This is a genomic window from Micromonospora sp. CNZ296, assembly GCF_007827635.1.
Map to the genome: position 1 here is coordinate 230687 of NZ_VISW01000001.1, position 230686 is coordinate 461372.

Here is a 230686-nt window from a genome sequence, read left to right on the forward strand (position 1 = left end):
CGTCGCGGGCCTGGTCGCGTGGACGGTGCTGGGCACCGGCCTGTTCGGCGTCCGCGAGGTGCGGGTGGTCGGCGCGCAACTGGTCACCCCGGTGCAGATCCGCGACGCCGCGGCGGTGCCGGACAACGAGCCGCTGGCCCGGGTGGACCTGGACGCGACCGCGCGCAAGGTCGGCACGCTGCCGCCGGTGGCCCGCGCCACTGTGGAGCGCCAGTGGCCGGACACGCTGGTGATCCGGGTGCAGGAGCGCACCGCGGTGGCGGCTGTGCCGCAGGGCGACGGCTTCGTGGTCGTCGACGGCTCGGGTGTGGTCTTCCAGCGACTGGACCGGGCGCCGGACGGGTTGCCGCAGGTCCGGGTCGCCCGGCCCGGCCCCGACGACCCGGGTACGCGGGCCGGGCTGGCGGTGCTCGCCGCGCTGGGGGAGAAGCTGCGCGCGGAGCTGGTCGCGGTGGACGTGGCCGGCCTGGCCCGGATCACGCTGCTGCTGCGCGGCGAGCGTCAGGTCTTCTGGGGCGACGCCTCCCGCGGCACCGACAAGTCGACAGTGGCCACCTCGTTGCTGAGCCGCAAGGCGGACCGGATCGACGTCAGCGCGCCGGACGTGGTCACGTTCGAGTGACCCGTGGCTCAGCGAGCCCGCGCTGTGTCCCCTGTCGCTCGGTCGGCGACACGCCGGAACAGGTCCTTGGCTCCTGGCGCGGCGGCGCATACGTTGCCCCGAAGAGATCAGTGGTTGACATAACTCTAAGCCTCTAGTAGAGGGTGAGAGTTCAGCCGTCGGAGGCCACGGGGGAGTGCTCGACCGCTGATCCGGCCAAGCCGTGTGGGGTCGGCCCATGCCAATCTCGAAGGGAAAGGACCGGAGATGACACCTCCGCACAACTACCTGGCGGTCATCAAGGTCGTCGGCATCGGGGGCGGCGGCGTCAACGCCGTCAACCGGATGATCGAGGTTGGGCTCAAGGGCGTCGAGTTCATCGCGATCAACACCGACGCGCAGGCGTTGCTGATGAGCGACGCCGACGTCAAGCTCGACGTGGGCCGGGAGCTGACCCGGGGACTGGGCGCGGGCGCCAACCCGGACGTCGGCAAGAACGCCGCCGAGGACCACCGCGACGAGATCGAGGAGGTCCTCAAGGGCGCCGACATGGTGTTCGTGACCTGCGGCGAGGGCGGCGGCACCGGCACCGGCGGCGCGCCGGTCGTGGCGAACATCGCCCGCAAGCTCGGTGCGCTCACCATCGGTGTGGTCACCCGGCCGTTCTCGTTCGAGGGCAAGCGCCGGCAGGTCCAGGCCGAGGCGGGCATCGAGGAACTGCGCAACCAGTGCGACACGCTCATCGTGATCCCGAACGACCGGCTGCTCGCGCTCGGCGACCGCAACATCTCCATGATGGACGCGTTCCGCACCGCCGACCAGGTGCTCCTCTCCGGTGTCCAGGGCATCACCGACCTGATCACGACGCCGGGTCTGATCAACCTGGACTTCGCCGACGTGAAGAGCGTGATGAGCGGCGCCGGAAGCGCGCTCATGGGCATCGGCAGCGCGCGGGGCGAGAACCGCGCCGTCGAGGCGGCCGAGGCGGCGATCTCCAGCCCGCTGCTCGAGCAGAGCATGGACGGCGCGCGCGGCGTGCTGCTCTCCATCGCCGGCGGATCGGACCTCGGCCTGTTCGAGATCAACGATGCGGCGCAGCTGGTCACCGACGCGGCCCACCCGGACGCGAACATCATCTTCGGTGCGGTCATCGACGACGCGCTCGGCGACGAGGTGCGGGTCACCGTGATCGCGGCGGGCTTCGACGGGGGCACGCCGGCGTACAAGGCGGTGGAAGCGCCGCGCAAGAGCAACCAGAACCCGCCGGCCCAGCCGAACGCGCCGGTGAGCCCGCCGGCCACCATGCCGGCGCCGCAGCAGCCGTCGCGCCGGGTGCTCTTCGACGACGTCGACGTGCCCGACTTCCTGAAGAACGGATCCTGAGCCGCGCCGATGACGGAGTCACAGACGGCGGTGCGGCCCGAGCGGCGTGCCGAACTCGCGGCCGGCCTGGCCCGGGTCCGGGCCCGCATCGCCGACGCCTGCGCGGCGGCCGGGCGGCAGCGCGACGAGGTCACACTGGTCGCGGTGACCAAGACGTACCCGGCGGCGGACGTGGTCGCGCTGGCCGGGCTCGGCGTGAGCGACGTCGGGGAGAACCGCGACCAGGAGGCGGCGCCGAAGGCGGAGGCGGTGGCCGCCGCCGGGGCCGCGCCGCGCTGGCACTTCATCGGCCAGTTGCAGCGCAACAAGGCCCGCTCGGTGGTCCGGTACGCCGACGTGGTCCAGTCGGTGGACAGCGTCCGGCTGGCCGCCGCGCTGGACGCCGCCGCCGGCGCGGTCCGGGACCGGCCGCTGGACGTGCTGGTGCAGGTGAGCATCGACGGCGACCCGGCCCGGGGCGGGGCGCTGCCGGGCGCGGCCGATCCGCAGCGAGGGCTCGACCCGGTGGCCGCGGCGGTGGCCGGCGCCGACGGTCTGCGGCTGGCGGGCCTGATGGCGGTGGCGCCGCTGGGCTGGGAGCCGGACCGGGCGTTCGCCCGGCTGGCCGAGGTGGCGGCGGCACTGCGGGCCGATCATCCGGACGCGACGGTGCTGTCGGCGGGCATGAGCGGAGACCTGGAGAGCGCGATCGGGCACGGCGCGACACATGTCCGTGTCGGCAGCGCGTTGCTCGGAATGCGCCCTGCGCTGCGGTAGCCTCACCACGACGGAAGCAAATTACATCAGTGTTGTTCAGGACGGCGTTCCCGTAGCCGGGGGCCGTGACGGGCGGACCGCGAACCGCGCGTCAGGGGATTGCCGATCCGGTCCGGTGGGCATGATCGTCCACTCGTGATCAAGCGACACGGCACGGGGGCGCGTGCCGCACGGCGGACGGAAGGGCGCGGGGATGGGTGCACTGCGCAAGGCGGGGGTCTGGCTCGGTCTCGTCGAGGAGGACGACGAGCGGGCGTACGAGGACGGTGGCTACGACAAGGGTGGCTACCGGGAATCGTCGCGCTACCGGTCGAGCCGGTACGCCGAGGAGTTCGCCGACGAGGACGACGACGAGGCCGAGGAGCCGCCGACGACGCGCGGCCGGCTCGGCGACCGGGGCCGGCTGTCCGAGCGCGCCTCCAGCCGCGCGGTCGACGCCGACCGGGCCGAGGCCGAGCGCCCGGAGCGGGCCGAGCGGTCCAGCGTCCGGTCGATCACCCGGTCCTCCGCCGGTGACACCTCGGGCGCGCTGACCTACCACACCCGGGACAACCTCGCGCTCGCGCCGCAGGCCCAGCCGCGGGAGCGGGAGCGCGTGGCGCCGGAGGACGAGCAGCGCTACCAGATCACCACGCTGCACCCGACCACGTACCGCGAGGCGCGGACGATCGGCGAGCACTTCCGCGACGGCGTACCGGTGATCATCAATCTCACCGAGATGGACGAGGCGGACGCCCGCCGGCTCGTCGACTTCGCCGCCGGGCTCGCGTTCGGTCTGCGCGGTACGATCGAGCGCGTGACCAACCGGGTGTTCCTGCTCTCACCGGCCAACGTCCAGGTCACCGCGGAGGACAAGGCCAAGATCGCTGAGGGCGGCTTCTTCAGCCTGAGCTGAGCCGCACGACCGAGGGACGTCGCCTGCCGTGTTGTCGATCCTGTTCCAGGTGCTCTACCTGCTGCTGTACATCTTCCTAATTGTCCTTTTGGCGCGATTTGTTCTCGGGGCGGTGCTGGCCTATGGTCGCCGCTGGCAACCGGGGCGGGGAGCGTCGGCGGGACTGGAAGTCGTGTGGAGCGTCACTGATCCGCCCCTGCGAGCGTTGAGGCGTGTGATCCCGCCACTGCGAATTGGTACCGTGAGCATCGACCTGGCCTCCCTTGTGCTCCTGGTTATCCTGTTCGTGCTGATGGAGTTCGTGTTTAGGCGCCTGATCTTCGCGTTTGCCTGACCAGAGCGCTTTCGCGGCCGCAACTGACCCGAGGAGTTTCGATGCCGCTGACCCCGGCCGACGTTCACAACGTCGCCTTCAAAAAGCCGCCGATCGGCAAGCGGGGGTATGACGAGGAGGAGGTCGACGCCTTCCTGGACGAGGTCGAGCGCGAGCTGGCCCGTCTGATCGAGGAGAACAACGAGCTGCGCGCCCAGGTGGAGCGCGGCGGTCGGGGTGGCGCTCCCGCCGGCCCCGGCGGTGACGCCCGCCTCGCGGCGGAGCTCAACGACGTCAAGGCTCAGCTCGACCGGGTGCAGCGCGACAAGGCGGCCGCCGAGCAGGCGGCCCGCGCGATGCAGGCCGAGCTGGAGCAGGTGCGCACGCAGGGCGGCCCGGCCGGCGTGACCGGTGACGGCGAGCAGCAGGCGCTGCGGGTGCTCATGATGGCCCAGCGCACCGCCGACGACCACGTCTCCGACGCCCGTCGCGAGGCCGACCAGCTGCTCTCCGAGGCCCGTTCGAAGGCCGAGGAGGTCACCCGGGAGGCGCGCGCCAAGGCCGACGCCCTGGAGCGGGACGCCCGCCAGCGGCACCAGGAGGCCATGGGCGGCCTGGACGCCAAGCGCACCGCGCTGCAGAAGCACATCGAGGAGCTCAAGCAGTTCGAGCGCGAGTACCGCACCCGCCTCAAGGCGTACCTGGAGAGCCAGCTGCGTGACCTCGACGGTCGCGGCCAGGGCCTCGAGGTGGAGATGAACCGCGCCGAGGGCACCCGTGCCGCCGGCAGCAACGGTCTCGCCGCGGCCGGTCTCGCCGGCTCCTACGGCGGTGGCCGCGCGGGCTCGCTCGAGTCCGGCCGCTGATCCCGCGTCGGTGGCCGTCCCCGTGACGGCCACCGACCGCCCAGACCGACACGACGCGGCCGGGGGTGAGCCGTGGTAGCCGCCAGCATCCTGCTCATCCTCGTCGCGGTCGTGCTGCTGATCGCCGGCCTCGCCGGCGGATCCAGCCTCCTGCTCATCGTCTCGATCGCGGCCAGCCTGCTGTCCGCCGTCGCCTTCGTCGCGTTCGCCCGCCAGGCCGCCGCGGCGCGGGCCACGGCCGGCCGGGAGACCGGGCCGCGACTGCGGACCGCGCACACCGTCCCGTCCCCGGACGAGCCGGTGAGCCCGGTCCCGCACCACACGTCCACGTTCGGCACCGGCGGATCCGGGTGGCGGCAACCGCCCGGGTCGCCGGTGACCGAACCGGACGACGCCCCGCCGCCGGCCGCGTACTCGCCGCCGGCCGAGCCGTTCGCCGCCGGGCCGCACACGTCGGCGTTCGACGGCGAGCCCGCCGCCGGGCCGTACGCGGCGCCGGATCCGGTGGCCGCGGACGCGGCGCCCTACTCGCCGCCCGGCCCGCGCGTGCCGGAGACCGCACGGCCCACCTCGCCCGCACCGGGCGAGGCGTTCGACGGCGACCCGCCGGCCGAGTTCCTCTCCACCGGTGAGGTCGCCCGGCTGGTCCGGCTGCCCGACGAGGTCCTGGTGGTCGACGGCCATCCCCGCTTCCACCTGCCCGGCTGCCCGCACCTGGTGGGCCGGGAGGACGAACCGCTGCCGGTCGCCGAGGCGGTCGCGCTGGGCTTCACCCCGTGCGCGCACTGCGCCGCCGCCACCACCCTGCTCGCCGAGGCCCGGCCGCGCTGACCATGACGATCGCGGACACACTCACCGTCGCGGTGCGGGTGAAGCCCGGGGCGGCCCGCGCCCGGGTGGGCGGGCGGTTCGACGGGCCGTACGGTCCGGCGCTCGTCGTCGCGGTGCACGCGCCCGCGGTGGACGGCCGCGCCACCGAGGCGGCCCGGCGCGCGCTCGCCGACGCGCTCGGCATCCGGCCGGCGACCGTGTCGCTGCGGTCCGGCGCGGCCAGCCGGGACAAGCTGTTCCTGGTCGAGCGCCCGCACGACGGGCTGCCCGAGGTGCTGCGCCGGCTGCGCGACGGCAGCACGGCGTGAGGTCCGGTCCGGCCGGCCGGCGATGACCCCGGGGCTCGACGTCGCGCTGCTCGTGGGCGCTGCCGTGCTGCTGGTCGCGGTGGGCGCGGTGCGGTTCTCCACCCGGCTCGGCGTACCGAGCCTGCTGGTCTACCTGGCGCTGGGCGTGCTGCTCGGCGAGGCCGGCCTGGGCATCCGGTTCGACGACGTCGAACTGACCCGGGTGCTCGGCTTCTGCGCGCTCATCGTGATCATCGCGGAGGGCGGGCTGACCGCGCGGTGGAGCACGCTGCGGCCGGTGCTGGGCCTGGCCGCGGCGCTGTCCACGGTCGGCGTCGTGGTCAGCATCGTGGTCGTCGGCGTGGTGGTGCACCTGCTGCTCGGCCTGGACTGGCGGCTGTCGCTGCTCTACGGCGCGGTGCTCTCCTCCACCGACGCGGCGGCCGTGTTCGCCACGCTGCGCCGGTTGCGCCTGCCGCCCCGGCTGGTGGCCGCGCTGGAGGCCGAGTCCGGGGTGAACGACGCCCCGGTCGTGCTGCTGGTGCTGCTGCTGTCCCGCGCCGGGGTCGAGGCCGCCCACCCCTGGTGGTACGAGGTGCTGCTGCTCGGCTACGAGCTGAGCGCCGGCGCGGCGGTCGGTGTCGGCGCGGGCCTGGCCGGCCGGTACGCGCTGCGCCGGGCCGCGCTGCCGTCGGCCGGCCTGTACCCGATCGCGGTGGTCGGCTTCACCGTGCTGGCGTACGCGGCCGGCTCGGTGCTGCACGCCTCGGGCTTCCTCGCGGTGTACGTCGCGGGCGTGCTGCTCGGCAACTCGCGGCTGCCGCACCGCCAGGCCATCCTCGGTTTCGCCGACGGGCTGGCCTGGCTGGCCCAGATCGGCCTGTTCGTGCTGCTCGGCCTGCTGGTCTCGCCGAGCCGGCTGGACGCGGCGGTGCTGCCGGCCGTGATCACCGGGCTGGCCCTGCTGCTGCTCGCCCGGCCGCTGTCGGTGGCGGTCTCCGCGCTGCCGTTCCGGGTGAGCCTGCGCGAGCAGCTGTTCCTGTCCTGGGCCGGGCTGCGCGGCGCGGTGCCGGTCGTGCTGGCGACCATCCCGCTGTCGCTGCACGTGCCGGGCGCGGCCCGCCTGTTCGACGCCGTCTTCGTCCTGGTGGTGATCTTCACGTTGCTCCAGGCCGGGACGCTGGCGCCGGCGGCCCGCCGGCTGGGGGTGACCGCGCCGGCCGAGGCGAGCGAGATCCTGCTGGAGACCGCCCCGCTGGAACGGATGCGCGCCGACCTGCTCCAGATGGAGGTGCCGGCCGGGTCGCGGCTGGCCGGGGTGCACGTGGACGAGCTGCGGCTGCCGGTCGGCGCGGCGGTGACGCTCGTGCTGCGCGACGGTGCCGGTTTCGTGCCGGGCGCCGACACCCGGCTCAAGGTCGGGGACAGCCTGCTCATCGTCGCCACCGCGGGCGTACGGGACGAGACCGAGCGGCGGCTGCGGGCGGTGAGCCGCCGGGGCCGGCTGGCGAGGTGGTTCGGGGAGTACGGCGAGGAGCCGGCCCGCTGATCTGCTACCGTTCCTTTTGCCCCGATTGATGGCAGTCCGGGGCGGATACGTGGGACGACGGTGCGGCACGTTGTCGGACGCCTGTACGTTCCGTATTCTTGCCAACCTCCGGAGTGCACGGCGGGCCCGCTCGCCGTGCACCCTTCCGTACGCGGACGACGCCGACGACGGCGTCCCGCCCACGCACCGCTGACCGCCGCGCCACGCGGCTGAGGGAGCTGACGATGGCGAAGCCAGCCGACACCAGGACCGCCGGTCGCAAGCCGGTGGCGAAGGCCACCCGCAGCGCGGCGGAGACCGAGAAGATCCGGGCCGCCCTGGCGGCACGGCGGGACGAGCTCAACGCCGAGTACGATCAGACGCTGAGCGAGATCACCGAGCTGCAGCGCGACCGGCTGACCGACTCGGCCGGGGACGACCAGGCCGACACCGGCACCAAGACGTTCGAGCGGGAGCAGGAGATCTCTCTCGCCAACAGCATCAAGGAACGGATCACGCAGGTCGAGCGCGCGCTGGAGCGCCTCGACGAGGGTGGCTACGGCTGGTGCGAGCGGTGCGGCAACCCGATCCCGGTGGAGCGGCTCGCCGCGTTCCCGTCGGCCACCCTCTGCGTGACGTGCAAGCAGCTGGCGGAGCGGCGCTGATCACCGCTCCCCGGCGGCCGTACGGCAGACGGTGACCACGCCGTCGCAAGCGTCGATGGGGAGCAGATGACCGCAGCACCGCCCGCCGGGTCCGGCACCACCGAGACGGGCGCCGGCGCGCCCCGCCGTAAGGCCGTCGGCCTGCTGCTCGGCGTGTCCCTGTTCTCGCTGCTGGCGGACCTCGGCACGAAGCAGCTCGCGTTGGCCGAGCTGACCGGCCGGGAGCCGGTGTCGCTGCTCGGCGGCGCGGTCTACCTCAGCCTGACCCGCAACAGCGGCGCGGCCTGGAGCATCGGCTCCGACCACACCTGGATCTTCCCGATCATCACGTTCGTGGTGATCGGGTGGATCACCTGGATGGCGCTGCGGCTGCGCTCGCTGCCGTGGGCGGTGTCGCTGGGCCTGGTGCTGGGCGGCGCGCTCGGCAACCTGATCGACCGGATCTTCCGCGCTCCAGGGCACTTCGTCGGCCACGTGGTCGACATGATCAGCCTCTTCGACCCGTACGGCCAGGTCTGGCCGGTGTTCAACCTGGCCGACAGCTCACTGGTGTGCGGCGTGGTGCTCGCGGTCTTCCTGGAGCTGACCGGCCGGCAGCGCGACGGCTCCCGGCTGCGCGACGAGAAGCGCGACGACGCCGCCCCGGCCGAGCAGCGGGAGAGCGCGTGACCTCCGCGTTCGCCGCCGGCGGCGACACCCGTTCCCTGCCCGTGCCGGACGGCCTCGACGGCATGCGCCTGGACCAGGCCGTGTCCCGCCTGCTCGGGCTCTCCCGTACCGCCGCCGCCGGCCTGATCGACGCGGGCGACGCGCTCGTCGACGGCGTGGCCCGGCCCAACTCGTACAAGGTCAAGGCGGGTTCGTGGCTGGAGGTCACGCTGCCGGCGCCGGCCGCGCCGCCCGCCGTGGTGCCGCAGGCCGTGCCCGGCCTGACAGTGGTGTACGCCGACGACGACATCGTGGTGGTCGACAAGCCGGTCGGCGTGGCGGCGCACCCGAGCCCGGGCTGGACCGGCCCCACAGTGATCGGCGGGCTGGCCGGCATCGGCCACCGGATCTCCACGAGCGGCGCCGCGGAGCGGCAGGGTGTGGTGCACCGGCTCGACGTGGGCACCACCGGGATCATGGCGGTGGCCAAGAGCGAGCGCGCGTACACCGCGCTGAAGCGGGCGTTCAAGTACCGCGAGGTGGAGAAGCGCTACCACGCCGTGGTGCAGGGTCACCCGGATCCGCTGCGCGGCACCATCGACGCGCCGATCGACAGGCACCCGCACCACGACTACCGCTGGGCCGTGGTCTCCGGCGGCAAGCCGAGCATCACGCACTACGACACGCTCGAGGCGTTCCCCGCCGCCAGCCTGCTCGACGTGCGGCTGGAGACCGGGCGTACGCACCAGATCAGGGTGCACTTCTCCAGCATGCGGCACCCCTGCGTGGGCGACCTGACCTACGGCGCGGACCCGACGCTGTCGGCCCGGCTCGGGCTGTCCCGGCAGTGGCTGCACGCCCGCTCGCTGAGCTTCGCGCACCCGGGCACCGGCGACGAGGTGACGTTCGTCAGCGAGTACCCGGACGACCTGGCCCGGGCGCTGGAGATCCTGCGCGACTGACGTGAGTGACGACGCCGCGCGGCCCCGCCGGTCCCGGTCCGCCGCGCTGACCTGGCTCGCGCTGGCCTGCGCGCTGGTGGTGCTCGTGGTGGCGGTGGCACAGCGGCGGGACCGCCCGGTGAGCGACCGTACTGTGGGCGAGGTGACCCGGGTCGGTGTGATCGACGGCGCGAGCATCCCGGCGTACCTGCGCGCCGCCGGGGACGAACTGGCCCGCCTCGACGCGCCCGACGGCTACGCGCTGGTCTCGTTCGACGGTTACCTGACCCCGGCGCGGGCGGCCGCCACGCTGGACGGCACGCGGGTCTCGGCGGTGGTGGCACGGGTGCCGCTGCCCGGCCGGCAGACCGAGATCGTCCGGATCGCGGCGCTGACCCTGCCCCGGGACGTGGTGGCCGGGATGGCCGGCGTCGCGACGCGCAAGGACCGGGAGACCGCGGACTACCGGTCCCGCGCCGCCGCCACCGCCGATCCGGAACTGCGCCGGGTGTACGACAGCGGCGCCGAGGTCGCCGCCCGCGAGGCGGAGGCGTACCGGACGGGCTGCGCCTGCGTCTACGCCGCGGTCGTCAGTGCCCCGCCGGACGCCCTGCGCGGGCTGGCCGGTCGTCCGGGCGTGCGGGTGGTGGACCCGGCGCCGGAGGTGACACGTCTGGACCGGACCGTGTTCACCCCGCCGCTTCCCGAGCAGCGTGACGTGGTCCGGCCGCCGGCCGACACCGGGCCGGCCGAGGCAGGCGGAATGGGCGATTCGTCGGAAGCCGCACGGACGGTGAGCGGACCTTCACCCACCGCCCCCGGGTCCGTCACCGGCTCCGGGGCGCCCAATCCCGCTCCCACCTCCTGAGACATCGGGGCACACGGCGACCGGGCCGATCCCATGGTGCGGCGGGCCACCGGGCGATGTGCGGCGCGGGGAGTGGTCCGAATAGGGTTTCGTTCGTAGCCTGTCAGGCGGAGATCGATGGGCTGGGGGAGGGCGAATCCTTGGACGGCAGCGAGACCGGCTGGGGTCGGCAGGGCGAGCCGGCACCGCGGTGGCGGGCGCTGCTCGACCGGGCCCGGCTCGGCGGTCGCGGCGCGGAGCACGCCGACGCCGACCGGCACGTCGAGGAGCAACCGGCGCCGCCGCCCGACCCGCTGCCCCGCCGTGGCGCGGGCACCGGGTGGACCGGCCGCGCCACCGCCGTCGGCCGCGCCCCCGACGGGTCGTACGGCGCCGAGCCCGCTTACCGGGCCGAGGCCACGTTCCGGGTCGACCCGGCCTTCCGCGCCGATCCCCGGCACGACGGCGAGCCGGCCTACCAGGCCGAACCGGCGTACCGCAGCGACCCCGAACCGTCCTGGCGCGCCGGGCAGCCCTATCCGCCCGACCCGTCCTGGCGCGCCGACCCGTCGTTCGCGCCCGACCCGCGCCCCGAGCAGCCGTTCACCGCCGAGCCGCGCCCGGAACCGTCCTGGCGGCCCGACCCGGCCCGTCCGGAGCCGCGCGGCCGGGCCGAGGCGCCGGCCGAGTCCCGGTACTCCCTTCTCGACGGCGGCTACCGGCCCGCGCCGCCGCCGCCCGAGTCCCGCTACGCGCTGCTCGACCGGGGCCGCTACCGGCCGGACACGCCGCCCGCCCCGGAGCCGGTGGTGCCCGCGCCCCGCCGCCCGCTGGAGGGCCGCTCCGGCCGGGTCGACGCGGCCCAGGTGCAGTGGCGCGCCCCGGAGCCGGACCCGGAACTGGAACGGGCCACCAGCGTGCTGCGCCGCGAGCTGGGCACCCCGCGGGTGCTCGCCTTCGCCAACCCCAAGGGCGGGGTGCACAAGACCACAGCCACCGTGCTCGCCGCCGCGACGGTGGGCAGCGTCCGCGGGCGCGGCGTGCTCGCCTGGGACGACAACGAGCTGCGCGGCACGCTCGGTCTGCGGGCCGGCAGCGCCCGGCACGCCCGCACCATCCGCCACCTGATCCACGACCTGGCGCAGATCGAGATCCTCGAAGGCAACACGCTGCTGTCGCACCTCGACGACTACCTGCGGCATGCCTCCGACGGCTCGTACGACGTGCTGGCCGGCGAGGAGAGCCCGCGCTTCGCCCAGCGGCTCGACCAGTTCACCGTCAAGCGGGTGCTGGAGCTGCTGCGCCGCACCCACGAGGTGGTCTGCGTGGACACCGGCAACAACGTGGAGAGCCCGAACTGGCGCACCGTCATGCAGGCCGCCGACCAGCTCGTGGTGACCACCGTGCCGCGCGAGGACGCGGCGTTCAGCGCGGACTGGATGCTCGACCTGCTGCACGAGGTGGGCATGGGCGAGCTGGCCGACAACGCGGTCACGCTGATCTCCTGCCCCACGCCGGGGCGTACCTCGTTGCAGGACGACCTGGAACGGCACTTCGCCACCCGGACCCGGGCGGTCGCCGTGGTGCCCTACGACCCGGCGCTGGAGACCGGCTCCTCGATCGAGTACCACCAGCTCCAGGCCGAGACCCGCAACGCCTGGCTCAAGGCGGCAGCGGTGATGCTGGAACCGTTCGCGCGCTGAGCGCCGACCATCGCCCCGAGCCGTGCCCGGGCCTGAGAGGATCAACGGGTGAGTCCGGACACCCCTGAGCCCGAGCGGGCGCGCGAGCGCACCGACGGCACCGACGCGCGCACCGACGGCACCGACGCGCGTACCGGCGACGCGGCCCCGCTTCCCGGCGGCGCGTGGCCCGAGCGCGAGCAGCCGCCCGGCTGGCCCGGCGGCCTGCCGGTACCCGCCGGCACGCCGGTCACCGCGCCCGGCGCCGACCCGCTCGCCGGATACCCGGGCGTGGTGGCGGAGCTACCCGGCGCCGACGCCACCCGATCCGGCCGCCCGCTGCTCACCACGCTCGGCGTGGTCGCACTGCTCACCGCGCTCGGCGCGCCGCTGGGCCTGCTGTGGGCATGGGCGGCGCCCGCCACCCCGGTCCGGCAGACCCCCGCCGGCACGGTCTACGCGACCACGCAGCCGGAGCAGCCGATCGCCGCGGACGGCTGGTTCAGCCTCCTGACGCTCGGCTTCGGCGTGCTCGCCGCGATCGCCCTGTGGGTGCTGCTGCGCCGCCGGCGCGGCCCGGCCGGCCTGCTCGCGGTGACGCTCGGCGGTCTCGGCGCGGCGGTGGTGGCCTGGCAGGTCGGCCGCCGGATCGGGCTGTCGACGTTCCAGCGGCTGGTGGAGACCGCGCCGCCGGGCACCGCCTTCACCAAGCCCGTCGACCTGCGCGCCGGCGGCGTCGACTGGTACGGCCCGCTGCCGGTGCCGCACGGGAACCTGCTGCTCGCCGCGTTCGGCGCCGCCGTCACGTACACGCTGCTGGCGGGCTGGTCGCGGTGGCCGTCGCTGCGGCCGGAGCCGGAGCCCGACGCGGCCTGGCCGCCGCCCCCGCCCGGGTTCAGTTCGGCGCCGGGGGACCAGCCAGCTCGCTGAGCGGCACCGGCACCGCGCGCACCTGCCGCAGCAACGCCGTCTCCCGGTTGAGCAGGCGCAGCTCGGCGCGCAGCCGCCCGGCGGTGTCGTCGACGGCGAGCAGCCGCTGCCGGTCGGCGACGGTCAGCGCGGCGGTCGCGGCGACCAGGTGCGACAGGACCGTCGGATCCTCCGGCAGCTGCTCGGTGATCTCCTGCTGGTCCGGCCGGATCAGGCCCAGGTATTGCCGGAACACCGAGATCACCCGGGCCGCCAGCAGGTCGGAGACCTCGTCCGGGCCGTCCGGCTCCGGCAGCCACTCCACCTCGGCGGTCAGGTACGGCTCGGCGGAGGCGTCCACCTCGGCGACCCGGAACCGCCGCCGCCCGACGGTGACGATGTCGAAGCCGCCGTCGGCCAGCTCGGTGACCTGCCGCAGCTCGGCGGTGCAGCCCACCTCGTGCAGCGTGACGTCGCCGCCGGGCGGCCCGGAACGCCCCGGCGGCCCGGCCGGCGCGACCTCCCAGCCGGCCTGGATCGCCACCACGCCGAACTCGCGCGGCGCGCCCTCGGGCAGGCCCACGAGGTGGCGCACCAGCGCCTTGTAGCGCTCCTCGAAGATGTGCAGCGGAAGGACCAGCCCGGGGAAGAGGACGGTCCCGAGCGGGAACACCGGCAGCCGTGCGCTCACGTGATCGAGCGTATCGCCAACCCGCCCGCCCGCGCGTGTCCCGGCTCACCGTCCCGGCGTGCGGGCGGCCCCGGCCGGTGACACCGGCGGCGGCCTAGACTCGCAGGCGTGCTGAATCGGATCGACCTGCGCGGCGGGGCCCGTGACCCGCGCCGCCTGCTGCCCCGTGCCCAGCTCGACGTCTCCGTGGCGGTCGAGCGGATCCGCCCGCTCGTGGAGGCGGTCCGGGACCATGGGTACCCGGCGATCCGGGAGGCGAGCGAACGGTTCGACGGCGTCTCGCCGGAGCGGCTGCGGGTGCCGGTCGAGACGATCCGCGCCGCCGAGGACGAGCTGGACCCGCAGGTACGCGCCGCGTTGCTGGAGTCGATCACCCGGGCCCGCAAGGTCCACGCCGACCAGCGCCGCACCGACCACACCACGACTGTGGTGCCCGGCGGCACTGTGACCGAGCGGTGGGTGCCGGTCGACCGGGTCGGTCTCTACGTGCCCGGCGGCCTGGCCATGTACCCGTCGACGGTGGTGATGAACGTGGTCCCGGCCCAGGCGGCCGGGGTGCGCTCCCTGGTGGTGGTGAGCCCGCCGCAGAAGGACAACGACGGGCTGCCCGACCGGCGGGTCCTCGCCGCGTGCGCGCTGCTCGGCGTGGACGAGGTGTACGCGGTCGGCGGCGCCCAGGCGGTCGCCATGCTCGCGTACGGCGCGGGCGTCGACCCGGCCGGCGACGAGCGCTGCGAGCCGGTCGACATGATCACCGGTCCGGGCAACATCTGGGTCACCGCCGCGAAGCGGCTGCTGCGCGGCGTGGTCGGCATCGACGCCGAGGCCGGCCCGACCGAGATCGCGATCCTGGCCGACGACACCGCCGACCCGGCGCACGTCGCGGCCGACCTGATCAGCCAGGCCGAGCACGACCCCCTCGCGGCGAGCGTGCTGGTCACCCCGTCCACGGCGCTGGCCGACGCGGTCGACGCGGAGCTGGCCCGGCAGGCGCCGGCGGCCAAGCACGCCGAGCGGATCGGCACCGCGCTGCGCGGCGAGCAGAGCGGCGTGGTCCTGGTCGACGACCTGGAGGCAGGGCTGCGGGCGGTCGACGCGTACGCGGCCGAGCACCTGGAGATCCAGACCGAGAACGCCCGCGACTGGGCGCTGCGGGTCCGAAACGCCGGGGCGGTGTTCGTCGGCGCCTGGTCGCCGGTGTCGCTCGGCGACTACTGCGCGGGCTCCAACCACGTGCTGCCCACCGGCGGCTGCGCCCGGCACTCCTCCGGGCTGTCCGTGCAGTCGTTCCTGCGCGGCGTGCACCTGGTCGAATACACCCAGGACGCGCTGCGCGACGTGGCGCCGCACGTGGTCACGCTGGCGACCGTGGAGGACCTGCCCGCGCACGGCCAGGCGGTCAGCGTCCGGTTCCCCGGGGGCGGCCCGTCGTGACCACGCTCGACGACCTGCCGATCCGCGACGACCTGCGCGGACGGACGCCGTACGGGGCACCGCAGCTCGACGTGCCGGTGCGGCTGAACACCAACGAGAACTCCTACCCGGTGCCCGAGCCGGTGGTGGAGGCGATCGGCAAGGCGGTCGCCGCCGAGCTGCGCGACCTCAACCGCTACCCGGACCGGGACGCGGTGGCGCTGCGCGCCGACCTGGCCGCCTACCTCGGCCACGGGCTCACCGCCGACCACGTGTGGGCGGCGAACGGCTCCAACGAGATCCAGCAGCAGCTGCTCCAGGCGTTCGGCGGTCCGGGGCGCACCGCGCTCGGGTTCACCCCGGCGTACTCGATGCACCCGCTGCTGACGCTCGGCACCGGCACCCGGTGGGTGCCCGCCCGGCGCGGCGAGGACTTCGGGCTCACCGCCGGCGAGGCGGTGGCCCAGGTCCGCGAGCACCGGCCGGACGTGGTGTTCCTCTGCTCGCCGAACAACCCGACCGGCACCGCGCTCGACCCGGCGGTGGTCGCCGCCGTGCTGGACGAGGCACCAGGCATGGTGATCGTGGACGAGGCGTACGCCGAGTTCGCCCGTCCCGGCACGGTGAGCGCGCTCGCCGTGCTGCCCGGTCACCCGCGGCTGGTGGTGACCCGCACCATGAGCAAGGCGTTCGGGTTCGCCGGCGGCCGGCTCGGCTACCTGGCGGCCGACCCGGCGGTGGTGGACGCGGTGCAGCTGGTCCGGCTGCCGTACCACCTGTCCGCACTCACCCAGGCCGCCGCCCGCGCGGCGCTGGCGCACCGGGACGCTCTGCTCGGCACCGTGGCCGCGATCAAGGAGCAGCGGGACCGGATCGTCGCCGAGCTGCGTGCCCGGGGCCACCGGGTGGCCGACAGCGACGCCAACTTCGTGCTGTTCGCCGTCGAGGGGGACCAGGCGGTGGCCTGGCGTACCCTGCTCGATGCCGGCGTGCTGGTGCGCGACGTCGGCCTGCCCGGCTGGCTGCGCGTCACCGCCGGAACCCCGACCGAGACCGACGCCTTCCTCACCGCGATGGAGACAGTTTCATGAGCCGGATCGCCCGGATCGAGCGGGTCACAAACGAGACGAAGGTGCTCGTCGAGATCGACCTCGACGGCACCGGCAAGGCCGACATCGAGACCGGCGTCGGCTTCTACGACCACATGCTCAACCAGATCGCCCGGCACGGCGGCTTCGACCTGACCGTGCACACCGTCGGTGACCTGGAGATCGACGCGCACCACACGATGGAGGACACCGCGCTCGCGCTGGGCGCGGCGTTCGACCGGGCGCTGGGCGACAAGGCCGGCATCCGGCGGTACGGCTCGGCGACCGTCCCGATGGACGAGGTGCTGGTCCGGGCCGCGGTGGACCTGTCCGGCCGCCCGTACGTGGTGCACGACGAGCCGGCGCTGGCCCCGTACATCGGGCCGGTCTACCCGACGAGCATGACCCGGCACATCTGGGAGTCGTTCGGCCAGTCGGCCCGGATCACGCTGCACGTGGACGTGCTGCGCGCGGCTCGTCCCGGCGGCCACCCGGACGCCCACCACGTGGTCGAGGCGCAGTTCAAGGCCGTCTCCCGCGCGCTGCGCGAGGCCACCGCTATCGATCCGCGTAACGCGGGTGTGGTGCCGTCGACGAAGGGCGCTCTGTAATGAAGGTGCTGCCCACGCTTCTGTTGATCCTGGCCGGCCTGCTGGTCGGCGGGACGTGGTCGCTGCTCAAGCAGGGCGCGCCCCGCGCCGCCGTGGTGATCACCGGTCTGCTGGCCCTGCTGGCGACCGCTGCCGGGGTGCTCTGGCTGCTGCCGGGGGAGAGCTGATGACGCGGCGGGTGGTGGTGCTCGACTACGGCTCGGGCAACCTGCGGTCGGCCGAGCGCGCGGTGGCGCGCGCCGGCGCCGACGTGACTGTCACCGACGACCTGGACGCCGCCGCGTCGGCCGACGGCCTGGTGGTGCCGGGCGTGGGCGCGTTCGCCGCGTGCATGGCCGGGATCGAGGCGCTGGGCGCCGGGCCGGTCATCGCCGACCGGGTCGCCGCCGGGCGGCCGGTGCTGGGCATCTGCGTCGGCATGCAGATCCTGTTCGGGCACGGCGAGGAGCACGGCGTGGTCACCAAGGGGCTCGGGCTGCTGCCCGGCGGCGTGACCCGGCTGCCCGCGCGGCGGCTGCCGCACATGGGCTGGAACACCGTGCGGCCGCCGGCCGGCTCGACGCTGTTCGCCGGACTGCCGGCGGGCACCCGGTTCTACTTCGTCCACTCCTACGGGGTGACCGACCCGGCGGCGCTGGCCGAGGCGGGGGCCACTGTGACCACCTCGCACCACGGCGCGGACTTCGTCGCGGCGGTGGAGCGGGGGCCGCTGTCGGCCGCGCAGTTCCACCCGGAGAAGTCGGCCGACGCCGGTGCCGCGCTGCTGCGCAACTGGCTCGGCACGCTGTGACCGGCCCGCTGGCGGGCACGCGGGCGTCCGCGTGAGCAAGGAGCGGGCCCGCCGCCGCGCGGCGCGCGAGGCCGAGCAGGAGCGGGCGCGCGCCGTCCGCGCCCGCCGGGTGGCGCGCCGGGAGCGGCGTCGTTCTCTGGTACGCCGGCTGACGCCGTCGCTGCGGCGCGGCCGTACCGGCCGGCTGCGCCGGCACACCCGCCGCGAGCGGGCGACGATCCTGGTGCTCACCGTGGTGGCGGTGGCCGCCATCTGGAGTCTGGTGGACGACCTCGCGCTGCGGCTGGTGCTGGTCGTGTTGTTGTTGCTGGTCCTGCCCGCGATGTGGTGATCGCGCTGGACCGTCGTTGAGGATCCGAGGAGAGAAGCGTTGAGCCTCACCCTGTTGCCCGCCGTGGACGTCGCCGACGGCCAGGCCGTCCGGCTCGTGCAGGGCGCCGCCGGTAGCGAGACCGCGTACGGCGATCCGCTGGACGCGGCGCTGGCCTGGCAGTCCGACGGCGCGGAGTGGATCCACCTGGTCGACCTGGACGCGGCGTTCGGGCGGGGCTCCAACGCCGCGCTGCTCGCCGAGGTGGTCGGCAAGCTGGACGTGAAGGTGGAGCTGTCCGGCGGCATCCGTGACGACGAGTCGCTGCGGGCGGCGCTCGGCACCGGGGCGGCCCGGGTCAACATCGGCACCGCCGCGCTGGAGGATCCGCAGTGGTGCGACCGGATCTGCGGCGAGTACGGCGACCGGGTGGCGATCGGGCTGGACGTGCGCGGCCGTACCCTGTCGGCGCGCGGCTGGACCCGCGACAGCGGCGACCTCTACGAGGTGCTGGCCCGGCTGGACGCCGCGGGCGCGGCGCGGTACGTGGTCACCGACATCACCAAGGACGGCACCATGCGCGGGCCGAACCTGGACCTGCTGCGCGAGGTGTGCGCCCGCACCGACGCCCCGGTGATCGCCTCCGGTGGTGTGTCCACGCTGGACGACCTGCGGGCGCTGGCCACGCTGGAGCCGGTGGGGGTGGAGGGCGTGATCGCCGGTAAGGCGCTCTACGCGGGCGCGTTCACCGTCGCCGAGGCGCTGGCGGCGCTGCGGGCCGGCGCGTGACGGCCGAGCCGGCCGAGAGGCCGGTGGACGCCGGGGTGGTGACCCGGCTCGGCTCGGGCGGCCCGTGGGAGGCGCTCTACGGCTACTCGCGGGTGGTCCGGGCCGGCACACTGGCGATCACGGCCGGCTGCACGTCCACGGTCGACGGCCGGGTCGCGCACGCCGGCGACGCGGCGGCGCAGACCGCGCAGGCGATCCGGATCGGCCTGGACGCGCTGGCCGAGGTCGGCGCCGGGCCGGGGGACGTGGTGCGGACCCGGATGTACGTGACGGACCGGATCTACGCCGACGAGGTGGGCCGGGCGCACAACGGGGTGTTCGGCCCGGTGCGCCCGGTCGCCACGATGGTGGTGGTGGCCGGGCTGATCGACCCGGATCTCCTGGTCGAGGTCGAGCTGGAGGCGTACCTGCCGGACCGCTGAGCGGTGCCGGGTGACCGGCGCCGCACCGCTCCACGCCCCGATAAGTTGTGCACAACTTGATTGCACGCTACGGTTCAGGGCGTGACCGATGATCTGGTACTGCGCCGGCAGGTGTGCTTCGCGCTCTACGCGGCGTCGCGCGCCCTGACCGACGTCTACCGGCCCATCCTCGACGAGCACGGGCTGACCTACCCGCAGTACCTGGTGCTGCTGGTGCTCTGGGAGCACGACGACGACGCCCCCACGGTCTCCGAGCTCGGCGCTGCGCTCCGGCTCGACTCCGGCACGCTCTCCCCGCTGCTCAAGCGACTGGAGGCGGCCGGTCTGGTGGTGCGTACCCGCTCGGCGGCGGATGAGCGCCGGGTCGAGGTGGGCCTCACCGACCGGGGCCGGGCGCTGCGGGAGCGGATGGGTGACGTGCCGCGGCAGGTGGCATCCGCCACCGGGCTCACCGAGGCCGAGCTGGTCTTCCTCCACGGCATCCTCACCCGGGTCACCGAGACGATCCACCGACAGAAGGAGCAGTGACATGCAGGTGCTCTACACCGCCTCCGCCCGCGCCACCGGCGACGGCCGCGACGGTCACGTCCGGACCTCCGACGGCACGGTCGAGCTGGACCTCGCCGTACCGAAGGAGATGGGGGGCGCCGGCGGCGCGGCCAACCCGGAGCAGCTCTTCGCGGCCGGCTACGCGGCCTGCTTCCACTCCGCGCTGCGCGTGGTGGCCCGTCAGGCCAAGGCGGACGTCTCCGGCTCCGTCGTCGAGGCCGAGGTGGGCATCGGCCCGAACGGCAGCGGCGGTTACGGCCTGGCCGTGACGCTCGTGGTGGACCTGCCCGCTGTCGAGCGCGCGGCTGCCGAGCAGCTCGTCGACGCGGCCCACCAGGTCTGCCCCTACTCCAACGCGACCCGTGGGAACGTCGAGGTGACCCGCACGGTCCGCGAGGCCCTGTGAGCACGAGGAGTGCAGCGCAGCGGAGCCCCGCAGTGCGAACCGAGGAGGCCCGATGAGTGAGGCGCGCGTCAACAGGGAGATCCATCTGGCGTCCCGGCCGGACGGCTGGCCGACGCCGGAGAACTTCCGGCTGGTCACCACCGAGGTGCCGACGCCGGGCCCGGGACAGGTAGTGGTCCGAAACCGGTTCATGTCCGTCGACCCGTACATGCGCGGGCGGATGAACGACGTCAAGTCGTACGTGCCGCCGTTCGCGCTCGACGCCCCGCTGGACGGCGGCGCGATCGGTGAGGTGGTGGCCGGCGAGGCCGGTGGCGTCAAGCCCGGCGACACGGTGCTGCACGGGTTCGGCTGGCGCGAGTACGCGCTGGTGGACGCCAAGAGCGTGCGCAAGGTCGACCCCGGCCTGGCGCCGGTCACCGCGTACCTGGGCGTGCTCGGCATGACCGGGCTGACCGCGTACGCCGGGCTGCTCGACGTGGCGGCGATGAAACCGGGGGAGACCGTGTTCGTCTCCGGCGCGGCCGGCGCGGTGGGCAGCATGGTGGGCCAGATCGCGAAGCTGCGCGGCGCCGGCCGGGTGATCGGCAGCGCCGGTTCCGCGGCGAAGGTGGAACGACTCACCGCGCTCGGCTTCGACGCCGCCTTCGACTACCACGACGGCCCGGTGTACAAGCAGCTCAAGGCAGCCGCCCCGGACGGCGTCGACGTGTACTTCGACAACGTCGGCGGCGATCACCTGGAGGCCGCGATCGGGGCGATGAACCTGCACGGCCGGGCCGCCATCTGCGGCATGATCGCGCAGTACAACGCCACCGAGCCGCCCGCCGCGCCGCGCAACCTGGCGCTGGTGATCGGTAAGCGGCTGACGCTGCGCGGCTTCCTCGTCGGTGACCACGGTCACCTGCGGGAGCAGTTCGTGCAGGAGGTGGCGGGCTGGCTGCGGGAGGGCCGGCTGTCGTACGACGAGACGATCGTCGACGGCATCGAGCAGGCCCCCGAGGCGTTCCTCGGCCTGCTGCGCGGCGAGAACCTCGGCAAGATGCTGGTCCGTCTCTGACCGGCGCGAACGCACTCCACCGCGGGCGGTGGTGACCGGCCTCACCGGCGGGTCACCACCGCCCGCGCGTTCGTTAGGCTCGGGGCATGACGGTGGCGGTACGGGTCATCCCGTGTCTGGACGTGGACGCCGGGCGCGTGGTCAAGGGGGTCAACTTCCTCGACCTGCGTGACGCCGGCGACCCGGTGGAGCTGGCGGCGGCGTACGACCGGGCCGGCGCGGACGAGCTGACCTTCCTCGACGTCACCGCCTCGTCCAGCGACCGGGGCACCATGCTCGACGTGGTGCGGCGCACCGCCGAGTCGGTCTTCATCCCGCTGACAGTGGGCGGCGGTGTCCGCCGGGTCGCCGACGTCGACACGTTGCTGCGCGCCGGTGCGGACAAGGTCGGCGTGAACACCGCGGCCATCGCCCGGCCGGAGCTGATCGCCGAGATCGCCGACCGGTTCGGCCGGCAGGTCCTGGTGCTCTCGCTGGACGTGCGCCGCGCACCGGACGGCACGACGCCGAGCGGTTTCGAGGTGACCACGCACGGCGGCCGGCGGGGCACCGGGCTGGACGCGGTCGAGTGGGCGGCGCGCGGCGCCGAGCTGGGCGCGGGCGAGATCCTGCTCAACTCGATGGACGCCGACGGCACCAAGGCCGGGTTCGACCTGCCGCTGATCCAGGCGGTCCGCGAGGTGGTCGACGTGCCGGTGATCGCCAGCGGCGGCGCGGGCGAGGTGGCCCACTTCCCGCCGGCCGTCGGCGCCGGGGCGGACGCGGTGCTCGCGGCGAGCGTCTTCCACTTCGGCGAACTCACCGTCGGCGAGGTCAAGGACGCGCTGCGCGGCGCGGGCCACCCGGTGCGCTGAGGCGGCGGTCACTGCCGGCCGGAGTGCCCCTCGGGCGAGCGGCGCGGCATCGGGATCGACCGGACCACGTACTCCTGCACGGCGGCGGCGTGGTCGTCCTCGTCGAGGTGCCACTCGGACTCGGCGGGCGGGTGCCGCCGGGTCAGCACGCCCTGCACCGTGTCCACTGTGGTGCCGAGACCGGCGCTGGGCCGGGTGCGCCAGAGCCGCTCACCGTCCGGGGTGACCCGGAACCAGCCGTCGGCCACGCTGACCAGGCCCGCGCCGACGAGCCGCCGGACCGCGCCCTCCACCTCGTGCCGCTCCGGGATGGCCTGGTTGAGGTGGTCGGCTGTGGAGAGGACGTCGGCCAGCCGTACGCCTTCGGGGCGGCGTGTCGCGGCGGCCCGCCGGTGCCGGCCGGCGCCACTGGCGATGACAAGCGCGACGAAGATCCAGGCGTCGCTCCAACGCCATCCGTTCTCCCCCATGCAGGAATGATGCCCGGCGGCGACGGCGGAGGAAACACCTGGTTTCCCGGTTCTGCGTCGTCGCAGCTCAGCGCGTTGCGGCTCGGGCCGGGCCGTGGCGGTCGGCCCGGCCGCGGTCACGTAGCGTAGGCGCCGGCCGCCGGTCGTGCGGGCAGCGCGAAGACCGGGATGAAGAACTGGGCCAGCGGGCCGATGGTCAGCGCGTAGGCCACCGTGCCGAGGCCGACGGTGCCGCCGAGCAGCCAGCCGAGCGCCAGCACGGTGATCTCGATGACGGTGCGGACCAGCCGGACCGAGAAGCGGGGGTGGCGGGCGACGAAGCCGGTCATCAGCCCGTCGCGCGGGCCGGGGCCGAGCCCGGCGCCGATGTAGAGGCCGGTGGCGGCGCCGTTGGCGACGATCCCGGCGACGAGCAGCGCGACGCGCGCCGGCATGCCCTCCCCGGGCGGCAGCACGGCCAGGGTGGCGTCGACGACCAGTCCGATCACCACGACGTTGCTGACCGTGCCGAGGCCGGGCCGCTGCCGCAGCGGGATCCAGAGCAGCAGCACGAGGGCGCCGACGGCGATGGTGACGGTGCCGAAGGACAGGCCGGTCTGCCGGGCGAGCCCCTGGTGGAACACGTCCCACGGGTCCAGTCCCAGCTCCGACCGGATCATCAGCGCCATGCTCACGCCGTACAGGACGAGCCCGGCGTAGAGCTGGGTGAGTCGCCGCGCCGGCCGGTGCCGGAGATTGCCAAGCTGTGCCATGCATGCCACCCTAGGGTCCAATCGCGGTCGTCAAGGGTGCCAATTTCGGAGGTGTGGCCATGACCAGCCAGGTGCGCGGCGTCCAATTGGCGCGACTCCTCGGCCAGTGGCACGCCCTGCCGGGCCGCCGGCGCAGCCCCGACTACGCCGCGCTCGCCGGCGCCGTCCGCGGGTTGCTCGCCGACGGGCGGCTGCCCCTCGGGGTACGCCTGCCGGCCGAGCGGGAGCTGGCCGAGGCGCTGCGGATCAGCCGGACCACTGTCACCGCCGCGTACCGGGAACTGCGGGAGAGCGGCCACCTGGCCAGCCGCCGGGGCGCGGGGAGCTGGACCATGCTGCCCGGCGGGCACCGGGTGGCCAGCACCGGGCTGTGGACGCCGCTGGACGACCGCGACATGATCGACCTCGGTGTGGCCGCGCTGTCCGCGCCCCCGCAGCTCGTCCCGGCCGCCCGCGCCGCGGCCGAGGATCTGCCCCGCTACCTCGGCGGCGCCGGCTACCACCCGACCGGCATCATCGAGCTGCGCGAGGCGGTGGCACGCGCCTACACCGAGCGCGGTCTGCCGACCAGCCCGGAACAGATCATGGTCACCAGCGGCACCCAGCACGCGCTGGATCTGGTGCTGCGATTGGCCCTCTCGCCCGGCGGCGGCGTGCTCGTCGAGTCGCCCACCTACCCCAACGCGCTGGCCGCGCTGTCCGCCCGGCGGGCCCGGATCGCCACGCACGGCCTGTCCGACGAGGGCTGGGACGCCGAACTGCTGCTCGGCAGCCTCCGGCAGACCCGGCCGAAGCTCGCGTACGTGATCCCCGAGTTCCAGAACCCGACCGGCCACCTGATGGCCGCCGACCTGCGCGAGCGGCTGGTCGGCACGGCCCACGCGGCCGGCACCGACCTGGTGGTCGACGAGTCCTTCGTCGACCTGCCGCTGGACGACACCACGCTGCCGCCACCGGTGGCCGTCTTCGACAGGCACTCCCGGGTGATCAGCATCGGCGGCATGAGCAAGCCCTACTGGGGCGGGCTGCGGATCGGCTGGGTACGCGCCTCCGCGCCCCAGGTGCAGCGGCTGGCCGCGGCCCGGGTCGGGGTGGACATGGCCAGCCCGGTGCTCGACCAGCTCGTCGCCGTGCACCTGCTCACCGAGGCGCCGGCCATCGTGGCCGCCCGCCGGGCCCAGCTCGTCGCCCAGCGGGACGCCCTGGTCGCCGCGCTCGCCGACCGGCTGCCCGACTGGCGGGTACGCGTGCCGGGCGGCGGCGTCACGCTCTGGGCCGAGCTGGACGGCCCGATCTCCAGCGCGCTGGCCCGCGCGGCCGAGGAGGTCGGCGTACGGCTGGCGCCCGGCCCCCGGTTCGGCCTGGACGGGACGCTGGAGCGCTTCTTGCGGCTGCCTTTCACGCTGCCCGCCGACGAGCTGGTGGAGGCGGTCGGGCGCCTCGCCGCGGTCCGCTACGACCTGGACCGCACCAGCCGCCCGCAGTGGCGCGAGCCGAGCGTCATCGCCTGACCCGGTCCGGCTGCCCGATCCGGTGGTGATCGGTCCGAAGCACGGCTCCGGACCGGCCGGCGCCCGCAGACTGCCCGGGTGGGGAACGGGAGGGGAGTCCGGTGGTCGTGGAGGGTGCGGCGCAGCGCGCCTGGCTCCCGGACCACCCGGCTCGAGCTCTTCTACGACCTGGTCTTCGTCTTCGCGTTCCTGAACGTCACCACGCTCACCGCCTCGGAGCTCACACCGGCCAACCTCTACCGCTTCCTGCTGGTGCTGGCGCTGCTCTGGTGGTCGTGGACCGGCTTCGCCCGGATGGGCAACTTCTTCCGCGCCGACCAGGGCGTGCTGCCGCTGGTCGGCTTCGTCACCGTGGCGGCGACGTTCATGCTGGTGCTCAGCGAGCCCAGTGCGTTCGAGGACCTCCCCGGCGGGCTGCCCGGCCCGCTGGTCTTCGCCGGCTGCTACTTCGTGATCCGGATGGCCCAGCTCACGGTCTTCGGCTGGGTGGACCGCGCCGACCCGGTCCGGCGCCGCCGATTGCTGCTGCGCGCCGCGTTCCCGGCCGCCGCCACGGTGCTGCTGGTCATCGCCGGAACCGTGCCGACGCGGCTGCCGCAGGAGCGGTTCGCGATCCCGCTGCAACTGGCGCTCTGGACGCTGGCGCTGCTCGTCGAGTACGTCGGCGGGGTGACGCTCGCCCGCCAGTGGTGGGTGGTGGTCTCGGCCGGGCACTGGGCCGAACGGCACGCGCTGATCGTGCTGGTCGCGCTCGGCGAGTCGATCATCGCGCTCGGGTTCGGCCCGAAACACGGGCTGCCGCTGACCGGGCCGGTGGCGGTGTCGGCGCTGCTCGGCATCGCGGTCGTCGCGGCGCTGTGGTGGGCGTACTTCGACACGCTCGCCTTCGCGCTGGAACAGGCGCTGCACCACGCCCGGGACGAGGCCACCCGAGTCCGGCTCACCCGGGACGTGTACACGTTCATGCACCTGCCGATGGTCGCCGGGACCATCCTCTACGCGCTCGGCCTCAAGGACCTGCTGGCCGAGGCCGCCGACCCGGCCACGCCCACCTGGGGGCTGCCGCTGGGCGACTTCTGGGGCGCGATCCTGTTCGGCGGGGTGGGTCTGTACCTGCTCAGCCTCGCCGGGTGCTGGTGGCTCGCGCTGCGCGAGGTGCACTGGCCGTTGCTGGCCGCGGTGGTGGCGCTGGCCGTGGTCGGCCCGTTCGTCTTCCGCATCCCGGAGCTGGTCGCGCTCGGTGTGCTGGCAGTCGTCACCGGCGCGGGCATCACCTGGGAGACACGCTCCGAGGACGGCCACCGGCGCCGGGTACGCGAGCTCGCGCTGGAGGAGCAGATCGCCGCCGAGGCCGAGCAGAGCCGCTGGCGGCAGCAGCACCTGTGAACGGCGCGCGGCCGTGCCCCGGGACGGTGGGGCACGGCCGGCGCGACGGTGTGGCGGTGCGGGCTACAGCTCGGCGAGCGTGCCCTCGTACATCTTGTCGATCTCGGAGGCGAAGTTCGTCTCCACGCTGCGGCGCTTGATCTTCAGCGACGGCGTGACCTCGCCGTCCTCGATGGTGAGGTCACGGGGGAGGATCGTCACCTTCTTGATCGTCTCCCAGCGGTTGAGCTTGGCGTTCAGCTCGGCGACGTATCCCTCGACCATCTCCCGTGCCTGCGGGGAGGTGACGATCGTGGTGTAGTCGCTGCCCTCCAGCGGCGTGCCGGCGGCCCAGCCCTTGATCGCGTCCGGGTCCAGCGTGACGAGCATGGTGCAGTAGTTGCGCGCCTGCCCGATCACCACGGCCTGCGAGGTGTACGGGCACACCGCCTTGAACATGCCCTCGATGTGCGACGGCGCGACGTACTTGCCGCCGGACGTCTTGACCAGATCCTTCTTGCGGTCGGTGATGCGCAGGTAGCCGTCGTCGTCGAGCGTGCCGATGTCGCCGGTGCGGAAGAAGCCGTCCTCGGTGAACGCGGCGGCGGTCTCCTCGGGCAGGTTGTGGTAGCCCCGCATGACCGGCTTGCCCCGCATCAGGACCTCGCCGTCGGTGTCGATCCGGCACTCCAGGTCGCCCATGGCCCGGCCCACGCTGCCGATCTTCAGCCCGCCGGGCGGGTTCACGAACGCGCCCGCGCTGGTCTCGGTCAGGCCGTAGCCCTCCGAGATGGGCAGGTTGGCGGCGGCGAAGAAGGTGGCGATCTCCTTGCTCAGCGGCGCCGCGCCGGAGACCAGCACCCGCATCCGGCCGCCCAGCCGGGCCTGGAGCTTGCTGAACACGAGCTTCTCGGCCAGCGCGTACTTCATCCGCAGCCCGGCCGGGACCGGCTTGCCGGCCTGCTCCAGCGCGACCTTCTCCTTGCCGACCCCGACGCCCCAGGCGAAGATCTTGGCCTTGGCGCCGCCCGCGCCCTGCGCGGTGGTGACCGCCTTGTTGTAGACCTTCTCGAAGACCCGGGGCGCGCCGCACATCAGCGTCGGCTGCACCACGCCCAGCAGGTCGACGAGCTTGTCCACCCGGCCGTCGACGTACGTGGGCAGGCCGACGTGGGTGGCGCCGCAGAGCAGCGTCTTGCCGAAGGAGTGGGACAGCGGCAGCCACAGGTACTGCAGGTCGTCGACGCGCAGCAGGCCCAGCTCGGCCTGCGCCACGCCCTCCCAGCACCAGCCGCCGTGCAGCAGCTCCACGCCCTTCGGGCGGCCGGTGGTGCCCGAGGTGTAGATCAGCGTGGCCAGGTGGTCCGGGCCGATGCCGGCGACGAGCATGTCGATCAGGTCCGGCTCGGCGCTCAGCGCCGCGGCGCCGCGCTCCTCCAGCTCGGCCAGGGTGAGCTGCGGGACGGCCGCCGCCGGGTCGGGCGTGCCGTCGAAGAGCACCACGTGGGTCAGTGCGGGCAGGTCGGCCCCGGCGATCTTCGCCGCCTGGGCCGGGTTCTCCGCGAACAGCACCTTCGAGCCGGAGTCGGCGATGATGTAGACCGCGTCGTCGGGTTCGGTGGTGGGGTAGACGGTGGTGGTGGCCCCGCCGGCGCACATGATGCCGAAGTCGGCGAGCACCCAGTCCAGGCGCGTGTTGGCCAGGATCGCGACCGGGTTCTCCAGGCCGACACCGAGCCCGTGCAGCCCGGCGGCGATCGCCTTGGCGCGCTGCCCGACCTGCTCCCACGTCAGCCAGACCGGGCCCGAGTCGTCGGGGGCGGGGTGGGCGAAGGCGTGCCGGTCGGGGGAGTCCGCCACGCGCTTGAGGAACATGTCCGGTACGGAACGGTACGGTACATCGAGAGCCATCGCTGTAGCCGCCTTCAGGGGTGGAGGGACGTGACGGGGGTCACGCCGGTCTGCGGTTACCGAAGGGTATTGCCTGCACCCGGCCAGCGGCTAGCCCCGATCGGTCGAGTCGTCGGCGGTCCCGCCTGCTGGAACCGCTCAGGCATACCGGCTGGCCGCGCGGGACCAGTCGTAGGTGGCCCTGATCCAGTCCCGGCGGGTGTCCAGGAAGACCCGCATCCCCTCGTCGGCCACGGCGCTCAGCGCCGCGTCCCGCTCCGCGTACGTGGCGAGGGTCTTGTTGAACCGGTCCGCCGCCGCGTACAGCGCCGCCGACTCGTCCTGCCCGGTCTCGCCCGCGATCGTGGTGACCAGGTTGTGCGCCTCCGGGGTGGCGCCCCGCTCCTTGCCGTAGGAGAACAGGTCGTTGCACCAGCAGATCAGGTCGGTGGCGAGGGCGTCCAGCACGGTGAGCGCCGGCGCGACCCGCTGGTCGGCGCGGGGCGCGGACGGGCGGGCCAGGTCGGTCACAGTGAAACTGGGGCGCACCCCGCCGGTGTGGCGGCGCATCTGCGTGTACTCGGCCACCCCCGGCACCCGCCGGCGTTCCCGGTTGGCGGCCTCCCAGAGCAGCGCCAGCAGGTACTCCCGCAACTGGCTGACCAGGCGCAGCAGGTGGGCCGGCCGGCCCCGGTCGCGGGCCCGCCGGCACAGGTCGTGCAGCGCCAGGGCGATCGGCCCGCCGTCGGCCGGTGCGGGCGCCTCCGGGTCGCCGTGCCGGTCGAGCACCGCCAGCAGCGCGGCCAGCGTGGGCGCCAGCAGCGTGGGCGTCGCGCCGAGCCCGTCGTCGTCGCAGGCGTCGTCCACCACGAACAGCCAGTTGATCAGGTCGGTGAGCAGGCGCAATCCGGACGGCGACGCCTCGGGGCAGGCGCGAGCGGCCAGCTCCGCGGCGTGCGCCCCGGCCAGCCGCCGGCGCCCGGACTGGTCCTCCACCAGGCCGAAGTCGCGTACCCAGGCCGCGCTCTCCGCGGCCGTCTGGTCGACGGCGGGGTGGCGCCGGGAGGGAAAGGGTGGCTCGTGCAGTGCCGAGAGGGCGAAGTCGCGCATCGTCGTCGTCCCCTGTCCGCCGCCCCGCGGGGTCGGGCCGGTGCGCAGGAGCGTACGGGAGGACGTAACCGTTATCGAAGCCGGTCCGTCCACTTTCCACAGTGAGCGAGCGACCGGCTACACACCCTCGGTCAGAGTCCCAGCTCGGCGGTGCGCAGGCGCTCGGCGCGGTCGGCCGGACCGTCCACCTGGACCCGGGCCACCCGCTGCCGTCCGGTGAGGAACAGGACGAGCTCGCCCGGCGCACCGACCAGGCGCAGCCGTTCGCCGCCGCCGCCGGCCCGCAGCTCGCCGTAGCCCGGCGCCTGCACCAGCACCTCGGCCGGGAACCGCCGCAGTGCCATCCGGGCCAGCAGCGCGACCCGCTTCCACAGCACCGCCTGCTGCCCGGCCGGCAGGTCGCGCGGATGCCAGCCCGGACGGGCGCGCCGCACGTCCTCGTGGTGGATGAAGAACTCCATCCCGTTCGCCAGCTCGTCGGTGAGCGGGTTGCTCACCGGGCTCCACACCGGGGGACGGCGTACCCGGGCGATCAGGTCGGCGTACGGCCCGGCGGCGATCCGCCGACGGACCGACTCGCCGTAGCCGCGCAGCGGCGGCAGCAGGATCCCGCCCGCCGCGTCCGGCCGGCGCTCCCGCACCAGCAGGTGCGCCGCCAGGTCACGAGTGGTCCACCCCTCGTTCACAGTCGGTGCGTCCGGTCCCACTTCCAGCATCAGGTCGGCGAGCGCCTCGCGCTCCGCTCGGGCGTACCGCGGCATGGCCCGATCGTAGGCCGGTCCCGGCTGATCGGCGCGCCACGCCCGGCGCGACCACGCCGCCGGACCGCCTCCGGTCACCGTCGGCCCAGCTCCGGCGGGAACGTGACGGCGGACATATCCCGGCCGGGTCGGCGGGACGGGCGGCGAGCGGTAAGGATGGGGGAGAAAACTGCGGCTTACGGCGGGGGAGAGCGTGGCGAGCGGGACAAGTCGGGACGTGCTCGGCAGAGGGCTACGGGTGCTCGGCCGGGCCATCCGGGAACAGCCACGGATCTTCGCGGTCGCGGTCAGCGGCAGCGTGCTGTTCGGCCTCCTGGTGATCGCCAGCGCGTACGTGGTCGGCGGGGTGGTCGGCGACGTCGTCGTGCCGGCCGTGGAGCGCGGCGAGGTGGCCCGCGGGGCGCTGGCGCTCGCCGCGACGGCGCTGTTCGGCATCAGCGTGCTGCGTGTCGTCGGCATCTTCGGCCGCCGGCTCGGCGCCGGTTACATGCAGTACCGGCTCCAGGCCGCCTACCGCCGCCGGGTCACCCGCCGCTACCTGGAACTGCCGCTGGCCTGGCACCACCGCAACTCCACCGGCACGCTGCTGTCGAACGCCAACTCCGACGTGGAGGCGGCCTGGTACCCGATCGCGCCGCTGCCGTTCGCGGTCGGCACGCTGGTGATGCTCGTCGGCGCGGTGGCCTCACTGTTCTTCACCGACTGGGCGCTGGCCCTGGTCGGCCTCGCCGTGTTCCCGGCGCTGTTCGCGCTCAACGTGGTCTACTCCCGCCGGATGGCGCCCCGGCAGGCCCGGGCGCAGCGGCTGCGGGCCGAGGTCAGCGGCATCGCGCACGAGAGCTTCGACGGCGCGCTCGTGGTCAAGACGATGGGCCGCGAGGCCCAGGAGACGGCCCGCTTCGCCTCCCGCGCCGGTGAGCTGCGCGACGCGCTGATCTCGGTCGGCCGGCTGCGTGGCGTGTTCGACCCGATGCTGGAGACGTTGCCCAGCCTCGGCACGCTCGCTGTGCTGGTGGTCGGCGCGCTGCGGCTGCGCGAGGGCGCGATCACCGTGACCGAGCTGGTCAGCGTCGCGTTCCTGTTCACCGTGCTGGCCTTCCCGGTACGCGCCATCGGCTGGGTGCTGGCCGAGCTGCCGCGCAGCGTCGCCGGGTGGGACCGGGTCCGCCGGGTGCTCGACGCGACCGGCGAGATGCCGTACGGCACGACGACGCTCGACCCGGCCACCCACGAGCCGGCCACGCTCGCCTTCGACGACGTGCACTTCGCGTACGAGCCGGCCGAGGCGCACCTGCCCGGCGCGCAGGTGCTCGGCGAGGTGACGTTCACAGTCCCGGCCGGGAAGACGGTCGCCCTGGTCGGCCCAACCGGCGCGGGCAAGTCGACGATCGCGTCGCTCGCCGTGCGCCTGGTGGACCCGGGCGCCGGCCGGGTCACGCTGGACGGCGTGGACGTGCGGGAGCTGACCGCCGCCTCGCTGGCGGCCACGGCGGCGCTCGTGGCGCAGGTGCCGTTCGTCTTCGACGACACGGTCCGGGCCAACATCGCTCTCGACCGGGCCGGCATCGGCGACGACGAGGTCTGGGCGGCGCTGCGGCTGGCCGAGGCGGACGGCTTCGTGGCCGCGCTGCCGGACGGGCTGGACACCATGGTCGGCGAGCGGGGCACGTCGCTGTCCGGCGGCCAGCGCCAGCGGCTGACGCTGGCCCGGGCGCTCGCCGGGCGACCCCGGCTGCTGGTGCTCGACGACGCCACGAGCGCTGTCGACCCGCGGGTCGAGGCGGCCATCCTGGCCGGGCTGCGCGCGCCCGCCGACGGCGCCCCGGCGTCGATCCTGGTGGTGGCGTACCGCCGGGCCACCATCGCGCTCGCCGACGAGGTGATCTACGTGGAGCAGGGCCGGGTGGTCGCCCGCGGCACCCACACCGAGCTGCTGTCCACCGTGCCCGGCTACGCCGACCTCGTCACCGCGTACGAGCAGGCCGAGCAGGAACGCGAGCAGAATCGGACGTACGACGAGGTCACGCCGTTGACCTCGGGCCTGGAGGTGGACCGGTGAGCGCGAGGAGTGCAGCGGAGCGGAGCCCCGCAGTCGCGAACGAACGGCGGGCCCGGTGAGTACGACCACGGGCGAGACCACCGAGGCCACCGAGTCGACCTGGCGGACGCTGCGGCGCGGGCTGGCGCTCTCCCCGGAGCTGCGCACCGGCCTCGCCGGCACGCTGGCGCTGGCGCTGGTCTACATGGTCGGCCGGGTGGCCGTGCCGGTGGCGGTGCAGCGCGGCATCGACCACGGCATCGTCGGCGGCCTCGACCTGAACGTCATCTCGCTGACCGTGGCGATCACCGCCGGCGTGCTGGTGGTCACCACCGCCTGCGGATACCTGATGATGCGCCGGTTGTTCACGGTGAGCGAGACCGCGCTGGCCGGCGTGCGCACCCGGGCGTTCCGGCACGTGCACGACCTGTCCATGCTGCACCAGCAGTCCGAGCGGCGCGGCTCGCTCGTCTCCCGGGTCACCAGCGACGTCGACCAGATCACCCAGTTCCTCCAGTGGGGCGGCGTGATCCTCATCGTCAACCTGGGCCAGCTGCTGGTCACCACCGCCGTGATGCTCGCGTACTCCTGGCAGTTGACGCTCGTGGTGCTCGTCGCGTTCGCGCCGGCGGTGCTGGTGATCCGGCAGTTGCAGCGCCGCCTCGCCGGGGCGTACGGGCTGGTGCGGCAGCGCACCGGCACGCTGCTCGGCGCGATCGGCGAGAGCGTGGTGGGCGCGCCGGTGATCCGGGCGTACGGCATCGCCGGGCGCACCGCGCGGCGCCTGGACACGGCCATCGACGGGCAGCGGGTGGCCCAGCAGCGGGCCATCCGGATCAGCATCATGGGTAGCTCGGTGGGGGAGCTGGCCGCCGGGCTGGCGCTGGCCGGCGTGGTGGTGGTCGGGGTCAGCCTGGGCGTCGACGGCACGCTGTCGGTCGGCCAGCTCACCGCGTTCCTGTTCCTGGTCACGCTGTTCATCCAGCCGGTGCAGATCGCCACCGAGGTGCTCAACGAGGCGCAGAACGCGATCGCCGGCTGGCGCCGGGTGCTGGACGTGCTGGACGTCTCCCCGGACGTGGCCGACCCCGGCGAGCAGGGGCGGGAGCTGCCGCCGGGGCCGCTGGACGCCCGGTTCGCCGGCGTGACGTTCGCCTACCCGGGCGGGCCGCCGGTGCTGCACGACGTGACGCTGGACATCCCGGCCAAGAGCCGGGTGGCGGTGGTGGGCGAGACCGGAAGCGGCAAGACCACGTTCGCCAAGCTGCTCACCCGCCTGATGGACCCGACCGAGGGCGCGGTGCTGCTCTCCGGGGTCGACCTGCGGCAGGTGCGCTTCGACTCGCTGCGCTCCCGGGTGGTGATGGTGCCGCAGGACGGCTTCCTGTTCGACGCCACGGTCGGGGAGAACGTCCGCTTCGCCCGCCCCGACCTGACCGACGAGCGGCTCACCGCCGCCTTCGGCGAGCTGGGCCTGTCCGACTGGCTGGACGGGCTGCCGTCCGGGCTGGACACGCCGGTCGGCGAGCGCGGGGAGGCGTTGAGCGTCGGGGAGCGGCAGCTCGTGGCGCTGGCCCGGGCGTACGTCGCGGACCCGGACCTGCTGGTGCTGGACGAGGCGACGAGCGCTGTCGACCCGGCCACCGAGGTCCGCCTGCAACGGACGCTCGACGCGGTGACCCGGGGCCGGACCACGCTCGCCATCGCGCACCGGCTGTCCACCGCGCAGGCGGCGGACGAGGTGATCGTGGTGGACCGGGGCCGGATCGTGCAGCGCGGCCCGCACGAGGAGCTGGTCCGCGACACCGACTCGGTCTACGCCCTGCTGTACGCCTCCTGGCTGGAACAGACCCGCTGATCTTGGCGGGTCCGCCAGGGCTGGAGCAGACCCGCTGATCTTGGCGGGTCCGCCAGGGCTGGAGCAGACCCGGTAACCGGTCAGCGGGAGTAGAACTCCACCACGAGCTGCTCGTCGCACACCACCGGCACCTCGTGCCGGGCCGGTTCGCGCACCAGCATGGCGCGCAGCTCGGCCGGCTGCGCCGACAGGTACGGCCGGGGCTGGGCGTCGGCGTGCGCGCCGGCGGCGGCGAGCTGGAACGGCGGCAGCGCGCGGCTGCGCTCGCGTACGCCGACCACCTGGCCGGGACGCAGCCGGTACGACGGCCGGTCGACCTTGCGCCCGTCGACGGTGATGTGGCCGTGCGCGACGAGCTGACGGGCCTGGTAGACGCTGCGCGCCAGCCCGGCCCGCAGCACCACCGCGTCGAGGCGCCGCTCCAGCAGCGCGACGAGCGTCTCGCCGGTCTTGCCGGCGCCCCGGGCCGCCTCGTCGAACAACCGGCGCAGCTGGGCCTCGCTGACGTTGTACTGGTGGCGCAGCCGCTGCTTCTCCAGCAGCCGCACCTGGTAGTCGGAGGTGGTGCGGCGGGACCGGCCGTGCACGCCCGGGGGATAGGGGCGCCGCTCGAAGTACCGCACGCACTTGCGGGTCAGCGGGATACCGAGGGCGCGGGAGAGCCGGGCCTTGGGCCGGGGGTGGTTCACGTCGACGTCTCCGATCGTCTAGCCTGCTTCTTAGGTAAGCCTAACCTATATTGAGGAGGTCGGGATCATGCGGCCCAGCCCGGCGGAGATCGTGCGAACCCTGGTCGCGGGCCGGTTGCCCGCCCTCGTCCACCTGGCCCGGCATCCCGGCCCGCACCAGGTCCGGCACGCCGTCGACCCGGACGGGCGGGTGCTGCTGCTCGTACCCGTGGTCAGTGACCTGGCCGCGGCGCTCGTGCCGCCGGCGGGCGACACCGACGTGGCCACCGTGCTCGACGTGCTCGACCTGCCGCCCGCGGCCGGGGCGCCCTCGCTCGGCCGGGCCTGGGTGTCCGGCTGGGCCGCCCGGCTGGACGGGGACGAGGCGCGCGACGCGGCGGTCGACTTCGCCGCCACCGACCCGGTCGGCGACCTGCTCGACGTGGGCCGCCGGTTCCACCTGCACCGCTTCGAGGTGGCCGAGGCCCGCTGGGAGCGCGCCGGGCGTGTGCGCCGGGTCGACCCGGAGGCGTTCGCGGAGGCCGAGCCCGACCCGCTGCACCCGGTCGAGGCCGACCTGCTGGCCGACCTGGCAGACCACCACGCCGAGCAGGTCGGCGACTACCTGCGGCGGCGGCTCGCCCTGCCCGGCGACCAGGTTCCCCGGGTGGTCCGGATCGACAGGTACGGGCTGCTGGTCGCGCACGGGCGGCCCGGCGCGACCCGGCGGGCCCGGCTCGCCTTCCCGCGGCCCGTCGCCGACGTGGCGGAGCTTTCCCGCCTGCTGCACCCGATGCTCTGCCCCCGGGCCGCGGCCTGAGCGGCGCCGTCCCGGCTGCCGGAGCCGGCGGCCGGGAGGCTCAGGTGATGTCGCCGGTCAGGTACCGCTGGACCGTCGGGCCGATGGCGGCCACCAGCGTCGCCGGCTCGGCGGTGGCGACCGCGTCGAGACGGAGCACGTACCGCATCATGGCCAGCCCGGCGAGCTGCGTGGCGACCAGCCCACCGCGCAGCGCGCGTTGCGCCGGGTCGACGCCGAGGTGGTCGAGCACCCGGCGCAGCACCTGCGTGACCAGGAACTCGCGCAGCAGGCGCGCGGTCCAGTCGTTGCTGACGGCGGAGCGCAGCAGCGCCACCGCCGCCGTGCCGGTGGGGGAGTCCCAGACCTCCAGGAACACCCGGACCATCCGCTCGCCGGCCGCGTCCGGGCCGCCGGCGAGCACCGCCGGCAGCAGCCGCCCCGGGTCGGCCGGGAACGCCGTGGCGGCCCGGAACAGCTCCTCCTTGCCGCCGAAGTAGTGGTGCACGAGCGCCGGGTCCACGCCGGCCGCCGCGGCGATGGCCCGGATCGACGCGGCGTCGAAGCCGCGCTCGGCGAACGCCTCCCGCGCCGCGGCGAGGATGGCCTCACGGGTGTCCGGGCTGCCGGGCCGCCGCCCGGTGCGCCGCGCGTTCACCCGCTGCGCCGGCGCAGCGTCGCGGCGGCCAGCACCAGCGCCGCCACCGCCGCCCCGGCCACGATCGCCACGTCCCGCCACATCGTTCCGGTCGGCTCGGCGTGCGCGCCGACCTCCTGGAGCGCCTCGACCGCGTACGACAGCGGCAGCGCGTCGCTGACCGCCTGGAGCCAGCCGGCCATCTCGTCGCGCGGCACGAACAGGCCGCACAGCAGCAGTTGCGGGGCCACCACCACCGGCATGAACTGGACCGCCTGGAACTCGGTGCGGGCGAACGCCGAGCAGAACAGTCCGAGCGCCACCGCGAGCACCGCGTTCACCCCGGCGATCAGCACGACCAGCCACGCGCTGCCCGCGGTCTCCAGCCCGAACACCCGGTACGCGACGACCGAGGCGACAGTGGACTGGAGCACCCCGGCCAGGCCGAACGCGATGCCGTACCCGAACAGCAGGTCGAGCTTGCCCAGCGGCGTGGTGAGCAGGCGCTCCAGCGTGCCGGTGGTGCGCTCGCGGAGCATGGCGATGCTGGTCACGAGGAACATGATGATGAACGGGAAGAAGCCCAGCATGATCAGGGCCACCCGGTCGAACGTGCTCGGCGCGCCGGGCGGGGCGGGCTGGTCGACGTACATGAAGTAGACGAGCGTGAGCAGCACCGACGGCACCACCACGAGCAGCGCCACGGTCCGCCGGTCGTGCCGGAGCTGGCGCAGGATGCGCCCGGTGGTGGCGGCCAGGATCCGTCCGTTCATCGCGCCTCTCCCTCGGCGTCGCGGATCAGGCGCAGGAACGCCTCCTCCAGGTCGTCGGTCCCGGTGGCGGCGCGGACCGCGGCCGGGGTGTCGTCGGCGACCAGCCGTCCCTCGCGGATCAGCAGCAGCCGGTCGCAGCGGGCGGCCTCGTCCATCACGTGGCTGGAGACCAGCAGCGTGGTGCCGTTCGCGGCCATGGCGTGGAACCGGGCCCACAGGTCGGCCCGCAGCACCGGGTCCTGGCCGACTGTCGGTTCGTCGAGGATCACCAGCTCGGGTTCGCCGACGAGCGCGCAGGCGAGTGAGGCGCGGCTGCGCTGGCCGCCGGAGAGCGTGCCGACGAGCTGGTCGGCCGCGTTCGCCAGGCCGACGTCGGCCACCGCGCGGTCGGCCTCGGCGCGGCCCCGGCCCTGGAGCACCGCGAAGTAGCGGGCGTTCTCCCGCACCGTCAGGTCGGCGTACACGCTCGGCGCCTGGGTCAGGTAACCCACCCGGCGGCGCAGGTCGGCCGAGCCGGCGGGGCGGCCGAGCACGTCCACCGCGCCGGAGCCGACCGTCTGCACGCCGACCACCGCGCGCATCAGCGTGGTCTTGCCGCTGCCGCTGGGCCCGAGCAGCCCGGTCACGGTGCCCCGGGGCACCCCGCAGGTGATGCCGTGCAGCACCCGCCGCCCGCCCCGGTCGACCACCAGCTCGCGGACCGACACCGCGTCGTCCATGCTCGCCTCCGTCAATTCATCACCCGTTGAACTCAACGGTAGGTGAATTCCTCCCCGAGGGCAACGGGGACTTGACTTCGAGTGCCCTCGAACTGGAAGCCTGGAGGGCGTGGACATCAGCACGCGGGAGATGAGCCTCACCGTGGGTGAGGCGGCGGAACGGGTCGGCCTGACCACCTACACGCTGCGCTGGTACGAGCAGGAGGGCCTGGTTGGCCGCGTCGGGCGGGACTCGTCCGGCCGCCGGCGCTACACCGAGTCCGACGTCAACTGGCTGTTCCTGCTCACCCGGCTGCGGCGTACCGGGATGCCGGTGCGAGACATGCGCCGCTACGCCGAACTGGCCCGGCACGGGGACGGCACGCTCGGCGCGCGGCGGGCGCTGTTCGAGGCGCACCGGGCCCGCGTCCTGGCCCGGATGGCCGAGCTGGAGGAGGACCTGAAGGTCCTCGAACACAAGATCGACGCGTACCGCCGGGCGGAGGAGGAATCCGGCTGAACGCCCCAGTGGCGGACACGGGGTCCGGCAACGGTCATTGCGGTGAAGATCGGATTTCGGCACCATGGCGCCGTGGGTCCAGCGCAGTTGCCCGACACCGCGTTCCTCGACGACTGGGCCGCCCGCCTGCGGCAGGCCGCCGACCGGCCGGTCGTCGGGATCATGCTGCGCGGCAGCCACGCCCGGCGGGCCGCCACCGAGCACAGCGACGTGGACGTGGACGTGCTCGTGGCCGCCGACGACGGACGGCCCGCCGGCGCGGGCGCCCGGCAGGCCACGTCCCGCCGCGGCACGCCGTACGCGGCCCGGCGGGCGTACCTGACCGAGTTCGCCGGTCGCCTCGTGCACGTGTCCGTGGCCGCCCGCGACGTCCGCTCCTGGGTACGCCGCCTCGGCCAGCCCGCCGACTGGGCGTTCGGGCTCCCGGTCACCGCGCCCGCCCGGCTGCTGTGGGCCGTACCGGAATGGCGCCGCCTGATCGACCTGCCGGTGCTCTGCCAGCCCGCCGACGAGCCGCGACTGGAGGAGCTGATCGCGACGCTGGGCAAGGTCGCCGCGGCCCGCGTGGCCGACGACCCGGTCGGGGTCCGGCTCGCCGCGGCCGACCTTGCCCGGCTCTGCCCCTCGGTGCTGCGGCCGGCCAACCCGACCGTGCGCGTGGTGTCCCGCCGGGCCGCCCTGACCGCCGCGCTGGACCTGCCGGTCGCCCCGCCCGGCTACCGCCACGACATGCTGCTCTGCCTCGGCCTGCGCGCCGGTGACCCGGCCGAGGTCGGCGCCGCCGCCGGACGGCTGGTCACCGGCATCCTCCCGCTGATCCGCCCGTACGCCGGCGAGATCGCCGCCACCCACGGCGCGGACCTGGCCGAGGCGCTGGTCGACGGCCGGGTGGACCGCTACCTCGCCCGGCTGGGCCGGGCGCTGGGCACGGTGACGACCGCCTCCCGGGACACGTCGGCGGTGCCCGGACCGCGTGCGGGAGAATGGTCAACCGTGCCCGCTCCTGACGCGCCGCTGACCGGCGCCCCCGCTCCCGGACCGGCCCGCCCGTCCCGGCTCGACCCGGCCGTCGCGGCGAAGCTCCGCCGCACCCCGGACGGCCTGGTCGCCGCCGTGGTCCGCGCCCACGACTCGGGCGAGGTGCTGATGGTCGCCTGGATGGACGACGAGGCGCTGCACCGCACGCTCACCACCGGTCGGGCCACCTACTGGTCGCGCAGCCGCGGCGAGTACTGGGTCAAGGGCGCCACCTCGGGCAACCACCAGTACGTGCGCTCGGTGGCCCTCGACTGCGACGGCGACGCGCTGCTGGTCAGCGTCGAGCAGGTCGGCGCGGCCTGCCACACCGGGCAGCGCACCTGCTTCTTCACCGAACTGCCGGTCAGCTCCCCGGAGGCGACCCCGTGACCGACGGCACGGTCAGCCCGGACCGGTCCACCTTCGCCGACCTGGCCGCCCGCTGGCGGGTCGTGCCGGTGACCCGGCGGCTGCTCGCCGACGCGGAGACGCCGGTCGGGGTCTACCGCAAGCTGGCCGGCGGTCCCGGCACGTTCCTGCTGGAGTCCGCCGAACAGGGCGTCGGCTCGGCCGGCACGGCCTGGTCGCGCTACTCGTTCATCGGCGTCCGCAGCAGCGCCACGCTCACCGAGCGCGACGGCGCGGCGAGCTGGACCGGCACGCCACCGGCGGGCGTGCCCACCGGTGGCGACCCGGTCACCGTGCTGCGCGAGACGGTCGCCGCGCTCGCCGGGCCGGGCTGGGATCCGGCCGGTGACATGCCGCCGCTGACCGGCGGCCTGGTCGGCTACCTCGGGTACGACCTGGTCCGCCGCTTCGAGCGCCTGCCCGAGCTGACCGAGGACGAGCTGGACGTGCCCGAGCTGGGCATGATGCTCGCGACCGACCTGGTGGTCCTCGACCACTACGAGGGCTCCGCGATCCTGGTCGCCAACGCGGTGCTGCCGCCGCTGGACGACCCCGACCGGGCCGGGCGGGTCGAGGCCGCGTACCACCACGCCGTCGGCCGCCTCGACGCGATGACCAGCGCGTTGTCCCGGCCGATTCCGCCCATGGTCTCGACTGTGGGCCGGCCCGGCGTCGGCGAGGTGGTCAGCCGCACCCCCGAGGGCGGCTACCCGCAGGCGGTGGAGGCGGCCAAGGAGGCGATCCGGGCCGGCGAGTGCTTCCAGATCGTGCTCAGCCAGCGCTTCGAGCGCCCCACCGACGCCGACCCGCTCGACGTCTACCGGGTGCTGCGCACCACGAACCCCAGCCCGTACATGTACCTGCTGCGCTTCGACGGCTTCGACATCGTCGGCTCGTCGCCGGAGGCGCACCTCAAGGTCAGCGCCGGCCCGGACGGGCGGCGCCGGGCGCTGCTGCACCCGATCGCCGGCACCCGGCCGCGCGGCGGCTCCCCGGACGGCGACGCCAAGCTCGCCGCCGAACTGCTCGCCGACCCCAAGGAACGCGCCGAGCACGTGATGCTCGTTGACCTGGGCCGCAACGACCTGGGCCGGGTGTGCCGCCCGGGCACCGTCGAGGTGCCCGAGTTCGCCACCATCGAGCGCTACAGCCACGTCATGCACATCGTCTCCACAGTCGTCGGCGAGCTGCGCGACGACCGCACGGCGTTCGACGCGCTGGCCGCGACGTTCCCGGCCGGGACGCTCAGCGGCGCGCCCAAGGTGCGCGCCATGGAGATCATCGAGGAGCTGGAGCCGGTGCGGCGCGGCGTCTACGGCGGCACCGTCGGCTACTTCGCCTTCGGCGGCGACCTGGACATGGCCATCGCCATCCGTACCGCGCTGATCCGCGACGGCCGCGCCTACGTGCAGGCCGGCGCCGGGATCGTGGCCGATTCCGACCCCGCCGCCGAGGACCAGGAGACGCGCAGCAAGGCCGCCGCCGTCCTCGCCGCCATCGCGGCCGCCGAGACGCTGCGGGCCGCCCGGTGAGCGCGCCCGGCACCACCGCGCCGACCGCCCGCGGCCGGCGCGAACTCGCGTACGCGGTGCTGCTCTGCCTGGCCGGCGCGGGCCTGGCCTGCTGGGCGGTGACCCGTACCTGGGCGGTCGAGGTGACCGCCCGGGGGTCGCTGCCGTCCGGCCGGGCCGGGCGCACCGGTACGGAGCTGCTGCCCTGGGTGCTGGCGCTGACGTACGTGGGACTCGCCGGCGGCGGCGCGGTGCTCGCCACCCGGGGCCGGCTGCGCCGGCTGCTGGGTGTGCTGCTGGCCGGCGTCGGCCTGGCGGTGGCGGTCGGCGGCGGGATCGGCCTGACCGAGACCGGCGTGAGCCGGCAGTGGCCGGCGCTGGTGCTGGCCGGCGGCCTGGCCCTGGCGGCCGGCGGCGCGTTCACCGCGCTGCGCGGCGACGGCTGGCCGGCGATGGGCGCCCGGTACGAGCGGCGGTCCGCCCCGGCGGACGAGCCCGGCCGGCCGGCGGTCGAACGCGGCACCCGGGACGCGTGGGACGCGCTGGACCGGGGCGAGGACCCGACGGTCAGCTGACCGGCTGCGTCTCGCGGGCGTCGCGCCGCTGCCGGGCCGCGGCCCGCGCGGCGGCCAGCTCGGCCACCAGCCGCTCCAGCTCGCGGCGCTGGGCGGCGCGGGCCCGGTCGGCGCAGACCGCCTCCCAGGCGTTGCCCCGGGCGGTACGCATCCGGCCCTCACCGGCCACCGCGCGTTCGAGCGTGTGCACCACGCCGACGGCGAGCGAGGCGACGGTACGGGAGATGGTGGTCAAGCCGATGGTCTGGGTCGGCCCGTTGGCGCTCATGGTCACCCCATACGAGATCGTTGGCGACGGTCGGCAGCCGCCGGCGTCGAGTGTGCCCGACGACGATGCTTCCGGGTGGACGTTTCGCCGCCGTGAAGCACAGGTCAACGCTGTCGCACCGGGGTCGACCTGGGCAGGGCCGGAGGTCCTTGAGCTTGGTCACAGCCCACCGCCGGAACCCGTCCTGCGGGCCCGCAACGATCGTGGTGAGATAGGGGATGGGTGACGGTCGATGCCAGCGGTGGCGCTGCGTGACATGGCGTTCACCGGAAGTCGGCCATCATGCCACAGCCCATGTCGTGAGGTGCGCCATACCCCCCGGCACTCGTCGCCAGGTGGCGCCCCCTAGCATCGGCCCATGACGCCCGGAGAGGGGAGTCCGTTGGTGACTGCTGAGCATGCGCACGCGGAGGGGGACGACGCCGGAGCGGCGCCGTCCGCAGGGGTGCTCGACGAGATCCTGGCCGGCGTGCGCGAGGACGTGGCCCGGCGCCAGGAGCAGGTTCCGCTGGAGCGGATCCGGGAACTGGCCGCCGCCGCGCCGCCACCGCTGGACGCGTACGCGGCGCTGCGCCGCCCCGGCGTGGCCGTGATCGCCGAGGTGAAGCGCTCGTCGCCGTCCAAGGGGCGGCTGGCCGAGATCGCCGACCCGGCCGACCTGGCCGGTGACTACGCGGCCGGTGGCGCGCGGGCGATCAGCGTGCTGACCGAGGGCCGCTGGTTCGGCGGGTCGCTCGACGACCTCGCCGCGGTGCGGGCCGCGGTGAACGTGCCGGTGCTGCGCAAGGACTTCGTGGTCTCCAGCTACCAGGTGCACGAGGCCCGCGCGCACGGCGCCGACCTGGTGCTGCTGATCGTGGCCGCGCTGGAGCAGAACGTGCTGGTCGGGCTGCTGGAGCGGATCGAGTCGCTCGGCATGACCGCGCTGGTCGAGGTGCACACCGAGGAGGAGGCGGACCGCGCCCTGGAGGCCGGCGCGCAGGTCATCGGCGTGAACGCCCGCGACCTGCGTACCCTGGAGGTCGACCGCTCCGTGTTCGAGCGGATCGCGCCCGGCCTGCCCAGCAGCGTCGTCAAGATCGCCGAGTCCGGGGTGCGCGGTCCGCACGACCTGATCCGGTACGCCTCCGCCGGCGCCGACGCCGTGCTGGTGGGCGAGGGCCTGGTCACCCAGAAGAGCCCGCGCGAAGCCGTCGCCGAGCTGGTCAACGCCGGTAACCACCCGGCCACGCCCCGCCCGGTGCGCTGAGCCGCCGGGCACCCGATCCGAGAGGACGCCCGCGATGAGCGCCGCACCCGCAACCGGCCAGGTCCCCGACGCCGCCGGTCACTTCGGCCGGTTCGGCGGCCGGTTCGTCCCCGAGGCGCTCGTCGCCGCGCTCGACGAGCTGGACGCGGCGTACCGGAAGGCGATGGGCGACGAGGACTTCCTCGCCGAGTTCGACGCGCTGCTGCGCGACTACGCCGGCACGCCCTCGATGCTCTACGAGGCCCGGCGGTTCTCCGCGCAGATCGGCGCGCGGGTCCTGCTCAAGCGGGAGGACCTCAACCACACCGGCGCGCACAAGGTCCGCAACGTGCTGGGCCAGGCGCTGCTCACCAGGCGGATGGGCAAGCGGCGGGTCATCGCGGAGACCGGCGCCGGCCAGCACGGCGTCGCCACCGCCACCGCCGCCGCGCTGTTCGACCTGGAATGCGTCGTCTACATGGGCCAGGTGGACACCGAGCGGCAGGCGCTGAACGTGGCGCGGATGCGGATGCTCGGCGCCACCGTCGTCCCGGTGACCACCGGCTCGCGCACGCTCAAGGACGCGATGAACGAGGCGATGCGGGACTGGGTCGCCAACGTCGACAGCACCCACTACCTGATCGGCACCGCCGCCGGGCCGCACCCGTTCCCGGAGATGGTCCGCGACTTCGTGCGCGGCATCGGCGAGGAGGCGCGCCGGCAGTGCCTGGACCTGACCGGCGCGCTGCCGGACGCGGTGGCGGCCTGCGTCGGCGGCGGCTCCAACGCGCTGGGCATCTTCCACGCGTTCGTGCCGGACGCCGGGGTCCGGCTCTACGGCTTCGAGGCCGGCGGCGAGGGCGTCGACACCGGCCGGCACGCCGCCAGCATCACCGGCGGCTCGTCCGGCGTGCTGCACGGCACCCGCACGTACGTCCTCCAGGACGCCGACGGCCAGACCATCGAGTCGCACTCGATCTCGGCCGGCCTGGACTACCCGGGCGTCGGGCCGGAGCACGCCTGGCTGCACGACACCGGCCGGGCCACCTACCTGCCGGTCGACGACGCCGACGCGATGGCCGCGTTCGAGCTGCTCTGCCGCACCGAGGGCGTGATCCCGGCGATCGAGAGCGCGCACGCGCTCGCCGGCGCCCGCGCGATCGCCCCCCGGCTCGCCGAGGAGCTGGGCCGGGAGCCGGTGATCGTGGTCAACCTGTCCGGGCGGGGCGACAAGGACGTGCACACCGCCGGCGCGTACTTCGGCATCCTCGACAAGGAGTGACAGCGTGAGCCGCATCGGGGTCGCCTTCGACAAGGCGCGGGCGGACGGGCGGGCGGTGCTGGTCGGCTGCATGCCGGCGGGCTTCCCGACCGTCGAGGGCAGCATCGCCGCCATGAAGGCCATGGTCGAGGCGGGCGTGGACGTCATCGAGGTGGAGATCCCGTACTCCGACCCGGTGATGGACGGCCCGGTCATCCAGAAGGCGAGCGACATCGCGCTCGCCGGCGGTGTCCGCGTCGCCGACGCGCTGCGCGTCGTCGAGGCGGTCGCGGCGACCGGGGCGAGCGTGGTCACCATGACCTACTGGAACCCGATCGAGCAGTACGGCGTGGACGCGTTCGCCCGCGACATGGCCGCCGCCGGCGGCACCGGCCTGATCACGCCGGACCTGATCCCGGACGAGGCCGCCGAGTGGCTGGCCGCCTCCGACGCGCACGGCCTGGACCGTACGTTCCTGGTCTCGCCGTCCTCGACCGACGCGCGGCTGCGGATGACCGTCGAGCACTGCCGCGGCTTCGTCTACGCCACCGCGATCATGGGCGTCACCGGCGCCCGCGCGCAGACCTCCGAGGCGGCGCCGATCCTGGTCTCCCGGCTGCGCGAGGTCACCGACATCCCGGTCGGCGTCGGGCTGGGCGTCGGCACCGGCGCGCAGGCCGCCACAGTCGCCGGGTACGCCGACGCGGTGATCGTGGGCAGCGCGCTGGTCCGCTGCGTGCTGGACGCTCCGGACCAGGCTGCCGGCCTGACCGCGCTGCGCAAGCTCAGCGCCGAACTCGCCGAGGGCGTCCGCAACCCCGCTCGCTGACCGCCGGCTCGCCATGCCCTTGATCGACTCCATTACGCCGAGCTGGCGTGGTCATAGACGCCAGGACCCCGCCACTTCGCCGAACTGGTGTCGATCATGCGCGAGCGCGGCTGTCCGTCGCCGGGTGGCGTGAGCGCGTCGGCGGCGGTCGTGTGCCGCAGCACGCCGGCGCGACCGGCGAGCGCGTCCGCGACCGCCGCGCGCGTGGCGGGGGTCAGCGCGCCGGGCAACCCCTTCGCGGGCCACCACTCCGCCAGGCACCCGGCCGCGGGATCGCCCGCGGGCCCGGCATCAACCGGCGCGGCGCGGAACACGTGCACCAGCACGTCGGGGCGGGCGCCGCAGCGCCCGGCCGGCGGCGGAGGCGCCTGCGGGCCGATCACCCGGTAGAGGCCGACCAGGTCGACCGGCGTCACCGCCCAGCCGGTCTCCGTACGGACCGCCCGGACGACGGCGTCCGCCGGGCTCTCGTCGTGACGCAGCCGCCCGCCCGGCAGGCCCCAGCGCCGGGCCCCCTCGGACCGGCGGCAGAGCAGCAGCCGGCCGTACCCGTCGGTGACGACAGCGGCGACCGCCCAGGTGAGCGGGCTCATGGACAAACAGCCTACGACCGTGCAAAACAGAAGTCATCCGACCCGCGCGGCAGGCGGCCCGGGGTGCCGCACACACAGTCCGCACCGGTACCGTGTGCACCCGTGACCCTCGCCCCGATGACCCCACTGGCGGCCATGCCCAGCCCCAGCACCGCCGTCTGGCAGTTCGGTCCGGTTCCGATCCGGGCGTACGCGCTCTGCATCATCCTCGGCATCGTGGTGGCCTGCGTGGTCACCGAGTACCGGCTGCGCCGCCGCGGTGTGGCGCCGGGCGCGGTGCTCGACATCGCCGTCTGGGCCGTGCCCGCGGGCATCATCGGCGCGCGGATCTACCACGTGATCACCTCGCCGGAGAAATACTTCGGCGCCGGCGGTGAGCCGATCAAGGCGCTCTACATCTGGGAGGGCGGTCTCGGCATCTGGGGTGCGGTGGCCGGCGGCGCGGTCGGCGCGTGGCTCGCCGCGCGGCAGCTCGGCATCCCGTTCACCGTCATCGCCGACGCGCTGGCGCCGGGGCTGCCTTTGGCGCAGGCTGTCGGCCGCCTGGGCAACTGGTTCAACAACGAGCTGTACGGCGGGCGGACCACGCTGCCGTGGGGCCTGGAAGTGCACGTGATGGACCCGGACAACCCGGGTCACGCGCTGCGCGACGACGCCGGCAACCCGGTGCTCCAGCCCGGGCTCTACCACCCGACGTTCCTCTACGAGGCGCTCTGGAACGTCGGCGTCGCCGCGCTGGTGCTGTTCCTCGACCGTCGTCTGCGGCTCGGCCGCGGCCGGGCGTTCGCGCTCTACGTGATGGGCTACACGGCGGGCCGGTTCTGGATCGAGCTGATGCGCACCGACGAGGCCAACCTGATCCTCGGCGTACGCCTCAACGTCTGGACCGCCGCGCTGGTCTTCCTCGGCGCGCTCGCCTACTTCATCCGGGTCCGCGGTCCCCGCGAATACCTGGTGCCGGTGGGCGAGCCGGCCCCCGCGACCGGCCCGGCCGGGGACGTGTCCCAGGTCGACCTCTCCGCCCGGGAGGCCGCCGAACGGCCGGCCGCGCCCGAGGGCTACCGGGTGGTGACCGAGGAACAGTTCGACGCGTACCGGCAGACCGGCGTGCTGCCCCCGGTCGACGACGAACGGCCGGAGGCCGCCACCGGGGCCGACGCCGCCACGGACGACGCGGACGAGGCCGGAGGCGCGAGCACCGGCTCCGCCGCCACCGAGGGTGCGGACGCCACCGGCCGCGCGGACGCGGACGGCGACGACACGGACCCGGATCGGGCCGGCGCGGAGCGCACGAACGCCGGCCGGGCCGACAGCGGCGGGCGCCCGGCGGACCGGGACAGCTGAGCGGGGGAGTCATGCGCAGCGCGGTGGTGGTCGGCGCCGGCCTCGGCGGAATGGCGGCGGCCGGTGTGCTGGCCCGGTCGGGCTGGCAGGTCACGCTGCTGGAACGCGCCGACCGGGTCCGCCCGGAGGCGACCGCCGTGGTGCTCTGGCCCAACGGGGTACGCGCGCTGCGCGCCCTCGGTCTGGGCGACGGGCTCGACGCGATCGCCACCCCGCTGCCCGACGGTGGCGTGCGCCGCCCGGACGGGCACTGGCTGGTGCAGGCCCGGTCCACGCCGGCCGAGCGGATGCCGGTGGTAGTGCACCGGGAGGACCTGCACGACGCGCTGATCGCCGGCCTGGGCGACCGGGTCGAGCTGCGTACCGGGGTGACAGTGCGGACCGTACGCGCGGCGTCGGGCGAGCGTCCGGCGGTGGGCGACGGCCGGCACACCTACGAGGCGGACCTGGTGGTGGCCGCCGACGGCACCGACAGCGAGATACGGCGGCACCTCGCCCCGGAGGCCGCCGTGGTCAGCTCAGGGTGCGCGGCCTGGCGGGCGGTCATCCCCTGGTACCGGGCCCCGCAGTTGCCCGACGACCAGCCGGTGCACGGCGAGACGCTCGGCGCCGGATACCGCTTCCTGGCCGCCTCGCTCGGCGAGCGGGGCACTGCGGGCGCGTCCCGCCGGGGCGGCGTCTACTGGGTCGCCACCGCCGCGGGCGCGCCCCGCCCCGAGCCGCCGGAGATCCAGCTCGCGCTGCTGAAGCGCTGGTTCGCGGGCTGGCCCGCCCCGATCGGCACGCTGCTGGAGGCGACCGACCCGGAGGACGTCGTCCAGCAGGAGATCCGCGAGCTGCGCCCGCTACCGAAGGCGTACGGCTTCCCGGCCGGTCCGGGCGGCGTGGTGCTGCTGGGCGACGCCGCGCACGCCATGCCGCCGCACCTCGGCCAGGGCGCCTGCCTGGCGTTCGAGGACGCCGCGACGCTGGCCGGGCTGCTACGGGAGTCGCGGCTGCCTGACGCGGTGACCGCGTACGACAGGTTGCGCCGCCCCCGCGCGGCCACGATGGTCCGGCAGACCCGGCGGATGTCGGCGGTCCTGCAGGCCCGGGGCCGGCTGGCGCTGCGCGCGCGGGACGCGGCTCTGGGCACGATCAGCCCGCGCCTGCGCAACACCGCCGCCGCGGCGGCCGCCGCCTGGCAGCCGCCGTCCTGACCGTCCGCGCGCGGCCTGTCTGCGTTCGGCCGTCCCTCGGGCGGCACGGCTCCCCGGCGGCCCGGCCCGCAGTCGGCGCGGTCCCCGGGCGATCGGCCCGGCCCGACAGCCGGGTAAGTAGTCAGATGACGGCGGCGGGCTCGGCGATGCAGGCGGTGCCGATCCGGCGGAATCCGACCCGCAGGTAGACGCGGGCGATGTCCTCGCTGCCGGCGCTCAGGAAGATCAGGTCGGTGCCGGCGGCGCGCAGTTCCCGCGCGAGCGTGGCGGTCACCGCCGCGCCCAGTCCGCGCTGCCGGGCGGACGGCAGCGTGGCCACCCCGGCGATCTCCGCCACGTCGTCGACCCGCATCGCCATCCCGCTGGCGAGCGCGCCCTCGTCGAGCGTCTCGGCGAGCACCGAGATACGCCGCCCGTCGGCGACCCGGGTCGCCTCCTCCTCCAGCGCCGCCACGTCCAGCTGGGCGAGGGCGGCGTCCCGCTCGGCCGGTCCGGCGTCGCCGCGCGCGGTGCCGCCGTTGGCGAAGCCGACCGCCGCGACGGCCCGTCGCAGCGCGATGTCCGCCGCGAAGCCGGGGTCGCCGGGGTCCAGCACCCGCACCGGTACGTCGCTGAACGTCCCCGGATCGGGCAGCCGCTCCGGCTCCAGCAGCATCAGCGGCGCCTCCAGCACGCTGAGCCCGGCCGAGCGGGCCACCGCCAGCAGGTCGGGCTGGTGCTCGTGCACCCACTCGAACGCCTCCGGCAGGCCCAGCTCCCGCTGCCGGGCGCGGACCGCTGTCACGTCGGCGAGCGTGGGATGCTCGGTGGCGTCGAGCCGGGGCCGGGCGTAGAACGGCCAGCCGTCCCCGTCGCGGACGAACAGCACCAGGGCGCCGTAATCCTCGGTCCGGGCCCCGTCGCGGGGCACCGCGTCGTAGAACCGCTCCAACCGGTCGAGTACGTCAGCGCGTGCGAGATCCACCGCGCGAGACTACACGTCCCAGCATCTGGAAGTGTGATCAATCTGAACTGGCCTTGCGCCGGAAGCCCTAACGTAGACTCAATAAACCGCAGAGGGCCGACGTCGTCCCCACCATGATCCATCCTGAGTGACGACAGGAGGCCCGGTGGCCTTTCCGTACCCTCACAGCCCGCAGTCGGCCCCACACACGACCGGGCTCTACGACCCCGCGTACGAGCACGACGCCTGCGGTGTGGCCTTCGTGGCCGACCTGCACGGGCGGCGCTCGCACCAGGTCGTCGCGAACGGCCTCGGGGCGCTGTGCCGGCTGGACCACCGGGGCGCCCGGGGCGCGGAGCACAACACCGGGGACGGCGCCGGCATCATGATCCAGGTGCCGGACGCGTTCCTGCGCGGCAGCGTCGACTTCTCGCTGCCCCCGGCCGGCCAGTACGCCACCGGCCTGGTGTTCCTGCCCGACGACGACGCGGCCGAGGCCCGCGCCCGCCAGGTGGTCGACAAGTACGCGCTGGTCGAGGGCGCCGACGTGCTCGGCTGGCGCGAGGTGCCGACCGACCCGTCCGGCCTGGGCGAGACCGCGCTCGCGGCGATGCCCCGGGTCCGGCAGCTGTTCGTGGCCGCGCACCGGCTGACCGGCTCGCCGGACGGCCCGGCCGGCTCCCCGCTGACCGGGCTCGACCTGGACCGGGTGGCGTTCTGCCTGCGCAAGCAGGTCGAGCGGGAGACCGCCGAGCGGGGCGTGCCGGCGTACTTCCCGTCGCTGTCCGGCCGCACCATGGTGTGGAAGGGCATGCTCACCCCGGACCAGCTCCCCGCGTTCTACCCGGAGCTGACCGACGAGCGGGTGGTCAGCGCCATCGCGCTGGTGCACTCGCGCTTCTCCACGAACACGTTCCCGTCCTGGCCGCTGGCGCACCCGTACCGCTTCATCGCGCACAACGGCGAGATCAACACGATCCGCGGCAACCGGAACTGGATGCAGGCCCGCGAGGCCTTGCTCCGGAGCCCGAGCATTCCGGGCAACATCCGCCGGGTCTTCCCGGTGTGCACCCCGGCGGCGTCCGACTCGGCCAACTTCGACGAGGTGCTCGAACTGCTGCACCTGGCCGGGCGGAGCCTGCCGCACGCGGTGCTCATGATGATCCCCGAGGCGTGGGAGAACGACCCGGACATGCGCGCCGACAAGCGCGCGTTCTACCGCTTCCACGCCAGCCTGATGGAGCCGTGGGACGGCCCGGCGTCGGTCGCGTTCACCGACGGCGAGATCGTCGGCGCGGTGCTGGACCGCAACGGCCTGCGGCCGGGCCGCTGGTGGCACACCGCCGACGGCCTGGTGGTGCTGGGCAGCGAGGCGGGCGTGCTCGACCTCGACCCGGCCACCGTGGTCGCCAAGGGCCGCCTCCAGCCGGGCAAGATGTTCCTTGTCGACACCGTCAACGGCCGGATCGTCTCCGACGACGAGATCAAGACCGAGCTGGCCGCCGAGCAGCCGTACCAGGAGTGGCTGCACGCCGGCCTGATCGAGCTGGACGACCTGCCGCCGCGCGAGCACACCGTCTACACCCACGACTCGGTACGCCGCCGCCAGCAGACGTTCGGCTACACCGAGGAGGAGCTGAAGATCCTGCTCGGCCCGATGGCCCGCAGCGGCGCCGAGCCGATCGGCTCGATGGGCACGGACACGCCGATCGCCCCGCTGTCCACCCGGCCGCGTCTGCTCTACGACTACTTCCATCAGCTCTTCGCGCAGGTCACCAACCCGCCGCTGGACGCCATCCGGGAGGAGCTGGTGACCAGCCTGGCGTCCACCATCGGGCCGGAGGGCAACCTGCTCGACCCGGGCCCGGCGAGCTGCCGGCAGATCGTGCTGCCGTACCCGGTGATCGACAACGACGAGCTGGCCAAGATCCTGTCCATCGACGAGGACGGCGACCTGCCCGGCTTCAAGGCGGTCCGGGTCTCCGGGCTCTACCGCCTGCGCGACGGCGGCGCCGGCATCAAGGCGCGGCTGACCGAGATCTGCCGGCACGTCTCCGAGGCGATCGAGGACGGCGTCCGCATCCTGGTGCTCTCCGACCGGGACTCCAACGCCGACCTGGCGCCGATCCCGTCGCTGCTGCTCACCGCCGCGGTGCACCAGCACCTGGTCCGCGAGCAGACCCGTACCCAGGTGGCGCTGATCGTCGAGTCCGGCGACTGCCGCGAGGTGCACCACGCGGCGGTGCTGATCGGGTACGGCGCGGCGGCGGTCAACCCGTACCTGGCCTTCGAGTCGGTGGAGGACATGATCTCCACCGGCGTGCTGGCCGGCGTGGACCGGGTCAAGGCCGTCCGCAACTACGTCAAGGCGCTCGGCAAGGGCGTCCTGAAGATCATGTCCAAGATGGGCATCTCGACCGTGTCGTCGTACTGCGGCGCGCAGGTCTTCGAGGCGGTCGGCCTGGACACCCGCCTGGTCCACAGGTACTTCCGGGGCACCCCGAGCACCATCGGCGGCATCGGCCTGAACGAGATCCACGCCGAGGTGGCGGCCCGGCACGCGCGGGCCTGGCCGGCACCGGGCGCGCAGGCCACCGACCGGCTGGAGGTCGGCGGCGAGTACCAGTGGCGCCGCGAGGGCGAACTGCACCTGTTCAACCCGGAGACGGTCTTCCTGCTCCAGCACGCCACCCGCAGCCGCCAGTACGACGTGTTCCGGCAGTACACCGCCAAGGTCGACGAGCTGGCCGCACAGGCGGGCTCGCTGCGCGGGCTGTTCACGCTGCGCACCGGCGTCCGCCCGGCGGTGCCGCTGGACGAGGTCGAGCCGGCCACCGAGATCGTCAAGCGCTTCGCCACCGGCGCCATGTCGTACGGGTCGATCTCGGCGGAGGCGCACGAGACGCTGGCCATCGCGATGAACCGGCTCGGCGGCAAGTCCAACACCGGCGAGGGCGGCGAGGACGTCGAGCGGCTGCACGACCCGGCGCGGCGCTCCGCGGTCAAGCAGATCGCCAGCGGCCGGTTCGGCGTGACCAGCGAATACCTCGTCAATGCCGACGACCTCCAGATCAAGATGGCGCAGGGCGCCAAGCCCGGCGAGGGCGGGCAGCTACCAGGCAACAAGGTCTGGCCGTGGATCGCCCGGACCCGGCACGCCACCCCCGGCGTCGGCCTGATCTCCCCGCCGCCGCACCACGACATCTACTCCATCGAGGACCTGGCCCAGCTCGTCCACGACCTGAAGTGCGTCAACCCGGCCGCCCGGGTGCACGTCAAGCTGGTCAGCGAGGTGGGCGTGGGCACCGTCGCGGCGGGCGTGGCCAAGCTCAAGGCCGACGTCATCCTGATCTCCGGGCACGACGGCGGCACCGGCGCGTCCCCGCTCAACTCGCTCAAGCACGCCGGCACCCCGTGGGAGCTGGGCCTGGCCGAGGCGCAGCAGACGCTGCTGCTCAACAAGCTGCGCGACCGGGTGACGGTGCAGGTCGACGGCCAGCTCAAGACCGGCCGGGACGTGCTCATCGCGGCGCTGCTCGGCGCCGAGGAGTTCGGCTTCGCCACCGCGCCGCTGATCGTCGAGGGCTGCGTGATGATGCGGGTGTGCCACCTGGACACCTGTCCGGTCGGCATCGCCACCCAGAACCCGGTGCTGCGTGAGCGCTTCACCGGCAAGCCGGAGTTCGTGGAGAACTTCTTCCTGTTCCTCGCCGAGGAGGTCCGCGGCTACCTGGCCGAGCTGGGCTTCCGCAGCATCGACGAGGCGATCGGCCACACCGAGCTGCTCGACGTGGCCGGCGCGATCGACCACTGGAAGGGCCACGGGCTCGACCTGAGCCGTGTGCTGCACCTGCCGGAGCTGCCCGAGGGCGCGGCCCGCCGGGGCGTACGCGCCCAGGACCACGGCCTCGACGCGGCGCTGGACAACCGGCTCATCGAGCTGGCCGGGCCGGCGCTGCGCGACAGTACCCCGGTGCGGGTCGAGGTCGAGGTCCGCAACGAGCACCGCAGCGTCGGCGCCATGCTCGGCGGCGAGGTGACCCGCCGCTTCGGCGGCGACGGGCTGCCCGACGACACGATCGAGTTCCGGCTGCGCGGCACCGCCGGCCAGTCGTTCGGCGCGTTCCTGCCGCGCGGGGTCACGCTGCGCCTGTACGGCGACGCCAACGACTACGTCGGCAAGGGACTGTCCGGCGGCCGGATCGTGGTCCGGCCGGACGCCGACGCGCCGTTCGCCGGCGTGGACGCCACGCCGGGCCGCCGCGCCGAGGACCAGATCATCGCCGGCAACACCATCCTGTACGGCGCCACCGGCGGCGAGGTGTTCCTGCGCGGCCGGGTGGGGGAGCGGTTCGCGGTGCGCAACTCCGGCGCGGTCGCGGTGGTCGAGGGCCTCGGCGACCACGGCTGCGAGTACATGACCGGCGGCACCGTCGTGGTGCTCGGGCCGACCGGGCGCAACTTCGCCGCCGGCATGTCCGGTGGCACCGCGTTCGTGCACCGGCTCGACCAGCGGCTGGTGAACGCCGAGCTGGTCGACCTGTCGCCGCTGCGGGACGAGGAACGCGACCGGCTGCACGAGCTGGTCCAGCGGCACTTCGCCGAGACCGACTCGGCCGTCGCCGAGGACCTGCTCAAGCGCTGGCCGCAGGCGGTGGAGGAGTTCACCGCAGTGGTGCCCCGGGACTACCGCCGGGTCATGGAGATCATGCGGGCCGCCGAAGCCGCCGGCCGAGACGTCGACGACGCGGTGATGAGTGCGCTCAGCGTGCCGTCGGCCGCGCCGGTACCGCCCGCGCCCCGGGCGGTCGCCCAGGAGGTGGCTCGTGCCTGACCCGAACGGTTTCCTGCGCTACGACCGGCGGCTGCCGGCCCGCCGTCCGGTGCCGGTGCGCATCTCCGACTGGCGGGAGGTCTACCCGCCGGCCGGTGAGGAGCTGATCCGCGAGCAGGCCACCCGGTGCATGGACTGCGGCATCCCGTTCTGCCACGACGGTTGCCCGCTGGGCAACCGCATCCCGGACTGGAACGACCTGGTCCGCACCGGCAACTGGGACGCCGCGGTGGAGTCGCTGCACGCCACGAACAACTTCCCCGAGTTCACCGGCCGGCTCTGCCCGGCGCCGTGCGAGGCGGCCTGCGTGCTCGGCCTCGGCGGCCAGCAGCCGGTCACCATCAAGCAGGTCGAGGTGGAGATCGCCGACGCGGCAGTGGCCCGCGACGGCCTGCGGCCCCGGCCCGCGTCCACCCCGACCGGGCGGTCGGTGGCGGTGGTCGGCTCCGGCCCGGCCGGGCTGGCCGCCGCGCAGCAGCTCGCCCGCGCCGGTCACACGGTCACCGTGTACGAGCGCGACGACGCGATCGGCGGCCTGCTCCGCTACGGCATCCCCGACTTCAAGCTGGAGAAGCAGCACATCGACAAGCGGCTGGCCCAGCTCACCGCCGAGGGTGTGCGCTTCCGGACCGGCGTCGAGGTCGGCGTCGACGTGACCGCCGAGCAGTTGCGCGCCGAGCACGACGCGGTGCTGCTGGCCTGCGGCGCGTTGCAGGGCCGGGACACCCCGGAGACGCCGGGCCGTGAGCTGCGCGGCGTGCACCAGGCGATGGCGCACCTGGTCGCCGCGAACCGGGTGGTGGCCGCCGCCGGGGACGGGCGGCCCGCTCTCGCCACGTTGCCCGACGGTACGCCGATCGACGCCGCCGGCAAGCACGTGGTGATCATCGGTGGTGGCGACACCGCCGCGGACTGCCTCGGTGTGGCGCACCGGCAGGGCGCGGCCGGCGTCCACCAGCTCGACCTCTACCCGGAGCCGCCGTCGGAGCGGGACGCGGAGCGCGACCCGTGGCCGACCTGGCCGTGGGTGCTGCGCAACTACCCGGCGCACGAGGAGGGCGGCGAGCGGGTCTTCGCCGTCGCGGTGCAGGAGTTCGTGGACGACGGCACCGGCCGGGTCCGCGCGGTCCGGATCGCCGAGGTGACAGTGGAGAAGGTGGACGGTCGCCGCATCGTCACGCCGCTGCCCGGCTCCGAGCGGGAGATCCCGGCCGACCTGGTGCTGCTCGCCATCGGTTTCGAGGGCACCGAGGAACAGCCGCTGCTGGCCCAGTTCGGGGTGACCCGCAACCGCCGGGGCGCGATCGACTCCGGCCCCGACTGGCAGGCCGCCGACGGTGTCTTCGTCGCCGGTGACATGCACCGGGGCGCGTCGCTGATCGTCTGGGCGATCGCCGAGGGACGCGCCGCGGCGGCGGCGATCCACGCGTACCTGGGCGGGGTGGGCGAGCTGCCCGCCCCTGTCGACCCGGCCCGCCAGCCGCTCGCCGCCAGGTGAAAGGAAGGGCCCCCTCTTAACGCCTCAGGTAGAGGAGGGGGCCCTTCTTAACATCCGCCGCCGCGCGGCGCGCTGTCCGTGGACGACGCGCCGCGCGGCGGCGGATGTCAGCGGCCGAGCAGGTCGTGCGCGGCCCGGATCTTCGCCCACGAGGCCGGCTGCGCCGGTGCGGCTGTCGTCCGCGCGGCGGTCGCCACGTCGGGCCGGCCGGGCGTGAACAGCCAGGTGGTGAACACCGCGTCGAGATCCCGTCCGGAGATCCGCTCGGCGAGCGCCTGGAACTGCGCGACGGTGCCGTTGCCGTACTGCCGCTTGGCCGTCCAGGTGCGCAGGATGCGGAAGAACGCCGCGTCACCGACGGCGAGCCGGATCTGGTGCAGCGCCATCGCGCCCCGGTCGTAGACGGCGGCGTCGAAGATCCCGCTCGGCCCCGGGTCGCCGGGGCACACCTGCCAGAACTCGGAGTCGGCCGGGTAGCTGTCGTAGGTGAAGTCGAACAGCTCCTGCGCGGTGCCCTCGCCCTGCTCCTCCGACCAGAGCCACTCGGCGTACGAGGCGAAGCCCTCGTTGAGCCAGATGTGCCGCCAGGCGGCCACCGACACCGAGTCGCCGAACCACTGGTGGGCGTTCTCGTGCACCACCACGTACGTGTTGGCGCCGCGCCGCCAGAAGCCCGGGCCGTAGACCGGGCGGGTCTGCGTCTCCAGCGCGAACCCGATGCCGTCGACCGGCCCGGCCACGCCGCCCTGCGCCTCGAACGGGTACGGGCCGAACAGCCCGCTCTCCCAGTCGACGATCTCGGCGGTGCGTTCGATGCTGGCCCGCGCGGCGGGCAGGCGTTCGCCCAGCGTGGTGCTGTACGCGTTGACCACCGGCTGCCCGTTCGGCGCGGTGCCGGTGACGATGTCGTACTGCCCGATCGCGAGGAACGCCTGGTACGTGGCGCCGGGCTTGACGCTGCGCCAGCTCCACCGGGTGCGGTTGCCGGCCTCGGGCAGCGGGTCGCGCGGCTGCACGCCGTTGCTGATCACCTCGACGCCGGTCGGCACCGACACCGAGACGTCCCAGGTGGCCTTGTCCTTCGGGTGGTCGTTGCTCGGGTACCACCACCAGGCCGACTCGGGCTCGTTGACGGCGAGCGCCCCGTCGGCGGTACGCGTCCACGCCGTGTAGCCGTAGACGGTGGTCTGCGACGGCACGCCGGCGTACCTCACCACGACGGTGAGCTGCTGGCCCTTCGTCAGCGGCCGGGCCGGGGTGATCACCAGCTCGTGGTCGCCGGCCCGGGCGAACCCGGCGACCCACCCGTTCACCCGCACCGACTCGACGTCGAGGGCGAAGTCCAGGTTGAACCGGGACAGGTCCTTCGTGGCGGTGGCGAGGATCGTGGTGGTGCCGCTGAGCCGGTCGGTGGCCGGCTCGTAGCGCAGCCGTATGTCGTAGTGGCCGACGTCGTAGCCGCCGTTGCCGTAGTCGGGGAAGTAGCTGTCGCCCAGCCCGGGACTGCCCGGCGTCGGGGTGGCCGCCGCGGGTTGCGGCCGGCCCCAGCCGGTGGGGGCGGCCTGGCCGGGGGCACCGGTCACTGTGGTGCCGGCTGCGGTGAGGGTCAGGGCGGCGATGGCCGCCGTGAGTGCGCGTCGCACGGTGGGACTCCCTCCGTCGGGTGTCGTCACCGTCAAACTAATCGACACATGTGAACGTATCTGTCCTTCCGGCCGATCGGGGCTATTCAATTTCGACGAATGTTTCGATAGCATTACCGACCAGTAACAGCACCGATCCCTCGGCCACGCGCGCGGTCAACGGGCTCCACCACCCCTGCCCCGTGGAGGCTCTGCCATGCCCCGTCGCGTCCGTACCGTGTTCGCCGCCCTCCTGGCGGCCGTACTCGGCGCCGTGCTCCTGCCCGGCGCCGCCCGGGCGGCCACCGTCAACTACGTCGCCCTCGGCGACTCCTACTCCTCCGGGGTCGGCGCCGGCCCGTACGACCTGTCCACCTGCCTGCGCAGCCAGAAGTCGTACGCCCCGCTCTGGGCCGCCGCCCATTCGGTCACCAGCTTCAAGTTCCCGGCCTGCGGAGGCGCGGTCACCGCCGACGTGCTGGCCAACCAGGTCGGCCAGCTCAGCAGCAGCACCACGCTGGTCACCATCACCATCGGCGGCAACGACGCGGGCTTCGCCGACGTGATGACCAGTTGCCGCTTCGGCAGCACGTCCAGTTGCGAGAGCGCGGTGAACGAGTCGAAGGCGTTCGCCACCGCCACGCTGCCCGCCCGGCTCGACGCCACGTACACCGCGATCCGCAACCGGGCCCCGAACGCCCGGCTGGTGGTGCTCGGCTACCCGCGGCTGTTCGAGACCGGCTCCTGTGGACTGCTCGCCATGAGCAGCTACAAGCGCACCATCCTCAACCAGGCCGCCGACACGCTCAACGGCGTCATCTCCGGCCGGGCCACCGCCGCCGGGGGCACCTTCGTCGACGCGCGGCCGTTCTTCGCCGGGCACGGCGTGTGCGCCGCCGAGCCGTGGATCCGCGACGTCAGCGGCGTCATCGAGGCGTACCACCCGAACGCCAACGGCTACCGCTACGGCTACCTGGCCGCGCTGACCGCCGCCATCGGCTGATCCGCACGCGAGGAGGGCCCCGCTCGACACCCGTCCGTCGAGCGGGGCCCCGCGGTGCCGGGTTGCATCGAACGTCGACAATGGTGCGACACCGCATGCGACCCGGAGGTGACCATGCGTGAACCGGCGACCCGGCCGCGGCCGGTCCGCGAGCAACTCCCGGCCGGTGGCCCGGAACTGCTCACCCTGCTGGCCCGGCTGCTGCGGCGTCCACGCCGCGGCGACCGCCGGCTCCCGCTGCTCTGGCTGGTCCGGCCCACCGGGGACAGCGCGGTCGCGGCCCTGCTACGGCGTTTCGCGGCGCGCCGGGCCGGGCGCCGGGTGCCGCACGTAGTGCTGGACCTGACCGGCCGCCCGGCCGGCGACGACGTCGCAGCCGTGCTGCGCGAACTGCACCGGCAACTCTCAGTGGAGGCGTTCGGCGCGCCCCGGCTGCGGTTCCGGCACTACCCGCTGGCCGACTGGCTGATGCACCAGACGCTCGCCGTGGACCTGGACGCCGCCGACAGCGGCCGGGCCGCGCTGGTCCGCCGGCTGCGGGACTGGCGGGGACGGCGGACCGGTGACGACCCCCAGGTCGGCGGCGACTCCGGCCTCGGCGCCGCGCTGCACCTGCTGCTCTGGCTGCTGTGGCGGGCCGTGCCCGGCGTCGTGTTCCGGATCGCCGTCTCCGGCCGGGTGCCGCTCGTCGGACGGCAGTACCGCTGGTTCATGCGCCAGCAGTACCTGGCGCCCCGCCAGTCGGTGACGTTCCTCGGCTTCGCCGAGCGGCTCACCGCCGGCTGGCGCGACGGCGAACACCCGGCCCAGGTGGAGAAGCTGCTGCTGCACGCGTTCCTGGAGGACCTGCGCCTGGCGTACCGGCGGCGGTTCTGGCGGCCCGGGGACTGGCGCCGCACCGCCTATCCGGTGCTGGTGCTCGACGGCGCGCGGCCGGACAACGTCGGGCACACGCTGGTCCGGCTCGTCGACGAGGTGCGCAACGAGACCGGCCGCAACGACCCGCTGCTCGTCGTCGCGGTCGCCGCCGACCCGCCGCCGGAACCGGCCGCTTCCCGGCCGCTGGCCGAGGCCGAGGAGGCGTACGAGGAGTGGGCCGAGGCGCTGCCGGAGAACCGCCGGCTGCGTCGCTCCGGCGCCTGGCTGATGCTGCTGGAGGCGGACGACCGGGACGTCGACGCGCCGGTGGGAGGCGTCCCGCCGGCCCTTGTCGCACCCGACCCGCCCTGGTGGGCGCGGCGGTTCCTGCCCGCCGCGGTGGCCCTGGCGCTCGTCGCCGGGCTGGGCGTGTGGGCGCACGGGCGGTGGGCGCCTGACTGCCGCCCCTGGCCCACCGACCGGGTCACCGTCCGGCTCGTCGGCGGGGAGTGCGTCGGGTACAGCGACACCGCCGGGCAGGTCTTCAACAGCGAGCCCGGGCAGGACCGGCTGCGCGCCGTGCAGCGGCGCATCTTCGCCCAGAACCGGGCCGCCGAGGAGGTGTGGCGGCGCAGCGAGCACCGCCGCCCCTACCTGACGCTTGTCTACCTGGGCAGCCTCACCGGCAACCGGACCCGCGCGGACGAGGAGTCCTACGTCTCCGAGCGGGAGGAACTGGAGGGCATGGCCACCGCCCAGTACGCCCTGCTCCAGGAGTCGGCGGCAGCGGACGACGCGGCGCTGCTGCACATCGTGGTGGCGAACGCCGGGCGGCAGATGCGGCACGCCGACGACGCGGTGCGGATGCTGGAAGGGCTGGCCCGCGACGACCCCACAGTGCTCGGCGTGGTCGGGCTGGTGGACAGCCGCACCAGCACGGCGGCGGCGCTGCGCGAACTCAACCGGGTCGGCCTGCCGGTGCTCGCCCCCACGCTGTCGGCCGACCGGATGGACGCCAACTCCAGCCTCTACCTGGCCATGTCGGCGCCGAACCGGGACCAGGCCCGGATGGTCGAGGCGTACGCCCGGCAGGTGCTGCGGGTGGGGGAGGCGCACGTCTACTGGACCACCGGCGAGGGCAGCTCGCTCACCGACGACCTGTACGTCGCCACCCTCGTCGACGGCCTGCGGGAACGCTTCGGCGACCGGATCACCCGGCTCGACGAGTGGCGCAGCGGGCGGCGGCTCACCCAGGAGTGCGGCTACCCGGGGATGCTCTTCTTCGCCGGCCGCTGGTCGGAGTTCGACGGGTTCATGCGCGCGCTCAAGGAGTGCGGCGCGAATCCGCCCCGGCACCTGGTCGCCGACGACTCGGTGAACCGCTACATGGCCAACCCGGGGCTGCGCGCCAGCGCGCCGGGCAACCTGCCGGTCACGTACGTGTCGAAGGCCGCGCTGGCCACCTGCGCGTCGCTGCGGTCCGCGCAGGCCGGGCGCGACGACGCCCGGGGCAGTTTCCTCACCTGGATCGGCGCGGACGGCCTGCTCGACCCGCCCCGATGCCGCGCCGGGACCGGCCCGCCGGTCGGCGAGCGGGTCAGCCTCGCCTATGACGCCACCATGATGACGGTACGCGCACTGGAGAGCCTCGCCGCCCGGCTGCGCCACGCCGACACCGGCCGCCGCTGGGAGCCCCGCTCGGTCAACCCGGTCGGGGTGCACGCCGAGGTGCTGCGGCAGAACGCCGCCGGCGGCTACCCGGGGGTCAGCGGCCTCATCCGGTACGCCCCGGACTCAGGCGAACCGGTGGCGAAGCGGCTGGCGCTGCTCACCGTGTCGAAGGTGCCCGACGTGGACGCCGCCCCGGTCGAGATGTTCCACTGCGGCGTGGCCGACACCGGCCCCGACCCCGGCTGCCGCGTCGCCCCACGCTAGTGCGCAGCCGCCATTCGTGATCATGGTTGGGGTTCGAGGTTGCCGTGCTGGGCAGCCAGGGAGGCAAGGATCATTTCTCGCGCCGCTCGGACCGTAGCCGCGAAGGCGGCCGGCACCGCGGAGCCCCGCCCGGCACGCGCCGGGCGGGGCTCTCGTCTGCTCGTACCCCTTGAGGTCAGCGGGCCGGGACCAGCTCCGCGGCCGGCACCGGCGCCAGGTCCGGCACCGCCGGCCCGATCCGCCGCCGGGGCCACCGGCGGCGACCGGAGGGTACGGCGAGCGCGGCCAGCGCCGCGGCCACCGAGATGCCGGCGAGCAGCAGGAAGCCCGCCGTGAAACCGGCCTCCCGGGGCAGCCCGCTCGGCTGCGGATTCGCGGTGATCACGGCACTGGCGAGCGCCGCGCCGATCGCGCCGCCGATGGTACGGATGTTGGCGTTCATGCCGGTCGCCGCGCCGGTCTGCCCGGCCGGCACGTTCGCCACGATCAGGTTGGCCATCGAGGCGAACGCCAGCCCGATGCCGACGCCCACCAGACCGCCGGCGATCCCGACCTGCCAGCGGGTGTCGTGCGCGACGGTCAGCATGGCGGCGGCCGCCACGTTGAACACCGCGCCGGTGCTCAGCTGCGCCTTGGCGCTGAACCGGGACTGCAGCCGTCCGGCCAGCAGGCCGGCCACGAACATGCCGACGAGCATCGGCAGCATCAGCAGCCCGGCCTGGGTGACGCTGGCGCCGAAGCCGTAGCCGGCGCTGGTCGGGATCTGCGCGAACTGCGGCAGGAACGCGTAGACGGCGAACATCGAGGCGCCGTAGAGCAGCCCGACGAGGTTCGTGGTCCAGACCGCGGGCAGGCGCATCATCCGCAGGTCGATCAGCGGGTTCGCGGCCCGGGCCTCGGTCGCCAGCCAGGCGGTCGCGAGCGCCGCGGCCAGCGCCAGCAGCCCGACCACCCGGCCGGAGCCCCAACCCCACGCGGCGCCCTTGCTGACCGGCAGCAGCAGCGCCACCAGCCAGCCGGACAGGAGTACGGCGCTGAGCCAGTTGATCCGGCCCGGGATGCGTACCGGCGAGCGCGGCACGAACCGGTGCGCGGCGAGCGCGGTCAGCCCGACCACCACCAGCGGGATCCAGAACAGCCACCGGTAGCCCAGGGTGGCCACGATCGGCCCGGCCAGCACCACGCCCAGCCCGCCGCCGACTGCCACGACCGCGGAGATCGAGGCCACCGCCGAGCTGACCCGGGCGGCCGGGAACTCGTCGCGGATGATGCCGAACGAGAGCGGGAAGACGGCGCCGCCGATGCCCTGCACCACGCGGGCGGCGATCAGCACGCCGATGCTGGGGGCGACGGCTGCCAGCAGGCAGCCCAGCGCGAGCGCGGCGAGCGAGAAGACGAGCGTCTTCTCCTTGCCGACCATGTCGCCGATGCGGCCGACGATCGGCGTGAAGACGGACGCGGAGAGCAGGTACGCGGTGAGCACCCAGGTCACCGTGTTTGGCGAGGTGTGCAGGTCGTGCTGGATGGTGGGCAGCACCGGCGTGATCAGCGACTGGAGCATCGCGAAGAATCCGGTGCCGGCGGCCAGCACGAGGAAGGTGAGTCGGCGCGAGCCGCGCCCTGATGAGTGGATCATGTGGGAGAACTCCCCGTTGTCGGTACGAGACTGGCGGCCGCTCGCGCAGTCGTGCGGCGGTGGCGGCCGGGTCGTGCGGGCGCTCAGCGGTCGGCGGGCATGGTGGGACCTCCCGGGTCCGTGTCGTGGCGCGAGGATCGCGTGGCCGGAGGGCGGCCGGAAGTCCGGAGTAAGCTATCCGGAGGGGTGGCTCCGGTCAGTAACCGGAGGCTTGCCTCCATTAACCTAGCGGAGGGGTGCCTCCGGTTGCAAGGCGGAAGGGGTGACGCGCCTCATGGCTGACGCCGACGTGTCCGGCGAGGTCTTCGCGCGCCGCCCCAAGCGGGCCGACGCCCGCCGCAACTACGACGCGCTGATCGCCGCCGCCCGCGAGGTCTTCGGCGAGCACGGCGCGGGCGCGTCGCTGGAGGAGATCGCCCGCCGGGCGGGCGTGGGCATCGGCACGCTGTACCGCAACTTCCCGCAGCGGCGGGACCTCTTCGAGGCGGTCTATGTCGAGGAGGTGCGCGCGCTCAGCGCCTCCGCCGCCGACCTGGCCGACGAGCCCCCGTGGGACGCCCTGGTCGGCTGGCTGCACCGGTTCGTCGCCTACGTGGCCACCAAGCGGGCGCTGGCCGAGGAGCTGGTGCACGACTCCGAGGTGTTCCGCAGCTGCCGCACCGAGATCTACGCGACCGGCGAGCCGCTGCTGCGCCGCGCCCAGGCCGCCGGGGAAGCTCGGCCGGACGCCGGCTTCGACGACGTGATCCGGCTGATCAGCGGCCTCGCCGCGTACCAGTTCCCGGACCCGGCCCAGCGGGACCGCGTCCTGGCCATCGCGCTGGACGGCCTGCGCCCGCCGGCGGGCATGAATTGATACGTCCGGCCGTTTGTTGACGTGACGCATCAAGGGCTGCTCTGTGCGGGAGGAAGTGGCGGGTGCGGCCGGGTTCAGCCGACCCCGCCACGCTCCGCGATCGCCGAGAGCGTCGCGCGGACAACCGTCGGCGCGGTCCAGTGCGCCGATCTTGCACTTTCGGGCGGCGAAATGCAGCTTATGCACCGTTCTTCGGGGCCGCAGGTGCAAGATCGCCGAGGAGAGGCGGATCGGCCGGCGGCTCCCGCCCGGGAACCGCCGGCCACCCGCTCAGCGGTGCCCGTTACCAGGCCGCCCCCACGGTCCGGTGATCGCGAACACGTACCCCGGCGACTGGATGTTGGCGAACAGCGTCCTCCCGTCCGCGCTGAACGTCGGCCCGGTGAACTCGCTGTCGTTGCGCTCGTTGCGCGCCAGCGGGTACGCCTTGCCCTGCTCGGTGACGCCGACCAGGTGCGACACGCCCTCGCCGTCCTCGGCCAGGATCACCCCGCCGTACGGCGACACGGTGATGTTGTCCGGCCCGTCGTAGTTGCCGGTGTCGGCCTCCGGGTCGGTGTTCACCCCGAAGATGGTCTTCAGCGTCACGGTCTGCCGGCGCGGGTCGTAGAACCACACCTGCCCGTCGTGCTCGTGGGCGCTGCCGTCGTCGTGTCGGGCGTAGCTGGCCACGAAGTACGCGCCGCCGTCGCCCCACCAGGCGCCCTCCAGCTTGCGGCTGCGGGTCACCTCCGCGTCGGTGAACTGCTTGCGTACCGACACGGTCCGGGCGTCGCGGTCGGGCACCTCGACCCACTCCACCCGGTAGCGGGTGCCGGGCGTGGTGGCCTCGGACAGGTCGGCCACGTGGTCGTCGCCGCGCAGGCAGCGCATCGCCGCGAGGCTGCCCGCGGTGTCGCCGTCGGGCCGCTGGGCGAGCGCCCGCAGCGCGCCCTTGCCGGCCCGGAAGCCGGGCGGCGGCGTCCACCGGAAGTACAGGCCGTTGGGCCCGCTCGCGTCCTCGGTCAGGTAGATCGAATGGGTGTACGGGTCGACGGCCACCGCCTCGTGGGAGTACCGCCCGAGGAACGTCAGCGGCACCGGGTCGGTGTTGGCGGACCGGTCGTGCGGGTCGACCTCGAAGACGTACCCGTGGTCCTTCAGGAACCGCCCGCCGGCCCGCTGCTCGGTCTCCTCGCAGGTCAGCCACGTGCCCCACGGGGTGATGCCACCGGCGCAGTTGTTGTGCGTGCCGGCCACGCTCACGTACTCGCGCAGCCGCCGCCCGTGCCGGTCCACCTCGATGGTGGTGGTGCCGCCGCGGGCGCCCGGGTCGTAGGTGAGGCCGGGCAGTGCGGGCACCGGGTACGGCTCGTCGCCGCCGATCTCGTGGTTGTTCACCAGCACCGAGCCGTGCGGGCCGCGGAAGCAGCCGGTGCCGTCCGCGTCGCTCGGGGTGGGCTGCCCGGACTCCAGCAGCGTCGCGCCCGCCTGCGCGACGACCGTGTACGAGAAGCCCGGCGGCAGCGCCAGCAGGCCGGCCGGGTCCGGCACCAGGTCGCCGTAGCCGACGGCGGGGCGGCACGCGGGCCGGGCCGCTGCCGGTCCGGCGATCGCCTCCAGGCTGCCGGCCACCATGATGCCGAGTCCGCCGGCCACGCCGCCGCGCAGCAGGGACCGCCGGGGGAGAGGTGAGGTGGTCACGTCGTCGCCTTCCTGTGCGCACGATTGCCTGGGGGAAGGCAAGCCGGGCCGGGGGAACGGCGTGCGGCGCGCCCGTCCGTAGCCGGGTGAACAGTGGACGAATCCCCGGTGCGGAGCGCCCCGTGCCGGTGCGGCGCGCGTCCGTTAGGGTTCCCTTCGATCGCAAACGTCGGAGGGCGGACGGTGGGCAGACTCGCGGCGGCGTACCGGCAGGCGGTCGATCGGCATCGGCGGGCGGTGCGGCACTGGGAGGCGGCCCGGCGGCTGCTGGGCGCCGCGGGCCCGGCGCCGGTGGGCAGCCCGGAGCTGGTGGCGCGGCTGGCCCGCCTCGGCGGTGAGCTGGCCGCCGCGGTGCCCGGCACCGCCCGCGTCGCCACCCACCCCGTTCCGGTACGCCTCGGCGCCGCGACCACTGTCGACGGCGCGTTCCCGGTGCTCGTGCCGGTGGGCGCGGGCGCGCACCTGGCCGTCGACGCGGACGCCCGTGACCCGCGCGTCGGCGAGCTGCTGCGGGCGGTGGTGGTACGGCTGCTGACCGCCGCGCCGGCCGGCGCGATCCGGGTGGCCGGCATCGACCAGGCCGCCTTCGGCGCGGCGTTCCTGCCGCTGCGCCCGCTCCAGGACGCCGGGGTGCTCGCCGCGGCGGCGACCACCGAGGCGGAGACGACGGCCCTGCTCGACCTGGCCGAGCGGCACGCACGTACCGCCCAGCGGTCCGCGCCGGAGGACCGCGAGCTGCTGGTGGTGGTCGCCGCGTCCGCGCCACCGCCCCGGGAACTGGCCCGGCTGGCCGCGCTCACCCACGCCGGCCCGGCCGCAGCCGTCTGCGTGCTGCTGGCCGGCCACCCACCGGCCGGGCCGAGCGCCGCGCCGCCGCTGGGCGCCACCACCCAGCTTCGCGTCACCGAGCGGTACACGCTCGTCGGCGACCCGCCCGGGCGCCCGTTCAGCACCGACGGCAGCGGGCTGGCCGCACCCGTGGTGCTCGACGGCGACCCGTCGCACGCCACTGTGACCGCGCTGGCCCGCCGGTACGCCGAGGCCGCCGACCAGGACGGCGTCACGTTCACCGACCTGCTGCCCGCGCAGCGCTGGGCCGGGTCCGCCGCGTCCGGGCTGCGTACCGTGCTCGGCCGGGCCGGCCGCCGTCCGCTCAGCGTGGCGTTCGACGACGCCACCCCGCACTGGCTGATCGGCGGGCGGACCGGTGCCGGCAAGACGGTGCTGCTGCTCGACGTGCTGTACGGGCTGGCCGCCCGCTACTCCCCGGCCGAGCTGCGGCTGATGCTGCTCGACTTCAAGGAGGGCGTCAGCTTCACCGAGTTCGTGCCCACCGACCGTGACCCGTCCTGGCTGCCGCACGCCGACGCGGTCGGCATCGAGTCCGACCGCGAGTACGGCGTGGCGGTGCTGCGCGAGCTGCGCGCCGAACTGGGCCGCCGCGCCGACCTGCTGAAGCGGCACGGCGTCAGCCGCCTGGCCGACCTGCCGCCCAACGCCCGGCCGCCCCGGATCGTCACAGTCGTCGACGAGTTCCACGTGCTGTTCGCCGGCAACGACGCGCTGGCCCGGCAGGCCGTCGACCTGATCGAGGAACTGGCCCGCAAGGGACGCTCGTACGGCCTGCACCTGGTGCTGGCGAGCCAGAGCACCACCGGCATCGAGGCGCTCTACGGCCGGGCCGAGGCGATCTTCGGGCAGTTCCCGCTGCGGATCGCGCTGCCCGGCGGCGACGCCGTGCTGGACCCGCGCAACGACGCCGCACGCGGGCTCACCGTCGGCACCGCAGTGGTGAACACCGGCGCGGGCGCGCCCGGCTCGGACGCCGAGGTGCGGTTCCCGGACGCGCACGCCGCCTCGGCCGACCTCGCGGCGCTGCGCCACGAATTGCACGCGGCCCGCCCGGCCGGGTCACGCCCGCCTGCCGTCTTCCGGGGACACGAGATGCCCCGGCTCACCGACGACCCCGCCTGGGCGGCGCTGACGCCGGGCGCCGACCCGCCGTACGCGCTCGTCGGCCGCGTGGTCGACGTCCCCGGCAGCCCGGCCGGGTTCGCGCTCGACGGCAGCCCGGGCCGGCACCTGGCGGTGGTCGGCACCGCCGCGGTCGGCGCGGACGTGCTCCGGTCGGCGACCCTGTCCCTGGCCCGCCAGCACGCCCCCGGCACCGCCCGGTTCCTGTTCGCGCCGCTGGCACCGGGCACCACCGACGCCGCCGACGACCTGGCCATGACGCTGGCCGCCGCCGGGCATCCGGTCCGGCGCCTCGACGCCGGCGCGCTGCGCGCCCAGCTCGCCGAGGCCGCAGCCGGGGACGCCCCGGCGGCCGGGCGCACCTACCTCGTGGTGTTCGGGATGGACGCCGCCGCCACGACGCTCGCCGCCTCCGACCCGGCGACGTTCCGATCCGGGTACGACGACCTGCGCGCCGTGCTGCGCCAGGGACCGTCGCGCGGGGTGCACGTGCTCGGCTGGTGGCGCGGGCTGCGCCGGCTCGCCGACGACCTGGGCGGCAGTGGGCACCGCGACGATGTGACCGGCCTGGTCGCGCTGAACGTCCCCGCCGCCGACCTGGGCCTGCACCTCGGCGTGCACGACCTCGCGTACGTCCCGCGCGAGGGACGCGCCCTGCTCGTCGACCGGCACGAGCACCGCACCGCGCTGATCGTGCCGTTCGCCGCCGGGAGTGAGGTCACCCCGTGAGCGCGAGGAGTGAGCCGGGTTTGCGAGCCCCGCAGTCGCGAACGAAAGACATCACATGAGTGGATTCGACGAGTACGCGGCGCTGCTGCGGGAGCTGTCCACCCGGCAGCGGGGCGGTGAGCGGGAGATCGCCGCCGAGGCGGAGCGCCGCCGCGGCCTCCAGGCCGCCGTCGACTCGGTCGGGCAGCGGCTCGCCGCCCAGGGGCAGCACCTCGACCGGCTCGGGCAGGCGATCGGTGTGCCGATGACCTCGGTCCCGGCGGAGGAGCCGGCACCGGCGATGGTGGCCGGTGGGGGAGCACCAGGTCCCGTGCCCGGACCGGGGGACGGGGTGACCGGCGGCGTAGCCGACGTGCCGGGGCGGCCGGAGGTCGGGGCGTACCCATCGGGTGGTGTTCCGGCGCCGCGGGCCGGCGACCCGGCGGGGGAGCTGGCGGCGGCGGGGCGGCTCGCCGAGGAGGCCGACGTGTTCGGGCAGCAGGCCGACGCGCTGGCCCGCACGCCGGTGCTGCTGCCCACCTGGTCCGCGCCGGCGCGGGCGGTGGTGGTGTACGCGGGCTGCGCGCTCGCCGGTTCGCTGCTGATGCTGATCGCGATAGTGGGCTCGTCGCTGCCGGTGAGCGGGCTGGACCTGGTGGCGGCGCTGAGCTGCGCGGGCGTGCCGTTGATGTCCTTCGTGGCCGGTCAGGTGGTGCTCGCCCGCTGGGGCCGCCCGGCGGTGGAGGGCGACGCGCCCCCGGCCGGACGGTACGTGCCGCTGGGTTTCGTGATCTGCGCGCTGGTCTCCCCGTCCTTCTTCTGCCTCTACCTCCTCCTGTTCCGCCTCCTCCGCTGACCCCGCCCCTACCGCTCCGTCGATCATGGAGTTGCGGCCCCCGGGGTGCGGCATTGGTGGCTTTTGGGCGGGCGGAAACTGCAAGATCGCGAAGGTGGGAGGGCGGGTTGGGGAGGTAGGCTTCCGGGGCGGGTGAGCTGGGGGAGGGCGTGTGAGCGCGGCGGAGATCATCGCCAGGCTGGCGGCGGCGGCACAGAAGCTGGACGAGGCCAAGGCGCGCACCGCCGCTGCCGCGCAGGACGCGGCCGAGGCGCGGGCGCTGGTGGCGGGCGCGCTGGAGGGGGCCACGGCGGGCCCGCTGATCGGGGTCATCGACTCCTACCGGCAGGCGCTGGCGCAGGCCGCGCAGGGCGGGGAACCGGCCCGGCAGCACGTGCAGGAGACCATCGCGAAGGTGCAGGCGCTGGGCAACTGAGCCCGGTCCGGCATGCCGGTTTGCGCTGAGGGCGCGACAAGGGTTACCGCCGCGTAACTTTTCATTGACGTGTGTGAAATCGGACACGCATCATCGTGACCACGATCGATCGGATCCCACCCGTCCCCCCGGGTCCGCCCGGGTGCCTCCCCCCGGAGGTGCAGCCCATGCTGCTCCGAACGATCCTGGCCGCCACCACCGCCGCCACCGTCCTGCTCGTCCCGGCCGCCGCCCAGGCCGCCACCGCCGAACCCGCCACCCCGTCGAACACGGCCGCCGTCGCCACCGCCGCGCAACGGGCCGCCGCCGCGGCCGCCGACCCGGTGATCGTGGTCGGTGGCCTGAGTGGAATCTCCATCGCGTACGAGCCGATCGCCGCCCGGCTGCGCGCCGACGGTTACCGGGTCTCGATCTTCCAGTTGCCGAACCTCGGTCTCGGCGACATCCGCGAGTCCGCCCGGGCGTTGTCGTCCTACGTGGACCGGGTGCGCGCCACCACCGGCGCGGCCCGCGTCGACCTGGTCGGCCACTCCGAGGGCGGGCTGGTCAGCCGCTGGTACGTCAAGTACCTCGGCGGCGCGGCCACCGTCGACCAGTACGTCAGCCTGGGCAGCCCGCAGTACGGGACCTACGTCGCGAACCTGGTCGCCGTCCTCGGGCTGGGCAGCTGCGCCGGGGTGATCGCCTGCCAGCAGATGACCATCGGGTCGAGCTTCCTCGCCGACCTCAACGCCGGGGACGACACGCCCGGCCCGGTCCGCTGGGCCACCGTGCGCACCTGGCAGGACGAGCTGGTCCGGCCGGTCGACAACGCCGTGCTCGCCGACGGCGCGACGAACATCCTGGTGCAGGCCTGGTGCCCGCTGCGGGTCGTCGGCCACCTCGGGCTGGTGCTGGACGGCACCACGTACACGGCGGTGCGCCAGGTGCTCGCCGGCGCCCCGGTCCAGCCGAACTGCTTCGCGGTCTGAGCCACGTGCCCGGACCCGCCGTCGCGCGGGTCCGGGCACGTCCGCCCGGGTCCGGGCAGTCAGTCCGCGTCCCGTCCCCTGATCACGTCGGCGGCCCGCCAGGCCAGCGCGGTCACCGGGGCGCTGGTCCAGCCGGCCACCATCACCGGCAGCACCGACGCGTCGACCACCCGCAGCCCGTCCACGCCGCGTACCCGCAACCGCTGGTCGACCACGTGCTCGTCGCCGGTGCCCATCGCGCAGGTGCCGATCGCGTGGTAACCGCAGTAGCCGCGTGCCACAGCCGCCTCGACGATCTCCGCGTCGGTGTTGGTCGCCGTTCCGGGCACCGTCTCGGCCTGGATGCGCTTCGCGATCGGGCCGGTGCCGAAGAACTCCCGCATCCGGCGGAACAGGTCTACCGCCACCCGCCGGTCGTGCTCCGTGGTGAGGTAGTTCGCCACGATGGCCGGCGGCGTTCGCGGGTCCGCGTCGGTGATCGTCAGGCTGCCCTCGCTGTCCGGCCGGGTGACGGTGCCCAGGCACATCAGGCCCGGCTCCCGCTCCAGCTCCAGCGCCTTGCCAGGGCGCGGCGGGGCGGCCGAGAAAGGCGCCATCAGCAGGTGCGCGTCCGGGCGATCCAGCTCCGGCCGGGACTTGAGGTGGGCCGCCACGTCCAGCACCGGCAGGGCGAGCGGTCCGCCCCGGGTGAGCAGCCAGCGCAGCGTCGCCCGGGCCTGCCCGAGCGGGCTGCCGATGGTCATGTTGTGGCCGCCGGGTTCGGCGAGGCGGTACTGGAGCACGATCGACCGGTGCTCGCGCAGCCCCGCGCCGACCCGGGGCCGGTCGAGCAGCACCGGCACCCCTGCCGCGCGCAGCGTGTCCGCCGGCCCGATGCCGGAGACCTGCAACAGGTGCGGGGTGGCCAGGGCGCCCGCGGCGAGGATCACCTCACCCGCCGCCCGGTACGTGGTCTCCCCGCCGCCGCGCGCCACCCGTACACCTGTGGCGCGGCCGCCCTCGACGAGCACCCGCAGGACGACGGCGCCGACCTCGACGGTCAGGTTGGGCCGGCGCCGCACCGGGTGCAGGAACGCGTCCGCGGCGCTGACCCGGCGTCCGGCGCGGATCGTGGCGGTGGGGTAGCCGATCCGTTCGTCGTCGTGGGCGTCCAGGTCGTCGGCGCGGCGCCAGCCCAGTTCGGCGCCGGTGGCCACCATCTCCTCGGCGAGCGGGTCGGTGCCGGTGGCGACGGACAGCCGCACCGGACCGCCGACGCCCCGGTGCGGCGCGGGCCCGAGCGGGTGGTCCTCCAACTGCGGGAACACCCGCCGCATCGCCGACCAGCCCCAGCCCAGCGGTTCGAGGGCGTCCCAGTCCCGGGCCGCGCCGCGGCTCCAGATCATGCCGTTCACCGACGTGGAGCCGCCGATCATCCGTCCGCGCTGCCAGATCTCCTGGCGGCCCGGCCCGGTGGTGGCCGGGTAGTGCCAGGCGGTGCGCTGGTCGTCCATCAGCCGGGAGAACGCCTTCGGCACCCGCACGTACGGGCTGCGGTCCCAGCCGCCCGCCTCCAGCAGCAGCACCCGCGTCCCCGGATCCTCGGTGAGGCGGTTCGCCAGCACGCACCCCGCCGCGCCGGCCCCCACGATGACGTAGTCGAACTCCTCCACAGCGGACCCCCACTCGCGAGAATCCCTCTGACAGTAGTTGCTCGATCACAGTCCGCGAAAGGGGCGGGTCGGCGGAGGTGCGGCGGCCGGCTCAGGTTGCCTTGGCCAGCGCCTCGAACTCGTCGTCGGTCAGCTCCACCTCGGCCGCTGCCACGTTCTCCTCCAGGTGCGCCACCGACGAGGTACCGGGGATCGGCAGCATCACCGGCGACCGGCGCAGCAGCCAGGCCAGCGCGAGCTGCGCCGGGGTGGCGCCGTGCGAGGTCGAGATCGCGTCGAGCGGGCCGCCGGGCCGGGCCAGGTTGCCGGTGGCGATCGGGAACCACGGGATGAACGCCAGGTCGTGGCGCTCGCAGTGCTCCAGCACGGTCTCCGCGCTGCGGTCGGCCAGGTTGTAGAGGTTCTGCACGGACACGATCGGCGCGATCGCCCGGGCCGCCTCGATCTCCTCGACGCTGACCTGGGACAGCCCGATGTGCCGGATCTTGCCCTCCTGGCGCAGCAGCGCCAGCTCGCCGAGCTGGTCGGCCAGTGGCACCTTCGCGTCGATGCGGTGCAGCTGGTAGAGCGGGATGCAGTCCAGGCCCAGGTGGCGCAGGCTCAGCTCGCACTGCTGGCGCAGGTACTCCGGGCGGCCCACCGGCCGCCAGTCGTCCGGGCCGGAGCGGGTCAGCCCGGCCTTCGTCGCGATGACCAGGTCGTCGGCGTACGGGTGCAGCGCCTCGCGGATCAGCAGCTCGCTGACGAACGGCCCGTACGAGTCGGCGGTGTCGATGAACGTGACGCCCAGCTCGTACGCGCGGCGCAGCACCCGCACCGCCTCGGCCGGGTCCTTCGGGTCGCCCCACACGCCGGGGCCGGTGAGCTGCATCGCCCCGTAGCCGAGGCGGTCGACCGGCAGGTCGCCACCGATCCGGTAGCTGCCCGACGCCTTGGCGGGCTGGGTGCTGGTGGCCATTCGCGGTCCTCCTGTGCTCGTACGTACCTCGCGGGGCGGTGCTGCGCCCCGACCCCTGGACATTCCCCGAATCGTGGCGGCGAAGCACCGGCAGTTGCGGCGAGCGGCCCCGGCGCACCGGGCCGCCGTGGGAGGCTGGGCGGGACGGTGGTCAGGAGGTGCGCATGGCCGCGACGCCACGGCTCGACTTCGCGCTGGACACGTACGAGTGCATCGTGCTCTACCCGGGGCCCTCGGGACGGGCCCTGCCGGACGAGACAGTGCAGCGGTTGCAGGCCGAGCACCTCCAGCACATGCGGGCGCTGCAACGGCGCGGCATCGTGCTCGTGGACGGGTCGGTCGACGGCCCGGCCCGGGAACCCGACCCGCCGATCGGTTTCGGCCTGGCCCGGACCGGCTCGGTGGACGACGTCCGCAGCGTCATGGAGGCCGACCCGGCGGTACAGGCCGGGCTCTACCGGGTCGAGGTGCTCACCTTCCTCTGCCCGGCCGGCTCACTGGAGTTCCCGCTGGTCAAGACGGAGAGCTGAGGCTCCGCGCGAGCCCCTCCGACGGCACCGCCCACTGCCGCGTACCCAGTGCCCGCCCACGGCCGGACGGCCGGGCGCGGCGGCCCCACAGTGCCCCCGGCCGGCCCGTGACGGGGAGCGGTACGATTTCTCACCGCGCGGTCGCCGATGCCCGCCACACGACGTTCCGGTGCGGTACGCCTACCGCCCGCCCACGCGGTTGACGCGCGTCGTTGGACAAATGTTCCGCAGTCCGCAAGGGGTCGGCCGGGAGGCCGATCCGGAGGAGAGACTAGCCTGATGGGCGTGACACGCCGCGCGAAGATCGTCTGCACTCTCGGCCCCGCAACCGCCTCCCCGGAGCGTATCCGCGGGCTCGTAGAAGCCGGCATGAACGTGGCGAGGCTCAACTTCAGCCACGGCAGTCACGCCGACCACGAATCGGTCTACCGGTTGGTCCGGGAGGCCGCCGAGGCGTCCGGGCGCCCGGTCGCGGTGCTCGCCGACCTCCAGGGGCCCAAGATCCGGCTGGGCCGGTTCGCCGACGGCCCGCACGAGTGGCGCACCGGCGACTCCGTCGTGATCACCGGCGACGAGGTGGTGGGCACCAAGGAGCGGGTCTCCTGCACCTACCGCAAGCTGCCGCAGGAGGTGAAGCCGGGCGACCGGCTGCTGATCGACGACGGCCGGGTCGCGGTCGAGGTCAGCGACGTCACCGGCAACGACATCCGGTGCCTGGTCACCGAGGGCGGCCCGGTCTCCAACAACAAGGGCGTCTCGCTGCCGAACGTCGCGGTGAGCGTCCCGGCCCTGTCCGACAAGGACGCCGAGGACCTGCGCTTCGCCCTCGGCCTCGGCGTCGACCTGGTCGCGCTCTCCTTCGTCCGCTCGCCGGAGGACATCAAGCTCGTCCACTCGATCATGGACGAGGAGGGCGTGCGCCGCCCGGTCCTGGCCAAGGTCGAGAAGCCGGAGGCGGTCGACCACCTGGAGGCGATCGTGCTCTCCTTCGACGGGGTCATGGTCGCCCGCGGCGACCTCGGCGTCGAACTGCCGCTGGACCAGGTGCCGCTGGTGCAGAAGCGTGCCGTGCAGCTGTGCCGGGAGAACGCCAAGCCGGTCATCGTGGCCACCCAGATGCTCGACTCGATGATCGAGAACTCCCGCCCGACCCGCGCCGAGGCCTCCGACGTGGCCAACGCGGTGCTCGACGGCGCGGACGCGGTGATGCTCTCCGGCGAGACGAGCGTCGGCAAGTACCCGGTGCTCACCGTCAGCACCATGGCGAAGATCATCACCACCACCGAGGCCGGCTCGATCGCCGTCCCCCGGTTGCAGCACGACCCGCGTACGCACGGCGGCGCGCTCACGGTCGCCGCCTCGTCGATCGCCCGGGCCATCGGCGCCAAGGCCATGGTCGCGTTCTCGCAGACCGGTGACACCGTCAAGCGGCTGGCCCGGCTGCACTGCGACCTGCCGCTGCTGGCGTTCACGCCGGTGCCGGAGGTGCGCAACCAGCTCGCGCTCTCCTGGGGCGTGGAGACGTTCCTGATGCCGTTCGTCGAGCACACCGACGACATGTTCCGCCAGGTCGACCAGGCGCTGCTCGGCCTCAACCGGGCCAACCCGGGTGACTACGTGGTGATCGTGGCGGGCAGCCCGCCCGGCACCCCCGGCTCCACCAACACGCTGCGCGTGCACCAGCTCGGTTCGCTGGTCGACGCGGCCTCGGCCCGGGCGCTCCAGTGAGCGCGAGGAGTGAGCCGGGTTTGCGAGCCCCGCAGTCGCGAACGAAGGTGACACAGTGAGTGCGAGGAGTGAGCCGGGTTTGCGAGCCCCGCAGTCGCGAACGAAGGTGACACAGTGAGTGGGGTGGCGACCGGGCAGGCGGCGGTCGACCAGCTGCTGGAGGTGCTCGACCTCGCCCGTACCGGGGAGATGACGTTCCGGGGGATGAGCCCGCAGGTGGGTCCGCAGCGGGTCTACGGCGGGCAGGTCGCCGGCCAGGCCCTGGTCGCAGCTGGCCGCACCGTCGACGCGGAGCGGGCCGTGCACTCCCTGCACGGCTACTTCGTGCGCCCCGGCGACCCGGCCGAGCCGATCGAGTACCAGGTGGAGAACGTCCGTGACGGCCGCTCCTTCTCGGTGCGTCGCTCGGTGGCGTTGCAGCACGACAAGCCGATCTTCTTCATGTCGGCGTCGTTCCAGCGCCAGGAGGAAGGGCTGGACCACCACGCCCCGCTCCCGCCGGACGTACCCGGCCCGGACGACGTGCCGACCATGACCGACCGGCTCTCCCGCTACCCGGAGCGCCTCGGCATCTGGGGGATGATCCCGCGCCCGATCGACGTGCGCTACGTCGGCGAGCCCGGCTGGGTCCGCCCCGGCGACCGCCCGGCCGAACCGCACCAGCGGGTGTGGATGCGCCTGGACGGCAAGCTGCCGGACGATCCGCTGCTGCACGCGTGCGCCCTCACGTACGCCTCCGACCTGACCCTGCTGGACTCGGTGCTGTCGGTGCACGGCGAGGTGTGGGGCCCGGGTGGTGTGGTCGGCGCGAGCCTCGACCACGCGCTGTGGTTCCACAGGTCGTTCCGCGCCGACGAGTGGTTCCTGTACGACTGCTGGAGCCCGTCCGCGTCGGGCGCCCGCGGCCTGGCCACGGGCCGGATGTTCACCACCGACGGCCGGCACATCGCCAGCGCCGTCCAGGAGGGGCTGCTGCGGCGCGTCGGCGGCTGAGAGCCCGATCGGTGATCGTCCGGGTGCGGGTCGGGGGGCGGGCCCGCACCGCAGCGGACTAACCTGGCCGTATGCGTCTCTCCGCCCGGGTCGACTATGCCCTCCGCGCGGCCGCTGAGCTGGCCTCGGTCGCGGTCGGGGGGACCACTGGGCGGAGCCGGCCGGTGACCGCCGAGCAGATCGCCCGCGCGCAGGACATCCCGCCGAAGTTCCTGGAGAGCATCCTGCTGCAACTGCGCCGGGGCGGCATCGTGCACGCCCAGCGTGGCCCCGAGGGCGGCTACTGGCTGGCCCGGCCGGCCGGGGAGATCTCCCTGGCCGAGGTGATCCGCGTCATCGACGGTCCACTCGCGCACGTACGCGGGCAGCGCCCGGAACAGCTCGGCTACCAGGGTGCGGCCCGCGCGTTGCAGGACGTCTGGATCGCGCTTCGGGCCAGCGAGCGGGAGATCCTCGAGCTGGTCACCATCGCCGACGTGGCCGCCGGCGCGCTGCCCGGCCGGGTCAACGAGCTGGCCGCCGACCCGCGCGCCTGGAGCTGACGCCGGCTTCCGCACACCTCGGCACACCGTCCGGCGTCTCCTACCAACCGGATGGGGGACTTGACCCGGGGCGCCTCCGTGCCGCATTGTCGACCAAGTTGATAGGAGATACCGAAAAGTCAGGGGGCGCTCGTGCGCAAGCTGCTGGTCCTCGCCCTCGTCGGGCTCGCCGCGCAACTCGTCGATGGCGCGCTCGGCATGGCGTACGGGCTGACCTCCTCGACGCTTCTCCTGTTCGCCGGTGTGGCACCGGCCGCGGCGTCCGCCTCGGTGCACCTGGCCGAGATCGGCACCACGCTCGCCGCGGGCGTCTCGCACTGGCGATTCGGTAACGTCGACTGGCGGGTGGTCGGCCGCATCGCGCTGCCCGGCGCGATCGGCGCGTTCGCCGGGGCGACATTCCTCAGCTCCATCTCCACCGAGGCCGCGGCACCGTGGATGGCCGCCATCCTGTTCACGCTCGGCGCGTACCTGCTGGTGCGGTTCTCCCGGCCGCTGCGCGCCAACCGCGCGGCCGGCCGGCTGCGCAGCCGCTTCCTCGCCCCGCTCGGCCTGGTCGCCGGCTTCGTCGACGCCACCGGCGGCGGTGGCTGGGGGCCGGTCGCCACCCCGGCGCTGCTCGTCTCCGGCCGGATGGAACCCCGCAAGGTCATCGGCTCGGTGGACACCTCCGAGTTCGTGGTGGCCGGCGCGGCCAGCATCGGCTTCCTCATCGGCCTGGGCTCCGAGGGTTTCCTGCTGCCCACTGTGGCCGCTCTCCTGGTCGGCGGCCTGATCGCCGCGCCGATCGCGGCCTGGCTGGTCCGCATCGTCCCCGCCCAGCTGCTCGGCGCCGTGATCGGCGGCGTGATCGTGCTGACGAACGCCCGCACGCTGCTGAGCGCCGGCGGCGTGGGCGGCTCGGTGCCGGTGGTGGTGTACGTGCTGCTCGGTGTCGCGTGGCTGGTCGCCGTCGGGCTGGCGGTGCGCGCCCTGCGCCGTACCCGCCGGGCACGCGCCACAGTCGAGGCGGCCCTCGCCGACGGCCCTGCTCCGGCAGGAGAGCCTGCCGCGTCGGCGGAGCCGGCGGAGTTCGCCAAGCCGGGTGAGTCCGCCGCGCCGGCGGAGCCCGCGGCGTCGGGGGAGTCCGCCGAGGCCGCGGAGTCGCGGAAGCTCGCCGCCGCCGTCGAAGGCTGAGCCCTCAGGCCTTTCCGGGGCGCGCCCCCCGCACCCGCGAGGGGTGTTCCTCGGCGTGTCGCCCTCCGGAGACACAAGCCCTCCAACCGATATGCCTCTCGGTCATATTTATGACCGAGAGGCATATCGGTTGTCGGCTGTCCCTTCTCGCCGCCCGCCGCGACCCTGCCGTGCCGCCGACCCGCCGTGCCGCCGACCCGCCGTGCCGCCGCGCCGGCCGCCACCGCGACGGGACGGGGTGAAGGGCGCGTGCGACGTGCCCGGTGAGTCCGGTGCTTGTGGGTGTGTCCAGCGGTGACCTAGGCTGACGGAGCGCGGAGCCGAATCATGGACGTCGATGTGTTGACGTCGCTCGTCGCGTCAGGGCACGAATTCGCCGGTCCGGGCAGGCCGGCGCTCGCCCCGTGCCTGACCTCCGCGAAAGGCATTCCCCGTGCACCTCACCACCCCACGCCGCCGGATCGCGCTGCTCGCCGCGGCTTCGGCGGTCACCCTGTCGGCCGGCGCGCTCACCACGATGACCGCCGCGGCGGCTGCCGCCGCCTGCCGGGTCGACTACCGGATCACCAACCAGTGGAGCGGCGGCTTCGGCGCCGACGTGACAGTGACGAACCTCGGCGACCCGGTCAACGGCTGGACCCTCGGCTGGAGCTTCGCCGCCGGCCAGCAGGTCGTCCAGGCGTGGAACGCGACTGTCAGCCAGTCCGGCGCCCAGGTCAGCGCCCGCGACGCCGGCTACAACGCGGCCATCGGCACCGGCGGCACCGCGAACTTCGGCTTCAACGGCTCGTGGAACAACGCGTCGAACCCGGTCCCGGCCGCGTTCACGCTCAACGGCACCGCCTGCACCGGCGCGCCGTCCACCAGCGCGCCACCGTCGACGCCACCACCGAGCACGCCACCGCCCACCACGCCACCGCCGTCCACACCCCCGCCCACCACCCCGCCACCGACCACCCCGCCGGCCGGCGCGAAGCAGATGGAGGACCTCGACCGGAGCCTGATCAGCGTCCGCTCCGGCAGCGGGAACCTGGTCTCCTGGCGGCTGCTGGGCACCGAGACGACGGGGGTCTCGTTCAACCTCTACCGGGGCGGTACCAAGGTCAACGGCAGTCCGATCACCGGCGCCACCACGTACCTGGACAGCGGCGCGGCGGCCGGATCGGCGTACACCGTGCGGGCCGTGGTGAACGGCGCCGAGCAGGCGGCGTCCGCCCCGGCGCTCCAGTTCGCCAACGGTTACCTGGACGTGCCGATCCAGCCGCCGCCCGGCGGCACCACCCCGTCCGGGGAGGGGTACAGCTACGCGGCGAACGACGCGAGCGTCGGTGACCTCGACGGCGACGGCCGCTACGAGTTCGTGCTCAAGTGGGATCCGTCGAACGCCAAGGACAACTCGCAGTCCGGCTACACCGGCAACGTCTACGTCGACGCGTACACGCTCACCGGCACCCGGCTGTGGCGCATCGACCTCGGCCGCAACATCCGCGCCGGCGCCCACTACACCCAGTTCCAGGTGTACGACTACGACGGCGACGGGGACGCCGAGGTGGCCGTGAAGACCGCCGACGGCACCCGCTCCGGCACCGGCCAGGTGATCGGCAACGGCTCGGCCGACCACCGCAACTCCAGCGGCTACGTGCTCGCCGGACCGGAGTACCTGACCATGTTCGACGGCCGCACCGGCGCGGCGCTGTCCACCGTCGACTACGACCCGCCGCGCGGCACCGTCTCGTCCTGGGGCGACTCGTACGGCAACCGGGTCGACCGGTTCCTCGCCGGCACCGCGTACCTGGACGGGCAGCGCCCCTCGCTGATCATGGCGCGCGGCTACTACACCAGGGCCGTCGTCGCGGCCTGGGACTTCCGCGACGGCACGCTGCGCAAGCGCTGGACGTTCGACTCGAACGCCTCCGGCAACGGCGCCGCCGCCGGCCAGGGCAACCACCAGCTCTCCGTGGCCGACGTGGACAACGACGGCCGCCAGGAGATCGTGTACGGCGCCGCCACCATCGACGACAACGGCCGGCTGCTGTACTCCACCGGCAACGGCCACGGCGACGCCCTGCACGTCGGCGACCTCGACCCCTCCCGCGCGGGCCTGGAGGTGTTCAAGGTCGACGAGGACGGCAGCAAGCCCAGCTCCTGGATGGCCGACGCGCGTACCGGGCAGATCATCTGGCAGACCGCGCCGAGCGGCGACAACGGCCGCGGCGTCTCCGGCGACGTCTGGGCGGGCAGCCCGGGTGCCGAGTCCTGGTCGTCGGCTGTCGACGGGCTGCTGAACACCCGGGGCCAGAACGTCGGGCGCAAACCGTCGTCGGCGAACTTCCTGATCTGGTGGGACGGCGACCCGGTCCGGGAGCTGCTCGACGCCACGAAGATCGACAAGTACGGCACCGGCGGCGACACCCGGCTGCTCACCGGCAGCGGCGTCGCCTCGAACAACGGCACCAAGTCCACCCCGGCGCTCTCCGCGGACCTGCTCGGCGACTGGCGCGAGGAGGTCGTCTGGCGCACCTCCGACAGCACCGCGCTACGGATCTACAGCACACCTGTGACCACCGGGCTGCGCCTGCCGACGCTGATGCACGACCCGCAGTACCGGGTGGCGGTGGCCTGGCAGAACACCGCCTACAACCAGCCGCCGCACCCCGGCTACTTCCTGGGCGACGGCATGAGCACCCCGCCCGCGCCGAACATCTACCTGCGCTGAAACGGCAGGCACCGGGTCGCCGGCCGCGGAATCCGCTCCGCCGGCGACCCGGTGCACCACACCGCAGCATTCCCGACCCGTCCCGACCGGGAATGCCGTACCACCACCGGGGACAAAGTTATGCGTCCCACGCGACGGTGCGGTGACGTCGCTATGAAGAGCGTGTTTCAGCCCTCCCGGCGCAGCCCGCCCGCCACCTTCTCGGCGATCAGCTCGAACGAGCGGACCCGGTCCGCCACGTCGTACACCATCGTGGTGAGCATCAGTTCGTCCGCGCCGGTGCGCTCCAGCAACTCACCGAGCTGCCGGGCCACCGTCTCCGGCGAACCGGTCGCCTGGCCGTCGCGGCGCTGGGCGACGAACTCCCGCTCGAACTCCGAGTACGGGTACGCCGCCGCCTCCTCCGGCGTGACGAGCGGCTCCGGCCGCCCCGACCGCAGCTTCAGGAACGACAGCCCGGACGGCCCGGCCAGCCACTCGGCCCGCTCGTCGGTCTCCGCGCAGACCGCGTTGACAGCCACCATCGCGTACGGCCGGTCCAGCCACTGCGACGGCCGGAAGTTCTGCCGGTAGAGCTGCAACGCCGGGATCGTGTTCTGCGAGCTGAAGTGATGCGCGAACGAGAACGGCAGCCCGAGCAGACCGGCCAGCTGCGCGCTGAACCCGCTGGACCCGAGCAGCCACACCTGCGGCGACTGGCCGCGGCCCGGCGTCGCGGTGATCGGGCCCGGCTCGGCGCCGGAGAAGTAGTTCATCAGGTCGGCCAGCTCGCGCGGGAAGTGCTCCGCGGACAGGCCCTCCATGGTGCGGCGCAGCGCCAGCGCGGTCACCTGGTCGGTGCCCGGCGCCCGGCCGATGCCCAGGTCGATCCGGCCCGGGTGCAGCGCCTCCAGCGTGCCGAACTGCTCGGCCACCACCAGCGGCGCGTGGTTGGGCAGCATCACCCCGCCCGAGCCGAGCCGGATCGTGCTGGTGTTCGCCGCCAGGTGCGCGAGCAGCACCGCCGGGGCGGAACTCGCGATGGCGGGCATGTTGTGGTGCTCGGCCACCCAGAACCGGCGGTAGCCCAGCTCCTCGGTGCGGCGGGCCAGCTCCGTGGTGTACCGCAGCGCCTCACCGGCGTTGCCGGTCGCCGCCACCGGGGCAAGATCAAGAACAGACATGGGTACGTCGATCACAGGCAGGTGCAACCCGCGACGTGCCGGAATTGTTCCGCCGGGTGCGCTACCCCATACCGCGGGCCTGCTCGAAGATCAGGCTGGTCTGCGTGTGCTGCACCGCCGGATCGACAGCCAGATGATCCAGGACGAAGTCCCGCAGCGCGTCGCCGGAGGCGGCGCGCACGTGCAGCACGTAGTCCTCCGCGCCCGCCACATGGAACACCGACACCACGCCGGGCAGCCGTACCGACCGGGCGCGGAACGCGTCAACAGCGGCCCGCTCGTGCGCGGTCAGCCGCACCGACACCAGCGCCTGCAACGGCAGGCCCACCGCCGCCGGGTCCACCTCGGCGTGGAACCCGCGGATCGCCCCGCACTCCCGCAGCGCCCGGGTACGCGTCAGGCACGTCGACGGCGCCACCCCGACCCGCTCGGCCAGCGCGTTGTTCGGCAGCCGGCCGTCGGCCGCCAGCTCGGTGAGGATCGCGCGGTCGGTGTCGTCCAGGCCGGCGAACGGCCGTACATCATTCGGTGCGGCAGGCATGCGACCATCTTTCACCGAATCACAGCCGGACGAAAGCGCGATTGCCAGAATCTTGTTCGCTGCTATTGCCTCTAGCCGTCGTCATGTTCGACGCTTCCGGCATGACTTCCGTGGACACCGCAGCCGTACACGCCGGGCGCGCCGACCTCGCCGGGCTCGGCGTCCACGTCCCGCCGATCGACCTGTCCACCACCAACCCGCTGCCCTCGGTGGCCGGCGGCGGTGACGACTACGAGACACTCGCCACCGGCGGCACCCTCCCGGCCGGCGGCAGCGCCGTCTACCAGCGCCTCTGGAACCCCACTGTGGCCCGGTTCGAGACCGCCCTCGCTGAGCTCGAAGGCACCGCCGAGGCCGTCGCGTTCGCCAGCGGCATGGCCGCGCTCACCGCCACCCTGCTCGCCGCCACCCGCGACGGCAAGCGTCACGTCGTCGCCGTCCGCCCCCTCTACGGCGGCACCGACCACGTCCTCGCCACCGGCCTGCTCGGCACCGCTGTCACCTGGGCCACCACCGCCGACGTGGCCGCCGCGATCCGCCCCGACACCGCCCTGGTCGTGGTCGAGACGCCTGCCAACCCCAGCCTCGACCTGGTCGACATCGCCGCGCTCGCCGACGCCGCCGGTGACGTCCCGCTGCTCGTCGACAACACCGTCGCCACCCCGGTGCTCCAGCAGCCCGCCCGCCACGGCGCCGCGCTCGTGCTGCACAGCGCCACCAAGAGCATCGGCGGCCACGGCGACGTCCTCGCCGGCGTCGTCGCCTGCGGACCCGAGTGGGCCGCCCGGCTGCGTCAGGTCCGCGCCGTCACCGGCGCCGTCCTGCACCCGCTCGGCGCCTATCTGCTGCACCGCGGCATCCAGACCCTCCCGCTGCGCGTCCGCGCCCAGCAGGCCGGCGCGGAGAAGCTCGCCGCCTGGCTCGCCGGGCACCCCGCCGTCGAGCGCGTCCACCACCCGTCGCTGCACGACCCGGCCGGACTGGTCGGCCGCCAGATGTCCGGCACCGGCAGCCTGCTCGCCTTCGAGGTACGCGGCGGTGCGCCCGCCGCGGCCGAGGTCGCCGGCGCCTGCGAGCTGATCACGCACGCCGTGTCGCTCGGCGGCGTCGACACGCTGATCCAGCACCCGGCCTCGCTCACCCACCGGCCGGTCGAGGGCGACGCCAAGCCGTGCGGCGGGCTGTTGCGGGTCTCGGTCGGCCTGGAGGACCCGGAGGACCTGCGGGCGGATCTCGCGCGGGCGTTGGCGCGGATCTGACGCCCGTCGGCAGGCCGCGTGCGCGGCGTCGCCGGGTCACGACTTCGGGCCGACGTGCCGGTCGAGGGCGGCGACGGCTTCCCGGCGGGCCACCGACAGGGAGTTGCGGCGGTTCATCCGCCAGGCGATGCCGAGCCGGTCGAGGGCCTGCTGGCACAGACCCATGATGTCGCCCGACTCGTTGTGGAACATGTAACGGGGATAGACGTACTCCTTGCCCCGGACGACGACCCGGTTGGCGAAGCGGCAGCCGTCGGAATGGAAGAGGCCGCGGAGGAAGTCGCCCGCGTGGGCCTCGACGATGGGGCGCTGCCAGTCGGCCAGGACGATCGGGCGTTGGTGCTTCTTGCCAGGGCCGTGCTGGGGGAACAGGCACGGCCAGTGCTTGCCGTAGCTCTGCACGCTGACGCACCCCGGATGCCGGACGCGCTGCACCTTCTCCGCCAGCACCGCGCGCATGGCGTCGTCGCACGCCTCGATCAGTCCGGGCCAGCTGTTGCTGCAGGAGATCCGGAGCACCGGCACCCGCGCCCTGGTCACGAGATGCCCGTCGCCAAGGTAGAGCCCGAGAAGATAGGCGTAGGCCGCCGGATCTGTCGGAACGCTGACATCGTCGCGGCAACGGAAACACCGCAGTGCGGTGCCTAGAACCGCGGCGGTCGGGCGGTCTCTGCACCAGTGCCAGACGGTGCGGTAGTTGAGGCCGACGGCGCGGGCCGCCTCCGCGACGGTCGCCCCGGACAGAAAGGCCTGACGTGCTCGGGCGCGGATCTCGGGTGGGTGCACGAGAGCATCTTCGAACGCCCGTACGACAACTTCGGTGTCCCCGGTGGGACTCGAACCCACACTGTCGGAGGTTTGAGCTCCGTTTCTCTGCCGATTGGAATACGGGGACAGGCTCGCGCGACGCTCTCGCGTCGTGCCATAGGTTACCTACTACGCTAGGGGCGGCGACACCCGGCACGGCGGGTGTCGGGCTCGAACCGGTGGGAGTGGCTCGTGGGCGAGATGCAGGCGGACGCCGAGCGCAAGCGCGTTCTGATCGCCGAGGACGAGGCGCTCATCCGGCTGGACCTGGCCGAGATGCTTGTCGAAGAGGGCTACGAGGTGGTCGGCGAGGCCGGTGACGGCGAGACCGCCGTCAAGCTCGCCGAGGAGCTCAAGCCGGATCTGGTCATCCTCGACATCAAGATGCCGATCATGGACGGGCTCGCCGCCGCCGAGCGGATCGCCGGCGCGCGCATCGCCCCGGTGATCATCCTGACCGCGTTCAGCCAGCGTGACCTGGTGGAGCGGGCGCGGGCGGCCGGCGCGATGGCGTACCTGGTCAAGCCGTTCCAGAAGAGCGACCTGGTGCCGGCGGTGGAGATCGCGCTGTCCCGCTACTCCGAGATCGCCGCACTGGAGTCGGAGGTCGCCGGTCTCACCGACCGGCTGGAGATCCGCAAGACCGTCGAGCGCGCCAAGGGTGCGCTGATGACCACGTACGGGATGACCGAGCCGCAGGCGTTCAAGTGGATCCAGCGCACCGCGATGGACCACCGGATGACCATGAAGGAGGTCGCCGAGCGGATCCTCGCGGAGACCACCGGCGGCGAGGTGGAGCAGCCCGCGTCCTGACCTCCCGCGGAGGCGTCCGATCGATAGGATCGGATCCATGCCTTCCCCGCGCGCCCGGCCGGTCCTCGTCGCCGTCGCCGCCGCGCTGCTCCTGGTGGCCTGCCACGCGACGCCGCGACCGCTGCCCGAGCCCGCCCCGGTACGCCCGCAGTGGCAGTCCGTCGATCTGGCCCTTCCCGCCGGCGCCACCGGACGTCCGGTGCTGCGCGACGTCGCGCGGTGCGCCGGCCGGTGGTACGTGGTGGGCGGGCTGGTCGATCCGGCGGGGGAGACCCGCCCGGCTGCCTGGTCCTCATCGGACGGCGTGACCTGGTCGCCGATTCCGGTGCGCGCGCAGACGTTCTACGGCCGCCAGCACGTGCTCTACGCGGTGGCGTGCCGCGACGACGGGATGGCGGCGCTGGGCGCGAAGACCGGTGGCGTGCACGGCAATCCGCGTACCGGAACGTGGGTGTGGCGTCCGGGTGGGCCGTTGCGGGAGATTCCGGCGGCGTTCGAGTTGTTCGGCGGCCCGCGCGCGGTGAGCGCGTCGCGGCTGGCGGCGGGTCCGGCCGGCTGGCTGGTCGCCGGGGCGCGCGCGGACGGTGCGGCGGTGTGGTCGTCGCCGGACGCGGAGGGGTTCGTCCTGCGCGAGGGGGTCGCGGAGCTGGCCGGCGACGGCCGGGGCCGGACGGCGGCGTACGACGTGGCGGCTGTGGGGCCGGGCTGGCTGGTGGTGGGGTCGTTGCTGCCGCCCGGCGGTACGTCCCGGACGCCGCTTTCGTGGTTCTCGGCCGACGGCCGGGTGTGGCGGCGGGTGGCTCTGCCGATGCCGGCGGGTACCTCCGGGGCGGCGGAGCGGGTGGTGCCGGCCGACGGCGGGCCGGTGGCGGTCGGCCCGGTGGGTGACCGCTTCGCCGTGTGGCGCGGGTGCGACGACTGCGGCTCGCCGTCCGCCGGTTCGGCGGGTGCGGCGCAGGGGTGGCGGCGGGTCGGCGGGTTCGGCTCGGCGGGCCCCGGGGTGTCGTCGGTGGACGCGCTCGCGGCGTCCGGTGGGCGGCTCGTCGCGGTGGCCGGGGACGGGGGTCAGCGACGGCTCTGGATGTCGCGTGACGGCGGTGCGTCGTGGCTTCCGGTGATCACGCCGGTGCCGGTGCCGGACGGGGGCGACGCGGCGCTGACGGTGGCCGTCCGCGACGACGGGCTGCTCGTGGTCGCCGACGACGGAAAAACATCCCGTGCCTGGTGGGGGGCGTTGTCCGCCGTCGATCGGTAGCGGGTGGGGAGGGCCTGGCCCGTTACCGAGGAATAGTCGGTGAAAGCCTTTGCCCGCCTTCGCTTCTTACGCCGATGGGCTTGAATCCGCCACGGCGTGTAACGGTTCGGTCAACCCCGCTTTCCAGGTCTTACGCCACCGCTCGCGGTGGGATAACGTCCCGGCCCAGACCGGCGACGACGGTCTTGGTTCGTCCACCCCGCAAGGGCCAATCAGCGGCGGGTGGTTCGGATCATGGACGGAGGAGGGTTCGGGCCTTGAGGCAGAAGCTCGCACGCGTGATCGGCGGGGTCGCCATGCTGGCGCTCGTCGCCGGTGGCACCGCTTGTTCCAGCGGCAGCGACGATGAGGGTTCCGGGGGCAGCGCCTGCGGGAGCAAGATCGCTTTCTTCGGCGCGCTGACCGGTAGCTCGGCCGCGCTGGGCATCAACGAGAAGAACGGCGTCAAGCTGGCCGTCGACAAGTACAACAAGGAGAACCCGGACTGCAAGGTCGAGCTCGCCGAGCTCGACTCGCAGGGCAGCCCGGACCAGGCGCCGGGTCTGGCCCAGAAGGCGATCGACGACACCAAGATCCTGGGTGTCGTGGGTCCGGCCTACTCGGGTGAGTCCGAGGCCGCCGGCCCGCTGTTCAACGAGGCCGGTCTGGTCACCATCACCCCCTCCGCGACCAACCCGACCCTGGCCACCAAGGGCTGGAAGACGTTCTTCCGTGCGGTCGGCAACGACCTGAGCCAGGGCCCCGCCGCCGGCGTCTACATGAAGAACGTGCTCAAGGCCGACCGGGTCTACGTCATCGACGACCAGTCCGCCTACGGTGCCGGCCTGGCCGACGAGGTCAAGAAGGTGCTCGGCCCCGCGGTCGTGGGCAGCGACAAGGTCCAGGGCGAGGGCAAGCAGGTCGAGTTCTCCGGTGTGGTCACCAAGGTCAAGGCCGCCAACGTGAAGGCGGTCTTCTACGGCGGCTACTACCAGGAGGCCGGCCTGATCCGTAAGCAGCTCACCGCTGCCGGCGTCACCGCTCCGCTGGTCGCCGGTGACGGCGTGAACGACGGCGCCTACATCACCTCCGCCGGCCAGGCGGCTGCCGAGGGCACCATCCTCACCTGCCCCTGCCAGCCGTCCACCGAGGCGCGCGGCACCTTCGCCGCCGACTTCAAGGCGCTCAACGGCACCGACCCGGGCACCTACAGCGACACCGCGTTCGACGCGGCGAACATCCTGCTGGCGGGCATCAAGGCCGGCAAGACCAGCCGTGCCGACCTGCTGGAGTTCGTCAAGGGCTACAGCGGCGAGGGCGTGGCGTCCACCTACAAGTTCGTCGAGGGCGGCGAGCTCGACCCGGCGCAGGTCAAGGTCTGGGCGTTCAAGGTGCAGGGCGGCAAGGTCGTCCCGGACCAGGAGATCCCCAAGTCCTGATCGGTCGATCGCTGGGCTGGCGATTGAGTTGTGATCGCGGGTGCGGCCGGGAGCTGGCTCCCGGCCGCACCCTCTTTTTCTCTTGAGCGACGGAGCGTCCCTCCCTTGGACTTCGACGGATTGTTCTCCAACTTCGGGGAACTCACCACGACCGGCTTGACGCAGGGCGCCATCTACGCCCTGGTCGCGCTCGGCTACACGCTTGTCTACGGCGTGCTCAGGCTTATCAACTTCGCCCACTCCGAGGTCTTCATCGCCGGTGCGTTCGCCGCGATCTGGACCTGGAACGGCTTCGGACTCGACCAGAACTCGCAGGTCAGCGGCGTCGGCTCGATCCTGTTCTACCTGCTGGTGGCGATGATCGTGGCGGCCATCGCCTCGGCGGGCACCGCGACTGTGATCGAACGGGTGGCGTACCGGCCGCTGCGGAAGCGCAACGCGCCGCCGCTGGCGTTCCTCATCACCGCGATCGGCGCCTCGATCGCGATCTCCGAGGCGTTCGGCGTCTACACCCGGCGTCTGCCGGAGGGTGCGCCCCGGCTGGTCAGCTCCGATCCGCTGTTCCACATCGCCGGGGTGCCGATCGACGCGGTGCAGCTGCTCACGGTCGGCTCCGCGCTGGTGATGATGTTCGCGCTGGACCAGTTCATCAACCGCAGCCGTACCGGCCGCGGCATCCGTGCGGTCGCGCAGGACGCCAACACGGCGGCCCTGATGGGCGTCAACAAGGACCGCATCATCCTGATGGTCTTCATCGCCGGTGGCACCATGGCCGGTGTCGCGGGCCTGCTCTACGACGTGCGGATCCAGACGCTCACCTACAGCGTCGGCTTCCTGCTGGGTCTCAAGGCGTTCACCGCGGCGGTGCTCGGTGGTATCGGCAACCTGCGCGGCGCGCTGATCGGCGGCCTGTTGCTCGGCGTCGTGGAGAACTACGCCTCGGGTCTGTTCGGCAGTCAGTGGAAGGACTTCGCCGCGTTCGCGGTGCTCGTCGTGCTGCTGATGTTCCGGCCGACCGGTCTGCTCGGCGAATCACTGGGGAGGGCACGCGCATGACGACCACCATCGACCCGCCGGAGCGGCGGGAGACGGCGGCGGACAAGCTGCGGCAGGGCCGGCACGCGATCTCGGAGCGCTGGCACCACGCGCCGCGCTGGGTGCGCTGGGTGCTGCTGGCCGCGGTCATCGTGTTCTTCTACGCGCTGCCGAACAAGGAGTTCTACCAGTACCTCGGGCCGATCCCGACGCCCGGGGCGAACTTCACCCAGGTGATGTTCACGGTCTCGATCTACGTGCTGCTGGCGGTCGGGCTCAACATCGTGGTGGGCTTCGCCGGTCTGCTCGACCTCGGCTACTTCGGCTTCTTCGCCGTCGGCGCGTACACGGTCGCGGTGCTGACCTCGCCGAGCAGCAACCTCAAGACGCTGTGGCCGTGGCTGCTGGTGGTGCCGATCGCGATCGGCCTGACCATGGTCTCGGGCGTCATGCTGGGTACGCCGACGCTGCGCCTGCGCGGTGACTACCTGGCGCTGGTGACGCTCGGCTTCGCCGAGATGATCCGGATCGCGGCGGTCAGTTCCGAGTTCCTGAGGGGACAGCGGGGCTTCAGCGAGATCCCGCACCCGCCCGGCGAGTACGCCGACGGCCGGCCGTGGTTCGGCGTGCTCGACGCCCGCCCGTACTACTGGCTGGTGCTCACGCTGATCATCCTGGTGGTGATCGGGGTGCGGAACCTGACCCACAGCCGGGTCGGCCGGGCCTGGATCTCGATCCGCGAGGACGAGGACGCGGCCCAGCTGATGGGTGTGCCGACGTTCAAGTTCAAGCTGTGGGCGTTCGCCTCCGGCGCGGCCATCGCCGGCCTGGCCGGTGCGTTGTTCGCCGGTAAGCAGAACTTCGTCAACTCGCAGAACTTCGAGCTGCTCAACTCGATCATCATCCTGGCCGCTGTCATCTTCGGCGGCTCGGGCAACATCGTCGGTGCGATCGTCGGCGGTGGCCTGGTGGCGTACATGATCGAGCGGTTCCGTGGCATCGAGCTGTTCGGCATCGAGCTCTACGAGTACCGGTTCCTCTTCTTCGGCCTGGTGCTCGTGGTGATGATGATCTTCCGGCCGCAGGGCCTGATCCCGAACCGGCGACGAGCGGCGGAGTTCAAGGACCGCCGCAAGGAGGTGATCGTCGGTGAGTGACACCGAGCAGACCCCGGCCGTTCCGGCCCAGGCGGCGGCCCCCGCCGTCGAGACGGTCAACGAGCGGGAGCCGTTGCTGGAGGTCGACCACGTCACGCTGCGCTTCGGCGGTGTGGTGGCCCTCAACGACGTGGACTTCACCCTCTACAAGGGTGAGATCCTCGGTCTCATCGGCCCGAACGGCGCCGGCAAGACCACCTGCTTCAACGCGATGACCGGCATCTACCAGCCCACCGAGGGGCAGATCCGGTTCCTGGGCCAGAAGATCAGTGGCAAGAAGCGCCACCAGATCACCCGCATGGGCATGGCCCGTACGTTCCAGAACATCCGTCTCTTCCCGGAGATGACCGCGCTGGAGAACGTCCAGGTCGGCGCGGACGCGCACCACAAGACCAGCGTGATCTCCGCCCTGCTGCGCCTGCCGCGGCACTGGAAGGAGGAGCGCGAGGGCCGGGAGAAGGCCGAGCGCCTGCTGGAGTTCGTCGGCATCCGCAACCGGATGCACGAGTTCGCCCGCAACCTGTCCTACGGCGAGCAGCGCCGGCTGGAGATCGCCCGCGCGCTGGCCACCGACCCGAAGCTGCTCTGCCTGGACGAGCCGGCCGCCGGCTTCAACCCGGCGGAGAAGGAGGAGCTGCTCCAGCTCATCCGGCAGATCCGGGACCAGGGCGTGACGGTGCTGCTGATCGAGCACGACATGCGCCTGGTGATGGGCGTGACCGACCGGATCGTGGTCCTGGAGTTCGGAAAGAAGATCGCCGAAGGGCTGCCCGCCGAGGTGCGGGACAACCCGAAGGTGGTCGCGGCGTACCTGGGGGTGCCGGACGATGCTGCTTGAGATCGAGGACGTGAGCCTGCTCTACGGGCGGATCCAGGCGCTGCACGGCATCAGCCTGACCGTGGACGAGGGGGAGATCGTCGCGCTGATCGGCGCGAACGGCGCCGGCAAGTCCACCACCATGCGGGCGATCTCCGGCATCCGGCCGGTCGCCTCCGGCACGATCAAGTTCGCCGGTGAGGACATCACCAAGCTCCGGGCCGACCTGCGGGTGCGGCGCGGGCTGTGCCAGGCGCCCGAGGGCCGGGGCATCTTCCCCGGCATGACGGTGCTGGAGAACCTCGACATGGGCGCGTACACCCGGCGCGACAAGGCCGGCATCGCGCAGGACCTGGCCCGGGTGCTGGACCTGTTCCCGCGGCTGGCCGAGCGGCGCAAGCAGGCCGGCGGCACGCTCTCCGGCGGTGAGCAGCAGATGCTCGCGGTCGGCCGGGCGCTGATGAGCCGGCCGAAGCTGCTGCTGCTCGACGAGCCGTCGATGGGTCTCGCGCCGATGCTGATCCAGCAGATCTTCACGATCATCACGGAGATCAACCAGCAGGGCACCACCATCCTGCTGGTGGAGCAGAACGCCCAGCAGGCGCTGGCGCGCGCCCACCGGGCGTACGTGCTGGAGACCGGCCGGATCGTCAAGAGCGGCACCGGCGCGGACCTGCTGCACGACCCCTCGGTCAAAGAGGCCTACCTCGGCGTGGCCTGACCGACCGACCCCTCGCAATAAGGAGTACAGCCATGTTCCACCCCAACCCCGGACGGCGGGCGGCGCTCGGCGTCGCCGGTGCGGCCGTCCTGCTGCTCTCCCTCGCCGCGTGCGGCGAGGAGGAGAGCACCACGCAGCCCGGTGACGGCCCCAGCGTCTCGTCGTCGGTCGACGCCGCGCTGGCCGCGAAGGTCCCGGACGCGATCAAGTCGGACGGCAAGATCGTGGTGGGCACCGACTCCACCTACGCCCCGGCGGAGTTCCTGGACAACGACGGCAAGACCGTGATCGGCTTCGACGTCGAGCTGTTCACCGCCGTGGCAGCCAAGCTGGGCCTCAAGGCGGAGTTCGTCTCGGCGCCGTTCGGCGACATCATCAACGGCGTCAACTCGGGCAAGTACGAGGCGGGCGTCTCGTCGTTCACCATCAACGACGAGCGCAAGGGCCAGGCCAACATGGTCAGCTACTTCCAGGTCGGCACCCAGTGGGTGACCAAGAAGGGCAACCCGGCCGGGATCGCGCTGGACAACGCCTGCGGCAAGAAGATCGCGGTGCAGAAGGACACGGTCCAGGTCGAGGACATCCAGAAGCGCTCCAAGGCGTGCACCGACGCCGGCAAGCCGGCGATCACCATCGACCAGTTCCCGGGTCAGGACGCCGCCACCGCCGCCGTCGTGTCCGGCAAGGACGACGCCATGCTCGCCGACTACCCGGTCGGCGTGTACGCGGTGACGCAGTCCAACGACGCCCTGGAGCTGCTGGACAAGCAGTACGAGGCGGCGCCGTACGGTTATGTACTGGCCAAGGAGCAGACGCAGCTGGCCGAGGCGGTGCGCGACGCGACCAAGGCCGTGATCGCCGACGGCTCCTACAAGCAGGTGCTCGACAAGTGGAAGGTGGGAGACGGCGCGATCACGGACCCCGCGATCAACCCGTGACGACATGACCACCGAGGAAGCGACAACCGCACGGGCACGGCCGGAACCGATCAAGGCCGTGCCCGTGCGGCACCCCGGACGATGGGTCGCGGTGGCGGTGCTCTCCGTCCTGGCGGCGATGTTCGTCCACCTGCTGGTGACCAATGAGGCCTTCAACTGGTCCTTCATGGTCGACAAGATGTTCCGGCCGCCGATCATCGAGGGCCTGCTTCGCGGCACCGTGCTGATGACCGTCAGCGCAATGCTGATCGGCGTCACACTCGGCGTGGTGATTGCGGTGATGCGGCTGTCGGACAACCCGATCCTGCGCGGCGTGGCCTGGCTCTACACCTGGTTCTTCCGGGCGGTGCCCCGGCTGGTGCTGCTGGCCGTCTTCGGCAACATCGGCATCCTGTGGAGCCGGGTCGAGTTCGGGGTGCCGTTCGACACCCAGATCGGCCAGCTGTTCGGCATCGACAACCTGCAACTGCGGCTGTTCGGGTTCTCGTCCCGGGACATCCTCACCGGCTTCATGGCCGGTCTGCTCGGCCTCGCGCTCTCCGAGGCCGCGTACATGGCGGAGATCGTCCGGGCCGGCATCCAGTCGGTCGACCCCGGCCAGACCGAGGCCGCCCAGGCGCTCGGCCTGAGCCGCGCCCAGCTGCTGCGCCGGGTGGTGCTGCCGCAGGCGATGCGGGTGATCATCCCGCCGACCGGCAACGAGACCATCGCCATGCTCAAGGACACGTCCCTGCTGCTCTACGTACCGGTGAGCGTGGAGCTGTTCTTCCAGCTCGACGCCGTCGGCAAACGGACTTTCCAGATCTTCCCGATGTACGTCGCGGCGTGCCTGTGGTACCTGTTCCTGACCAGCATCCTGCTGGTCGGCCAGTACTACCTGGAACGCCACTTCGGCAAGGGCTACGGCGTGAGCGGCCGGGCCCGGCTGAAGCTGCGGGGTATGACGGCCGAGACCGGCGGCGGCGCGGGGGTGGTGAAGTGAGCGAGCTGATCGTGCCCGCGCAGACCACCGCACCGGCGGCCGAGTCCGGGCTGATGGTGCGGGCCGAGCAGGTGCACAAGTCGTTCGGGCCGCTGGAGGTGCTCAAGGGCATCGACCTGGAGGTCCGCTCCGGCGAGGTGTGCTGCCTGCTCGGGCCCTCCGGCTCCGGCAAGTCGACGTTCCTGCGCTGCATCAACCACCTGGAGAAGATCGACGCCGGCCGGATCTGGGTGGACGGCGATCTGATCGGCTACCGGGAGCGCGGCGGCAAGCTGTACGAGATGCGGGACAAGGAGGTGGCCGCGCAGCGCCGCGCCATCGGCATGGTGTTCCAGCGGTTCAACCTGTTCCCGCACATGACGGTGCTGCAGAACGTCACCGAGGCGCCGGTGCTGCTGCGCCAGGCGAAGAAGGCCCATGCCCGCGAGCACGCCGCGCAGCTGCTGGACCGGGTGGGGCTGGGCGACAAGCTCGGCGCGTACCCCGGTCAGCTCTCCGGCGGCCAGCAGCAGCGGGTGGCGATCGCCCGGGCGCTGGCCATGCGGCCGAAGCTGATGCTGTTCGACGAGCCGACCAGCGCGCTCGACCCGGAGCTGGTGGGCGAGGTGCTGGACACGATGAAGGACCTGGCCCGCGACGGCATGACGATGATCGTGGTGACCCACGAGATCGGCTTCGCCCGGGAGGTGGGCGACCACCTGGTGTTCATGGACGGCGGTGTGGTGGTCGAGCAGGGTGACCCGCGCGAGGTGATCTCGGCGCCGCAGCACGAGCGGACCAAGGCGTTCCTGGCCAAGGTTCTGTAGGGAAGTTTGGAGGTGCAGGCAGGCGCTCCCCGCGCCGGTGAAATCCGGAGCACCTGCCCGCACCGATCAGCAGTAGCCGATGATCCAATTATTGTCGAAATAGATGCTCACCCATCCAGCGTAGCCGTTGGCGGGCACGGGTTTGCAATATAGCCAGTGCCCCTGGGTGCGGATCTTCATATTGACGACGCGCGAGCACTGGTTACGTACAATGTACTGATAGATGCCGTCCTGGCTGGTGCCGAAGTCATGGCGGATCCCGCAGGTGCCAGGATCGGCTTTTGCCGGGCTTGCGCCCATTGGAATGGCGATGAGCGATGCCGTCATTGCGGCGGCCGCCATTACAGCCTTGCCGTTCCCCAATTGCCTATTCCCTTCTGGAGTCGTCTCCGATGCCTAGTTAGCAGTTTTCTGCCCAGAAGTACCGGAAGGCCCAGGTGTCGCTCCACCATGCGTCACCATAGGCCGGAATCGTTTTGCAGGAGCCCTTTCGTGTAGCTCCTGTGGTCTCGTACTGCCAGACGATTCGGACTCTGATGGAGCTTCCGCACTTGTTCCGGATCTGGTAAAGGGTGTATGGGTTGGCATCTGCGATCGCCCCTGACACCCAACAATGTCCCGGATCGGCGGACGCGCTTTCAGTAGTGACACCCATCAGGCCGGTAGCTGCGAGCGCTGCAGCGGCCGCTGTGGCCGCAATCTTGACCTTCATGAACGTTAAGCTAATTTGCGCATTGAATATTATCAAGCATTGACATATCTGCTTATCGGTGATAATTGCTGGCGGAAGTCATTCGCTCATTTGGTGGTTCTGAGCTCGTCCCTTTGAAGTAGTGCGCACCTGCGGTTGTGGAGGCAAGCGCGGTCGGTGGTGAGACTGGATGACCTGCTCAGGCTCTCTACCAGCCGTGCTGCACGAGGTTGTCGGGCGTACGGACTAGAGTCGCAGCCGTGACAGCTACGACGCCGCGCCTGCTCCTCGTCGACGGACATTCCCTGGCATACCGGGCGTTCTTCGCCCTGCCTGTGGAGAACTTCTCCACCACCACGGGGCAGCCGACCAACGCCGTCTACGGCTTCACCTCGATGCTGATCAACGTGCTGCGCGACGAGCAGCCGACGCACATCGTCGTGGCGTTCGACGTCTCCCGCCGCTCCTTCCGCACCGACAGGTACGCGGAGTACAAGGCCGGCCGCAGCGAGACCCCGACCGACTTCAAGGGCCAGGTCAGCCTGGTCAAGGAGGTCCTCGCCGCGCTGCGCGTGCCGGTGGTCGAGAAGGAGGGCTACGAGGCCGACGACGTCATCGCCACGCTCGCCTGCCAGGCCCGCGACCAGGGCATGGATGTGCTGATCACCACCGGCGACCGGGACGCGTTCCAGCTCGTCGGCGAGCGGGTGACGGTGCTCTACCCGCGCAAGGGCGTCTCCGACCTGGCCCGGATGGACCCGGCCGCGGTCGAGGCGAAGTACGGCGTCACCCCGGACCGCTACCGCGACCTGGCCGCGCTGGTCGGCGAGACCAGCGACAACCTGCCGGGCGTGCCCGGCGTCGGCCCGAAGACCGCCGCCAAGTGGATCAACCTGTACGGCGGCGTCGAGGGCGTGGTGGCCCGCGCCGACGAGATCAAGGGCAAGGCCGGCGACAGCCTGCGCGAGCGGCTGGCCGACGTGATCCGCAACTACGAGATCAACTGCCTGGTCTCCGACCTGGAGCTGCCGGTCCGTCCCGAGGACGCCCGCTGGCAGGGCTGGGACCGCGAAGCGGTGCACCAGGTCTTCGACACGCTCCAGTTCCGCATCCTGCGTGACCGGCTCTACCAATACCTGGAAGCGGTCGAGCCGGAGGCCGAGGCGGGCTTCGATCTCGCAGGCGAGGTGCTCACCGAGCCGGGCGCGCTCGCGGGCTGGCTCGGCACGCACGCCCCGGCGGGCGCACCGGTAGGCCTGGCGGTCACGCTCGACACCGGCCCCAACCGCCGGCACACCGCCACCGTGACCGCGATGGCGCTGGCCACCGCCGCCGGCGCGGGCGCCTGGTTCGACCCGAGCCGGCTGGACGCCGGCGACGAGGCCGCGCTGGCCGGGTGGCTGGCCGACGCGGAGCGCCCGAAGGTGCTGCACGACAGCAAGCCGGCGGTGCTGGCGTTCGCCGCGCACGGCTGGGAGCTGCACGGCATCGCCCGCGACACCCAGATCGCCGCCTACCTGGCCCGCCCCGACCAGCGCTCCTACGACCTGACCGACCTGGCGCTGCGCTACCTGCACCGGGAGCTGCGCGTCGACGCGCCGGAGACCGGTCAGCTCACTCTCGACGGGCTCGGCGACGAGGGCGTGGCCGAGCAGAACCTCATGCTCCAGGCCCGCGCCACGCTCGACCTGGCCGACGCGATCGACGCCGAGCTGTCCCGCGACGGCGAGCAGTCGGCCCGGCTGATGGCCGGCGTGGAGCTGCCGCTGATGCGGGTGCTCGCCACCATGGAGCGCACCGGCATCGCCGCCGACACCGACTACCTCTCCGAGCTGGAGGCGCACTTCGCCGCCGAGGTGAAGGCCGCCGCCCAGGGCGCGTACGAGGTGGTCGGCCGGGAGTTCAACCTCGGGTCGCCGAAGCAGTTGCAGGAGATCCTCTTCACCGAGCTGGGCCTGCCCAAGACCAAGCGGATCAAGACCGGCTACACCACCGACGCCGACGCGCTCCAGTGGCTGTTCGCGCAGACCGAGCACCCGCTTCTGCACCACCTGCTGCGGCACCGTGACGTCGCGAAGCTCAAGTCGACTGTCGACGGGCTGCTCAAGTCCGTCTCCGACGACGGCCGCATCCACACCACGTTCAACCAGACCGTGGCGGCGACCGGGCGGCTGTCCTCCACCGAGCCGAACCTGCAGAACATCCCGATCCGCACCGAGGAGGGGCGGCGGATCCGGCGCGCGTTCGTGGTCGGCGAGGGCTACGAGTGCCTGCTCACCGCCGACTACAGCCAGATCGAGATGCGGATCATGGCGCATCTGTCCTCGGACGACGCGCTGATCGAGGCGTTCAACTCCGGGCACGACTTCCACGCCGCCACCGCGTCATCGGTCTTCACTGTCGAGGTCGGCGACGTGACCGCCGACCAGCGCCGCAAGATCAAGGCCATGAACTACGGCCTGGCGTACGGGCTCAGCGCGTTCGGCCTGTCCCAGCAGCTCGGCATCAGCGCCGAGGAGGCGCGCGGGCTGATGGAGAACTACTTCGCCGGGTTCGGCGGGGTCCGCGACTACCTCCAGGAGGTGGTGGCCCGCGCCCGCCAGGACGGCTACACCTCCACCATCCTGGGCCGCCGCCGCTACCTGCCAGACCTGGTCAGCGACAACCGGCAGCGCCGCGAGATGGCCGAGCGGATGGCGCTCAACGCCCCGATCCAGGGTTCGGCGGCCGACATCATCAAGGTCGCGATGCTGCACGTCGACAGCGCGCTGCGCGACGCCGGGCTGCGGTCGCGGATGCTGCTGCAGGTGCACGACGAGCTGGTCTTCGAGGTCGCCCCGGGCGAGCGGGAGACGCTGGAGGCGCTGGTGCGCAAGCAGATGGGCGAGGCGTACCCGCTGTCGGTGCCGCTGGAGGTCTCGGTGGGCGACGGCCGCGACTGGAACAGCGCCGACCACTGACCCCACCGCCGCCCCACCCGCGCCGGCCACCGCCCACCCACCCGCCCCGGCGGTGATCAAGGAGTTTGTGTCACGCCCGAGCCCGTTCGGGGACACAAACTCCTTGATCACCGCACAAGAGGAGGCGGCGAAGGAGGCGGGAGCAGGGGCGAGGGCGCAGGGGCGGCGGCCTGGAGGGCGGCGGCCAGGCGGTCCCGGACGGCCACCTGGGCCGCGATCCGGGCGTCCAGCACGGCCAGCCGCTCCCGGCCGACCCGCAGCCCCGCCGGGGACGGCGGCGCCGACGCCACGTCCCCGTCCAGGCAGGGCAGGAAGACCCGCACGTCGTCCAGCGTCAGCCCGGCGTCGAGCAGGTGACGGATGTTGCGGACCCGGGTGACGACCGCGGCGTCGTACTCGCGATAACCGTTCGCGGCCCGGGCCGAGGCGATGAGCCCGTGTTCCTCGTAGTGCCGCAGGGCACGCGGCGTGCAGCCCGTCGCCTTCGCCACCGCGCCGATCCGCACCGCCGCCACCGTCCTCTCACGCGACCACCGCGCCCCCGTCCACCGGCAGCACCACACCGGTGACGAAGTCCGCCTCCGGCTCGCACAGCCGCCGGATCGCCCAGGCTACGTCCTCCGGGCGGCCGATCCGGCCCGCCGGGGTGTGTGCGAGCTGCCAGTCCCGTACCGCCGCGCGCCGCTCGGGGGAGAGGCCACTGTGCTCGCCGATGGGAGTGTCGACCGCGCCGGGCGCCACCGCCACCACCCGGACGCCGAGCGGCGCGAGTTCCACCGCCCAGCTGCGGGTCAGCGAGTCCAGCGCGGCCTTGCCCGCCGCGTACACCGAACTGCCCGGCCAGGCGCGCAGGCCGACCGACGTGGTGACGTTGACGATCACGCCACGGGTCGCGGCGAGCGCCTCGACGGCGGCGTGCGCCAGCCGGATCGGCGCGAGCAGGTTCGTCTCCAGCTGCCGCCGGGCGGCGTCCTCGTCCAGCTCCGCCAGCGGCCCGCCGCCGGCCACGCCCGCGTTGTTGACCAGGACGTCCAGGCGGCCGTACCGGTCGAGCGCGGCGCCGACGACCCGGTCCGGCCCGTCGGGAGCGGTGACGTCGGCCGTCAGCGGGGCGATACCCGGCCGGCCGGCGGCGGTCTCCGCCAGCGGCGCGGCGCGCCGGCCGACCGCGACCACTGCGTACCCGGAGGTGGCGAGGGATCGTGCGGTGGCCCGGCCGATGCCGGTCCCCGCACCGGTGACCACGGCGACGCGTGGCGTGCGGCGTTCCATGCCGGCATCGTCCGACAGTGCCGCCTGCGGCAGGGTCAAGCGGCCGGTCAGAGACCGAGCAGGACCGGCATCGCGTTGACCGCGCCGTGCACCACGAGCAGCGGCCACATCCGGCGGTACCGCGACCACAGGTAGCCGAGGAACAGCCCGGCGACCCCCTGGTTCACGATCACCGACGCCAGGTCGACGGCGGGCCGGCCGCTGCCCTGGATGGCCACGTGCCAGGCCGCCCACACCAGCGACGCGAGCACGATCGCCGGCCAGCGTCCCAGCAGCGACTCCCACCGGGTCTGCAGCCACCGCCGGTAGAAGACCTCCTCCAGCAGCGCGTTCACCGCGAAGGCCACCAGCAGCGTGACGGCCAGCTCGACCGGCGTGACGGTCCGCCCCCAGTCGCTCGCCGGCACGGCCAGCGGCGTCGCGTAGCTGAGCACCAGCCACACCGCCACCGGCAGCGCCGGACCCCACCGGTGGGCGGCGTCCGCCGGGGCCGGGCCCGGCCGCCACCGCGGCGGCCACCGGCGCGCGGCCAGGAACACCACGGTGGGTACGCCGAGCAGCAGCGCCAGCTTCAACACGGTGTACGCGGGTTCGCCGCCCAGCAGCGGCATGACGGCGGCGAACGCGATCCCGGCCAGCAGCAGCGGCACCGCCTCGCGGTAGGGCGCGACCGGGTCCGGCCACCTCGGGTCGGGTGCGGGCGGGATCAGCCGGATCAGCGCGATCCCGGCCAGTGCCGGTATCCACCGGCTCCACATCGGTACGGTGCCGTCGTGGTCGGCGCTGTACCGGATGCCGGTGTTCCCGGTCACCACCAGGAGGAGCGCCGCGACGGCGACGAGCCCGAGGCCCGCCACGAGGACCACCCGCCCGGCGCGGGGATGACGGCCGGCGGTCGGGACGTCTGTCGTCATCGCCGGCACGGTACCAACGCGCGGCTAACGGACCGGGCGGCTCAGCCCTTGAGCGGGTCGTGACCCCAGTTCATCAGCGACCAGCGCCACCTGGTGTCCCGGACGTCGCCTGCGGGCCGCTGCGCCAGGTGGCGGTGGACGTACCCGATCACCTTGCGCATGTGCTTGTAGTCGGCGGCGGTGAGGTCGGCGCGCTTGCGGCGCAGCAGGTCGACGATGCGCCGGCCGGAGTCGTGGCCGACCGACTCGCCGCCCTGGGTGCCCTTCTTGTGCCAGCCGACGTGCTTGGACTCCTCGCTCTCCAGCCAGCGGGACAGCTCGCCCGGCTTCATGTTCACCGCGTCGGTGAACTCCCGGTACGTCTGCTGCGGATCCTCAGCGCGACTCATGGCGAAGCACCTCCGGGCGGTGGGCCACGTCGCGGCCCGAGTCGTCGTTGGTGATCCGGTACTGCGGTTGCTCGGGCGAGGCGTTCACGGTGTGCCCGCGGACGTGGGTGCGCTCGGTCAGCTTCTCCTTGACGACGCCGTACGCCCGGCCGCTGTGGCTGGCCCAGGAGACGTGGTCGCTGGCGCGGAACTCGTTCTCGGCCATGCCGCCCGGTTACCCGCGGCGGGTACCGAGTAACGGCGTGGTCAGGGCCGGCTCTCCGCGATCGGCAGCTTGATCGCGAAGGGCTCGGACAGCTCGATCACCTCGCTGCTGTCGTCCACCAGCTCGTACTGCCGCTCGCCGCCGGGGCCGATCCGGTCACCGAGCCGGTACGCGTAGAGGTGCACCGGATCCTGCTCGATCCGCCAGTAGAAGGGGATCCCCGCGGCGGCGTACTCGCCCGGCTTGGCGAACCGGTCGACCCGCCGGGTGCCGGGGGAGACGATCTCGACGGCCAGGACGACGTCCGCCGGTCGCAGGAGGGACCTGTCGCTCGGCAGCTCGGCGTGGTGGAGCAGGACGTCCGGTTGGCGGCTGGTGTTGGGGCTGAGCCCGACCCCGACGGCTTGGGACGCCCGCAGGTGAACCGGTGCGTGCGATCGAAGCCAGAGCCACAGCAGGCTGGAGATTGTCTGGTGGCCCAGGGTGGGGGAGGGTGTCACCTGGAAGACTCCGTCGACGAGTTCGACGCGGGGGGCGTCGTCCGGCAGGGTGAGCAGATCCTCCAGCGTGTAGTCCGCACGCTGCTGCCGCATCGGGTCCGGACACCAGGGGCCAGGTGATGTCGGGATGGGCTCGGCGCTCATGCGGCGAGCGTACCGCCGGGTGCCGGAGCCCGTGTCGCACCGGACGTGCGACGCGCTCAGTCCGCCGGCTTCTCCGCGACGAAGATCGCCGTGCCGGGGAACAGCCGCCCGCGCAACGGGCTCCACTGCCCCCAGATCCCCTCGTGCCCGGCCGGCCACTCCGGCTCCACCAGGTCCAGCAGGCGGAACCCGGCGCCGACCAGCTCCCGGATCCGGTCGCCCAGGGTGCGGTGCTGCTCGACGTACGTGGCCACCCCGTGCTCGTCCTGCTCGACGTAGGGGGAGCGGTCGAAGTACGAGTGCACGGCGGTCAGCCCGCCCTCGCCCGGGTCGTCCAGGAAGATCCAGCGCATCGGGTGGGTGACCGAGAAGACCCACCGGCCGCCGGGGCGCAGCACCCGGGCCACCTCGCGCATCGCCGCCGCCGAGTCGTCCACGAACGGGATCGCGCCGAACGCGGTGCAGACGGTGTCGAACGCGGCGTCGGCGAACGGCAGGGCGAGCGCGTCGGCCTGCACCAGCGGCACGCGTACCCCGGTGCGCCCGGCGGCCTCGGCGGCGTGCCGCAACATGCCTGCGGACAGGTCCAGCGCGACCGGCCGGGCGCCCTGGGCGGCGAGCCAGCGTGCGGCGGCGGCCGCCCCGGCGCCGAGTTCGAGGATCCGCCGCCCGGCGACGTCGCCGAGCAGCCGGGCGTCGGCCTCTCGCAGCCCTTCCGGGCACCAGACGAAGTCGGCGTCGCCGAGGAACGCGCCGTGCTCGGCCTGGTACGCGTCGGCGTCGGTGTCCCACCATCCGCGGTTCGCGCGGCGGATCTCCCCGGCGTCGACCCGTCGGCGGGTCACCCTGTCGTCGTCCACGGGTTCACGCTAGGTCCGGCGGCCCGGACCCGGTGCGGTGGGGTGGTGGCTGGGGCGGATGTGACGGACGAGACAGCTGTGGCACCTTACCGCGCAAAATCTCCGCTTTCGCAGCGGATGAGTTCGCGCGGACCCGGGAGGGCTTGCACGCTGTGGTAATGCAGCGGGTAGGCTAGACGATGCGCTCGCGGATCGTGTGCCTCGGCAGGGAGCAGGTGCGCGGTCACCGGAGCCACTAATGATCTTCTCGCGTCGATCGTTCGGTGTGCCCGGCGACGGATCCGTTGGCGCGGCAGAGTCACCGCGACACCCATGCCCGCTGTGACAACCCATCCGACCGGAGCAACCGCCCACATGACGAGCAGCATCGAGGCCACCTCGAGCGCCAACAAGGTCACCCACGACGACCTCGGCTCTGAGGAAGCTTTCCTCGCCGCGATCGACGAGACCATCAAGTACTTCAACGACGGCGACATTGTCGAAGGCACCGTCGTCAAGGTCGATCGGGACGAGGTCCTGCTCGACATCGGCTACAAGACCGAGGGTGTCATCCCCTCTCGGGAGTTGTCGATCAAGCACGACGTGGACCCGGCCGAGGTCGTTTCGGTGGGTGACCACATCGAGGCCCTCGTCCTCCAGAAGGAGGACAAGGAGGGTCGGCTGATCCTCTCCAAGAAGCGGGCGCAGTACGAGCGGGCCTGGGGCACGATCGAGAAGATCAAGGACGAGGACGGCGTCGTCCGCGGTTCGGTCATCGAGGTCGTCAAGGGTGGTCTCATCCTCGACATCGGCCTGCGTGGCTTCCTGCCCGCGTCGCTCGTCGAGATGCGGCGTGTGCGTGACCTGCAGCCGTACGTCGGCCGCGAGCTCGAAGCCAAGATCATCGAGCTGGACAAGAACCGCAACAACGTGGTCCTGTCCCGCCGTGCCTGGCTGGAGCAGACGCAGTCCGAGGTGCGCACCGAGTTCCTCAACAAGCTCCAGAAGGGGCAGGTCCGCAAGGGCGTCGTCTCCTCGATCGTCAACTTCGGCGCGTTCGTCGACCTGGGCGGCGTGGACGGCCTCGTGCACGTCTCCGAGCTGTCCTGGAAGCACATCGACCACCCGTCCGAGGTCGTCGAGGTGGGCCAGGAGGTCGAGGTCGAGGTCCTGGACGTCGACCTGGACCGCGAGCGGGTCTCGCTGTCGCTGAAGGCGACGCAGGAGGACCCGTGGCGTCAGTTCGCCCGCACCCACGCGATCCAGCAGATCGTGCCGGGTAAGGTCACCAAGCTGGTGCCGTTCGGTGCGTTCGTCCGCGTGGACGACGGCATCGAGGGCCTGGTCCACATCTCCGAGCTGGCCGAGCGCCACGTGGAGATCCCGGAGCAGGTCGTGCAGGTCGGCTCCGAGGTCATGGTCAAGGTCATCGACATCGACCTGGAGCGCCGCCGGATCTCGCTGTCGCTCAAGCAGGCCAACGAGGGCTTCGTCGAGGGCGAGGAGCACTTCGACCCGACCCTCTACGGCATGGCCGCGACGTACGACGACCAGGGCAACTACATCTACCCGGAGGGCTTCGACCCGGAGACGGGCGAGTGGCTCGAGGGCTACGACAAGCAGCGCGAGACCTGGGAGCAGCAGTACGCCGAGGCGCGTCAGCGCTGGGAGGCCCACACCAAGCAGGTGCAGACCTCCCGCGCCGCCGACGCCGAGGCCGCCGCCAACCCGGCTCCGGCCACCACCGGCACCACCACCTCGACCTCGGCCCCGAGCCGTCAGGCCGAGGAGCCGGCCGGCACGCTCGCGACCGACGAGGCGCTCGCCGCGCTGCGGGAGAAGCTCGCCGGCGGCAAGTGACCGGACGCTGACGCCTGTTCGTCCCACCGGACGAGCCGGCGACTGCCTCTGACGACGGGCCCCGTCCCCGCGTTCTGCACCAGCGGAGCGCCGGGGGCGGGGCCCACGTCGTACGCCGGAAGGGTTTGGCATGCGGACGGCAGATCCGGTTGACTGTCCGGGTGCTGAAGGTGGGGCTGACCGGCGGAATCGGATCGGGCAAGAGCGCGGTGGCGAGCCGGCTCGCCACGCTGGGCGCGGTGATCGTCGACTCGGACCGCATCGCCCGCGAGATCGTCGCGCCCGGCACCGACGGGCTGGCCGAGGTCGTCGCCGCCTTCTCCGAGAAGGTCCTGGACGCCGACGGGGCGCTGGACCGGGCCGCCCTCGGCGCGCTGGTCTTCGGCGACGAGGCGGCCCGCCGCACGCTCGAAGGGATCACCCACCCCCGGGTACGCGCGCGCAGCGCCGAGCTGGCCGCCGCCGCCCCCGCCGACGCGATCGTGGTGAACGACGTACCGCTGCTGGCCGAGGTGGGACTCGCGCCGACGTACCACCTGGTGGTCGTGGTGCAGACGGCCGTGCCGACCCGGATGGCCCGGCTGACCCGCGACCGGGGCATGGCCCCGGCGGAGGCCGAGCGGCGCATCGCCGCGCAGGCCGACGACGCCACCCGCCGTGCGATCGCCGACGTGCTCCTGACCAACGACGGCACGCTCACCGACCTGCACGCCGCCGTGGACGCCCTCTGGCGGGACCGCCTGTCGCCCTACGAGCGCAACGTCCGCGAACGCCGCGCCGTCCCGCCCGACCCGGCGGCGCTCGCCGGACCGGACCCGACCTGGCCCGAGCAGTACGCCCGGCTGGCCGCCCGGATCCGCCACGCGGCCGGCGGTGAGATCCGGGTCGACCACGTCGGCTCCACCGCCGTGCCGGGACTCGCCGCGCCGGACGTGATCGACATCCAGGTGACTGTGTCCTCGCTGAACGAGGCGGACGGGCCGCTCGCGCAGCGGCTGGCCGAGGCGGGTTTCCCGCGGCTGCCGGGCGAGTGGTGGGACGCCCCGCGACAGCCGGAGCCGGTGCGCTGGGCCAAGCGGCTGCACGGCGGCGCGGACCCGGCGCGTCCGGTGCGCCTGCACCTGCGGGAGGCCGGTTCGCCCGGCTGGCGGTACGCGCTGCTGATGCGCGACCACCTGCGTGCCGACCCGGCGCGGCGGGCCGACTACCTCCAGGTGAAGCGGGAGCTGGCGGCCGCCGCGCCGGAGCACGCCGCTTGGGGCACGGTGACCGATCCCTGGTTCGACGAGGAGCACCTGCGTGCCGAGGAGTGGGCCGCGCAGACCGGCTGGCGGCCCTGACCGGGCCGTCCCGGCGGCGCCGGTTCGGCGGACCGCGGAGGCCGCGCCGGTTCAGCGCGACGTCGAGGCCGACGATCCGCCGCTGCCCGCCGCACGGCCCGGCGTGAGGTCCAGCCGGATCCACACGCCCGGCCCGGTCCGCAGTTCCATCCGCTGCGGCACACCGCCCCGGTCCAGCCACAGGCGTCTGCCGCCCGGCACCTCGAACACGTCGACCGTCCGGTCGCCCAGCCGGTCCTCCCGGACCCGGACGGTGTCACCGGCGGGCGCGCGCCGGGCCGCCCGCAGCGCCGCGTCGAGCAGCCGGTCCAGGTCGTCGCCGGGCGGGCGCGCGGCGGCCGCGAGCAGCGCGGCCGGCACCGGTGCCGGGGGAGTGGCGGGCCCGTCGGGGGATCGCTGCACCTCGGCCACCCGTCCCGGCAGGACCCACCGGAGGGTACGCCTGCCGCTGCCCTCCTCGGTCACCGCGAGGTACGCCGACGGGCTCGTCCAGTCCACCGTGCCGGTGGCCCGCAGGTTCGCCGACGGGGCGAGCGGAGCGGACACCGTCACCGCCGCGCCGCGCAGTGCCCGGAGCCGGGCGGGCAGCGCGGCCAGCCGGGCGACTTCGTCGTCGCTGAGCGCCCGGGGCTGCCCGGGCCGGCCGCCGAGGGCGTCCACCGGATGCAGTGTGGGCCGGTCGGCGCGGGTCAGGTCGACGGTGACGGGTGTCCCGTCCGCCAGCCGGCCGGTGAGCCGGTGCAGCCGGGCGTCGGCGTCCACCCACAGCGTCGGCCGCGGGTCACCAGGCGGTGCGAGGGATGCCTGGAGCACGTCCACCGGGATGCCGCCGACCCGGTCGGCGCGTAGCCACCGGCCGTCGGCGGCGGGCCTGTCGACCCGGTCGGCGCCGAGCCCGATCAGCAGGTCGCGTACCGCGCCGAGGCCGTGCCCGCCGGCCGGGGACCGCATCCGCCACCGGTCCGCCGGCGGCACCAGCGGGGGCCGGGCCGGGGTGGGCAGCGCGCCGGGGTCGGGCCGCACCAGCAGCGCGGACGCGGTGGCCTGGACCAGGCTCCGGTCGTCGCCCGCGCCCGGGCCGCCGACGTCCAGATAGACCAGGGGGCGGGCCCAGTCGACCCAGCCGACCAGTTCGGTACGGGCGCCGCCGGCGCCGACCGTGACCCGGACGCCGGCGCGTACGTCGCGCAGGTTGGTGACCCGCAGCGCGGCCACCCGGTCGGCCTCGGCGGCGGTGAGCGGGCGTGCCGTCCCGGTGTCGTCGCCGCGGCCGGGTACCCAGGTCAGCAGCCCGGCGACGAGCGTCGCGGCGGAGAGCGCGGCTGCCGCTACGAGCGCGGCGAGCGCGATCCGGCGCCGGTCCGGCCCGTCCGGCGGGTCGTCGGCGCCGTCCAGTTCCGGGTCGCCGCCCGGCCGGGTGGTGAGTGTGGGACGGCGGCCGGCGAGCGGGTCGGCGCGGCGGCGCCGGCCGGCCACGGTGGCGGGCCGGGTCGGTGCGCCGGTGCGGCCGCGGCGGTGGCCGCGACCCGGTTCCCGGGGTACGGCCTGGTCGCCGTCGCCACGTGCGGAGAGCCGGTGCGGGCGGCTCACGCCGCGCTGGCGGCCCGGCTTGTCGGCGGGCGGGGGCGTGCCGGGCTCGCGTCGCGGCCGGCGGTCGGGAGAGGTCCCCACGAGTGGAGAACGCGAGAGCGGGGTTTCGGTGACGAGCAGGGGCGCTCGCGGCGGCCGGTCAGCGCTGCGCGCGACCACCGTCGGCGCGCACGCCGGTCGTCCCGGGTGCTGCGGCCCTGGCGCCGGGGGCGACCGGCCCGCGAGGGGCGATCACCGGCCCGGTCGGCCGCCGCGAGCGGCCTACGGTACGAGGGTAGACCGGTGAGATGAGCCACACAATGGGAATATCGAAGCCGATCAGGGACGGTCGGTGGTCGTGGCCGGAAGTGTCGGACCGCGGGCGTACGGTTGGTGTCATGGCGCTCGACATTCCCCGGCTCGACGGCCGCTTCCAGGTCGTCAGTGAGTTCCAGCCGGCCGGTGACCAGCCGGCTGCCATCGACGAGCTTGAGCGTCGCGTGCGGCGCGGCGACCGCAACACGGTGCTGCTCGGCGCGACCGGCACGGGCAAGAGCGCCACCACGGCGTGGCTGGTCGAGCGGCTCCAGCGGCCGACCCTGGTGCTCGCCCCCAACAAGACCCTCGCCGCCCAGCTCGCGAAGGAGTTCGGCGAGCTGATGCCGCACAACGCGGTCGAATACTTCGTCTCCTACTACGACTACTACCAGCCCGAGGCCTACATCCCGCAGACCGACACCTACATCGAGAAGGACTCCTCGATCAACGAGGAGGTCGAGCGGCTGCGGCACTCGGCCACGATGTCGCTGCTCACCCGGCGGGACGTCATCGTGGTCGCCACCGTCTCGGCGATCTACGGCCTGGGCACGCCGGAGGAATACCTCGACCGGGCCGTGCGGGTCAAGGTCGGGCAGGAGCTGGACCGTGACCAGCTGCTGCGCCGGCTGGTCGACATTCAATACGCGCGCAACGACATGGCCTTCCAGCGCGGCACCTTCCGGGTCCGCGGCGACACGCTGGAGATCATCCCGGCGTACGAGGAGCTGGCGGTCCGGATCGAGCTGTTCGGTGACGAGATCGAGAAGCTCTACTACCTCAACCCGCTGACCGGTGACGTGGTCCGCGAGGTCGACAGCCTGATGATCTTCCCGGCCACGCACTACGCCGCCGGTCCCGAGCGGATGGAACGGGCGATCCGCGACATCGAGGCCGAGCTGGGCGAGCGGCTGGCCGAGTTGGAACGGCAGGGCAAGCTGCTGGAGGCCCAGCGGCTGCGCATGCGCACCACCTACGACATCGAGATGATGCGCCAGGTGGGCTTCTGCTCCGGCATCGAGAACTACTCCATGCACATCGACGGCCGGCTGCCGGGCAGCCCGCCGCACTGCCTGCTCGACTACTTCCCCGACGACTTCCTCACGGTGGTCGACGAGTCGCACGTGACCATCCCGCAGATCGGCGGCATGTACGAGGGCGACGCCTCCCGCAAGCGGATGCTCATCGACCACGGCTTCCGGCTCCCCAGCGCCGCCGACAACCGGCCGCTGCGCTTCGACGAGTTCCTGGAGCGGGTGGGCCAGATGGTCTTCCTCTCCGCCACCCCCGGCCCGTGGGAGCTGGAGCAGGCGCAGGGCGAGTTCGTCGAGCAGGTGATCCGGCCCACCGGCCTGATCGACCCCGAGGTGGTGGTCAAGCCGACCAAGGGGCAGATCGACGACCTCATGCACGAGATCAAGCTGCGTACCGAGCGGGACGAGCGGGTGCTCGTCACCACGCTCACCAAGAAGATGGCCGAGGACCTCTCCGACTACCTGCTGGAGAACGGCATCCGGGTGCGCTACCTGCACTCCGAGGTCGACACCCTGCGCCGTGTCGAGCTGCTGCGCGAGCTGCGCAAGGGCGACTACGACGTGCTGGTCGGCATCAACCTGCTCCGGGAGGGTCTCGACCTGCCCGAGGTCTCGCTCGTGGCGATCCTCGACGCCGACAAGGAGGGCTTCCTGCGCAGCGGCCGGTCGCTGATCCAGACCATCGGTCGCGCGGCCCGTAACGTCTCCGGCCAGGTCCACATGTACGCCGACAAGATCACGCCGTCGATGGCGGACGCGATCGACGAGACCAACCGGCGCCGGGCCAAGCAGATCGCGCACAACGAGGCGAACGGCATCAAGCCGGAGCCGCTGCGCAAGAAGATCCACGACATCCTCGACGACATCTATCGCGAGGCGGAGGACACCGATAACAGCAACGTCGGCGGGGCCGTGCGGCAGTTGTCGCGGGGCAAGGCGCCGGTCAAGGAGACCCGCAGCCGCCGGGGCGCCGCGGCCACCCCGTCGCGGGAGGGGATGGCCCGGGCCGACCTGGCCAACCTCATCCAGGAGCTCAACGACCAGATGCTCGCCGCCGCGCGCGAGCTGCAGTTCGAGCTGGCCGCGCGGATCCGCGACGAGGTGGCCGACCTCAAGAAGGAGCTGCGCGGGATGGACGCCGCAGGGGTCCGGTGACCGGCGTGACGGCCGAGGCGGCGCGATGCTGACCGAGGCCGTCATCGGGCGGCCCGACCCGCGGCTGCGCCAGTGGGTGGACCGCTACCTCGGCTACCGCGAGGACGCGCCCGTCCCGCTCGTACGCCGGGAGGTGGCGGGCGCGTTCGTGGTGCTGATCCTCGGCTGGGGCGACCCCCTCGACGTGACCGACCCGCGTGCCCCCGGTGAGGGCGCGTACGCCGCCAACGCCTTCCTGGCCGGCCCGTTCGACGGCTGGTGCGCCACCCGGACGGCCGGAACCGGCACCGGGGTGCAGGTGCTGCTCACCGCCCCGGCGGCACGCCGCCTGCTCGGGCTGCCCCTGGCCGAGCTGACCAACCGGGCGGTGCCTCTCGACGCGGTGGCGGGCTGGCTGGCCCGGCTGCGCGACGAGCTGGCCGGCGAGCCGGGCTGGCCGGAGCGCTTCGCCCGGCTCGACGCCGCCCTGGCCGCACGGCTGGCGGCGACCGCGCCGCTGGACCCGCACCTGGCGGCGGCCTGGCGGCGTCTGGACGGCAGCGGGGGAGCGGTCGGCGTGACCACGCTCGCCGGGGAACTGGGCTGGTCCCGCCGCCACCTGTCGGTCCGGTTCCGGCGGGAGTTCGGCCTGCCGCCGAAGACCGTCGCCCGCCTGCTGCGCTTCGAGCGGGCGTACGCGAGCCTGGGCCGGACGCTGCTCACCGCGGACGCCGCCGTGCCGGACGACTCCGGGTGGGCGGAGCGGGCCGCCCGGTGGGGCTACTACGACCAGTCGCACCTGATCCGGGAGTTCCGCGAGTTCGCCGGCGCCACTCCGGCCGCGCTGACCGCACCCGGATCGCATTCGTCCAATCCGGCCTGACCGCCCCGGCGGCAGACTGACGTTCATGCGAAGCATCTATCCGGTCCTGCGGTATCCCGACGTGCGAGCCGCCGCCGACTTCCTCTGTTCCGCGTTCGGCTTCACGGTGCGCGAGGCCCACGAACTCCCCGACGGCACGATCGGCCACGCCGAGCTGGCGTACGGCGACGACCTGGTGATGCTCGGCCCAGGCCCGGCGCCGCGGTCCCGGCCCGCCGACGACGACTACCGCGTCTACGTGGCGCTCGACGACGTGGACGCGCATCACGAGCGGGCCCGGGCGGCCGGGGCGGAGATCGTCCGGGCGCCGTTCGACACCGACTACGGCTCCCGTGACTACGCCGCCCGCGACCTGGCCGGGCTGGTGTGGTCGTTCGGCACCTACCGCCCCTGAGCGCTCAGCCCGTACGGTTGCGCTGTGTGGGCGAGGTATTGCCGAGCGTGACGGTGATGCGTACGCTCCCTCCCGGGAGGCGTGCATGCCGTTGTCAGCAAGTCCTGTGGTCCGGAGGGCGAGGCTCGGCGTGGAGCTGCGCCGGCTGCGTCGTCGCGAGTCGCTCACGCTCGAACAGGTCTGCGCCCGGCTGGGCTGGGCGTCCACGTCGAAGCTGTCCCGCATCGAGCTGGGGCAGAGCCGGCCCGACCTGGCCGACGTGCTCGACCTGCTCGACGTCTACGAGGTGCCGTCACCGCAGCGCGACGAGCTGATCGTCATCGCCCGCGACGCCGCCACCGGCCGGGGCTGGTCGAAGGCGCTCGGCGAGATGGGGGAGCGCCAGCGGGCGTACGCCGAGCTGGAGGCGGGCGCGGAGCGCATCGTGGAGTACCAGTGCGTGCTGGTGCCCGGCCTGCTCCAGACCCCGGCGTACGCCCGCCTGCGCGTGTCGGCCGGTGCGGCACTCGGCGGGGAGGTGGACGTGGAGGCCGACGTGCGCGCCCGGGTGGCACGCCAGGAACTGCTGATCCGGCCGGACCCGCCGCACTACACCGCACTGTTGGACGAGCGTGTCTGCGACCCGGACGGCCTGCCCGCGGACGTGTGGCGCGACCAGATGCGGCATCTGCTCGCGCTCGCCGAACGGCCACGCGTCACCGTCCGGGTGCTGCGGTCCGCGGCGTCGAGCGGCGGCGGGCCGCACCCGCTGGCGCCGTTCTCGTACTACGCCTACCCGGATCCGGAGGACCCGCGCACGGTGCTGGTGGAGACGCTCACCACCGACCTGCGGCTGGTCGCCGAGGCGGATGTGGCCCACTACGAGCGGGTCATCGAGCGGCTGCTGGCGGCGGCGCTGCCGGCGGACGCCTCCGCCGAGCTGGTGGCCCGGCGGCTCGGTGCGGCGCCGGTGCCCCGGCCGCGCGATCCGCACGAGCTGGAGTGAGCCGCACGGCCCGCCGCCGGTGAGGCGCGACCACCGGGCCCGGCGCCCCCGATGCCCGTCGGGACCGGTGGCCGCGCAGCGCGCAGGCTACGGCAGGGGTACGACAGTTCAGGCCGGAACGTCGATGAAGTGCTCGACCAGCGGCGGGCCGGCGAAGTGCGGGCCGATCAGCCCGCGCCACTGCGCGAACCGCTCGGTCTGGCGGAAGTTCACGTCGTGCGCCTCGACCGAGTCCCACTCGACGAGCAGCACGAACCGGGTGGGCGACTCCACGCCCCGGGTCATCCGAACGGAGCGGCAGCCTTCGGCGCCGGCGAGGATCGGCCGCGCCTGCGCGTAGGCGGCGGCGAGCTCGTCCTCGTGTCCGGGCGTGACATCGATCAGCGCGACCTCAAGAACCATGCAGGCAGCCTGCCATGCCAGCCCGCCGCCGGTACGTCCCGGGTAACGTCCCGGCGCGCCGCCCACAAGGGATGGCTAGCCTCCTAGGACGCGCCGCGCGACGTGAGCCGCAGCACGTCGAGAGATCGACGGGTGGCCCGGAGATGCGCCACCTGGGTGCGATGGTGAACAATGGCGGCCGAGGAGGGGAGTATTCCCCCGCGACGGAGTCGTCAGCACGGAAGAGCGCCGGCACCCCCGGTGGCCCGACCCGGCTCCGCCGGTCGGAACCCGGCACCCGGGTTCCGGCGGAAGAGACCTCCGACAGTCACCCCTGTCAGCGTCGACGCACCCCGGCACCAACACCCGGCGTACGGTGTGCCCGACGCAGCGTGTCTGCCGGAGGATGGATTTGAACGTGTCCGCATTGGTGTGGGCGGTAACGCTGATCGCGATGATCGCGGTCCTGCTCGCCGACCTGTTCATCATCGGCCGGCGGCCGCACGAGCCGAGCGTCCGCGAGTCCAGCCTGTGGGTGGGCTTCTACGTCGGCCTGGCGCTGCTCTTCGGCGTGGTGCTCTGGCTGACCGCGGGTGGCCGCGTCGCAGGCGAGTTCTACACGGGCTGGCTCACCGAGTACAGCCTCTCGGTGGACAACCTCTTCGTCTTCGTGATCATCATGGCCCGGTTCGGGGTGCCCCGGCAGTACCAGCAGAAGGTGCTGCTCGTCGGCATCATCCTGGCGCTGATCATGCGTGGTGGTTTCATCGCGGCCGGCGCGGCGCTGATCTCCCAGTTCTCCTGGGTGTTCTACATCTTCGGCGCGTTCCTCATCTACACCGCGGTGAACCTGGCCCGGCAGGGCGAGCCGGACGAGGACGAGTTCAGCGAGAACCTGCTGATCCGGTGGAGCCGCAAGGCGCTCCCGCTGTCCCGGGACTACGACGGGGCGCGGATGACCACCCACGAGCACGGGCGGCGCCTGTTCACCCCGATGCTGATCGTGATGATCGCGATCGGCACCACCGACCTGATCTTCGCGCTGGACTCGATCCCGGCGATCTTCGGCATCACCCAGGAGCCGTACCTGGTCTTCACCGCCAACGTGTTCGCGCTGATGGGACTGCGGCAGCTCTACTTCCTGCTCGGCGGCCTGCTGGACCGGCTCATCTACCTCAGCTACGGCCTGGCGGTGGTGCTCGGCTTCATCGGCGTGAAGCTGGTGCTGGAGGCGCTGGCCGAGAACAACCTGCCGTTCATCAACGGCGGCGAGCACGTGGCGTGGGCCCCGCACATCCCGATCTGGCTCTCGCTCACTGTCATCCTCGGCACCCTGGCCGTGGCCACCGCTGCCAGCCTGGCGAAGTCGTCCCGGGACCGGCGCCGGGAACTGGCCCAGGCCCGCCGCTGACCCACCCGTACCGTAGGGGCGCTCCCATCCCCGGGGGCGCCCCGCGGCGTGTCAGGGGTCAGACGCGGTAGGCGCCGACGAGGGTGGCGGTCCGGTCGGCCGGCAGTTCCTCCTCGACCACCCGGCGGGTCAGATAGCAGGCGTGCAGCATCCGGCGCCGGCCGCCGCGCGGCTCGGCCGACACGATCCCGACGTGGTGGATGCGCCGGCCGGGCCGGGCGAAGAAGTAGAGGTCGCCGGGGCGTTCGGCGTCCAGCGGCACCCGCGAGGTCGCCGCCGCCTGGTCGTCGGCGTCGCGCGGCAGCGTGATCCCGTACCGCCGCCAGGCCAGGTGCACCAGCCCGGAGCAGTCGATGCCGTCGGTGGACATGCCGCCCCAGACGTAGACCAGGTCGCGCAGCCGCTCGGCGACCGCGAGCACCTTCTCGGCCTCGGGACGCTCGGCGGGCAGCGGCACCAGGTCGTCCTCCGTGGCCCAGAGCGGGTCGGCCCGCCCGGGTACGCGGACCGGGCGTCTGCCGTCCACCGGCGGGCCGGCGGGGGTGAGCCGGGTGCCGAGGACCACGCCGGTGAGCGCCGCGTCGCCGTCCGGCTCGGCGCGCAACGCGGTGTGGGCGACGTCGACAGTCAGCGGGGCGTCGGCGGCCGAGCCGGAACCGGCCGGACCAGAACCGGCCGGACCGGAACCGGCCGGACCAGGACCGGCCGGGCCGGTACCGACCGGTGCCGGTGCGGGCGAAGCGGGTCCGGACAGAGCGGGGCCGGCCGGGTCGAGGTCGGTCGGATCAGGGGAGGACGGGTCGGCGTCGGCCGGATCGGCCAGGTGGGCGGCCCGCAGCCACCCCGGGTAGCCGTCGGCGCCGAGCTTCGCCGCGGGCTGGCCCAGCGCCACCACCCGCACCCAGCCGTCCGGCCGGGTCTCGGTGACGCGCACCGGCTCGCCGAGCAGCAGCTGGGTCAGGACGCAGTCGCCGACGAGCTGGTCGCGGTCCATGCCCGCGATCCAGGCGGCCACGTCGGGGGAGCCGGCGAGGGCGGGGCAGTCGATCGGACGTACCGCCTCGGGCGCGGTCCAGAGGGTCGCCACCGGTACCCGTACGACGGCCCGGCGGCCGGGCTGAGGCGCCACGCGTACCCCTCTCTGCGGTGGTCGTCGGGGCGACCATATGAAAAATTCTGACGTTGCTCAAGCATGTGTCTGAATTTTAGCTTCACGCAGTCCGGTGACTCCCAGGCCCGGCGCGTCCGGCAGCAGCACGCTCGCGCCCTCGTACCGGATGCCGCCGCTGACCGGCGACCAGGCCAGCCACCAGGCGGCGTCGAGGTCCGACACGGCAGTGGTGCCGTAGGCGGCGACCAGGCTGGCCGCGGCGCCGACCCCCACCGGGCCCTCCATCATCGAGCCGACGATGGTGCCCATGCCGTGCGCGGCGGCCAGGTCGAGCAGCGTGCGGGCCGGTTGCAGGCCGCCGCACTTGGCCAGCTTCACGTTGACCATGTCGGCGGCCCGCCGCCGGATCACCTCGACCAGGTCGCGCACGTCGAAGACGGACTCGTCGGCCAGGATCGGCAGGTCCACCCGGTCGCTGACCCAGGCCAGCCCGTCCAGGTCGCGGCGGTGCACCGGCTGCTCGACCAGCTCCACGTCGAGCCCCGCGTCCTCGATCGCGCGGATCACCCGCACCGCCTCCCGGGGCGTCCAGCCCTGGTTGGCGTCCAGCCGGATCCGTACGTCCGGGCCGACCGCGGCGCGCACCGCGCGGACCCGGTCCAGGTCGCCGCGGGCGTCCGTGCCGACCTTGAGCTTGAGCACCGTGAACCCCTCGGCGCCGCGCCGCGCCGCCGTCGCGGCCAGGTCGACCGCGTCACCGGCGGCCAGCGTGACGTCGGTCGGCACGCGCAGCGCCGTGCCACCGAGCAGACGCACCAGGGGTACGCCGAGCCGCCGCGCGGCCAGGTCGTGCAGCGCCACGTCGAGCGCCGCCTTCGCCGACTCGTTGCCCACCACGGCGCGGTGCACCAGGGCACAGGCGGCCTGGAGGTCGTCGGCGTCGCGGCCGATCAGCAGCGGCGCGAGCAGTTCGCGTACGCACGCCTCGGCGCCCGCCACCGACGCGCCGGTGACCTGCCAGACCTGCGGCGCCTCCCCGAAGCCGGACCGGCCGTCGCCGTCGACCACCTCCACGACCAGGGTGTCCACGGTGGTGGTGCGGCGCAGCGCGGTGACGAACGGGGTGTGTAAGGGGGCCGACAGACGGTGGGTGCGTACCGCGGCGATCGTCATGTGGGGCACCCTATAGCCAACTGGCGGCGAGCAGGGGAGGGCCGATGGCCGGGCGGGAATGGGAGCTGGTGGGCGCGCCGAACGCGCGTGACCTGGGTGGACTGCCGACGACCGACGGGCGGCGGGTACGGGCGGGGCGGCTCATCCGCACGCCCGCGCTGGGCCGGCTCACCGACGAGGACCTGCCGGTGCTGGGCAAGCTGGGACCGGCGTGCGTGGTGGACCTGCGTGACGTCCACGAGCAGGCGGTGGCCCCGCCGGACCGGCTGGTCGGGGAGCCCCGCACCGTGCACCTGCCGGTCTACGACGCGGCGCACCCGGTGTTCACGTACGTCTCGGCAGTGTTGCAGGGCCACGACCTGGACGCGTACGCGGCGCTGGCCCGCGAGGGCATGCCGGGGGCGATGACCGCGATCTACCGCTGGTTCGTCACCGGGGAGTCGGCGCGGGCCGGGTTCGGTGCGGCGGTGCGGCTGGCCTCCGAAGGCGCGAACCTGCCGCTGCTGTTCCACTGCTCGGCCGGCAAGGACCGCACCGGCTGGCTGTCGGTGGTGCTGCTGACCGCGCTGGGCGTGGAGGATGAGGCGATCCGCGCCGACTACCTGGTGCACAACGAGCTGACCGAGAGCCTGCGCGAGGTGCTGCTGTCGGCGATGATCCAGCGCCGGCCGGACCTGGACCCGGCGGTGGCCCGGCCGCTGCTGGAGGTGCGCCCGGAATACCTGGACGCCGCCTACGACGAGGTGCGCCGCGCGCACGGCTCGTTCGACGCGTACCTGCGGGACGGTCTGGGGGTGACCGACGCGGACCGCGCCGCGCTGCGCGAGCGGCTGCTGGAGTAGCCGGGTCAGCCGGCCAGGTCGTGCCGGGCGGCCCAGACCCGCTCGGAGACGTGCGCGATCAGCCGGCAGGCGTCGTCGGAGACCTCATCACCGTCCGCGCCGCCGTCGGCCAGGTCGGTGGTGGTGCAGACGACGATCGTGTACGGCGGCGCGTCGTCCGGGAACACCACTCCCGCGCCGTGGCGTACGCCGCGTACCCAGCCGTTCTTGTGCGCGATCCGGGTGCCGTCGGGCAGCCCGGCGGCCAGGTCCTCGCGGTGTTCCTGCGCGACGAGCACGTCGAGCATGGCGGCGCAGCCGGCCGGCGAGGCGAGCCGGCCGGGCCGGGTCGCGCCGAGCGCCAGCTCACCGAGCACGGCGGCCAGGTCGGCGGCGGTGACCAGGTTGTCGATGCCGGAGTCGCGGGCGGCGAAGTCCTCGATGCCGCGGCCGGTGACGCTGTGCCGCGCCCCGGCGAGCGCCCACGCCTGCGCCACCGCGGGCAGCCCCACCTGGCCGATGCAGATGTTCGTGGCGAGGTTGCTGGACCGGATGATCATCCGTTCGGCGAGCCAGCGCAGTGGCGCCTCGCCGCCGACGCGGTCCCAGACCGCCTCGTCGTTGTCGTAGTCGCGGTCGTTGGCGAACCGGGGCACGCCCGGCAGCGCGGAGTCGAACGAGTTGCGCACCGGCACCGGCGCGTCCAGGTCGAGCCGGCCGGCCTCGGCGGCGCGGAACAGCGCCACCAGCACGGCGAGCTTCATCGTGCTCGCCGCGTAGTGGGTGGCGTCGGCCCGCCGCGTCCACGTGGGCCGCGCGCCGGGACGGCCCACGTACGCGGAGACGGTGCCGGGCACCCGGTCCAGGTGCGCGTCGAGGTCCTCCCAGATCATGTGCGCACCGTAGCCGATCTTCGGGGCGTACGCGGGGCAGCGGCGACCACGGGGGCGGGGCTAGCGTGCGGAGATGACGACCCCGTTGTACGACGACATCGCCGACTGGTACGAGGAGTACGCCAGCGAGACCTCGTCGGTCTACATGGACCGGGTCCGGTCGGTGCTGGCCGACCTGCTCGGTGACGGCCCGGGGCGGTGCGTGGACCTGTGCTGCGGCACCGGGGCGCACGCGGCCGAGCTGCGGCGTCTCGGGTGGACACCGGTGGGAGTGGACCTGTCCGGCGGGCAGCTACGCCACGCCCGCGCCCGGCTGCCGGTGGCCCGCGCCGACGCGACCGCGTTGCCGCTCGCCACCGGCGCCGTACCGGCGGTGGTCTGCGTGCTCGCGCACACCGACATGCCGGACTATCCGGCGGCGGTCGCCGAGGCGGCGCGGGTGCTGGCGCCCGGCGGCCGGCTGCTGCACGTCGGGGTGCACCCGTGCTTCGTGGGCGCGTTCGCCGACCGGTCCGAGCCGGAGCGGATCGTGATCGACGGCGGGTACGCCTCGCGGGACCGCACGGTCCGCTCGTGGAACGCGACCGGGGTGCGGGCGCGGGTGGGCGCGTGGCATCTGCCCCTGGCCGGCCTGCTGGACGCCGTGGCGGCCGCCGGCCTGCGGCTGACCCGGGTGGTCGAGTCCGGCTCCGGCCCGATCCCCGACGTCCTGGCCCTGGAGGCCACCAAACCCCACTGACCCCACCCCCCCCGCCGCACCGCCGCCTCGCGCCCACCCCGTCGGTGGGGACGGTGGGGACGGGGGAAGGGGGGAGCCCGGTCCGCCTAGGGCGGGCCGGGCTCCGGGTGGGGCTGGTGAGCTGGTGGGTCAGCCGGCGTGCTTGCGGCGGGCGGCCATCCGGCCGCGCTGGGTCTGGTCCAGCACCACCTTGCGGATGCGCACCGCGGCCGGGGTGACCTCGACGCACTCGTCCTCGCGGCAGAACTCCAGCGCCTGCTCCAGGGACAGCTTGCGCGGCGGGATCAGCTTCTCGGTCTCGTCGGCCGTCGACGAGCGCATGTTGGTGAGCTTCTTCTCCTTGGTGATGTTGACGTCCATGTCGTCGGAGCGGGAGTTCTCGCCGACGATCATGCCCTCGTACACCTCGGTGCCCGGCTCGACGAAGAGCTGGCCGCGCTCCTGGAGGTTGGTCATCGCGAACGCGGTGACCGCCCCGGCCCGGTCGGCGACCAGCGACCCGTTGTTGCGGGTGCGCAGCTCGCCGAACCACGGCTCGTACGACTCGAAGACGTGGTGCAGGATGCCGGTGCCGCGGGTCTCGGTGAGGAACTCGGTCCGGAAGCCGATCAGGCCGCGCGCCGGGACCAGCCACTCCATCCGGATCCAGCCGGTGCCGTGGTTGACCAGCTGCTCCATCCGGCCCTTGCGGGTGGCCAGGAGCTGGGTGATGGCACCCAGGTACTCCTCCGGGGAGTCGATGGTCAGCCGCTCGACCGGCTCGCAGGTCTTGCCGTCGATCTCCTTGGTGACGACCTGCGGCTTGCCGACGGTCAGCTCGAAGGACTCGCGGCGCATCTGCTCGACCAGGATCGCCAGGGCCAGCTCGCCGCGGCCCTGCACCTCCCAGGCGTCCGGCCGCTCGGTGGGCAGCACCCGCAGCGACACGTTGCCGATCAGCTCCTTGTCGAGCCGGTCCTTGACCATCCGGGCGGTGACCTTGGCGCCCTTGACCCGGCCGACCAGCGGCGAGGTGTTGGTGCCGATGGTCATCGAGATGGCCGGCTCGTCCACGGTGATCAGCGGCAGCGGCACCGGGTTCTCGGCGTCGGCGAGCGTCTCACCGATCATGATCTCCGGGATGCCGGCGACGGCGATGATGTCGCCCGGCCCGGCGGACTCGGCCGGCTTACGCTCCAGGCCCTCGGTCATCAGCAGCTCGGAGATGCGTACCCGCTGGGTGCTGCCGTCGGTGCGGCACCAGGCCACGGTCTGGCCCTTGCTGATCGTGCCCTGGCGGACCCGGCACAGCGCGAGCCGGCCCAGGAACGGCGAGGCGTCGAGGTTGGTGACGTGCGCCTGCAGCGGCGCGCCCTCGTCGTACGCGGGCGCGGGAATGGTGTCCAGCAGGGTGCGGAACAGCGGCTCCAGGCTGCTGCTGTCATCCGGGACCGCGCCGTCGGCGGGCTGGGTCAGCGAGGCGATGCCGTCGCGGGCGCAGGCGTAGACGATCGGGAAGTCGATCTGCTCCTCGTCGGCGTCCAGGTCGAGGAACAGCTCGTAGGTGTCGTCCACGACCTCCTTGATCCGGGCGTCCGGACGGTCCACCTTGTTGATCACCAGGATGATCGGCAGCCGGGCGCGCAGCGCCTTGCGGAGCACGAACCGGGTCTGCGGGAGCGGACCCTCGCTGGCGTCGACGAGCAGCACGACACCGTCGACCATGGTCAGGCCGCGCTCGACCTCGCCGCCGAAGTCGGCGTGACCGGGGGTGTCGATGATGTTGATGGTGACGGCCTCCGAGCCGTCCGCCGGCAGGTACCGCACGCCGGTGTTCTTGGCGAGGATGGTGATGCCCTTCTCGCGCTCGAGGTCCATCGAGTCCATGACCCGCTCGGTGGTCTCACCACGGGCGCCGTAGGCGCCGGCCTGCCGCAACATGGCGTCGACCAGGGTTGTCTTGCCGTGGTCGACGTGGGCGATGATGGCGACGTTGCGGAGGTCGGTGCGTAGCTGCATACCCTCCATACTCCTGTCTGCGGTTGCCGGGGCACGCCTCGGGGTCACCCCGAGACAACCCGGATCTGCGTCGAAAGTGCTGTGCCGACCGTTCCAGCGACTGGCATGCTGACACCCGTGCGGGGTGTCCGATGCCTGACCTGCTGAGCTGGCTGCAGGAGCTGCCGCCCCTGCTGATCTACGTGGCCGCCGCGGCGATCGTCGCGGCGGAGACCGCGGTGATCGTCGGGCTGCTGATGCCCGGCGAGGCGACCCTGCTTCTGGTCGGCTTCCTAGCGTACGCGGGGACGCTGCGCCTCGCGCCCGTGCTGGTGGCCATGACCGCCGCCGCCGTGATCGGAGACACACTCGCGTGGCGGGCGGGCCGCCGGTACGGCCCCCGTCTGCGCGCCTCGGGCGTGGGTGCCCGGATCGGCGCGCACCGGTGGCGGCGGGCCGACTCGCTGCTGGAGCGCCTCGGCGGCCGGGGCGTGCTCGCGGCCCGCTGGATCGCGTTCGCCCGCACGCTGGCGCCCCGGCTGGCCGGGTCGGCGGGGATGCCGTACCGGCGGTTCGCGCCGTGGAACCTCGCCGGGGTCGCGAGCTGGGTCGGCGCCTCGGTGCTGGCCGGCTACCTGGCCGGTGAGTCGTACGAGCGGGTGTCGAAGCTGCTCGGCCGGGCCACCGGCGCGGTGCTGGCCCTGCTGCTGTGCCTGCTCGCCGTGGTCCTCGCGGGCCGCTGGCTGGGGCGCAACCCGGACCCGGTACGCGCGCTCACGGCGCGGGCCGCCGCGTTGCCGCCGCTGCGCTGGGTGCGGGCCCGGTACGGGGTGCTGTTCTTCCTGGTCGCCATGCGGGTCGGCCCGGCCTGGACGCTGCTGATCAACCTGGCGCTGGGGCTGGCGTTGCTGTTCGTCGCCGGGCTGGCCGTGGCGGTCCTGCTGGAGGCGGTCGTCGCGCACAGCGGGCTGGGTGTCCTCGACGGGCTGGTCGCCGACTGGTTCGCCGCCCGGCGTACCCCCGGGGTGGTCGACACGGCGCTGCTGGCGGTGTCGGTACTGCGCGGCTGGGTGCTGATCGCCGCGGTCGCCCTGGTCGCCGCGGTGGTGGCGCGGCGGGGCCGGTCGTGGCGGGCCGACCCGCTCGGGGTGCTGGGTACTGTCGGCGCCGCCGTGCCGCTGGTCCTGCTCGTCGTCGTCGCGGACCTGACCGGCCCGGGTGGCCCGGACCGCCCCGGTGACCTGTTCCCGACCCAGAACGCGGTGGTGACCGCGAGCTTCGGCACGCTCGCCTGGCTGCTGTCGCGGGGGGCCCGCTGGCCGGTGGGCGCGGCGGTGTGGACGGCCGCGTCGGCGGGGGTGGTCACTGTCACCGGCGCGCGGCTCTACCTGGGCTTCAGTACGGCGAGCGGCACCGTCACGGCGGTGCTGCTGGGCCTCGCGTGGACGACCGTCTTCGTGGTGGCGTGGGCGACCCGGGACCGGCTGGCCGACCGGGACGAGCGACCGGCCGGCGCGGACCGCGGCGAACGGCCGGCCGACGCGGTGGCGGGGGAGTCGCCGCCCCGGCCCCGGCGCCGCCGGTCCGCGTCGCGGGTACCCCCCGGACCCGTCGATCCTTGCTAGGGTGCGCCGACGGGGGACTACGGGGAGGTCCGATGCGGCGAGGACTCGGCCGATGGGCCGTGACAGTGGTGGCGCTGCTCGCGGCGGCCACGCTGGCGGCGTGCGGCGAGGAGGAACGGCCGGTCCGGGAGGTCGCTGCGGACCTGCCCACGGCGGCCCCGGCGGAGCAACCGCAGGAGGCGCCCGCCGACGCGCCGAGCGAGGAGCCGCCGGCGGTCGCGGCGATGGGCGGCCGGCCCAGCCCGAGCGCGTCGGCGAAACCGAAGCCGCGGGCGAAGCCGTCGCGCACGACCACGGCGCCGCTGGCCCGGCCGAAGCCGCCGACCGAGACCCAGGTGCCACCGGCGCCGCCGAAGCCGGCGGACGACGGCTGCAAGCCGAGCTACCGGGGCACCAAGGCCGGCCAGAGTCAGGTGAAGGCGGCGCTCGCCGACGCGGCGGCGCGGACGTACTGGCCGACGTCGGCGCCGGACATCCGCATCCCGTCGGCGCTGCTGAAGGCCACCGCCTGGCAGGAGAGCGGGTGGCAGTCCAACATCATCGCCTGTGACGGCGGGGTCGGGCTGATGCAGGTCATGCCGGCCACGGCGGAGTGGATGAACCAGCGCTTCGGCCAGTCGTACGACATCGACGCCTACCGGGACAACGCCTATCTGGGCGGCACCTACCTGGCCTGGCTGACCAAGTACATCGGCGACATGTACTTCGAGTCCGACTACCGGCTCGACGCCTCGCTGTGCACCGCCGAGCTGAACTCCTGCCTGCTCAACGCCGTGATCGCTGCCTACAACTACGGGCACGGCGCGGTCGCGCGGGAGGATCAGCCGCTGACCATCCCCAACCCGCAGTACGTGCGCAACGTGCGGGCGCTGATGACCGAGTGCGAGTGCCTGAGCTTCTGAGCGACCGGACGGACGGGCGGGGGCCGGCGTACGCGCCGGCCCCCGCCCGTCTGGTCAGTCCCGCGCGGCGACCGGCTCGGCCGGCGTCGCGGCGGGCGCGTCGGCGTCCCGGGTGATCCGTCCGGGCCACCAGAACCGGTCGCCGAGCAGGAACGCCAGCGCCGGCACCAGGACGGTACGGACCAGCAGCGTGTCCAGCAGCACGCCGATGCAGACGATGATGCCGATCTGGGTGAGCGTGATCAGCGGCAGCACGCCGAGCACCGCGAACACCGCGGCCAGCAGGATGCCCGCGCTGGTGATCACGCCGCCGGTGACCCGCAGCGCCGACAGCATGCCGTCGCGGGTGCCGGTGCGGCGCGCGTCCTCCCGGGCCCGGGTGACCAGGAAGATGTTGTAGTCGACGCCGAGCGCCACCAGGAACACGAACGCGAGCAGCAGCACCCCGCTGTCCAGCGCCGGGAAGTCCAGCACGTGGTCGAAGAGCAACCAGGCCGCGCCGAGGCTGGCGAAGAACGAGCCGATGACTGTGAGCACCAGCAGCAGCGGCGCCAGGAGCCCGCGCAGCAGCAGCACCAGCACCGCGCCGACCAGCAGCAGGATGAGCGGCAGGATCAGCTGGAGGTCCTTGGTGTTGGCCTCGTTCGAGTCGTAGGTGGCCGCGACCGAGCCACCGACCAGGGCACCGTCGGGGGCGTCCGCGCCCTCCACGGCGGGCGGTGCCGAGTCCGGTACGGCGGACACGGCGTCGCGCAGCGCCACCACGGCCCGGTCGGAGGCGGCGCTGCCCGGCTCGGCGGTGAGCACCACGTCGATCTGGGCGACCCGGTCCCCGGCGGCGCCGGGCCGCGCCGAGGCGACCCCGTCGACGCCGCTCGCCGCGGCGAGGACCGCCTGGGCGGCCTGCGGGGTGGTGAGCACCGCGACCGGCTGGGTGCTGCCGGCCGGGAACGCCCGGGCGAGCGTCTCGGCTCCGGCGACCGCCTCGGGCTTCTCGCTGAACTGCTCGGTCTCGGACAGCCCGGTGCGGATGCCCAGGCCGCCGAGGGCGAGGCCGGCGAGCAGCAGGACTGCGAGCGCGGCGACCGGCAGCGGCCGGCGGACCACCAGCTCGCCGAGGCGGCCCCAGATCCGGCCCTCGCGGGCGGCACTGCCGACGCGGGGGACGAAGGGCCAGAACAGGCCCCGGCCGAACAGCAGCAGCGCGGCGGGGAGCACGAACAGGGCGGAGAGCATGGCGAGGATCACACCGGTGGCGCAGGCCAGGGCGAGCGCCCGGTTGGTCTCCTGCTCGGACAGCAGCAGCGTGAGCACGCCGAGGACGACGGTGCTGCCGCTGGCCAGGATCGGCTCGGCGGTGCGGCGCAGCGCCGACCGCATGGCGGCGAACCGGTCCTCCTCGCGGCGCAGTTCCTCCCGGTAGCGGGCGATGAGCAGCAGCGCGTAGTTGGTGGCGGCGCCGAACACCAGCACGCTGGCGATGCCGGTGACCTGCCCGCTGGGCAGGTAGATGCCGAAGGCGGGGACGAGGGACTCCACCACGCGCAGCGTGATCTGCTCGGTGGCGCCCACCACCAGCAGCGGTACCAGCCACAGGAACGGGCTGCGGTAGGTGACGAGCAGCAGCACCGCCACCACGGCGGCGGTGACCAGCAGCAGGGTGGTGTCCGCGCCCTGGAACACCTTGCCCAGGTCGGCGGTGAACGCGGGCCCGCCGGTGACCTCGACGGTCAGCTCGCCGGGCAGGTCACCGACGGCCTCGCGGAGCTTCTCCACCTCGTCGACCACCGCCGACGGGCCGCCCTCGGTGGACAGCGGCACCGCGACCAGCGCCACAGTGCCGTCCGGGGAGACCTGGGCGGGGGAGACCCGCCCGCCGGCGGCGAGCGAGCTCAACTCGCCGCCGAGGCCGTCGAGCACGCTGCGGTCGGCCCCGCTCAACGGGGCCCGGTCGGCGCGGCTGACCACCACCAGGGCGGTCTGGGCGTCCTTGGAGGGCAACTGCTCCTGGAGCCGCTCGACCTGCGTCGACTGCCACTCCACGGACAGGCCGGTGTCGGAGACGGGCGCCGGATTGTCCGGCTTCGGTAGCCCGAAGGCGACCACGCCGACGACGAGTGCGGCGGCCAGCGTGAGCCAGGCGGCCAGCCGGCCCCGGACGACGCGGGTGAACAGAGACATCTGATGCCCTCACATATTGGTCGCGGGGGATTCTCTCTTAACGAGTATCTTGATGAGCGAGATTATCCGCGGTGGTTCTATGCTGCAACCGGAACTGTTCGACAGGGGGTGGCGGCAAGCGGTGGCGGCGCACAGGATGTACCGGCGACGTGACGACCCACGCGGGCGCATGGTGGCCGACATCACCAACGACCTGCGTCGTTACTCGGTCGACGCGCAGCACATCGGGCACGCGTTCGCCGGGCTGCACGGACTCAACGCCACCGACCTGTACGCCCTGATCGCGGTCATGGAGGCCGAGCTGGTGGGCGACCCGATCACCCCCGGCCGGCTCGGCGAGGCGCTCAACCTCTCCTCCGGCTCGGTGACCGCGCTGGTCGACCGGCTGGAGCGCGGCGGCCACATCCGGCGCGACCGGGACACCGCCGACCGTCGCAAGATCCTCCTGCACTACGCCGACCGCGGCGCGACGCTGGCGCAGAGCTTCTTCGGGCCGCTGGGTCGCCGTACCGACGAGGTGATGGACCGCTTCAGCGACGACGAGCTGGCCGTGGTGCACCGGTTCATGGCCGAGATGGTGCACTCCATGCGTACCCACCGGGACGAGATCCGCGCCGCTCCCCGTCGCGGCGACGCCTCCGGCCCGGCCGACTGATCATGCGGCTGGTCACCCGGGCCGCCACCGCGGCGCTGCGACTGCCCGCCGCCCGCACCGGGCGGGTCGCCGTCACCCGGGACATCCCGGTCCGGGTACGCGACGGGGTGACGCTGCGCACCGACCACTACGCGCCCGGTCTGCCCGCCGCGCCGTGCGTGCTGATCCGCACCCCGTACGGGCGGGGCGGGCCGGTCCGGCTGCTGGGCCGCCTGATCGCCGAGCGGGGTTTCCACGTGGTGATCCAGTCGTGCCGCGGCACGTTCGGTTCCGGCGGCGAGTTCGCGCCGCTCGTGCACGAGCGCGACGACGGCCTGGACACGCTGGACTGGCTGCGCCGCCAGCGGTGGTGGACCGGCGCGTTCGGCATGTTCGGCGCCAGCTACCAGGGCTTCGTGCAGTGGGCGCTCGCCGCCGAGGCGGGCGACGAGCTGCGGGCGATGGTCGCCGTGGTGACCGCGTCGGCCACCCGCGACTCCACGTACGCGGGGGAGTCGTTCGCGCTGGACACGGTGCTCACCTGGGCCGAGCTGCTCCAGGCGCAGACGGTGCCCTGGCTGGCTCGGCAGTGGGAGCTCAAACGCGGCCAGCCCCGGCTCGCCCGCGCCCTGGCGCACCTGCCGCTGGCCGAGGCGGACCGGGTCGCCACCGGCGTGACGGTGCCGTTCTTCCAGGAGTGGCTGCGTCACCACACCCCCGACGCCGACTACTGGCGTACCCGGGTCTTCGGCGACCGGATCACCGAGGTCCGGGCCCCGGTGGCGATGGTCAGCGGCTGGCAGGACATCTTCCTGCCGGCCCAGCTCGACGACTACGCCCGTCTGCGGGCCGCCGGGACGCGGACCCGCCTGGTCGTCGGGCCGTGGACGCACGGCAGCCCGGGGCTGCTCCTGGCGTCGCTGCGGGAGGGCCTGGACTGGCTCGACACCCACCTGGCCGGGCGGCCCGGGCCGGAACGCGCGCCGGTACGGGTGCACGTCGGCGGCGACGGCGGCGGCTGGCGCGACCTGCCGGACTGGCCGCCACCGGCCACACCCGCGCGATGGCACCTGCGATCCGCCGGCGGGCTGGCCCCGGAACCGCAGGAGCACGGCGCACCGGACCGGATCTGGTACGACCCGGCCGACCCCACCCCGTCGCTCGGTGGCCCGCTGCTGGTGGCCCAGCGGGCCGGCGCGGTGGACAACCGGCCGGTCGAGGCGCGCCCGGACGTGCTCACCTACACCAGCGAGCCGCTGCGCGACCCGGTCGAGGTGGCCGGGCCGGTACGCGCCGAGATCCACCTGCGCAGCGAACTGTCGTACCTGGACGTGTTCGTGCGTCTGTGCGACGTGGACCGGCGCGGGCGCTCCTGGAACGTCTGCGACGGCCTGGTCCGCGTCGAGCCCGGGCGGTTCCCGCGTGATCCGTCCGGAGTGGTCACCGTGCCGGTGACGCTCTGGCCGACGGCGTACCGCTTCGCGTCCGGGCACCGGCTGCGGGTGCAGGTCTCCGGTGGCGCCCACCCCCGCTACGCGCGCAACCCCGGCACCGGTGAGCCGCTCGGCACCGCTGTGACCCTCCGTGCTGGCTGGCGGGAGATCCTCCACGATCGTGAGCATCCCTCGGTGTTGGTGCTGCCGCTCGTGCCGGCACCGTCCACAGCGGGCTGATAGTTCAAAAAAGCGCCCCTGAGCTGGGCACTTCTGCCTAACCGTGGTTAAGCTCGGAGCAAGTGCCCGGTGCCGTGCAGTTATCCGGCGGGGCGCGTCCGCGGATCGCATGTCATCACGCGGTGTGATTGTCGTGCCCTCGCCGGTCATCGATCGGAAGGGGAGCTGCCATGACGTCGGCCCCGGCGAACCTGCTGGCCGTCCGGAACCTGTTACTCACCTATCTCAACGTCGACAAGAACGCCGTACGCGCCGACGACCTGGAGCCGGCGGAGGTCGGCATCGTCGGCGACGTGAACCACCGTGGCGGTTACCACTGCGGCTCCGACCGGGTCGTCACGAACGACTACTCGGTGGTGGAGTCCAGCCGGGACCGGTCCGGGCTCACGTTGTACGCGTCAGCGCTGGACGTCGGCACGTTCTCGGTCCGCTCCGGCGGCGGCACGCACAACCTGCGGACCTTCTCCGCCTGGATGGTGGCGCAGTGCGCCGCGAACGCGGCCGACACCCGGGACATCCGGGAGATCATCTACTCCCCGGACGGGCGGACGGTGCGCCGCTGGGACCGGCTGGGACGGCGGACCGGCGGCGACAGCAGCCACCTGTTCCACACCCACTTCAGCTTCTTCCGCGACTCCACAAAGGCGGGGCGGGACCAGACCCCGCTGTTCCGCCGCTACCTCACCGCGATCGGGATGATCGCCGTCGTGAAACCGGAGGACGACATGGAACAGACCGACAAGCTCATCGGGAACACCGGCTCGAAGAGCCGTACGGTCGGCGACGTCCTGGCCGACCTGCAGAACCTGCGCAACTGGCTCATCTCGCCGGCGAACACCACCGGGCTGGTCAACCCGCCCATGGCGAACTCGCCGTTGCAGCAGATGCTGGCGATGCTGCGCGCCTGGCCGGCACTCGTGGCGCAGGTGAACGAGTTGTCCGGCAAGGACTTCACCGACGAGCAGCAGATCGTCTCCGGGGTGCTGGCCGGGCTGCCGCCGGAGAAGATCGCCGAGGCCATCCCGCCGCAGATCGCCCGGGACGTGGCCGACGAACTGTCCCGCCGGCTGACCGCCTGACCGTCCGGCGCCGCGACCGTCGTGTCGCGGCGCCCCGGTCCGGCTCATTCGGCAAGAGATATTGCGCAACAGCTCTTGCGAATGTCAGACTCGCCGGATGGAACAGCCCACGGTCCGGCAGGTCACCGACTCGCGGGTGCTCGCCGCGCTCGCCCACCCACTGCGCCGCCGGCTCATGGACGTGCTCAAGGTGTACGGCCCGTGCACAGTCGGCACGCTCGCCGAGCACACCGGCCAGGCGCCGGCGAACGTGAGCCACCACCTCAAGGTGCTCGCCGCCGCGGACCTGCTGGTCGAGGCGCCCGAGCTGGCCCGCGACCGCCGGGAACGCTGGTGGCGGCTGCGCGACCGGGGGGTGCGCTGGTCCAACAGCGACTTCGACGACGACCCGGCGGCCCGGGTGGTGGCCGACGCGGCCAGTTCACTCAACCTGGAGCGGCACGCCGAGCTGGTCCGCGCCTGGCAGGCGGCGCCCGACGAGGCGCACGCCGCGTGGGGCGAAGGGCCGTTCAGCACCGACAAGTGGCTGCACCTGACCCCGGACGAGCTGGCCGAACTCAGCCGCGAGGTGATCGAGCTGCTGGCCCGGTGGGCCGACCGGACGGTGCCCGACGACGGGCGCCGCCGCGAACCGGTCTTCGTGTTCGCCCACGGCGTCCCGGGCCGGCCGTGACCGCCACCGCGCGGACGTCCGGCCCGGTCGACGCGCCGCCCGGCGGCTTGTTCCGGCACCGCGACTTCCGGCTGCTCTGGACCGCCCACACGGTCAGCGCCGTGGGCAACAACATGACCGTCGTGGCGCTGCCGCTGGTCGCGGTCGCGGTGCTCGACGCGACCACGTTCCAGGTGGCGGTGCTCACCGCGGCGGCGTGGCTGCCGTGGCTGCTCGCCGGGCTGCCGGTCGGGGCGTGGGTCGACCGCGTCCGCCGCCGGCCCGTGATGATCGCCGCCGACCTGGTCGCCGCCGCGCTGTTCGCGAGCGTGCCGGTGGCCGCCCTGCTCGGCCTGCTCACCGTCGGCCACCTGCTGGTCGTGGCGCTGGGCGCCGGACTGGCCCGGGTCTTCTTCGAGACCGCCGACCAGGTCTACCTGCCCACGCTGCTGCGTCCCGGGCAGGTGCCCGAGGCCAACGCCCGCCTGCACGCCACCCAGACCGCGAGCTACCTGGTCGGGCCCGGGCTGGCCGGCCTGGTCGCCCAGCTCGTCGGCGCGGTGGCCGCGGTGGCGCTGGACGCGCTGAGCTTCCTGCTCTCCGCGCTGTGCCTGCGCCGCATCCGCGCGGCCGAACCCCGGCCGCACCGTCCCGCCGGGACGACGTCGCTGCGCCGCGAGGTCGCCGCCGGGCTGCGGTTCGTCGTCCGCGACCCGTACCTGCGGGTGCTGACGGTCTTCGGGGCGGCCAGCAACATCGGGCTCACCGGCTACCAGGCCGTGCTCGTGGTGTTCCTGGTCCGCTCGGCCGAGCTGCCCGCCGGGCTGGTCGGCCTCCTGATCGGACTCGCCAGCCTCGGCGGCGTGATCGGCGCCGCGCTGGCCGCGCGCCTGTCCCGGCGGCTCGGCAGCGCCCGGACGCTGCTGGTCGCCGGTGCCCTCACCGGCCCGCCCGCGCTGCTGATCCCGCTCGCCGGGCCCGGCGCGCGCACCGGCTGGCTGGTGCTCGGCGGGATCCTGGTGAGCCTCGGCGTCGCCGTCGGCAACGTGGTCAAGGGCAGTTTCCGGCAGACGTACACGCCGTACCGGCTGCTCGGCCGCGTCACGGTGAGCATGCAGCTGCTCAACTACGGGACGATTCCGCTGGCCGCCCTGCTCGCCGGGGCGCTGGGCGCGGCGTGGGGGCCGGGCGGCGCGATCCGGGTGATGACCGCCTGGCTGGCGCTGACCCCGCTGATCCTGCTGGCCGGGCCACTACGGAAACGGCGCGACCTGCCGGCCGCGCCGTTCTGAGGATGCACTGCGGCGGCGGTCGGAGCCCGACCGCCGCCACCGGCACGCGTTACATCGGACGAACGTTGTCCGCCTGCGGGCCCTTCTGCCCCTGGGTCACCTCGAACTCGACCTTCTGGCCCTCGTTCAGCTCGCGGTAGCCACTGCTCTGGATGGCCGAGTAGTGGACGAACACGTCCGGGCCTCCGCCGTCCTGCTCGATGAAGCCGAAGCCCTTTTCCGAGTTGAACCACTTGACCGTGCCGGTTGCCATGCGTCTCTCCCTGTTCAATGCGAGCGAGCACCGGCTCCGCGGCCGGTGATCGCCCTGTACCACCCTGACAGTAACCGTCCGGACCGGAATCCGCTGCCGGAAGCGCGCGGCGCGCCCGTGAATACGTGCGCGACCGGAAAAAGACCCCGCCGTCGGGCCGGGCACGGCATGCTTGCCCCGATGAGCAGGCAGACGGCTCTGGCCGACCTGGAGCAGGAGATCGCGGCGCCCGGCGGGGGCCCGGACCGCCTGCGCCTGGTCGGTACGCCGTTCGTGCCGGAGGTGCGCCTGTACCTGGCCGAGGACGCCATCCTGTGGTGGGCCCGGATGGAGGCCGCCGCCGGGCGGTCGCTGCCGCCGCCGTACTGGGCGTCGGTCTGGGCCGGTGGCCAGGCGCTCGCCCGGCACCTGCTGGACCACCCGGAGCTGGCCGCCGGGCGGCGGGTGCTCGACCTGGGGGCCGGCTCGGGGCTGGTCGCCATCGCCGCCGCGCTCGCCGGGGCCGACCAGGTCATCGCCAACGACATCGACCCGTACGCGGTGGCGGCGGTCACCGTCAATGCCCGGGCCAACCGGGTCCGGGTGACAGCCGACGGCGCCGACCTGCTCGACGGGGTGACCGGCGCCGACCTGCTGGTGGCAGGGGACGCCCTCTACGACGCGGGCCTGGCCGCCCGGGTCCTGCCCTACCTGCGGCGCTGCGCCGCGCACGGCGTGCAGGTGCTGGTCGGTGACCCGGACCGGGGCCACCTGCCGCCGGACGGGCTGGAACTGGTGGCGAGCTACCCGGTGCCGACCACCGAACCCTCGGTCGACTCCCCGGTACGCCGGGTGCAGGTGCTCCGGCCCCGATGAGCCCGGCTGACCCTAGGGGTCTCCCCGGCCGGGTGTCGGGGACCACTGGGGGATCATGCCCGATGCGCCCGCGTGCCGCCGCCGCATAGCGTGCAGCTCATGAACGAACTCGTGGCCGCCGCCGGTGAGCTGCCCACCACCCTGTTGATGGGGCTGCTCGGCGTGGTCATGCTCGCCGACGCCGTACCCCTGATCGGGGTGCTGGTGCCCGGCGACGCCGCGGTCCTGGCCGCGGTCGGCGCGGGTCGTCCGGCCGGTGGGGCGCTCACCGTCGCGGCGGTGGTCGCGGGCTGCCTGGTCGGCTGGTCGCTGAGTTTCTTCGCCGGCCGGCGCTGGGGCGGGCGGCTGCGGGACAGCCGGGTGGGCGGCTGGATCGGCGAGTCCCGCTGGGCCGCAGCCGAGACGCTGCTGCACCGCGGCGGAGGACGGATCGTGCTGGTGGCGCCGTTCCTGCCGGTGTTCAACGCGTTGCTGCCGCTGGCCGCGGGCGGGCTGCGGATGTCGTACCGGCGGTTCCTGGTCTGCGCGGCGGCCGGGGCGACCGCGTGGGCCGGGCTCTACGTGGCGCTGGGGCTCGCCGCGCGGGCGCTGACCGGCCTGCTCCCCGGGGCGCTCAACCCCACGGTGCTGACCATGGCGGTCGGGCTGCTGCTGGCCGGCCCGGTGCTGCTCGCCACCCGGCGCCGGCTGCGGGCGCTCACTGCCTGACCGCGCCCGGCCCGGCCGTCACGGGGGAGGCCGGGCCGGGCGTCCTCACCAGCCGCGGGCGCGCCACTGCGGCAACGCGGGCCGCTCGGCGCCGATGGTGCTGTCCTTGCCGTGGCCCGGGTAGAACCAGGTGTCGTCCGGCAGCCGGTCGAACAGCTTGGCCTCGACGTCGTCGATGAGCCGGCCGAAGCGCTCCGGATCCTGGTCCGTGTTTCCCACGCCACCCGGGAAGAGGGAGTCCCCGGTGAAGAGATGCGGGGTGCCGGCCGGGTCGCGGTAGAGCAGCGCGATCGAGCCCGGTGTGTGCCCGCGCAGGTGGATGACCTCCAGCCCGCAGTCACCGACCGGCACCGTGTCGCCGTCGGCGAGCCGCTCGGCCTCGATGGGCAGGCCCTCGGCGTCGTCGGCGTGCACCAGCGCGCGCGCCCCGGTCTTGGCCACCACCTCCTCCAGCGCGACCCAGTGGTCCATGTGCTGGTGGGTGGTCACCACGGCGGCCAGCCCGCCGTCGCCGACCAGCTCCAGCAGGCGCGGCGCCTCGTTCGCGGCGTCGATCAGCACCTGCTCGCCGGTGGCGTTGCAGCGCAGCAGATAGGCGTTGTTGTCCATCGGGCCCACCGACAGCTTGGTGACGGTGAGCCGGTCGAGCTCGCGCACGGCCGGCGGACCGCCGGGCGTGACGTCTCCGGTGTAGGTCATGACGATGTTCAGATCCATTCCGGTGGGTTCGGCAGGGGGCCGTCGGGTTCGACGGTGAGCAGCTCGCCCGCGCCCCGGCCGGTCAGCCAGGCGGCGAGTTCCGGCGCGGGGCCGGTGACCGTGGGCGCCCCCTCCGGGTCACCCACGACGAGTTCGGACGCCGCGCCGTCGAAACGCAGCACCATGGCCGGTGCGGCCGGGTTGCCGGCCAGCCCGGTCACCACCTCGTGCAGCAGCCGCTGGGCGAACGCCTCCGGCCAGTCCGCGGGCCGGTAACCGGCCGCCAGGTCGACGTGGTGCACCTCGACCTCGCGCAGCCGCCCCCAGACCAGCATCGCCGCCGGCCACGGGCCACGCCGGGTCTGCACCGTGGCGCCCCAGGCGTCCACGGGCATCGCCGCGACCGCCGCGTCGAAGCGCTGGCCGCTGCGGCGTACGTCGTCCAGCAGGTCGGCCGGGCCGCGGTCGGCGCCGGCGTCGATGTCGTCGGCGCGGGCCTGCGCCGAGGCGTACATCGGGATCTCCTCGCCGGTGCGCGCCGAGGTGAGCAGGTTGACGAACCCGTCGGCGTTGCGGGCCAGGTGGGTGAGCACGTGCGCGCGGGTCCAGCCCGGCAGCAGCGAGGGCGCCGCGACGTCCGCGGCGGTCAGACCGGACACGGTACGCAGCAGCCGGTCGTTCGCCTCGGCCAGCGCGCCGGTCAGCAGCAGGGGGTCGGCGGTCATCGCGTTCTCACCCGTCCGACCCTAGCGGGCCGGACCGGGCCGTGCCCGGGGGGAAATCGCTTTCGGCGCGTCGGCGTGCCACCTACCGTCGGGGCCGACGACATAGGGCCGGCGCCGGACGCGCCGGGCTCCACGTCGTCGGGTACGCGGCACCGGGAGTCGGAGGGGAGGTGGTGCGCATGCCGGTCGCAGCGCGTGTGTTCCGCCGTACCTCCCCTCGACACCGATGAGGACACCATGACTCTCGATCTGACCGCCCTCGGCTGGGACGCCGGCTGGGCGGCCCATCTCGACCGGCGCGCCGGCCACCGTCCCGGGCGGGTCGCCCGGGTGGACCGGGGCGTCTGCACCGTGCTGTGCCCGCAGGGGCCGGTGCGGGCCAGCCTCGGCGGCGGCGTGCTGTCCGCCGCCGCCCGCGACCTGACCGCGCTGCCCTGCGCGGGTGACTGGGTGCTGCTGTCCACCTGGCCGGACGGCCCGGTCACGGTGGAGGCGGTGCTGCCGCGGCGTACCGCGCTGGTGCGGCGTACCGCGGGCAAGGACGCCAGCGGCCAGGTGCTGGCCGCCAACCTCGACGCCGCCGCGGTGGTCGAGCCGGTGCACCCGGAACCGGACGCCGCGCGGATCGAACGGCTGCTCTCCCTGGTGCACGAATCCGGGGCGGAGCCGCTCGTCGTGCTCACCAAGGCCGACCTGGCCGCCGACCCGGCGGCGGTGGCCCGGCAACTGGCCGACCTCGCGCCGGGGGTGCCGGTGCTGCCGGTCAGCGCGGAGCGGGGCACCGGCCTGGCGCCGCTGCGCAGGCACGTCGCCCCGGGGCGCACGCTCGGCCTGCTCGGCCCCTCCGGCGCCGGCAAGTCGAGCCTGGTCAACGCGCTGGCCGGGGCGGACGTGATGCGCACCCAGGCGATCCGCCGGGTCGACGGCAAGGGCCGGCACACCACCACCTGGCGGTCGCTGGTGCCGCTGCCGGGTGGGGGAGCGGTGCTGGACACCCCGGGCGTACGGGCGGTCGGCCTGCTCGACGGCGCGGCCGGCCTGGACCGGGCGTTCGCCGACATCACCGAGCTGGCCGCCGGCTGCCGGTACGCCGACTGCGCCCACGACGCCGAGCCGGGCTGCGCGGTGCGGGCCGCGATGGACGACGGCGAGCTGCCGGTGCGCCGCTGGGAGAGCTGGCGCCGGTTGCAGCGGGAGATCGAGCACGAGGGCGGTCGCCGCGCGGCCCGGCTGGCGGCCGAACGGCGGGGCGGATGGCGGGCCGGGCGGCGACGCACCGGACGTCCGGCGACCCCGCCCACACCCGGGGCATTCTGAGCCGGCCCGGGCCGGTCGGGTGGACCTGCGTGGTTCCCGCCCGACCGGCCTGAGCTGGGGGAATGTTCGCGCGACGGAAGTTGTCATACGTCGGGGCTAGAGTTGCCGAGGCGTCTTTTCTGCGCCCGACAACCTGTGAAAACCACCCAGACCCGGCGTCTGGTGCACAGATCCGCCTCATATTCTTCTTCCGGGAGCACACGCACCGTGGCCGACCGACTGATCATCCGTGGCGCGCGCGAGCACAACCTGCGTGACGTCAGTCTCGACCTGCCCCGGGACGCCCTGATCGTCTTCACCGGGCTCTCCGGTTCGGGCAAGTCGAGCCTGGCGTTCGACACCATCTTCGCCGAGGGCCAGCGCCGCTACGTCGAGTCGCTGTCGTCGTACGCCCGGCAGTTCCTCGGCCAGATGGACAAGCCCGACGTCGACTTCATCGAGGGCCTCAGTCCCGCCGTCTCCATCGACCAGAAGTCCACCTCGCGCAACCCGCGCTCCACCGTCGGCACGATCACCGAGGTCTACGACTACCTCCGCCTGCTGTTCGCCCGCATCGGCGAGCCGCACTGCCCGATCTGCGGCGAGCGGATCTCCAAGCAGAGCCCGCAGCAGATCGTCGACCGCGTCCTGGCCATGGCCGAGGGCACCCGGTTCATGGTGCTCGCGCCGGTGGTGCGCGGCCGCAAGGGCGAGTACGTCGACCTGTTCGCCGAACTCCAGGCCAAGGGCTACGCCCGCGCCCGGGTCGACGGCGTGGTGCACCCGCTGACCGAGCCGCCGAAGCTCAAGAAGCAGGAGAAGCACACCATCGAGGTGGTGATCGACCGGCTCAGCGTCAAGCCGAGTGCCAAGCAGCGGCTCACCGACTCGGTCGAGGCCGCGCTCGGCCTGTCCGGCGGCCTGGTGCTGCTCGACTTCGTCGACCTGCCGGAGGACGACCCGGCCCGGGAGCGCCGCTACTCCGAGCACCTGGCCTGCCCGAACGACCACCCCCTCGCGATCGAGGATCTGGAACCCCGCGTCTTCTCCTTCAACGCCCCGTACGGCGCCTGCCCGGAGTGCACCGGCCTCGGCACCAAGAAGGAGGTGGACCCCGAGCTGGTCATCCCCGACCCGGAGCGCACGCTGCGCGAGGGCGCGATCCAGCCCTGGGCCACCGGCCACAACCTCGAATACTTCCTGCGGCTGCTGGAGGCGCTCGGCGAGGCCGAGCACTTCGACATCGACACCCCGTGGCGGGCGCTGCCGTCGCGGGCGCAGAAGACGATCCTGCACGGCTCCGACGACCAGGTGCACGTGCGCTACCGCAACAAGTACGGCCGTGAGCGCTCCTACTACACCGGCTTCGAGGGCGTGGTGCAGTGGATCGAGCGCCGGCACACCGACACCGAGTCGGAGTGGTCCCGGGACAAGTACGAGGGCTACATGCGGGACGTGCCCTGCGCGGCCTGCGGCGGCACCCGGCTCAAGCCGGAGGTGCTCGCGGTCACCCTGGCGGGCAAGAGCATCGCCGAGGTCTGCAACCTCTCCGTCGGCGAGGCGGCCGACCTGCTCGCCGGCATCGAGCTGACCGACCGGCAGAAGATGATCGCCGAGCGGGTCCTCAAGGAGATCAACGCCCGGCTGAAGTTCCTGCTCGACGTCGGTCTGGACTACCTCTCGCTGGACCGCCCGGCCGGCACGCTCTCCGGCGGTGAGGCCCAGCGCATCCGGCTGGCCACCCAGATCGGCTCCGGCCTGGTCGGCGTGCTCTACGTGCTCGACGAGCCGTCGATCGGCCTGCACCAGCGCGACAACCACCGGCTCATCGAGACGCTGCTGCGGCTGCGCGGCCTGGGCAACACGCTGATCGTGGTCGAGCACGACGAGGACACCATCCGGGTGGCGGACTGGATCGTCGACATCGGCCCGGGCGCGGGCGAGCACGGCGGCAAGATCGTGCACAGCGGGTCGGTGCCGGCGCTGCTGGACAACACCGAGTCGGTCACCGGGGCGTACCTGGCCGGGCGGAAGTCCATCCCGACGCCGGCCGCCCGCCGGCCGCAGACGCCGGGGCGCGAGCTGGTGGTGCACGGCGCGCGCGAGCACAACCTGCGCAACCTCACCGTGAGCTTCCCGCTCGGCCAGCTCATCGCGGTCACCGGCGTCAGCGGCTCGGGCAAGTCGACGCTGGTGAACGACATCCTCTACACCGTGCTCGCCAACCAGATCAACGGCGCCCGGCTGGTGCCCGGCCGGCACACCCGGATCACCGGCCTGGAGAACGTGGACAAGGTCGTCGGCGTGGACCAGTCGCCGATCGGGCGGACGCCGCGCTCCAACCCCGCCACGTACACCGGTGTCTGGGACCACATCCGCAAGCTCTTCGCCGAGACCACCGAGGCCAAGGTGCGCGGGTACGGCCCGGGCCGGTTCTCGTTCAACGTCAAGGGCGGGCGCTGCGAGGCGTGCTCCGGTGACGGCACGATCAAGATCGAGATGAACTTCCTGCCGGACGTCTACGTCCCCTGCGAGGTGTGCAAGGGCGCGCGCTACAACCGCGAGACGCTCGAGGTGCACTACAAGGGCAAGACGGTCGCCGAGGTGCTGGACATGCCGATCGAGGAGGCGGCCGAGTTCTTCTCCGCCATCCCGGCCATCCACCGGCACCTCAGGACGCTCGTCGACGTCGGCCTCGGCTACGTCCGCCTCGGCCAGCCCGCGCCGACGCTGTCCGGCGGTGAGGCGCAGCGCGTCAAGCTCGCCTCCGAACTCCAGAAGCGCTCCACCGGCCGCACCGTCTACGTGCTCGACGAGCCCACCACCGGCCTGCACTTCGAGGACATCCGCAAGCTGCTGATGGTGCTGGAGGGCCTGGTCGACAAGGGCAACACGGTCATCACCATCGAGCACAACCTCGACGTGATCAAGACGGCCGACTGGCTCATCGACATGGGCCCCGAGGGCGGCCACCGGGGCGGCACCGTGCTCGCCACCGGCACGCCGGAGGAGGTCGCCGAGGTGCCGGAGAGCCACACCGGGCAGTTCCTGCGGCCGATCCTCAAGCTCGACGGCGAGGCCAAGGGCGCCAAGGCGGCCACCACCCGGGCGGCCAAGGCCAACGGCAGCGCCAAGACGCGGACCCGCAAGGTCCCCGCCGGGGCGCGCTGACCCATCCGGTACGCGTTTTCGCAGGCCGGGCCGTCGGTGCCCGGTCTGTGACGCGCCAGTATGAACCGTGCCCCACGCTGGTGCGTGTTTCCGCAGTAAGCCGAGAGAAAGGCCGGATATGAGTGATGATCAGGCGCTGACCCGACCGGTCACCCAGAGCCGCCGTACCCTGCTCACCGGAGCCGGAGCGATCGGCGCGGCCGTGGTGCTCGCGGGCTGCGGCAGCGACGACGACGCGTCCCCCGGGCTCGCCCCGACCAGCGGCGGCCCGCCCGGCGCCACCGCGACCGGCGACGCCGGCGGCGGCGACCGTGACGGCGGCAGCGCGCTGGCGCGCACCTCGGACATCCCGGTGGGCGGCGGCGCCGTCTTCGCCAGCCAGGGCGTGGTGATCACGCAGCCCGAGGCCGGCCAGTTCAAGGCGTTCGACCCGATCTGCACGCACCAGCGCTGCCCGGTGTCGAACGTCGACGGCGGCACGATCAACTGCACCTGCCACAACAGCCGGTTCTCGATCGTCGACGGCTCGGTGAAGGGCGGCCCGGCCACCAAGCCGCTCGCGGCGAAGGAGATCAAGGTCGACGGCGACCAGATCACGCTGGCCTGACCCGTTCCGCGCCCCCGCCGGCCGGTCGTCGGCGGGGGCGCGGTGACGGTCGCGTGTCAGGGGTGCGGACTAGGCTTGACGCCGTGGCTGACCCCTCGACCTACCGTCCCGCGCCCGGCACCATCCCGGAGTCGCCAGGGGTCTACCGCTTCCGCGACGGCACCGGCCGGGTGATCTACGTCGGCAAGGCGCGCAACCTGCGCAGCCGGCTCAACTCCTACTTCGCCGACCCGGTCGGCCTGCACCAGCGCACCCGGCAGATGGTGTTCACCGCCGAGTCGGTCGACTGGATCACCGTCGCCACCGAGGTCGAGGCGCTCCAGCAGGAATACACCTGGATCAAGCAGTACGACCCCCGGTTCAACGTCCGCTACCGCGACGACAAGTCGTACCCCTATCTCGCGGTCACGCTCGACGAGGAATACCCCCGGTTGCAGGTGATGCGCGGCGTGAAGCGCAAGGGTGTGCGCTACTTCGGGCCGTACTCCCACGCCTGGGCCATCCGCGAGACGCTCGACCTGCTGCTGCGGGTCTTCCCGGCGCGGACCTGCTCGTCCGGGGTGTTCAAGCGGGCCGGCCAGGTCGGCCGGCCCTGCCTGCTCGGCTACATCGGCAAGTGCTCGGCGCCGTGCGTCGGCAGCGTCACCGCAGAACAGCACCGGGAGATCGTCGACGGCTTCTGCGACTTCATGGCCGGCCGCACCGACACCATGGTCCGGCGGCTGGAGAAGGAGATGCTCGACGCCAGCGAGCAGCTGGAGTTCGAGCGGGCCGCCCGGCTGCGCGACGACGTCGCGGCGCTGCGCCGGGCGATGGAGAAGCAGACGGTGGTGCTCGGCGACGGCACCGACGCCGACGTGGTCGCGTTCGCCGACGACCCGCTCGAAGCCGCCGTGCAGGTCTTCCACGTCCGCGGCGGCCGGGTGCGCGGCCAGCGCGGCTGGGTGGTGGAGAAGACCGAGGAGCTGACCACCGGCGACCTCGTGCACCACTTCTGCACCCAGGTGTACGGCGGCGAGCAGGGCGAGGCCGACGTGCCCCGCGAGCTGCTCGTCCCCGAGCTACCAGGCGACGCCGACGCGCTCGCCGACTGGCTCACCGCCCGCCGGGGCAGCCGGGTGTCGCTGCGGGTGCCGCAGCGCGGCGACAAGCGGTCGCTGCTGGAGACTGTCGAGCGCAACGCCAGGGACGCGCTGGCCCGGCACAAGCTCAAGCGGGCCGGTGACCTGACCACCCGCAGCCAGGCGCTCGACGAGATCGCCGACGCGCTCGCCATGAACACCTCACCGCTGCGCATCGAGTGCTTCGACGTGTCCCAGATTCAGGGCACCGACGTGGTCGCCAGCATGGTCGTGTTCGAGGACGGGCTGCCCCGCAAGAGCGAATACCGCCGGTTCATCGTGCGCGGCGCCACCGACGACCTGTCGGCCATGTCCGAGGTGCTGCGGCGGCGCTTCGCCCGCTACCTCGACGCCCGCGCCGAGACCGGTGAGCTGGGCGAGGAGACCGCCTCCGACCCCGACCGGCCCGGCATCGACCCGACCACCGGGCGACCGCGCAAGTTCGCGTACCCACCGCAGCTCGTCGTGGTCGACGGTGGCCCGCCCCAGGTCGCCGCCGCCGCGAAGGCGCTCGCCGAGCTGGGCATCGACGACGTGGCGCTGTGCGGGCTGGCGAAGCGGCTGGAGGAGGTCTGGCTGCCCGACGACGAGTTCCCGGTGATCCTGCCGCGCACCTCCGAGGCGCTCTACCTGCTGCAACGGGTCCGCGACGAGGCGCACCGCTTCGCCATCACGTTCCACAGGCAGCGGCGCTCCAAGCGGATGACCGAGTCGGCGCTGGACAACGTCCCCGGCCTCGGCGAGGTACGCCGCAAGGCGCTGCTGCGGCACTTCGGCTCACTGAAGCGGCTGTCGTCCGCCACGGTGGAGGAGATCACCGAAGTGCCCGGGGTGGGCCGGCGTACGGCCGAGGCGATCCTGGCCGCGCTGGACGGCTCCACCACCACCACCACCGAAGCCGCCCCCCGCCCCTGACCCGTTCCCCGGCTCCTGCCCGTTCCTGCTCGCGCCCGTTGTCCGGCCCGCCGGCAACGCCCGAGTGGAACACCATGGGTGTCTCCGCCCGCATTTGACACCCATGACGTTCCACCGACGGCGCTGGTCCCGATGGGCGGAAGCGTCATTCCACCTCCTGGGAGGGTTCCGCGGGTGGTTTGGTGGGGGTTGTGTCGCCACGCGAGGGCGGGTGACCCGTCGTCCCCGCCCTCCCGCCCCGGCCTCGGCCTCGGCCCCGGCCCCGGCCTCGGCCCCGGCGATCTTGCACTTTGGGCCCGTGGGATGCCCGTTTCGCGAGGCATATCCGGCACCAAAGTGCAAGATCGCGCGCGGGCAGGGGTGGATCTTGGTGTTCGGAGCGGAGATCTCCGTGCACCCATCCGCGCGGCGCGGGTGGTTTGGTGAGCGGTGTCCGGTTCGCTGCGATGGGCGGGGGCCTGGCTGTGGTCGGTGCCATCGTCAGCGTGGAATCGGTGGGCGGCGCGGGGCGTTGTACATGGCTGACCGCCGAGGAACCGGGTCGAGCGCCGGACACCGGCCCGCCCGGCACCCGGGAGCGGATCGCCAGGTCAGGGAATCGGCCTGGCCCGGTCGTCGTTACATCCCCGAGCCGCGGAGCAGGCCCCCCCAGGGTCGCCCGCGCGCCAGCCCTATCGACGGGCACCCCCAAAGACTTTCCCCCCTTTCGCGCGGCGTCCCCTTCGCCGCGTCATCCCCCACTTCAGGGAGGCAACCATCATGGCTACCACTCTGCTGCGTAAGACCGTTCTGACCGCTGCCGGTATCGCCGCCACCGCCGGCGGCATCGCCGGCCCCGCGATCGCCGCCCACGCCGCCCCCACCACCACCAGCGTGGTGGCGGACCGCAAGGGCCACGGCGAGCGGGAACTCGACGTGCGCTACGAGGCGCAGCCCAACTTCTACTTCTGCGGCCCCGCCGCCGCCCGCAACGCCCTGAGCGTGCAGGGCAAGAACATCGACGTACACACCATGGCCAAGGAGATGGGCACCACCGAGGCCGGCACCAACAGCATCAACGACATCACCCCCGTACTGAACAAGGAGACCGGCACCAAGGACGCCTACAAGTCGGTCGAGATCAGCACCCCCAAGGCCGACGACAAGCAGACCGACACCCTGCGCGCCGACGTCGTCAAGACCGTCGACGCCGGCCGGGCCGTGGTCGCCAACATCGCCGGCACCGCCACCGACACCGACGGCACCACCCACTCCTTCGAAGGCGGCCACTACATCAGCGTCATCGGCTACCGCGACAACGGCAACACCGTCACCATCGCCGACAGCGCCGACCCCACCACCGCCACCTACCGCATGAACATCGACAACCTCGCCGACTGGATCGCCACCCGCGGCTACAGCACCAGCTAAGACAACACCGCCGCGCCGATGGCTGCAGAGCAAGAAAACGCAGCCAACGCGGCCAGCACGACCTCGCGGACCAGAGCACCACCGCGTGAACCCCAGCGAGGCCACAGCACACCGGAAGGGCCCGACCCCCACCACGGGGTCGGGCCCTCCCGCGTGCGTCAGGACTCGGCGAGGACGGCCAGGATCGCCTCGCCGTACTTGGCGAGCTTGTTCTCGCCGACCCCGTTGAACCGGGACAACTCGGCGAGGGAGGTGGGCGGCTCGGCGGCGATCTGCCGCAGGGTCGCGTCGTGGAAGATGACGTACGCCGGGACGCCCTGCTCCTTGGCGGTGGCCGCGCGCCACGCGCGGAGCCGCTCGAAGACGGGCGCGGCGGCGGGGGAGAGGTCGGCGACCACAGTGGCGGCGCCCCGCGGCTTGGCGGACCGGCCGGCGGCCGGGCGCTCGGGCTCCTTGCGCAGCGTGACGGTACGGCGCCGGCCGAGCACGTCCGCGCTCGCCTCGGTCAGCGCCAGCGTGCCGTAGTCGCCCTCGACCGCGAGCAGACCCTCGGCCAGCAGTTGCCGCACCACCCCACGCCACTCGGCCTCGCGCAGCTCGGTGCCGATGCCGAACGTGCTGAGCGCGTCGTGGCCGTACTGGTCGATCTTGTCGGTGTGCTTGCCGAGCAGGATGTCGATGCTGTGCCCGGCGCCGAACCGCTGGTTGCGCTCGCGGTCGAGCCGGAAGACGGTGGACAGCAGCTTCTGCGCGGCGACGGTGCCGTCCCAGGACTCCGGTGGTTCGAGGCAGGTGTCGCAGTTGCCGCAGTCGGCCACGCCGGTTTCGCCGAAGTATTCGAGCAGTTGGGAGCGGCGGCAGCGGACCGTCTCGCAGAGCGCCAGCATGGCGTCCAGGTGGGCGGCGAGGTTGCGCCGGTGCGCCAGGTCGCCCTCCGACGTCTCGATCATCTTGCGCTGCTGCACGACGTCCTGGAGTCCGTACGCCAGCCAGGCCGTGGACGGCAGCCCGTCGCGCCCGGCGCGGCCGGTCTCCTGGTAGTAGCCCTCCACCGACTTCGGCAGGTCCAGGTGGGCGACGAAGCGCACGTCGGGCTTGTCGATGCCCATGCCGAACGCGATGGTGGCGACCATGACCAGACCGTCCTCGCGCAGGAAACGCTGCTGGTTGGCGGCGCGGGTCGAGGCGTCCAGCCCGGCGTGGTACGGCAGCGCGGGGATGCCGTTGGCGACCAGGAACTCGGCGGTCTTCTCCACCGAGGCGCGGGACAGGCAGTAGACGATGCCGGCGTCGCCGGAGTGCTCGTCGCGCAGCAGGCTGAGCAGCTGGCGGCGCGGCTCCCGCTTGGGCACGATGCGGTACTGGATGTTGGGCCGGTCGAAGCTGGCCACGAAGTGCCGGGCCTCGGTGAGCCGCAGCCGGGTGGCGATCTCGGTGCGGGTCGCCTGCGTCGCGGTGGCGGTCAGCGCGATCCGCGGCACGTCCGGCCAGCGTTCGTGCAGCATCGACAGGTTGAGGTAGTCGGGGCGGAAGTCGTGCCCCCACTGCGAGACGCAGTGCGCCTCGTCGATCGCGAACAACGCGACCCGGCCGCGTTCCAACAGGCCGAGTGTGGACCGCACCGCGAGCCCTTCCGGGGCGAGGTAGAGCAGGTCCAGCTCGCCGGCGAGGTAGGCCGCCTCGACCCGGCGCCGCTGCGCGGGATCCTGGGTCGAGTTGAGGAACCCGGCCCGGACGCCGACCGCCGTCAGGGCGTCGACCTGGTCCTGCATGAGCGCGATGAGCGGGGAGACGACCACCGCCACACCGTCGCGGACCAGCGCGGGGATCTGGTAGCACAGCGACTTGCCGCCACCGGTGGGCATGAGCACCAGCGCGTCGCCGCCGGCCACCACGTGCTCGACGACCTCCTGCTGGAAGCCGCGGAAGGCGTCGTACCCGAAGACGCGGCGCAACACGTCGAGCGCGTCGCCGGCCGGTGGGGAGGTGGTCCGCTCGTCGGTGGGGGAGACCATCCGCGCAGTCTACGAGCGTCCCCCGACACCGACCGTCCCGGCGAGCCGTCACGAGCGCGGCGACTTGTTCCGGTCGTCACCCCGTGGAATCCCGGGCCGGGTCGCAGCCGTTAGAGTCGCTGATTGACCATGCGCGGCCGACCGGGCCGCGGCGCCACGGCTGGGGGTAGCGGGTGAGCGAGGCGCGTACAGCGGGTGACCTGGGGCCGACCGAGGCGGAGACGACGCCGGTGCGACCGGCGCCGGCCGAGTCGGACACCTCCCTGGTGGTGGTGACCGGCCTGTCCGGCGGCGGGCGCAGCACCGTGGCGCGGGCGCTGGAGAACGTCGGCTACTACGTGGTCGACAACCTGCCGCAGGCGCTGCTGCTGGACATGGCCGAGCTGGCGTTCAAGGCCGGTGGCGCGGCCCGGCGTACGGCGATGGTGCTGGACGTGCGCTCGCGCGCGTTCTCCACCGACCTGGCCGGGGCGATCCGGGAGCTGCGTGAGCGCGGCTTCCAGCCCCGGGTGGTCTTCGTCGACGCCGACGACGAGGTGCTGATCCGGCGGTTCGAGAGCGTGCGCCGCTCGCACCCGTTGCAGGGCGACGGGCGGCTGGCCGACGGCATCGCTGTCGAGCGGGCGCTGCTGGAGGAGGCCCGCGAGCAGGCCGACGTGATCATCGACACCAGCCACCTGAACGTGAACCAGCTGCGCCGCCGGGTCGAGGAGCTGTTCGGCGGCGAGGACGCCCGCCGACTGCGGATCACCGTGATCTCGTTCGGCTTCAAGTACGGCCTGCCGCCGGACGCCGACTTCGTGATGGACGCCCGGTTCCTGCCGAACCCGTACTGGGTGCCGGAGCTGCGCGAGCACACCGGCCGCGAGGAGGCGGTGAGCGCGTACGTGCTGGGCCAGGAGGGCGCCGACGCGTTCGTGGCCGGGTACGCCGACCTGGTCAACGCCACCACCGCCGGGTTCGAGCGGGAGGGCAAGCGCTACCTGACCGTGGCGGTCGGCTGCACCGGCGGCAAGCACCGCAGCGTGGCGATCGCCGAGGAGCTGGCCTCCCGGCTGCGTCACTCCGGTATCGCCGCGAACGCCCAGCACCGGGACCTGGGGCGGGAGTGACCCTGACCAGGGTGGTCGCCTTCGGCGGCGGGCACGGGCTCTCGGCGTCGCTGCGGGCGCTGCGTCACTGCGTACCCGAACTGGACCTGGACATCACCGCGGTGGTCACCGTCGGTGACGACGGCGGCTCCAGCGGCCGGTTGCGCGCCGAGCGCGGCGGCCTGCCGCCGGGCGACCTGCGGCAGGCGCTCGTCGCGCTGGCCGGTGACCATCCGGCCACCCGGCGCAGCGCGGCGTTGTTCCAGCACCGCTTCGCCGCCGCCGTGCCGCAGGCGCCGACGCCGGCCGCGCCGGTGCCGGTCGCGGTCGGCGACTCGCTCGCCGGCCACGCGGTCGGCAACCTGCTGCTGCACGGGCTCACCGAGCTGCTCGGCGACCCGGTGGCCGCGCTCGACCACGCCGGGGCGATGCTCGGCGCGGTGGGGCGGGTGCTGCCGATGTCCCGCCAGCCGGTGGGCATCGAGGCCCGGGTCCGCGGCGCCGACCCGGAGCACCCGGACGAGGTGTCCACGGTGCGCGGCCAGCACCAGGTCGCGGTCACCCCGGGCACCGTCGAGTCGCTGCGGCTCAACCCGTCGGCGCCGGCCGCGTGCGCCGAGGCGGTGACAGCGGTACGCGCCGCGGACTGGCTGATCTTCGGGCCGGGCAGCTGGTACACGAGTGTGCTGCCGCACCTGCTGGTGCCGGGGCTGGCCGACGCGATCGTGTCCAGCCCGGCGCGGCGGCTGGTGACGCTCAACCTGGTGGCCGAGAAGGAGACCTCGGGGCTCTCCCTGCCCGACCATCTGGACACACTGCGGCGCTATCTGCCCGAGTTGAAGGTGGACCGGGTGCTCGCCGACTCCACGGCGGTGGGTGATCCCGCGGCGGTCGAACGTGCGGCAGAATCGCTGGGTGCCCGGCTGGTCCTCGCTCCCGTCGCCGTCCTGGACGGCACGCCCCGTCATGATCCAGCCGCCCTGGGCGCCGCGCTGGTGCCTGTCCTGCGCGCCGATCGTTAGACACGTACGTAATCACCGGCGACACGCCGGAACCGGTCCGTGAGGGGGCGCACTATGGCGATGACGGCTGCGGTCAAGGACGAGCTGAGTCGGGTCGACGTGCCCAAGCCCTGCTGTCGGCGGGCGGAGATGGCCGCCCTGCTGCGTTTCGCCGGCGGCCTGCACATCGTGTCGGGCCGCGTGGTGGTCGAGGCGGAGCTGGACACCGGCGCGGTCGCGCGCCGGCTGCGGCGGGAGATCGCCGAGGTGTACGGCTACTCCAGCGAGATCCACGTGCTCGCCTCCGGCGGGCTGCGCAAGGGCAGTCACTTCATCGTGCGGGTGGTCAAGGACGGCGAGGCGCTCGCCCGGCAGACCGGCCTGCTCGACGTGCGGGGCCGCCCGGTGCGCGGCCTGCCGCCGCACGTGGTGGCCGCGAACGTCTGCTGTGCCGTGTCGGCGTGGCGGGGCGCGTTCATGGCGCACGGCTCGCTCACCGAGCCGGGCCGCTCCAGCGCGCTGGAGATCACCTGCCCCGGCCCGGAGTCGGCGCTGGCGCTCGTCGGCGCCGCCCGCCGGATCGGCATCACCGCCAAGAACCGCGAGGTGCGCGGCGTGGACCGGGTGGTGGTCAAGGACGGTGACGCGATCGCCGCGCTGCTCACCCGCATAGGTGCGCACTCCAGCGTGCTGGCCTGGGAGGAGCGGAGGGTACGCCGGGAGGTGCGCGCCACAGCGAACCGGCTGGCCAACTTCGACGACGCCAACCTGCGCCGCTCCGCGCGCGCTGCGGTGGCCGCCGCCGCCCGGGTGACCCGCGCGCTGGAGATCCTCGCCGACGACGCGCCGAACCACCTGACCTCGGCCGGGCGGCTGCGCCTGGAGCACCGTCAGGCCTCGCTGGAGGAACTGGGCGCGCTCGCCGAGCCGCCGCTGACCAAGGACGCCATCGCCGGCCGGATCCGCCGGCTGCTCGCGCTGGCCGACAAGCGTGCCCGTGACCTGGGCATCCCGGATACGGAAGCGGCAGTCACGCCGGACATGCTCGTGGTCTGATAGGACTCGGGCGGCAGTGCACCGCGAGCGGGATCACCACCCGCCGCAGCGCGACGCCGCGCGCTCGGATATGGTCGCTGCGTACGGCAAGGGGGCCGGAACAGGCGCTCCTCGCCGTGCTCACCGCCTCGGGCGGTCAGGTCTCCGTGACCGCGGCGGGGTGGCCGAGATGACATGTCGACGGCCGGCTCCAACGGTCGGCGCACACACCTCCGCCGGCAGCGGTCTGGCGCCGGCGGACCAGAACGCGAGGAGATGGGACCTGTGACCATCCGGGTTGGCATCAACGGCTTCGGCCGGATCGGCCGCAACTTCTTCCGGGCAGTGCTGGCGTCCGGCGCTGACATCGAGGTCGTGGCGGTCAACGACCTGACCGACAACGCGACGCTCGCCCACCTTGTCAAGTACGACAGCATCCTGGGCCGCCTCCCGCACGAGGTGAAGGCCACCGCCGACGAGATCACCGTGGGCGGCAAGACCATCAAGGCGTACGCCGAGAAGGACCCGGCGAAGCTGCCGTGGGGCGAGGTCGGCGCCGACGTGGTCATCGAGTCCACCGGCTTCTTCACCGACGGCACCAAGGCGAAGGCGCACCTCGACGGCGGGGCCAAGAAGGTCATCATCTCCGCTCCGGCGAAGAACGAGGACGTCACGGTGGTCATGGGCGTCAACCAGGACCAGTACGACCCGGCCAAGCACAACATCATCTCGAACGCCTCCTGCACCACCAACTGCCTCGCGCCGATGGCGAAGGTCCTGCAGGACACGTTCGGCATCAAGCAGGGTCTGATGACCACCATCCACGCGTACACGCAGGACCAGAACCTGCAGGACGCGCCGCACAAGGACCTGCGCCGGGCCCGGGCCGCCGCGCTCAACATCGTGCCGACCTCGACCGGTGCCGCGAAGGCCATCGGCCTGGTCCTGCCGGAGCTCAAGGGCAAGCTGGACGGCTACGCGCTGCGCGTGCCGATCCCGACCGGCTCGGCCACCGACCTGACCGTCGAGGTCGGCCGGGAGACCACTGTGGACGAGGTGAACGCCGCGCTCAAGGCCGCCGCCGAGGGCCCGCTGCGGGGCATCCTCACCTACAACGAGGACCCGATCGTCTCCGCCGACATCGTGACCGACCCGGCGTCGTGCATCTTCGACGCGCCGCTGACCAAGGTGATCGGCAACCAGGTCAAGGTCGTCGGCTGGTACGACAACGAGTGGGGCTACTCGAACCGCCTGGTCGACCTGGTCAAGCTGGTCGGTCAGTCCCTGTGAGTGCGAGGAGCGAGCTTGCGAGCCCCGCAGTCACGAACGGAGGGCTAGCTCTGTGACGATCCGTAACCTCGACGACCTGCTCGCCGAGGGGGTGTCGGGTCGGCGCGTGCTGGTGCGCGCCGACCTGAACGTCCCGCTCGACAAGCAGACCGGGGACATCACCGACGACGGCCGGATCCGGGCCGTCCTGCCGACGCTGAGCGCGCTGGTGCAGGCCGGCGCGAAGGTGGTCGTCTGCTCGCACCTGGGCCGCCCGAAGGGCGCGCCGGACCCGCAGTTCAGCCTGCGCCCGGTCGCCGGGCGGCTCGGTGAGCTGCTCGGTGCCCCGGTGCACGTCGCCGAGGACACCGTCGGCGACTCGGCGCGGTCCACCGTGGCCGACCTGGCCGACGGCCAGGTCGCGCTGCTGGAGAACCTGCGCTTCAACAAGGGCGAGACCAGCAAGGACGACGCCGAGCGGGGCGCATTCGCCGACCAGCTCGCGGCGTTCGGCGACGCCTACGTGGACGACGCGTTCGGCGCGGTGCACCGCAAGCACGCCAGCGTGCACGACGTAGCGGCCCGGCTGCCGCAATACGCGGGCCGGCTGGTGCTGCGCGAGGTCGAGGTGCTCAGCCGCCTCACCGGCGAGCCGGAGCGGCCGTACGTGGTGGTGCTGGGCGGCTCGAAGGTCTCGGACAAGCTCGCAGTGATCGAGGCGCTGCTGCCGACCGTGGACCGGCTGCTCATCGGCGGCGGGATGTGCTTCACCTTCCTCAAGGCCCAGGGCCACGAGGTGGGCACGTCGCTGCTGGAGAAGGACATGGTCGAGACCTGCCGCAACCTGATGGAGCGCGCGCCGGGCAAGATCATGCTCCCGGTCGACGTGGTGGTCGCCGACGCGTTCGCGCCGGACGCCGCGCACGACACCGTGCCCGCCGACGGCATCCCGAGTCACCGGCTGGGCCTGGACATCGGCCCGGAGACGGTGGCCGGTTTCGCCGCCGCGCTGTCGCAGGCGAAGACCGTCTTCTGGAACGGCCCGATGGGCGTGTTCGAGATGGCGGCGTTCGCCAACGGCACCCGCGGCGTGGCCGAGGCGATCACCAAGGCCGACGCGTTCAGCGTGGTCGGCGGCGGCGACTCGGCCGCGGCGGTGCGCGCGCTGGGCCTGGACGAGTCCTCGTTCGGGCACATCTCCACCGGTGGTGGCGCCTCCCTGGAATACCTGGAGGGCAAGACCCTCCCCGGCATCGCGGCCCTGGAGAACTGAATGGCGAGCACGACCCGCCGGCCGCTGATGGCCGGCAACTGGAAGATGAACCTGAACCACCTCGAGGCCAACCTGCTGGTGCAGAAGCTGGCCGCGAGCCTGAACGAGAAGCAGCTCACCGACGTCGAGTGCGTGGTGCTGCCGCCCTTCACCGACCTGCGTACCGTGCAGACCGCCGTGGACGGCGACAAGCTGCTGATCGGCTACGGCGCGCAGGACCTGTCGCCGCACCCGTCCGGCGCGTACACCGGTGACATCGCCGGGCCGATGCTCGCCAAGCTGGGCTGCGGCTACGTGGTGGTCGGGCACTCCGAGCGGCGGCAGTACCACAACGAGGACGACGCGCTCGTCAACGCGAAGGTGTCGGCGGCGCTGGCGAACGGGCTCACCCCGATCCTCTGCATCGGTGAGGGCCTGGAGGTCCGGGAGCAGTCGGGTCAGGTGCGGCACTGCTGCGACCAGCTCGACGGCGCGCTGAAGGGGCTCACCGCCGAGCAGGTCACCAAGGTCGTCGTGGCGTACGAGCCGGTCTGGGCGATCGGCACCGGCAAGACGGCGACCCCGGACGACGCCCAGGAGGTCTGCGGCGCGGTGCGCAAGCGCATCGCCGAGACCTACGACGAGGGCACCGCCGAGCAGGTCCGGATCCTGTACGGCGGGTCGGTCAAGGCGTCGAACGTCGCCGCGATCATGGCGCAGCCGGACGTGGACGGGGCTCTGGTCGGGGGCGCCAGCCTGGACGCGGAGGAGTTCGCGCAGATCTGCCGGTTCCCGGAGCACATCACCCGCTGATCGCTCGCTATCCTTGACGCTGCCCGTCCACCGGTCGGTGCCGCCGTGCCCGACAGGTCCGGGCAGTGATCGCAACGAGAGGACTGACCCCCGCCATGCCGATCTGGTTCGCCTACACGATGATCGTGTTGCTGGTCATCACGAGCGTCCTGCTCACCCTGCTGATCCTCCTGCACCGCGGCAAGGGCGGCGGGTTGTCGAGCATGTTCGGCGGCGGCGTCAGCTCCAGCCTGGCCGGTTCGTCGGTGGCCGAGAAGAACCTCGACCGCTACACCGTTCTGGTGGGAATCGTCTGGTTCGCGTGCATCGTCGGGCTTGGGCTCTGGCTGCGGCTGCAGATGGCCAGCGGCACCTGAGCCGACGCTGAGAAGCGTACAATCTGCGCGCGGTCCGTCACGGACCGCGCGCAGTTTTGTTTCTCCGCACGTCGCCCGTCGCCCACCCCCTCCGGCGGCGGTCCCCTCCGACGACAGGGAGCGAGCAACCGTGCCCAGCAACAACGTCATCCGCGGCACCCGGATCGGGTCCGCCCCCGAGCGGTTCGACCAGCGGGTCGAGCCCGCGCCGCGCCGGCCGGTCGTCTACTGGTGCCGCCACGGGCACCGCGTCGAGTTCCTGATCGCCGCCGAGGCGGAGACGCCCGCCGCCTGGGAGTGCCCCCGCTGCGGCGAGCCGGCCGGCCCCGACCCGGGCGACCCGCCGGGCCGCCAGCGCGCCGAGCCGTACAAGACCCACCTGGCGTACGTGCAGGAGCGGCGTACGCCGGAGGAGGGGGAGGCGCTGCTCGCCGAGGCCCTCGACGCGCTGCGGCGTCGCCGCGGTCGCGCCTGACCCGAGGTGTTAAGGAGGGGCCCCTTCTCTACCGGAGACGTTAAGAAGGGGCCCTTCCTTACATGCTCAGCGCAGGCTGCGCAGCCGCGGCGGCACGCTGGCCGCCGCGGCCCGGTCGAGGAGCCAGAGGGTACGGGAGACGCCCCGCACCCCGGCGGCAGGCAGCTGCACCGGCCCGGCCCCGGCCAGCGCCATGCCCACCGCCCGGGCCTTGTCCGCCCCGGCGGCGATCAGCCAGACCTCCTCGGCCGTGTTGATGGTCGGGAGCGTCAGCGTGGTCCGCACCGGCGGCGGCTTCGGGCTGCCCCGCACGGCGCTGACCGGCCGGTTGTCGTGGTGCACCGGGTGCTCCGGGAACACCGACGCGACGTGCCCGTCCTCGCCGACGCCGAGCATCAGCACGTCGAAGTGCGGCACCACCGCGTTTCCGGGCCGGGCCGCGGCGGCCAGCTCCCGCGCGTACCCGGCGGCAGCCGCCTCCGGGTCCTCACCGGCCGGGCCGTCCGACGCCGGCATCGGGTGCACCCGGGCCGGGTCGAGCGGCACCGTGTCCAGCAGCGCCGCCCGTGCCTGCGTCTCGTTACGCTCCGGGTCGCCGCCGGGCAGGAACCGCTCGTCGCCCCACCACACGTCGACCCGGGACCAGTCGACGGCGTCCCGGGCGGGCAGCTGCCCGACCGCCCGGTACACCGCCGCGGCGATCCGCCCGCCGGTCAGCACCACCGACGCCTGGCCGCGCTCGGCCTGCGCGTCGAGCAGCTTCACCACCAACCGGGCCGCCACCGCCTGCGCCAGCAGGTCGGGGTCGGCGTGTACGGCGACACTCGCCTCAGTCATCCGTCGAGCCCTCGTGCTCCGACCGCCCACCGGCGGTCACCTGTGCCTCCGACCACCCGGTCCGGGCGGTCACTCGTTCGCGGTCGCGCCCGCGTGCGCGGTCACGCCGGCCTCGGCCCGCTGGGCGGTCGCCGGATCCTTCCACACGTGCACCCGCTGGGCCGGACGCTGGTCGAGGCCGGTGATCCCGGCCGCAGCGCCGAGCGCCTCCGCGTAGACCTGGTCGGCGTCGAGGCGGCGCAGCTCCTCGGCCAGCTCGTCGCCGAGCGGCCGGCGCACCAGCGGCAGCGTGCGGTCCTCCTGCCCGGTACGCCGGAACACCGCGACGCTGTCGTCCCGCGTGAGCGTCAGCTCGTCGCCGTTGGCGCAGCGCAGCTGCACCTGGCGCATCCGCGGGAACTCCTCGGTGGCGGTCAGGACCGGGTCGATGCCGAGCCGGGCCTTGAGCCAGCCGCGCATCAGCGCCGCCGTCGGGTCCGACGGGGGCGCCACCACGCTCGCCTCGGTGACCCGGGCCTGGGTGGTGTCGAACGCGCCCGCCACGAGCGTGCGCCACGGGGTGATCCGGGTCCACGCCAGGTCGGTGTCGCCCGGGGCGTAGTCGTGGGCCCGCTGCCGCAGCTCGGCGATCGGGTCGGCCGCCTGCGCCGCGTCGGTGATCCGCCGGTCCGCGACCACGCCGAGGAAGTCGGTGGAGATCTCCTCCGGCGGCTCGCCGTGCCACCACGTCACCACCGGTACGTCCGGCACCAGCAGCGGCATCACCACCGACTCGGCGTGCAGCGCGAGCCGCCCGTACATCCGGGTCACCACCGCCTCGCACGGCCCGAGCCGGCCACCCACGACGATCTCCGCGTCCAGCCGGTTGCGGTCGCGTTCCACGTCGGAGCGGACCACCACGAGCAGCCGGCACGGGTGCGCCGCCGCGGCGATGGTGGCCGCCGCCTCGGCCTCGCGTACCCGCTTCTCGTCCACCACCACGATCAGCGTGAGCGCCATGCCACTGGCCACCCCGCCCGCGCTGCGCCGTTCCGCGGCCAGCGCCTTGACCACCTCGTTGCCGGTGGTGTCCCACAGCCCGATCATGCTCTTCTCCAAGCCCGGCCCTCGCGGGCCAGCATCTCGTCGGCGGCCCGGGGCCCCCACTCACCGGCCCGGTACGGCTCCGGGGTCGTGCCCTCCCAGGCGTGCTCCAGCGGGTCGACGACCTGCCAGCTCTGCTCCACCTCGGCGGCGTCCGGGAACAGCGTCCGGTCGCCGATCAGCACGTCCAGCACCAGCCGCTCGTACGCCTCGGGGCTGGACTCGGTGAACGCCTCGCCGTACTGGAAGTCCATCGCGATGTCGCGGACCTCCATCGTGGTGCCCGGCACCTTGGAGCCGAACTTCAGCACCACGCCCTCGTCCGGCTGTACCCGGATGACGAGCTGGTTGGGGCCGAGGGACTCCATGTCGGCGGCGTTGAACGGCAGGTGCGGCGCCTTCTTGAACATGATGGCCACCTCGGTGACCCGCCGGGGCAGCCGCTTGCCGGCCCGGATGTAGAACGGCACCCCGGCCCAGCGGCGGTTCTGGATGCCCAGCTTCACCGCCACGTACGTCTCGGTGGTGGAGCCCTCCGGGACGCCCTCCTCCTCCAGGTAGCCCTTGGCGCGCTCGCCGCCCACCCAGCCGGGCAGGTACTGGCCGCGCACGGTGTCCTCGGAGACGTCCCGCGGCACGGTGATCGCCTTGAGCACCTTGAGCTTCTCGGCCCGGATCTCGTCGGCGTCGAAGCTCGTCGGTTCCTCCATCGCGACCAGGGCGAGCAACTGGAGCAGGTGGTTCTGGAGCACGTCGCGGGCGGTGCCGACCGAGTCGTAGAAGGCCGCGCGGGTGCCGATGCCGACGTCCTCGGCCATGGTGATCTGCACCGAGTCGACGTACTTGGAGTTCCACAGCGGCTCGAACAGGTTGTTCGCGAAGCGCAGCGCCAGGATGTTCTGGACCGTCTCCTTGCCCAGGTAGTGGTCGATCCGGAACACGTCCTGGCGGGTGAAGACGTCGTCGACCAGGTCGTTGAGCGCCTTGGCCGAGGGCAGGTCGTTGCCGAACGGCTTCTCCACCACGACCCGCCGCCAGCCGCCGGACTTGGCGTTGTCCGCCATGCCGGTGCGGGCGAGCTGCTTGAGCACCACCGGGAAGGCCGCCGGGGGGATGGAGAAGTAGAAGGCCGCGTTGCCGGGGATGCCGTGCGAGCCGCGCAGCTCGTCGAGCGTGGCGGCGAGATGGTCGAACGCCGCGTCGTCGTCGAACGAGCCGCCGACGAACTTGATGTTGCCGGCGAGCCGGGCCCACACCTCCTCCCGCCACGGTGTGCGGGCGTGCTTCTTGGCCGCGTCGTGCGCCACCGACTCGAAGTCGCCGTCGCCCCAGTCGCGGCGGGCGAAGCCCAGGACCACGAAGCCGGGCGGCAGGAGCCCTCGGTTGGCCAGGTCGTAGACCGCCGGCAGCAGCTTCTTGCGGGCCAGGTCACCCGTCACCCCGAAGATCACCAGGGCACACGGCTCGGGGATCCGGGGCAGCCGCCGGTCCTGCGGATCGCGCAGCGGGTTCACCGGGCCACCTCCTCCTGCGTCTCGGTCCGCTGATTCCAGGTCGTTGATCGTCACGTGCGTGTCCGTCCGGCCGTTTCCAGGAGCTGGGCGACGCCCGTCGCCCGCTCGGTCAGGTGCAGTCGCAGCACCGGTCGCTCCCGGCCGGCCAGGGCCCGCCGGTCGCCGGCGGCCTGGGCCGCCTGGAGCTGCGCGAAGGTGTACGGACGACCGGGCACCTCCAGATCATCGGTGACCGCACCGGTGATCTGGAGGTGCCGGCCGTGGATGTCGGTGTGTTGCGGCCGGCGCGGTCCCCAGCCGAAGGTGACCGGCCGTCCGGCGGCCCGCGCCAGCAGCGGGCGCAGCCCGGCGACCGCCGCGTCGGCGTGCCGGTCGAGGTACGCGGTCACCACGAGGTGCTCCCGTTCACCCAGCCCGTCGAGCAGCCAGCGCAGCGCGCCGGTCAGGTCGGCCGGGGCGCCGCTCGGGGCGTACACCTCGATCGCGCCGTCGACCGACGACGGCGGCCCGCTCTCCGGCGCGTCGCCGGCCACTGCGGCGGCGGGCGACGCGAACGGGTCGGTCCGCAGCGTCACCGCGGCGGTCGCCGCCGCGTAGGCCCAGGTGAGCAGGTGCGCGCCGAGTGGTCCGTTGACCGCGACGTCGGCGGACACGCCCGGTCCGACACCGGCGCCGAGGGCGCCACCGAGACCGACCGTCAGCACGCCCGGCCCGGTGGCGCCGGGGGAGTCGGGGGACTCCGCGACCACGGGCAGCAGCCGTCCACCTGTCGCGTCGGCGAGCAGCGCGCCGGCCCAGCGGCCCAGACCGTCGAGGCCGGTGCCGTCGGGAACCAGCGCGATCGTGTCCCGGCCGGAGCCGGGCGCCGCGCCCAGTGCCGCGCCGAGCGCCAGGGCCGGATTGTCCCGGTCCCGGTCGAGCGCGCCGGTGAGCGCCTCGGCCTCGTCCAGCACCTCGGCCACCGGAGCGCCGGCCAGCGCCGCTGGGACCAGGCCGGACGCGGTGAGCGCGGCCCACGGCCCGGACACGCCGGGCTCGGCCGGGATCACCATCGCGCCCAGCTCGTCGGCGCGCGCCGCGAGTTCCGAGCCGGGTTCGGTGACCACCACGACGTGCCGGGCGGCGTCCGGGCCCTCGTCCGCCCACGCCTGCCGGTAGGCGCGCAGGTGGGCGTCGGTGGCCGGGTCGAGGCCGTGCCGTGCGGCGAGCACCAGGAGGGTACGCGCCGGACGATCGGCGAGCGCGGCCCGGATCGGTCCCGGGTCGGCGGTGTCGAGCACCGTCAGCGGCCGGCCCAGGCACTCGGCCAGCACCTCCGCGGCGAGCGTGTCGTCGTGTGCGCCGGCCAGCACCACGTGGTCCAGGTCGCCCAGCTCGGCGGCCAGTTCGGCGAGCTGGGGGAGCAGGTCCCGGCTGCGCCGGTGAGCGTGCAGCCAGCCCAGCCGGTCGAGGGCCGCCGGCTCGGCGGCGGGCCCCCAGAGGGCCGGGTCCGCGGCGGCGAGCCGGGCCGGGACGTCGTGGGAGACGAGCGTGGCGCGCGTGGACGCGCCGAGAGCGTCCGCGCCGCGCACGGCCAGGCCGGCGGCCATGTCCGCCCGCCCGGCCAGCAGGTCACTCACCGCGCCACCTCGGCTCGCTCAAGGCAGACCACCTCACCCGGTCCACGGTACGGCGCGACGCGTCCCGGGGCCCGGCCCCGGGACGCGTCGGACGCCGTCGGTCACGCGTTGCCGCCGGCCTGCTGCGCCGCCTGCGCGTTCTTCCCGGCGGCCCGGTGCGGGCTGCCCGAGCCCTTGGCCGCCTCGGCGAGGGACTTCTTGACCCCCTCCAGCAGCTCCACCCAGCTCGCCTCGAACTTCTCCACGCCCTCGCGCTCCAGCGTGGCGATCACGTCGGACAGGTCCACGCCCACCGCCAGCAGGTCGTCGAAGACCTTGCGGGCGTCGTCGTACGCGACGGTGACGGTGTCCGCCTTCGTCTCGCCGTGCTCGGCGTAGGCGTGGACGACCGGCTCCGGCATGGTGTTGACGGTGCCGGGCGCGATCAGCTCCTCGACGTAGATGACGTCCCGGTAGTCCGGGTTCTTCGTCGAGGTGGAGGCCCACAGCGGGCGCTGCGGGTGGGCGCCCGCGTCGGCCAGCTTCTGCCAGCGCGCCGAGGAGAACACCTCGCCGTAGCGCTCGTACGCCAGCCGGGCGTTGGCGACCGCGGCCTTGCCGCGCAGCGCCTTGGCCTGGTCCGAGCCGATCTTCTCCAGCCGCTTGTCCACCTCGGTGTCGACCCGGGAGACGAAGAACGAGGCGACCGAGCCGATCTTCGACAGGTCGTGCCCGTTGGCCTGCGCCTGCTCCAGGCCGGCCAGGAAGGCGTCCATCACCTGCGAGTACCGGTCCAGACCGAAGATCAGCGTGACGTTGACGCTGATCCCCTCGGCCAGGGCCGCGGTGATCGCGGGCAGGCCCTCCTCGGTGGCCGGGATCTTGATGAACAGGTTCGGCCGGTCCACCAGCCACCACAGCGCCTTGGCCTCGGCGACGGTCTTCGCCGCGTCGTGCGCCGAGCGCGGGTCCACCTCGATCGACACCCGGCCGTCCACGCCGCCGCTGACGTCGTACGACGGTCGCATCACGTCGCAGGCCCACCGCACGTCGTACGTGGTGAGCATGCGGACCGCCTCCTCGACGTCCACGCCGCGTACGGCGAGGTCACGAAGCTGCCAGTCGTACTCGTCGGCGTCGCTCAACGCCTTCGCGAAGATCGTCGGGTTGGTGGTCACCCCGGCTACGTGGCTCTCCCGGCGCAGCTTGTCCAGCCCGCCGGAGGTCAGCCGTACCCGGGAGAGATCGTCGAGCCAGATCGCCACACCGGCGCCCTGGAGCTCCTTCAGCCTGTCCGTCATGCCGTCCACGCTCCCCTCAGTTGCCGGTCGTGAAACCGGTGATGTCGCCCACCCGGGTCAGCGCCGCGTGCGCGGCGGCCACGATCCGGTCGGGGGTGAACCCGAACTGCTCGAAGAGCACGGTGTGCGGCGCGCTGGCGCCGTAGTGCTCGATGCTCACGCACTCGCCGCTGTCGCCGACGATCGCGCGCCACGACATGGCGATACCCGCCTCCACGCTCACCCGTGCCTTTACCCCGCGAGGCAGCACCGACTCCCGGTACGCCTCGTCCTGGGCGAAGAACCACTCCTGGCAGGGCATGGAGACGACCCGGGTGGGGGTGCCGTCGGCCTCCAGCCGCTCCCGCGCGGTGAGGCAGAGCTGCACCTCCGAGCCGGTGCCGACGAGGATCACCTGCGGCTTGCCGTTCGACGCCTCGGCCAGCACGTACCCGCCCTTGGCGACGCCCTCGGCGCCGGCCAGGTCGGTGCGGTCGAACGTCGGCAGCGCCTGGCGGCTGAGCGCCAGCGCGGTCGGCCGGTCGGTGTGCTCCAGCGCCTGCCGCCACGCCCAGACCGTCTCGTTGGCGTCGGCCGGGCGGACCACGTCCAGGCCGGGGATGGCCCGCAGCGCGGTCAGGTGCTCGATCGGCTGGTGCGTCGGGCCGTCCTCGCCGAGGCCGATCGAGTCGTGCGTCCAGACGTACGTCACCGGCAGCTTCATCAGTGCGGCCAGCCGCACCGCCGGGCGCATGTAGTCGCTGAACACCAGGAACGTGCCGCCGTACGGGCGGGTGCCGCCGTGCAGGGCGATGCCGTTGAGGATCGCGCCCATGGCGTGCTCGCGGATACCGAAGTGCAGCGTGCGGCCGTACTCGTCACCCGGGAAGTCCTTGGTGGCGTGCGCGGCCGGGACGAACGACGGCTCGCCCTTCATCGTGGTGTTGTTGCTCTCGGCCAGGTCGGCCGAGCCGCCCCACAGCTCGGGCAGCACCGGCGCCAGGGCCTCCAGGATCTTGCCGGAGGCGGCCCGGGTGGCGACGCCCTTGGCGTCCGCCGGGAAGGTCGGCAGCGCGTCGGTCCAGCCGGTCGGCAGCGTACGGCTGGCCATCCGGTCCCACAGCGCCTTGCGCTCCGGGTTGGCCTGCGCCCAGGCGTCGAACCCGGTGGTCCACTCGGCCTGCTCCTGCGCGCCGCGCTCCAGCACCTGACGGGCGTGCTTGAGCACCTCCTCGTCGACCTCGAAGGTGCGCTGCGGGTCGAAGCCGAGGATCTCCTTGGTGGCCTTCACCTCGTCCGCGCCGAGCGCCGAGCCGTGGATCTTGCCGGTGTTCTTCTTGTTCGGCGCGGGCCAGCCGATGATCGTGCGCAGCGCGATGAACGACGGCCGGCCGGTCTCCGCCTTGGCGGCCAGCAGCGCCTCGTACAGCGCCTCCACGTCCTCGTGGTAGTCGCCCTGGTCGGCGTCGCCGCGGCGCCAGTCGACGGTCTGGACGTGCCAGCCGTACGCCTCGTAGCGGGCCGCCACGTCCTCGCTCTTGGCGATGCGGGTGTCGTCCTCGATCGAGATCTCGTTGTCGTCGTAGATCACGCAGAGGTTGCCGAGCTGCTGGTGACCGGCGAGCGCGCTGGCCTCGTGGGTGATGCCCTCCTCGATGTCACCGTCGGAGGCGATGCACCAGATGTCGTGCCGGAACGGCGAGTCGGCGCGGTCCGGCTCGGGGTCGAACAGGCCGCGCTCGCGGCGGGCCGCCATCGCCATGCCGACCGCGTTGCCGAGGCCCTGGCCGAGCGGACCGGTGGTGGTCTCCACGCCCGGGGTGTGGCCGTGCTCCGGGTGGCCCGGGGTGAGCGAGCCCCACTGGCGCAGCGCCTTGAGGTCGTCCAGCGCCAGCGGGTAGCCGGAGAGGAAGAGCTGGATGTAGAGAGTCAGGCTGGAGTGCCCGGCCGACAGCACGAACCGGTCGCGTCCGGCCCAGTTCGGGTCGGCGGGGTTGTGCCGCATGACCCGGTTGAAGAGCAGGTACGCCACCGGGGCGAGGCTCATCGCCGTCCCCGGGTGGCCGTTGCCGGATTTCTCCACGGCGTCCATGGCCAGCACGCGGACCGTGTCGACGGCCCTGCGGTCGAGGTCGGACCAGTTGAGAGCGGGAAGCTCGGGTCGGTTGGCAGCCACGATGGTTGTGCTCCTCGGCAGATGGGCGGAACCCTCACTGATGACCCTATCGAGCGGTGCTAAACGTCCGCCCGGGGATCTCAGCATGCTGTTCTGTACGGATCGCGGACGTCCGGTCGTTCAACCCCAGGTGTGACGGCTCGCACCGTTGCCGGGTCCACGGGGCAGCGAAAACGACGCCGCGTAGTGTGTGGGGCGGTGTGTGGACCCGCAGCGGTCCGGGCCGAACGACCTCCCCCGCCGATGCCGGAAGGTGGCAATCCGTGAGCATGATCACCGAGCGCCCCGTCAGCAACCCTGCCGGGCAGTCGCCGGTGGGCGCGGTGGCGGAGGCGCCGGCGAGCGGCCGGCGGGACGTACGCGCCGTGGTGGCGGCGTACGTGACGCTGACCAAGCCGCGGATCGTCGAGCTGCTTCTGGTCACCACAGTGCCGGCGATGATGCTGGCCCACGGCGGGATGCCGTCGCTGTGGCTGGTCGCCGTGGTGCTGGTCGGCGGGTCGCTCGCGGCCGGTGCGGCGAGCGTCATCAACTGCTACATCGACCGCGACATCGACCAGCTCATGCGGCGCACCAAGCGCCGCCCGCTGCCCGCGCACACCGTGTCGCCGCGCAGCGCGCTGGTCTTCGGCCTGGTGCTGGCGGCCGTGTCGGTGGCGCTGATGGCGGTGGCGACGAACTGGCTGGCGACGGTGCTGACGGTCGCCGCGATCGCCTACTACGACCTGGTCTACACGCTGTGGCTGAAGCGGACCACCGCCGCCAACACGTTCTGGGGCGGCATCTGCGGCGCCGCTCCGGTGCTGATCGGCTGGGCCGCTGTCACCGGCACGCTGGCACCGGCCGCGTGGGGCCTGTTCGCTGTCGTCTTCTTCTGGCAGATGCCGCACTTCTACGCGCTGGCCATCAAGTACAAGGCCGACTACGCCCGCGCCGGTGTGCCGATGCTGCCGGTGGTGGCCTCGGTCCGGCGGGTGAACGCGGAGATCATCGGCTTCTCCTGGCTGACGGTGCTCTCCTCGCTGGCGGTGTGGCCGCTCGGGATGAGCCCGATCTACGGCGTCACCGCGCTCGTGGTCGGCGGGATCTTCCTCGTCGAGGCGCACAAGCTGTGCCGGCGCGCGACGCGCGGCGAGGCGGTCAAGCCGATGCGGCTGTTCCACTGGTCCACCACGTACCTCACGATCCTCTTCGCGGCCGTCGCGCTCGACGCGCTGCTCTGACCCGCCCGTCCGGCGGTTCATCAGAAATTTTTTTCGGGCTTCCCCGGACGTGTTCAACCCGGACAGATTGTGACGATCCCGCCCGTCCGCTTCGCCCAGATATAAGCGACATGTGCGGGCAAATTACCTGTGGTTCTTCTTAAACCGATGGGTAATTGGCATCACATTCAGTTCATGGTTCTCGCACATCCGGGTGGAACTCTGCTTAGGCTTCGCGTCATGGCAGATGGTTCCGATACGACGCTGACGGCTGACAAGACCGCCGAGCAGGCCCCCAACGGCCTGGTCGCGGGCATCAAGTCGTTCGCCGCCGGACACGGCGGCGCGAAGGCGGTCATCGAGTACGTCGGCAAGCGCGGCGCACGGATCGTCCTCGTGGGTTCCGACGGGGTATGGGCGGACCAGTTCGCCGACGGCACGGACGTCGCACGCCAGGCCTGCGCCAAGGCCGGGGTCGACGTCGAGAACGCCTGGGAGCGTGAACTGATGGACCAGATGCGTCCGAGCAACGACCTGTGGCGGTCGATGGCCCGGCGCACGATGGCCCGTTGACATATACCGAATGACCGACCACCACCAGTCGACCCGGGGGAGACCCCGGGTCGCTTTCGTCACCTGCGCCGAGCTGCCCGACCTCGACCCGGACGACCGGCTCGCGCTCGGCCCTCTCGCCGCCCGCGGCGTCACCGCCGAGATCGCCGTCTGGGACGACCCGGCAGTCGACTGGTCCGGGTACGACCTGGTCGTGCTCCGCTCCCCGTGGGACTACGCCCTGCGGCGGGACGAGTTCGTGGCCTGGGCGCGTACCGTGCCGGCCCTGGTCAACCCGGCCGACGTGGTCGCCTGGAACACCGACAAGCGCTACCTGTCCGAGCTGTCCGCCGCCGGGGTGCCCACCGTGCCGACGGAGTGGGTCGAGCCGGGACAGGCGTGGACGCCGCCGTCCGGGGGCGAGTACGTGATCAAGCCGGCCGTCAGCGCCGGCAGCCAGGACACCGGCCGCTACGACCTGACCGACAGGGAGCACCGCGAGCTGGCGCCGGCCCACGTCCGGCGGCTCTCCGACGCCGGGCGGGTCACCATGGTCCAGCCGTACCTCGACGCGGTGGACACCGCCGGGGAGACCGCGCTGCTGTTCCTGGCCGGGCCCGGCGGCCTGGCGTTCAGCCACGCGATCCGCAAGGGCCCGATGCTGACCGGGCCGGACCTGGGCGAGGCCGCGCTCTACAAGGAGGAGCGGATCGACGCCCGCGTCGCCACGGCGGAGCAGCGCGCGGTGGCCGACAAGGTGCTCGCGGTGGTGCCCGGCGGCCCGGACCGCCTGCTCTACGCCCGCGTCGACCTGATCCCCGGCCCGGACGGCGAGCCCGTGCTGGTCGAGCTGGAGCTGACCGAGCCGAGTCTGTTCGTCGGGTACGCCGACGGCGCCCCGGACCGGCTCGCCGACGCGGTGCTCACCCACCTGGCCCGCCGCCGCTGACCTCCGGGGCCCGGCCGAGCCGGGTCGCGGATGCCGGCCGGTTCAGGCGACGGCCGCCGTGAGCCGGGCCAGGTGGGCGTCGATCTCCGCGCGTGCGTCCGCGGGATCCAGGCCGGTGGTCAGGATCCGTACCGTGACGCCGTCCAGCAGCGTCGCCAGCGCGGCGGCCTCGGCCCGCGCGTCCACGTGCCCGGCGATGCCACCCGCGGCCCGGCCGAGCGTGAGCAGCCGCTCGACGTTGGCCCGCATCTGCGCCTCGCTCTCCGCCAGGATCGCCGCGACCTGCTCGTCGACGAGCGCCTCGGCGGTGAGGACCAGCCAGACGCGGGCCTCGAAGGCCCGTTCGGCGTCCAGCGGGACGAGTTGGCGCACCGCCTGCCGGATCACCTCCGGCGTGACCGGGTCGGCGGGGATCGTCCGGGCCCGCGCCACCACGCGTCCGGCCAGGTGGTCCATTGCCGCCCGGACCATCAGTTCCCGAGCCGGCAGGTAGTGCTGCGCGGTCGCCAGCGGCATGCCGGCCTCGGCGGCGACGGCCCGCACCGTCATCCCGGCCGACCCCGCCCGCGCCAGTACGACGCAGGCCGCCGCGCCGAGATGACGCCGCCGCTCCTCGTGGTCCACAACCTTGGGCACGAGGTGATCATAGATGGTCGGTCATTTGACCGATATAGGTCGGCCGCCTAACGTTGCCCGGCATGACCGCACCCCTCACCGACACCGCACGCGACACCCGCCGGTTCAGCTACCTCGACATGGCGCTCGTGCTCGCCGTCGGCGTCGGCCTGGCCAACTCGGCGGTCGCGGACCTGCTGGCCCGGGGACCGGCGCGGCTGGGCATGCCGGAGACGGCGGCGTCCACCATCGCCTGGGCCCTGATCAACGGCACCCAGCTCGCTGTCGGCCTCGCGGTGGTGCGCCACCGCTTCGGCGAGATCGCCCGGCCGCTGCGGCTCGTCCGCCCGGCGGGCCGCCAGGTGGGCGCCGCGGTGGGCTGGGGCCTGGCCAAGGCCGCGCTCACCCTCGTGCTCGTGGTGGCGCTGCCCGCGGCGCTCGTCGAGGGCGGCGGTGGTGAGGGCGGCTACCCCGCCGGAAGCCTGCTCGCGCAGTTCGCCTTCGCGTTCGCCTTCGGCGCCGTCGTCTCCCCGCTCTACGAGGAGATCCTCTACCGGGGTGTCTTCTACCAGGGGCTGGCCGCGCGGCTGCCCGCCGTGGCCGCCGTGGTGCTGTCGGCGGCCTTCTTCGCCGTCGTACACCTGCCCCGGGTCTTCAACACCGTCAGCGCGCTCTTCGCCGGGCTGCTGTTCGCCTGGCTGCTGCACCGCCACCGCAACCTCTGGGTGCCGATCCTCGCCCATGCCGTCAGCAACGGAACGCTCGTCGCGCTGGCGTTCGCCGCCGAGGCGTCCGCCTGACCGCCCGGAGGCGGCGACAGCCCGCTCAGTCGCGGTCGCTGTGGTTACGTGCCCAGCGACCACCGATCGGCGGCGTGTCCAGTCGCAGCGCGGCCTCGGTGCCGGCCAGGTCGTTGTCCTCGAACGCGCAGGACACGCAGCTGCCCGCCTCGGTGACCCAGATCCCGTACGCCTGGGTGTCGGCGTCCCGGTGCCAGATCCGGTTGCCGCGCACGGTGGCCGAGTCGAACGGCGCGGCGATCGTGATGCCGCCGCACGCCGGTGGCGAGTCGGGCAGCTCGTACGCCGTGCCGGGCCCCGGTGTGTCCGCGCTCCAGCCGGTGGAGCCGTCCGGGCGTACCTCGGCCAGGGAGAGCCCGGTGGCGCTGTTGTCGGACACCACCGCGTCCCGCGAGCCGACCCGGACCACCTTGCCCCGGTGCCCGCCGGCCGGCCAGTCGGCGTTGCCGTCGGCGACCTCGCGCGGGCCGTACCGCACCGCCTCGCCGGAGCCGGAGCAGGCCGGGGCGGAGCGGCGGCCGTTGTCCCGGATCCGGTTCCCGACGATCGACGTGTCGAGCATCGGCCGGTCGATCCGGATGCCGTCCAGCGCGTTCTCCCGGATGTCGTTGTCCTGGATCACCACGTCGGCCGCCGCGCCCCGGTAGCCGTGGCCCAGGTCGTGCTCGTGGTAGCCGAAGCCACCGTTGCGGCTGATCCGGTTGGCCTGCACCGCGTACGGGCCGGGGGTGTTGCCCATGCTGATGCCGTCGCCGACGTTGTAGTCGATCACGCAGCCGGTGACCAGGCCGCCGCGCCCGGCGACCCCGGCGGTGCCGTTGCCCGACACGTCGAAGCCGGCCTCCAGGTTGTTGGTCATGGTGCAGGCGGAGACGATCAGCCCGTCCGCTCCCCAGTCGGAGATGCCGAACCGGTTGGCCTGGCTGTGGCAGCCGACGATCCGGATGCCGCGCGGCGGGGTCCAGTAGTCCTTCTGCAGCTCCAGGAAGATGCCGTTGGTGCCGTTGCCGATGGTGGTGCAGTTGGCGATGGTGAGGCGCTCCACGTCGCCCCAGCCGCCGATGCCGACGCCGATCCCCGCGCCGCCCATCTGGTCGCCGTTGTCCAGCCGGCCGCATCCCACCACGACCACGCCGTCGATCAGGCTGTCCTGGAGGAAGTCACAGCCCAGGCCGGTCGCCCCGGTGTGGTGGATGTAGAGGTTGCGGAACACGCCGCGCACCACGTACTGCAGGCCCAGCCCTTTGGCCAGGTAGTCGTAGGACGTCTGGGCCACGCCGGAGCCGTCGATCTCGAAGTCGGCGAACGAGCAGTCGGCGATGTGCCGGTCCCGGTCCGCGCCGTGCTGCACGGTGGTCCAGAAGGCGAGCGGGACCGGTGCGCTGCGGTTGCCCTCGTTGCTGAGCAGGAAGCGGGTCGCTGCCGGTCCGGCGCCGATCAGCGAGACGCCGCTGCGCCAGACGGTGCCGGCGTCGCGGATCGAGTACAGGCCGGGCGGGCAGTAGATCACCCGGGCCCGGCCGTCGGCGTCGTACCCGGCGCCGAGGCGGTCCACCAGCGCCGCCAGGGCGGGCTGGTCGTTGGTGACCCCGTCGCCGGTGAGGCCGTACTCGCGGGCGTCGCACCACAGCGGCGCGCCGGCGACCGGGGTCAGCCGTTGCGGGGTGGTGGTGGAGAGGCTCTTGCGCGACACGGGGAGCTCCCCTCGGGCGACTGTCGGTGGCCCGTGCCGCTTTCCCGCTCCCGCCGCGCGGTAACGCCCGCGCTCAGGCGGCGGCGCCCACCCGTTGCGCGGCAGGCGCGGCCGGGGCCTCCGGGGCGGCCGGCAGCCGCTCCCGGGTGGCCCAGAGCACGCCGAGGGTGGCCAGCAGCACCAGGCAGGAGCCGAGCATGTGCGCGCCGACCAGCACGGCGGGCAGGTGGGTGAAGTACTGGACGAAGCCGATCACGCCCTGGCCCAGCTCGACCGCGATCAGCACCGCGGCGGCCCGGGCCGCCCGCGCCGCGCCGACCGCCCGGAACGCGAAGTACAGCGCGACCGACAGGCCGATCAGCAGGAAGACGCCGTCGGCGTGCACCTGGGAGATCGCCGCCGGGTCCAGGCCGTTGCGGGCCGCGCCGTGGTCGCCGGCATGCGGTCCGCTGCCGGTCACCCAGGTGCCCACGACCAGCACCGACGCGCTCACCGCCGTGGTGATCCAGGCGAGCGTACGCAGCGGCGCCGGCACGGTCGGCGCCACCGGCCCGTCCGGGTCCTTGATGCGCCGCCAGAGCGCGTACGCGACCGCGATCACCGCCATCGAGGCGAGGAAGTGCAGCCCGACCACCCACGGGTTGAGGTTGGTGAGCACCGTGATGCCACCGATGATCGCCTGGGCCGGGATGCCGAACAGCACGCCCACGGCCAGCGGCAGCGTCCCGCGGCGGCGGGGGCGGTGCGCCAGCACGGCCAGCACCACGGCGAGCGCGATGATCCCGACCGCGAAGGTGAGCAGCCGGTTGCCGAACTCGATCACCCCGTACACGCCCATCTCGGGTGTCGTGGTGTAGGAGTCCTCGGTGCACCGGGGCCAGGTGGGGCAGCCGAGGCCGGAGGCGGTGAGCCGGACGGCCCCGCCGGTGACCACGATCGCGACGTTCGCGATGATCGAGGCGAGCGCGAGGCGGCGCAGCAGCGTGGCGGAGACCGGAAACCGGACGGATCGCTTCACGAAGCGAATCCTACGCACCGTAGTTGATCCCGATCGGGTGACTCCGGCACACCGGTGGTCGGAATCACCGGACCCCGGGTTTGCAGGCCCTCGGCGAATTACGTAACGTTGCTGTTGTGAAAAACGCGGCGGCGCTCTCCCGAACGCCGGTGACCGGTCCGGTCGCCGGTGGCTCGCGCGCACGTCGCGGCGTACGGCCCGGCGAGCGGGAGACCGCTCCGGCCGACCTGTCGACCCGCGACCGGGTCACCCAGCTGCTGCTGGAGCGTGGCCCCACCACCGCCGCGCAGCTCGGCTCGGCGCTCGGCCTGAGCCCGGCCGCGATCCGCCGCCACCTCGACGCGATGCTCGCCGACGGTGACGTGGTCGCCCGCGACCAGACCGTCCGCGGCAGCCGCGGGCGCGGCCGCCCGGCCAAGGTCTTCGCGCTCACCGAGGCGGGCCGCGGTCGCTGCGGCACCCACCACTACGACAACATGGCCACCGCCGCGCTGCGGTGGATCGCCCGCACCGGCGGCACCGAGGCGGTCGCGGCGTTCGCGGCCGAGCAGGTCTCCGCGCTGGAGGCCCGCTGCCGGTCGGCCATGGAGGACGCCGGAGACGCCCCGCTCGCGCGGGCGGAGGCGCTCGCCGGCGCGCTGACCGCCGAGGGTTACGCTGCCAACGCGTCCACGATCGCCTCCGGCGGCCAGCTCTGCCAGCACCACTGCCCGGTGGCGCACGTGGCCGCCGAGTTCCCTCAGCTGTGCGAGGCCGAGACCGAAGTGATCTCCCGTCTGGTCGGCACTCACGTACAGCGCCTGGCCACCATCGCGCACGGCGACGGCGTGTGCACCACGCACATTCCCGCCCAGTCCGGTTCCACCGTCACCACTGTGAGGACAGATAGATGACCGAGCAGATCGTCCAGCCCCTGACCCAGGAGGAGCAGCTCGCGGCCCTCGGCCGTTACGAGTACGGCTGGGCCGACCCCGACGTCGCCGGGGCGTCCGCCCAGCGCGGCCTCAGCGAGGCGGTGGTGCGGGACATCTCGGCCAAGAAGAACGAGCCGGCCTGGATGCTCGACCTGCGGCTCAAGGGCCTGCGGCTGTTCGGCCGCAAGCCGATGCCGAACTGGGGCGCCGACCTCACCGGGATCGACTTCGACAACATCAAGTACTTCGTGCGGTCCACCGAGAAGCAGGCCACCTCCTGGGAGGACCTGCCCGAGGACATCAAGAACACCTACGACAAGCTCGGCATCCCGGAGGCGGAGAAGCAGCGCCTGGTCGCCGGTGTCGCGGCGCAGTACGAGTCCGAGGTGGTCTACCACCAGATCCGTGAGGACCTGGAGGAGCAGGGTGTCGTCTTCCTGGACACGGACACCGCGCTCAAGGAGCACGAGGACCTGTTCAAGGAGTACTTCGGCACGGTGATCCCGGTCGGCGACAACAAGTTCGCCGCGCTGAACACCTCCGTCTGGTCCGGTGGCTCGTTCATCTACGTGCCGAAGGGCGTGCACGTGGACATCCCGCTGCAGGCCTACTTCCGGATCAACACGGAGAACATGGGCCAGTTCGAGCGGACGCTGATCATCGTCGACGAGGGCGCGTACGTGCACTACGTCGAGGGTTGCACCGCGCCCATCTACTCCTCCGACTCGCTGCACAGCGCCGTCGTGGAGATCATCGTCAAGAAGAACGCCCGGTGCCGGTACACGACCATCCAGAACTGGTCGAACAACGTCTACAACCTGGTCACCAAGCGCGCCGTGTGCCACGAGGGCGCGACCATGGAGTGGGTCGACGGCAACATCGGCTCCAAGGTCACCATGAAGTACCCGGCGGTCTACATGACCGGCGAGCACGCCAAGGGCGAGGTGCTCTCGGTGGCCATGGCCGGCGAGGGCCAGCACCAGGACGCCGGCGCCAAGATGGTGCACGCCGCGCCGCACACCTCCTCGACCATCGTGTCGAAGTCGATCGCCCGGGGCGGCGGCCGCACCTCGTACCGCGGTCTGGTGCAGGTGCTGGAGGGCTCGACCAGCAGCAAGAGCACGGTCAAGTGCGACGCGCTCCTGGTCGACACGATCTCCCGCTCCGACACCTACCCGTACGTCGACATCCGCGAGGACGACGTGTCGATGGGGCACGAGGCGACCGTCTCCAAGGTCAGCGAGGACCAGCTCTTCTACCTGATGAGCCGGGGCCTGAGCGAGGACGAGGCGATGGCGATGATCGTGCGCGGCTTCATCGAGCCGATCGCCAAGGAGCTCCCGATGGAGTACGCGCTGGAGCTCAACCGCCTGATCGAGCTGCAGATGGAGGGCGCGGTCGGCTGACGCCGGCCGCCCACCCTCCGACTCACTGACACCTCGTCGCAGAACAGACCAAGGAAGAGATGACTACCCAGGCTTCCGCGCCGCCCACGACCAAGTCGCAGGCGCTCCGCTCGTACGACGTCGCCGACTTCCCGGCCCTGACCGGCCTGGAGGAGGAGTGGCGCTTCACCCCGCTCAAGCGCCTGCGCGGCCTGACCGGGTCGGCGCAGGGCGCGACCGGCGCGGTCCGGCATGAGTACGGTGACCTGCCCGAGGGCGTCACCGTCGACCGGATCGGCCGGGACGACCCCCGGGTGGGCAGCGTGCTCACCCCGTTCGACCGGGTCAGCGCGCTCGCGTACGGCGGGGCCGACGGCGCGCTGCTGGTGCGCGTCGACCGCGACGCGGTGGTGGAGCAGCCGGTGCGCCTGCGGGTGGTCGGCGAGAACGCCGAGACGCTCGCCTTCGGTCACACGTTCGTCGAGGTGGACCGGTTCGCCGAGGCCACAGTGGTGATCGAGCACGTCGGCTCGGCCACGCTGGCCGACAACGTCGAGGTGACTGTGGGCGACGGGGCGAAGCTGACCCTGGTCACCGTCGCCGACTGGGCCGACGACGCGGTGCAGGCGCAGCACCTCAAGGTACGGCTGGGCCGCGACGCCCGGATCCTGCACGTGCAGGTCAGCCTCGGCGGCGACCTGGTCCGGCAGTACACGTCGGTGGAGTACACCCAGCGCGGCGGCGAGGCCGAGCTGTACGGCGTCTACTTCGCCGACTCCGGCCAGCACCTGGAGCACCGGCAGCTGGTCGACCACACCGTGCCGGACTGCCGCAGCAACGTCGGCTACCGGGGTGCGCTGCAGGGCGACGACGCGCACACGGTCTGGGTCGGCGACGTGCTGATCCGCGCCGAGGCGACTGGTACCGACACGTACGAGATCAACCGGAACCTGCTGCTCACCGACGGCGCGCGGGCCGACTCCGTACCCAACCTGGAGATCGAGACCGGCGAGATCGCCGGCGCCGGGCACGCCAGCGCGACCGGCCGGTTCGACGACGAGCAGCTGTTCTACCTGATGGCCCGGGGCATCCCGGAGGCCGAGGCGCGGCGCCTGGTGGTGCGCGGCTTCTTCGCCGAGCTGATCAACAAGATCCCGGTCGAGGACCTGCGCGAGCGCCTCGGCGACGCCATCGAGGCGCGGCTGGCGAAGGCCGGCGCCTGATGCTCAAGATCTGCTCCACCGAGGACGTGCCGAAGGGCACCGTGATCAGCGCCGACGTGGACGGCGTGCAGGTCGCGATCGTGCACGGCGAGGACGACGTGTTCTACGCGGTGCACGACGAGTGCTCGCACGCCGCCGTGGCGCTGTCCGAGGGCGAGGTCGAGGGCTGCACGCTGGAATGCTGGCTGCACGGATCCCGTTTCGACCTGCGTACCGGTGAGCCCACCGGGCTGCCCGCGACCGAACCCGTACCCGTCTATCCCGTCGAAGTCCGCGACGGCGACATCTACCTTTCCGTGGACGGCGACGGCCGTCCGCTGCCGAGCAATGGAGTGACCCGCTGATGAGCACCCTGGAGATCCGCGACCTGAAGGTGTCGGTCAAGCTGCCCGAGGGTGAGCTCAAGCCGATCCTGCACGGGGTCGACCTGACCGTGCGCTCCGGCGAGACGCACGCCATCATGGGCCCGAACGGCTCCGGCAAGTCCACGCTGGCGTACTCGATCGCCGGTCACCCGAAGTACGAGATCACCGGCGGCGAGGTGACCCTCGACGGCGAGGACGTGCTGTCCATGTCCGTCGACGAGCGGGCCCGCGCCGGCCTCTTCCTGGCCATGCAGTACCCGGTCGAGGTCCCCGGCGTGTCGGTGGCCAACTTCCTGCGTACCGCCAAGACCGCCATCGACGGCGAGGCGCCGAAGCTGCGCACCTGGGCCGGCGAGCTGCGCGGCGCCATGGAGAAGCTCCAGATGGACCCGGCGTTCGCCCAGCGCAACGTCAACGAGGGCTTCTCCGGCGGCGAGAAGAAGCGGCACGAGATCGTGCAGCTGGAGCTGCTCAAGCCGAAGATGGCGATCCTCGACGAGACCGACTCCGGCCTGGACGTGGACGCGCTGCGCGTGGTCAGCGAGGGCGTGAACCGGGTGCGCGACACCGGCGACACCGGCCTGCTGCTGATCACCCACTACACGCGCATCCTGCGCTACATCAAGCCGGACTTCGTGCACGTCTTCGTGGCCGGCCGGATCGTCGAGCAGGGCGGCCGGGAGCTGGCCGACAAGCTCGAGGAAGAGGGCTACGAGCGGTACGTCGCCGGGGCCGGCGCGGCGCGGGCCTGAGACTCGACATGACCTCGATGGCCATCCCGGCGGGCATGCCGCAGTACGACGACGTGCCGCGCTTCGACGTGGCGAAGGTGCGGGCCGACTTCCCGATCCTCGACCGGGAGGTCAACGGTCACCCGCTCGTCTACCTGGACAGCGCGAACACCTCGCACAAGCCGCGGCAGGTGCTCGACGTGCTCGCCGAGCACTACGCGCTGCACAACGCCAACGTGTCGCGCTCGGTGCACACGCTGGGCACCGAAGCGACCGAGGCGTACGAGGGCGCGCGGGCGAAGATCGCCGCGTTCATCAACGCGCCGAGCGTGGACGAGGTGGTGTTCACCAAGAACTCCACCGAGGCGATCAACCTCGTGGCGTACGCGTTCTCCAACGCCTCGCTGCGCGCGGACGGTGACCCGCGGTTCCGGCTCGGCCCCGGCGACGAGATCGTGATCTCCGAGATGGAGCACCACTCGAACATCGTCCCGTGGCAGTTGCTGGCGGAGCGTACCGGCGCGACGCTGCGCTGGTTCCCCGTCACCGACCAGGGCCGGCTCGACGAGTCCGGCCTGGACGACCTGGTCACCGAGCGGACGAAGATCGTCTCGCTGGTGCACATGTCGAACATCCTGGGCACCGTCAACGCCACCTCGCGGATCACCGCGCGGGTCCGCGAGGTCGGCGCGCTGCTGCTGCTCGACTGCTCGCAGTCGGTGCCGCACCTGCCGATGGACGTGGTCGGCTACGACGCCGACTTCATCGTCTTCACGGGGCACAAGATGTGCGGGCCGACCGGCATCGGCGTGCTCTGGGGCCGGGGCGAGCTGCTCGCCGCGATGCCCCCGGTGATGGGTGGCGGCTCGATGATCGAGACGGTGACGATGGCGGGCTCGACGTTCGCCGCGCCGCCGGCCCGGTTCGAGGCGGGCACCCCGCCGATCGCCGAGGCGGTGGCGCTCGGCGCGGCCGTGGACTACCTCACCGCGATCGGCATGCCGGCTGTTCAGTGGCACGAGAAGGAACTGACGGCGTACGCGCTCGATGCCCTCGCCACAGTGCCGGACCTGCGGATCTTCGGCCCGACGGTGCCTGTCGGCCGGGGCGGGACGATCTCGTTCGCGCTCGGTGACGTGCACCCGCACGACGTCGGGCAGGTGCTCGACTCGCTCGGCGTGCAGGTGCGGGTGGGCCACCACTGCGCCAAGCCGGTGTGCACCCGCTTCGGGGTGCCGGCCACGACTCGGGCGTCGTTCTACCTCTACACCACCACCGCGGAGATCGACGCCCTGGTGGCGGGTCTGGAGCGGGTGCGGAAGGTGTTCCAGTGATGCAGCTCGAATCCCTCTACCAGGAGATCATCCTGGACCACTACAAGCACCCGCACGGCCGTGGCCTGCGGGAGGCGGCGGATCCGGCCGCCCGGGTCGGCGAGGCGCACCACGTCAACCCGACCTGCGGCGACGAGATCACCGTGCGGGTGGCGACCGACGGCAGCGTGTTCACCGACATCTCGTACGACGGGATGGGCTGCTCGATCAGCCAGGCGTCGGCGAGCATCCTGCACGAGCTGCTGCGCGGCAAGGCCGCGAGCGACGCCGCTGTGGTGCACGAGGCGTTCGTGGAGTTGATGTCCGGGCGGGGCCAGGTCACGCCGGACGAGGACGTGCTCGGAGACGGGGTGGCGTTTGCGGGTGTCGCGCGCTACCCGGCCCGGGTGAAGTGCGCGCTGTTGTCGTGGATGGCGTTCAAGGACGCCGCGGCACGCGCCGGGGTGGGCGTGAGCCCGGAGGTGAAGGCATGAGCGACGAGAACATGACCTCGGAGACCGGCGCGGTGGCGACCGACGGCACGGTTGCCGGTGGCGCGGCCGTCAACGGAGCTGACGGTGCGGCCGCGGGTGCGGCGGCGCCGGCCGGCGGCAAGGCCGCGATCGGTGACATCGAGGAGGCGATGAAGGACGTCGTCGACCCCGAGCTGGGCATCAACGTGGTCGACCTCGGCCTGGTGTACGGCGTCCACGTCGACGACGAGAACGTCGCCACCCTGGACATGACGCTGACCTCGGCGGCCTGCCCGCTGACCGACGTGATCGAGGACCAGGCGCGGCAGGCGCTGACCACCGGTCCCGGCGGCGGCCTGGTCAACGACATCCGGATCAACTGGGTCTGGCTGCCGCCGTGGGGCCCCGACAAGATCACCGACGAGGGGCGCGACCAGCTCCGCTCGCTCGGCTTCAACGTCTGACCGTTCTCCCGGTCACCGCAACGGGCGCGGCACCCCTGCCAAGGGGTTGCCGCGCCCGTAGTGTCTGCGGGCTTGATCGACACCGTTACGCCGAAGTGGTGTGGTCGGAGTGGCTCTGATGCCGCCACCTCGGCGTAGTGGTGTCGATCAAGGTGGGCTGACGGCACTGCCATCGGCGGCGGGGCGAGGAACGGCGAGATCTTGGTACGAAATTGCCCCTTGGGTGGCCGTTTCCTTCCGAGACCTCCTCGCCTCCCTCATGCCGGGATCCGGCCCCCTCGTTGTGGGAAACGTCCGCCTTTTCGGCTTGATCGACACCGTTACGCCGAAGTGGTGTGGTCGGAGTCGCTCTGATGCGGCCACATCGGCGTAGTGGTGTCGATCAAGGTGGGCCGACGGCACCGCCGCCGGCGGCGGGGCGAGGAACGGCGAGATCTTGGTATGAGATCGCCCCCGAGGAGGCAGATTCGTACCAAGATCTCCAGCCCAGCCCAGCCGCGGGGTGCGCGTGCGGGCGCGCGGGAAAAGCGGTCGCGGAGTGAGGGAGCCGGGTGCAGGATGAGCGGGTGATCGAGGCGTACCCGAAGCAGGCTCCTGTCCGTGCGGCCACCGCCGCGCGTCGACAGCGCACCCTGCCCTCGGCCGCCTCGGCCCATCACCCGTCGTCGTGACCGGGGCGTTCCTGGCCGGCCTGGTCGCCGGCTACGGCGTCGCCATTCCGGTCGGCGCGATCGCGATCCTCATTCTCGGACTCAGCGCGCGTACCTCGTTCCGGGTCGGTGCGGCGGCGGCACTCGGCGTGGCCAGCGCCGACGGTCTCTACGCGGCGCTGGCGGCGCTCGGCGGGGCCGCGGTGGCGAGCGGGCTCGCGCCGTTCGCGGGTCCGCTGCGGCTGGTCGCCGCGGGGGTGCTGCTGGCTCTCGCCGGCCTCACCGCCCGGCGCGCGCTGCGTCCACCGGCCACCACGCATCCGCCGAGCCCGTCGGCCACCACGCACCCGCCGAGCCCGTCGGTCACCACGCACCCGCCGGGCCCGCGGCCACCACGCACCCGTCGGGCACGACGCAGGAGCCGCGCGCGCGGGGTGGTCTGGACACGCCGGTGCGCGCGTTCGCCGCGGTTCTCGCGCTGACCCTGCTCAACCCGGCCACTGTGGTCTACTTCGTGGCGCTCGTCCTCGGCCGGGGTGACGTGCTCGGCTCCGGTCCGGCGGGCGCCGCCGCCTTCACCGCCGGGGTCTTCCTCGCGTCGGCGAGCTGGCAGTTGCTGATCGCCGGGGGCGGCACGCTGATCGGCCGGGCCCTCACCGGTCCCCGTGGGCGGCGGGTCACCGCGCTGCTGTCCAGCGTCATCATCGCGGCTCTCGCGGTCGCCACTGTGCTCGGCGTCTGACCGACGGGGACGGCCCGACATGCCGGGCCGATGACGGGGCCGTTCGTGATCCGTCACCGGGGGATCGGCCGAACCGGCAGTCCCGGGCGGCGGAAAGATCCATTCCCGGCCCGGCGTCCGACCGCAGGTGTCCTCGGCCGTCAGGCCGGCCGGCTCGCCCTTGCGAAGCGCGGATCTCGCAGGCCGGGACGGCGCGGATCACCGTCCAGGTAGAACCGCATCGTCTTTCCGGTTGATGTTCGAGGTCGCGAGTGGTCCTAGGGTCACGGAACGATCCGTGGACCGTTCACGTACGCCCGGTCATCCCCGCCGGTCGTGCATCAGTCCACACCCGACCGCAGGGAGAAGACTTGAGGATCACCCTGGGGCGTCCGCCGCGCCACCGGCAACCCGCCGGCCGGGCTCGGCGCGGACGGACCGCTGCCCTCCTCGTCGCCGCGCTGGCCGCGGCGACACTTCCCGTTCTCGCCGCGCCCGCGCCCGTCTCCGCCGCACCCGCTGTCCACGGACCGTGGCAGAAGGTGGACGGCAAGCCGGCCGCTACCAAGGCGGGCCGCAAGGCCGCCGTCAAGGCCAAGCGGCTGACCGCGTACAAGCTGGACCGCGGCAGCATGAAGGGCCTGCTGGACAAGGCCCCGGCCGAGAAGCGCGTCGCGGTGGCCCGCGTGGCGAAGCAGGTGGTGTCGCTGCCCGCTCCGGACGGCACGTTCCAACGGTTCGAGCTGGTCGACTCGCCGGTCATGGAGGCGGGCCTGGCCGCGAAGCACCCGGAGATCACCACGTACGCCGGCAAGGGCCTGGACGACCCGACCGCGACCATCCGGGCGGACCTCACCCCGCTCGGGTTCCACGCCTCGGTCCGCTCGGCCGAGGGCAACTGGTACATCGACCCGTACTACCAGCGCGACCAGAGCCTGTACGCGAGCTACTTCGCCCGCGACCTGGAGCACCCGGAGGGCGAGTTCGTCGAGCGTGAGGACGTCACGCAGGAGGCGCACGCGCTGGCCGAGGAGATCGCCGAGGCGGAGGTGCCGGCCGGGCCGCTGGTGAAGCTGCGCACCTACCGGGTGGCGCTGGTGACCGACCCGTCGTACGCCACCTACTTCGGCGCGGAGAACGTCACCGCCGCGAAGGTGACGCTGATGAACCGGGTCACCCAGATCTACGAGGACGAGACCGCGATCCGGCTCGTCCTGATCAACGACACCGACAAGACCAACCTGAACACGCCGGCCCGGGCCACCGAGCCGAACGGCCCGTGCGGCGCGGCGGCCTGCTTCACGCCGGCGCAGCTCACCTCCTGCGGCGGCGGCACGCTCAGCCGTAACCGGATCGTGCTCGGCCAACTCGTCGGCGCGAGCAACTACGACGTGGGCCACGTCGGCCTGGGCGTCAACGGCGGCGGTGTGGCCAGCCTCGGCGTGATCGGCGGCAACGGCAAGGCGCAGGGCTGCACCGGCCTGCCGACACCGGTCGGCGACTTCTACGCGGTCGACTACGTCTCGCACGAGATGGGTCACCAGTTCGCCGGCAACCACACCTTCAACGGCACGCAGTACAACTGCTCGGGCGGCAACCGCAGCGCGGCCAACTCGTACGAGCCGGGCAGCGGTTCGTCGATCATGGCGTACGCGGGCATCTGCCAGCAGGACAACCTCCAGCCGCACAGCGACCCGTACTGGTCGCACCGCAGCTACACCGAGATCACCAACTACGTCACGTCGAACCGCCCGGCGATCAACGAGGTGCAGAACGTCTCGCTGTACGGGTTCGACGCCGACGGTGACTCGTTCACCGTCCGCTACGCGGGCGCCGACTCGGCGCCGATCGTGCGGGGCGTCAACTACACCACCGCCGGCATCAAGGCCGCCGTCGAGGGCATCGCCGGCTGGCCGGCCGGCGCGACGGTCACGGTGGCCGCGTTCGGTGGCAGCGGCACGCTCAACGACAACGGCTTCCAGGTGACCTTCGGTGGCACGCTGGCGACCACGAACGTGGCGTCGCTGGAGCTGACGAACGCCTCCGGCGCCTCCGGGTTCGTCGGCGAGACGGCCAAGGGCGGCGCCGTCGACAACGGCGGCTGGCTGGTCGAGGAGACCTCCAACCACGCCCCGGTGGTCACCGTCCCGGACACCGTCACCATCCCGGTGCGGACGCCGTTCGCGCTGACCGGCAGCGCCACCGACGCCGACGGGGACACTGTCACGTACCTGTGGGAGCAGAACGACAGGGGCGCCACGACCGGCACCGCGCTGACGAACAACACGAAGGTCAACGGTCCGCTGTTCCGGGTGTTCAGCGAGGCGGCGATCGTGTCGCCGACCGACACGCTGAAGTACTACTCGCCGGGTCTGAACTCGGTCACCACCGACTCGACCCGGGTCTTCCCCGACATGAGGCAGATCCTGGCCGGCAACACCAACGCCGCCACCGGCACCTGCCCGGCGGCCCCGGCACCGCCGGCCACCGGTGGCGCCTCGAACGTGCCGGCCGGGCTGGTCGACTGCTACTCGGAGTTCCTGCCCACCCGCGACTGGGTCGGCATCGCCGGTGACCGGACCCTGCACTTCAAGCTCACCGCCCGGGACGGGCGGCTGGGTGGCGGCGGCATCGGCAGCGCCGACGTCGCCGTGGTGCTGGCACCGGACGCGGGTCCGTTCCTGGTGACCTCCCAGGACACCGCCGCGGTCCTGGACGGCGGCTCGACCCGGACCGTGACGTGGGACGTCGCCGGCACCGACGTGGCGCCGGTGAACGCCGCGCAGGTGAAGATCTCGCTGTCCGCCGACGGCGGGCTGACCTTCCCGTACGTGCTGGCCGAGCAGACCGCCAACACCGGCACCGCGACTGTGACGCTGCCGAACGTGGCGACCGAGAAGGCCCGGATCAAGATCGAGGCCGTCGGAAACGTCTTCTTCGACGTCAACGACGCCGACTTCACCATCCGGTCCGCCCCGGTCGTCACCAGCACCGCCCCCGGCGGTGGCGTGAGCGTGCAGTACAGCGACGCGCTCTCGCCGGCCGTCACCGTCACCGCGACCGACGGCGACACCACCGGCGCGGACCTGACCGCCGCCGCCACCGGGCTGCCCGCCGGCCTGTCCCTGGCCGTCACGAGCACCTCGGCGACGGACGCCCGTCCGGGTACGCGTACCTGGACGGGCGCCGGCACGACCACGGCGGCCCCGGGTGACTACCCGGTCACCGTGACCGTGTCCGACGGCTCCGGGCTGACCGGCAGCACCTCGTTCACCGTCACCGTCGCCGCCGAGGACGCGGCGGTCAGCTGGGCCGGTGACACGCTCGTGAACACCGCGACCGGCGGCGCGTCCGGCCAGGCGCTGCTACGGGCCGTGCTCCGGGACGGCTCGGTGCTGCCCGGCGCCACGGACACCACAGCCGGTGACATCCGTACCGCCACAGTCACCTTCACCAGGGACGGCGTGACGCTGTGCACCGCCGTGCCGGCCCTGCTCGGCACGGCCACCACCACCGCGTCCGCGGCGTGCACGGCCACCCTGCCGAAGGGCACGCACACCGTCACCGCGACGGTGGGCGGCAACTACACGGGCAGCACCACCGCCCAGGTCACGGTCGCCGTCTCCGACGGCGGGTTCCTCACCGGCGGCGGCGAGTTCACCGCCACCCGCTCGGCGGGGACCTACCCGGCCGACGTGAACTCCACAGTCGAGGTGGAGCTGAACGCGAAGCCGGGCAAGGCGAACAAGCCCGCCACGGGCAGGGCCGAGGTCGAGTTCCGCTCCGGCGGGAAGTCGTACACGATCAAGGCCGGCACCGTCGACGCGCTCGGCGTCACCTCGGCGGGCCGGACCGCCCAGGTGCGCTACCAGGCCGCCCTGTACGACAACAAGGGCAAGCTGGTGGCCTCCGGCCTGACCCTGGCCGTGACGGTGACCGACCGGGGCGCCCCCGGTAGGAACGACACCGTCGGGGTCACGCTGTGGAAGGGCGGCTCCCTGCTCTTCTCGTCCGACTGGACGGGCGGCGCGACCGCCGAGGTCAAGCTGAAGGGCGGCAACCTCACCGTCCACTGATCCACGCGGTTGACGCGGGAGGGCACCGGCAGCGGTGTCCTCCCGCGTTGCGTTCCCGGGTCCGTCGATGGCGTACCGTCGGGCCATGAGCAGCCGACCCGCCGCCGGGGGCGGCCGGTGGGTCGAGGTCGACCCCGGCCGCGTCGCCCGCTGGGTCGAGGGTTTCACCGGCCGGCACGGCCCGCCGACGACGACCGCGCAGGAGTACGGGCTCCTGCTCACCGCCCCGGACGGCGCCACCGCCGAGCTGCACACCCCGCCCGGCGCGAGCGCGTCGGCGGACGTACCCGGATTCGTCGCCTCCGCCACGGCGGCCCGCCGGCTCGGCCTGTTGCTGGCCCGCAAGGGCGCTGTCGCGGTCGGCGTCGCCGACGGCACCGACCTGGTGGTCTCCAAGGTGGACACCCGGTACGTGCAGGGGCGTACCGCGGCGGGCGGCTGGTCCCAGCAGCGGTTCGCCAGGCGGCGCGACAACCAGGCGAAGGCCGCCCTGGGCGACGCGGCCGAGCTGGCCGTACGCCTGCTGTTGCCGGAGGCGGGCACGCTGGCGGCGCTGGTGTGCGGCGGCGACCGGCGCGCGGTGGACACGGTGCTGGCCGACCGGCGGCTGGCCCCGCTCGCGGCACTGCGCGCGCCGCGCCTGCTCGACGTGCCGGAGCCCCGGCACGCGGTGCTGGTGGCGGCAGTCGCCGCCGCCCGGGCGGTCCACATCCTGGTCCGCTGAACAGGAAAGATCACCTCAAGACGGCGCAATCCCGCTCGTCGATGATGCATCGAATCGACTCGATGCATAAGGTCGGTGTCATGAAGCGGCGGGTCTCCGGGCGACCCGCAGGGCCAGCTTCGCCTCCGCCATCACGCCGACATCGTTGGGAGAGAACAACTTCATGAGCGGATATCAGGACGGCCGGCTGCGGACCCGGTGGCGCCGTGCGACGAGGCTCCTCGTCGCGGCGGCGGCGATGAGCGCCGGAAGCCTCGTGCTCACCGCGACACTGACGGCCGGCACGGCGAACGCGGCCGCCGGCCCGGTCGAGCGCGCCGCGCTCGCCGCGCCCGCAGTCACCAGCGTCACCGCGGGCGGGGCGCACACGTGCGCGATCAGCACCGACGGGGGACTGTGGTGCTGGGGCTCGAACTACGGCGGCCAGCTCGGCGACGGGACCACCACGAACCGCAGCGCCCCGGCGCGGGTCGGCACCGCCACCTGGACGAATGTCGACGCCGGCTCCGGGCACACCTGCGCGGTCCGCACGGACGGGACGCTGTGGTGCTGGGGCTCGAACTTCCGGGGCCAGCTCGGCGACGGCACCACCACCAGCCGCAGCGCCCCGGTGCAGGTCGGCACCGCGACCAGCTGGGCCAGAGTCGACGCCGGCCCCTCGCACACCTGCGGGATCCGCACCGACGGCACGCTCTGGTGCTGGGGATTCAACCGGACCACGCAGCTGGGCGTCGGCGCCTCGCCGTACGTCGCCAACACCCCGTTGCGGGTCGGCACGGCGACCGACTGGGTGAGCGTCTCGACCGGCTTCGGGCACACCTGCGGTATCCGGACCGGCGGCACGCTCTGGTGCTGGGGGTCCAGCTCGGACGGCCAGCTCGGCCTGGGCAACCTGGCGCCCCAGACGGCGCCCGCGCAGGTCGGCACCACGACCGGGTGGACCGGCGTCGCGGCCGGGTACGCGCACACGTGCGGGGTCCGTTCCGGCGCGCTGTGGTGCTGGGGTGAGAACGGATACGGGCAGCTCGGCGTGAGCGGCACGTACCGTACCGCGCCGGTGCAGATCGGCACCGTCACCACGTGGAGCCGGATCGCCGCCAGCAGCGATACGTCCTGCGCGTCGCGTACGGACGGCAGCGTGTGGTGCTGGGGCAAGAACTCGGCCGGACAGGTGGGCGACGGCAGCACCACCCACCGGTCCGCGCCCGCCCAGGTCGGCACGGCCACCACCTGGACCGGCGGCCTCGCGGTCACCGACCACGGCTGCGGGATCCGCACCGACGGCGGCCTGTGGTGCTGGGGTGACAACAGCGGTGGCCAGCTGGGCGACGGGACGACTGTCAACCGGTCCACCCCGGGTCAGGTGACCCTGCCCGCCTGACCGGCCCGGTCAACGGCACCGGCCCGCACCGCTGACCTGGTCAGCGGTGCGGGCCGGTGCGCGGAGCGGCTCAGGCCCCCGAACCGAAGGTGTCGCAGGACTTCGGGTCGCCGGTGGTGAAGCCCTTGGTGAACCACTGCTTGCGCTGCTCCGAGCTGCCGTGGGTGAACTCGTCCGGGTTCACCGGCCGGCCGGACCGCTGCTGGATCGCGTCGTCGCCGATCTTCTCGGCGGTGTCGATGGCCTGCGAGATGTCCTGCTCGGTGATGCTGGTGAAGATCTTCTGCCCCTTGTCGTCGGCGGTGCCGGTGGCGTTCTTCGCCCAGGCCCCGGCGTAGCAGTCGGCCTGGAGTTCCAGCTTGACCGAGAGCGCGTTCGCGCTCTGCGGGTCGCGCTGCTGCTGGCGGCGCATCTGCGCCTCGGTGCCGAGCAGGTCCTGCACGTGGTGGCCGTACTCGTGGGCCAGCACGTACGGCTGGGCGAACTCGCCCTCCGCGCCGAGCTGATCGGCGAGCAGCTTGTAGAAGCTGAGGTCGATGTAGACCAGGTCGTCGGCCGGGCAGTAGAACGGGCCCACGCCCGAGTCGGCAGCGCCGCAGGCGGTGCTCACGTTCTGGCTGAAGAACACCGTCTTCGACGGCCGGTACTGCTCGCCGAACGCCTCCGGCATGGCGGTACGCCAGTACGCCTGGATCGAGTTGACGTAGAGCGCGTTGCGGCAGTCGAGCTGCTTCAGCGCGTCCTGCGCCGAGCACTTCTGCTCCAGCGAGGTGTTGTCGCCCTGCTCGGAACCGCCGCCGTTGGTGGCGGCGTTGAGGCCGAACCCGCCGCCCACCAGGGCGACGAGCACGGCGATGATGATGCCCACGATCCCGCCCCGGCCGCCGCCGATCGGGATCGGAATGCCCATCCCGCCGCCCCCGCCGGACCCTCGCCGGTCGTCCACCTGGCTGGTGTCGACCCGCGCGTTCTCGTTCAGCTCCATGTTGACCCCGATCACCGATGTGTCCGTATGTGGTGGTTGCGGTACCGGACCGGGTCCGGACGGCGGTTTCCGTACCCGATGATCTTGCACGGTAATCCGGGGGAGTGGCCCCGCGGAGCCCGGTACACTTGCCCCCGTGCTGCGCTGCGAAGGCTGAACGGCCCCGCGCCGACGGGAAATCACCACCCGCCGGCGCTTTCGCGTGCCCTGAGTCAGCCCTTCCGGACCCGAGAGCGAGTACTCCGAGATGATCACTGCCACCGGCCTGGAACTGCGCGCCGGTTCCCGGATCCTGCTGTCCGACACCACCCTGCGGGTGCAGCCGGGGGACCGGATCGGCCTGGTCGGCCGCAACGGCGCCGGCAAGACCACCACGCTCAAGGTGCTCGCCGGGGAGGGACAGCCGTACGGCGGCCAGATCGACCGGCGCAGCGCCATCGGCTACCTGCCGCAGGACCCACGTACCGGTGACCTGGACGTCACCGGCCGGGACCGGGTGCTCTCCGCCCGTGGCCTGGACGTGCTCATGGCGCAGATGAAGGAGCTGGAGGACAAGCTCGCCGAGGGCGCCGACGACGAGCGGCTGGTCCGCCGCTACGGCGCGCTGGAGGACCAGTTCGCCTCGCTCGGCGGCTACGCGGCCGAGGCCGAGGCGGCCCGGATCTGCGCCAACCTCGGCCTGCCCGACCGCGCCCTGGCGCAGACCATCGGCACGCTCTCCGGCGGTCAGCGCCGCCGCATCGAGCTGGCCCGGATCCTGTTCCGCGACGCCGGCGAGAACGGCGGCGGCATCCTGCTGCTCGACGAGCCCACGAACCACCTCGACGCCGACTCGATCACCTGGCTGCGCGGCTTCCTCGCCAACCACAAGGGCGGCCTGATCGTGATCTCCCACGACGCCTCGCTGCTGGAGGCGGTGGTCAACAAGGTCTGGTTCCTGGACGCCACCCGGTCCGTGGTCGACACGTACAACCTGGGCTGGAAGGCGTACCTGGAGGCGCGGGAGACCGACGAGCGGCGCCGCCGCCGGGAGCGGGCCAACGCCGAGAAGAAGGCCGGCGCGCTGATGGCGCAGGCGGACAAGATGCGGGCCAAGGCCACCAAGACCGTCGCCGCGCAGAACATGGCCCGGCGCGCCGAGCGCCTGCTCTCCGGCCTGGACGAGGTCCGCGTCGCGGACAAGGTCGCGAAGGTACGGTTCCCGAGCCCCGCGCCGTGCGGCAAGACGCCGCTGACCGCGAACGGCCTGTCGAAGTCGTACGGGTCGCTGGAGATCTTCACCGACGTGAACGTGGCTGTGGACCGGGGTTCCCGGGTGGCCATCCTCGGCCTCAACGGCGCCGGCAAGACCACGCTGCTGCGGATGCTCGGCGGGCTGCTGGAGCCGGACACCGGCGAGGTACGCCCCGGGCACGGGCTGCGGCTGGGCTACTACGCCCAGGAGCACGAGACGCTCGACGTGGACCGGACGATCCTGGAGCACATGCGCAGCGCCGCGTCCGACCAGACCGACACCGACCTGCGCAAGATCCTCGGCGCGTTCCTGTTCTCCGGCGAGGACGTGGACAAGCCGGCCGGTGTGCTCTCCGGCGGCGAGAAGACCCGGCTGGCGCTGGCCACGCTGGTCTGCTCCGGTGCCAACGTGCTGCTGCTGGATGAGCCGACGAACAACCTCGACCCGGTCAGCCGCGAGCAGGTGCTCGACGCGATCGCCCGCTACCCGGGTGCGATCGTGCTGGTCACGCACGACCCGGGCGCGGTCACCGCGCTCAAGCCGGACCGCGCCATCCTGCTGCCCGACGGCGACGAGGACGCCTGGTCCGACGACCTGCTGGAGCTGGTGGAGCTGGCCTGACCCCCCACCCCCTTTCTTGCCGGTCGATCATGAAGTTGACGGCACTTCTGGAGATCCAGATCGCCGTCAACTTCATGATCGACGGGGTGGGGCGGGTGGGGCGGGCGGTCAGGGCAGGAGGGCGGCCAGGTGGGGGAGGACGCCGGAGGTGAGCAGGATGGTCGCGCCGATGGCGATGAAGATCGCCGGGACCAGCCAGTGGCCGGCGCGGCCGACCAGCGCCACCACCCGGGGGTGCCCGCCGAGCGCGGCGGCGACCGCGCACCACACGGCCACCAGCACGGCGAACACCAGCAGCCAGATCAGCCCGGTGACCGGGTCGAGGGCGCGGAACACCGGCACGTAGACGGCGATGTTGTCGGCGCCGTTCGCGATCGTCACCCCGGCGACGCCGAGCAGGCTGCCGACCACCGCCGGCGGTTCGTCGTCGTCGCGCCGGGTCAGCAGCGCGCGGACGCCGAGCGCGACCGGCAGCAACCCGAGCAGGCCGGGCCACGGATCCGGCACCACGAGCAGCCCGGCGGCGGCCACCACCGCGACCGCGACGAGCGCGCCGATGCCCGCGTACTGCCCGGCGACGATCTGCCAGGGCCGGGGCCGGCCGTTGTGCCGGGCCGCCACGAACAGCACGGTGAGCACGACGATGTCGTCGAGGTTGGTGGCGGCGAACACGCCGGCCGCACCCGCCGCGGCCGTGATCACGTCGAACACCCCGGGCACGATACGGCCCCCGCGCACCCGTCATCCGCATGATCCACACCAGCTCGCCGAACTGGAGGTGTCCGGAGCGCGGCGATGCCGCCACTTCGCCGAAGTGGCGCCGACGGGTTCGTCCGGCGGGTTCGTCCGGCGGGCCGGTACGGATCAGCCGGCCGGAAGGATCACTCTATCGGGAAGCTGACATTGCGTAGCGTGTCGGTTGGCGAATAGTTGATATCTGGCGCATGATCGTCCGAGGCGGTCTAATAGGTGGGACCGTATCCGAACCGCACAGTCTGGGACGTGAGGAATCAGCATGGCAGCCACCGGCACAGCCACCAGCACTGAGAAGGGTCGCCGGATCGTCGGGGCCGAGCGTCAGACGCTCGCCAAAGACCTGGTAAAGCGGTACACCGGCGGAGAGAGCATCCGTGCTCTGGCGGCCTCGACCGGCCGTTCCTACGGGTTCATCCACCGGGTGCTCACCGAGTCCGGGGTGCAGCTGCGGCAGCGCGGCGGCGCCCGGCGCCGGAAGAAGGCGTGACCCGCCCCCCAGCGTCGTCCATCAGCGCGTTCCGGGGTGTCCGGTGACCGCCGAGACGACCGGAGTGCGCTTCGACTGCGACGGGCCGGTCGCGACGGTGACGTTGTGCCGGCCCGACGTGCTCAACGCCCAGACCCCGGCGATGTGGCGCGCGATGAGCGACTTCTCCCGCGACCTGCCCGGCGACGTACGCGTCGTCGTCGTACGCGGAGAGGGGCGCGCCTTCTCCGCGGGCCTGGACCTGGCGGTCGCCGGTGCGACCGGGCCGGGCTCCTTCGCCGAGCTGGCCGCGATGCCGGAGGCGGAGTGCGCCGACCGGATCGCCGGCTATCAGGACGGTTTCACCTGGCTGCACCGGCCGGACGTGGTGTCGATCGCCGCGGTTCAGGGCCACGCCATCGGCGCCGGCTTCCAGCTGGCGCTGGCCTGCGACATGCGGGTGCTCGCCGCCGACGCGAAGCTCTCGATGGCCGAGGTGACCCTCGGCCTGGTTCCCGACCTGGCCGGCACGCGCCGCCTGGTCGAGCTGGTCGGCTACTCCCGGGCGCTGGAGATCTGCGCCACCGGCCGGCGGATGGACGCCGCCGAGGCGGACCGGATCGGTCTGGCCACGCTCGTGGTGCCGAACGACGAGCTGGACGGCGCGGTGCGTGATCTCTCCGCCGGGCTGCTCGCCAACAACCGGGACGCGATCATCGAGATCAAGGCGCTGCTCGCGGGCGCGGCCGTGCGCTCGCACGCCGAGCAGCAGCGCGCCGAGCGCGAGGCGCAGACCCGGCGGATCCGGGACCTGGCCGGGCGGGGCGAATAGCCGGTACGGCGATTTCGTAAGGACCGTTCGGGAAGATCCGGGTTACTCGCGAGGTTGTCACAGGCGTCGGGAGAATGGACTCCGACGGTTCATGCTGCCCCGACGACCCGGAGGTGACGAGTGTCCCACCCGATGGCCGGCGGCGGCATGGGCGGCTGGAGCATGCTCCGGTCGCTGCGTAACCGTGACGAGGTCTCCGCCCACGAGCTCAAGCGCGGCACCGCCCGGCGGATCGTCGCGTTCGCCCGGCCCTACCGGCGCGACATCGTCGTCTTCCTGATCACCGTGATCGTCGCCGCTGTGATCGGCGTGGCCACGCCGCTGCTCGCCGGCGACGTCATCGACGCGATCGCCGGGGGCGGCCCGGACGCCCGCTCGACAGTGGTCCGGCTCGCCCTGATCATCGCCGCGCTCGCCGTGGCCGACGCGCTGTTCTCCCTGGTCCAGCGGTGGTATTCGGCCCGCATCGGCGAGGGCATCATCCTCGACCTGCGCACCCGGGTGTACGACCACGTCCAGCGGATGCCGTTGCAGTTCTTCACCCGCACCCAGACCGGCGCCCTGGTCAGCCGGCTCAACAACGACGTGCTCGGCGCCCAGCGCGCGTTCACCTCGACGCTGTCCGGCGTGGTCAGCAACGTCATCCAGCTCGTGCTCACCGCCGGGGCGATGCTCGTGCTGTCCTGGCAGATCACCGTGATGGCGCTGGTGCTGCTGCCGATCTTCATCATCCCGGCCCGCCGGGTCGGCCGGCGGCTGGCCGAGATCACCCGCGAGTCGTACAACCTCGACGCCAAGATGAACGCCACGATGACCGAGCGGTTCGGCGTCGCGGGCGCGCTCCTGGTCAAGCTGTTCGGCGCGCCGGAGGTGGAGGCCGACCGGTTCGCCCGCCGGGCCGAGCGCGTACGCGACATCGGCATCCAGTCCGCGATGTACTCGCGGACGTTCTTCGTCGCGATGCTGCTCGTCGCGTCGCTGGCCCAGGCGCTGACGTACGGCGTGGGCGGCTGGCTGGCGGTCACCGGGGCGGTCAGCGCCGGCACCGTCGTCAAGCTCGCGTTGCTGCTGACCCGGCTCTACGGCCCGCTGACCGCGCTGTCCAACGTCCGGGTCGACGTGATGAGCGCGCTCGTCTCCTTCGACCGGGTCTTCGAGGTGCTCGACCTGCGCCCGTCCATCGCCGAGAAGCCCGACGCGGTGCCGGTGCCGCGCGGCAACGGCCGGGTCGAGTTCCGCGACGTGCGCTTCCGCTACCCGAGCGCCGCCGAGGTGTCGCTAGCCTCCCTGGAGGAGGTCTCGACCCTCGACCGCACGGTGAACGAGCCGGTGCTCAGGGGCGTCTCGTTTGCCGTCGAGCCGGGGCAGATGGTGGCCCTGGTCGGCCCCTCCGGGGCGGGCAAGTCGACGCTGTCCATGCTGATCTCCCGGATCTACGACGTCAGCGACGGTCAGGTGCTGGTCGGTGGCGTCGACGTGCGGGACGCGACGCTCGCCTCGCTGCGCGACGAGATCGGCGTGGTCACCCAGGACTCGCACCTGTTCCACGAGACGATCCGGGAGAACCTGCGCTACGCCAAGCCCGACGCCACCGACGACGAGATCTGGGCGGCGCTGGCCGGCGCGCAGGTCGCCGACCTGGTCCGGGCGCTGCCGGACGGGCTCGACACGACGGTCGGCGAGCGGGGCTACCGCTTCTCCGGCGGCGAGAAGCAGCGCATCGCCATCGCCCGGCTGCTGCTCAAGGCCCCGTCGATCGTGATCCTCGACGAAGCCACCGCCCACCTGGACTCGGAGAGCGAGGCCGCGGTGCAGCGGGCGTTGTCCGTGGCGCTGACCGGGCGTACCGCGCTGGTGATCGCGCACCGGCTCTCCACAGTGCGCGACGCCGACCAGATCCTCGTGCTCGACGAGGGCCGGATCGTGGAGCGTGGCCGGCACGACGAGCTGGTGGCGGTCGGCGGCCTGTACGCCGAGCTGTACCGCACCCAGTTCGCGGTCACCGACTCGCCGCCGGCGCCCCACACCGAGGCCGAGCAGCCCGAGCCGGTGGTGACCACGGTGCCGATGGGCACCTACGTCGCCCACGAGGCCATGCCCCCGGCGGCCGCCAACTAGCCCGCGGTGACCGCGGCGCGCAGCTCGGCGAACGCGGCGCCGAGCGTCTCCGGCGTGAAGTGGGCGTTCAGGCCGCTCGGGTTGGGCAGCACCCAGAGCCGGGCCGCCGCGAGCGTCTCCGGCTGCGGCCCGAAACCGGCCTTCGGCCGGGCGAACCCGATCCGGTACGCGGTCACACCGACCACAGCCACCCAGCGCGGCCGGTAGCGCTCGACCTTCGCGGTGAGCGTGGCGGCGCCGTCGACGAGTTCGCCGGCGGTCAGTTCGTCGGCGCGGGCGCTGGCCCGGGCCACCATGTTGGTGATCCCGAGGCCCAGCGCCGGAAGCGTGTCCTGTTCGCTGGGGTGCAGCAGGCGTGGTGTGAAGCCGCCCCGGTGCAGGGCGGGCCAGAACCGGTTGCCCGGGCGGGCGAAGTGCCAGCCGGTGGCCGCCGACCACAGGCCCGGGTTGATGCCGACGAACAGCACGTCGAGGCCGGGCGCGATCACGTCGGGCAGCAGCCGGTCGGCCGCCGCGGCGAGCTGCTCGCGGCTGGGCCGGGGGTGGCGGCGGGCGGGCGTGCCCGGTCCGGGCGCGGCCTCGGGCCGCCCACCGGCCGGCCGCCGTCGATCGCTCACCGGCCCACCGTCCCGGGTGACCGGCCCGCCGCGGGAAGCCCGACCACCGCAGCCACCGTCACAGCCCGCGCAGCGCGCCGCCGTCGACCGGAACGGTGATCCCGGTGACGTACCCGGCGGCGGGGGAGAGCAGGAACGCGGCCACCCTGCCGAACTCCGCCGGGTCGCCGATGCGCCCGAGCGGGATCGCCGCCTCGGCCTGCGCGCGGGCCCGCTCGGGATCGCCGGAACCGGCAAGCAGCTCCCGGTTGCGGTCGGTCATGATCCGTCCCGGCAGCAGGCTGACCACGCGGACGCCGCGCGGGCCGAACTCGTCGGCCATGTCCTTGGCCACGCCTGCCAGACCCGGCCGCAGGCCGTTGGAGATGCCGAGGCCTGGTAGCGGTCCGCGTACCGAGGTGGACAGCACCAGCCCGATCGCGCCGCCGTCGGTGAGCGCTCCGGCCACCGTACGGGCGAGCCGGACGCTGCCCAGGAAGACGGTCTCGAACGACTCCCGCCACTGCTCGTCGGTGACGGTGGCGGCGGTGCCGGGCGGCGGGCCGCCGACCGAGATCAGCGCGCCGTCGAGGCGGCCGAAGTGTTCGCGGGCGGCGGCGACGAGCCGTTCCGGGGTGGCGGGGTCGGCGAGGTCGGCGGTCAGCCCGATCGCCCGCTGCGGGTCGCCGAGCGCCTCGATCGCGGCGGCCACCCGTTCCGGGGTACGCGCGGAGATGACCACCCGGGCACCGTCGGCGACGAGGTGTTCGGCGGTGGCGAAGCCGAGGCCGCCGGAGGCGCCGGTGAGCACGTACACCCGGTCGGCGAGTCCGAGATCCATGCACCGATCCTGCCGTACCGGCGGGTGCCTGTCAGCGCGGGGCGGGCCGCACCAGGCGTACCCGGCCGGCGACCTGGACCGCGACGGCGCCGCCGACGCGGGCGAGTGCCGGCAGCCGGCGTGGCCGGGGCGGGCGGCGGCCGTCGTAGCGGCTTGCGGCCTCGCGCACGGCCAGCTCCTCCGTGCCCAGCGGCGGCAGCGCGTCCCGGTCGCGCAGGTCGCGGGCCAGGTCCCAGCCGTCGCGCAGCGACCCGTTCGTGGGACGGCCGTCGGCCCACGTGGTGAACGCGGCCGGCCAGTCCGGTCCGAGGCCGGCGGCGACCAGCGGCCAGTGCCGGGCCACGTCCCCGGCCCGCTTGCGCAGCAGCGCCCGGCGGGCCGCCTCGACCGGGGCCGGGGCGAAGCCGGGCGGCAGCGGTCCACCGGCGACGAGCGCGGCGACCAGCTCGGCCTGCCGGGCCGCCAGGTCACCGCTCACGTGACCACCGGGTGGCCGGACGCGGCGGCCAGCGCGTCCAGCTCGCCGCGCAGCTCGGCGGCGGGCGGGTAGTGCCCGTCGCGTTCCAGCAGCAGTGCGGGCGGCCGGCGCCGGGCGCACAGCTCGCGGACCAGGTCCAGCACGGCCTCGGGCACCGGATCGGTGTGCGTGTCGTGGTAGAAGCCGCCGTGCTCGGCGCCGCCCGCGACGTGCACGTAGGCGATGCGTTCCAACGGCAGCCGGTCCAGCAGCGCGGCCGGATCGCCGCCCCGGTTGCGGGCGTTGGCGTGCACGTTCGCGATGTCGAGCAGCAGCAGCGCGTCGGTGGCGTCGAGGATCTCGGTGAGGAAGTCCGCCTCGTCCAGCTCGTCGTCCGGCCAGTCGAACAGCGCCGCGATCGGTTCCAGGGCCAGCGGCACCGGCAGCTCCGCCTGCGTCCGCCGGACGTTCGCCACCACCGCGGCGACCGCCTCGCGGCTGCGCGGCAGCGGCAGCAGGTGACCGGCCTCCAGGCCGCCGGCCCGCACGAACGCGATGTGCTCGCTCACCAGCGGCGCGTCCAGGGCCGCGGCCACCCCGGCCAGGTGCGCCACCCGCGCCGGGTCGACCGGCTCGGCGCCGCCGAGGGACAGCCGCACCCCGTGGGGTACGACGTCGACGCCGCGTCCGCGCAGCTCGGCGAGCCCGTCCGGGAGCGGCCCGGCCGGGGCGACCGCCTCCGCGACCACCTCGACGAAGCGCAGCCCCGGCAGCCCGGCGACGAAACCGGCGATCTCGGGGCGCCAGCCGATGCCGACGCCGGACGGGCCGCTCATCCGCCGCACCCGCCGCCCCCGCCGCAGCCACCACCCCCGCCGCACGAGCTGCCGCCCCCGCAGGAGCCGCCGCCGGCGGTCGCCCCGCCGCCGCACGAGGTGCCGGAGCTGGCGCCACCCGCGTTGCCCATCGCCTGCCGCTGGATCTCGGCCTGCTCCGCGAAGCCCGGATCCATGGTCCAGAGCGTGGCGGTGCCGAACAGCGCCACGCCCAGCGCCACGTCCGTCGCGCCGTACGTGGAGTACGCGGGTCCGGCGGCCGGCCGCAGCCAGGCGTGCCGGCGGCGCATGTCGTTCAGCGCGGCGGTGGCCGCCCGGGTCCGCCAGGGCACGCGGTTGAGCAGCACGAACGCCAGGCCGAGCGGGAACAGGCTGAGCAGCAGCCAGCCGGTGGGCCGGTCGTTGAGCAGCCCGGAGATCGCGCGCACGATGCCGATCGCCAGCAGGGCTCCGACCAGCAGCGCGCCGCGCCGCAGCGTCCGGCGCCGCTCCTGGTCCAGTGCCAGGCCCCGGCGTACCAGGCCGTCGCGCAGGTCGTCGAGCGCGCGCCGGACCCACTCGTCGGCGGCCAGTTCCCGGGTACGCAGACCCCGGCTCGCCGCGTGGTGGACCGCCTGGTCCAGCGGGGTGGCCCCGGCCGGCAGCGGGCCGCCCGTGGTGAGCCGCCGGTCCGGTCGTACGCCGACCGCGCCGGAGTGGCGCAGCCCGCCGAGCGCGGCCCAGACGGCGAGCTGGTCACCACCGTTGAGGTACGCGACCTGCTGCGGACCCAGGTCGCCGTACGCGGTCACCGCCGTGCCCGCCAGCATCCGCCGCCGGTAGACGATCGCGCCGACCACCAGGACGACGGCGAGCAGCAGGTACCAGCGCAGGAAGACGGGGCCGGGGATGCCCCAGGTGTCGGAAGGGGTCATCGTCTGCTCCTGTCGCGCGGAGGGGTCGCGGCTCATTGTGGAGCAGGCGCGCCAGAGTCGATCTCCTGGAGCGGGGTAGTTACCGGACCGAGACCGGCGCCGGTTCAGTGCCGGCGGACGGCCTCCTCGACCAGGTCGAGCACCCGGGCCAGGTCGCCGGCCGGACGGCCCATCGCCAGGTGCAGCACCAGCCCGTCGTAGGCCAGCTCCAGGAACTGGGCCAGCACGTCGATCGGCACGTCGTCGCGGAGCACGCCGGCTTCGCGCTGGCGCAGCAGGCGCTCCCGGGTGGCCCCGGCGATGGCCTCGGAACGCTCCGCCCAGCGCTTGGCGAAGGCGGGGTCGGTGCGCAGCCGGCGGGAGACCTCCAGCTGGCTGCCGAGCCAGCCGGTGGTGTCCGGCGAGACGGCCCGGGCCAGCAGGTCGCGCATGACCTGCACGAGGCCGTTGCGGGCCACCGTCTCCACCATCGCGGCGGCGTCGTCCTCGGCCACGGCGAGGAAGAGGGAGTCCTTGTCCCGGAAGTGGTGGAAGATCGCGCCCCGGGACAGGCCGGTGGCCTCCTCCAGCCGCCGCACGGTGGCGCCCTCGTAGCCGTGCCGGGCGAAACACGCCCGCGCCGCCGCGAGGATCTCCTGCCGGCGCGCGTCGAGCTGGTCCTGACTTACTCTGGGCACGAACGGATCGTCGCAGGTGGAACCGGCCGATGCAAACCGTACGTACGGCTTGAGATGCTCCGACGCTTGATCATCTTCGCCGTCCGGTGGTTACGATCGGCGGGTGACCGCCCCTCCCGCGCGCCCGCTCACCGTCGCCGCCGTCCAGGCCCAGCCGGTCCCCGGCGACGTCGCCGGCAACGCCGGTGCCGCCGCCCGCCTCGTCGCCCGGGCCGAGGGCGCCCGCGTCGTGGTGCTGCCCGAGCTGTTCCTGCCGGCGTACCACCCGCCGACCCTCGGCGCCGATCCGGACGCCACGGACGTGGCTGCCGACGCCGACGGCCGGGTGACCGACGCCCGGCTGGACCCGCTGCGCTCCGCCGCCGCCGACGCGGGCGCGGCAGTGGTGATCGGCGCCGCCGTCCGCCACCCCGACCGGCGGCGCACCATCTCCTCGCTCGTCGTGGACCCGGCCGGCACTGTCACCGCCGCGTACGACAAGCAGCAGCTCTGGAGCGGCGAGCGGGAGCTGTTCGACGCCGGACGCCGGGGCGCCACGATCGAGGTCGACACGTGGCGGCTGGGTCTGGGCGTCTGCTACGACGGCTGTTTCCCGGAGCACGCGCGGGCCGCCGCCGGCGACGGCGCACACGGCTACCTCTGCCCGAGTGGCTACCTGGCCGGCTCGGCGCACCGCCGCGACCTCTACTACGCCGCCCGGGCGCTGGACAACACGATGTACGTGGTGTTCGCCAACTCGGTCGGCGGCACCGATCCGTGGCGGTTCAACGGCGGCGCGGCGGTGTACGACCCGGAGGGCCGGCCGCTGGCCCGGGGCGCCGACACCGGCGAGGACGTGCTGGTGGCCACGCTCGACCCGGACGCGCTGGCCGCCACCCGCGCGGCGCACACGATGCTGCTGGACCGCCCGCTCGACGCCGGGGCGGATCGCGCCGTCCTCGTCGCCTGATCGCCGTGGCGGGGCCCTCGGCCCTGTCGGTGCTCCAGCCGTTCCCGTAGGGTGCCCAGGTGCCGTTGCTCCTGCTCGATCTGGACAACACCCTGCTGGACCGCGACGGGCCGTTCCGCGCCTGGGGAGAACGCTTCCTGGACGGCATCGGCGCGCCCCGGGCCGACCTCGACTGGCTGGTGTCCGTGGACGCGGACGGGCTGACCAACAGGTGGGACGTGGCGGATGCGATCCGCGACCGGTACGCGCTGCGCATCCCCTCGATCGACCTGGTCGACGAGCTGCACGACGGCGTGGTGGCCCACATGCGGCTCGATCCGCTGGTGGCCTGCGCGCTGCGGATCGCGGCCGACGCCGGCTGGGTGCCGGTGGTGGTCACCAACGGCGCGTCCCGTCAACAGGACGCCAAGATCCGCAAGACCGGCCTGGACCGGTACGTCGCCGACTGGGTGATCTCCGAGGAGGCGGGCGTCAGCAAGCCGAACCCGAGGATCTTCGCGCTCGCCGCCCAGCGGGCCCGGATGCCGCTGCGCGGCGCGTGGGTGGTCGGCGACAGCCCGGAGGCGGACATCGGCGGCGCGACGGCGGTGGGCCTGCCCAGCGTCTGGCTGCACCGGGGACGCCGCTGGTCCGACCCGAGGTTCGCGCCCACCCGGATCGAGGACGGGCTGATCGCGGCCGTCGCGGCCGTCCTGGCCGGCTGACCGCGCGCGACGAGGCGCAGCGACGAGGCGCGGCGACACGGCGGCCCGGGCGGCGGCGCGGAAAATCCGTTGACCTGCCCCGGGCGGGGTACGAGCATGGTGCCGCGCGAGTGCGCAGCCGGGGTGTGCCCGGTCGAGGAGAGGGGGTCGGTCATGGCCGTTTTCGCAGGGTCGTACCACCTGCCTCCACCAGCCTCGATCGAAGGACAGATCCACCCGTGCGCGATCACGACATCCCGGCGCCGCAGCGCCGTGGCCGCGGCAAGAGCCGCTTCGACGACGACGAACCCGACTTCCTGAAGCGGGGGCGGCACACCCCGCCGACCCTCACCGACCCGGACGCCGAGCCCGAGGCGGAGGACGCCTGGTCCTCCTGGGACCAGGCCGTCCACGGCCCCGAGCCGCACCCGGAGTGGCTGGTCACCGAACTGGCCGCCCGGGACACCGAGCTCGGGGTGCTCAAGACCGGCAAGGAGGCGGACGTCCACCTGGTCCGCCGCGCCGTGCCGGGCACCGACCGCGCGTGCCTGCTGGCGGTCAAGCGGTACCGCGACGCCCAGCACCGGCTGTTCCACCGGGACGCCGGTTATCTGGAGGGCCGCCGGGTACGCCGGTCCCGTGAGATGCGGGCGATGACCGGCCGTACCGCGTTCGGCCGGCAGATGATCGCCGGGCAGTGGGCGGCGGCCGAGTTCGCCGCGTTGTCCCAGCTCTGGGAGATCGGGGCCGCCTCCGGGCGGATCGCCGTGCCCTACCCGGTGCAGCTGCTCGGCACCGAGCTGATGCTGGAGTTCGTCGGCGACGCCGAGGCGGGGGAGGCCGCGCCGCGGCTGGCCCAGGTCCGGCCCGACGACGACGAGCTGCGCGACCTGTGGGACCAGCTCGTGGAGGCGCTGACTGTGCTCGCCCGGGCCGGGTACGCACACGGCGACCTGTCGCCGTACAACCTGCTGGTGCACGCGGGCCGGCTGGTGATGATCGACCTGCCGCAGGTGGTCGACGTGGTGGCCAACCCGCAGGGGGCCGAATTCCTGGCCCGCGACGTGCGGGTGGTGGCCGCCTGGTTCACCGCCCGCGGGATGCCCGCGACGGTGACCGACCCGATGGCGCTGACCGAGGCGCTGCTGCGGGAGGCGGGCATCCGCTGACCCGGCGGGCGTCCCGGGCGGGAGACCGCCCGGGACGCCCGCCGGTCCGGGTCACTGGAGGTAGCGCTCGACCTCCGGCACCGGGCGCTCGCCCTGGGCGTCCGGGTCGCCGTGCGCCTGGCGGGCGGCCCGCCGGCGGCGCAGCAGGTCCCAGCACTGGTCCAGGGACTCCTCCAGCGCGCGCAGCCGCTCCCGCGCCTCGTCGTCGGTGCCGGCCTCGTGCTGCTGCGCGTCGGCACGCAGCCGGTGCTCCTCGTCGACGAGTTCCGAGATCCGGCTGAGGATGGTCTTGTCGTCCATGCCCGAAGCTTGGCACAGCGGACGGGCCCGCGCCCGCGTTCTGCCGCCGTCCGCCGGAGGTGAGCGTTGCTCGCTCTCCGCAACGGCCACTGTGTACGCGAGTGACGCATATCCCACCGGCTCCATTCTCGACAAAGAGATTGTTGCTACGTGAAATATCCTCCGACCTGCCTTTTGATCTGCGGCTCAGGATGGCATGCTCGCGAGCAACGTCACGGGTCGATACGGAGTCGCGACCCTGAGTCAACCGAGGGAGCGTTCAGGTGCCCGAACCGACGGACACACCGAGGCCCACCGGCCGACCCCGAACCGTGCCGCTGCGGCAGATCCTGCCGGCGGTGCTCCGCGACCCCGCCCGGGCCCTCATCGACATCGGTAACCGTACCGAAGGCGACCTGGTCCGGCTCAACCTCGGCTCGTTCCGCCCCTACCTGGTCACCCACCCCAAGCACGTGCAGCACGTCCTGCGCGACCGGGCGGACAACTACGAACGGGCCGGTGACGGACTGTTCTGGCGCCCGGTCAAGCGGCTGTTCGGCGAGGGGATCCTCGGCGAGGGGCAGATCTGGTCGGCCAGCCGCCGGATGCTCCAGCCGATGTTCACCGCCAAGCGGGTCGAGGCGCTGGTCGACGGGATGGCCGACGCGATCCGCGACGCGGTGGAGGAGCTGGACGAGCCGGCCCGCGCCGGGCAGCCGGTCGACATCGGCGTGGAGCAGGCGCGGATCGTCAGCCGGGCGATCATGAAGGTGCTCTTCGCCGACCGGATCTCGGTGCCGGACGCGATGCGCGTGATCGAGGCGCAGGACCGGATCGCCACCGCCGTCATCCCCCGGATCATCGTGCCGTTCGCGCCTCTGTCCCTGCCGATGCCGGGGGACCGCACGTTCGCCCGCGCCGTCCGCATCGTCGACGACGTGCTGGTGCCGATCGTCCGCGAGACACGCGAGTCCGCCGACCAGGGCGACGACGTCATCTCGACGCTCTGGCAGGCCCGCACCGACGACGGGCGGCAGCTCGACGAGCGGCAGGTCCGCAACGACACAGTGGCGATGTTCGCCGCCACCACGGAGACCACCATCAACGTGCTGACCTGGGCCTGGCCGCACCTGGACCAGCACCCCGAGGTGGCCGAGCGGCTCTACGCCGAGATCGACGAGGTGGTCGGCGGCGAGCCGGTACGCCGCGAGCACCTGAGCCGCCTCACGTACACCCGGATGGTGCTCGACGAGTTGCTGCGGCTCTACCCGATCGGGTGGATCATCCCGCGCCGCGCGGTCGCCGAGGACGTCATCGACGGCGTGCCGATCGAGCCCGGCGCCACGATGGCCGTCAGCCCGCTGATCACCCAGCGGATGCGGCAGTTCTGGGACCGTCCGGACGAGTTCGACCCGGAACGGTTCCGCCCCGAGCGGGTCCGGGCCCGGCACCGGTACGCCCACTTCCCGTTCGGCGGCGGCCCGCACCAGTGCCTCGGCATGTACCTGTTCTACCTGGAGGCCCAGCTCATCCTCGCCACCATGCTCAGCCGCTACCGGTTCCGGCTGCACCGCCCCGGCGTACCCGGACTGCGGCTGGCCGCGGCCCTGCGGCCGCGCGAACGCGTCGAGCTGACGCTCGTCGCCGCCGGGCGGACGGAGCCGGCATGACCGACGGGCCGACACCCGATCCGCTTGCGGTCGCCGCGGAGCAGGGCCGGGTCTGCGCGCTCGCCGCGCAGGGCCAGCGCGGCCTGCGCAGGGCCGCCGCCGCGCACCCCGAGCTGTTCCCCGGCGACCCGTTCGACGCGACGCTGTTCAGCAGCATCGCGCAGGCGATGGCGTTCAGCGCCCCCTGGCACACCGCCGCCGAACTCGCGGTGACCAACCGCGCGGTCCTCTGGGGCTTCGCCGTCGACTGGCTGGTCGACCACCAGGCCACCAGCCGGGCCGAGGTCGACCGGATCACCGGCGTCTGCCTGGACGTGCTCGACGGCGCCGCCTCGGGCGACCCGCTGGGCCGGTTCCTCGCCGAGTTGCGGGACGACGTCGCCGCCGCGCCCGCCTATCCGGCGCTGCGCGGCCACTGGCGGGACACAATGGCACGCACGCTCGACGCGATGGCCCGCGAGTGGGACTGGCGGCGCACCGGCCGCCCCACCCTCGACGACTATCTGGCCAACGCCGACAACCTCGCCGCCACAGTGGTGAACGTGGCGCACTGGATCCACACCGGATCGGTGTCCGACGCCGGCACGCTGGAGCGGCTGATCCAGGTCGGCGACGAGGTCCAGCGGGCCCTGCGCCTGGTCAACGACCTCGGCACCCACCGCCGCGACGCCGAGTCCGGCGACCTCAACGCGCTGCTGCTGGTCGACGACCCGGCCGAGGTCGAGCGGCGCTTCGCCGAGCAGGTCGACCACTGCCGCGTCCTGCTGGCGAAGCTGGCCGGCGAGGTGCCGCGGGAGGCCGACTTCCTGTCCCGGCAGCTCGGCTTCACCACCGGCTTCTACCGGAACACCGACTTCTGGGGCGTGCGGTGACGCTCACCGCCGGATCGGTGCCCGCCACCCGGTCCGGGACCACGCACGACCTGATCACGGCGCTCGGCGGTGAACCGGAGGGGCAGACGTCGCCGTCGGTCTACGAGACCGGACGGCTGGTCGCGCTCGCGCCCTGGCTCGACGGCCACGACCGGCGCGTGGCCTGGCTGCTGGACCGGCAGCGTCCGGACGGCGGCTGGGGCGGTGCCGGCGGGTACGCGCTGGTGCCGACGCTGAGCGCGATCGAGGCGCTGCTGACCGTGCTGCACCGCGACGGCCCGGCCGCCGCGCCCGCCGCCGCCGCGCACCGAGGGCTGGCGTACCTGACCGGCGCGCTGCGCGCCGGCGCCCCGCCGGACCTGCCGGCCACCGACCTGATCGTGCCGGCGCTGCTGACCGCTGTGGACCGGCATCTCGACGGGCCGGCCGGTCCGCCACCCGGGCTGGCCGAGTGGGCCGGCCGGCCCCGTCTGCCGCTGCCGGCCGGTCTCGACGCGGCCCGGCTGACCCGGGTACGCGGACTGCTCGCCACCGGGAGGCCGGTACCGGAGAAGCTGGCGCACGCGCTGGAGGTGGCGGGCGAGCTGGCGTACCGCGCGCCCGGGGTGCGTCCCTCGGCCAGCGGCGCGGTCGGCGCCTCACCCGCCGCGACCGCCGCCTGGCTGGGCGGTCCGGAGCCCGGACCGGCACTGGACTACCTGAACGCTGTCGCCCGGCCCGGCCCGGTGCCCTGCGCCAGCCCGATCACCGTCTTCGAACGGGCCTGGGTGCTCGGCATCCTGGTTCGGGCCGGCGTGCCGGTCGGCGCGCCCGAGCCGGTGCTGACCGAGCTGCGCGCCGCTGTCGGACCGGCCGGTGCGGCCACCGCGCCCGGCCTGCCCGCCGACGCCGACACCACGGCGGTCACGCTCTACGCGCTGGCCCGGCTGGGCCGTGCGCCTGGCGTCGCGCCGCTGGCCGGGTTCGACACCGGACGGCACTTCTGCACCTGGCCGGGGGAGGACGGGGCGTCGCTGACCACGAACGCGCACGTGCTCGACGCGCTCGGCGAGCAACCGAGCGCGCCCGGCGTCACCGGCGCCCGCCGCCGGGTCACCGAGTGGCTGCTGGACCGGCAGGAGCCGGACGGGCGGTGGGAGGACCGCTGGCACGCCTCGCCGTACTACGCCACCTACGGGGTGCTGCTGGCGCTCGCCGACCACGCGCCGGACGGCGCGGCGCGCGTCGCGGTCGAGCGGGGGGTGGCCTGGCTGCTGGACACGCAGCGCCCGGACGGCTCCTGGGGACGGTGGGACGGCACCGCCGAGGAGACCGCGTACGCGGTGCTCGCCCTGGCCGACGCGGGCCGGTCCGGCGACTCCCGGATCACGTCGGCGCTGGCGCGGGGGCGCCGTCGACTGTCCGAGCTGGACGGATGCGACGGTGAACCGGCACTATGGCACGACAAGGACCTCTACCGCCCGACGCGGATCGTGCGCGCCGCGGTGCTGGCGGCCTCCGGCCGTGCCGGGGCGACCCGGACCGGGGCCGCACCTACCATGATCAGGATCGCTTGAATGAGGTTCCCGACGGCTGCTAGCGTGCGCCGGAGTCGATCGGATTTCGGACCGACCGAAGACCGGGCCAGGACGGTGTGATGGGTTCCCGCAGTACGAATCTCCGTACGAAGATCATCGCGCTGCTGGCGTCGCTGACCGCGCTCTGGGCGTTCGCCGCGTGGGTGACCGTACGGGACGGATTCAACCTGCTCGGCGTGCAGACGCTCAACGCGCGCGTCTTCGAGCCGAGCGACCCGCTGCTGCAGGAGTTGCAGGCCGAGCGCCGGCTGTCGCTGCGCTACCTCGGCGAGTCCGACCCGGGCCGGCTGCAGGAGCTGGAGGCCCAGCGCGCCCGTACCGACGAGACCGCCGGCGCGCTGTGGCGCTCGGTGCGGGACTGGCGCACCGAGATCCCGGCCAGCGAAGAACTGATGAGCCGGCTCGACGAGCTGAAGACCGAGCTGGACCAGCTCGGCCAGGTACGCGCCGACGTCAGCCGCAAGACCATCGACCGGACCACCACGCTCATCGCGTACGACGAGGCGGTCGACGGGATCTTCGCGGTGTTCGACGCCCTCGGCGGCCTCGACGACGACGAGATCGCCGAGGACACCGCCGCGCTCATCGACCTCAACCGGTCCCGGGAGCTGCTGTCCCAACAGGACGCGCTGATCACCGGCGCGATCGCGGCCAACCGGATCACCGTCGGCGAGCAGACCGCGTTCGCCCGCCTGGTCGGCGCGCAGTGGTTCCTCGCCGACCGCACCTCCCGGGAACTCGCCCCGAGCGACCGCGCCCGCTTCGAACGGATGGTCGAGGGCGACGCGTTCCAGCAGCTCCGCACGCTCCAGGACCAGGTGCTCGCGGCCAAGGGCGCCGAGGTGCGCCCGCCGGTGAGCGCTGCGGCGTGGCAGGCCGCCGCCGAGAAGGCGATGGCCGACCTGCGGGAGGTGATCCTCGCCGGCGGTGAGGACATCGTGTCCCGGGCCATGCCGGTCGCGATCGGCGTCATCGTGCGGCTGGTGCTCGCCGCCGGTCTCGGCCTGATCGCCGTCATCGCGTCCGTGGTCGTCTCGATCACCACGGCACGGGCGCTCGTCCGCCAGCTCGAACGGCTGCGCGAGGCCGCCTTCAAGCTGGCGCACGAACGCCTGCCGAGCGTGGTGGAACGACTGGGCCGCGGCGAGGAGGTGGACGTCGCCCGCGAGGCGCCGCCGTTGCAGTTCGGCGACGACGAGATCGGCCAGGTGGGCAAGGCGTTCAACGTCGTCCAGGAGACCGCCGTCCGCACCGCCGTCGAGCAGGCCGAGCTGCGCCGCAGCGTACGCGACGTGTTCCTCAGCCTGGCCCGGCGCACCCAGGCGCTCGTGCACCGGCAGCTCACGCTGCTGGACGCGATGGAACGGCGGGAACACGACGCCGAGGAGCTGGAGGACCTGTTCCGGGTCGACCACCTGGCGACCCGGATGCGGCGCAACGCGGAGAACCTGATCGTGCTCTCCGGCTCGACTCCGGGCCGGGCCTGGCGGCGCAACGTCCCCATGGTCGACGTGGTCCGCGGCGCCGTCGCCGAGGTCGAGGACTACACGCGGGTCACCGTGCGCCCGCTGGGCGAGGTGGCGCTCACCGGCCGCGCCGTCGGTGACGTCATCCACCTGCTGGCCGAGCTGATCGAGAACGGACTCTCCTTCTCGCCGCCGCAGACCACCGTGGAGGTCCGCGGCCAGCTCGTGGCCAACGGCTTCGCCATCGAGATCGAGGACCGCGGCCTCGGCATGAGCGCCGACGAGCTGGCCGCCGCCAACGCGCGCATCGTCGACCGGTCCGAGCTGAACCTGGCCGACGCCGCGCGGCTCGGCCTGTTCGTGGTCAGCCGGCTCACCGAGCGGCACGGCGTCAAGGTGCAGCTCAAGGAGTCCGCGTACGGCGGGACGACGGCGGTGGTGCTGATCCCGCGTGAACTGATCACCGCCGACGGCGCCGACGCGGCCGACGCCCTGCCCGCCCCCGGGACGGCCCTGCCGGCGGCGCCCGCACCGGATCCGGCGCGGAGCACGCGCGACGGCGACGGGCCGGCGACCCCGTCCGGCCCGGACGGCGACACCGAACCGGACCAGCCGGCCGAGCCCGCCCCGCAGGCGCCGGAGCCGGTGGCGCGGGCACCCCGGCTGACCCCCTCCGGGCTGCCCGCGCGTACCCGCAAGCGGCAGCCCGGGGTGGTGGGGCCCACCACGGAGCTGGCGGTGGTGGAGCGGCGGCCCGCCGCCACGACCGACGAGCCTGACGCGTCGCCGGCGACGGAGCCGGAGACCGCGCCGGTCACCGACGCGGGACTGCCGGTCCGGGTACGCCAGGCCAGCCTCGCGCCGGAGCTGCGGCACGACCAGACCGAGGCGGAGGACGACGCCGCCGACGACGACACGGCGCGTGCACCGGAGCAGGTGCGCCGGATGATGAGCTCCTACCAGAGCGGTACCCGACGCGGCCGTACCGATGCCGCGCGATTGCTCGGTGGAGCCCAGGGGGCCGGCGGCGGGCCGGCCGACGCGGACGAGCAGGTTACCTGACCGGGACGTCGACGCGACGGAAACCGGAAGTTGACGGCACACAAGCCGGGAAGATGAGGACGACGAGTGGCGCAGAAGACGGCTTCGAGCGCGGATCTGACGTGGCTGCTGGATGACCTGGTCGGCCGGGTCAAGCAGGCGGAGCACGCCGTGGCGCTCTCCACCGACGGACTGTTGATGGCCTCGTCCCGCGGATTGAGCCGGGACGACGGCGAGCACCTGGCGGCCATGGCGGCCGGCATCCAGAGCCTGGCCCGCGGCGCGGGCAAGCGGTTCGGTGGCGGGCACGTACAGCAGACCATCATCGAGATGCAGTCCTCCTTCCTGTTCGTCACCGCGGCCGGGCGCAACGCCTGCCTGGCGGTGCTGGCCTCGGAGGACGCGGACGTCGGCCTGATCGCGTACGAGATGGCCATGCTCGTCACCCGGGTCGGCCGGTTCGTCGCGTCACCGACCCGGGAACAGCCCCTCGGCGAGAACGCGGCACGATGACCGGCCGGGGGGACTCCGCGGAGCAGGAGTGGGTGGACGACCACGCCGGCCCGGTGGTGCGCCCGTACGCGGTGACCGGAGGCCGGGCCCGCCCGGTGACCGGCACGTTCGACCTGATCTCGCTGGTCACCTCGACCCGCACGGATGTCGGGTCGGAGTCCGGGCTGGGCCCGGAGCACGTGGCGATCGTCGGCCTCTGCCAGCGGATCCTCTCCGTGGCCGAGATCGCCGCCCATCTCGACCTGCCGGTGGGCACGGTCCGGGTCCTCCTCGGAGACCTGGCCGCCCGCAGCCTGGTACAGGTACGCGAGCCGCGCGCGACCACCGCCGGCCTTCCCGACGAGCACGTTTTCGAGGCGGTAATCAATGGACTACGGGCGCTCTGAGCGGCCGGCGGGCGCCGCGCCGCTGCCCACCGCGATCAAGATCCTGATCGCGGGCGGGTTCGGCGTCGGCAAGACCACGATGGTCGGCGCGGTCAGCGAGACCCGGCCCCTGCGGACCGAGGAGGTGCTGACCGAGACCGGGATCGGCATCGACGACCTGTCCGGCATCGAGGAGAAGTCGACCACCACCGTGGCGATGGACTTCGGCCGCATCACCATCAGCGACGACCTGGTGCTCTACCTGTTCGGCACGCCCGGGCAGGACCGGTTCTGGTTCGTCTGGGACGAGCTGGCACTCGGCGCGCTCGGTGCGGTGGTGCTCGCCGACACCCGCCGGCTGGCCGACTGCTTCCCGTCGATCGACTACTTCGAGGGACGCGGTACGCCCTTCGTGGTGGCGGTGAACTGCTTCGAGGGCGCCAAGACGTTCCGTCTCGACGAGGTGCAGGCCGCGCTCGACCTGGACCCGGGCGTACCGGTGGTGCTGTGCGACGCGCGCAAGCGGGAGTCGGCCAAGGAGGTGCTGATCACGCTGCTGGAGCACGCCATGAAGCTGCGGGAGGCGCGCCGCCGCGCCGCCGAGGACTGAAGGGTCACACATCGACGGGGGAGTGGCGATGACCGAGGTGAGCGTCCGGGCGATGACCCCGGACGAGTTCGACAGCTGGCAGGACGAACTCGCCGCCGGCTACGCGCGGGAGCACGTGGCCGCCGGCAACTGGACTCCGGAGGAGGCGCTCGACCGGGCCCGGCGGGAAAGCGCGGCCTTCCTGCCGCAGGGCATGGCCACGCCCGGCATGCTGTTCCTGCTCGGCGTGCTGGCCGACGGCTCGCCGGTGGGACGCCTGTGGATCGGCCTCACCCACCCGCGTGGGCTCGCCGGCTGCGCGTTCCTCTACGACATCGAGGTCGCCGCCGGGCACCGGGGCCGGGGCCTCGGGCGGGCGCTGCTCGCGGCCGGGGAGCGGGCGGCCCGGGAGCGGGGCGCGCAGGCGCTGGAGCTGAACGTCTTCGGCGCCAACGAGACGGCACGCAAGCTGTACGAGACGTCCGGCTACCGGGTGGTCACCCAGCAGATGCGCAAGGACCTGTCGTAGGGCGGTCCCTACAGGCGGGTGGCGGTCCGGATCAGGGCGGCGAGGGACCGGGACCGGCTGTGCGGCGGCCACGCGATGACAGTGGTCACCGCCGGAGCGTCCGGCACCGGCACGGCGGTCAGGTCGGCGAGCAGCAGCGTCCGGACTGACTCCGGCAGCACCACAACGGTACGGCCGAGCGCGATGAGCTGGAACAACTGGGCGTGGTCCCGGACCTCGGGGCCCGGGCCGTCCGGATACGACCCGTCGGCCCGGGGCCAGCGCGGCATCGGCAGGCCGGGCAGCGTCTCCACCTCGGCCATGAGGAGGTGCGGCCGCCGGGCCAGCGGATGTCCGGCCGGCAGGACCGCCACCTGCTGCTCGGTGACGAGTTCCTCGGTGTCCAGCCCGGTGGTCGAGTCGAACGGCAGGTGCAGCAGCGCCACGTCGGCCCGCCCGTCGCGCAGCAGCCGTTCCTGTTCACCGATGCCGCACAGCAGCACCTCGACGGGGACCGCGTCCGGCTCGGCCGCGTACGCGTCGAGCAGTTTCGGCAGCAGCTCGCTCGACGCGCCCGCCTTCGTCGCCAGCACCAGCCCGGGGCCGCCGTTCACGGCCTGACCGGCGCGGCGGGTACGGCGGTCGGCGGCGTCCACGGCGTCCAGGGCGGCCCGGCCCTCCCGGAGCAGCACCGCACCGGCGGCGGTGAGCGCGACGCTGCGGCTGTCCCGTTCCAGCAGCGTCACGCCGAGGCGCCGTTCGAGTTGCCGGATCGCGCGCGACAGCGGCGGCTGGGCGATGCCCAGGCGGCGCGCGGCGCGGCCGAAGTGCAGTTCCTCGGCGACCGCGACGAAGTAGCGAAGCTCCCGCGTCTCCATCCCGCCACCGTACCGCCGGATCGATACCCGCCGGGTATCGGCCGCTACCGAGGTGGTGTTGGAGGCCCGCGCGCCCCGCGGACAGGATCGAGAGCATGAGCGAACGGACGATCGCGCTGGTGACGGGCGCGAACAAGGGCATCGGGTACGAGATCGCGGCGGGCCTGGGCGCGCTGGGCTGGCGGGTGGGCGTCGGCGCCCGGGACGAGCAACGGCTCGCCGAGGCGGTCGCGAAGCTGCGCGCGGGCGGCGTGGACGCGTTCGGCGTACCGCTGGACGTGACCGACGACGCGAGCGTGGCCGCCGCCGCCCGGCTGCTGGAGACGGAGGCCGGCGGGCTGGACGTGCTCGTCAACAACGCGGGCGTGACGGGTGGCGCGCCCCAGCACCCGGGTGACGTCGACCTCGCGACCATCCGGACCGCGGTCGAGGTGAACGTGATCGGGGTGGTCCGGGTGACCGAGGCGATGCTGCCGTTGCTGCGCCGCTCGGCCTCGCCGCGGATCGTCAACATGTCCAGCGGCGTCGGCTCGCTGACCCGGCAGAGCGCCTCGGAGGGCGAACATCAGACCGGCCCGCTGTCGGTGGCGTACTCGCCGTCGAAGAGCATGCTCAACGCGGTGACCATCCAGTACGCGCGGGCGCTCGCCGGCACGGGCATCCTGATCAACGCCGCCTGCCCGGGTTTCACCGCGACCGACCTCAACAGCTTCCGGGGCGTGCGGACCCCACAGCAGGGCGCGGCGATCGGAATCCGGCTGGCGACGCTGCCGGACGACGGGCCGACCGGCGGCTACTTCGAGGACGCGGGCACGATCCCGTGGTGAGCGGCGCTCGTCAGCACCACATGACCGGGTTGCCGGTCGCCACCGACGCCGCGCACAGCCGGCGCAGCGGCTCCACGATGTAGGCGAAGTCGCCGCCCGACCGGCTCCGGGTCCGTACCGCGAGCCGTTCGGGCGGCGGCTCGCCGTGCTCGCCCACCGGCCGCATCGCCACCACCGTCCGCGCCCCGCCGACTGTGAACTCCACCCGGTCGCCGGACAGCGGCCGCTGGCCGAACCGGACGGCCCGGAACAGCGTGACCGGCGGGTCGGCGCGGTCGAGGACGAAGAAGCCGTCCGGATCGACCCCGGCCTGGAAGCTCGGGCCGAACATGAACACCCCGTGGTAGCTCTCGACGTACTGCATCAGCACCCGGCCGGTCGCCTCGTCGATCAGCTCCACCTCGTCGGTGATCCGGTCGGTGCGCGCGAACGCGTCCAGCTCGGCGAGCGCCACCGCCGCCCGGTCGGCCGGCAGCGAGCCGCCGTTGAGGTTCGGCAGCGCGGTGGCGAGCGTCGGGAAGCGCTCCGGGCCGGCGGCGCGTAGCGCCTGCTGGAACAGCCGCACACCGGCCCAGTTGGACACGTGCTCGTTCGCCTGCTCCATTGCCTTGTGCGGGCACGCCTCCGCCTGCCAGGCGTCGAACGTGCGGTGCGCGGCCTTGTTGCCCTCCCACGGCCGCAACAACGCGAGACAGCCGTCCTCGTCGTAGCCGACCGGCCCGACCGGGCACGGGGTGGCGAGGCCGTCCTGCCAGCACCGGCAGTACACGAACGCGTCGAGTCCCACGCCGGCACGCTACCGGCGCGCGGCCGTCGGCGCGCACCCGTTTCCGGCGGCTCGTCTCCAGCGGCTCGTTTCCGGCGGGTCAGGTGACGGCGAGCAGCACGGCGTCTCCGCTCGCCGCCGCGTCGCGGTAGAAGTCGCGCAGCGCGGTGAAGTTCGGCAGCAGGTAGTTGTCGAACTCGTCTTCGCCGTCGTCCCAGATGTGCGGATAGATCTCGGCCTCCGACATGGCCGCCGGATCGAAGCGGGCCCGCAGAGTCGCGTCGTCCACCGCGTCGAGCCCGGCGGCCACGGCGCGCACGGCGCCGGGCATGAGCAGCCGGGCCGGGCCCATGCCGAGGTCCGGCCCGATCGGGTCGCCCCCGATGATCGCCGGGCCGGCGTCGCCCCGGACCTCGTACGTGGTGCCGTTCAGCAGGTAGTGCAGACCGTGCCACGCCTTGTCGAGGTCGAGTTCGTCCGGACCGCCGTCGAACAGCGTGCCGACCGTGTCCGGGTCGGCCAGCACCGTCGCCAGCTCCTCGCCGGACAGCCGGCGTGCGGTGAACACCATGCCCATGTGGTCGTCTCCCGGGGTGTCGGTCGGAATCGGCGGCAGCGTAACGCGGGCGTCCGACAGCGTGCCATCATCGGCGCATGGCCTCGGAGTCCCGGCACCTCAGCGTCCACATCGACCGTCCGGTCGCGGAGGTCTACGCCTTCGCCGCCGACCCGGCGAACCTGCCCCGCTGGGCCCCGGGCCTCGGCGGCTCGGTCGTGCTCGTCGACGGCCACTGGTACGTGGACACACCCGAAGGGCGGGCGCGGCTGACGTTCGCCCCGGCCAACGAGTACGGCGTGCTCGACCACGAGGTGCTGACGCCGTCGGGCGAGACGGTCTACGTGCCGCTGCGCGCCATCGCCGACGGGGACGCCACCGAGGTGGTGTTCAGCCTGCGGCGGATGCCCGGCATGAGCGACGTGGACTTCGACCGGGACACCGCGCTCGTCGAGGCGGACCTGGCCCGGCTCAAGGCCGTGCTGGAGAGCGCCGCCGGCTGAGAGCGACCGCGGCGTCCATCACGAGTCGCGGGAAGCGGCCCGGGAACAGGTCTGGCGCCAGGGCCGGTGACCCGCTGGGAATGGGAATTGCGCATTCGATTCCGGCGAACGCAGATCCGGCGGACGCAATTCGGTGAATCAGTCGCCGATCGCGTCACGCATTCGTTCCCTCGTCCAGTATTCGGACGGATCGGTGGCGCCGGGGCTCGGATTGTGCGTCGCGACCACCGGGCCGGGCGGCGCCGGTCGCCGCGCGCCCCCGTCGCGCGCCGCGACGACCACGACGGCCGCGGCCACGGCGAGCGCCGCGACGGCGGCCGCGCCGAGCAGCACACGATGGGACATGTCGCCTCCTCCGGGGCCGGTGCCGGTCCGACCGGCACCGGTCCGCCTGGTGCGCCGGGCGGCACACCAGGCGGACCGTCGTTCACCAGGTGTCGTTCGCGTACGTGTTGTAGAGCGTCCCCACCACCGCGGCGGAGAAGTACGGCGAGCCGTTCGTGTTCGAGCCGCTCGAGTAACTCATCACCCCGTGCACGTCACCGCGCCTGGTGGTGTTGTCGTAGCTGTAGTACCACGGACCGCCGCTCGAACCGCCCCCGAAGCCGCAGTTCATCTCGATCCGGTTGCTGCCCGCGTCCCGCGACGTGCCCGAGCAGACCCACTGGACCTCACCGCTGTCCTTGTTGCTCGGGTAGCCGAAGATGTCGTAGTGGTACGCCCGGCCACCGCCGGTGAGCAGCCCGTTCGCGCCGACCGCGTCCACGATCGACCGGCTGCCGTAGACGAGCGCGACCGCAACGTCGTACTGCCGCTCGCGGGTGCTGATCCAGCCGCTCGGCACCGCGAGCGTGGACCAGTCCCAGGTGCCGTACGGCTGCGCGCCGTTGCGGTACGACGGCACGAACATCCAGTTCGCGGTGTGCCAGTCCCGGCCCGGCCCGTCGTGCACGCAGTGCGCGGCCGTGAAGACCATGTTGCGCGCCGGGCTGTTCACCACGCTCGCGGAGCAGTAGTGGCCCAGGCCGTCGGTCGAGCTGGTGTAGAAGATCTTCCCCACCGTGATCGACTCGTTCAGCTGGGCGCCGAACCCGCTGCCGTCCTTCGGCGCCACCGCCTCCGCGAAGCGCCGCACCCGCTCCGCCACAGGGCTCTGGGTGACCGGGCCGGCGGACTTCTCCACCTCGTCGGCCGGAGTGGCCGCCGCCATGCGCTCGGCCGTCCAGTAGGCCCTGGCCTGCGCGGACGACCCCGCCTTGCGCTCGATCGACGTGACAGCGGCCGGAGCGGCCGTGCCCGCGGTGGTGCCGGTGCCGGCCAGCGCCGGAGTGCCGGCGAGGATCGCCGGCAGGATCAGGGCCGGCAGGGCCAGAAGTTTGATCGTCGTCTTCATGAAATCCTTCCCAGTGTTCGATTCCCGGATCGAAACTGGAGCGCCCCCGTTGTTCATCGCGATGTCGGCAACGTATCGACGATATTCGGGGCGTGTCAACGAATCATGGACGTCGATTGTTTTCAGTGTCGGATGTGCGATCGGGGGCGATGGAATTCATCGAATAACAATTTCTCAATGCGTGGGATGGGCGAAAGGTTGGCCCTTTCGGCCCGCTCAGCGGCGGGTCGACGTCAGGAACCGGGTCCACGCGGCCGGGGTGAAGGTGAGCACCGGCCCGGCCGGGTCCTTCGAGTCGCGGACGCCGACCACACCGGGCAGGTTGCCGGCGACCTCGACGCAGTCGCCGCCGTTGCCGCCGCTGCGGGTGCTCTTGCGCCACCGGGCGCCGCTCAGGTCCATGCCGCCGCCACTTCCCTCAGCAGTTCCAGGGTCCGCGCGCGAGGCAGCGCCTCGCCCCGGATGCGTTCCCACCGACGCTCCAGGGTAGCAATCTCCGAGGGCTGCTCGATGATCTGCGCGCGGGCCTGACTGTCCACATGCGCCACCCGGTTGCCGTCGCGCAGTTCCGCGATGACGAACGGCCCGTCCAGCCCGGGATAGGTCGGCGTGTCCACCGGTACCACGTGGAGCTGCACGTTCGGCAGTTCGGCGCAGGCGAGCAGGTGGGTCACCTGCGCCTCCATCAGCGCCCGGTCGCCGGCGGCGGCGCGGCGCAGCACCTGCTCGTCGAGCACCACGACGTACAGCGGCCCGCGCGGGCGGGTGAGGATGCCCTGCCGGTCCAGCCGGGCGGTGACCAGGTCGGTGACCTCGTCGGCGGTCAGCGGCTGGCCGATGAACGTGGCCCGGGCGTACGCCTCGGTCTGCAACAGGCCCGGCACCCAGGCCAGTTGGAAGGCTCGCAGCGCGACCGCCTCGCGTTCGATGTCGACCCACGGGCGGAACCAGACCGGCTCGCGGCGGCGGACCGCGTCCGGCCAGAGCACCTCGATCGGCTGGCCCAGCAGGTTCGCCACAGTCGCGCGGTGCCGGCTCTGCGGGATGTGCCCGGGGTTCGCCCAGCGGGCCACCGTCTTCGGGTGGAGTCCGAGTCGTTCCGCCAGGCTCTCGGCGGTGTGGCCGGCACCGGCCAGCGCGGTGACGAAGGCATGGTTCATGCCCATTCCTCCCCGGAGCAAAAGAACCGTCCGAAGGAGATTACACAACGCTGTGTGATTGTTCGGGCACCCTCGGCACGGTAGGGGCATGACCGAACCGACACCCACATCGGCGTACCCCCGGGTGGTGCTGCCGCTGACCGGCCACCGCGCGTGCGGTCCGGCCTGGCGCTGCGACCGCTGCGGCGAGCCCTGGCCGTGCCCGACCCTGCGGGCCGCGCCCACCGACGCGGCCCGCCGCGCCACGATGATCCCCGAGTTCTCCCGGCTCACCCGGCAGGCCATCCGCGACCTGCGCGGCCGCCCCGACGGCCCGGACCCGATCGCGATCGTGCGGCGCTTCCTGTGGTTCCTGCCGCTCACCGACTCCGAGGCACGCGCCGTCGCGCTCCGCCTCCGCTGAGATGTAAGGAAGGGCCCCTTCTTAACAGACGTCTGTTAAGAAGGGGCCCTTCCTTACATGAAGAACTCAGCTGGCGATCATGCGGCGCAGCACGTACTGCAGGATGCCGCCGTGCCGGTAGTAGTCCGCCTCACCCGGGGTGTCGATGCGGACCACGGCGTCGAACTCCACGCCGGTGTCGGTGGTGACCTTCACCGTGCGCGGGGTGTCGCCGTCGTTCAGCGCGGTGACGCCGCTGATCGAGAACGTCTCCGTGCCGGTGAGGCCCAGCGACTCGGCGGTCTCGCCGCCCGGGAACTGCAGCGGCAGCACGCCCATGCCGATCAGGTTCGAGCGGTGGATCCGCTCGTACGACTCGGCGATGACCGCCTTCACGCCCAGCAGCATGGTGCCCTTGGCCGCCCAGTCACGCGACGAGCCGGAGCCGTACTCCTTGCCGGCCAGGATGACCAGCGGGACGCCCGCCTCCTGGTACGCCATCGAGGCGTCGTAGATCGAGGTCTGCTCGCCGGTCAGGTGGTTGACCGTGAAGCCGCCCTCGACACCCGGGACGAGCTGGTTGCGCAGCCGGATGTTGGCGAACGTGCCCCGGATCATCACCTCGTGGTTGCCGCGGCGGGAGCCGTACGAGTTGAACTCGTGCCGGGCCACGCCGTGCTCGGCCAGGTACTTGCCGGCGGGGGAGTCCGCCTTGATCGAACCGGCCGGGGAGATGTGGTCGGTGGTCACCGAGTCGCCCAGCTTCGCCAGCACGCGCGCGTCGGCGATGTCCTGGACCGGGGCCGGCTCCTGCTGCATGCCCTCGAAGTACGGGGGCTTGCGCACGTACGTCGACTCGCCGTCCCAGGAGAACGTGTCACCGGTCGGGGTCGGCAGCGACTGCCAGCGCTCGTCACCGGCGAACACGTCGGCGTACGCGGCGCTGAAGCCGGTCGCGCCGATCGCCGAGGCGATGACGTCCTGGATCTCGGCGCTGTTCGGCCAGATCTCCCGCAGGAACACCGGGTTGCCCTGGGCGTCCTCGCCGATCGGCTCGTTCGCCAGGTCGATGTCCATGGTGCCGGCGAGCGCGTACGCGACCACCAGCGGCGGGGACGCCAGGTAGTTCATCTTGACGTCCGGGTTGATCCGGCCCTCGAAGTTGCGGTTGCCGGACAGCACCGACACGACTGCGAGGTCACCGTCGTTGACGGCGGCGGAGACCTCCTCCGGCAGCGGGCCGGAGTTGCCGATGCAGGTGGTGCAGCCGTAGCCGACCAGGTTGAAGCCGAGCTTCTCCAGGTACGGCGTGAGGCCGGCGCGGTCGTAGTAGTCCATGACGACCTTCGAACCCGGCGCCAGGGTGGTCTTCACCCACGGCTTGCGGGCCAGGCCCTTGTCCACCGCGTTGCGGGCCAGCAGCGCGGCGCCGATCATGACCTGCGGGTTCGAGGTGTTGGTGCAGGAGGTGATCGCGGCGATCACCACGGCGCCGTGGTCCAGCTCGTACTCGACGCCGTCGGCGCCGGTCACGCGTACCGGATTGCTGGCCCGGCCGCCCGCGCCCACCGCGGCGGTCTCCAGGTCGCGCGGCGCGTCCGCCGGGTCGTTGACGCCGTTGGCGGGGGAGTCGCTGGCCGGGAACGACTCGGCCGACGCCTCGTCGGCCGGGCCGTCGGCACCGAACGGCTTCTCCTGCTGCGGCACGCCCGGCTTGCGGCCCGGGTCGCCACCGGTCTCGTCGGCTGCCACGTAGTCGCTGAGCGCGGCGCGGAACAGCGTCTTGGCGCTGCCCAGCGGCACCCGGTCCTGCGGGCGCTTCGGGCCGGCCAGCGACGGCTCGATGGTGCCGAGGTCCAGCTCCAGGCGCTCGGAGTACTCCGGCTCGCGCTCCGGGTCGTGCCAGAGGCCCTGCTCCTTGGCATACGCCTCGACCAGCGCCACCTGAGACGCGTCGCGGCCGGTCAGCTCCAGGTAGCGGACGGTCTCGGCGTCGATCGGGAAGATCGCCACGGTCGAGCCGTACTCCGGCGACATGTTGCCGATGGTGGCGCGGTTCGCCAGCGGCACCGCGCTCACGCCCGGGCCATAGAACTCGACGAACTTGCCGACCACACCGTGCTTGCGCAGCATCTCGGTGATGGTCAGCACCAGGTCGGTGGCGGTGGTGCCGGCCGGCATCTCGCCGGAGAGCTTGAAGCCGACGACCCGGGGGATCAGCATGCTGACCGGCTGGCCGAGCATCGCGGCCTCGGCCTCGATGCCGCCGACGCCCCAGCCCAGCACGCCCAGGCCGTTGACCATGGTGGTGTGCGAGTCGGTGCCGACGACCGTGTCCGGGTACGCCTGGCCGTTGCGCTCCATGATCGTACGGGCCAGGTACTCGATGTTGACCTGGTGCACGATGCCGGTGCCCGGCGGGACGACCTTGAATTCGTTGAACGCGGTCTGGCCCCAGCGCAGGAACTGGTAGCGCTCCTTGTTGCGCTCGTACTCCAGCTCGACGTTGCGCTCGAACGCGTCCTCGCGGCCGAACAGGTCGGCGATGACCGAGTGGTCGATGACCAGCTCGGCCGGAGCGAGGGGGTTGACCTTGGTGGCGTCGCCGCCCAGGTCACGGACCGCCTCGCGCATGGTGGCCAGGTCGACCACGCAGGGCACGCCGGTGAAGTCCTGCATCAGCACCCGGGCCGGGGTGAACTGGATCTCCACGCTCGGGTCGGCGGTGGCGTCCCACGCGCCGAGCTGCTGGATGTGGTCGGCGGTGATGTTCGCGCCGTCCTCGGTCCGCAGCAGGTTCTCCAGCAGGATCTTCAAGCTGTAGGGCAGCCGCTCGTGGCCCTCCACCTTGTCGATCCTGAAAATCTCGTAGCTCGCGTCTCCGACGCGTAGCTGGGTCTTCGCACCGAAGGTGTCGAGGCTCGCCACGTCGTACTCCTTCACACCAGCGACCGTGAGTAGTCCTGAGCAGTTTGTCGCACCGACCGGGGCGCTGCCGTGCTTAGGCAACACTTACCTGCGTCGGTCTCTACAAAACCGTACGTCCGTCTTGCTATTCGTGCAACCTCGTGCCACGCTGCGGGACGAGGAGGTGCCACCATGATCCATCACGTCCTGCTCGCCTGCCCCCGCGGCTCCGAGGACGCGTCCCGCTCCTTCTACACCGGTCTGCTCGGCCTCGCCGAGAAGCCCAAACCCCCGGCCCTCGCCGCCCGCGGTGGCTGCTGGTTCACCGGGTACGGCGCCGAGCTGCACCTGGGCGTCGAGGACGACTTCCGCCCCGCCCGCAAGGCGCACCCCGCGCTGCTGCGCACCGACCTGGACGAGCTGGCCGCCCGCCTCGACGCCGCCGGGCACGCCGTGACCTGGGGCGACGACGAGATTCCCGGCATGCGGCGGTTCCACACGTACGACCCGCACGGCAACCGGCTGGAGTTCCTGGCCCCCGCGGGCTGACCCGGCGCGGGTAGGGTCGGCGGGTGGTCGACGTACAGCACTGGCTCGCCGCGCTCCCGCCGGCCCTGATCTGCCTGCTCGTGGGCGGCGTGATCGGCGTGGAGAGCATGGGCATCCCGCTGCCCGGCGAGATCGTGCTGGTCAGCGCCGCGCTGCTCGCCGCCACCGGCGCCGTCGGGCCCGAGTGGGTGGCGACCGCCGCGGCCACCGGCGCCATCATCGGCGACTCCATCGGGTACGCCGTGGGCCGCCGAGGTGGCCGCCCCCTGCTGGAACGGCTCGGCCGGCGCTTCCCGAAACACCTCGGCCCGGCACACCTGGCCCGCGCCGAGCTGAGCTTCGCCCGGCACGGCGTCTGGGCGGTGTTCTTCGGGCGGTTCGTCGCGCTGCTGCGCATCCTCGCCGGGCCGCTCGCCGGGGCGCTGCGCGTGCCGTACCGCCGGTTCCTGGTCGCCAACGCCGCAGGCGGGCTGGTGTGGGCGTTCGGCACCACCTACCTGCTGTTCTATCTCGGGCAGGCCGCCGAGCACTGGCTCAAGGACATCTCCTGGGCCGGGCTGGTGCTGGCTGTGCTGGCCGGCGTGGTCAGCACCGCGTGGCTGCGCCGCCGGGCCAAGCGCCTGCACGTGTCCGAGCCCTCCGAGCAGCCCGCCCCGGTCCCCGCCGCCGACCGCTGACGGCTCACCCGAGCGCGCCTGAGAATCCAGCGCCTCCCGGCCATCACCCTCCAGGGCCGCACAGTGCTCTCCCTCGCGCCGCCCGCCCCCGCCCTGGCCCGCCCTCGTCCGGTTGATCAAGGAGTTTGTGCCCTGTGCGGGCTCCCGGAGTGACACAAACTCCTTGATCACCGACGCGGATCGGGGCGAGCGGGTGGGCAGGGCGCGGCGAACCGCCGGGCCGGGTGAACGGGTGAACGGGGAGCGCGCTGCCCGGGGGGATCGCCCTGCCCTGTCGATCATGAAGTTGGCGGTGGTTGGTGCCTGATTTGTCGCCGCTAACTTCATGATCGACGCGATCGGGGCGGTGCGGGTGGGGTGCCGGGGTCTCGGTGAGGGCTGGCGGCAGAGTCAGGGGGTGGTGAGCAGGGTGAGCAAGGTTTCGCGGGCGGTGCGGACTGCGGCGCGGGACTCCTCGGTGTGGTCCAGCGCGTCGAATCCGTGCTGCCCGTTCGGCACGTCCACCACGCACAGCGGGATGCCGCGCCGCCGCGCGACCACCGTGAACGCCTCGATGGTGGGGGCGACCTCGGGCCGTTCCCGCCCCGCCCGGGTCAGCACGAGCGTCGGCCCCGCCGCGCCCTCCGCGTGCGCGGCGTCGACGTTCGCGCCATCGGGAGATGCCGCCTCCGGGCGCTCGGCGTCGTCGGGGGAGGCCGTGCCCGACGCAGTGGTGGCGCCCTGATCCGCGTGCAGGTCGAGGGCGTCTATCGGGCGGAAGCGCGGGTCCACCGGGGGCCATCCGGGCAGCGGGGCCAGCAGCGGATAGGTCGCGGCCACGCCGCGCAGCCAGACCGGCGGGTCCCGGAGCCAGTCGCCGAGCAGCAGGCCGGCGCCGGAGAAGAACCAGAGGCCGAGCCGGTCGGGGTCGACGCGCGGGTCGGCGCGAAGCAGTTCGGCGGTGGCGGCGACCCGGGCGGCGACCGTGTACAGGTCGTCCGGGCTGGCCACGGTGAGCCGGGGGATCGCGGCCAGCACGCCCGCCTCGGCGAGCAGCGCGCCGTAGCCCCGGTAGAGCGGCCAGTCCCGCGCGTCGGGCGCCTCGGGCGGTCCCGGTACGCCGTGCACGACGACGACCGCGGGATGCCGGCCGTCGCCGGTGGGCACGTGCAGGTCGACGTCGCCGTGCCGCTCGACGGCGGCGGGCGGAGGATCGAGGACGAACGGGCTCTCCCAGAAAACGGTTCCCATCATTGCGATGGTAGGAGAATCCGCCGCCCCCGACTGTCCGGTCAGGACGAGGAAGCCTTGGCGTGCCGCTCGCGCAGCCGCTCCCGGATCTCCTCCGGGGTGTACGCCCGGCGCCGCCGTTCGGCCCGCGCCACCACCACTCCGGTCGCCGCGACGCCGGCGAGACCCGCGAGTCCGAGTACCTTCCACCACCGCATCCGTTGCCGCATCCGCATAGGGTAGTCCTCCATGAGCATCAGCCTGGACGAGGCAGTGGAGCTGACCCGCACCGGCGACCTGTGGGTGTTCCGCGGACGCAGCGTGCCCGACCGGGCCATCCAGCTCACCACGAACAGCCCGGTGAACCACGTCGGCATGGCGGTGGTGCTCGACGACATGCCGCCGCTGATGTGGCACGCCGAGCTGGGGCGTTCGCTGCCGGACATGTGGACCGGCACCCACCAGCGCGGCGTGCAGCTGCACGACCTGCGGGACGCGGTCTGCGTCTGGGCCAACCGGTACGGCCAGCGGGGTTGGCTGCGCCAGCTCGAACCACCGGCCGACGCGGCGATGGAGGAGGCGGTGCTGCGTACCGTGGCTCGCCTGGACGGCACGCCGTTCCCGTCCACCGCGCAGCTCGCCTGGCGGTGGGCGCGGGGCCGGCTGCCGCACCCGCGCCGCCTGAGCCTCGGCGCCCTCCGGGGCAGGACCGGCGACCGGAACCAGATCGGCATCCTGAACAGGATCATCGACAGGGGCGACGCCGGCAGCCGGGGCAGGGCCGGCGATACCGGCCACCGAGGCGATACCGGCGACCGGGCCGATACCGGCGACCGGGCCGATACCGGCGACCGGGCCGATACCGGCGACACGAGCAGGATCGGCGACACCGGCAGGGAGAACGCCGCTGCGCTGGAGACCGCGTACTGCGCCGAGGTGGTCGCGGTGACCTATGAGGCGATGGGCCTGCTGCCCGCCGGGCGGCGGCCCAACTGGTACGACCCGGGCCGGTTCTGGAGCGGCGACGACCTGGCCCTCAGCGGCGGCGCGCACCTCGGCGCCGAGATCGAGGTACGGATCCCGCCGCGCTGAGGAAGGTTTGCCGCCGGGGCGGGCCGGTAATGAGGAGCGTCGTGACGGCTTCCACCGACCTCGACACGCTCACCGACTTCTTCGACCGGTACGGCGTGGCGCTGACCACCGCCGACGTGCCGGCCATCGCCGGCTGCTACGCCCTGCCCGGGCTGGTGGTCGCCGACACCTACAGCTTCTCGTTCACCTCGCCCGCGGCGGTGGCGCTCAGTTTCGTCGGCGCCGCGCCCGACTACCAGGAGCGGGAACTCGTCGCCGCGAACGCGCAGATCGAGGACGTGCAGCAGATCTCCGCGCTGCTCACCGAGGTGGCGGTGCGCTGGGAGTTCCTGGACAGCCAGGGCGGCGCGGTGCCGGGCGAGCGCTACCGCTACCTGCTGCGCACCACCGAGGACGGCCCGGTTATCTGCACCGTCATCCGTACCGCCTGATCGTGGTGGTGCGGCGGCCGGCCGTGTGGCCGGCCGCCGCACCGACGGGCGTCAGCGGTGGTGGGCGCCGGCCCAGCGGTCGGCCTCGGGGGCCGGGTGCAGGCCGGGCTCGTGCAGGCCCTCCTCGGTGACCTGACCGATCCGGCGGTACGTCTCCGGCCGGCTGGTGCGCAGGATCGCGCCCCAGATCAGGCCGACCACGCCCGCCGCCACCGGGATCGCCGGCAGCAGCCACTTCAGGTAGCTCGCGGTGTCGGGGGCGAGCAGCGCGTCGAAGTTGAACAGCAGCACCAGCAGCACGGCGGTGAGCAGGACCGTGCCGAGCGCCGGGGCGATTGCCCGCTGCCACGCGCTCTCCGGGCCCTGGCGGCCCCGGAAGAAGCCGACCACGGAGGCGGAGGTGAGCGTCATCAGCAGGACGACGCCGACCGCGGCCGCGCCGGACAGCCAGGTGAACAGGTCGATGACCGGGTCGCGGCCGGTCATCGCGAACGCCAGGAACACCACGACGGCGAGGATGCTCTGCACCAGCGAGCCCGCGACCGGTGCGCCGCTGCGGCTGGAGGTGGCGCCGAGGAAGCCCGGCAGCACCCGCTCCCGGCCCAGCGCGAACAGGTAGCGCGCCACGCCGTTGTGGAACGACAGCAGGGCGGCCAGCACGCTGGTGATGAACAGGACGTTGGCGATGTCGGCGACGACCGCGCCGGTGTACTGGTCGAGCGCGCCGAAGATGATGCCCGGTCCCGCCTCGGCGCTGGCCGCCGGGGCGTTCTCCGGACCGGTGAGCACGGTCAGCGCCCAGGCCGAGAAGGCGTAGAACAGGCCGGTGAACGCCACCGCGATGTAGGTGGCCCGGGCGACGGTGCGACGCGGGTCCTTGACCTCCTCGCTGTAGATGGCTCCGCTCTCGAAGCCGGTGAAGGAGGCGATGGTGAACGCGAGCACCGCGCCGAAGCCGGCGCCGAACAGGTGGCCGGGGCTGATGCCGGCGGTGGTGACGGTGCCGCCGTCGGGGTTGGCGAAGGCGACCAGGTCGAAGATCAGCACGGCCACGCACTCGAGGATGAGCAGCACCGCGAGCACCGTGGCGTTGAGGTCGATGCGCAGGACGCCGAGCGCGCCGATGAAGACCCAGGCCAGCAGCGCCCAGACCCACCAGTCGAGCTCGATGCCGGTCTTGGCGGACATGAAGTCGCCCAGGATCGCGCCGAGCAGGCCGTACAGACCGATCTGGATCGCGTTGTACGCCGCGAGCGCGACAGCCGAGCCGGCCACCCCGCCGGCCCGGCCGAGGCCGTTGGCGATGTACGCGTAGAACGCGCCCGCGTTGGCGACGTACCGGCTCATCGCGGCGTAGCCGGTGGCGAAGACGGCGAGCACGGCGGCGAGGAGCACGTATCCGAGCGCGGCGCCGATGTTGCCGCTGACCGCGTACATGGTGGTGACACCACCGCCGAGAACGGTCAGCGGGGCGGATGCGGCGACGGTGAAGAAGACGAGGTGAGCGGTGCCGAGACGACCGCGGCGCAGCCCACCGTCGGAGAAGAACGGATCGGAGGACAAGGCTTCTCCAGGGGAGGGGGGTGAGGGGATTGAGGTGTCTACTTCGGAACAACCTGAAGCAGGGTATTGGTGATCACGTATCGTGACAACCCCACTTCGATATCGATTGGGGTGCGCGTGATCGGCCGGAATTGAGCTGTGCGTGGTCATGCCGTACCGTCCCGTGTCGACGATCACGGCCACCGTTCGAGGATGGACCATGACCTACCCCGGGGCGCAGGCCACTTACCGGCTTGCGGATGCGCTGTTCCTTATCGGACACGACGAGTTCACCGGCAAGCCGCACGTCGCTGTCGACCGGCTGGAGTGCGGGCTGGCCGGCGCCGCGCTCGCCGAGCTGATGTTCGAGGGCCGGATCGCCCTCGACGGAGGGGGGATCGCCGCTGTCGATCCGCGGCTGTGGCAGGAGCCGCTCACCGACCTGCTGATCACCGAGATCCTGCGCCGCGAGGGGGCGCATCCGGCCCGGCTGTGGATCCGCTACCTGCGGACCCAGCTCAACATCAACGAGCGGGTGGGCACCCGGCTGGTCACCGCCGGCGTGCTCCGCCGTGAGCAGGGCAAGCTGATCGGCCGGACGGTGCGCTGGCCGGCCATCGACCCGAACCAGGCGGCCTCACCGCGGGTGCGGCTGACCGCGATGCTGATGCACTCGTCCCCGGCCGAGCTGGACCCGGGGACGCTGCTGCTGGCGACCCTCGCCGAGGCGGTCGGGCTGGCCGCGCACATCTTCGATCCGCAGGTGGCAGCGCGGATGCGTGACTGCCGCCGGTTCCTGCCGGCTCAGCTCGAAGGGTTGCTCGCCGCCGTCGTGGGCGCGCTCGACGTCACCACCACGACGGTACGGCGATGACGTCCCGCCCCGGGCCGAGCCGGGGCGGGACGGCACCGGTCAGGCCGGGTCTCGCCACATCGGGTAGAGGCTGGGGCCCTCCGGCAGGTCCAGCGTGACCGGACGGCGCCGGAATCCGAGCCGCTCGTAGAGCGCGGCGTTGCGCGGCGAACTGGCCTCCAGGTACGCCGCGGTGCCGGCCTGATCCAGCTCGGCCAGCTTGTTACGCAGCAGCGCCGAGCCGACGCCCTTGCCGTGATGGTCCGGGTGCACCGCGATGAAGGGCAGGTACCAGTGCGGCTCGCCCGGGTGCCGGGCGCTCATCATCTCGTCCAGCACACCGAACCGCTTCATGGCCTCCGCGCCGATGGCGGCCTCCATCTCGTCGAACTCGTCGCCCTCCTCGGCGTCGTGACCCTCGCCGGTGGGCAGCCAGAGCGTGGCGCCCAGGCCGTCGCCGGCGACGTACACCTCACCGGTGCGCAGCGCCAGCGCGACGAACGGTCCGAAGAAGGCGGGATGGACCCGGGCCCGGTGGTCGTCGGCCGGGAAGACCCAGCCGCTCACCGGATCCCGCATGAACGCCTCGGCGAGGATCGCGGTCACGACGGCGGCGTCCGCCGTGGACGCCCGCCGGATGTCGCCCTGCCACTCAGTCACTGGCCAACCGTCCTACCGGCTCGACGAGCCATTGTGGTCATTGATCGGCGTGCAAGGTATCAGGTGCGAGGCACCGGACGGCAGGGCTCGGGCGCGATGCTCGCCGCGACCCGGCCCGGCTGGCTACTCTGGCCCGGACCCGACAGGAGGACCATGTCCCGCACGCGTCGTCCCGGCCCGCAGCCCGGGGCCGCCATGACCTCGTCCCCCTGGATCCTCGTCGCCGCGGGCGTGGTCGTGATGGTGGTCCTGCTGGTGGTGGCGCTCGGTTCGGTGCGGGGCCGGCGGACGTTCCCGGCGGCCGGTCCGGCGGATCCGGTGATGTCGCTGCCGCACGTCGCGCCGACGCCCACGGCGGTCACCCCCACCGGCCCGTCGCCGGTCTCCGCCACCGCCGCGGTGGTGCCGGGCCTGTCGCCCCGGTCCACCTTGCTGCCCGCCCGGCCGACTCCGGCCGCGCCGACTCCCAGCCCTCGGGGTGTGGCCCGGCCGGTGCTGCCTCCGACGCCTCCTCCGACGCCGCCGTCGGCGGTGACCGGCCGGTACAGCGTGCCGAGCGCCTTCGACGGCGGGTTCATCGGTGAGGTGCTGCTGGTCAACACCGCGCGCACGGCGCAGGGCTGGACGGTGCGCGCGGTGTTCCCGGGTGGCCGGCTGGTCACCGCCTGGGTCGAGGGCGCCGAGCAGGGTGTGTTCCGCTTCGACGACGGCGTGTTGACCTACCGCAGCGGGTTCGACCTGGCCCCCGGGCAGTCGCTGCCGGTGCGGTTCCACATCGAGCGGGCCGGCGCCCGGCCGGTGAGCTGCACCGTCGACGGCACGCCCTGCGCCGAACGGTAGGTCGCGCGGCCCGGTAGGGGCCGGCATCGGATGCCTCCTCTTGCAAGGCGACTGCTTTGTTGCGGCAGTGTTTGCAAGGGATTGCAGAATGTTTCGGCAAGGGCTAGCGTGCGGGCGAATCAGCGACCAGAGAAAGGCCGTCGATGAAACCGCCGCCGATATCCCCCAAGGCGCTGCTCGCCCTGGTCACCTCCCTCGTACTCACTCTCGTCGGCGTGCCGGTGGCCCTCCACCAGCTCGGCGCCGACGCCACCGGCCCGGCCGCCGCCACCCCCGACGTCCTGGCCGCCGGCAACACTCCGCAGTGGAACCGCGAGCCGTCCCCCGACGCGCTGCTCAAGGCCGGCACCGGCACCGCCAAGGCCGAGCAGTTCTACTTCGTCCTGCCCGACCGGTTCGCCAACGGCGACAAGCGCAACGACACCGGCGGTCTGACCGGCGGCCGGCTCACCACCGGCCTCGACCCGGCCGACAAGGGCTTCTACCACGGTGGCGACCTCAAGGGCCTGATCGACCGGATGGACTACATCCAGGGGCTCGGCACCACCGCCATCTGGCTCGCGCCGATCTTCAAGAACCGGCCGGTGCAGGGCACCGGCGCGGACGTCTCGGCCGGCTACCACGGCTACTGGATCACCGACTTCACCCAGGTCGACCCGCACTTCGGCACCAACGCGGAGCTGAAGAAGCTGGTCGACCTGGCCCACCGGCGGGGTATCAAGGTCTACCTCGACATCATCGTCAACCACACCGCCGACGTCATCCGGTACGCCGAGGACAAGTACGGCTACGTGGACAAGAAGACCGCGCCGTACCGCGACGCGCAGGGGCGTCCCTTCGAGGACCGCAACTACGCCGACGGCACCCGGAAGTTCCCGGCGGTGAACTCGACGTCGTTCCCGTACACCCCGGTGTTCGCCACCCCGGCCGACGCGAAGGTCAAGGTACCGGCGTGGCTGAACGACCCGACCATGTACCACAACCGCGGTGACTCCACCTTCGCCGGGGAGAACAGCGAGTACGGCGACTTCTTCGGCCTCGACGACCTGTGGACCGAGCGTCCCGAGGTGGTCCGCGGCATGACCGACATCTACGCCCAGTGGATCGGCAAGGTCGGCGTGGACGGGTTCCGCCTCGACACGGTCAAGCACGCCAACCTCGACTTCTGGCCGCAGTTCGCCCGCGGCATCGACGCCGCCGCCGCGAAGGCCGGCAAGAAGGACTTCTTCATGTTCGGCGAGGTCTACAGCGCCGAGCAGGAGATCCAGTCCACCTACGTGCGGCAGGGCGGACTGCCCGCCACGCTCGACTTCTCGTTCCAGGAGGCGGCACGCGGGTACGCCGCCGCCGACGGCTCGGCCAAGTCGCTCGCCGACGTCTACGCCAAGGACGACCTGTACTCCGCGCGGGACACGAACGCCAACCGGCTCACCACGTTCCTGGGCAACCACGACATGGGCCGGATCGGCTCGTTCGTCGCCGCCGCCGGCGGTGACGACGCCACCCAGCTGAACCGCAGCCGGCTCGCCCACCAGCTCATGTTCCTCACCCGCGGCCAGCCGGTCGTCTACTCCGGCGACGAGCAGGGCTTCACCGGACCGGGCGGCGACAAGGACGCCCGGCAGGACATGTTCGCCTCGCGGACCGCCGACTACCTCGACGACGACCTGATCGGCACCACCCGCACCCACGCCGCCGACCAGTACGACACCCGCCACCCGCTCTACCGGACCATCGCCGAGCTGGGCGAGCTGCGGACGGCGCACCCGGCGCTGCGCGACGGCGTGCAGGTGACCCGGTACGCGGCCGACGGGCCGGGCGTCTTCGCGTTCTCCCGCGTCCTGCCCACCGACCGGATCGAGTACGTGGCGGCGGTGAACAACGCCGCGACGCCGCAGACTGTCACAGTGGACACCTGGTCGGCCGGCGCCCGCTTCACCGGCGTGTACGGCGGCGCCACCGGCGCGACCGCCGGCGCGGACGGCAAGCTGAGCGTCACCGTGCCGGCCATGTCGGCGCTGGTGCTCAAGGCCGACCGGGCGATCCCGCAGGCCGGGGCACCGACGATCACGATCACCGAGCCGGGCGACGACCCGGTCCCCGGCAAGGCCGCCGTCACCGCCCAGGTGACCGGCGACCCGCTCGCCACCGTCACGTTCGCCGCCCGGGTCGCGGGCGGCAAGTGGACGCTGCTGGGCACCGCGCAGCGCGCGCCGTACACCGTGCACCACGACCTCACCGGCCTGCCCGGCGGCACCCGCGTGGAGTACAAGGCGGTGGTCCGCGACGGCAAGGGCCGCACCGCCACCGCCCGGGCCACCGGCACCGTCGGCACCCCCGCCCAGGGCGCGTCGCGGGACTGGGCGATCGTGCACTACCAGCGTCCGGCCGGCGGGTACGACGACTGGCGGCTCTACGCCTGGGGCGACATCGACCCGGCGTACGTGACGGAATGGCCCGCCGGGCAGCCGTTCGCCGGTGAGGACTCGTACGGCCGGTTCGCCTGGGTCAAGCTCAAGCCCGGTGCGAAGACGGTCGGTTTCCTCGTGATCGACGGCGACGGCAACAAGGACGTCGCGAACGACCGCACCATCGACGTGACTGCGACCGGCGAGATCTGGGTCAAGCAGGGCGACCCGGCGGTCTACCCGACGCGGCAGGCCGCCACCGGCGAACCCGACCCGCCCGTCGCCCAGGACACCGCGCTGATCCACTGGCGCAAGGCCGACGGGAACTACGACGGCTGGGGCCTGCACCTGTGGGACGGCGCGGCCAACCCGACCGACTGGGCCGCCCCGCTCAAGCCGGAGAAGACCGACGCGTACGGCGCGGTGTTCCGGGTGCCCCTCGCCGCCGGGGCGACCGGGCTGAGCTACATCATCCACCGAGGCGACGAGAAGGATCAGCCCGAGGACCAGCGGCTCGACTTCGCCGGTGCCGGGCGCGAGGTGTGGCTGCTCGCCGGCGTGAAGGGACGGCTGCTGCCGACCACCACGTCCGGCGCCGCGAAGGATCTCGACCTGACCAAGCAGAAGGCGCAGTGGATCGACAGGTCCACGGTGGCGTGGGCGACCGGGCCGACCGACGGCAGGCGGTACGCGCTGGCAGTCGCCCCGGCCGGTGGGATCGGCCTCGCCGACGGTGAGCTGACCGGCACGTACACCACCATCGCGCTGCGGGCGCAGCGCAACGGGCTGACCGAGGCGCAACGGCAGGCGTACCCCCATCTCTGGGCCTCGCGCGCCTTCTCGCTGGACCGCGCCGACCTGGCCCGGGTGCCGGCGGCGCTGCGCGGCCAGATCGTGGTGACCGAGCGGGACGCCGAGGGCGCGCTGCTCGCCGCCACCGGCGTGCAGATCCCCGGCGTGCTCGACGACGTCTACGCGGCGGCGACCGGCGCGAAGCTCGGGCCGACGTTCGCCGGCCGGGTGCCCACCCTGGCGGTGTGGGCGCCGACCGCGCGGACCGTGTCGCTGGAACTGTTCGACTCGCCCACGGCCCAGCCGGCCACCGTGGCGATGCGCCGCGACGACCGCACCGGCGTCTGGTCGGTACGCGGCACGAAGGCGTGGAACGGCCGCTACTACCGCTACCGGGTGCAGGCGTGGCAGCCGGCCACGCAGAAGATGGTCACCGCGTCGGTGACCGACCCGTACTCGGTGGCGCTCGCGCCGAACTCCACGCACAGCCAGATCGTCGACCTGACCGACCCGGCGCTCGCGCCGGCCGGCTGGGCGAACCTGCGCAAGCCTGCCGCGCCGCCGGCGTCCAAGGTCCAGATCTCCGAGCTGTCGGTACGGGACTTCTCCATCGCCGACACCACGGTTCCCGCCGACCGGCGGGGCACCTACCTGGCGTTCACCGACCCGAACAGCGCCGGCATGAAGCACCTGCGCAAGCTCGGCGACGCCGGGGTCAACCACCTGCACCTGCTGCCGGCCTTCGACTTCGCCACCATCCCGGAGAAGCGGGCCGACCAGGCCCGGCCGAACTGCGACCTGGCCGCGCTGCCGCCGGACTCCGACGAGCAGCAGAAGTGCGTCGCGGCGGTCGCCGGCACCGACGGCTACAACTGGGGGTACGACCCGCTGCACTACACGGTGCCCGAGGGTGGGTACGCCACCGACCCGAACGGCGCGAAGCGCACCACCGAGTTCCGCCAGATGGTCGCCGGAGTCAACAAGGCCGGGCTGCGGGTGGTCATGGACGTGGTCTACAACCACACCTCGGCCGCCGGCGCCGACCCGAAGTCGGTGCTCGACCAGGTGGTGCCGGGCTACTACCACCGGCTCCTGGAGGACGGGACGGTCGCCAACTCCACCTGCTGCGCCAACACCGCGCCGGAGCACGCCATGATGGGCAAGCTCGTGGTGGACTCGCTGGTGACCTGGGCCAAGGCGTACAAGGTCGACGGCTTCCGGTTCGACCTGATGGGCCACCACCCGAAGGCGAACATCCTGGCCGTACGGGCCGCGCTGGACAAGCTCACGCTCGCCCGCGACGGCGTGGACGGCCGCAAGATCCTGCTGTACGGCGAGGGCTGGAACTTCGGCGAGGTCGCCGACGACGCCCGGTTCACGCAGGCCACCCAGGCCAACATGGCCGGCACCGGCGTCGGCACGTTCAACGACCGGCTCCGCGACGCGGTGCGCGGCGGCGGCCCGTTCGACGCCAACCCGCGGGCGCAGGGCTTCGCCTCCGGCCTCTACACCGACCCCAACGGCGACGACGTCAACGGTTCGGCGGCCGAGCAGCGGGCCCGGCTGCTGCACCAGCACGACCTGATCAAGGTGGGGCTGACCGGGAACCTGCGCGGCTACCGGTTCACCGACTCCACCGGCAAGCGGGTCACCGGGGCGCAGGTCGACTACAACGGCGCCCCGGCCGGGTACACCGCCGCGCCGGGCGAGGCGGTCACCTACGTCGACGCGCACGACAACGAGATCCTGTACGACGCGCTGGCGTACAAGCTGCCGCAGGGGACCTCGGCGCAGGACCGGGCCCGGATGCAGGTGCTCGCGCTGGCGACCACCGCGCTCGGGCAGGGTGCCGGGTTCGTGACCACCGGCTCGGAGCGGCTGCGCTCGAAGTCGCTGGACCGCAACTCGTACAACTCCGGTGACTGGTTCAACCAGATCCGGTGGGACTGCGCCCAGGGCAACGGGTTCGGCGCCGGCCTGCCGCCGGAGGCCGACAACAAGGACAAGTGGTCGTACGCGAAGCCGCTGCTGGCCGATCCGTCGCTGGTGCCGGACTGCGCGGCGATCGACCTGGCCGACGCCCGGTACGCGGAGCTGCTGCGCGTCCGCCGGTCCTCGCCGGTGTTCGGGCTCGACACCGCCGCCCAGGTGCAGAAGCGGGTGGCGTTCCCGCTGTCCGGGACGAAGGAGACCCCGGGCGTGCTCACCATGACCCTCGACGCGCGAGGGCTGGACGGGAGGTGGAAGTCGGTGACAGTCGTCTTCAACGCCACGCCGGAGACGGCGAAGCAGACAGTCACCGGGCTGCGCGGGGCGAACGTGGCACTGCACCCGGTGCTGCGGAACTCGGCCGACCCGGCGCTGCGTACCGCGTCGTTCGACCGGGCCGCCGGCACGTTCACCGTGCCCGCGCGCAGCGTGGCGGTGTTCGTCCAGAGCTGACCGCACGGCCGACCGGCCCCCTGCCACGTTTCGTGGCAGGGGGCCGGTCGCGTACCCCGGGCCGTCAGGTCAGTTGAAGCAGTCCTCGACGGTGTTGGCGCAGTTGGTGGGGTCGTTGTTGCTGATGAGGGACTTGTCGTCGAGCTTGACGCGTCCTTCGTTGTTGAGGACGCCGCCGGCGACCCGGTGGAGCTTGCTGGAGTCGGTGGCGGTGTTCTTGGTGACGTGGGTCTTGGTCAGGGTGATCTTCGCCTTGTTGTTGAAGATGCCGCCGCCGTTGAGGGCGGTGTTGCCCTTGATGTCGGTGTCGCGGATGGTGAGGGTGGCGTTGTCGTCCTTGTCGTGGTCGCGGACGATGAAGCCGTCCTCGATCTTGACGAGCCACTCACCGTTGAAGATGCCGCCGCCGAAGCGGTTGGCGGTGTTGTCGACGATCTTGCTGTCGGCGATCGTGGCGCTGGCGTGCTCCTTGTTGTCCGGGTAGCCCCAGTGCTTGCCACCGGTGACCACCACACCGCCACCGTCGCCGTCGGCGTGGTTCTTGGCGACGTGGACCTTCTCCAGGAGCAGGTCGGTGTTCTCGGCGTACACGCCGCCACCGTTCTCGCAGGCGGTGTTGCCCGTGATGGCGGTGAAGGAGACCGTGACGGTGCCGCCGCTGCTGAACAGACCGCCGCCGTTCTTGCCGGCGCGGTTGTCCGACAGGGTGGACTTGACGCCGTCCTTGCCGTGGTCGGAGCCGAAGATCTCGACGATGCCGGCCTCGTGGTGCTTGCCCTTCGGGTCGTAGCCCTTCGGCGCGGCGGAGGCCGCCGGGCCGTGCCCACCGGACAGGCCGCTGCCGTTGGCGATGCCGCCGCCGTTGCCGCCTGCGGTGTTGTCGTCGACGTGGGTCTCCTCGACCTTGAGGATGCCCTCGTTGTAGACGCCGCCGCCGTCGCCCTGGGCGTGGTTGCCGACGACCTTGCTCTCCTTGAGCCAGGTGCGGCCGTAGTTGGCGATGGCGCCGCCGTCGCCCTCGGCGTTGTTGTCGACGAGCTTGACGTTGTCCAGGTAGGCGCTGCCGCCACGCTCGACGAGCAGCGCGCCGCCGTCGCCCTCGACCCGCTTGTCGTCGTCCTTGCCGCCGTTCATGCCGTCCGCGACGGGCGTGACAGCGGCGGCCGTGGTCGCCGCGGCCGGAGCCGCGACAGCCGGGGCCGCGACAGCCGGGGCCGCGACAGCCGGGGCCGCGACAGCCGGGGCGGCGGCCGGCGGCTGGCCGCCGCCGGGGTACTTGAACTCGTTGGCGTTGCCGCCCTTGACGGTGAGGTCCTTGAGGGTGAGGTCGCCGCCGTCGACGACGCGGAAGATGCGGAAGGTGTCTTCGGCGTCGCGCTTGATGGTGGAGTTGTTGCCCTTGATGGTGACGTCCTGCTTGATCTCGGGCAGGGCGGAGCCGAACTTGCGGTCCTTGACGCCGAGTTCGTAGGTGCAGTTCTCGGCGAGCTTGATGGTGCCGCCGTGGTCGCGGTTGGCCAGTTCGAGGGCGTCGATCAGGGCGTCGTCCTTGCAGGGGACCTCGCGGGTCTTGCCGTGGTCGTCCTTGCCGTCCTTGCCCCACTCGCCCTTGTCCGGGCCCCACTCGCCACGGTCGCGGCCTTCCTTGCCGCGGTCCTTGCCGTCCTTGCCGTACCCGTCCTTGTCGTACCCGTCCTTGTCGTACTCGCCCTCGGCGCCCTTGTCGCCGTAGTCGCCGTCGCTGAGCTGCTGCGTGGTCGACCACTTGACGTCGGCGAGCCGGTGCGGGCCGGTGGCCCCGGTGGTCGCGTAGGCCACGCCGGCGAGGCTGACCGCTCCGGTCAGGCCCACAACGCCGGTGGCGAGCCACATCCGGCGACGCCGGAGCGGGGAGATGGTCTTGCTGGTGGCGTCATCGTTATTGCGAAGGTAGTTGGACATCGGAGCTCTCTGCCCTCTCCTTGTACCTGACAAGGTCGCTTCGCCCTGGCGAGGCGGCCTTCGCTACAAATCGGTTGTAGCTGCTGAAGATGACCGTATGAGAACCTTCTTCGCCTCGTGGTCATACACGAAAAAAACCCGCATAAGGGTGCGGGTGGGATGGGCGGGCGCAGTGCGGCCCGGATGCCCCGGCGGGGGACACCACGGCCAGCCGGGCTGTCCGGGGTGGGAGCCCTCCTCGCGACACGGCGCGAGGAGGGCTTCCCGGTTATGTGGTGGTTCCGTCAGTTGAAGCAGTCCTCGACGGTGTTGGCGCAGTTGGTGGGGTCGTTGTTGCTGATGAGGGACTTGTCGTCGAGCTTGACGCGTCCTTCGTTGTTGAGGACGCCGCCGGCGACCCGGTGGAGCTTGCTGGAGTCGGTGGCGGTGTTCTTGGTGACGTGGGTCTTGGTCAGGGTGATCTTCGCCTTGTTGTTGAAGATGCCGCCGCCGTTGAGGGCGGTGTTGCCCTTGATGTCGGTGTCGCGGATGGTGAGGGTGGCGTTGTCGTCCTTGTCGTGGTCGCGGACGATGAAGCCGTCCTCGATCTTGACGAGCCACTCACCGTTGAAGATGCCGCCACCGAACCGGCCGGCCGTGTTGTCCACGACGGCGCTGTCGGCGATCGTGGCGCTACCCGCGAGGCCGTCCTTCTCGGCGCCGTTACCGGCCCAGTCCCGACCACCGGTCGTCACCACGCCGCCGCCGTCGCCGTCGGCGTGGTTGCCCGCCACGTGGACCTTCTCCAGGAGCAGGTCGGTGTTCTCGGCGTACACGCCGCCACCGTTCTCGCAGGCGACGTTGCCGCCGATCGCGGTGAACGAGACGGTGACCCAGCCGCCGCTGCTGAACAGACCGCCACCGTTGTGGCCGGCCCGGTTGTGGCTCAGCGTGCTCAGCGAGGCGTCCTTGCCCTCGTGCGCCCCGATGATCTCGACCGTGCCCGCGTGGTGCTTGCCGTGCTCGCCCTTGTCGCCCTTGCCGGGCTTCGCGGCCGAGGTCAGGTCGACCGGCCCGTCGTGGTGCTCACCGCCGCCGTTGGCGATGCCGCCGCCGTTGCCGCCTGCGGTGTTGTCGTCGACGTGGGTCTCCTCGACCTTGAGGATGCCCTCGTTGTAGACGCCGCCGCCGTCGCCCTGGGCGTGGTTGCCGACGACCTTGCTCTCCTTGAGCCAGGTGCGGCCATAGTTGGCGATGGCGCCGCCGTCGCCCTCGGCGTTGTTGTCGACGAGCTTCACGTTCGACAGGTGCGCGCTGCCGCCACGCTCCACCAGGAGCGCGCCGCCGTCACCCTCGAACCGCTTGTCGTCGTCCTTGCCGTCCGGGACGAGCGTCGTCGGCGCGGGGCCACCGCCGCCGGGGTACTTGAACTCGTTGGCGTTGCCGCCCTTGACGGTGAGGTCCTTGAGGGTGAGGTCGCCGCCGTCGACGACGCGGAAGATGCGGAAGGTGTCTTCGGCGTCGCGCTTGATGGTGGAGTTGTTGCCCTTGATGGTGACGTCCTGCTTGATCTCGGGCAGGGCGGAGCCGAACTTGCGGTCCTTGACGCCGAGTTCGTAGGTGCAGTTCTCGGCGAGCTTGATGGTGCCGCCGTGGTCGCGGTTGGCCAGTTCGAGGGCGTCGATCAGGGCGTCGTCCTTGCAGGGGACCTCGCGGGTCTTGCCGTGGTCGTCCTTGCCGTCCTTGCCCCACTCGCCCTTGTCCGGGCCCCACTCGCCACGGTCGCGGCCGCCCTTGCCGTACCCGTCCTCGCCCTTCTCGCCGCCCTTCCCGCCCTCGGCGCGGGAGTCGTCAGCGGCGTTCTGCGGCGCGGCGGCGTGGTTCTCCGCCACCGGTTCGGTGCCGGACTTGTCGTCGCGGGCGGCGAGACCGCCGAGTGCCGCCAGCCCGACGACGCCGGTCAGCCCGGCCACGCCGGTGGCGACCCAGAGCGCCCGCCGCTTGCTCGTCCGCGGCGGGGGCGCCATCGGCGCGCCGCCGTCGGGTGTCGTTACGTCGTTCGACATGAGAGCCCTTTCGGTTCTTCCCAAAC

The 230686-nt window shown here is 73.1% G+C and carries 209 protein-coding genes, 1 tRNA gene and 4 pseudogenes (1 of these 214 only partly in view); 141 read left to right on the plus strand and 73 right to left on the minus strand.

Features of this window, described 5'->3' with window-relative positions; all coding sequences use genetic code 11:
- The 15 genes from FB455_RS01050 to FB455_RS01120 all read left to right on the plus strand — a co-directional run.
- A protein-coding gene (locus FB455_RS01050; RefSeq protein WP_013287600.1) for a cell division protein FtsQ/DivIB crosses the window boundary here: on the plus strand, positions 1–622 show its 3' portion. 197 nt of this gene lie to the left of the window's left edge; only the last 622 of its 819 coding nucleotides appear in the window; its start codon lies off the left edge, out of view; its stop codon occupies positions 620–622.
- 246 nt (positions 623–868) lie between these two features.
- Positions 869–1984 carry a cell division protein FtsZ gene (ftsZ, locus tag FB455_RS01055; RefSeq protein WP_013287599.1) on the plus strand — a complete coding sequence of 372 codons (1116 nt, stop codon included), beginning with the start codon at positions 869–871 and terminating at the stop codon, positions 1982–1984.
- A gap of 9 nt (positions 1985–1993) precedes the next feature.
- Positions 1994–2740, plus strand: a complete 747-nt coding sequence (locus FB455_RS01060) for a YggS family pyridoxal phosphate-dependent enzyme (protein WP_013287598.1) — start codon at positions 1994–1996, stop codon at positions 2738–2740.
- A gap of 193 nt (positions 2741–2933) precedes the next feature.
- Complete coding sequence (locus FB455_RS01065) at positions 2934–3635, plus strand: cell division protein SepF (RefSeq protein WP_145751822.1); 702 nt, start codon at positions 2934–2936, stop codon at positions 3633–3635.
- Between the two features lie 28 nt (positions 3636–3663).
- Positions 3664–3969: a YggT family protein gene (locus tag FB455_RS01070; protein ID WP_013287596.1), complete on the plus strand. Its 306-nt coding sequence runs from the start codon at positions 3664–3666 to the stop codon at positions 3967–3969.
- Positions 3970–4010: 41 nt separating this feature from the next.
- On the plus strand, positions 4011–4814 hold the full coding sequence (locus FB455_RS01075) for a DivIVA domain-containing protein (protein WP_013287595.1): 804 nt from the start codon (positions 4011–4013) through the stop codon (positions 4812–4814).
- A 72-nt stretch (positions 4815–4886) separates the two neighbouring features.
- A complete protein-coding gene (locus tag FB455_RS01080; RefSeq protein WP_145751824.1) occupies positions 4887–5645 on the plus strand; it encodes a hypothetical protein in 759 nt (252 codons plus the stop codon).
- 2 nt (positions 5646–5647) lie between these two features.
- Positions 5648–5953 (plus strand): DUF167 domain-containing protein, encoded by a 306-nt coding sequence (locus FB455_RS01085; protein ID WP_013287593.1) that lies wholly within the window; start codon positions 5648–5650, stop codon positions 5951–5953.
- Between the two features lie 22 nt (positions 5954–5975).
- Positions 5976–7481: a potassium/proton antiporter gene (locus tag FB455_RS01090; RefSeq protein WP_013287592.1), complete on the plus strand. Its 1506-nt coding sequence runs from the start codon at positions 5976–5978 to the stop codon at positions 7479–7481.
- A 224-nt stretch (positions 7482–7705) separates the two neighbouring features.
- Entirely contained in the window at positions 7706–8125 is a 420-nt protein-coding gene (locus tag FB455_RS01095; protein ID WP_013287591.1) for a TraR/DksA family transcriptional regulator, read from the plus strand.
- Between the two features lie 66 nt (positions 8126–8191).
- Positions 8192–8794, plus strand: a complete 603-nt coding sequence (gene lspA, locus FB455_RS01100) for a signal peptidase II (RefSeq protein ID WP_030271929.1) — start codon at positions 8192–8194, stop codon at positions 8792–8794.
- On the plus strand, positions 8791–9735 hold the full coding sequence (locus FB455_RS01105) for an RluA family pseudouridine synthase (RefSeq protein ID WP_013287589.1): 945 nt from the start codon (positions 8791–8793) through the stop codon (positions 9733–9735). Before lspA ends, FB455_RS01105 begins: the two co-directional genes overlap by 4 nt.
- Before the next feature lies 1 nt (position 9736).
- Positions 9737–10582: a hypothetical protein gene (locus FB455_RS01110; RefSeq protein WP_030271931.1), complete on the plus strand. Its 846-nt coding sequence runs from the start codon at positions 9737–9739 to the stop codon at positions 10580–10582.
- Between the two features lie 140 nt (positions 10583–10722).
- Complete coding sequence (locus FB455_RS01115) at positions 10723–12264, plus strand: ATPase (RefSeq protein ID WP_013287587.1); 1542 nt, start codon at positions 10723–10725, stop codon at positions 12262–12264.
- A gap of 48 nt (positions 12265–12312) precedes the next feature.
- Positions 12313–13173, plus strand: a complete 861-nt coding sequence (locus FB455_RS01120; protein WP_013287586.1) for a DUF2567 domain-containing protein — start codon at positions 12313–12315, stop codon at positions 13171–13173.
- Here the strand turns inward: FB455_RS01120 and FB455_RS01125 are convergent.
- Positions 13139–13843: an LON peptidase substrate-binding domain-containing protein gene (locus FB455_RS01125; RefSeq protein ID WP_013287585.1), complete on the minus strand. Its 705-nt coding sequence runs from the start codon at positions 13841–13843 to the stop codon at positions 13139–13141. The genes FB455_RS01120 and FB455_RS01125 overlap by 35 nt on opposite strands.
- A gap of 108 nt (positions 13844–13951) precedes the next feature.
- Between FB455_RS01125 and hisD the strand changes: the two genes are divergently transcribed.
- The 12 genes and pseudogenes from hisD (at position 13952) to hisF (ending at position 22135) form a co-directional block, all read left to right on the plus strand.
- Positions 13952–15277 (plus strand): histidinol dehydrogenase, encoded by a 1326-nt coding sequence (gene hisD / locus FB455_RS01130; RefSeq protein ID WP_145751826.1) that lies wholly within the window; start codon positions 13952–13954, stop codon positions 15275–15277.
- The gene (locus FB455_RS01135) at positions 15274–16347 is read left to right on the plus strand and encodes a histidinol-phosphate transaminase (protein WP_013287583.1); all 1074 of its coding nucleotides are present in this window, start codon (positions 15274–15276) and stop codon (positions 16345–16347) included. Before hisD ends, FB455_RS01135 begins: the two co-directional genes overlap by 4 nt.
- Positions 16344–16955 carry an imidazoleglycerol-phosphate dehydratase HisB gene (gene hisB / locus FB455_RS01140; protein ID WP_013287582.1) on the plus strand — a complete coding sequence of 204 codons (612 nt, stop codon included), beginning with the start codon at positions 16344–16346 and terminating at the stop codon, positions 16953–16955. The genes FB455_RS01135 and hisB overlap by 4 nt, the downstream gene beginning before the upstream one ends.
- A complete protein-coding gene (locus FB455_RS34145) occupies positions 16955–17122 on the plus strand; it encodes a hypothetical protein (protein ID WP_013475798.1) in 168 nt (55 codons plus the stop codon). Before hisB ends, FB455_RS34145 begins: the two co-directional genes overlap by 1 nt.
- Entirely contained in the window at positions 17122–17745 is a 624-nt protein-coding gene (gene hisH / locus FB455_RS01145; protein ID WP_030271938.1) for an imidazole glycerol phosphate synthase subunit HisH, read from the plus strand. Before FB455_RS34145 ends, hisH begins: the two co-directional genes overlap by 1 nt.
- A 31-nt stretch (positions 17746–17776) precedes the next feature.
- Positions 17777–18096: pseudogene (locus tag FB455_RS01150) on the plus strand (hypothetical protein).
- 19 nt (positions 18097–18115) lie between these two features.
- On the plus strand, positions 18116–18844 hold the full coding sequence (priA, locus tag FB455_RS01155) for a bifunctional 1-(5-phosphoribosyl)-5-((5-phosphoribosylamino)methylideneamino)imidazole-4-carboxamide isomerase/phosphoribosylanthranilate isomerase PriA (protein ID WP_145751831.1): 729 nt from the start codon (positions 18116–18118) through the stop codon (positions 18842–18844).
- A complete protein-coding gene (locus tag FB455_RS01160; RefSeq protein WP_145751832.1) occupies positions 18841–19266 on the plus strand; it encodes a Rid family hydrolase in 426 nt (141 codons plus the stop codon). Before priA ends, FB455_RS01160 begins: the two co-directional genes overlap by 4 nt.
- An 81-nt stretch (positions 19267–19347) precedes the next feature.
- Entirely contained in the window at positions 19348–19794 is a 447-nt protein-coding gene (locus FB455_RS01165) for a MarR family winged helix-turn-helix transcriptional regulator (RefSeq protein WP_013287576.1), read from the plus strand.
- A 1-nt stretch (position 19795) separates the two neighbouring features.
- Complete coding sequence (locus FB455_RS01170) at positions 19796–20221, plus strand: organic hydroperoxide resistance protein (protein WP_013287575.1); 426 nt, start codon at positions 19796–19798, stop codon at positions 20219–20221.
- 52 nt (positions 20222–20273) lie between these two features.
- On the plus strand, positions 20274–21281 hold the full coding sequence (locus FB455_RS01175) for an MDR family NADP-dependent oxidoreductase (protein ID WP_145751834.1): 1008 nt from the start codon (positions 20274–20276) through the stop codon (positions 21279–21281).
- A gap of 86 nt (positions 21282–21367) precedes the next feature.
- On the plus strand, positions 21368–22135 hold the full coding sequence (gene hisF / locus FB455_RS01180) for an imidazole glycerol phosphate synthase subunit HisF (protein WP_013287573.1): 768 nt from the start codon (positions 21368–21370) through the stop codon (positions 22133–22135).
- A gap of 8 nt (positions 22136–22143) precedes the next feature.
- On the opposite strand, the gene FB455_RS01185 is transcribed toward hisF, so the two are convergent.
- Positions 22144–22605, minus strand: a complete 462-nt coding sequence (locus tag FB455_RS01185; protein WP_013287572.1) for a hypothetical protein — start codon at positions 22603–22605, stop codon at positions 22144–22146.
- A gap of 116 nt (positions 22606–22721) precedes the next feature.
- On the minus strand, positions 22722–23357 hold the full coding sequence (gene yczE, locus FB455_RS01190) for a membrane protein YczE (RefSeq protein ID WP_145751836.1): 636 nt from the start codon (positions 23355–23357) through the stop codon (positions 22722–22724).
- A gap of 59 nt (positions 23358–23416) precedes the next feature.
- On the opposite strand from yczE, the gene yczR reads away from it, so the two are divergent.
- Positions 23417–24868, plus strand: coding sequence for a MocR-like transcription factor YczR (gene yczR, locus FB455_RS01195; protein ID WP_145751839.1), 1452 nt, complete (start codon positions 23417–23419; stop codon positions 24866–24868).
- 114 nt (positions 24869–24982) lie between these two features.
- Positions 24983–26254 (plus strand): low temperature requirement protein A, encoded by a 1272-nt coding sequence (locus tag FB455_RS01200; protein ID WP_145751842.1) that lies wholly within the window; start codon positions 24983–24985, stop codon positions 26252–26254.
- A 63-nt stretch (positions 26255–26317) separates the two neighbouring features.
- Here the strand turns inward: FB455_RS01200 and FB455_RS01205 are convergent, their stop codons facing one another.
- From FB455_RS01205 to FB455_RS01215, 3 genes are all read right to left on the minus strand, one after another.
- A complete protein-coding gene (locus FB455_RS01205; protein ID WP_128137452.1) occupies positions 26318–28144 on the minus strand; it encodes an AMP-dependent synthetase/ligase in 1827 nt (608 codons plus the stop codon).
- Positions 28145–28282: 138 nt separating this feature from the next.
- Positions 28283–29233: a terpene synthase family protein gene (locus FB455_RS01210; RefSeq protein ID WP_145751845.1), complete on the minus strand. Its 951-nt coding sequence runs from the start codon at positions 29231–29233 to the stop codon at positions 28283–28285.
- A 131-nt stretch (positions 29234–29364) separates the two neighbouring features.
- Positions 29365–29994, minus strand: coding sequence for a TIGR03085 family metal-binding protein (locus tag FB455_RS01215; RefSeq protein ID WP_071098337.1), 630 nt, complete (start codon positions 29992–29994; stop codon positions 29365–29367).
- A gap of 193 nt (positions 29995–30187) precedes the next feature.
- Between FB455_RS01215 and FB455_RS01220 the strand changes: the two genes are divergently transcribed.
- Positions 30188–32053 carry an ABC transporter ATP-binding protein gene (locus FB455_RS01220; RefSeq protein WP_186461607.1) on the plus strand — a complete coding sequence of 622 codons (1866 nt, stop codon included), beginning with the start codon at positions 30188–30190 and terminating at the stop codon, positions 32051–32053.
- A 55-nt stretch (positions 32054–32108) separates the two neighbouring features.
- Entirely contained in the window at positions 32109–33890 is a 1782-nt protein-coding gene (locus FB455_RS01225; RefSeq protein ID WP_145751848.1) for an ABC transporter ATP-binding protein, read from the plus strand.
- Between the two features lie 80 nt (positions 33891–33970).
- Here the strand turns inward: FB455_RS01225 and rpsD are convergent, their stop codons facing one another.
- Positions 33971–34579 carry a 30S ribosomal protein S4 gene (gene rpsD, locus FB455_RS01230; protein ID WP_145751850.1) on the minus strand — a complete coding sequence of 203 codons (609 nt, stop codon included), beginning with the start codon at positions 34577–34579 and terminating at the stop codon, positions 33971–33973.
- Between the two features lie 67 nt (positions 34580–34646).
- Between rpsD and FB455_RS01235 the strand changes: the two genes are divergently transcribed.
- Complete coding sequence (locus tag FB455_RS01235; RefSeq protein WP_013287562.1) at positions 34647–35378, plus strand: DUF2470 domain-containing protein; 732 nt, start codon at positions 34647–34649, stop codon at positions 35376–35378.
- Positions 35379–35418: 40 nt separating this feature from the next.
- Here FB455_RS01235 and FB455_RS01240 read toward each other — a convergent pair whose 3' ends face one another.
- The 3 genes from FB455_RS01240 to FB455_RS01250 are packed head-to-tail and all read right to left on the minus strand — an operon-like array spanning position 35419 to position 37486.
- Positions 35419–36015 carry a TetR/AcrR family transcriptional regulator gene (locus FB455_RS01240; RefSeq protein WP_120568850.1) on the minus strand — a complete coding sequence of 199 codons (597 nt, stop codon included), beginning with the start codon at positions 36013–36015 and terminating at the stop codon, positions 35419–35421.
- A complete protein-coding gene (locus tag FB455_RS01245; protein ID WP_145751853.1) occupies positions 36012–36767 on the minus strand; it encodes an ABC transporter permease in 756 nt (251 codons plus the stop codon). The genes FB455_RS01240 and FB455_RS01245 overlap by 4 nt, the downstream gene beginning before the upstream one ends.
- The gene (locus FB455_RS01250) at positions 36764–37486 is read right to left on the minus strand and encodes an ABC transporter ATP-binding protein (protein ID WP_145751855.1); all 723 of its coding nucleotides are present in this window, start codon (positions 37484–37486) and stop codon (positions 36764–36766) included. Before FB455_RS01250 ends, FB455_RS01245 begins: the two co-directional genes overlap by 4 nt.
- A gap of 109 nt (positions 37487–37595) precedes the next feature.
- Between FB455_RS01250 and FB455_RS01255 the strand changes: the two genes are divergently transcribed.
- The 5 genes and pseudogenes from FB455_RS01255 (at position 37596) to FB455_RS01270 (ending at position 41496) form a co-directional block, all read left to right on the plus strand.
- Positions 37596–37985, plus strand: coding sequence for a MerR family transcriptional regulator (locus FB455_RS01255; RefSeq protein ID WP_121686165.1), 390 nt, complete (start codon positions 37596–37598; stop codon positions 37983–37985).
- 162 nt (positions 37986–38147) lie between these two features.
- Positions 38148–38789, plus strand: a pseudogene (locus FB455_RS34625) (phosphoribosyl-AMP cyclohydrolase); the annotation flags it as partial.
- A gap of 189 nt (positions 38790–38978) precedes the next feature.
- Positions 38979–39392, plus strand: coding sequence for a phosphoribosyl-AMP cyclohydrolase (gene hisI / locus FB455_RS34630; RefSeq protein WP_030271963.1), 414 nt, complete (start codon positions 38979–38981; stop codon positions 39390–39392).
- Complete coding sequence (locus tag FB455_RS01265; RefSeq protein WP_145751857.1) at positions 39389–40942, plus strand: anthranilate synthase component I; 1554 nt, start codon at positions 39389–39391, stop codon at positions 40940–40942. Before hisI ends, FB455_RS01265 begins: the two co-directional genes overlap by 4 nt.
- Positions 40939–41496: a Trp biosynthesis-associated membrane protein gene (locus FB455_RS01270; RefSeq protein WP_145751859.1), complete on the plus strand. Its 558-nt coding sequence runs from the start codon at positions 40939–40941 to the stop codon at positions 41494–41496. The genes FB455_RS01265 and FB455_RS01270 overlap by 4 nt, the downstream gene beginning before the upstream one ends.
- Here FB455_RS01270 and FB455_RS01275 read toward each other — a convergent pair.
- Positions 41489–41764, minus strand: a complete 276-nt coding sequence (locus FB455_RS01275; RefSeq protein ID WP_145751861.1) for a hypothetical protein — start codon at positions 41762–41764, stop codon at positions 41489–41491. The genes FB455_RS01270 and FB455_RS01275 overlap by 8 nt on opposite strands.
- 445 nt (positions 41765–42209) lie before the next feature.
- On the opposite strand from FB455_RS01275, the gene trpC reads away from it, so the two are divergent.
- From trpC to trpA, 3 genes are read left to right on the plus strand one after another with little or no spacing between them, the layout of a single operon-like run.
- Positions 42210–43013 (plus strand): indole-3-glycerol phosphate synthase TrpC, encoded by an 804-nt coding sequence (trpC, locus tag FB455_RS01280; RefSeq protein WP_030271968.1) that lies wholly within the window; start codon positions 42210–42212, stop codon positions 43011–43013.
- A gap of 34 nt (positions 43014–43047) precedes the next feature.
- Positions 43048–44274: a tryptophan synthase subunit beta gene (gene trpB, locus FB455_RS01285; RefSeq protein WP_013287552.1), complete on the plus strand. Its 1227-nt coding sequence runs from the start codon at positions 43048–43050 to the stop codon at positions 44272–44274.
- 4 nt (positions 44275–44278) lie between these two features.
- Positions 44279–45082, plus strand: a complete 804-nt coding sequence (gene trpA, locus FB455_RS01290; RefSeq protein WP_013287551.1) for a tryptophan synthase subunit alpha — start codon at positions 44279–44281, stop codon at positions 45080–45082.
- A 32-nt stretch (positions 45083–45114) separates the two neighbouring features.
- Here trpA and FB455_RS01295 read toward each other — a convergent pair whose 3' ends face one another.
- Entirely contained in the window at positions 45115–45675 is a 561-nt protein-coding gene (locus tag FB455_RS01295; protein ID WP_377627809.1) for an NUDIX hydrolase, read from the minus strand.
- 102 nt (positions 45676–45777) lie between these two features.
- On the opposite strand from FB455_RS01295, the gene lgt reads away from it, so the two are divergent.
- Both lgt and FB455_RS01305 read left to right on the plus strand, forming a co-directional pair.
- Positions 45778–47019: a prolipoprotein diacylglyceryl transferase gene (gene lgt / locus FB455_RS01300; protein ID WP_145751863.1), complete on the plus strand. Its 1242-nt coding sequence runs from the start codon at positions 45778–45780 to the stop codon at positions 47017–47019.
- A gap of 11 nt (positions 47020–47030) precedes the next feature.
- Positions 47031–48218: an FAD-dependent oxidoreductase gene (locus tag FB455_RS01305; RefSeq protein WP_145751865.1), complete on the plus strand. Its 1188-nt coding sequence runs from the start codon at positions 47031–47033 to the stop codon at positions 48216–48218.
- A 121-nt stretch (positions 48219–48339) separates the two neighbouring features.
- Here FB455_RS01305 and FB455_RS01310 read toward each other — a convergent pair whose 3' ends face one another.
- On the minus strand, positions 48340–49182 hold the full coding sequence (locus FB455_RS01310; protein WP_145751867.1) for a GNAT family N-acetyltransferase: 843 nt from the start codon (positions 49180–49182) through the stop codon (positions 48340–48342).
- Positions 49183–49327: 145 nt separating this feature from the next.
- On the opposite strand from FB455_RS01310, the gene gltB reads away from it, so the two are divergent.
- Positions 49328–53995, plus strand: coding sequence for a glutamate synthase large subunit (gene gltB / locus FB455_RS01315; protein WP_145751869.1), 4668 nt, complete (start codon positions 49328–49330; stop codon positions 53993–53995).
- Positions 53988–55493: a glutamate synthase subunit beta gene (locus tag FB455_RS01320; protein ID WP_145751872.1), complete on the plus strand. Its 1506-nt coding sequence runs from the start codon at positions 53988–53990 to the stop codon at positions 55491–55493. Before gltB ends, FB455_RS01320 begins: the two co-directional genes overlap by 8 nt.
- 107 nt (positions 55494–55600) lie before the next feature.
- Here the strand turns inward: FB455_RS01320 and FB455_RS01325 are convergent, their stop codons facing one another.
- A complete protein-coding gene (locus FB455_RS01325; protein ID WP_145751874.1) occupies positions 55601–57136 on the minus strand; it encodes a M1 family metallopeptidase in 1536 nt (511 codons plus the stop codon).
- Between the two features lie 196 nt (positions 57137–57332).
- Here FB455_RS01325 and FB455_RS01330 point away from each other — a divergent pair, with 196 nt between their 5' ends.
- Positions 57333–58118, plus strand: a complete 786-nt coding sequence (locus FB455_RS01330) for an SGNH/GDSL hydrolase family protein (protein ID WP_071098356.1) — start codon at positions 57333–57335, stop codon at positions 58116–58118.
- A gap of 114 nt (positions 58119–58232) precedes the next feature.
- Positions 58233–60911 (plus strand): type 1 periplasmic-binding domain-containing protein, encoded by a 2679-nt coding sequence (locus FB455_RS01335; protein WP_145751876.1) that lies wholly within the window; start codon positions 58233–58235, stop codon positions 60909–60911.
- 175 nt (positions 60912–61086) lie between these two features.
- Here FB455_RS01335 and FB455_RS01340 read toward each other — a convergent pair whose 3' ends face one another.
- Positions 61087–62547: an MFS transporter gene (locus tag FB455_RS01340; RefSeq protein ID WP_145751878.1), complete on the minus strand. Its 1461-nt coding sequence runs from the start codon at positions 62545–62547 to the stop codon at positions 61087–61089.
- 274 nt (positions 62548–62821) lie between these two features.
- Here FB455_RS01340 and FB455_RS01345 point away from each other — a divergent pair, with 274 nt between their 5' ends.
- The gene (locus tag FB455_RS01345) at positions 62822–63403 is read left to right on the plus strand and encodes a TetR/AcrR family transcriptional regulator (RefSeq protein WP_030271987.1); all 582 of its coding nucleotides are present in this window, start codon (positions 62822–62824) and stop codon (positions 63401–63403) included.
- Between the two features lie 270 nt (positions 63404–63673).
- On the opposite strand, the gene FB455_RS01350 is transcribed toward FB455_RS01345, so the two are convergent.
- Positions 63674–65086 carry an alkaline phosphatase PhoX gene (locus tag FB455_RS01350; RefSeq protein ID WP_145751880.1) on the minus strand — a complete coding sequence of 471 codons (1413 nt, stop codon included), beginning with the start codon at positions 65084–65086 and terminating at the stop codon, positions 63674–63676.
- A gap of 183 nt (positions 65087–65269) precedes the next feature.
- On the opposite strand from FB455_RS01350, the gene FB455_RS01355 reads away from it, so the two are divergent.
- From FB455_RS01355 to FB455_RS01370, 4 genes are all read left to right on the plus strand, one after another.
- Complete coding sequence (locus tag FB455_RS01355; RefSeq protein ID WP_145751882.1) at positions 65270–67789, plus strand: FtsK/SpoIIIE domain-containing protein; 2520 nt, start codon at positions 65270–65272, stop codon at positions 67787–67789.
- 55 nt (positions 67790–67844) lie between these two features.
- Complete coding sequence (locus FB455_RS01360) at positions 67845–68624, plus strand: hypothetical protein (RefSeq protein ID WP_030271993.1); 780 nt, start codon at positions 67845–67847, stop codon at positions 68622–68624.
- Between the two features lie 151 nt (positions 68625–68775).
- Positions 68776–69039: a DUF6244 family protein gene (locus FB455_RS01365; protein ID WP_013287536.1), complete on the plus strand. Its 264-nt coding sequence runs from the start codon at positions 68776–68778 to the stop codon at positions 69037–69039.
- 167 nt (positions 69040–69206) lie between these two features.
- Complete coding sequence (locus tag FB455_RS01370; RefSeq protein ID WP_013475832.1) at positions 69207–70010, plus strand: lipase family alpha/beta hydrolase; 804 nt, start codon at positions 69207–69209, stop codon at positions 70008–70010.
- Between the two features lie 59 nt (positions 70011–70069).
- Here the strand turns inward: FB455_RS01370 and FB455_RS01375 are convergent, their stop codons facing one another.
- On the minus strand, positions 70070–71662 hold the full coding sequence (locus FB455_RS01375) for a GMC family oxidoreductase N-terminal domain-containing protein (RefSeq protein ID WP_145751885.1): 1593 nt from the start codon (positions 71660–71662) through the stop codon (positions 70070–70072).
- A gap of 91 nt (positions 71663–71753) precedes the next feature.
- A complete protein-coding gene (locus FB455_RS01380; RefSeq protein WP_145751887.1) occupies positions 71754–72620 on the minus strand; it encodes an aldo/keto reductase in 867 nt (288 codons plus the stop codon).
- 164 nt (positions 72621–72784) lie between these two features.
- Between FB455_RS01380 and FB455_RS01385 the strand changes: the two genes are divergently transcribed.
- The 6 genes from FB455_RS01385 to FB455_RS01410 all read left to right on the plus strand — a co-directional run bounded on the left by FB455_RS01385 (position 72785) and on the right by FB455_RS01410 (position 80305).
- Positions 72785–73150 (plus strand): YciI family protein, encoded by a 366-nt coding sequence (locus FB455_RS01385; RefSeq protein ID WP_013287532.1) that lies wholly within the window; start codon positions 72785–72787, stop codon positions 73148–73150.
- A gap of 279 nt (positions 73151–73429) precedes the next feature.
- On the plus strand, positions 73430–74878 hold the full coding sequence (gene pyk / locus FB455_RS01390) for a pyruvate kinase (RefSeq protein WP_013287531.1): 1449 nt from the start codon (positions 73430–73432) through the stop codon (positions 74876–74878).
- A gap of 123 nt (positions 74879–75001) precedes the next feature.
- A complete protein-coding gene (locus FB455_RS01395; RefSeq protein ID WP_013287530.1) occupies positions 75002–75871 on the plus strand; it encodes an acyl-CoA thioesterase in 870 nt (289 codons plus the stop codon).
- Between the two features lie 71 nt (positions 75872–75942).
- Positions 75943–76413 carry an RrF2 family transcriptional regulator gene (locus FB455_RS01400; RefSeq protein WP_013287529.1) on the plus strand — a complete coding sequence of 157 codons (471 nt, stop codon included), beginning with the start codon at positions 75943–75945 and terminating at the stop codon, positions 76411–76413.
- A gap of 132 nt (positions 76414–76545) precedes the next feature.
- Entirely contained in the window at positions 76546–77589 is a 1044-nt protein-coding gene (locus FB455_RS01405; RefSeq protein WP_145751889.1) for a sulfite exporter TauE/SafE family protein, read from the plus strand.
- A gap of 433 nt (positions 77590–78022) precedes the next feature.
- The gene (locus FB455_RS01410) at positions 78023–80305 is read left to right on the plus strand and encodes a rhamnogalacturonan lyase family protein (RefSeq protein WP_145751891.1); all 2283 of its coding nucleotides are present in this window, start codon (positions 78023–78025) and stop codon (positions 80303–80305) included.
- A 167-nt stretch (positions 80306–80472) separates the two neighbouring features.
- On the opposite strand, the gene FB455_RS01415 is transcribed toward FB455_RS01410, so the two are convergent.
- Together FB455_RS01415 and FB455_RS01420 are read right to left on the minus strand one after the other, a co-directional pair.
- Positions 80473–81468, minus strand: coding sequence for an LLM class flavin-dependent oxidoreductase (locus tag FB455_RS01415; protein ID WP_174361724.1), 996 nt, complete (start codon positions 81466–81468; stop codon positions 80473–80475).
- 61 nt (positions 81469–81529) lie between these two features.
- A complete protein-coding gene (locus tag FB455_RS01420; RefSeq protein WP_047894721.1) occupies positions 81530–82009 on the minus strand; it encodes an Lrp/AsnC family transcriptional regulator in 480 nt (159 codons plus the stop codon).
- 83 nt (positions 82010–82092) lie between these two features.
- Here FB455_RS01420 and FB455_RS01425 point away from each other — a divergent pair, with 83 nt between their 5' ends.
- A complete protein-coding gene (locus FB455_RS01425) occupies positions 82093–83268 on the plus strand; it encodes a trans-sulfuration enzyme family protein (protein WP_091331152.1) in 1176 nt (391 codons plus the stop codon).
- Between the two features lie 36 nt (positions 83269–83304).
- On the opposite strand, the gene FB455_RS01430 is transcribed toward FB455_RS01425, so the two are convergent.
- The gene (locus tag FB455_RS01430; protein ID WP_013287523.1) at positions 83305–84054 is read right to left on the minus strand and encodes a helix-turn-helix domain-containing protein; all 750 of its coding nucleotides are present in this window, start codon (positions 84052–84054) and stop codon (positions 83305–83307) included.
- A 35-nt stretch (positions 84055–84089) separates the two neighbouring features.
- Positions 84090–84163 (minus strand) — tRNA-Leu (locus FB455_RS01435).
- A 104-nt stretch (positions 84164–84267) separates the two neighbouring features.
- Here FB455_RS01435 and FB455_RS01440 point away from each other — a divergent pair.
- From FB455_RS01440 to FB455_RS01485, 10 genes are all read left to right on the plus strand, one after another.
- Positions 84268–84888, plus strand: coding sequence for an ANTAR domain-containing response regulator (locus FB455_RS01440; RefSeq protein WP_030503803.1), 621 nt, complete (start codon positions 84268–84270; stop codon positions 84886–84888).
- Positions 84889–84925: 37 nt separating this feature from the next.
- Entirely contained in the window at positions 84926–86143 is a 1218-nt protein-coding gene (locus FB455_RS01445; protein ID WP_145751893.1) for a hypothetical protein, read from the plus strand.
- A gap of 257 nt (positions 86144–86400) precedes the next feature.
- Complete coding sequence (locus FB455_RS01450) at positions 86401–87561, plus strand: branched-chain amino acid ABC transporter substrate-binding protein (RefSeq protein WP_145751895.1); 1161 nt, start codon at positions 86401–86403, stop codon at positions 87559–87561.
- 105 nt (positions 87562–87666) lie between these two features.
- Positions 87667–88617 carry a branched-chain amino acid ABC transporter permease gene (locus tag FB455_RS01455; RefSeq protein WP_145751897.1) on the plus strand — a complete coding sequence of 317 codons (951 nt, stop codon included), beginning with the start codon at positions 87667–87669 and terminating at the stop codon, positions 88615–88617.
- Entirely contained in the window at positions 88614–89753 is a 1140-nt protein-coding gene (locus FB455_RS01460; RefSeq protein ID WP_145751899.1) for a branched-chain amino acid ABC transporter permease, read from the plus strand. Before FB455_RS01455 ends, FB455_RS01460 begins: the two co-directional genes overlap by 4 nt.
- A complete protein-coding gene (locus FB455_RS01465; protein ID WP_013287517.1) occupies positions 89746–90591 on the plus strand; it encodes an ABC transporter ATP-binding protein in 846 nt (281 codons plus the stop codon). Before FB455_RS01460 ends, FB455_RS01465 begins: the two co-directional genes overlap by 8 nt.
- Positions 90581–91291, plus strand: a complete 711-nt coding sequence (locus FB455_RS01470) for an ABC transporter ATP-binding protein (RefSeq protein WP_043329572.1) — start codon at positions 90581–90583, stop codon at positions 91289–91291. The genes FB455_RS01465 and FB455_RS01470 overlap by 11 nt, the downstream gene beginning before the upstream one ends.
- A gap of 32 nt (positions 91292–91323) precedes the next feature.
- Positions 91324–92229, plus strand: a complete 906-nt coding sequence (locus FB455_RS01475; RefSeq protein ID WP_145751902.1) for an ABC transporter substrate-binding protein — start codon at positions 91324–91326, stop codon at positions 92227–92229.
- Positions 92230–92233: 4 nt separating this feature from the next.
- Complete coding sequence (locus tag FB455_RS01480) at positions 92234–93211, plus strand: amino acid ABC transporter permease (protein ID WP_018785172.1); 978 nt, start codon at positions 92234–92236, stop codon at positions 93209–93211.
- Between the two features lie 53 nt (positions 93212–93264).
- Positions 93265–94017 (plus strand): amino acid ABC transporter ATP-binding protein, encoded by a 753-nt coding sequence (locus tag FB455_RS01485; protein WP_186461611.1) that lies wholly within the window; start codon positions 93265–93267, stop codon positions 94015–94017.
- 66 nt (positions 94018–94083) lie between these two features.
- On the opposite strand, the gene FB455_RS01490 is transcribed toward FB455_RS01485, so the two are convergent.
- Positions 94084–94380, minus strand: a complete 297-nt coding sequence (locus FB455_RS01490) for a hypothetical protein (protein WP_145751906.1) — start codon at positions 94378–94380, stop codon at positions 94084–94086.
- A 588-nt stretch (positions 94381–94968) separates the two neighbouring features.
- On the opposite strand from FB455_RS01490, the gene polA reads away from it, so the two are divergent.
- Complete coding sequence (gene polA / locus FB455_RS01495; RefSeq protein WP_145751909.1) at positions 94969–97668, plus strand: DNA polymerase I; 2700 nt, start codon at positions 94969–94971, stop codon at positions 97666–97668.
- A gap of 107 nt (positions 97669–97775) precedes the next feature.
- Here polA and FB455_RS01500 read toward each other — a convergent pair whose 3' ends face one another.
- The 7 genes and pseudogenes from FB455_RS01500 to FB455_RS01530 all read right to left on the minus strand — a co-directional run bounded on the left by FB455_RS01500 (position 97776) and on the right by FB455_RS01530 (position 101952).
- Positions 97776–98174 (minus strand): MerR family transcriptional regulator, encoded by a 399-nt coding sequence (locus FB455_RS01500; RefSeq protein ID WP_047893874.1) that lies wholly within the window; start codon positions 98172–98174, stop codon positions 97776–97778.
- 16 nt (positions 98175–98190) lie between these two features.
- On the minus strand, positions 98191–98940 hold the full coding sequence (locus FB455_RS01505) for an SDR family NAD(P)-dependent oxidoreductase (protein WP_145751911.1): 750 nt from the start codon (positions 98938–98940) through the stop codon (positions 98191–98193).
- A gap of 47 nt (positions 98941–98987) precedes the next feature.
- Positions 98988–99854: a CPBP family intramembrane glutamic endopeptidase gene (locus FB455_RS01510; RefSeq protein ID WP_145751913.1), complete on the minus strand. Its 867-nt coding sequence runs from the start codon at positions 99852–99854 to the stop codon at positions 98988–98990.
- Between the two features lie 44 nt (positions 99855–99898).
- Positions 99899–100243 (minus strand): annotated as a pseudogene (locus tag FB455_RS01515) (DUF3140 domain-containing protein); the annotation flags it as partial.
- The gene (locus FB455_RS01520) at positions 100230–100448 is read right to left on the minus strand and encodes a hypervirulence associated TUDOR domain-containing protein (protein ID WP_145751915.1); all 219 of its coding nucleotides are present in this window, start codon (positions 100446–100448) and stop codon (positions 100230–100232) included. The gene FB455_RS01520 and the pseudogene FB455_RS01515, both read right to left, overlap by 14 nt.
- Positions 100449–100489: 41 nt before the next feature.
- On the minus strand, positions 100490–101041 hold the full coding sequence (locus tag FB455_RS01525; protein WP_145751917.1) for a Uma2 family endonuclease: 552 nt from the start codon (positions 101039–101041) through the stop codon (positions 100490–100492).
- A gap of 107 nt (positions 101042–101148) precedes the next feature.
- Entirely contained in the window at positions 101149–101952 is an 804-nt protein-coding gene (locus FB455_RS01530) for a class I SAM-dependent methyltransferase (RefSeq protein WP_145751920.1), read from the minus strand.
- Between the two features lie 312 nt (positions 101953–102264).
- On the opposite strand from FB455_RS01530, the gene rpsA reads away from it, so the two are divergent.
- On the plus strand, positions 102265–103791 hold the full coding sequence (rpsA, locus tag FB455_RS01535; protein WP_047893869.1) for a 30S ribosomal protein S1: 1527 nt from the start codon (positions 102265–102267) through the stop codon (positions 103789–103791).
- A 161-nt stretch (positions 103792–103952) separates the two neighbouring features.
- Positions 103953–105131, plus strand: coding sequence for a dephospho-CoA kinase (gene coaE / locus FB455_RS01540; protein ID WP_030274131.1), 1179 nt, complete (start codon positions 103953–103955; stop codon positions 105129–105131).
- A 51-nt stretch (positions 105132–105182) separates the two neighbouring features.
- Here coaE and FB455_RS01545 read toward each other — a convergent pair whose 3' ends face one another.
- On the minus strand, positions 105183–106802 hold the full coding sequence (locus tag FB455_RS01545; protein ID WP_486481485.1) for a hypothetical protein: 1620 nt from the start codon (positions 106800–106802) through the stop codon (positions 105183–105185).
- A gap of 296 nt (positions 106803–107098) precedes the next feature.
- Between FB455_RS01545 and uvrB the strand changes: the two genes are divergently transcribed.
- From uvrB to FB455_RS01565, 4 genes are all read left to right on the plus strand, one after another.
- Complete coding sequence (gene uvrB, locus FB455_RS01550; RefSeq protein ID WP_145751922.1) at positions 107099–109204, plus strand: excinuclease ABC subunit UvrB; 2106 nt, start codon at positions 107099–107101, stop codon at positions 109202–109204.
- Positions 109205–109229: 25 nt separating this feature from the next.
- The gene (locus tag FB455_RS01555; RefSeq protein WP_091331164.1) at positions 109230–110066 is read left to right on the plus strand and encodes a helix-turn-helix domain-containing protein; all 837 of its coding nucleotides are present in this window, start codon (positions 109230–109232) and stop codon (positions 110064–110066) included.
- A gap of 25 nt (positions 110067–110091) precedes the next feature.
- A complete protein-coding gene (locus FB455_RS01560; protein WP_013287498.1) occupies positions 110092–110460 on the plus strand; it encodes a VOC family protein in 369 nt (122 codons plus the stop codon).
- Positions 110461–110545: 85 nt separating this feature from the next.
- Positions 110546–111445: a DUF5753 domain-containing protein gene (locus FB455_RS01565; RefSeq protein WP_013475858.1), complete on the plus strand. Its 900-nt coding sequence runs from the start codon at positions 110546–110548 to the stop codon at positions 111443–111445.
- A 108-nt stretch (positions 111446–111553) separates the two neighbouring features.
- Here FB455_RS01565 and FB455_RS01570 read toward each other — a convergent pair whose 3' ends face one another.
- The gene (locus FB455_RS01570; protein ID WP_145751924.1) at positions 111554–111847 is read right to left on the minus strand and encodes an antibiotic biosynthesis monooxygenase family protein; all 294 of its coding nucleotides are present in this window, start codon (positions 111845–111847) and stop codon (positions 111554–111556) included.
- A 391-nt stretch (positions 111848–112238) separates the two neighbouring features.
- Here FB455_RS01570 and FB455_RS01575 point away from each other — a divergent pair, with 391 nt between their 5' ends.
- Entirely contained in the window at positions 112239–113237 is a 999-nt protein-coding gene (locus FB455_RS01575) for a TerC family protein (RefSeq protein WP_013287495.1), read from the plus strand.
- A gap of 58 nt (positions 113238–113295) precedes the next feature.
- On the opposite strand, the gene FB455_RS01580 is transcribed toward FB455_RS01575, so the two are convergent.
- Both FB455_RS01580 and FB455_RS01585 read right to left on the minus strand, forming a co-directional pair.
- The gene (locus FB455_RS01580; protein ID WP_145751926.1) at positions 113296–114366 is read right to left on the minus strand and encodes an NlpC/P60 family protein; all 1071 of its coding nucleotides are present in this window, start codon (positions 114364–114366) and stop codon (positions 113296–113298) included.
- 57 nt (positions 114367–114423) lie between these two features.
- Complete coding sequence (locus FB455_RS01585; RefSeq protein ID WP_013287493.1) at positions 114424–115521, minus strand: mandelate racemase/muconate lactonizing enzyme family protein; 1098 nt, start codon at positions 115519–115521, stop codon at positions 114424–114426.
- Between the two features lie 44 nt (positions 115522–115565).
- Between FB455_RS01585 and FB455_RS01590 the strand changes: the two genes are divergently transcribed.
- A complete protein-coding gene (locus FB455_RS01590; protein WP_030274136.1) occupies positions 115566–116363 on the plus strand; it encodes a tyrosine-protein phosphatase in 798 nt (265 codons plus the stop codon).
- Positions 116364–116368: 5 nt separating this feature from the next.
- Here FB455_RS01590 and FB455_RS01595 read toward each other — a convergent pair whose 3' ends face one another.
- Positions 116369–117235: a serine hydrolase gene (locus tag FB455_RS01595; RefSeq protein WP_030274137.1), complete on the minus strand. Its 867-nt coding sequence runs from the start codon at positions 117233–117235 to the stop codon at positions 116369–116371.
- Between the two features lie 73 nt (positions 117236–117308).
- On the opposite strand from FB455_RS01595, the gene FB455_RS01600 reads away from it, so the two are divergent.
- Positions 117309–117974, plus strand: a complete 666-nt coding sequence (locus FB455_RS01600; RefSeq protein ID WP_013287490.1) for a class I SAM-dependent methyltransferase — start codon at positions 117309–117311, stop codon at positions 117972–117974.
- Between the two features lie 129 nt (positions 117975–118103).
- Here the strand turns inward: FB455_RS01600 and typA are convergent, their stop codons facing one another.
- Positions 118104–119972 carry a translational GTPase TypA gene (typA, locus tag FB455_RS01605; protein WP_013287489.1) on the minus strand — a complete coding sequence of 623 codons (1869 nt, stop codon included), beginning with the start codon at positions 119970–119972 and terminating at the stop codon, positions 118104–118106.
- A 131-nt stretch (positions 119973–120103) separates the two neighbouring features.
- On the opposite strand from typA, the gene FB455_RS01610 reads away from it, so the two are divergent.
- Positions 120104–121576: a DedA family protein gene (locus FB455_RS01610; RefSeq protein WP_013287488.1), complete on the plus strand. Its 1473-nt coding sequence runs from the start codon at positions 120104–120106 to the stop codon at positions 121574–121576.
- A gap of 32 nt (positions 121577–121608) precedes the next feature.
- Positions 121609–122478: a transglycosylase SLT domain-containing protein gene (locus FB455_RS01615; protein ID WP_145751928.1), complete on the plus strand. Its 870-nt coding sequence runs from the start codon at positions 121609–121611 to the stop codon at positions 122476–122478.
- Positions 122479–122532: 54 nt separating this feature from the next.
- On the opposite strand, the gene FB455_RS01620 is transcribed toward FB455_RS01615, so the two are convergent.
- Positions 122533–124659, minus strand: a complete 2127-nt coding sequence (locus FB455_RS01620) for an MMPL family transporter (RefSeq protein ID WP_013287486.1) — start codon at positions 124657–124659, stop codon at positions 122533–122535.
- 136 nt (positions 124660–124795) lie between these two features.
- Here FB455_RS01620 and FB455_RS01625 point away from each other — a divergent pair, with 136 nt between their 5' ends.
- The 5 genes from FB455_RS01625 to FB455_RS01645 all read left to right on the plus strand — a co-directional run bounded on the left by FB455_RS01625 (position 124796) and on the right by FB455_RS01645 (position 129989).
- A complete protein-coding gene (locus FB455_RS01625) occupies positions 124796–125314 on the plus strand; it encodes a MarR family winged helix-turn-helix transcriptional regulator (protein WP_030274141.1) in 519 nt (172 codons plus the stop codon).
- A 2-nt stretch (positions 125315–125316) separates the two neighbouring features.
- Positions 125317–126966, plus strand: a complete 1650-nt coding sequence (locus tag FB455_RS01630; protein ID WP_013287484.1) for a CocE/NonD family hydrolase — start codon at positions 125317–125319, stop codon at positions 126964–126966.
- 170 nt (positions 126967–127136) lie between these two features.
- The gene (locus FB455_RS01635) at positions 127137–128045 is read left to right on the plus strand and encodes a hypothetical protein (RefSeq protein WP_013287483.1); all 909 of its coding nucleotides are present in this window, start codon (positions 127137–127139) and stop codon (positions 128043–128045) included.
- Between the two features lie 97 nt (positions 128046–128142).
- On the plus strand, positions 128143–128718 hold the full coding sequence (locus tag FB455_RS01640; protein WP_013287482.1) for an ArsR/SmtB family transcription factor: 576 nt from the start codon (positions 128143–128145) through the stop codon (positions 128716–128718).
- Positions 128715–129989, plus strand: coding sequence for an MFS transporter (locus tag FB455_RS01645; RefSeq protein ID WP_013287481.1), 1275 nt, complete (start codon positions 128715–128717; stop codon positions 129987–129989). Before FB455_RS01640 ends, FB455_RS01645 begins: the two co-directional genes overlap by 4 nt.
- A 49-nt stretch (positions 129990–130038) precedes the next feature.
- Here FB455_RS01645 and FB455_RS01650 read toward each other — a convergent pair whose 3' ends face one another.
- Positions 130039–130242 (minus strand): cold-shock protein, encoded by a 204-nt coding sequence (locus FB455_RS01650; protein WP_013287480.1) that lies wholly within the window; start codon positions 130240–130242, stop codon positions 130039–130041.
- A gap of 180 nt (positions 130243–130422) precedes the next feature.
- Here FB455_RS01650 and FB455_RS01655 point away from each other — a divergent pair, with 180 nt between their 5' ends.
- Positions 130423–131097, plus strand: coding sequence for a class I SAM-dependent methyltransferase (locus FB455_RS01655; protein WP_013475868.1), 675 nt, complete (start codon positions 130423–130425; stop codon positions 131095–131097).
- 99 nt (positions 131098–131196) lie between these two features.
- Positions 131197–131805 (plus strand): DedA family protein, encoded by a 609-nt coding sequence (locus FB455_RS01660; protein ID WP_013287478.1) that lies wholly within the window; start codon positions 131197–131199, stop codon positions 131803–131805.
- A gap of 45 nt (positions 131806–131850) precedes the next feature.
- Here FB455_RS01660 and FB455_RS01665 read toward each other — a convergent pair whose 3' ends face one another.
- Both FB455_RS01665 and FB455_RS01670 read right to left on the minus strand, forming a co-directional pair.
- Entirely contained in the window at positions 131851–132504 is a 654-nt protein-coding gene (locus FB455_RS01665; RefSeq protein WP_041784581.1) for an MBL fold metallo-hydrolase, read from the minus strand.
- 8 nt (positions 132505–132512) lie between these two features.
- Complete coding sequence (locus tag FB455_RS01670; RefSeq protein WP_013287476.1) at positions 132513–133229, minus strand: maleylpyruvate isomerase family mycothiol-dependent enzyme; 717 nt, start codon at positions 133227–133229, stop codon at positions 132513–132515.
- Between the two features lie 237 nt (positions 133230–133466).
- Between FB455_RS01670 and rsgA the strand changes: the two genes are divergently transcribed.
- The 5 genes from rsgA (at position 133467) to FB455_RS01695 (ending at position 141749) form a co-directional block, all read left to right on the plus strand.
- Positions 133467–134546: a ribosome small subunit-dependent GTPase A gene (gene rsgA / locus FB455_RS01675; protein ID WP_013287475.1), complete on the plus strand. Its 1080-nt coding sequence runs from the start codon at positions 133467–133469 to the stop codon at positions 134544–134546.
- A gap of 207 nt (positions 134547–134753) precedes the next feature.
- Positions 134754–137696, plus strand: a complete 2943-nt coding sequence (gene uvrA / locus FB455_RS01680) for an excinuclease ABC subunit UvrA (protein ID WP_013287474.1) — start codon at positions 134754–134756, stop codon at positions 137694–137696.
- A gap of 118 nt (positions 137697–137814) precedes the next feature.
- Complete coding sequence (locus FB455_RS01685) at positions 137815–138303, plus strand: Rieske (2Fe-2S) protein (RefSeq protein WP_013287473.1); 489 nt, start codon at positions 137815–137817, stop codon at positions 138301–138303.
- 83 nt (positions 138304–138386) lie between these two features.
- Entirely contained in the window at positions 138387–140339 is a 1953-nt protein-coding gene (uvrC, locus tag FB455_RS01690) for an excinuclease ABC subunit UvrC (protein ID WP_013287472.1), read from the plus strand.
- 759 nt (positions 140340–141098) lie between these two features.
- Positions 141099–141749: a C39 family peptidase gene (locus tag FB455_RS01695; RefSeq protein WP_013287471.1), complete on the plus strand. Its 651-nt coding sequence runs from the start codon at positions 141099–141101 to the stop codon at positions 141747–141749.
- A 158-nt stretch (positions 141750–141907) separates the two neighbouring features.
- Here FB455_RS01695 and recQ read toward each other — a convergent pair whose 3' ends face one another.
- Positions 141908–143764: a DNA helicase RecQ gene (recQ, locus tag FB455_RS01700; protein ID WP_013287470.1), complete on the minus strand. Its 1857-nt coding sequence runs from the start codon at positions 143762–143764 to the stop codon at positions 141908–141910.
- Positions 143765–143964: 200 nt separating this feature from the next.
- Between recQ and rapZ the strand changes: the two genes are divergently transcribed.
- The 8 genes from rapZ (at position 143965) to FB455_RS01740 (ending at position 151056) form a co-directional block, all read left to right on the plus strand.
- Positions 143965–144876, plus strand: coding sequence for an RNase adapter RapZ (gene rapZ / locus FB455_RS01705; protein ID WP_221488539.1), 912 nt, complete (start codon positions 143965–143967; stop codon positions 144874–144876).
- On the plus strand, positions 144873–145877 hold the full coding sequence (locus FB455_RS01710) for a gluconeogenesis factor YvcK family protein (RefSeq protein WP_013287468.1): 1005 nt from the start codon (positions 144873–144875) through the stop codon (positions 145875–145877). The genes rapZ and FB455_RS01710 overlap by 4 nt, the downstream gene beginning before the upstream one ends.
- Before the next feature lie 54 nt (positions 145878–145931).
- Positions 145932–146912 carry a DNA-binding protein WhiA gene (whiA, locus tag FB455_RS01715; protein ID WP_013287467.1) on the plus strand — a complete coding sequence of 327 codons (981 nt, stop codon included), beginning with the start codon at positions 145932–145934 and terminating at the stop codon, positions 146910–146912.
- Positions 146913–147176: 264 nt separating this feature from the next.
- Positions 147177–148181 carry a type I glyceraldehyde-3-phosphate dehydrogenase gene (gene gap, locus FB455_RS01720; RefSeq protein ID WP_013287466.1) on the plus strand — a complete coding sequence of 335 codons (1005 nt, stop codon included), beginning with the start codon at positions 147177–147179 and terminating at the stop codon, positions 148179–148181.
- A gap of 52 nt (positions 148182–148233) precedes the next feature.
- On the plus strand, positions 148234–149433 hold the full coding sequence (locus tag FB455_RS01725; RefSeq protein WP_145751931.1) for a phosphoglycerate kinase: 1200 nt from the start codon (positions 148234–148236) through the stop codon (positions 149431–149433).
- Positions 149434–150225: a triose-phosphate isomerase gene (tpiA, locus tag FB455_RS01730; RefSeq protein WP_013287464.1), complete on the plus strand. Its 792-nt coding sequence runs from the start codon at positions 149434–149436 to the stop codon at positions 150223–150225.
- Positions 150226–150320: 95 nt separating this feature from the next.
- Positions 150321–150581: a preprotein translocase subunit SecG gene (secG, locus tag FB455_RS01735; protein WP_013287463.1), complete on the plus strand. Its 261-nt coding sequence runs from the start codon at positions 150321–150323 to the stop codon at positions 150579–150581.
- 130 nt (positions 150582–150711) lie between these two features.
- Positions 150712–151056, plus strand: coding sequence for an RNA polymerase-binding protein RbpA (locus FB455_RS01740; protein ID WP_013287462.1), 345 nt, complete (start codon positions 150712–150714; stop codon positions 151054–151056).
- A gap of 66 nt (positions 151057–151122) precedes the next feature.
- Here the strand turns inward: FB455_RS01740 and pgl are convergent, their stop codons facing one another.
- From pgl to tkt, 6 genes are all read right to left on the minus strand, one after another.
- Positions 151123–151893 carry a 6-phosphogluconolactonase gene (gene pgl / locus FB455_RS01745; RefSeq protein ID WP_013287461.1) on the minus strand — a complete coding sequence of 257 codons (771 nt, stop codon included), beginning with the start codon at positions 151891–151893 and terminating at the stop codon, positions 151123–151125.
- A 69-nt stretch (positions 151894–151962) separates the two neighbouring features.
- Entirely contained in the window at positions 151963–152979 is a 1017-nt protein-coding gene (locus tag FB455_RS01750) for a glucose-6-phosphate dehydrogenase assembly protein OpcA (protein WP_013287460.1), read from the minus strand.
- On the minus strand, positions 152976–154490 hold the full coding sequence (gene zwf / locus FB455_RS01755) for a glucose-6-phosphate dehydrogenase (protein ID WP_013287459.1): 1515 nt from the start codon (positions 154488–154490) through the stop codon (positions 152976–152978). Before zwf ends, FB455_RS01750 begins: the two co-directional genes overlap by 4 nt.
- 50 nt (positions 154491–154540) lie before the next feature.
- Positions 154541–156109, minus strand: a complete 1569-nt coding sequence (locus FB455_RS01760) for a glucose-6-phosphate isomerase (RefSeq protein WP_013287458.1) — start codon at positions 156107–156109, stop codon at positions 154541–154543.
- 101 nt (positions 156110–156210) lie between these two features.
- Positions 156211–157389 carry a transaldolase gene (gene tal, locus FB455_RS01765; RefSeq protein WP_013287457.1) on the minus strand — a complete coding sequence of 393 codons (1179 nt, stop codon included), beginning with the start codon at positions 157387–157389 and terminating at the stop codon, positions 156211–156213.
- Positions 157390–157405: 16 nt separating this feature from the next.
- Positions 157406–159544, minus strand: a complete 2139-nt coding sequence (gene tkt / locus FB455_RS01770; RefSeq protein WP_013287456.1) for a transketolase — start codon at positions 159542–159544, stop codon at positions 157406–157408.
- A gap of 263 nt (positions 159545–159807) precedes the next feature.
- Here tkt and FB455_RS01775 point away from each other — a divergent pair, with 263 nt between their 5' ends.
- The 3 genes from FB455_RS01775 to FB455_RS01785 all read left to right on the plus strand — a co-directional run bounded on the left by FB455_RS01775 (position 159808) and on the right by FB455_RS01785 (position 162247).
- Positions 159808–160767, plus strand: coding sequence for a heme o synthase (locus FB455_RS01775; RefSeq protein ID WP_013287455.1), 960 nt, complete (start codon positions 159808–159810; stop codon positions 160765–160767).
- Between the two features lie 219 nt (positions 160768–160986).
- Complete coding sequence (locus FB455_RS01780; protein WP_013287454.1) at positions 160987–161319, plus strand: hypothetical protein; 333 nt, start codon at positions 160987–160989, stop codon at positions 161317–161319.
- A gap of 10 nt (positions 161320–161329) precedes the next feature.
- On the plus strand, positions 161330–162247 hold the full coding sequence (locus FB455_RS01785; RefSeq protein ID WP_013287453.1) for an ATP-grasp domain-containing protein: 918 nt from the start codon (positions 161330–161332) through the stop codon (positions 162245–162247).
- 42 nt (positions 162248–162289) lie between these two features.
- Here FB455_RS01785 and FB455_RS01790 read toward each other — a convergent pair whose 3' ends face one another.
- Positions 162290–162883, minus strand: a complete 594-nt coding sequence (locus FB455_RS01790) for a TetR/AcrR family transcriptional regulator (protein WP_013287452.1) — start codon at positions 162881–162883, stop codon at positions 162290–162292.
- 62 nt (positions 162884–162945) lie between these two features.
- Between FB455_RS01790 and FB455_RS01795 the strand changes: the two genes are divergently transcribed.
- Positions 162946–163662, plus strand: coding sequence for a CPBP family intramembrane glutamic endopeptidase (locus FB455_RS01795; RefSeq protein WP_013287451.1), 717 nt, complete (start codon positions 162946–162948; stop codon positions 163660–163662).
- Between the two features lie 25 nt (positions 163663–163687).
- Here FB455_RS01795 and FB455_RS01800 read toward each other — a convergent pair whose 3' ends face one another.
- Together FB455_RS01800 and FB455_RS01805 are read right to left on the minus strand one after the other, a co-directional pair.
- Entirely contained in the window at positions 163688–165355 is a 1668-nt protein-coding gene (locus FB455_RS01800; RefSeq protein WP_013287450.1) for a right-handed parallel beta-helix repeat-containing protein, read from the minus strand.
- Between the two features lie 73 nt (positions 165356–165428).
- On the minus strand, positions 165429–166391 hold the full coding sequence (locus FB455_RS01805; protein ID WP_174361723.1) for a COX15/CtaA family protein: 963 nt from the start codon (positions 166389–166391) through the stop codon (positions 165429–165431).
- A gap of 98 nt (positions 166392–166489) precedes the next feature.
- Here FB455_RS01805 and FB455_RS01810 point away from each other — a divergent pair, with 98 nt between their 5' ends.
- The 12 genes and pseudogenes from FB455_RS01810 to FB455_RS01865 all read left to right on the plus strand — a co-directional run bounded on the left by FB455_RS01810 (position 166490) and on the right by FB455_RS01865 (position 180793).
- Entirely contained in the window at positions 166490–167266 is a 777-nt protein-coding gene (locus tag FB455_RS01810; protein WP_013287448.1) for a helix-turn-helix transcriptional regulator, read from the plus strand.
- Positions 167263–168693: a Fe-S cluster assembly protein SufB gene (sufB, locus tag FB455_RS01815; RefSeq protein WP_013287447.1), complete on the plus strand. Its 1431-nt coding sequence runs from the start codon at positions 167263–167265 to the stop codon at positions 168691–168693. The genes FB455_RS01810 and sufB overlap by 4 nt, the downstream gene beginning before the upstream one ends.
- A gap of 59 nt (positions 168694–168752) precedes the next feature.
- Positions 168753–169895 carry a Fe-S cluster assembly protein SufD gene (gene sufD / locus FB455_RS01820; RefSeq protein WP_030274179.1) on the plus strand — a complete coding sequence of 381 codons (1143 nt, stop codon included), beginning with the start codon at positions 168753–168755 and terminating at the stop codon, positions 169893–169895.
- Positions 169895–170239 carry a non-heme iron oxygenase ferredoxin subunit gene (locus FB455_RS01825; protein ID WP_013287445.1) on the plus strand — a complete coding sequence of 115 codons (345 nt, stop codon included), beginning with the start codon at positions 169895–169897 and terminating at the stop codon, positions 170237–170239. The genes sufD and FB455_RS01825 overlap by 1 nt, the downstream gene beginning before the upstream one ends.
- Positions 170239–171012, plus strand: a complete 774-nt coding sequence (sufC, locus tag FB455_RS01830) for a Fe-S cluster assembly ATPase SufC (protein WP_013287444.1) — start codon at positions 170239–170241, stop codon at positions 171010–171012. Before FB455_RS01825 ends, sufC begins: the two co-directional genes overlap by 1 nt.
- An 8-nt stretch (positions 171013–171020) precedes the next feature.
- A complete protein-coding gene (locus FB455_RS01835; protein ID WP_013287443.1) occupies positions 171021–172325 on the plus strand; it encodes a cysteine desulfurase in 1305 nt (434 codons plus the stop codon).
- Positions 172325–172798 carry a Fe-S cluster assembly sulfur transfer protein SufU gene (sufU, locus tag FB455_RS01840; RefSeq protein ID WP_013287442.1) on the plus strand — a complete coding sequence of 158 codons (474 nt, stop codon included), beginning with the start codon at positions 172325–172327 and terminating at the stop codon, positions 172796–172798. Before FB455_RS01835 ends, sufU begins: the two co-directional genes overlap by 1 nt.
- A complete protein-coding gene (locus FB455_RS01845; protein WP_013287441.1) occupies positions 172795–173241 on the plus strand; it encodes a metal-sulfur cluster assembly factor in 447 nt (148 codons plus the stop codon). The genes sufU and FB455_RS01845 overlap by 4 nt, the downstream gene beginning before the upstream one ends.
- A gap of 667 nt (positions 173242–173908) precedes the next feature.
- Positions 173909–174633, plus strand: a pseudogene (locus FB455_RS01850) (LysE family transporter).
- A 350-nt stretch (positions 174634–174983) separates the two neighbouring features.
- On the plus strand, positions 174984–178688 hold the full coding sequence (locus FB455_RS01855) for a reprolysin-like metallopeptidase (protein ID WP_486481486.1): 3705 nt from the start codon (positions 174984–174986) through the stop codon (positions 178686–178688).
- 85 nt (positions 178689–178773) lie between these two features.
- Positions 178774–179412, plus strand: a complete 639-nt coding sequence (locus tag FB455_RS01860; RefSeq protein ID WP_049794838.1) for an acVLRF1 family peptidyl-tRNA hydrolase — start codon at positions 178774–178776, stop codon at positions 179410–179412.
- Positions 179413–179575: 163 nt separating this feature from the next.
- Positions 179576–180793, plus strand: a complete 1218-nt coding sequence (locus tag FB455_RS01865; protein ID WP_013287437.1) for an RCC1 domain-containing protein — start codon at positions 179576–179578, stop codon at positions 180791–180793.
- Positions 180794–180863: 70 nt separating this feature from the next.
- On the opposite strand, the gene ypfJ is transcribed toward FB455_RS01865, so the two are convergent.
- Positions 180864–181778, minus strand: a complete 915-nt coding sequence (gene ypfJ, locus FB455_RS01870; protein WP_013287436.1) for a KPN_02809 family neutral zinc metallopeptidase — start codon at positions 181776–181778, stop codon at positions 180864–180866.
- Between the two features lie 247 nt (positions 181779–182025).
- On the opposite strand from ypfJ, the gene FB455_RS01875 reads away from it, so the two are divergent.
- Complete coding sequence (locus FB455_RS01875) at positions 182026–183633, plus strand: ABC-F family ATP-binding cassette domain-containing protein (RefSeq protein ID WP_013287435.1); 1608 nt, start codon at positions 182026–182028, stop codon at positions 183631–183633.
- Positions 183634–183741: 108 nt separating this feature from the next.
- On the opposite strand, the gene FB455_RS01880 is transcribed toward FB455_RS01875, so the two are convergent.
- Positions 183742–184344 carry a cadmium resistance transporter gene (locus tag FB455_RS01880; RefSeq protein WP_230650820.1) on the minus strand — a complete coding sequence of 201 codons (603 nt, stop codon included), beginning with the start codon at positions 184342–184344 and terminating at the stop codon, positions 183742–183744.
- Positions 184345–184648: 304 nt separating this feature from the next.
- Here FB455_RS01880 and FB455_RS01885 point away from each other — a divergent pair, with 304 nt between their 5' ends.
- The 3 genes from FB455_RS01885 (at position 184649) to FB455_RS01895 (ending at position 187805) form a co-directional block, all read left to right on the plus strand.
- Positions 184649–184876 carry a helix-turn-helix domain-containing protein gene (locus tag FB455_RS01885; RefSeq protein WP_007072022.1) on the plus strand — a complete coding sequence of 76 codons (228 nt, stop codon included), beginning with the start codon at positions 184649–184651 and terminating at the stop codon, positions 184874–184876.
- A 43-nt stretch (positions 184877–184919) separates the two neighbouring features.
- Positions 184920–185687, plus strand: a complete 768-nt coding sequence (locus FB455_RS01890; RefSeq protein ID WP_013287433.1) for an enoyl-CoA hydratase/isomerase family protein — start codon at positions 184920–184922, stop codon at positions 185685–185687.
- 132 nt (positions 185688–185819) lie between these two features.
- Positions 185820–187805 (plus strand): ABC transporter ATP-binding protein, encoded by a 1986-nt coding sequence (locus FB455_RS01895; protein WP_145752143.1) that lies wholly within the window; start codon positions 185820–185822, stop codon positions 187803–187805.
- Here FB455_RS01895 and mug read toward each other — a convergent pair.
- The 6 genes from mug to FB455_RS01925 form a co-directional block, all read right to left on the minus strand.
- Positions 187802–188422 carry a G/U mismatch-specific DNA glycosylase gene (gene mug, locus FB455_RS01900; RefSeq protein WP_145751934.1) on the minus strand — a complete coding sequence of 207 codons (621 nt, stop codon included), beginning with the start codon at positions 188420–188422 and terminating at the stop codon, positions 187802–187804. The genes FB455_RS01895 and mug overlap by 4 nt on opposite strands.
- A 58-nt stretch (positions 188423–188480) precedes the next feature.
- The gene (locus tag FB455_RS01905; protein ID WP_030274204.1) at positions 188481–189242 is read right to left on the minus strand and encodes an SDR family oxidoreductase; all 762 of its coding nucleotides are present in this window, start codon (positions 189240–189242) and stop codon (positions 188481–188483) included.
- A gap of 31 nt (positions 189243–189273) precedes the next feature.
- The gene (locus FB455_RS01910) at positions 189274–189720 is read right to left on the minus strand and encodes an SCO6045 C-terminal-like domain-containing protein (RefSeq protein WP_013287429.1); all 447 of its coding nucleotides are present in this window, start codon (positions 189718–189720) and stop codon (positions 189274–189276) included.
- On the minus strand, positions 189717–190535 hold the full coding sequence (locus FB455_RS01915; RefSeq protein ID WP_030274206.1) for an MbnB/TglH/ChrH family RiPP precursor modification enzyme: 819 nt from the start codon (positions 190533–190535) through the stop codon (positions 189717–189719). Before FB455_RS01915 ends, FB455_RS01910 begins: the two co-directional genes overlap by 4 nt.
- Positions 190532–191449, minus strand: a complete 918-nt coding sequence (locus FB455_RS01920) for a TIGR04222 domain-containing membrane protein (protein ID WP_030274208.1) — start codon at positions 191447–191449, stop codon at positions 190532–190534. Before FB455_RS01920 ends, FB455_RS01915 begins: the two co-directional genes overlap by 4 nt.
- 104 nt (positions 191450–191553) lie before the next feature.
- Entirely contained in the window at positions 191554–192126 is a 573-nt protein-coding gene (locus FB455_RS01925) for a TetR/AcrR family transcriptional regulator (RefSeq protein WP_013287426.1), read from the minus strand.
- Positions 192127–192229: 103 nt separating this feature from the next.
- On the opposite strand from FB455_RS01925, the gene FB455_RS01930 reads away from it, so the two are divergent.
- The 3 genes from FB455_RS01930 to FB455_RS01940 all read left to right on the plus strand — a co-directional run bounded on the left by FB455_RS01930 (position 192230) and on the right by FB455_RS01940 (position 194927).
- Positions 192230–193075: a carbon-nitrogen hydrolase family protein gene (locus tag FB455_RS01930; protein WP_030274210.1), complete on the plus strand. Its 846-nt coding sequence runs from the start codon at positions 192230–192232 to the stop codon at positions 193073–193075.
- 59 nt (positions 193076–193134) lie between these two features.
- Positions 193135–193779, plus strand: coding sequence for an HAD family hydrolase (locus tag FB455_RS01935; protein ID WP_013287424.1), 645 nt, complete (start codon positions 193135–193137; stop codon positions 193777–193779).
- A gap of 218 nt (positions 193780–193997) precedes the next feature.
- Positions 193998–194927: a serine protein kinase RIO gene (locus FB455_RS01940; RefSeq protein WP_123111141.1), complete on the plus strand. Its 930-nt coding sequence runs from the start codon at positions 193998–194000 to the stop codon at positions 194925–194927.
- 51 nt (positions 194928–194978) lie between these two features.
- On the opposite strand, the gene FB455_RS01945 is transcribed toward FB455_RS01940, so the two are convergent.
- Positions 194979–195227, minus strand: a complete 249-nt coding sequence (locus tag FB455_RS01945; RefSeq protein ID WP_013287422.1) for a DUF2630 family protein — start codon at positions 195225–195227, stop codon at positions 194979–194981.
- A gap of 311 nt (positions 195228–195538) precedes the next feature.
- On the opposite strand from FB455_RS01945, the gene FB455_RS01950 reads away from it, so the two are divergent.
- The 8 genes from FB455_RS01950 to FB455_RS01985 all read left to right on the plus strand — a co-directional run bounded on the left by FB455_RS01950 (position 195539) and on the right by FB455_RS01985 (position 203828).
- Positions 195539–196876, plus strand: coding sequence for a cytochrome P450 (locus FB455_RS01950; RefSeq protein WP_030274215.1), 1338 nt, complete (start codon positions 195539–195541; stop codon positions 196874–196876).
- On the plus strand, positions 196873–197748 hold the full coding sequence (locus FB455_RS01955) for a terpene synthase family protein (protein WP_145751937.1): 876 nt from the start codon (positions 196873–196875) through the stop codon (positions 197746–197748). The genes FB455_RS01950 and FB455_RS01955 overlap by 4 nt, the downstream gene beginning before the upstream one ends.
- The gene (locus tag FB455_RS01960; RefSeq protein WP_145751939.1) at positions 197745–199304 is read left to right on the plus strand and encodes a prenyltransferase/squalene oxidase repeat-containing protein; all 1560 of its coding nucleotides are present in this window, start codon (positions 197745–197747) and stop codon (positions 199302–199304) included. The genes FB455_RS01955 and FB455_RS01960 overlap by 4 nt, the downstream gene beginning before the upstream one ends.
- An 80-nt stretch (positions 199305–199384) precedes the next feature.
- Positions 199385–201853, plus strand: a complete 2469-nt coding sequence (locus FB455_RS01965) for a sensor histidine kinase (RefSeq protein WP_145751942.1) — start codon at positions 199385–199387, stop codon at positions 201851–201853.
- Positions 201854–201919: 66 nt separating this feature from the next.
- On the plus strand, positions 201920–202345 hold the full coding sequence (locus FB455_RS01970) for a roadblock/LC7 domain-containing protein (protein ID WP_013287417.1): 426 nt from the start codon (positions 201920–201922) through the stop codon (positions 202343–202345).
- Positions 202342–202731 (plus strand): DUF742 domain-containing protein, encoded by a 390-nt coding sequence (locus FB455_RS01975; protein ID WP_013287416.1) that lies wholly within the window; start codon positions 202342–202344, stop codon positions 202729–202731. The genes FB455_RS01970 and FB455_RS01975 overlap by 4 nt, the downstream gene beginning before the upstream one ends.
- Entirely contained in the window at positions 202712–203320 is a 609-nt protein-coding gene (locus tag FB455_RS01980; protein ID WP_013287415.1) for a GTP-binding protein, read from the plus strand. The genes FB455_RS01975 and FB455_RS01980 overlap by 20 nt, the downstream gene beginning before the upstream one ends.
- 28 nt (positions 203321–203348) lie before the next feature.
- Complete coding sequence (locus tag FB455_RS01985; RefSeq protein ID WP_145751945.1) at positions 203349–203828, plus strand: GNAT family N-acetyltransferase; 480 nt, start codon at positions 203349–203351, stop codon at positions 203826–203828.
- Between the two features lie 8 nt (positions 203829–203836).
- Here the strand turns inward: FB455_RS01985 and FB455_RS01990 are convergent, their stop codons facing one another.
- Positions 203837–204685: a LysR family transcriptional regulator gene (locus tag FB455_RS01990; protein ID WP_145751947.1), complete on the minus strand. Its 849-nt coding sequence runs from the start codon at positions 204683–204685 to the stop codon at positions 203837–203839.
- A 95-nt stretch (positions 204686–204780) separates the two neighbouring features.
- Here FB455_RS01990 and FB455_RS01995 point away from each other — a divergent pair, with 95 nt between their 5' ends.
- A complete protein-coding gene (locus FB455_RS01995) occupies positions 204781–205512 on the plus strand; it encodes an SDR family oxidoreductase (protein WP_145751949.1) in 732 nt (243 codons plus the stop codon).
- A 10-nt stretch (positions 205513–205522) separates the two neighbouring features.
- Here the strand turns inward: FB455_RS01995 and FB455_RS02000 are convergent, their stop codons facing one another.
- Entirely contained in the window at positions 205523–206299 is a 777-nt protein-coding gene (locus tag FB455_RS02000; protein ID WP_145751951.1) for a hypothetical protein, read from the minus strand.
- 79 nt (positions 206300–206378) lie between these two features.
- Positions 206379–206855, minus strand: coding sequence for a YfbM family protein (locus FB455_RS02005; protein ID WP_145751953.1), 477 nt, complete (start codon positions 206853–206855; stop codon positions 206379–206381).
- 77 nt (positions 206856–206932) lie between these two features.
- On the opposite strand from FB455_RS02005, the gene FB455_RS02010 reads away from it, so the two are divergent.
- Positions 206933–207337, plus strand: a complete 405-nt coding sequence (locus FB455_RS02010) for an SRPBCC family protein (RefSeq protein WP_145751955.1) — start codon at positions 206933–206935, stop codon at positions 207335–207337.
- A gap of 138 nt (positions 207338–207475) precedes the next feature.
- Here FB455_RS02010 and FB455_RS02015 read toward each other — a convergent pair whose 3' ends face one another.
- The 4 genes from FB455_RS02015 to FB455_RS02030 all read right to left on the minus strand — a co-directional run bounded on the left by FB455_RS02015 (position 207476) and on the right by FB455_RS02030 (position 209890).
- A complete protein-coding gene (locus FB455_RS02015; protein ID WP_145751957.1) occupies positions 207476–207682 on the minus strand; it encodes a hypothetical protein in 207 nt (68 codons plus the stop codon).
- Between the two features lie 82 nt (positions 207683–207764).
- Positions 207765–208730 carry a trypsin-like serine peptidase gene (locus tag FB455_RS02020; RefSeq protein ID WP_145751959.1) on the minus strand — a complete coding sequence of 322 codons (966 nt, stop codon included), beginning with the start codon at positions 208728–208730 and terminating at the stop codon, positions 207765–207767.
- 216 nt (positions 208731–208946) lie between these two features.
- Positions 208947–209132, minus strand: a complete 186-nt coding sequence (locus FB455_RS02025) for a DUF397 domain-containing protein (RefSeq protein WP_064445331.1) — start codon at positions 209130–209132, stop codon at positions 208947–208949.
- Positions 209123–209890 carry a Scr1 family TA system antitoxin-like transcriptional regulator gene (locus tag FB455_RS02030; protein ID WP_145751961.1) on the minus strand — a complete coding sequence of 256 codons (768 nt, stop codon included), beginning with the start codon at positions 209888–209890 and terminating at the stop codon, positions 209123–209125. Before FB455_RS02030 ends, FB455_RS02025 begins: the two co-directional genes overlap by 10 nt.
- Positions 209891–209978: 88 nt before the next feature.
- Here FB455_RS02030 and FB455_RS02035 point away from each other — a divergent pair, with 88 nt between their 5' ends.
- A complete protein-coding gene (locus FB455_RS02035; RefSeq protein WP_013287403.1) occupies positions 209979–210293 on the plus strand; it encodes a hypothetical protein in 315 nt (104 codons plus the stop codon).
- A 66-nt stretch (positions 210294–210359) separates the two neighbouring features.
- Here the strand turns inward: FB455_RS02035 and FB455_RS02040 are convergent, their stop codons facing one another.
- Positions 210360–213215: an aconitate hydratase gene (locus FB455_RS02040; RefSeq protein WP_041784228.1), complete on the minus strand. Its 2856-nt coding sequence runs from the start codon at positions 213213–213215 to the stop codon at positions 210360–210362.
- Between the two features lie 156 nt (positions 213216–213371).
- Here FB455_RS02040 and FB455_RS02045 point away from each other — a divergent pair, with 156 nt between their 5' ends.
- Together FB455_RS02045 and FB455_RS02050 are read left to right on the plus strand one after the other, a co-directional pair.
- On the plus strand, positions 213372–213728 hold the full coding sequence (locus tag FB455_RS02045; RefSeq protein ID WP_145751963.1) for a VOC family protein: 357 nt from the start codon (positions 213372–213374) through the stop codon (positions 213726–213728).
- A 23-nt stretch (positions 213729–213751) separates the two neighbouring features.
- Positions 213752–214405 carry a DedA family protein gene (locus tag FB455_RS02050; RefSeq protein WP_145751965.1) on the plus strand — a complete coding sequence of 218 codons (654 nt, stop codon included), beginning with the start codon at positions 213752–213754 and terminating at the stop codon, positions 214403–214405.
- Between the two features lie 390 nt (positions 214406–214795).
- Here the strand turns inward: FB455_RS02050 and FB455_RS02055 are convergent, their stop codons facing one another.
- Positions 214796–215635, minus strand: a complete 840-nt coding sequence (locus FB455_RS02055) for a hypothetical protein (protein WP_486481487.1) — start codon at positions 215633–215635, stop codon at positions 214796–214798.
- 41 nt (positions 215636–215676) lie between these two features.
- Entirely contained in the window at positions 215677–215865 is a 189-nt protein-coding gene (locus tag FB455_RS02060; RefSeq protein WP_145751969.1) for a hypothetical protein, read from the minus strand.
- Here FB455_RS02060 and FB455_RS02065 point away from each other — a divergent pair.
- Positions 215864–216706 (plus strand): hypothetical protein, encoded by an 843-nt coding sequence (locus tag FB455_RS02065; protein ID WP_145751972.1) that lies wholly within the window; start codon positions 215864–215866, stop codon positions 216704–216706. The two genes, FB455_RS02060 and FB455_RS02065, sit on opposite strands and share 2 nt — an antisense overlap.
- Positions 216707–216747: 41 nt before the next feature.
- Complete coding sequence (locus tag FB455_RS02070) at positions 216748–217137, plus strand: hypothetical protein (protein ID WP_030274248.1); 390 nt, start codon at positions 216748–216750, stop codon at positions 217135–217137.
- Positions 217138–217188: 51 nt separating this feature from the next.
- Here FB455_RS02070 and FB455_RS02075 read toward each other — a convergent pair whose 3' ends face one another.
- Complete coding sequence (locus tag FB455_RS02075; RefSeq protein WP_145751974.1) at positions 217189–218700, minus strand: APC family permease; 1512 nt, start codon at positions 218698–218700, stop codon at positions 217189–217191.
- Between the two features lie 199 nt (positions 218701–218899).
- On the opposite strand from FB455_RS02075, the gene FB455_RS02080 reads away from it, so the two are divergent.
- The gene (locus tag FB455_RS02080; protein WP_018788275.1) at positions 218900–219553 is read left to right on the plus strand and encodes a GOLPH3/VPS74 family protein; all 654 of its coding nucleotides are present in this window, start codon (positions 218900–218902) and stop codon (positions 219551–219553) included.
- A gap of 39 nt (positions 219554–219592) precedes the next feature.
- On the opposite strand, the gene FB455_RS02085 is transcribed toward FB455_RS02080, so the two are convergent.
- Complete coding sequence (locus FB455_RS02085; RefSeq protein WP_145751976.1) at positions 219593–220192, minus strand: GNAT family N-acetyltransferase; 600 nt, start codon at positions 220190–220192, stop codon at positions 219593–219595.
- A gap of 153 nt (positions 220193–220345) precedes the next feature.
- On the opposite strand from FB455_RS02085, the gene FB455_RS02090 reads away from it, so the two are divergent.
- Together FB455_RS02090 and pulA are read left to right on the plus strand one after the other, a co-directional pair.
- Complete coding sequence (locus FB455_RS02090) at positions 220346–221032, plus strand: cellulose binding domain-containing protein (RefSeq protein WP_145751978.1); 687 nt, start codon at positions 220346–220348, stop codon at positions 221030–221032.
- A 143-nt stretch (positions 221033–221175) separates the two neighbouring features.
- A complete protein-coding gene (pulA, locus tag FB455_RS02095; RefSeq protein ID WP_145751980.1) occupies positions 221176–226674 on the plus strand; it encodes a pullulanase-type alpha-1,6-glucosidase in 5499 nt (1832 codons plus the stop codon).
- 69 nt (positions 226675–226743) lie between these two features.
- On the opposite strand, the gene FB455_RS02100 is transcribed toward pulA, so the two are convergent.
- Complete coding sequence (locus FB455_RS02100; RefSeq protein ID WP_145751982.1) at positions 226744–228615, minus strand: hypothetical protein; 1872 nt, start codon at positions 228613–228615, stop codon at positions 226744–226746.
- A 284-nt stretch (positions 228616–228899) separates the two neighbouring features.
- Positions 228900–230660 carry a hypothetical protein gene (locus FB455_RS02105; RefSeq protein ID WP_071098448.1) on the minus strand — a complete coding sequence of 587 codons (1761 nt, stop codon included), beginning with the start codon at positions 230658–230660 and terminating at the stop codon, positions 228900–228902.
- Between the last annotated feature and the right edge of the window lie 26 nt (positions 230661–230686).

Coding starts and splice junctions, on each gene's coding strand:
- ftsZ (WP_013287599.1), top strand. CDS start 869: ATGACACCTCCGCACAACTACCTGGCGGTCATCAAGGTCGTCGGCATC.
- FB455_RS01060 (WP_013287598.1), top strand. CDS start 1,994: ATGACGGAGTCACAGACGGCGGTGCGGCCCGAGCGGCGTGCCGAACTC.
- FB455_RS01065 (WP_145751822.1), top strand. CDS start 2,934: ATGGGTGCACTGCGCAAGGCGGGGGTCTGGCTCGGTCTCGTCGAGGAG.
- FB455_RS01075 (WP_013287595.1), top strand. CDS start 4,011: ATGCCGCTGACCCCGGCCGACGTTCACAACGTCGCCTTCAAAAAGCCG.
- FB455_RS01085 (WP_013287593.1), top strand. CDS start 5,648: ATGACGATCGCGGACACACTCACCGTCGCGGTGCGGGTGAAGCCCGGG.
- FB455_RS01090 (WP_013287592.1), top strand. CDS start 5,976: ATGACCCCGGGGCTCGACGTCGCGCTGCTCGTGGGCGCTGCCGTGCTG.
- FB455_RS01095 (WP_013287591.1), top strand. CDS start 7,706: ATGGCGAAGCCAGCCGACACCAGGACCGCCGGTCGCAAGCCGGTGGCG.
- lspA (WP_030271929.1), top strand. CDS start 8,192: ATGACCGCAGCACCGCCCGCCGGGTCCGGCACCACCGAGACGGGCGCC.
- hisB (WP_013287582.1), top strand. CDS start 16,344: ATGAGCCGGATCGCCCGGATCGAGCGGGTCACAAACGAGACGAAGGTG.
- FB455_RS34145 (WP_013475798.1), top strand. CDS start 16,955: ATGAAGGTGCTGCCCACGCTTCTGTTGATCCTGGCCGGCCTGCTGGTC.
- hisH (WP_030271938.1), top strand. CDS start 17,122: ATGACGCGGCGGGTGGTGGTGCTCGACTACGGCTCGGGCAACCTGCGG.
- FB455_RS01170 (WP_013287575.1), top strand. CDS start 19,796: ATGCAGGTGCTCTACACCGCCTCCGCCCGCGCCACCGGCGACGGCCGC.
- FB455_RS01175 (WP_145751834.1), top strand. CDS start 20,274: ATGAGTGAGGCGCGCGTCAACAGGGAGATCCATCTGGCGTCCCGGCCG.
- hisF (WP_013287573.1), top strand. CDS start 21,368: ATGACGGTGGCGGTACGGGTCATCCCGTGTCTGGACGTGGACGCCGGG.
- FB455_RS01185 (WP_013287572.1), bottom strand. CDS start 22,605: ATGGGGGAGAACGGATGGCGTTGGAGCGACGCCTGGATCTTCGTCGCG.
- yczE (WP_145751836.1), bottom strand. CDS start 23,357: ATGGCACAGCTTGGCAATCTCCGGCACCGGCCGGCGCGGCGACTCACC.
- yczR (WP_145751839.1), top strand. CDS start 23,417: ATGACCAGCCAGGTGCGCGGCGTCCAATTGGCGCGACTCCTCGGCCAG.
- FB455_RS01205 (WP_128137452.1), bottom strand. CDS start 28,144: ATGGCTCTCGATGTACCGTACCGTTCCGTACCGGACATGTTCCTCAAG.
- FB455_RS01210 (WP_145751845.1), bottom strand. CDS start 29,233: ATGCGCGACTTCGCCCTCTCGGCACTGCACGAGCCACCCTTTCCCTCC.
- FB455_RS01215 (WP_071098337.1), bottom strand. CDS start 29,994: ATGCCGCGGTACGCCCGAGCGGAGCGCGAGGCGCTCGCCGACCTGATG.
- FB455_RS01235 (WP_013287562.1), top strand. CDS start 34,647: ATGCGGCCCAGCCCGGCGGAGATCGTGCGAACCCTGGTCGCGGGCCGG.
- FB455_RS01245 (WP_145751853.1), bottom strand. CDS start 36,767: ATGAACGGACGGATCCTGGCCGCCACCACCGGGCGCATCCTGCGCCAG.
- FB455_RS01250 (WP_145751855.1), bottom strand. CDS start 37,486: ATGGACGACGCGGTGTCGGTCCGCGAGCTGGTGGTCGACCGGGGCGGG.
- FB455_RS01275 (WP_145751861.1), bottom strand. CDS start 41,764: ATGAGCGCCAACGGGCCGACCCAGACCATCGGCTTGACCACCATCTCC.
- trpB (WP_013287552.1), top strand. CDS start 43,048: ATGAGCGCCGCACCCGCAACCGGCCAGGTCCCCGACGCCGCCGGTCAC.
- FB455_RS01295 (WP_377627809.1), bottom strand. CDS start 45,675: ATGAGCCCGCTCACCTGGGCGGTCGCCGCTGTCGTCACCGACGGGTAC.
- FB455_RS01305 (WP_145751865.1), top strand. CDS start 47,031: ATGCGCAGCGCGGTGGTGGTCGGCGCCGGCCTCGGCGGAATGGCGGCG.
- FB455_RS01330 (WP_071098356.1), top strand. CDS start 57,333: ATGCCCCGTCGCGTCCGTACCGTGTTCGCCGCCCTCCTGGCGGCCGTA.
- FB455_RS01335 (WP_145751876.1), top strand. CDS start 58,233: ATGCGTGAACCGGCGACCCGGCCGCGGCCGGTCCGCGAGCAACTCCCG.
- FB455_RS01340 (WP_145751878.1), bottom strand. CDS start 62,547: ATGATCCACTCATCAGGGCGCGGCTCGCGCCGACTCACCTTCCTCGTG.
- FB455_RS01345 (WP_030271987.1), top strand. CDS start 62,822: ATGGCTGACGCCGACGTGTCCGGCGAGGTCTTCGCGCGCCGCCCCAAG.
- FB455_RS01360 (WP_030271993.1), top strand. CDS start 67,845: ATGAGTGGATTCGACGAGTACGCGGCGCTGCTGCGGGAGCTGTCCACC.
- FB455_RS01370 (WP_013475832.1), top strand. CDS start 69,207: ATGCTGCTCCGAACGATCCTGGCCGCCACCACCGCCGCCACCGTCCTG.
- FB455_RS01380 (WP_145751887.1), bottom strand. CDS start 72,620: ATGGCCACCAGCACCCAGCCCGCCAAGGCGTCGGGCAGCTACCGGATC.
- FB455_RS01385 (WP_013287532.1), top strand. CDS start 72,785: ATGGCCGCGACGCCACGGCTCGACTTCGCGCTGGACACGTACGAGTGC.
- pyk (WP_013287531.1), top strand. CDS start 73,430: ATGGGCGTGACACGCCGCGCGAAGATCGTCTGCACTCTCGGCCCCGCA.
- FB455_RS01400 (WP_013287529.1), top strand. CDS start 75,943: ATGCGTCTCTCCGCCCGGGTCGACTATGCCCTCCGCGCGGCCGCTGAG.
- FB455_RS01415 (WP_174361724.1), bottom strand. CDS start 81,468: ATGTCTGTTCTTGATCTTGCCCCGGTGGCGGCGACCGGCAACGCCGGT.
- FB455_RS01420 (WP_047894721.1), bottom strand. CDS start 82,009: ATGCCTGCCGCACCGAATGATGTACGGCCGTTCGCCGGCCTGGACGAC.
- FB455_RS01425 (WP_091331152.1), top strand. CDS start 82,093: ATGTTCGACGCTTCCGGCATGACTTCCGTGGACACCGCAGCCGTACAC.
- FB455_RS01445 (WP_145751893.1), top strand. CDS start 84,926: ATGCCTTCCCCGCGCGCCCGGCCGGTCCTCGTCGCCGTCGCCGCCGCG.
- FB455_RS01460 (WP_145751899.1), top strand. CDS start 88,614: ATGACGACCACCATCGACCCGCCGGAGCGGCGGGAGACGGCGGCGGAC.
- FB455_RS01470 (WP_043329572.1), top strand. CDS start 90,581: ATGCTGCTTGAGATCGAGGACGTGAGCCTGCTCTACGGGCGGATCCAG.
- FB455_RS01475 (WP_145751902.1), top strand. CDS start 91,324: ATGTTCCACCCCAACCCCGGACGGCGGGCGGCGCTCGGCGTCGCCGGT.
- FB455_RS01480 (WP_018785172.1), top strand. CDS start 92,234: ATGACCACCGAGGAAGCGACAACCGCACGGGCACGGCCGGAACCGATC.
- FB455_RS01485 (WP_186461611.1), top strand. CDS start 93,265: ATGGTGCGGGCCGAGCAGGTGCACAAGTCGTTCGGGCCGCTGGAGGTG.
- FB455_RS01505 (WP_145751911.1), bottom strand. CDS start 98,940: ATGGAACGCCGCACGCCACGCGTCGCCGTGGTCACCGGTGCGGGGACC.
- FB455_RS01510 (WP_145751913.1), bottom strand. CDS start 99,854: ATGACGACAGACGTCCCGACCGCCGGCCGTCATCCCCGCGCCGGGCGG.
- FB455_RS01520 (WP_145751915.1), bottom strand. CDS start 100,448: ATGGCCGAGAACGAGTTCCGCGCCAGCGACCACGTCTCCTGGGCCAGC.
- FB455_RS01525 (WP_145751917.1), bottom strand. CDS start 101,041: ATGCGGCAGCAGCGTGCGGACTACACGCTGGAGGATCTGCTCACCCTG.
- rpsA (WP_047893869.1), top strand. CDS start 102,265: ATGCCCGCTGTGACAACCCATCCGACCGGAGCAACCGCCCACATGACG.
- uvrB (WP_145751922.1), top strand. CDS start 107,099: ATGGCGCTCGACATTCCCCGGCTCGACGGCCGCTTCCAGGTCGTCAGT.
- FB455_RS01555 (WP_091331164.1), top strand. CDS start 109,230: ATGCTGACCGAGGCCGTCATCGGGCGGCCCGACCCGCGGCTGCGCCAG.
- FB455_RS01560 (WP_013287498.1), top strand. CDS start 110,092: ATGCGAAGCATCTATCCGGTCCTGCGGTATCCCGACGTGCGAGCCGCC.
- FB455_RS01565 (WP_013475858.1), top strand. CDS start 110,546: ATGCCGTTGTCAGCAAGTCCTGTGGTCCGGAGGGCGAGGCTCGGCGTG.
- FB455_RS01570 (WP_145751924.1), bottom strand. CDS start 111,847: ATGGTTCTTGAGGTCGCGCTGATCGATGTCACGCCCGGACACGAGGAC.
- FB455_RS01585 (WP_013287493.1), bottom strand. CDS start 115,521: ATGACGATCGCCGCGGTACGCACCCACCGTCTGTCGGCCCCCTTACAC.
- FB455_RS01590 (WP_030274136.1), top strand. CDS start 115,566: ATGGCCGGGCGGGAATGGGAGCTGGTGGGCGCGCCGAACGCGCGTGAC.
- FB455_RS01595 (WP_030274137.1), bottom strand. CDS start 117,235: ATGATCTGGGAGGACCTCGACGCGCACCTGGACCGGGTGCCCGGCACC.
- FB455_RS01600 (WP_013287490.1), top strand. CDS start 117,309: ATGACGACCCCGTTGTACGACGACATCGCCGACTGGTACGAGGAGTAC.
- typA (WP_013287489.1), bottom strand. CDS start 119,972: ATGCAGCTACGCACCGACCTCCGCAACGTCGCCATCATCGCCCACGTC.
- FB455_RS01610 (WP_013287488.1), top strand. CDS start 120,104: ATGCCTGACCTGCTGAGCTGGCTGCAGGAGCTGCCGCCCCTGCTGATC.
- FB455_RS01615 (WP_145751928.1), top strand. CDS start 121,609: ATGCGGCGAGGACTCGGCCGATGGGCCGTGACAGTGGTGGCGCTGCTC.
- FB455_RS01620 (WP_013287486.1), bottom strand. CDS start 124,659: ATGTCTCTGTTCACCCGCGTCGTCCGGGGCCGGCTGGCCGCCTGGCTC.
- FB455_RS01625 (WP_030274141.1), top strand. CDS start 124,796: ATGTACCGGCGACGTGACGACCCACGCGGGCGCATGGTGGCCGACATC.
- FB455_RS01630 (WP_013287484.1), top strand. CDS start 125,317: ATGCGGCTGGTCACCCGGGCCGCCACCGCGGCGCTGCGACTGCCCGCC.
- FB455_RS01635 (WP_013287483.1), top strand. CDS start 127,137: ATGACGTCGGCCCCGGCGAACCTGCTGGCCGTCCGGAACCTGTTACTC.
- FB455_RS01640 (WP_013287482.1), top strand. CDS start 128,143: ATGGAACAGCCCACGGTCCGGCAGGTCACCGACTCGCGGGTGCTCGCC.
- FB455_RS01650 (WP_013287480.1), bottom strand. CDS start 130,242: ATGGCAACCGGCACGGTCAAGTGGTTCAACTCGGAAAAGGGCTTCGGC.
- FB455_RS01655 (WP_013475868.1), top strand. CDS start 130,423: ATGAGCAGGCAGACGGCTCTGGCCGACCTGGAGCAGGAGATCGCGGCG.
- FB455_RS01660 (WP_013287478.1), top strand. CDS start 131,197: ATGAACGAACTCGTGGCCGCCGCCGGTGAGCTGCCCACCACCCTGTTG.
- FB455_RS01665 (WP_041784581.1), bottom strand. CDS start 132,504: ATGACCTACACCGGAGACGTCACGCCCGGCGGTCCGCCGGCCGTGCGC.
- FB455_RS01670 (WP_013287476.1), bottom strand. CDS start 133,229: ATGACCGCCGACCCCCTGCTGCTGACCGGCGCGCTGGCCGAGGCGAAC.
- rsgA (WP_013287475.1), top strand. CDS start 133,467: ATGACTCTCGATCTGACCGCCCTCGGCTGGGACGCCGGCTGGGCGGCC.
- FB455_RS01685 (WP_013287473.1), top strand. CDS start 137,815: ATGAGTGATGATCAGGCGCTGACCCGACCGGTCACCCAGAGCCGCCGT.
- FB455_RS01695 (WP_013287471.1), top strand. CDS start 141,099: ATGGCTACCACTCTGCTGCGTAAGACCGTTCTGACCGCTGCCGGTATC.
- recQ (WP_013287470.1), bottom strand. CDS start 143,764: ATGGTCTCCCCCACCGACGAGCGGACCACCTCCCCACCGGCCGGCGAC.
- whiA (WP_013287467.1), top strand. CDS start 145,932: ATGGCGATGACGGCTGCGGTCAAGGACGAGCTGAGTCGGGTCGACGTG.
- tpiA (WP_013287464.1), top strand. CDS start 149,434: ATGGCGAGCACGACCCGCCGGCCGCTGATGGCCGGCAACTGGAAGATG.
- secG (WP_013287463.1), top strand. CDS start 150,321: ATGCCGATCTGGTTCGCCTACACGATGATCGTGTTGCTGGTCATCACG.
- pgl (WP_013287461.1), bottom strand. CDS start 151,893: ATGACTGAGGCGAGTGTCGCCGTACACGCCGACCCCGACCTGCTGGCG.
- FB455_RS01750 (WP_013287460.1), bottom strand. CDS start 152,979: ATGATCGGGCTGTGGGACACCACCGGCAACGAGGTGGTCAAGGCGCTG.
- tal (WP_013287457.1), bottom strand. CDS start 157,389: ATGACGGACAGGCTGAAGGAGCTCCAGGGCGCCGGTGTGGCGATCTGG.
- FB455_RS01780 (WP_013287454.1), top strand. CDS start 160,987: ATGGCAGATGGTTCCGATACGACGCTGACGGCTGACAAGACCGCCGAG.
- FB455_RS01785 (WP_013287453.1), top strand. CDS start 161,330: ATGACCGACCACCACCAGTCGACCCGGGGGAGACCCCGGGTCGCTTTC.
- FB455_RS01795 (WP_013287451.1), top strand. CDS start 162,946: ATGACCGCACCCCTCACCGACACCGCACGCGACACCCGCCGGTTCAGC.
- sufB (WP_013287447.1), top strand. CDS start 167,263: ATGACCGAGCAGATCGTCCAGCCCCTGACCCAGGAGGAGCAGCTCGCG.
- sufD (WP_030274179.1), top strand. CDS start 168,753: ATGACTACCCAGGCTTCCGCGCCGCCCACGACCAAGTCGCAGGCGCTC.
- FB455_RS01825 (WP_013287445.1), top strand. CDS start 169,895: ATGCTCAAGATCTGCTCCACCGAGGACGTGCCGAAGGGCACCGTGATC.
- sufC (WP_013287444.1), top strand. CDS start 170,239: ATGAGCACCCTGGAGATCCGCGACCTGAAGGTGTCGGTCAAGCTGCCC.
- FB455_RS01835 (WP_013287443.1), top strand. CDS start 171,021: ATGACCTCGATGGCCATCCCGGCGGGCATGCCGCAGTACGACGACGTG.
- sufU (WP_013287442.1), top strand. CDS start 172,325: ATGCAGCTCGAATCCCTCTACCAGGAGATCATCCTGGACCACTACAAG.
- FB455_RS01845 (WP_013287441.1), top strand. CDS start 172,795: ATGAGCGACGAGAACATGACCTCGGAGACCGGCGCGGTGGCGACCGAC.
- FB455_RS01860 (WP_049794838.1), top strand. CDS start 178,774: ATGAGCAGCCGACCCGCCGCCGGGGGCGGCCGGTGGGTCGAGGTCGAC.
- FB455_RS01865 (WP_013287437.1), top strand. CDS start 179,576: ATGAGCGGATATCAGGACGGCCGGCTGCGGACCCGGTGGCGCCGTGCG.
- ypfJ (WP_013287436.1), bottom strand. CDS start 181,778: ATGGAGCTGAACGAGAACGCGCGGGTCGACACCAGCCAGGTGGACGAC.
- FB455_RS01875 (WP_013287435.1), top strand. CDS start 182,026: ATGATCACTGCCACCGGCCTGGAACTGCGCGCCGGTTCCCGGATCCTG.
- FB455_RS01885 (WP_007072022.1), top strand. CDS start 184,649: ATGGCAGCCACCGGCACAGCCACCAGCACTGAGAAGGGTCGCCGGATC.
- FB455_RS01895 (WP_145752143.1), top strand. CDS start 185,820: ATGGCCGGCGGCGGCATGGGCGGCTGGAGCATGCTCCGGTCGCTGCGT.
- FB455_RS01905 (WP_030274204.1), bottom strand. CDS start 189,242: ATGGATCTCGGACTCGCCGACCGGGTGTACGTGCTCACCGGCGCCTCC.
- FB455_RS01915 (WP_030274206.1), bottom strand. CDS start 190,535: ATGAGCGGCCCGTCCGGCGTCGGCATCGGCTGGCGCCCCGAGATCGCC.
- FB455_RS01920 (WP_030274208.1), bottom strand. CDS start 191,449: ATGACCCCTTCCGACACCTGGGGCATCCCCGGCCCCGTCTTCCTGCGC.
- FB455_RS01945 (WP_013287422.1), bottom strand. CDS start 195,227: ATGGACGACAAGACCATCCTCAGCCGGATCTCGGAACTCGTCGACGAG.
- FB455_RS01955 (WP_145751937.1), top strand. CDS start 196,873: ATGACCGACGGGCCGACACCCGATCCGCTTGCGGTCGCCGCGGAGCAG.
- FB455_RS01965 (WP_145751942.1), top strand. CDS start 199,385: ATGGGTTCCCGCAGTACGAATCTCCGTACGAAGATCATCGCGCTGCTG.
- FB455_RS01975 (WP_013287416.1), top strand. CDS start 202,342: ATGACCGGCCGGGGGGACTCCGCGGAGCAGGAGTGGGTGGACGACCAC.
- FB455_RS01980 (WP_013287415.1), top strand. CDS start 202,712: ATGGACTACGGGCGCTCTGAGCGGCCGGCGGGCGCCGCGCCGCTGCCC.
- FB455_RS01985 (WP_145751945.1), top strand. CDS start 203,349: ATGACCGAGGTGAGCGTCCGGGCGATGACCCCGGACGAGTTCGACAGC.
- FB455_RS01990 (WP_145751947.1), bottom strand. CDS start 204,685: ATGGAGACGCGGGAGCTTCGCTACTTCGTCGCGGTCGCCGAGGAACTG.
- FB455_RS01995 (WP_145751949.1), top strand. CDS start 204,781: ATGAGCGAACGGACGATCGCGCTGGTGACGGGCGCGAACAAGGGCATC.
- FB455_RS02005 (WP_145751953.1), bottom strand. CDS start 206,855: ATGGGCATGGTGTTCACCGCACGCCGGCTGTCCGGCGAGGAGCTGGCG.
- FB455_RS02010 (WP_145751955.1), top strand. CDS start 206,933: ATGGCCTCGGAGTCCCGGCACCTCAGCGTCCACATCGACCGTCCGGTC.
- FB455_RS02015 (WP_145751957.1), bottom strand. CDS start 207,682: ATGTCCCATCGTGTGCTGCTCGGCGCGGCCGCCGTCGCGGCGCTCGCC.
- FB455_RS02020 (WP_145751959.1), bottom strand. CDS start 208,730: ATGAAGACGACGATCAAACTTCTGGCCCTGCCGGCCCTGATCCTGCCG.
- FB455_RS02025 (WP_064445331.1), bottom strand. CDS start 209,132: ATGGACCTGAGCGGCGCCCGGTGGCGCAAGAGCACCCGCAGCGGCGGC.
- FB455_RS02030 (WP_145751961.1), bottom strand. CDS start 209,890: ATGAACCATGCCTTCGTCACCGCGCTGGCCGGTGCCGGCCACACCGCC.
- FB455_RS02035 (WP_013287403.1), top strand. CDS start 209,979: ATGACCGAACCGACACCCACATCGGCGTACCCCCGGGTGGTGCTGCCG.
- FB455_RS02045 (WP_145751963.1), top strand. CDS start 213,372: ATGATCCATCACGTCCTGCTCGCCTGCCCCCGCGGCTCCGAGGACGCG.
- FB455_RS02055 (WP_486481487.1), bottom strand. CDS start 215,635: ATGGGAACCGTTTTCTGGGAGAGCCCGTTCGTCCTCGATCCTCCGCCC.
- FB455_RS02065 (WP_145751972.1), top strand. CDS start 215,864: ATGAGCATCAGCCTGGACGAGGCAGTGGAGCTGACCCGCACCGGCGAC.
- FB455_RS02060 (WP_145751969.1), bottom strand. CDS start 215,865: ATGGAGGACTACCCTATGCGGATGCGGCAACGGATGCGGTGGTGGAAG.
- FB455_RS02080 (WP_018788275.1), top strand. CDS start 218,900: ATGACCTACCCCGGGGCGCAGGCCACTTACCGGCTTGCGGATGCGCTG.
- FB455_RS02090 (WP_145751978.1), top strand. CDS start 220,346: ATGTCCCGCACGCGTCGTCCCGGCCCGCAGCCCGGGGCCGCCATGACC.
- pulA (WP_145751980.1), top strand. CDS start 221,176: ATGAAACCGCCGCCGATATCCCCCAAGGCGCTGCTCGCCCTGGTCACC.
- FB455_RS02100 (WP_145751982.1), bottom strand. CDS start 228,615: ATGTCCAACTACCTTCGCAATAACGATGACGCCACCAGCAAGACCATC.
- FB455_RS02105 (WP_071098448.1), bottom strand. CDS start 230,660: ATGTCGAACGACGTAACGACACCCGACGGCGGCGCGCCGATGGCGCCC.